The following is a 220,876-nucleotide window of genomic DNA, read 5'->3' on the forward strand; positions in this document are numbered from 1 at the left end:
TCGCCTCGCACCCCGGTCACGAGATCGCCGCGCGGCAGATGAGCGGCTTCGGCGGGATGCTGTCGCTGGGCCTCGCCGCGGGTGCGGACGCTGCCCGGGCCTTCGCCGAGAGCACGACCGTGTTCCAGCTCGCCGAGTCCCTCGGCGGCGTGGAGTCGCTCATCGGCTACCCGCCGGAGATGACGCACGCGTCGGTCCGCGGAACCGAGCTCGCCGTCCCGGAGAACGTCGTGCGTCTCTCCGTCGGCATCGAGGACGTGGCCGACCTCATCGCGGATCTCGAGGAGGGGCTCGCCCGCATCGCCCGCTGACCGGCACGCCGACCCGCGATCGCGGGGGCGTCCGACACAATGGGACGATGAATCGACGGATGCTGCTGTGGTGGGGCGTCGCCTGCCTCCTCCTGGCCACTGCCCTCGGCGCTCTCGTCGTCTTCGTGTATCCGCAGACGCCGGGCCTCGACCAGTGGTGGAACGACACGATCGCCGCGGTCCGCGCGGACTGGATGCTGAGCTTCGCCCTCGCGCTGAACTGGATCGGCGGCGGCTGGGTCGCCATCCTCGCCGTGCCGCTGGGGACGATCCTCGTCCTGCTGCTCCTGCGGCGATGGCGGGGTGCGCTGTTCGCCGCGCTCTGCTTCCTCGTCAGCGCGGGCGCCGTGCAGCTCCTGAAGAACATCTTCGGCCGTGCCCGACCGCACGACATGCTCGTCGTGAGCGATTACGGCTCGTTCCCGTCCGGCCACACCGCGAACGCGGCGACCATCGCCCTCGTGCTGTGGGTGCTCTTCCCGCGGGTGTGGGTGGCGATCGTGGGGGCCGCATGGATCGTGCTCATGGCTCTGTCGCGCACCTTCCTGTCGGTGCACTGGGCGACGGACACGCTCGGGGGTGCGTTCGTCGGGGCCGGGGTCGTCCTCGTGCTGGCGGCCTGGCTGGTGCCGTGGGTGCGACGCGACGTCGAGGCGACCGCACGCGCCGATAGGCTGAGCGGAACCTGACCTGCCCGAGGAGCCTCCGTGTCGCGTATCCGTCCCTACCGTCCGACCGATCGCGCGGCGATGTTCGAGATCTGCCTGCGGACGGCCGACGCAGGGGGAGACGCCACCGGGGTGCTGTCCGATGACGAGCTCTGGGGGAACCTCTTCGCGGTGCCGTACGTCGAGCGGCACCCGGACCTCGCCTGGGTCGTGGAGGCGGAGGACGGGCGCACCATCGGCTACATCGTCGCCACCGACGACACCGACGCGTTCTACGCCTGGTTCCGTGATGAGTGGTGGCCCACCCTGCACGCGCGCTATCCGCGGTCGGCCGACCCGCAGACACGCGAGCAGAAGCTGATCGAGTACGGGTACACGAGGGAGCCGGGCGTCGAGCCGAACGCGGCGGAGTATCCGGCGCATCTGCACATCGACCTGCTGCCGGAGACCCAGGGGCAGGGGCTGGGGCGCGGTCTCATCGAGACGCTCTTCGCCGAGTTGCGCCGACGCGGTGTCCCGGCCCTGCATCTGGGGATGGACCCCGCGAACAGCGGCGCGGCCGCCTTCTACGAGCGGCTCGGCATGACCCGGCTGCCGTCCGGACCGGGTGGTCTGACGTACGGGGTGCGCTTCGACGGCTGACGGCACCCGAAACGAGAGAAGACCTCCGCGATGCGGAGGTCTTCTTCGTCTGTGGCGGTGACGGCGGGATTCGAACCCGCGGTTGCTTGCACAACACACGCTTTCCAAGCGTGCTCCTTCGGCCGCTCGGACACGTCACCAGGGAACAACCTGTCCATCCTATCCGATGTCCCGCCGACCTCGTGACATACCGGCGATCACCGGGCGCGGCGGTGAAAGCTGTTATATTGCACGTCATCAGAGGTCCGGATATCTTCATATGAAGACGCAAAGGCGTCAGGCGGATCCGGTTCTCTGGGGGGGATCATGGGGACGAGTGCGACGACGGCACGACGTGACGAGGGACCGACGGGCGAAGACCCGCTCCTCGGCCCGCACGCCCTGCGGGCGTGGGTCACGGGAGCGCGGGAGGCCCGCACCCGCGTGTTCCTGCGGGAGACCGAGGCGGGGGCGGAGGCTGTCGCTGCGGCGGCAGGGCCCGAGGATGTGATCTTCCAGCCCCTCGAATCGACGTCGCGGCCGGGGACGGCGAGGATCGTCGGTTACAGCGGAACGCTCGCCGACCTCGGCGACGAGTTCTTCCTGGGGGAGCGCGGCGTCGAGCTCCAGGACTACATCGCGGCCTCGTTCGTCCAGATCATCGGACCGACGGCCGTGCGCTTCTTCGACGAGGCGAGCTGGCGCGCCTTCCTCGACGACGCCGATCTCGCCCGCAGCACCGGGGTCTTCGCCGCCGCGATGCTCGACCCCCGGGTGCTGCTCGCGGGTCGCCACGTTCTCGCGCGGCCACACGAGGTGGAGACTCCGAGCGCCCTGCGCATCGACGCGGACGGTGGCGTGCACCTCGGGCTGCAGGGGCAGGAGATCGGTCACGTGCGCGACCTCCCCGCCGTCCTCGGGCAGGCCCTGCCCGAGGCATCGGCGCTGGGCGGCGTGCCCGGCTCGGCCGACCTCATCACCGAACTCGACGCCCGGCTGTGGATCGGCCGGTACCTCGATGCGGCCGATCTCCGGAAGATGCTCCGCCTGCCGAACGGCACCGGCCGGATCGCGGGCTTCGGGTGGACGCTCCTCGACGACGGTCTGGCGGATGCGGAGCCCGAGGCCACCGATCCGTTCCTGCTCGACACCGCCGAGGGGTTCCTGCTCGCCGATGTCGGGACGCGGCGCCGGCACCTGCTGTCCCCGCTGACCGCCACCGTGGTCGACGCGATCCAGACCTCGCGGACGCGCGGGCTGGCGGCGGCTCGCGTGGCACGGGCGTGCGGAGTGCCCGACGCGCATGCGCGGCGACTCTGCCTCGAGGCGCTGGAGGCGCTCGGCCTCCATCTCGGCCGTCCGGTCGAGAGCGGCCAGAGCGGCGGCACCCGATGAGCGTGCCGCACGCGCTGTGGACATCCATGCTCCCCGCCGACACCGCCTTCCCTCCGGATCGCGTGGCGGTGGGCGCCTCCGGGCATCGGATCTCCTACGCCGACGGCTCCCACCGCCTGTGCGCGACGAGCGGGCTGTGGAACGTCCCCCTCGGCTTCGGCAACCCCCGGGTCGCCGAAGCGGTGAACAGGGCCGCGCACGACGCCTCGTATCTGTCGCTGTTCCGCGCACCGCACCGGTACGCCGAGGATGCCGCCGACGCCCTCATCGCCCTCGCGGGTTCCGAGCGCTACCGCCGCGTGATCTTCTCCACGTCGGGCGGGGCGGCCAACGATGCCGCGATGAAGCTCGCGCGGCAGTACTGGGCGCAGCAGGGCGCGGGCTCTCGATCCCTCGTCGTCGGTCTCCGCGGCAGCTATCACGGCACGATGTACGGCAGTCACGTGCTGAGCGGCGACGACCTGCTGCAGTCCGTCTACGGCGTCGACCGGCGGACGGTGCGGCACGTGTCGCACTCCGACGACGGGGAGGAACTCGCGGCGCTGCTGGAGCGCGAGGGGTCCCGCGTCGCCTCGGTCGTGGTGGAGCCGGTCCTGGGCAGCGGCGCCCACGCCCTGTTCGACGCCTTCGTCCACCGTCTCCTGGAGCTGCGGGAGCGGCACGGGTTCCTGCTGGTCGCGGACGAGGTCGCGACCGGCTTCGGCCGCACCGGCTCGCTGTTCGCCACCGACCGCTGGGCGTCCGCTCCGGACGTCCTCATCCTGTCGAAGGCGCTGACGAACGGCGCGATGGGGGCCGCCGTGCTCCTCGTCGGACACCGCATCGCGATGGCCTACGCGCGCGGCGGGTGGACCTTCGTCCACGGGGAGACGCAGGCGGGCACGCCGGCCTGCGCCGCGGCGGTCCTCGCCGTGATCGACGAGCTCCGCCGTATCGACGTCGAGGCGACCGCCCAGGCACTGGCGACCGCGCTGCACCGCCTCGCCCGGAGCTGGCAGGACGAGGGGATCGTCACCGATGTCACCGGCTCCGGCTGCTTCGTCGGCCTGGGGCTCCGTCGGCCCGACGACTCCCTGCTCTCCGGCACCGAGGTCCTGGAGGTGGTGTCCGCCATCTCCGACAGCGGCGTCGTGGTCCACCCCGGTCCGAGCTCCTTCCAGCTCATCCCCGCCTACGGCTTCTCGCCGGCGGAACTGGCCGAGACCGATCGTGCCGTGCGGGCCGGTCTGGCGCGCGTGCGGGAGGCGGCGGCATGAGCGCGCCCTTCGCCGGCCGCGTCCCCACACTGTGGCACGGGCCCCGCGCCCGAGAGACGACGGGGCGTCTGACGGCGGGGCGGGACACGCTCGTGATCGCCGACGCGGCCGTCGCGCACACCTTTCCGACCGCACAGCAGGTGCGGAGGATGACGGTGGACGCCTCCGCGGTGGACGAGGTCGGGGTCCTCCTGATCGCCGACGAGATCATCCGGCGCCCGCCCGAGGTCATCGTGGCCGTCGGAGGCGGAAGCGTCCTCGATGCGAGCAAGATCGCGGCCCTGGCGCTCAGCCCCGGACGCCTCTTCGACTTCGCCCTCCGGCACGCGGCGACGGCAGCGCTCACGGTCCTGCCCGACGCGCTTCCGCCCGTCGACATCATCGCGATGCCGTCGACACTCGGCACGTCCTCGGAGACGAACAGCGTCGCCATCCTCCGGAACAGGTACGGGTCTCGGCTCCTCATCGGTCGACCGCTGCGCCCGCGTCACGCCGTCCTCGATCCCGAACGGCTCGCCACGCTCAGCCCCGCTGCCGTGCGGGAAGGGGCGCTGGAGGCCTTCCTCCGGGTGGCCGGAGCGTCGACGAGCCCGCGGACGGAGCGAGCGGAGCGCGACGCGAGGCTGCTCGGCCGCGCTCTCCTCGAGGTCGCAGCCGGCGAAGTGATATCGGCGGCGGGGCGCCTGCGTCTCGCGCGCCTGAGCGCCGCCACCCAGCGCACGGCAGCGCTCCGCGGACCCGATCCGTACAGCGCCCGACACTGGTACCTCGCGAACGAGGTCGCCTTCCATCTCGGCGTCCGCAAGATGACGGCCACCGTGGCGGTCATCGCCGCGGTCTGGCGTCGGATCGGCGCGGGCGATCTCCGCTGGGGTGATCGCGTCAGCCTCGACGCGTTCTGGACGGGCGTCGTGGGCGCGACCGGGCTACCCCGCGAGCCGGCCGCCGGCATCGCCGCGCTCGTCGATCAGGCAGACCTCCCGTCACCGCCGCGCCCGAGCGCACGGGAGATCGATCGGGTCGCCGCTGCGGTCGAGACCGCATGGGGAGACCACCGACCCATGCTGCGCGGAATCCGTGCCACGGACATCCGCGCCGTGCTCCACGACTCCCGGTGGAGCACGCCCCCGGTCGGCGATCGCCGGCCCCGAACGGCCGAGAGGAGGTGATGTGAATGAACGACAGCACGGAGATGAGCATCCGGTTCCAGGAGCTCGACCCGATGGAGGCGCCCAGCTGGGACAGCTTCTACCAGGGCGTGATCGGCGCGCTGGTCCTCATCGGGATCGGCGCGGCAGCCGCCACCTGATGCCGCCTGGCCGCATCTGGATCAGACAGAGGAAGGAGGGACGCATGACCGCAGCACTGCCGGCGCTCGAGTTCACCGAACTCGAGGCCATGGATGCGCCGGGCGATGCCGACGACTACATCCGCGGCTTCGCCGTGGGCGTGATCATCGGAATTCTCGCTCTGACCTAGGAGGTGCACGTTGCAGACCACGTCGCTGGAGTTCCTGGAACTCGAACAGATCGACACCCCGCTCGAGTGGTGGGAGCACGCGAGCTACATCATCGCGATCATCGGCGGAGCCGCCGCCATCGCGACCTGACAGAGGGTGCGGGCGGGATCGTCCGCCCGCACCCCCGACCATCCCTGCGAGGAGAGGCGATGCACGGATGACATCCCTGATCACCGAGACCGTGGCGGCACGGCTCGACCTGGTCGGCGCGACCGCCCGCGGGCAGGATCTGTACGCCGGGGCCGGCACAGACTTCTACGACCGGCTCGTCGGCCCGGACCGGGCGGAGGTCCGGGAGGTCCTGGCGCTCGCGCGCGCGGTCCCCGGTCCCGTCCTCGACCTCGCGGCCGGGAGCGGACGGCTGACGGTGCCGCTCGTGCGCTCCGGGCACCACGTCACGGCGGTCGATCTCTCGGCGGACATGCTCGCGCGCCTCCGCGGAGCCGTTCCGCGCGGCGCGACGGTCGAGTGCGTCGTCGCGGACATGCGCGACCTCGCGCTCGACGGGCGGTACGGTCTGGTCATCCTCGGGGCGACCTCCATCACGGTGCTCGACCGGGAGGGCCGGGCGCGTCTCTACGCGGGTGTCCGACGTCATCTCGACTCCACCGGTGTCTTCGCCCTCACCGTCGCGGGCAGAGCGTCGGCGGACCGCCTCGCGGTGACGGCCGACCGCGAGATCGTGGTCCCCGGAAGCGCCGGAGACGAGCCCTACCTCTTCGCGCAGCAGATCGAGGACGACGGCGCCGTACGGGTGGTCAACTGGGTCCGTCTCGCCGACATCGCCCCGGGCGCGGAGGTGCCGGTGCTCACGAGTCGGCTGCATGTGCTGAGCCCCGAGATCCTGGCCGACGAACTCGTCGCGGCCGGCTTCACGGCCCCCCGGATCTCTCCGGTGCGGACGCCGGTCCCCGGGGAGATCCTGCTGCTCACGACGTCTCCCTCCGGGGATCGAGGGGGTGCGCGATGACCGCCGCGGATTCCCGGTCCCTGTGGCGACAGCGCGGACGAGGGCGGGACCCCCTCACCGCGGAGACGTGTCCCGCTCTGGCGACCGGCGTGGATTTCGAGCCCACCGGCGAGGGCTCCGTGTGGCTCGCCACGGTGCAGGGTGTCCCGTCCGCGCGGCTGTCCCGGGCGGTGGTCGACCTGCTGACGGCGATGGACGGCCGGACCCCGGTCTCCGCGCTGCGGGTACGCTTCGCGCCGGAGGCGACCGACGAGAGCGTGCTGCGACTGGTGGAGCGCTTCCGCGACAACGGTCTCCTGGCCGGGGGCGCGTCCCGACCACCCGGCCGCGTCGCCTACCGACCGCCGTTCACCCTGCAGTTCGCGACGCTCCGTGCGCCCGCCCTCTTCGCGCGCCTGGACCGGCTGGTCGTCCCCGTCCCGCGCCGAGCAGCCCTCGCGGCCGTCGCCGCGGTGCTCGTCGCCGGGGCCGTCGCCGCGATCCTGCAGGCCGGCGATCTCAGGAACGTGCTCACGCGCCCCCTACCGCTCACCGGCTTCGTCGTCGTCGTCGTGGCGCTGGGACTCGCGACGCTGTTCCACGAGGCCGCGCACGGGCTCACCCTCACCCGGCTGGGCGGTCGGCCCCGACGCGCCGGGTTCATGCTCTTCTACCTCACGCCCGCGTTCTTCGTCGATGTGACGGACGGATGGCGGCTCGCCGACCGTCGGCATCGTGTGGCGATCGCGCTCGCCGGTCCGGCCGTCCACGCCACGGCGGCGGCGGTGGCGATGCTCGCCGCTCTCGGCCTGCCGGCGTCGACGGCCCGCGAGACGCTGCTGCTCCTCGCGATCTCCTGCACTGTCGTCGTCCTCGTGAACCTGATCCCGTTCGTGCGGTTCGACGGGTACATCGCGTTGATGAGCGCGCTGGACGAACCGAACCTTCGGGGGAGGACGGTTCGCGACGGCGGGGGCTTCCTCGCCCGTGTCCTGTTCGGCGGCCCGCGGCAGCCTCGGGCGCTGGAGCGGTGGTGGAGCGTGCCGTTCGGCCTCTGCTGCCTGGCGGCGCCGGTCGTGATGGTGCTGTTCGCGGTCGTGCGGACCGCACAGCTGCTCGCCGGGGGCGGGCCGGGGGCGAGCCTCGTCGTGCTCGCCCTGGAGAGCGTCGTGGTCGTGGTGGGCGTCGCCCTCCTGGTGCGCGCACTGATCCGTGTGCGGCGATCCGGTGTCTCCCGGACTCGTCTCGTCGCGGTGACCGCCGCGCTCGCCGTCGGCACGGTGGCCGCCGGCATCCTCATCCCGGTCCCGACGGCCGCGACACTCGGGTACTGGGTGGACGACGACCGCGTGGTCCTGGTCCGCGGAGGATCGGACGCCGGTGCAGACATCCCGGACGGTGCGCGCGTCATCCTGTCGACGCGGGGGATCCTCGCGAACGAGTACCGGGGCGAGGGGAGGACCGCGGTCCGCCCTGCGGCGGAGGCCGAGGTTCCGATCGAGGCGCTGTACCCGGTCAGGGTGCCCGGGGTGACTGTCGCGGCGACGGCCGTTGCGGAGGTCGAGGTGACCGGGGAGAGGAGCGCCCTGCCGGCAGCCGGACAGGCGCGGGTCGAGCTGGGCACGACCCCGCTGTGGCATGCGCTCTGGGCGGCGGCCGTGTCGCCGCTGGCGACCCCCACGAGCGAGGAGGAGAGAGGATGACCATGAATCAGCACGCCATCGAGGTGCGCGGCTTGACCAAGAGGTTCGGACACCGCACCGCCGTCGAGGACCTGTCGTTCGCCGTGCCCCGCGGAGCGATCGTCGGGCTCCTCGGACCGAACGGCGCAGGGAAGTCGACGACGCTGCGCGCGATCGTCGGCCTCGTGCGCCCGACCGGCGGAGAGACCCTCATCGACGGGGCGCCGTTCGGTGCGCTCGACAACCCCGCCGTGCACGTCGGCGTCCACATGGACGGGTTCGGCTTCGAGCCGGGCATCTCGGGGCGACGGCATCTGGAGATCTGCCGCCTCGCCGCCGGGGCGCCCCGCGACCGCGTCGACGAGGTCCTCGCCGAGGTCGGCCTGGCCGCCGATGCGCGTCGGCGCGTGAAGACGTACTCGACGGGCATGGCCCAGCGGCTCGGGCTGGCCGCCGCATTGATCGGCGCGCCGCGGACGCTCATCCTCGACGAACCGGCCAACGGGCTGGATCCCGACGGCATCCGCTGGCTGCGCCGGTTCCTCCGCGGTTTCGCCGAACGCGGCGGCACGGTCCTCGTCTCCAGTCATCAGCTCCCCGAACTCGAGCAGGTCGTGGACGAGGTCGTCGTGATCAAGCGTCGGGCGCTCTTCGCCGGACGGCTGGACGATCTGGTCACAGGCGGGGCCGACTCGCTCGAGAGCCGGTACTTCGACCTCGTCGAGGGAGCCCCGGCATGAGCGGCGTGATCCGCAGCGAGATGCTGCGCGCGGTGAGCGGGCTGTCGATCCTCGCCGTGTACCTCGTCGCCGTCCTCATGCCGACGTTCGTGCTCTTCTCCGACGGCTCGCGTTTCGCTCTGGACGGCCTCGACGCCGACGCGGCGACGGCGCGACTGCTGGAGCCGCTCGCGTGGTCGGTCGTCTCGGCGGCGTTCGTCGGTGCCTACCCCGTGACGCGGGAGTACTACTACGGCTCCATGGACCGCACGCTCACGGCGGTCGGCTTCCGTCGCGCCTTCCGCGGGAAACTGGTCGCCGGCGTCCTCATCGCCCTGGCGCTGGCCGGCGTCGTCTTCCTGCTGTGGACGCTCGCGATCTCCCTCCTGCTCGCTCGCCACGGGCTCGCGCTCGTCTTCACTGCCGAGGCATGGCGGATCATCGCCGGGGCCGTGGCCGGGGTCGTCCTCGGTGCTCTCATCGGCGGGGCGATCGGCTGGATCACCCGGAACTACTACGCGACGGCGATCATCGTCCTCGTCTTCCCGATGGCGCTGGAGTTCGCGCTGCTGCGGACGGCACCGGAGATCGCGCGGTTCTCACCCGGGATGGCCATCGCCGCGCTGAGCGTGCCGGAGTACCAGGGACGACTGCTCGCCTTCGTGCCTGCCCTCGGCATCGGGGTGGCATGGGCGATCGGCCTCGTCGCGCTCGCCGCCGTCCGGGGACGCCGGAGCGTCGCGTGATCGGTCGGGCGCTACGGGCGCAGGCGCGCGGCGCGGTCGGGGATGTCGTCCTCCTCGGGATGGCGCTGGCGGCCTTCGTGCTGTCCCTATCCCTGGCGACCAGCGTCCCGGCGGAGCTCGGCGATGCGCCACGGGAGGCGCGGGAAGGACTGGTGGCACCCTTCGACGCCGTGCTCGCGACCTACGCCGGCATCCTCGCCGCCGTCTACGGTTCCTTCCGCTACACGATCGACCGGCGGGACGGTGTCGTCGCGCAGCGACTGATGCTGGAGTCCCGGTGGGCGATGCTCGTCGTCCGTATGCCTGCCTCGGCGCTGGGCGGCGCGGTCGTCGCGGTCGCGGCCGTCCTCGGCGGCCGCGCGGCGCTGTTCGTCACGATGGGCGGGATCCCCGTGCATCCGTCCGCCGTCATGGCCGCCCTCGCCCTCGGCGCGGCCGCCGCCCTCTGGGGCCTGGGGTCGGCATCGTCGTGCAGGCGCATCTCGCGGCGCTGTTCGTCACCGCGTTCTCGATGGGGGTCGGGCTGCTCGTGGCGATGTTCTGGAGCGCCAGCGCCGTCTACCTGCCTCTTCCTGCTCTGCTCGACGCCTTCCGGTTCGACGGGTCCGCCATCGGGATCCCGGCGGGCGGAGGACTCGGGCTGCTGGCGGCGCCGATCGCGGCGGGCTGGATCCTCCTCGCGGTGGGGGCGGGATCGGCCGTGTTCCTGCGGCGGGACGTGACCTAGGCCCGCGGGAGGCGACGTAGGATTCCTGGGTGGCCACCCCCAAGATCCTCCTCTTCTACGCGTTCACCCCGCTCGCCGACCCGGAGGCCATCCGCGTCTGGCAGCGCGATCTCGGCGAGGCGCTGGGGCTGCGCGGTCGGCTGCTGATCTCGTCGCAGGGCATCAACGGCACTCTCGGCGGCGACCTCCCGGTGCTGAAGAAATGGGTGCGGTCATTCCGCTCCTATGCGCCCTTCCGCGACGCCGACATCAAGTGGAGCGAGGGCCCCGGGCTCGACGCGTCGGGCCGCAGCCTCGACTTCCCGAAGTTGAGTGTGAAGGTGCGCGACGAGATCGTGTCGTTCGGGGCCCCGGACGAGCTGCGGGTCGACGCGGACGGCGTCGTCGGCGGGGGCGCGCGGCTCACCCCCGAACAGCTGCACGCCCTGGTCGCCGAGCGCGGGGACGAGGTCGTGTTCTTCGACGGACGGAACGCGCTGGAGGCCGAGATCGGACGCTTCCGTGGCGCCGTCGTGCCGGATACGGAGACCACCAGGGACTTCGTGCGCCTGCTCGACTCCGGCACCTACGACGACCTGAAGGGCAAGCCCGTCGTCACGTACTGCACCGGCGGCATCCGCTGCGAGGTGCTGTCGAGTCTCATGGTCGCCCGCGGCTTCGGCGAGGTGTATCAGCTGGAGGGCGGCATCGTCCGCTACGGGGAGACCTTCGGCGACGACGGCCTCTGGGACGGATCGCTCTACGTCTTCGACGGGCGTGGATCCGTCGACTTCTCGGACCACGCGCGGGTCATCGGTGTGTGCGTGGGATGCGGCGCGGCGACCAAGCGCACCGCCAACTGCCCTGACCCGTCGTGCCGCGTGCAGTCCGTCGTCTGCGCGGACTGCGAGGCCGTCGCGTGCCCGGCGCATGCGGCCACCGTGCCGACGCGGGCCTGAGCGGCGCGACGACGACGGTCACACCAGGAGCCGGGCGTCTGATCCGCGCGGGGCGTAGAGCGACCGCGGCAGCAGCAGTGCGCGTGCCCGCGTCGACCCGTCGACATGCGCGCGGAGACTGACGAGCACGGACTGCAACGGCGCGCCGAGGTCGTCCTCCGCCGCGGACGCGCGGGCGTAGTTGGCGCGCTCCACTGCCGCGATGAGCCGCCCCAGCGCACCCTCGTCGGCTCCCGCATCCCTGACGAGACCTGCGGCCCGCATCCGCGGACTGTCCGCATCCGAGACCGCGATCCGGAGATCGATCAGGGTGTCGCGCAGTTCCGCCCAGGCCGCGGCGGCGTCTCCGCGAGCGGCACGGCGCATCCGGAGGCGCCGCTCGACGAGCCGGACGAGCGCGGGAAGGAGGAGGAGCGCCACGACGCCGAGAACGGTGAGGACCACCGGCGTCGGGTCCAGCCGGCGCAGCTCTCCGGAGTCCGTCGAGCCGGCATCGGCATCCCGCCGATCGACCTCGGGGCCGGAGGTCTCCTCCGTCTGCGGTGCGGTCGTCGGCGCAGGAGTGGCGGGGCCTCCGCCGGTCCCGCCTGCGGTCGTGCCCGCCCGGAAGGCCGTGGGGACGCCGAGCGAGGCGGTCGGCTCGAACGGCACCCAGCCGATCCCGGGGAACAGCACCTCGGGCCAGGAATGCAGCTGATCGCTCGACACCGAGAAGATCGACTCGTCTCCGCGCTTCTCGTCCGTGAGGGACCCGGGGAGGTAGCCCACCACGATGCGCACCTGCATGCCCAGGCTCTCGGCCATGAGGGCGAAGGAGCCGGCGAAGTGCACGCAGTATCCGGACCGCTCTTCGAGGAATCGTGCCACCGCGTCCGCGCCGGTCCCGTCGAACCCCTCGTCGACCGGCGTCTCCAGCGAGTACTCGAACTGCGACCGGAACCAGTTCTGCAGGGCGACGAGGCGGTCGTAGTCGGTCTCCTCGTCCGCGGTGACCTCCGTCGCCAGCCGGGAGATGATCCCCGGAAGCTCGACGTCCTCGTCCTCCGCGTCCGCGAGGGGCGGGGCGGCCTCCGCGGCGCGGATCTGCTCCAGGGTCGGCGTCACGCGGAGCGAGGTGACCGTGTAGTCGTTGCCGACCGCATCGGCGCGGCGGGAGAAGAGGGTGCGGTTCTCGGGCGACACGCGCCACGCGGCGCTCAGACCCTGCACTTCCGTGGCCGGATACGGCAGCGGGAGCCAGGAGCTCGACATGCGCAGCACCCGGATCGAGGTCGTCTGCTCCGCGGTGGTGATGTCGTCCCCCCACTCCGGATCCCCGAAGCCGTCGACCTGAGACTGCAGGTCCCCGCGGTCCGGCTGCCAGACGCGGCCGTCGAACCGGGAGAGCGTCGTGAGGCGGAGATACGGGGCGGTGTCGGTCTTCGCGGCCACGGTCAGCACCTCGACCGGACTCGGCTGCCGCAGGTCGTCGCCGAGCCGTAGCGAGGCATCGACGGTCACGCCGACCCCGGTGCCGGTGATGGTCGAGCCGACCGGGAGCAGCGGCGTCACGACGAAGGTGGTGGCGAGGGCGGCGGCACCGACGGCGACCGCGACGCCGGCCGACGCGCGGCGCGGTGACTCCGGATGCCGACGCGCGGTGAAGCGGAACACGAGGAGCGCCACGACCGCCGCGAGGGCGAACCAGGCCACAGTCGGGGCACCCAGGGTGATGATCATGGGCACCGCACCGGTGACGCCCAGCAGAACGGTCGTGAGCACGGCGGAGCGACTCGCGATCAGGAGATCGAGCAGGATCGCGACGACCGCGAAGCCCGCTCCGAGGGCGGCCGCAAGCCCCGGGGAGGCCTCCAGCGGGGCCGAACCGAAGACGATCTCCTCCGCCGCGGCGGAGGCGAGGGCCTGGAACAGGCCGAAGGTGCGGGGCGTCGGCACGACCCCCGCGATCGCGGTGTCTCCGGCGAGGAGCAGCGTGAGGACGCCGACCGCCACGATGACCTGCGCCACAAGGGCGAGCAGCCCGGCGATACCCTCCGCACGCCCGCGTAGGAGATGACGCACGAGCGCGCCGACCCCCACGACCGCGATGATGACGACGGTCGCGACGAACGACCAGGTCCCCGGAGCGATGACGGCGGTGAACGGCCACAGCGCCGTGAGGGCCGCGAGGCCGGCGAGGGCCGCCGGAGCGAGGACACCGGACGGCGGCTCCTCCCGGTCACGGTGCCAGCGTGCGCGGGTGTCGGCGGGCACGGGGGCGGGTCGCGTGCGCTCAGCGCGGAACATCGGCGGTTCCCGTCCGCGCCGACAGCGCGTCGTCCCAGGCATCCGCGACGTCGACGCCGAGCCGGGTCACGGTCCAGCCGTGCTGGCGGGCGGCGTCCTCCGTTCCCGGGAGCGGATCGGTACTGAACAGCAGCGGCGCTGCGGCCCCCGCCGGACGCAGGAGCGCGGCGTCCTCCTCGTCCAGCCGACCGGTCACGTAGACGAGCGGCCCCGGCGGTGTCCCGCCCAGGAGCGCGGCGAGGTCGCGCCTCTCGCCGCGCGGCGTCACCATCGCCAGGGAGACCAGCAGGCCGTCCCTGTCGTCCTCGTGTCCGCGGAGCACGCCGAGGAGCGTGCCGGCGCTGTCCAGCACGTCGACGCTGTACCCCTCCGCAGCGAGGTGCACGGCGGCGGACGCGCACAGGGAGACCGCGGCCTCGAACGCCGGGTCGACGGCATCGGTCCCCGTGGTCCAGCCGCCGGCGGCGCGGTCGAGCACGACGACCGCGTCGGGGCTCGACTCCTCCTCCTCCTGCCGGACCATGAGTTCGCCGCGGTGCGCCGTCGCCCTCCAGTGGATGCGTCGCATCGAGTCCCCCGGTGCGTAGCCGCGGGGGGAGAGGTTGTCGCTGCCCTGGCCCAGGCGGGTGGAGGAGGTGTGCGCGGTCCCGCCCGCGGCGCCGACCCGCACGGCGAGCGGGGTGAGCGCGAAGACCTCCGGCACGACCGTGATGGTGCGCGTGTCGCCGAAGGCCTGCTCGCGCTGGGCGAGACCGAACGGGTCGACGGTGCGCAGCAGGAGGGGGCCCAGCGGCCAGACACCCCGGCGGACGCCGGTGATGAGGTAGTTCAGCTGGGGTGTATCCCCGGGATACTCGCCCCCCGAGTCGCCGGCGACCGCGGTGGGGAGGACGTCGTGCCAGAGCCCGTGCGGGACCCGGAGGGCGCGCAGCGTGAAGCGGACCGTCACCCGCGAGGTCTCCGAGACCGTGAGCAGGTCGGTCGAGATCTGTCGGCTGACCGTTCCGGAGCGTCGCGGGAGACGCACGGCGAGGGCGGCGAACAGCGTGAGCGCAGCCAGCAGGATCCCGAGGTACAGGAGGATCCTGGCGCCGAGGACGTTGGCCGCGATCACGCACCCGAGCGCGGCGACGAGCGCACCGGTGCCGCGCGGCGTGAGCAGTCGACGTCGGCGCATGATCGCGTCCTCAGGAGCGGGTCGCGACGGGGACGCGGACGCGCTCGGCGATCTGGGTGAGTGCGGCCTCGACCGGCTGCGCGCCGGCACGGTGGGCCCCGCGGGCGGGGAGCAGCCGGTGCGCGAACACGGGGATCAGCAGGTCGGTGATGTCGTCCGGGATGACGTAGTCGCGGCCGTCCAGCGCGGCCCAGACCTTCGCCGCGCGGACGAGCTGCAGCGTGGCCCGCGGGCTGGCGCCGAGGTGCAGGCTGGGGTCGTTCCGCGTCGCCTGGGCGAGGGAGACGGCGTACTCCTCGAGGGCGGGCGCCACGTGCACGGCGCGCGCCCACGCGATGAGCTGGGAGATCGCGGCGGCGTCCGCGACGGGGGTGACGGTCGCCAGCGGATTCACGACGTCACGCTGCCGGAGCATGAGGGCCTCGGCCGCGGGGTCGGGGTAGCCCATCGAGATGCGCATCATGAAGCGGTCGCGTTGCGCCTCGGGGAGCGCGTACGTGCCCTCCATCTCCAGCGGGTTCTGCGTGGCGACCACGAGGAACGGATCGGGCAGCCGGTGGGTGGAGCCGTCGACCGTGACCTGCCCCTCCTCCATGGCCTCCAGCAGCGCCGACTGGGTCTTGGGGGACGAGCGGTTGATCTCGTCGGCGATGACGATGTGCGCGAAGATGGCGCCGCGTTTGAACTCGAACTCGCGGTCGACGGGGTTGTAGACGGACACGCCCGTCACGTCGCCGGGAAGGAGATCCGGGGTGAACTGGATGCGCCGGACGGTGGCATCGACGGTGGCGGCGAGGGCGCGCGCCAGCATGGTCTTCCCGACCCCGGGCACGTCCTCGATGAGCAGATGTCCTTCGGCGAGCAGGCAGACGAGGGCGCTGCGCACGGCCTCGGGCTTCCCGTCGATCACCTGGCTGATCGAGCCGAGGATGGCCGCCGTCTGCGCGGCGAATCCGTCGGCGTCGATCGCGACCGGGCTCAGGGGGGCGTTCTCTGGCATGCGTTCCCTCTCGTCCGGCGCAACGATGCGCGTGCATCGATCGTACGCTCCGCACGGCCTGCGGGACCATGTCGGGCTGGCCGGTCTGCGCGGACAGCAGGGTCGGCCGTCAGCCCCAGATCCGGTACCGCGGCTCCGCGGGGTCGAGCAGCGCAGGGGTGAGGCGGGCGACCTGGAGCAGCGCGAGACCCGTCGTCCCCCGGAGTTCGTGGAGCTCGCACTGCCCGACCGTCTCCCGCCACCGCGCGGCGAAAGCCTCGGCGTCAGCTCGGCGGCGCGAGAGCGCTGCGGGAACCGGCAGCAGACGACGACCGGGGACGGCGCGGTCGACGATCGAGCGGATGCGGTCGAGCACGGGACCGGGCCGGCCGAAGATCCCTTGGTCGACCCGCAGGAGGAAGCGCGGGCTCTCGGCCACGGCGAACAGCTCCTGCAGGGCGTCGGCGATCAGTGCGCGGTCGCTCCGCGGTCCGGCGATCTCGATCCAGAAGTCGGCGGCGGAGCGGTTGCGCACCCGGACGGTCGAGGCATCGAAGGGCCCCGCCCGTCCGGCGTCGTGGAGGGACCGGGCGATGGCCAGCGCGGCGCCGCCGTACAGAGCAGCGGGGTCACGGAGGCGGTGCAACGCGCGCAGCACGCTGGACCCGCACACCACAGCGGTCGCCAGCACGCCGCCGAGCGCCGCGACGGTGACGCCCGCCTCCAGCGGGAGGGAGACTGCGCCGATCGCCCCCAACGCCGCCGTTCCGAGGGCGATGCCGGTCGCGCTGAATCCGAATGTCAGGGGCACGGCAGCGGCGAGGGTCGGTCCCGTCCGCAGCAGGCGGGCCTCCGGCGTCGTGCGGACGGAGACCACGTCGCGCTCCCGGGAGTCGTGAGGCTCGCCGATCCGCCAGTCCGCTCTGATCTGGGCGCGGGTGGGGAGCCGCGAGAGCGTCTCCTCGTTGATCCTCTCGATCGTAGCGCCGGGGACCTTCTCGAGGACGGCGTCGAGTGCGGCGATCGCGGCGGAGGGGAGCGCGTGGTCCAGTCCCGAGACGATCCGGGTGCCGTCGTCGGCGCTGAGCCCCCAGAGGTGTCCGTGTCGTCGTCGCAGGCGCTGCGTCTCGGCGGGGCTGTCCAGGTCGACGGACGCGGGGATGACGCACGCCACCGACCAGTTGTGCGCCACCTTCTCCGGCCATGCGGGGTCGAGACGCAGGGTGCGCCCCCGGAGCTGCTGGGTGCCGGTGCTCGTCGCCACCGCGGTCAGATCGATCAGCGTGTTCACCGACGGGCAGTCCCACCCCTCGCCGAGGAGTCCTCGGGTGCCGACGAGCACCCGCACGGTGCCGCGTCGGATCAGCTCCGAGACGGCCGCGACGACCTGGCCCCGTCCGGCCTCGGCGACGCGGAGATCCCGCGCGCCTCCTGCTCCGTCGACGACCGTCACCTCGTCCCCGAGCACCGCGGACAGCTGCTCCGCGAGGTCGGCGGCATCGACGGCCCGCACCCGCAGATGTTGGGCGGTCAGCAGCACCGGACGCAGCGTCCCTGTCACCTCGTCGGCGGCCAGGAGGTCGAAGACGCGGAGTGCGCCGGCGGGCTGCCCGGTGAGCCCGCGGCGGCTCCCGTGCTCGACGAAGTCGGTCACGACCACCGCCCGCATCTGGGCGCCGGCCTCTCCGCTCAGCTCGCGGCGCAGGATGTCCACGGCCGCGCGGTCCTTCGCCACCGAAGACGTCAGTGTGGTCTCCACCGGGTCCCGGCCGCGTCGCAGCCCCCGATCGGTGAGGTGCAGGCCGAAATCCGCGAGAGCTCCGCGCACGTGCTCCCATTGGCGCAGGGCGGTGGGGTCGGTGAGCAGGCGCGTCTGCGCGAAACGGGTGAGGACGGTGAGGAGGTCGTCGGTCGTGCAGCGGCCGAACAGCACCGGCGGCAGGAGCGCGCCGAGCGGGTGCCACGGCGCCACCGTCTTGACGACGACTCCGGCGGCCCGGGTGAGGGTGAAGTCCGTGGAGAGCGCGTGCTCCAGCCGTGCCCGCCGCGCGATGTCGGGGTCGTCCGTCCCCGTCGGTGGCACGCAGCCCGCCGCCGGCTCCGGCTGCAACGTCGCCTCCAGATACGCCACGCCGTCCGGCGAGGACAGCACCTGCCCGACGAGATCCGCCAGCAGGGCTTCGTGCCGGCGGATGAAGGCGGCCTCGGTCGGGTCCGGCTGGGTGAACCAGATCGAGTCCCGATAGGGCGCGAGGTGGCCCTCCTTCACCACCGCGGGGGCGGGCACCTCGTAGTCCACGTCTCCGAGCAGGCGCGTGTAGTTCTCGTACTCGACACCGTCGTCGGGGGAGGGGAGCGTCGCCGTCAGGCCGATCAGGACCGGGGGCGATCCCGCGGCCCGGATGCGCGCCGCCAGGTAGGCGACGACCAGCGCCCAATGGTCGAGCAGATGATGGCACTCGTCGAGGATGATCGTGCGCACTCCGGCGGCGACGATCGCGTCGATGAGCGCCACGGCGTTGGGGTGCAGCACCCGGGCCAGCTCCTCCGGGCGCTGCTGCGAGAACGAGCGGCGCACCCGGCGTACCCGCCGCCGCAGTCCTGAGCGGTAGCGGTCGGGGTTGTCGACCTCGAGTGTGGCGAGCCAGGTCGCCGCATCGGCCTCGGACCGATCGGTCTCGGCGAGCTCGGCGATCCACCGATGACGCGCCAGCTCCTCGAACGGCGAACCGTCGCCGGTGACGCTGAGGAGTTGGTAGGTCAGCACGGTGAGGTCTCCGAGCCGCCGCGGATCGTCTGAGACGGCGTCGTCCTCGGGGGCGAGCTTCCGCGCCTCCCGGAGCCATTGCTGGCGGATGGTGAGCGTCGGAGTCAGGACGAGCGTGCGGTGTCCCTCCCGCGCGGCGAGCAGCAGTCCGAGCAGGGTCTTGCCGGAACCCGGCGGTGCGACGACGTGCATCTTCTCGTCGGAGCCGACCTCGATGCGCTCCAGCACCTCGGCCTGGTACGTGCGCAGCGGTCCGCGGAACCGCCACGACGAGAGCGGGTGGGCGAGCGGATCCATGACCTGCACAGTCTCTCAAAGAGTGCGGTGTGTCATCGCGCCGGTCGGTGTCGGGTAGAGTGGACGACGGCTCTCCGCGTGGCGGCATCCAGGCCAATTCCCCCAGGGCGGAAACGCAGCAAGGGTAACCGGGCTCTGCTGGGTGCGCGGAGGGTCTTTTCTTTTGCCCGCGTCCAGCCGGCCGCAGGGTGCGCCTGCGACAATCGAGCGGTGACCGTTCCTCCGCCGGCCAGACCCGAGCATCCGCTGCGGCGATTCGCGTCGCCCGTGCTGCTGCTCGCGGCGATGTGGGCGGTGCAGTTCGCGGACGCCGTGCTGCCGGGCTCGTTCAGCGGCCTCGGCATCCGCTCGTGGGATCCCGCCGGGCTGCTCGGGATCGTGTTCGCGCCGCTGCTGCACGCGAGCTGGGCGCATCTGATCGCGAACTCCGTCCCGTTCCTCGTGCTGGGCTGCCTGGTGGCCGTCGAGGGCACGCGCCGATTCTGGGCGGTCACCGTGATCGTCGCGGTCGTCGGCGGGCTCGGGACCTGGCTCGTGAACGCGCCCGGCACGCTGACGGTCGGCGCCTCCGGACTCGTGTTCGGCTACTTCGGCTACGTGGTGATGCGGGTGTTCGCCCCCGGCCGCGTGGCGCATCGCATCCTCTACGCGGTGATCGCCGTCGTCGTGATCGGCCTCTACGGCGGCACCATGCTGGCCGGGGTGTTCGGAGTGGCGGACGGCGTGTCCTGGCAGGGCCATCTGTTCGGTGCCATCGGGGGCGGTGCGGCCGCGCTCGCCGGACGGCGTCCCGACCAGCGCCGCGCCGTCGGACGATGACGGCTCCGCGCACGAGAGGGACGACGGGGACGCGGACCACGTCGACCCGGCGGCCCGCCGCGTCGCGCGAGGCCGCCAACCGCCGACGCCGCGAGGCCCGCCGTCGAGCCGCCCGGCGCGCACAGCGGAAGCGGATCCTGCGGCGCGTCGCCGTGTCCGCCGCCGTGATAGCCGCGGGGGCGGCGCTGCTCGTGCTCATCCCGCTGGGGCTGGCGAGGGATCCGGCGCCGGTCTGCCTCGACCGTCCGTCGACCTTCCCCCAGGCAGGGGTGGCCGGATGGAGCGGTGAACAGCTCGAGAACGCTGCGACCATCATCCGCACCGCCGACGAGCTCGGGTTCGCGCGGGACGGCCAGATCCTCGGCGTCATGACCGCGATGGGCGAGAGCAGTCTGCGCAACATCGACTACGGGGACTGGGAGACGCGCGGCTGGACCAATCCGGATGGATCGCGCACGACGAGCATCGGCCTCTTCCAGCAACAGGACTGGTGGGGGAGCGTGGAGCAGCGGATGGATCCGGCCACCGCCGCCCGGTTGTTCTTCGAGCGCCTCGGACGCGTGCCCGACTGGCCGTCGATGGCGCCCTCGCATGCCATCCACCGGGTGCAGGTGAACACCGATCGGGACTACTACACGCGGTATCAGGAGGACGCGACGGCGGTCGTCGACGTGCTCTCCGGCCCGTGCGAGTGACCGCCGCGATTGTCACGGCAGCTGTGGGGTGCGGTGTCGGGGCGCCCGCCTAAGCTGGAGCCGTGTCGCGGAGCATCTACATCACCTCGGCCGAAGGCCACACCGGGAAGTCGACGATCGCCCTGGGGGCGCTCGACGCGCTGATGCGCGTGTCACCGCGCGTCGGGGTCTTCCGCCCGATCGCCCGGGCGGTCGCGGAGCGCGACGAGATCCTCGAGCTGCTGCTCGCCCATGACGGCGTCCAGCTCGACTACGAGGACTGCATCGGCGTCACGTACGACGATGTGCGCGCCGATCCGGAGGGCGCGCTGTCGACCATCGTCGCCCGCTTCAAGGCCGTCGAGGCGCAGTGCGACGCGGTGGTGATCGTCGGCAGCGACTACACCGACGTCGCGAGCCCCGCCGAGCTCGGCTTCAACGCCCGGATCGCGGCGAACCTCGGCGCCCCCGTCCTGCTCGTGCTGAGCGGGCGCGACCAGCAGCGGCAGGCCGAGCAGCTCGGCACCACGACCGCGCGGGTGCCTGCCGCCGTGGGCCAGATCGCCGCCCTCGCGCTGCCGGAACTCGCCGAGGAGCGCGCGGAGCTGTTCGCGGTGGCCGTGAACAGGGCCGACCCGGACGGGCTCGATGCCATCGTCGACGCGGTGCGCGCCGTCCTTCCCGCCGGCACCCCGGTCTGGGCGCTGCCCGAGGACCGCGCGCTCGTCGCACCGTCCATCCGCGGCATCGTCTCCGCCGTCGACGGGACGCTGCTCAAGGGCGACGAGGATCGCCTGACCGCGGTCGCGCTGTCCATCGTCGTGGCCGGGATGTCGATGGTGAACGTCCTGCCGCGTCTCACCGACGAGGCCGTCGTCGTGATCCCCGCCGACCGCACCGAGGTGCTGCTCGCCGCCCTCCTCGCCGACTCCTCCGGCACGTTCCCGCGGATCGCCGGGATCATCCTCAACGGTCCCTTCCCCCTGCCCGGACCGATCCTCCAGCTGCTCGACGGCTTCGCCTCCTCGGTGCCGATCATCACCACCGACCTCGGCACCTACGACACGGCGGTACGGGTGATGGGCGCCCGCGGTCGCATCTCCGCCGACTCGCGCGGTCGCTACGACCGGGCACTCGGACTCTTCCAGGCGCATGTCGACGTGGCCGAGCTCACCGAGCAGCTCGGGCTCGCCGAGTCGCACGTCGTCACACCGCTCATGTTCCAGTACGGACTGATGGAGCGCGCGCGGTCCGACCGTCGCCATATCGTCCTCCCCGAGGGCGACGACGACCGCATCCTCCGCGCGGCGGCGGCGCTGCTGTCCCGTGAGGTGGCGGAGCTGACCATCCTCGGCGACGACGGCGCGATCCGTGCGCGGGCGGCGGAGCTCGGCCTCGACATCGCCGGTGCGCACGTGGTGAGCCCCACCGACCCGGCCCTCGTGGAGCGCTTCGCCGCCGAGTACGCCCGGTTGCGCGCCCACAAGGGGATCACGCTCGCGCAGGCCGCCGACACCGTCACGGACGTCTCCTACTTCGGGACGATGATGGTGCACCTCGGACTCGCCGACGGCATGGTCTCCGGTGCCGCGCACACCACGGCGCACACGATCCGTCCGTCCTTCGAGATCATCAAGACGAAGCCGGGTGTGAACGTCGTCTCCAGCGTGTTCCTCATGGCCCTCGCCGACCGCGTGCTCGTGTACGGCGACTGCGCGGTCATCCCCGATCCCACGGCCGAACAGCTCGCCGACATCGCGATCTCGTCCGCCACCACCGCCCGGCAGTTCGGCATCGACCCCCGCGTGGCGATGCTGTCGTACTCCACTGGTGAGTCCGGGTCGGGAGCCGACGTCGACAAGGTCAGGGCGGCGACGGCACTCGTGCGCGAGCGCGCTCCCGAACTCCTGGTGGAGGGCCCCATCCAGTACGACGCCGCCGCCGACGCGGCGGTCGCCAAGGCCAAGCTGCCGGACTCGGCGGTGGCGGGGCGGGCGACCGTGTTCGTCTTCCCCGACCTCAACACCGGCAACAACACCTACAAAGCGGTGCAGCGCTCCGCCGGCGCCGTGGCCATCGGTCCAGTGCTCCAGGGGCTCAACAAGCCCATCAACGACCTGTCCCGCGGTGCGCTCGTCGACGACATCGTGAACACGGTGGCCATCACGGCGATCCAGGCCCAGGGCGACGAGCGATCGGGGGAGGGGGCGTGAGCGCGATCCTCGTCATCAACAGCGGGTCGTCCTCGCTGAAGTACAGCCTCATCGACACCGCGCACGAGGACGAACTCGCCAGCGGGCTCATCGAGCGCATCGGACAGGAGTCCAGCCCTGTCGCCCACACCGTGCGCCCGGAGCCGGGTGACGGACCGTCGGCCACGATGCTCGACGCCACCTACCGCGACGAGCAGCCCATCCCCGACCACGCTGCGGCCTTCGAGGTCATGCGCGCGCAGTTCGCCGCGCACGGTCCTTCGCTCGATGCCCATCCGCCGGTCGCGGTGGGGCATCGGGTCGTGCACGGTGGGGCGCGCTTCTACGCGCCGACCCTGATCGACGCCGACGTCGAGCGGCAGATCGACGAGCTCGCCGTGCTGGCACCGCTGCACAACCCCGCGAACCTCGCCGGCATCCGGGCGGCCCGCGCCGTGTTCGCCGACGTCCCGCACGTCGCGGTGTTCGACACGGCGTTCCATCAGACGCTCCCGCCGGCGGCCTACACCTACGCGATCGACGCGCAGCTCGCCGCCGCGCACCGGGTCCGTCGATACGGCTTCCACGGCACGAGCCACCAGTACGTCAGCGCGGCCGCCGCGCGTTTCCTCGGGCGCGATCTCGGCTCCCTGCGGCAGCTCGTGTTCCACCTCGGCAACGGCGCCTCGGTCACCGCGATCGACGGCGGCCGCTCAGTGGAGACGTCGATGGGACTCACCCCGCTCGAGGGGCTCGTCATGGGGACGCGCTCGGGCGACCTCGATCCGGCCGCCCTCGTGCACCTGTCGCGCCGCGCCGGCTACACGATCGACGACCTCGACGCGCTCCTGAACACCCGCAGCGGGCTGGCCGGCCTCGCCGGTCGCAGCGACATGCGCGACATCCTCGCCGGGGTCGCTGCGGGCGAAGAGGCCGCGACACTCGCTTTCGACGTGTACGTCCACCGTCTCCGGGCCTACGCCGGCGCCTACATCGCCCAGCTCGGCGGGGTCGACGTCGTGTCCTTCACCGCCGGCGTGGGCGAGAACGCGGCCCCTGTGCGGGCAGCGGCGATGGCGACGCTCGGCTTCGCGGGGATCGAGATCGATGCCGCCCGCAACGAGGCGAAGGAGCGCGGCATCCGTGTCATCTCCACGGATGCGTCCGCCGTGACGGTCCTCGTCGTCCCCACCGACGAGGAGCTGCAGATCGCCAGGCAGACCGCCGAGCTGCTCTGATCCCGGTCCGGGGTTACCCCGCGCGCGCCACCGCCATTACGCTTGCACAGTGGCACGGAGAGGTGCCGACCCGACCCTCGTCCTTCTCCTGGAGGCTCTGTGCCACACGCGCTGCCCGACCTGTTCCACGCCGACGGTGTGCTGTTCGACCTCGACGGCGTCCTCACGCCGACCGCCGAGGTGCACATGCGCGCCTGGAAGGCGGTCTTCGACGACGTCTTCGCCCGCTGGGACATCACTCCGCCGTACACCGACGAGGACTACTTCGCCTACGTCGACGGCAAGAAGCGCTACGACGGCGTCGCGAGTCTGCTGCGCAGCCGCAACGTCGAGGTGCCGTGGGGCTCCGTGGACGACGACCCGTCGGCCGAGACCATCTGCGGGATCGGCAACCGCAAGAACGCCGCGTTCGCGACGTCCCTCCGCAGCCAGGGCATCGCTCCGTTCCCCGGCTCCCTCGCCGTGGTCGAGGCGCTGCACGCCGCCGGGATCCCGCTCGGCGTCGTCTCCAGCTCGAAGAACGCCGAGGAGGTGCTGGCGGCCGCCGGCATCCGCTCCTTCTTCCGCGTCGTGATCGACGGCGTCGTCGCCGAGCGCGAGCACCTCGCCTCCAAGCCCGCTGCCGACATGTTCGCCGCCGGTGCCACGGCCCTCGGCGTCGACCCGGCCCGCAGCATCGCCGTCGAGGACGCCACCTCCGGTGCCGCCTCCGCCGCCGCGGCGGGGTATGCCGTGGTCATCGGCGTCGACCGCGGAGCGGGCGCCGACGCGCTCCGGGCCGCCGGAGCCACCCACGTCGTCGACGACCTCGGCGTCCTGCTTCCCGCCACCCGCACCGACACCCCGGAGACCGCATGATCGACCGCGACCGCTTCCCCGTCGACCCGTGGCGTCTCATCGAGACGCGCTACTCGGAGGAGGGCGTCGGCGAGACGCTGTTCTCGGTCGGCAACGGCTACCTCGGGCTCCGGGGCAACCACATCGAGGGGCGTGGCGCGCAGGAGCACGGCACCTTCATCAACGGTCTGCACGAGACCTGGCCCATCCGGCACGCCGAGCAGGCCTACGGCTTCGCCGAGGTCGGCCAGACCATCGTCAACGCCCCCGACGCCAAGGTGATGCGGCTCTACGTCGACGACGAGCCGATCTCCCTCGACGACGCGGACGTGCGCGAGTACGCCCGCACGCTCGACATGCGCACGGGGGTGCTCGAACGGCGCGTGGTCTGGGAGACGCCCTCCGGCAAGCGGGTGCGCATGCGGGATCAGCGTCTCGTGAGCTTCGAGGAGCGCCACCTCGCGGTGCTGCGGCTCGAGGTCGTCGTCGAGAACGCCAACGCCCCGGTCACGATCAGCTGCCAGCTCCTCAACCGTCAGGACGGGGCGGGCGTGTATGCCGGCTCTCCGATGACGACCAAGGGCGCCGCCTTCGACCCGCGCAAGGCCGAGCGCATCGCGGACCGTGTGCTGCAGCCGGCCGAGCACTGGCAGGACGGCCTGCGCTCCGCCCTGTCGTATCGGGTCGCCGCGTCCGGGATGACCGTCGCCGTCGTCGCCGATCACATCATCGAGACGGAGAACGACTACAACGTCCGGACGCTCATCGAGCCGGACATCGCCAAGAACGTCTTCCGTGTGCAGGCGAAGGCCGGCGTGCCCATCACGATCACCAAGCTCGTCAGCTATCACTCCTCCCGCGGGGTGCCCCCGCGGGAGCTCGTCGACCGCTGCCGTCGGTCCCTCGACCGGGCCGCGGACGAGGGCGTGGAGACGGTGTTCCGGCGTCAGCGCGAGTGGCTCGACGCGTTCTGGGAGCGCAGCGACGTGCAGATCGGCGGGCGCGACGACCTGCAGCAGGCCACCCGCTGGTGCCTGTTCCAGCTCGCGCAGGCATCGGCCAGGGCCGACGGCGCCGGCGTCCCCGCCAAGGGGCTGACCGGCTCCGGCTACAGCGGCCACTACTTCTGGGACACCGAGATCTACGTGCTCCCCTTCCTCACCTACACGACGCCGCGGTGGGCCTACAACGCGCTGCGGGCCCGGGTGAAGATGCTCCCCGCCGCGCGTCGCCGGGCCGCCCAGCTCAACGAGGCCGGCGCACTGTTCCCGTGGCGCACGATCAACGGCGAGGAGGCCTCGGCGTACTACGCCGCCGGCACGGCGCAGTACCACATCAACGCCGACATCAGCTTCGCGCTGGGCAAGTACGTGCGGGCGACCGGGGACGAGGCGTTCTTGCGTCGCGAGGGTGCCGACGTCGCGATCGAGACCGCGCGGCTCTGGGCCACCCTCGGCTTCTGGCGGGGGTCGCGGCTCGTGGAGCAGTCCGGTGCCGGCGATGGCCTCCAGACGTTCCACATCCACGGCGTCACGGGCCCGGACGAGTACACGACCGTCGTGAACGACAACCTGTACACGAACGTCATGGCGCGGTACAACCTCCGTTACGCGGCCAAGGTCGTGCGGGAGATCCGCGACAGCTACCCGGAGGACTACGCGGCCCTCGTCGAGCGGACGGGTCTCGGATCCGGTGAGGCGGAGTCCTGGGAGCGGGCGGCGGAGGCGATGTACATCCCGTACAGCGAGAGCCTCGGCATCCACCCGCAGGACTCGCTGTTCCTGGAGCGGGAGGTCTGGGACCTCGCGAACACCCCGGCCGACCAGCGTCCGCTGCTGCTGCACTTCCACCCGCTCGTGATCTACCGCTTCCAGGTGCTCAAGCAGGCCGACGTGGTGTTGGCGCTGTTCCTGCAGGGCAACCACTTCTCGCCCGAGGAGAAGAAGGCCGACTTCGACTACTACGACCCGCTGACGACGGGCGATTCGACCCTGTCGGCGGTCGTGCAGTCGATCCTCGCGGCGGAGGTGGGCTACCAGGACCTCGCGCAGAAGTACTTCGAGCAGTCGCTGTTCGTCGATCTGCACGACCTGCACCACAACGCGGCCGACGGCGTGCACGTCGCCTCGGCGGGTGGGGTGTGGACGGCCCTCGTGTGCGGTTTCGGTGGGATGCGCGACTACGGCGGCGACCTCAGCTTCGACCCGCGGCTCCCGGAGTCCTGGCCCTCGCTGTCGTTCCCGCTGCAGTGGCAGGGCACGGCGATGCAGGTGACCGTCACGCGGCACGAGCTGCGGGTGCAGGTGCGCAGCGGTCCTCCGGTGCCGTTCAGCGTGCGCGACAACGCCTACATCGCGACCCTGGAGGACGACGTCATCGTCCCCCTCGCGAACCAGGGGCCCGTGATCCCCGGTCGCCCGACGCTGCAGGAGTTCGCCGACGCCCGCCGCGACGACGGCACCCGGCTCTCCGCCTCGGTCCCGGTGATCACGAGCGCCATCCCCGTCATCGAGCCGATCGACTGACCGCCGACCCACCCCGTTGCGTGCGTCCCACCCCGTTGCGGACGTCCCCAACGGGGTGGTTCGCGTTAAAGAGGCCGGGTCGAGCGAGAGGGGAGCAACGTCGGTGGCACGCCGTAGGCTGGAGGGGTGACCACAGCCCTCTACCGCCGCTACCGACCCGAGACGTTCGGCGAGATGATCGGGCAGTCGCAGGTGACCGATCCGCTCATGACCGCGCTGCGCGGCGACCGTGTGGGTCACGCCTATCTGTTCTCCGGTCCGCGTGGCTGCGGCAAGACCACCTCGGCGCGCATCCTCGCCCGTTGCCTGAACTGCGCGGAAGGGCCGACCGACACCCCCTGCGGGACGTGCCCGAGCTGCGTCGAGCTGTCCAGGGCGGGCGGGGGATCGCTCGACGTCGTCGAGATCGACGCGGCGAGCCACAACGGCGTCGATGACGCCCGCGACCTGCGGGAACGGGCCACCTTCGCCCCGAGCCGCGACCGCTTCAAGATCTTCATCCTCGACGAGGCGCACATGGTCACCCCGCAGGGCTTCAACGCGCTGCTGAAGCTGGTGGAGGAGCCCCCGCCGCACGTCAAGTTCATCTTCGCCACGACGGAGCCCGAGAAGGTGCTGGGCACGATCCGCTCGCGCACCCACCACTATCCGTTCCGACTGGTCCCGCCCGCTGCGATGCTCGAGTACGTCGAGAAGCTGTGTGCGGAAGAGGGCGTGATCGTCGAGCAGGGTGTGCTGCCGCTCGTCGTCCGCGCCGGAGGAGGCTCGCCCCGCGACACGCTGTCGCTGCTGGACCAGCTCATCGCGGGCTCGGACGCCCCGGCCGGCTCGGAGACCGTCACCGTCGGCTACGCGCGCGCGGTGGCGCTGCTCGGGTACACCCACGGGGCCCTCCTCGACGAGATCGTCGATGCGCTGGCGGCGGGCGACGCCGCGACCGCCTTCCCCGCCATCGACCGCGTCGTGCAGACCGGCCAGGACCCGCGGCGCTTCGTCGACGACCTGCTGGAGCGCCTGCGCGATCTCATCGTGATCGCCGCCGTCGGCTCCGGTGCCTCCGCCGTCCTCCGCGGCATCGCGGAGGACGAGCTCGACCGGATGCGCCGGCAGGCCGAGTCGTTCGGCGCCGCGCGCCTCTCGCGTACCGCCGACGTGGTCAGCGCGGCACTGGACGACATGTCCGGAGCCACATCGCCGCGGCTCCACCTCGAACTCATGGTCGCTCGTGTCCTCGCCGCCGCACCCGGCGGCTCGGCGGCGTCCGGCACCGCCGCGTCGGGCGCGCTGCACCCGCCGGCCACCACGCACCCGCCGGTGGTCCCGCCGGCGACCGCGACGCCGTCTCCGACCGTCGCATCCGACACGGGGAGGACGCCCGCTCCGGCGGCGCCCTCGGCGCCCGCGGCGTCGGCTCCATCTGCTCCGACCGCCCCTGCAGACGCGCCCGAGCCTGCGCCCGCTCCGGAGCCTGAGCGCACCCCGGAGCCCGAGAGCACTCCCGAGCCCGGCCACGCTCCGGAGCCCCAGCCCGCTCCGACCCCGCAGTCGTCCTCCGCGCCGTCCGCTCCCGTCACGTTCGAGCGCGTCCGCGACGCCTGGCCGGCCGTGCTGAAGCGTCTGGAAGGCATCAGCCGCACGTCCTGGCTGCTCGCGACCGCCGTGCAGCCCCTCGCCTACGACGGCGATTCCGAGGTGCTGACCCTCGGGTTCACGAGCCAGCATGACGTCGCGAAGTTCAAGGGGACCACGCCGGGATCCGGCCCCTCCGACCACCTCCGCACAGCCATCGAGCAGGAGGTCGGGGTACGTGTCAAGTACCTCCCGGCACCGATGCCACCCGGTGGTGCGCCGCGGCAGCCGGCCTCGTCCGGATCCACCGCGCCGGCCGACGCCGCTCCCGCATCGGAGCCTGCGTCAGCACGGCCCTCCCGCCCGCAGACGCGCGCCGCCACGGCTCCCGTGACGGAATGGGCGGTCGCGCCCATCCCGACCGCAGACGCCGCGACACCGGCCGCCGCCCCCGCGGCGCCCCTCGCCGTCGACGACGAGCCGGAGGAGGTCGAGGCCGCCTCCGCCGCTCCGACCCCGCCGGCCGACGGCAGGGTCGACCGCGACGAGCCGCCGCTGCCGGGCGATGACGACGCTCCCGCGTTCGACGAGGAGCCGCCGTACGATCCGGCCTACGAGCCCCCGGCTCCGTACGACCGCCCTCCCTCCCCGCGGACGACACCGACGGCGGCCCCGCAGGCTGCCGCGCGCACGGCCCCCGCGGCTGCTCCGCCGGTCGTCATCGAGCGCACCCCCGCCGCCGGCGGCGTGCAGCGCTACGGTGAGGCCGTGATCCGCCAGGTGCTCGGCGCGACGTTCCTTCGCGAAGAGCCCTACGAGCCCCCCACGAGGTTCTCCTGATGTACGACGGCATCGTCCAAGAGCTGATCGACGAGTTCGGCCGCCTTCCCGGCATCGGGCCGAAGTCGGCGCAGCGCATCGCGTTCCATATCCTGCAGACGCCGACGTTCGACGTCGCCCGTCTCGCGGAGCTGCTGACCGAGATCCGCATCCGCGTCCGGTTCTGCGAGATCTGCGGCAACGTCGCGGAGCAGGAGCGGTGCGCGATCTGCCGCGACCCCCGCCGCAACCAGGCGCTGATCTGCGTGGTCGAGGACGCGAAGGACGTCGCGGCGATCGAGCGCACGCGGGAGTTCCGCGGCCTGTACCACGTGCTCGGCGGCGCGATCAGCCCCATCGCGGGCATCGGGCCGGACGACCTCCGGATCGCCCAGCTCATGACGCGACTCGCCGACGGCACCGTGCAGGAGGTCATCATCGCTACGAACCCCAACCTGGAGGGGGAGGCGACGGCGAGCTATCTGAGCCGGCTCCTCACGACGATGCAGATCACGGTCTCACGGCTCGCCTCGGGCCTCCCGGTCGGCGGCGACCTCGAGTACGCGGACGAGGTGACGCTGGGCCGGGCCTTCGAGGGCCGGCGCGTGCTGTGACCCCGCAGTCCGGCTTCTCCCGCCGGGGCTGGCTGCTCTTCGGGGCCATGGCCCTGCTGTGGGGCGTGCCCTACCTGTTCATCAGCGTGGCGGTGGATTCGATCTCACCGCCGGCGATCGTCGCCGGACGGACGCTGATCGCCGCGCTCCTCCTGCTGCCGTTCGCCCTGCGCAGCGGCGCCCTCCGTGCGGCGCTCCGGCACTGGCCGTGGGTGCTGGCGTTCGGGGCCGTGGAGATGGCCGGACCGTTCCTCCTCCTCGGACACGCCGAGATGACACTGCCCTCCGGCATGACCGGACTCCTCGTGGCCACGGTGCCGCTGTTCGCCGCCCTCATCGCGCTGGGCGGCGGCGACCGCGGCGTGCTGCGTCCCGCCCGTGGCATCGGTCTTCTGGTCGGCTTCATCGGGGTCGCCATCGTCGTGGCGGGTCCCGGGCTCTTCGGGGGAGAGGTGAGCCTGCTCGCGGCCGGGGAGGTGCTGCTCGTCGCGGTGCTCTACGCGATCGCGCCGTTCATCGTGGCGCGCAAGCTGAACGACGTCCCCTCACTCGGCACGATCACGCTGTCGCTGCTCATGATCGGCCTCTTCTACCTCCCGATCGGTCTGCTCACGCAGCATGAGGTGCCGACGCTCCCGTCGATCGGTGCCCTGCTCGCCCTCGCCGTGATCTGCACGGCGCTGGCCTTCCTGGCCTTCTTCGCGCTGATCCGCGAGGTCGGGCCGGTCAGGGCGCCGCTGTTCACCTACGTGAACCCCGTCGTGGCGATCGTGCTCGGCGCGATCGTGCTCGCCGAACCCCTCACTCCTGGACTCCTCCTGGGATTCCCGCTGATCATCATCGGGTGTTGGTTCGCCGCCACCGGAGGACGCCTGCGTCCGGTGACGCCCGTTCCGCCCGCGCCGGCCTGAGCCGTCACATGCGCGGGGCGGCATGCGCGCCGATCGTAGAATGACCGTGGGCGGATCCGCCCGACATCCCAGGGAGTGAACGTGGCCCTCATCGTGCAGAAGTACGGCGGCTCGTCCGTCGCCGACGCAGAGAGCATCAAGCGCGTCGCCAAGCGCATCGTCGACACCCGTCGCGCCGGTCACGACGTCGTCGTCGCCGTGAGCGCGATGGGCGACACGACCGATGAGCTGCTGGACCTCGCGAACGAGGTCGCGCCGATCCCGGCTCCGCGCGAGCTCGACATGCTCCTGTCCAGCGGCGAGCGGATCTCGATGGCGCTGCTGGCGATGGCGATCCACTCCATGGGCTTCGAGGCGCGGTCGTTCACCGGCAGCCAGGCCGGCATGATCACCGACTCGCAGCACGGCGCGGCGCGCATCGTCGACGTCACGCCCGTCCGGCTCCGCGAGGCGCTCGACGAGGGCGCGATCGTCATCGTCGCGGGCTTCCAGGGCTTCAACCGCGATACCCGCGACATCACCACGCTCGGCCGCGGTGGCTCCGACACGACGGCCGTCGCGCTGGCGGCCGCGCTGTCCGCCGATGTCTGCGAGATCTACAGCGACGTCGACGGCATCTTCACGGCCGACCCGCGCGTGATCCCGAAGGCGCAGAAGCTCGACCACGTCTCCAGCGAGGAGATGCTGGAGCTCGCCGCCAACGGTGCCAAGGTCCTCTACATCCGTGCCGTGGAGTACGCCCGCCGGCACGGCGTCCTCATCCACGCCCGGTCGACGTTCTCGTCGGCCGAGGGCACATACGTTCTGGGCGAGGGCATGAAGAACCCTCGCGAAGCCGAGGGAGCAGTCATGGAAGAACCGATCGTCGCCGGCGTCGCCACCGACTTCAGCCAGGCCAAGATCACCGTCGCCGGGGTGCCGGACGTCCCGGGCAAGGCCGCCGAGATCTTCAAGATCGTCGCGAAGTCCGGCGCCAACGTCGACATGATCGTCCAGAACGTGTCGGCGACGGGACGCACCGACATCTCCTTCACGGTTCCCAAGGCCGACGCCGCTGCGGCGCTCAAGGCCCTCGCCGGCGAGCAGACCGAGGTCGGCTTCCAGAACCTCATCCACGACGACCAGATCGGCAAGCTGTCCGTGGTCGGCGCGGGGATGCGCACGCACTCCGGCGTCTCGGCGACCCTGTTCGAGGCCCTGTCCGCCGGCGGCATCAACATCGAGATGATCTCCACCTCGGAGATCCGCATCTCGGTCGTGCTCCGCGACACCGATCTCACCGAGGCCGCCCGCACGGTGCACACCGCCTACGGCCTCGACGGCGACGCGGAGGCCACGGTCCACGCCGGCACCGGTCGCTGACCCCCTCACGAGCTCCCTCTTCTCCCGCCACCGCAGGCTTTCGCGCCTGTTCAGGCCGTGCTGCCCACGCTCGCCTGCGCCCGCGCGCTCGCCTGTTTCCGCGGGTCTGCCTGTTCTCGCGCGCTCGCGCCACCGCAGGCTTTCGCGCCGACGCAGGCTCTGTCGCCCACGCTCGCCTGCGCCCGCGTGTCAGCCTGCTCTCGCGAGCGGCGTACGGAGGAGAGCCGAGGGGAGCGTGGCGCGATAGACTCGCGGAAACCCTGACACCGGCACCAGGCGCAGCCTCAGCATCCCGACGCCGCGCCCGAAGCCTCGTACGCTGTACCGCACGAAGCCAAGGAACATCATGACCCGCATCTCCGAATCAGGACTCTCCGTCGCCATCGTCGGCGCCACCGGCCAGGTGGGCACCGTGATGCGCGAGATTCTCGCGGAGCGTTCGTTCCCGATCCGCGAGCTGCGGCTGTTCTCGTCGGCGCGTTCCGCCGGCACGGCGATCGAGTTCGGCGGGCAGACGGTGATCGTGGAAGACGTCGAGGCGGCCGACCCGTCGGGCATCGACGTCGCCCTGTTCTCCGCCGGTGCCACCGCCAGCCGGGCATACGCGCCGCGCTTCGCCGAGGCCGGCGCCGTGGTCGTCGACAACTCCAGCGCCTGGCGCATGGACCCCGAGGTCCCGCTCGTCGTCAGCGAGGTCAACCCGCACGCGATCGACGACCGCCCCAAGGGCATCATCGCCAACCCGAACTGCACCACGATGGCCGCGATGCCGGTGCTGAAGGTCCTCGACGCCGAGGCCGGCCTCGAGCGCCTGATCGTGTCGACCTACCAGGCGGTGTCCGGCTCCGGACTCGCCGGCGCGCAGGAGCTGCTCGGTCAGGTCGAGGGCGTGCTCGCGCAGGGCGACACCCTCCGCCTGGTCCACGACGGCTCCGCGGTCGACTTCCCCGAGCCCGAGAAGTACGTCGCCCCGATCGCCTTCGACGTGATCCCGCTCGCCGGCAACCTCGTGGACGACGGGGACAACGAGACTGACGAGGAGAAGAAGCTCCGCAACGAGAGCCGGAAGATCCTCGAGCTGCCCGACCTCCGCGTCGCCGGCACGTGCGTCCGGGTGCCGGTGTTCACGGGCCACTCGCTGTCGATCCATGCCGAGTTCTCCCGCGATCTAACGCCCGACCGCGCCAGGGAAGTGCTGAGCGCGGCGCCCGGTGTCGTGCTCGACGAGGTGCCGACCCCGCTGCAGGCCGCGGGCAAGGACCCGAGCTTCGTGGGCCGCATCCGCGCCGACCAGTCGGCTCCGGAGGGCAAGGGCCTCGTGCTCTTCATCAGCAACGACAACCTCCGCAAGGGGGCGGCGCTGAACGCGGTGCAGATCGCCGAGGTGCTCGCGGAGCGTCTCGCCCCGGTCTCCTGACGGCCGCATGGTCTGCGGTGTCCTGCCCGCGAACTAGACTGTTCGAGTGACTGAAAACGTCGATGTCGTCCTGATCGGCGGTGGCATCATGAGCGCCACCCTGGGTACCCTGCTGCACGAGCTGCAGCCGGACTGGAAGATCGTCGCCTTCGAGCGGCTGTCGGACGTGGCGCAGGAGAGCTCGAATCCCTGGAACAACGCCGGGACCGGGCACGCCGCGCTGTGCGAGCTGAACTACATGCCGCAGCAGGGTGACGCGCCGCTCGACCCCGCCAAGGCGATCTCAATCAACGAGCAGTTCCAGCAGAGCCGCCAGTTCTGGTCCTCCCTCGTCGAGAAGGGCGTGCTGGACGAGCCCTCGACCTTCATCAACGCGACGCCGCACATGACGTTCGTGCGCGGCGAGAAGGACGTGGCGTACCTCAAGAAGCGTTACGAGGTGCTCAAGGAGCAGCCGCTGTTCGCGGGCATCGAGTACAGCGAGGACTCCCGCGTCATCAACCAGTGGGCGCCGTTGCTCATGCAGAAGCGTCGCAAGGGAGAGCCGTTCGCGGCCACACGCGTGCCCGCCGGCACGGACGTCGACTTCGGTGCGCTCACGCATCAGCTCTTCGGCCACCTCCGCGACTCGGGCGTCTCGGTCCGCACGAACCACGAGGTCAAGTCCCTCACGCGTCAGAAGGACGGCACCTGGCTCATCAAGTACCGCACGACGATCGGCCGCACTCCGAATGAGATCAAGGCGAAGTTCGTGTTCGTCGGCGCGGGCGGGTGGGCGCTCAAGCTCCTGCAGAATTCCGGAATCCCTGAGATCAAGGGCTACGGCGTCTTCCCGATCGGTGGACAGTTCCTCAAGACGACCAACCCGAAGATCGTCGCGCAGCACAAGGCCAAGGTCTACTCGCAGGCCTCGGTCGGCGCCCCGCCGATGTCGGTCCCGCACCTCGACACGCGTGTCGTCGACGGCGAGGCCTCGCTCATGTTCGGCCCGTTCGCGACGTTCAGCCCCAAGTTCCTCAAGAACGGGTCGATGCTCGACATCGTCACGCAGGTCCGTCCGCACAACCTCTGGCCGATGCTGCGGGTGGCTTTCGCGAACCCCGACCTCATCACGTACCTCATCAGCGAGCTGATGAAGAATCACCGCAAGAAGGTCGACAGCCTCCGCACCTTCATGCCCACCGCGAAGGACGAGGACTGGACGCTCATCGACGCCGGTCAGCGCGCCCAGGTCATGAAGAAGGACCCGAAGAAGGGCGGCGTGCTCCAGTTCGGAACCGAGGTCGTCGCGGCCGGTGACGGCTCGATCGCGGGCCTCCTCGGTGCGTCGCCCGGCGCCTCCACGGCCGTGCCGATCATGCTCGACCTGCTGAAGAAGTGCTTCCCCGGCGAGTACCCGGGCTGGGAGTCGCAGCTGCGCGAACTCATCCCCACCTTCGGCCGGAAGCTCAACGGTGACGCGGAGCTCGCGGAGGAGTCCACCACCGCCACTGCCGCCGTCCTCGGCATCAACGCCTGACCCGGGACCGTGGCGAAGCTCTACTTCCGCTACGGCGCGATGAACTCGGGCAAGTCGACCGCCCTCCTGCAGGCTGCCTACAACTATGAGGAGCGCGGCCAGCACGTGCTGCTCGCCAAGCCCGCGATCGACACCAAGGGTGCGGGGGAGATCGAGAGCCGCCTCGGGGTCACGCGTCCGGTCGACGTCCTCATCGGACCGGAAGACGACGCCCGCGCGCTCTTCGCGATCCATCGGGAGCGCCTGCGTCGGTCGACGGAGGAGGAGCTCATCCCGACGGGGCCCGTCGACGTGGCCTGCCTGCTCGTCGACGAGGCGCAGTTCCTGATGCCGACCCAGATCGACGACCTCTTCCGGATCGCGGTGGAGGACGGCATCCCGGTGATGGCCTACGGGATCCGCAACGACTTCCGCACGCACGCCTTCCCCGGATCGGCCCGGCTCCTCGCCATCGCGCACTCGCTCGAGGAACTGAAGACGATCTGTCGCTGCGGGCGTAAGGCCGTGTTCAACGGCCGGGTGGTCGGCGGCCGGTTCGTGTTCGACGGCGACCAGGTCGCGATCGACGAGGGCGCCGACGGCTCTTCCTCGCCCGAACTCACGACCTACGAGTCGCTGTGCGGCACCTGCTACCTGGAGGAGTCCGGCGGTCGTCTCGGCTGATCCCACCTCCGACCCACCCCCTTCCGGTCGACCCACCCCTCTGCGCGCGTACGCAAGCGGCCGGGGCGCACGAAAAGGGGTGGGTCGGCGGTGCAGCGGTCCCGCATTGCGTGGTCTGACCACACGCGCTAACCTGTGGTCTGACCACAGGAGGCGGGATGACGGAGCAGCCGGCGCGTGCATGGCGACTCGTGCTCGAGCACATCGAGCGTGATCTGCTCGACGGTCGCCTCGGCCCGGGCGACCGGCTGCCGTCGGAGCGCGACCTCGCCAGCGACCTCGGCGTCGGGCGATCGAGCGTGCGGGAGGCCTTCCGGGTACTCGAGGTGCTCGGGCTCATCCGCACCGCGACCGGCTCCGGCCCCCAGTCGGGCGCCATCGTCATCGCCACCCCCACCGGCGGCATGTCCGCACTCCTGCGGCTCCAGGTGGCCGCGCAGGGCTTCCCGCTCGACGACGTGGTCCGCACGCGTCTCGTGCTGGAGGACGCGGTCGTCGAGGCCATGGCCGCCGCCTCGGACCGCGACACCTCCCGGGCGTACGAGCTGCTCACCGCGATGGATGACGGTGCCCTCACGCCGGCCGAGTTCCTGGCCCTCGATGCGCAGCTGCATCTCTCCCTCGCCGAGGGCAGCGGCAACACGGTCATCGCGGCGATGATGGCGGGGCTCCGTTCCTCCATCGAGTCCTACGTGCTCGCCGGGGCCGCGACCGTCGACGACTGGGATCGGATGGCCGCCCGCCTGCGCTCCGAGCACCGCGCTCTGGTCGCGGCGATCGACGACGGCGACGCCGACACCGCCCGCCGTCTCGTCCGCACCCATATCACCGGCTACTACACCGCCGCGGGTCTCACCCGTGCCATCACACCGCAGAACTGAGAGGCAGAACATGGTCCAGCGCCAGCTCCCCAACCCCGCCGAGCTGTTGGAGCTCATGAAGTTCAAGAAGCCGGAGCTCGACGGGCGCAAGCGGCGCCTCGACGCCGCGCTCACCATCGACGACCTGCGGAAGATCGCCAAGCGCCGCACGCCGAAGGCCGCCTTCGACTACACGGACGGTGCCGCCGAGGGTGAGCTGTCGCTGAGCAGAGCACGCCAGGCGTTCCAGGACGTCGAGTTCCACCCCGGGATCCTCAAGCCGGCCCCGGACGTCGACACGGCCGTCGACATCCTCGGCGGTCCTTCCGCGCTCCCGTTCGGCATCGCGCCGACCGGCTTCACCCGTCTCATGCAGACGGAGGGCGAGGTCGCGGGCGCCGGAGCCGCGGCCGCCGCGGGCATCCCGTTCACCCTGTCCACCCTCGGGACCACGTCGATCGAGGACGTCAAGGCGGCGACGATCCGGGAGCCGCAGGGGCCTGTGCCCGGTCGGAACTGGTTCCAGCTCTACGTGATGCGTGACCGCGAGATCTCCTACGAGCTCGCCCGTCGTGCCGCGGCCGCCGGCTTCGACACCCTGCAGTTCACCGTCGACACCCCGGTCGCCGGTGCCCGTCTCCGTGACAAGCGCAACGGCTTCAGCATCCCGCCGCAGCTCACGCTCGGCACGATCATCAACGCGATCCCGCGGCCGTGGTGGTGGTTCGACTTCCTGACCACCCCGAAGCTGGAGTTCGCGTCGCTGAGCACGACCGGCGGCACCGTGGGCGAGCTCCTCGACGCGGCGATGGATCCGACCATCAGCTACGACGACCTCGCCGTCATCCGCGACATCTGGCCCGGCAAGATCGTCATCAAGGGCGTGCAGAACGTCGAGGACTCCGTGCGCCTGCGCGATGCGGGCGTGGACGGCATCGTCCTGTCGAACCACGGCGGCCGTCAGCTCGACCGCGCGCCCATCCCGTTCCACCTCCTGCCCGAGGTTCGTCGTGCGGTCGGCGACGACTTCACGGTCATGATCGACACCGGGATCATGAACGGCGCCGACATCGTGGCGTCCGTCGCGCTGGGCGCCGACTTCACGCTGATCGGCCGCGCGTACCTCTACGGCCTGATGGCGGGCGGACGGCAGGGCGTCGACCGCACGATCGCCATCCTGCGCAGCGAGATCGAGCGCACGATGCGGCTGCTCGGCGTCGCGTCGCTCGCGGAGCTCGAGCCGGCCCACGTGACCCAGCTCACGCGCCTGGTGCCCGTCTCCCGCGCCGCCGGCGTCGAGGTGCACTGACCCACCTGCACGACCAGGTCACGCCTGCACGACGGGCTCCGCCCTCCCGTCGTGCAGGCGTGCCGAAGTCGTGCGGGCGAGCGTGTCAGACCCGGGTGGAGAGGGTCGGCAGCAGCTCCTGCAGGCGGGCGGCCGTGTCCTCCCAGCCCTCGACGGCCACCGACGGCACTCCGAGCGCGAGGACGGGGTAGTCGTTGCCGCCCTCGTCGAGGCGGTCGCCGTAGAAGAGCATCGCGGTCAGATCGATGCCGGTGTGGGTGGCGAGCTGCCGCATGCCGAACGCCTTGTCGATCCCGGCGCGGGTGATGTCGATCGAGGTCGAGCCGCCCGAACGCACCTCGAGGCCCGGGAGCCGTGCGGCCACGGCATCGCGGAGGGCTCCGCGCTTCGAGCCCGTCGGATCCCACTCGTGCTTCGCGTCGCGCGGCGCCTGCTGACCGAGCGCGGAGAACGTGATCTGCGAGCCGCGGTCTTCCAGGATCTCCCCCCAGGGCTCCGCCTCCCACAGTCCGAGGCGCTCCGCCTCCTCGCGCAGGGCGGTGAGGGCGGCGGTCTTCTCGTCGTCGCTCAGGTCATGCGCGTACACCGCGACGAAGTCGGTGCCGTCATGCCGCAGGTAGCGCGTGCCGCATGTCGGCAGCAGGTGCAGGCGGGCGAGCGCCTCCGGATCGGCATCCGCGAGCTGAGCGACGACCTGCGAGCGGAACTGCGCCTCGTTGCCGCCGGAGATGATCGCGACCTCCACCGACCGCAGCAGCTCACCCAGAAGCGCGGCGATCTGCGGGTCGATCGTGCCCTTGGACGGCGCGAGCGTGTCATCGAGGTCGAAGGCGACGAGAGAGGGCGATGTCATGATGCCTCCACTGTAGGTGTTCGCGGCCGGGAGGACGGTGTGGCGGTGAGCAGCGTGCAGAATATCGCGAGGACGACGCCGATGGTCGCGCCGGTGGAGTTGGCCACGACGTCGCTCACGGTCGCAGCGCGATGGGGGAGGGCGACATACTGCGCGGTCTCGATGGCGAGGGAGAGCGCGGGGCCGACGAGCAGCGTCAGCGGCCACGCACGACGGGGGACGAGCAGGAAGGCGAGGACGCCGACGGGGATGAAGACGGCGATGTTCGCCAGCACCTCGAGGCGCGTGAAGTCCAGGCTCGTCCAGCCGAGCCGCTGGACAGCGCGAAGGAGGAGATCGAGCAGATTGGGCATCGTCTGCTCCACGCGGGCAGGCGTGAGGGTGAGGAGGGCCACCCCGACGAGGAAGGGGAGTCCGAGGGCGACGGCCCACAGGCGCGTCGAACGTCGCGGCGGTGGCAGGAGCCTCCCCATGCGTTCCCCTCTCGCACGACATCCCGATACAGAGAAGGCCGCCCCTGCGGGCGGCCTTCTCGTGTCACTGGTCGGGGTGACAGGATTTGAACCTGCGACCTCTTCGTCCCGAACGAAGCGCGCTACCAAGCTGCGCCACACCCCGTTTTGCAACCCTCCGAGTCTACAGTGAAATGCCTCCAGCACCGAATCGAGCGCTCCCACCCGCGTGGCGGATCCGTCTCGCGGGTCAGGCGCGCGGAGTCAGGGTGAGCAGTGTCGCCTCGGGACGGCACGCGAAGCGGACCGGAGCGTAGATCGAGTGTCCGCAGCCGGCGCTGACGTTCAGGGGTACGGAACGGTCGCCGTGCGTCCAGGTGCTGAGCCCCTTGGCCTGCTTCAGTGGGATGTCGCAGTTGGCCACGATGGCCCCGAAGCCGGGGAGGCAGACCTGCCCGCCGTGCGTGTGCCCGCCGAGGATGGCGTCCGCGCCGAGGTCGACGAAACCGTTGAGCACGCGCTGATACGGCGCGTGCGTGACTCCGAGCACCGGCGTCGCATCCGTTCGGGGGCCCAGCGCCTCGAGGGCCGCAGGCAGCACGTCCAGCCGCTCCCAGTCGCGGTGGGCGTCGTCGACGCCGAACAGGTCGACGGCGGCGCCCCGCACCGTGAGGCGCGTCGCCGTGTTGTTCAGGTCGGCCCAGCCGAGCTCGTCCGTGAAGTAGCGGTCCATCGCTGCCGTGTCGAGCAGCGTGGGCTCGCGGTGCTTCTGCGACGGTCCGGAGAAGTACCGCAGCGGATTCCGGGGGGAGGGGCCGTTGACGTCATTGGAGCCGTGCACGAACACCCCGGGAATACCGGCGAAGGGAGCGAACGCCCGGCGGATGCCCTGCAAGCCCTCTTCGTGCCCGAGGTTGTCGCCCGTGTTGACGATGAGGTCGGGCTTCAGGTCGGCCAGGGACGCGAGCCAGTCCTGCTTCCGGTGCTGCCAGGGCGCCATGTGCGCATCGGAGAGATGCAGGATGCGCAGCGGCGCCGCGCCCGTCGGAAGCGCCTCTGCCGAGACCTCCCGCACCGTGAACAGATACCGCTCGATGCCGATACCCCAGATCGCCGCGGCCGCACCGACGGCCCCCACCGCGCCGAGCGCGATGAGGGCCGGGTGCGCCGCGCGGGACGCGCCTACTTGCACGACACTCGGATCGGCGTGGCCTTCGTGGCCGCGGAGTTCGCAGCGGGGGTCGTCGCGGTCACGGTCGCCCCTTCCGCGTTGCAGGATCCTTCTCGCTCGACCGTCGTGAAGCCGGCGGCGACGAGGGCGGCGTTCGCGTCGGTCGGACTCTGCCCCGTCACGTCGGGGACGGTCGCGCCCTTGCCGTTGCTGGGCGAGATCGTGATCGTGGCTCCGGCAGCCGCCTGACCGGACGGGTTCTGCTCGACGACGATGTTCGTCGCCTTGTCGCTGTCCACGGGGGCGCCCACGGAGACATCGAAACCGGCGCGCTCTAGGGTCGCGGTCGCCTCCTCGACGGTTTGCCCGACGACATCCGGCACGTCGACCCGGATCTGTCGGATGAGGTTGCCGTCCGGCTCCGGGAACCGGTCGCCGCCGTACGCCTGGTTCGCGGCATGCTGCGCGGCCCTCGCGAGGGGGTATCGGACCTCATTGAGCAGGTGACTGCCGGTCCAGACGTTGAACACGTTGTCGTGGTTGCCGTTCGAGCGGCCGGCCCAGACCGCGGTCGCGACCTTGGTGCTGGACTCGATCATCATGGTCGACCACAGGTCGTGTGTCCCGGTCTTGCCGATCAGCGGGGTGCCGTCGAACGGGTTGGCTCGCGCGCCGGTGCCGCCGCCGGCCATGACGCCCTGCAGTGCATAGGCCGCGGTCGCCGCGACCTCCTTCGAGAGCACGCCCTCGGTGCAGGACGCCTTGGGAAGCGGACGCTCCTTGCCCTCGGCGTCGATCACCTTGTCGATCGCGCGGGGCGTGCAGTACGTGCCGCCGCTGGCGACCGTCGCGTAGGCGTTGGCCATCGCGATGGGGGAGATGTTCTTCGGGCCGAGGACGTCGTAGGGGACGTTCTCCTCCGTGACCTTCTCGCCGCTGGCCAGGGTGACGCCCATCTTGTCGGCGACCTTGTTGATCTCGCAGACGTCGAGCTTGGAGGCCATCGCGAAGTACCCGCTGTTGAGCGACTGCGCGGTGAACGTCATCGGCGTCCCCGGATAGCCGCGGCTGCGGCCGAAGTTGCCGATCTTCGCGGTGTCCGTCGACTGCGGGCTGCCGCAGACCGGGATCTGCAGGTTGGTCTGCACGGTTCCGTTCAGGTTCTCCCGCACGGAGTGCCCCTTCTCGAGCCAGTCGATGAGCGTGAAGAGCTTGTAGGTCGACCCGACCTGGAAGCCGCCGGATTTGCCGTACTTCTGGTCACCGGCGAAGACGAGCGACGAGTACTGCTGGTCGGTGGTCGGGGTCTCCGAGAACTTCGTGTTCTGCGTGATGGAGAGGATGCGGCCCGTGCCGACCTCGATCGAGACGCCGGCAGCGCCGAAGTACTTGTTGTCGAAGTTCGCGGGGACGACGTTGGCCATCTCCTCGGCCGCCGGGTCCTGCACGCGGAAGTCCAGCGTGGTGTAGATCTTCAGGCCACCGCGGCGCAGGAGGTCACGGCGCTCCTGGATGTCCGCACCGAACGCCTCGTCGTTCTCGACGATCGACTTCACGTACTGGCAGAAGTACGCGTTGCGGCCGGCGGCCGCGCACCCCTGGGTGGGGACCTTGATGGCGGGCTCGATCGCCGCGGCCTTCGCCTCGTCATGCTGGGCCTGGGTGATCTTGCCGTCGGTGAGCATGCGGCCGAGCACGTAGTCGCGGCGATCCTTGGCGTCCTTGTAGCCGTCCTCAGCGGAGTTGTGCGCGACGCCGTCGTCGGTCGTGTACGTTCCGCTGGGCTTGTCGATGCGGTACGTGTTCGGGTTCTGCACGATGCCGGCGAGCGTCGCCGCCTGGCCGACGGTGAGCTTCGCCGCCGACGTCGAGAAGTAGTAGCGCGCGGCGGCCTCGATCCCGTAGACCGTGCCGCCGAAGTTCGCGATGTTGAGGTACCCGAGGAGGATGTCGTTCTTCGAGTAGTCCTTCTCGATCTGGATGGCGTAGCGCATCTCCTGGAGCTTGCGCTCGATGCCGTCCACACCGGAGGCGTTGGTGGCGTCCTGCCAGCACTGCTGCAGCTCGTCCGCATACGTCTCGGAAGCCGTGTTGACGTTCTGCTCGCACTGCTGGATGCGGACGTTCTTCACGAACTGCTGGCTGATCGTCGAGGCGCCGCGGCTGGAGGTGCCCCGCACGTTGTCGACGAGGGCCTTCACGGTCGCGCCGAGGTTGACGCCGCCGTGGGTGTAGAAGTTCTTGTCCTCACTGGAGAGGATCGCGTCGTAGAGGACCGGTGCGACCTGCTCGTAGGTGACCGGCACGCGGTTCTGCTCGTAGAACGACGCCAGCACGACCGGCTTGCCCTCGGGGTTGGTCGCGTAGATCGTCGACTGCTCCATCGGGGTGTCGACCTTGAGCACCTCGGGCAGCTCATCGAAGATCGTCAGTGCCGTGGAGCCGGCGACGCCGGTCATCGCGAGGACGGGGGTGACGCTGGCGGTGACCAGCAGACCGGCGATGGCGCTCAGTCCGACGAGCCCGACGAGACCGCCGAGCACGCCCTTCACCGTGCGGTTCTTTTGGGGCATACGCTTGATCGTAGGGGAGTTCCCTGAATACCGGCTTTGACGAGCGCGGCCCGGTCTGCCCTGGACGCGCCCTGATCGACAGGAGTGCCATGACCACGTGGGAGTACCTCACCACGCCGCTGCTGATCCACAACACCGCGGCCATCCTCAACAACTGGGGCAAGCAGGGCTGGGAGCTCGTCCAGGTGGTGCAGGGCCCCGAAGGCGGTCTGGTCGCCTACTTCAAGCGCCCCGTGACGACGGACGGCTCGGCCAACGCCGGTCTCGCCGCTGCCGCCGAGGCCTCGCGCCAGTTCGAGGGAGGCCAGGCATGAGCGTCGCCGCCCGTCTCTCCGAGCTCGGCATCGAGCTGCCCGCCGTCGCCGCTCCGGTCGCCGCCTACGTGCCGGCGGTCGTGCACGGCGGACTCGTCTACACGTCGGGCCAGCTCCCGTTCGTCGACGGCGCCCTCCCCGCGACCGGCAAGGTCGGCGCGGAGGTCTCCGCAGAGGACGCGAAGGCGTACGCCAGGACGTGCGCCCTGAACGCGCTCGCCGCGGCCGCCGATGTCGCGGGCGGTGTGGATCGGATCGCCGGTGTGGTCCGCGTCGGCGGCTTCGTCGGCTCTGCGGAGGGCTTCACCGGACAGCCCGCCGTCATCAACGGCGCGAGCGAGGTGCTCGGCGAGATCTTCGGCGAGGAGGGACGGCACGCTCGCGCTGCTGTCGGTGTCGCGGAGCTTCCGCTCGGCAGCCCCGTCGAGGTCGAGGTCACGTTCCGCCTCGCGTAGTCCCCGCGCCCGGCCCGCCGAGACCCCGCGCAAACGTCGAGACCCCCTGCTGCAGACATCTGCAGCAGGGGGTCTCGACGTGAACCCGGGGTCTCGCGTTACTTGACCTGGGCGGAGATGATGCTCATCACGGCGGTGTCGGCGAGCGTCGTGGTGTCACCGACCTCGCGGCCCTCAGCGACGTCGCGCAGCAGGCGTCGCATGATCTTCCCGGAGCGGGTCTTCGGCAGCTCGCCCACGATGTACACGTCGCGGGGACGCGCGATCGCGCCGATCTGCTCGCCCACCCAGAGCCGCAGCTGCTGCGCGAGTCCGGCCGGGTCGTGGGCGGAGAGGTAGCTCTCCTTGATGATGACGAACGCCACGACCGCCTGACCGGTGGTCTCGTCCGATGCGCCGACGACAGCGGCCTCGGCGGTGGCCTCGTGTGCCACGAGGGAGGACTCGATCTCCGCGGTCGACAACCGGTGGCCGGAGACGTTCATCACGTCGTCGACCCGGCCGAGCAGCCAGAGGTCGCCGTCCTCGTCGAGGCGGGCGCCGTCGCCGGCGAAGTAGTAGCCCTTGTCCTCGAACTTCTCCCAGTACGTCTCGCGGAAGCGCTCGGGGTCGCCCCAGATGCCGCGCAGCATGCTCGGCCAGGGCTCCGTGACCACGAGGAGACCGCCGTTGCCGTTACCGACCTCGACGCCCTGCTCGTCCACCACGTCGATCGAGATGCCCGGCAGCGGCACCTGCGCGGAGCCCGGCTTCGTGGCGGTCACGCCGGGGAGGGCGGACACCATGATCGCGCCGGTCTCGGTCTGCCACCAGGTGTCGACGATGGGGGCAGTGCCGGCGCCGATGACCTCGCGGTACCACATCCACGCCTCGGGGTTGATGGGCTCTCCGACCGAGCCGAGCAGACGCAGCGACGACAGGTCGAACTTCTGCGGGACGCTCCGGCCGATCTTCATGAAGGAGCGGATCGCGGTCGGGGCCGTGTAGAAGATCGAGACCTTGTACTTCTCGATGAGCTCCCACCAGCGGCCCGGGTGCGGGGTGTCCGGGGTGCCTTCGTACAGCACCTGGGTCGCGCCGTTGGCGAGGGGTCCGTAGGTGACGTAGCTGTGTCCGGTGATCCAGCCGATGTCGGCGGTGCACCAGTAGACGTCGGTCTCCGGCTTCAGGTCGAAGACGTTCTTGTGCGAGTACGCCGCCTGGGTGAGGTAGCCGCCGGAGGTGTGCAGAATGCCCTTCGGCTTCCCCGTCGTGCCCGAGGTGTAGAGGATGAAGAGCGGGTTCTCGGACGGGAAGGCCTGGGCGGTGTGGTCGGCCGAGGCCGCGGGAACGACGTCGTGCCACCACAGGTCGCGACCGTCCGTCCACTCCACGTCGTTCTCGCCGCGCTTGACCACGAGCACGTGCTCGACGGTCTGCTGCTCGCCCTCGCCGCGGTCGGCCAGGGCCTGGTCGACCGCAGGCTTCAGCGCCGAGACGCGGCCCTTGCGGTAGCCGCCGTCCGCGGTGATGACGAGCTTGGCGCCGGCGTCGTCGATCCGGGAGCGCAGGCTGTCCGCGCTGAAGCCGCCGAAGACGACCGAGTGGATCGCGCCGACGCGGGCCACGGCGAGCATCGCGGCGATCGCCTCCGGGATCATCGGCAGGTAGATCGCGACCCGGTCGCCCTGACCGATGCCGAGCCCCTCGAGCACGTTCGCGACGCGCTTGACCTCATCGGTCAGCTCGGCGTAGGTGATGCGACGGCTGTCCCCGGGCTCGCCCTCCCAGTACAGCGCGACGCGGTCGCCGTTGCCGGCCTCGACGTGACGGTCGAGGCAGTTGTACGCGACGTTGAGCTCGCCGTCGTCGAACCACTTGGCGAAGGGCGGGTTGCTCCAATCGAGGACCTGCGTGAAGGGCTTGTGCCAGTGCACGAGCTCGCGTGACTGGTCGGCCCAGAAGCCCTCGCGGTCCGCGGCTGCGCGCTCGTAGAGCTCCTGCGAGGCGACGGATTGGGCGGCGAACTCCTCCGACGGCGCGAAGCGCCGGGTCTCGTCGAGAAGGTGATCGATCTGACTGCTCATCGGCAGGCGCTCCTTTGCGGCGTTCGGGTCATGCAGGCATGGCCGCAGGGGGAGTGCGACCAGGTCAGGGCGAATCTATCCCCGCCCCTGACCGCCGAATACTGCCGAAAGTCGGTACTCGGATGGGTTTTGTCAGGACGGTCGCCTTGCGTACACTCGACGACAGCCGAAATCTCATTCCGGCCCTGGCGCGCCCGATTCCCCCGATCGAGAGCCGCCGTGGGCGGCATCTCATTCCCCCCGTGAGGTGCCGCCCTTTCTCATGGGAGCGCTCTCTCCGGTTCGATGCCCTCCGCCCGCTCCTCCACTGCGGATCGGTCCGTGGGGTTGTGCACATCCTCTGTGAGCGCCCACGCACGTCCGCTGGCTGAGGTCCGCAGGCCGCCTAGCGTCGCCGTATGCCCGATCGATTCGTCATCCACCCGCGGCCCTCAGGGCCCACGGATCCGGTGCGCGCCCCGCAGGAGGCGCTCCGGAACGAGCCGGCGTTCGCTCCGCTCGCCGCCTTCCTCGACGAGGACGTCACGGACCTGTTCGTGAACGGCGCGGACACGCTGTTCGTGGACCGGGGAAGCGGCGCGGAGCGCGTGCCGTCCTGGCGCGCCACTGAGCGCGAAGTCCGTGACCTCGCCGTCGCCCTCGTGGCCCTCGGCGGCCGCCATCTCGATGACCAGACGCCGTGCGTCGATGTGCGGCTCGGTTCCGGGGTGCGCGTGCATACCGCATTGGCCCCTATCGCGGCGCAGGGCACCGCCATCTCTATCCGGGTTCCTCGCGTACACGTGGCTGACCTCGACGCCCTGGCGGAACGCGGTGCCTTCGACGCCCGGCAGCAGCGATGGCTCGGCGGACTCGTGCGCGACCGGGCGAACCTCCTCCTCACCGGGGGGACCGGAACCGGAAAGACGACGCTGCTGTCGGCGCTCCTTTCCGCCGCCCCACCCGGTGAGCGGATCGTCACCATCGAAGACGTGGCGGAGCTCAGACCCCGGCATCCGCACCACGTGGCGCTGGAGGCGCGTCAGGCCAACCTGGAAGGAGCGGGTGGGATCGATCTCGCGCGGCTGGTGCGGGAGTCCCTGCGGATGCGACCGGATCGGCTCGTGGTGGGAGAGTGCCGGGGCGAGGAGGTACGAGAACTCCTCACTGCTCTCAACACCGGACACGACGGCGGGGCCGGCACACTGCACGCGAGCGGCCTGGCCGACGTGCCGGCGCGGCTGGAGGCGCTGGGAGCGCTCGCCGGTATGGACGCGGTGGCCCTCGGGCGTCAGGCGGTGAGCGCGTTCACCATGGTGCTCCATCTCGAGCGGGCGCCGGGCGGGACGCGGCGACTCGCGAAGGCCGGCCGGCTCGTGATGGCGGCGGATCGTCTCGCGATCGAGGAGGTGCAGCCGTGGTGAGGCTCGTCGCGCACGCACCGTCGGCGGAGCAGGGATCCGACGTCGCCGATTCCGTGCAGACGCTCGCGGTGCTGCTCCAGGCCGGCGCGGTCCCGCTCGTCGCCTGGCGTCATCTGGCGAGCACCGGAGACCCGGTGGCCGTGGCGGTGCTGGCACGAACGGAAAAGGGTGTGCCGTTGGTCTCCGCGATCGAGGAGCAGGGCGGGATGTGGACGGAGTTGGCGGCGGCGTGGGAGATCGCCACCACCGTCGGGGCCCCACTGGCCGATGTGCTGCGCTCGATCGCCGAGGCTCTGCGCGACGCCGCATCCGCGGCTGACGACGTGCGGGTCGCGCTCGCCGAGCCTGCGGGCACGGCGCGCCTGCTGCTCTGGATGCCGTTGGCCGGTCTGCTGCTCGGCGTCGCGCTGGGATTCGACGCCTGGGGCGTCATCGTCGGGAACCCTCTGGGGGCCGCCTGCGTCGTCACCGGTCTGCTGCTCGTCGTCCTCGCCCGGCTCTGGACGCAGGCTCTGCTGCGCCGCGCGCGGCCGCAGCCGGGGACCCCGGGGATGGCTGCGGAGCTCGTGGGGGTGGCGTTGGCGGGAGGCGCACCGATCGACCGCGCTGTCGAACTGGTGGCAGAGACGAGGGTGGTCGATGCGGCCGGACGCGACCGTGTGCAAGAGGTGCTCGATCTCTCCCGTGCGGCCGGCGTCCCCGCCGTCGAGCTCCTCCGCGCGACCGCGGCGCAGGACCGGCACCGTGCACGGGTCCACGGTCGTCTTCGCGCTGCTTGGCTCTCCACGCGCCTGCTGCTTCCGCTCGGCGTCTGCACACTGCCGGCGTTCCTCCTGCTCGGCGTGGCACCGCTGCTGCTCAGCGTGTTCGCCGCCACACCGCTGCCGACCTGACGACCCCCTCCACACCGATGAAGAAAGAGGTACCGAAGATGAATGACACCCTTCCCACCCTGAACCGACGCCGCGCCCTCGCTCTCTTCGGGGACGACACCGGCGCGGCGACCGCCGAGTACGCCATCACCACGATCGTCCGACATAGCGGAGTTACTCGGGACCGGGAAGCTCGGCATCGGACGAGGGCCCGAGTCACCGTTTCTGCCGCCCGAACCGCCACCGCGCCCCTCGTCGCCCCACAGACCGGGGTCCAACACACCCGATACGCTCAAACCCTCGGGGTGTGCCACCCGGTTCGCGTCGGCCACGATCTGCCCGGTCATCTGGACTCGGACCCGGAGGATCTCGTACACCTGTCGGCGCTGGTCCTCACTCAGTCGATCCAGGTTGCCGCGTGCCCGCTCGGCGAGTGCCGCGAGGTCTCGGAGCACCTCGCCCTTGGCGTGCACCGATGACGCCAGCGCCCGATATCCCTCCCGACGCTCCCTGAGCCCCACAAGGTCGCGTTCGACCTGTGCGAGCGCCTCGCGGATCGGTGCCGGATTGTCGGCCAGCAAGATCTCGCGGGCGGCGTTCGCCTGGGCGCGTTCCAGCTTCTCAATCTGCCGCTCCACGGCCGCCAGGAGCGTCGCGTCCTGCGAACCGTCGCCCGGCTCGGTGGGAAGTTCGAGGTACTGCCGGGCCATGGCCTCCAGCCGTGCCGGATCCGACAGGAAACCGACCACAGCCGCCCAGACGCGCGACTCCAGTGGCTCCCACGCCACCTGCGTACACGTGCACTTCGTGTCCCCGGCCAGGTGTCGCCGACCTGTGCAACGCATCACCGGGGCTTTGCCCTTGATCGTCACGCCGTAGTAGGGGCGACCGCACTCCCCGTAGACCTGGCCAGTGAGCGGCCGGGAGATCGGCGATGCGGCCTTGCCGCGATTCGATCGGCTCGCCAGCGCCCGAACGATAGCCCGGTGCTGGGATGCCGTGAACGGGGGCTCCGGAAGCTCGATACGGATCGGCTTGCCGTAGCGGGGCGTGCCATCACGTTTGATCTTGGTCTTGTGGCTTCTTGGGTACAGCCCGCCACTGGTCGGCGCACCCCATATGAGCACTCCTGAGGTCAGTGTCTCGTTGGCCAGCACCCGACGGAGGGACTCGGGGTTCCAGGCGTCGGCCTTGCGGGGTTTCATCCCGGCGTCGTTGAGTCGAGCAGCGACCTGGAAGGCATTCATCCGCTGCGTGACCAGCAACCGGTAAGCCTCCACCAGCACCTGCCGTTCCCGCTCGTCGGAGACCGGGTGAGCTGTGCGCTTGTGGCCTTCGAGCCGCCACCCGAACGGCGGGTGCCCACCGGGCCAAAGACCGGCCTCGCCCTTGGCCCGCTGACCGCGTGCAGTCTTCTCGACGATCGAGTCTCGGTCCATCTGGGCGAATGACGAGAACACGCCCGCCATGCCGCGACCGGCCGAAGTCGTGGTGTCGATGAACGACTCTTGGACGGACACGAAGGCCACGTCAAGCTCGGTCAGATCCTCGATAGCCTTCGCCGAGATCCATTGTTTGCGGGACAACCGCGTCATGTTGAGCGCTACGAGCACTTCGTATTCGCCCTTGGCGGCATCGCGGAGCGCCTCAGTCAACGCTGGGCGGTTTTCTACCGTGCCGGACACGCCCCTGTCGGCGTACACCTTGCCGGTGAACTCCCATCCGCGCGCCTCGATCAGGGCGCGGCAGAGCCGCTCTTGATCAGCCAGGGAGGTGCCGTCCACCTGCTCCTCGGTGGACACGCGGGTGAGGACTGATGCGCGCTTAGCAGTCATGAGAACCTCCGGCCTTCGGCGCATGCCTTACATTCGGCGCTGCCAGGAGCGAACGCCGACGGGGCTTTGGCGCGGCCACACGTGCGGCAAACCTTCGGGTCAAACACGGTTACTTCGGTCATGCTCCGAGCCTTTCGAGGTCGGTCGCGTCCTGAGTGATCGCGAGAGCTTGGGCGAGCGGGATCTCGTCGTCCAGGGTGAGGTCCGGGTCGTGCAGTTCCGCGGCCCGGCCAAGGTGCAACCGAAGTTCCCGGAGATTCTTGACCGTCTGGGCGGGGTCGATCGGACCCTGGGAGACCATGGTCGCCACGATGAACTCGTCGAGGGTGAGGCGTTCAGGCATGCTCATTTGGTTTCCTTCCTTCGATCCCGATTGGTGTCCGCGATGCACGATCGACACCAGGACTGTCGAAGCTCGCCGTTCTTGCGGCGGCGGGCGAAATCCCCGACCGGTCGCTGCTGGTGGCAATGTGGGCAGAACTTTGTTTCGTGCATCGGCGAGTCGGTGCCGTTCCACCGGCCGTGCTCCTCGGGGATCATTTCGCCGCCGCCTTCACGTCAGCCTCGACCTGCTTGATCACGAGCCGCTCGGCGGCGCGGGTGAACTTCGCCCGGAGCGCCTCACTCGGGAGCTTCTTCGACTCAGCATTGATGAGTGCCTTGGTGACCTTGCGGCCGTCCGCGTGCTCGTTGACGAGCCCCTGGAGGAGCACTGAAACCGCTCGGGCATCGTGCCCCGGACGGAAGATCGCTTTGGGGCCGACAGGCTCGTTGCAGGTACCGCACGCGCAGGTGTTGACGGGGACTTCGGTGACGATGGCCTTGGTGCTCATGTTGGGGTATCCAATCTGTATCCTGAACTGGGATTTCCTTGCCCTGTTTTCAAGAAAATCATGCCGAAAATCACGCCACAATTCCTGCTTCCCACTCGGACTACCCCGCCTCAAAGAAGCGGGCGAGCTTCGCCCCGAGGCGTTCGGAGTGCACCAGCTCGGCGAGGGCCTCATCGACCGACATGCGACCCGACCGCACAGCATCGAGCAACGTGCTCAGATGCTGGCTGTCATGCCCGGGAAGGTAGCGGGCCTTCTTCGGCTGCTCGCCACAGCCGCACAAGCACGCGGGCCGGTCGCCCGCCAGATGTCGGACCCCGAGCGCCTGTGTCGGGTCGTGGGGCTTCCTCGCCGGGTCGCTCGTCACGCCCGCCCACGTACCAGCGACAGGTCGCCCGAGCACCCGGTACCGCTCGCATAACGCCAAGACCGGGCAATCCAGGCATCGGTCCGAGGCGACCTGCTGGTCGTCGTAGTCGTCCGAAGTCCACGCCTCGCCACCCGGGGCCTGGCATGGCACCTCCTGCCTGCGCTCATGCGCCAACAGCAGCGCCCGGTTGAGTTCGGCGAATGCCCATCCGGCCTCATCGTTCACGCCGAGCATGGCCGCGAGCTCCCGCTCGGCCTTTCGGGTGTCCGCGGCGGTGCTCCCTGGGTTCTCCCATGGGCTCGTGGGCACCAGGACGGCCTGGAGCAGTGGAGCGGTCGGAGAGGTCACGGGAGAAGCGGCAACCGAAAGCGGGGCGGACCTGCTCAATGCGAACCCTGTCATGCCTACGCCGCCTGTCGCCGAGCCTGATCCGCCAGCACTGCTGGGCTAGTGGCTTGCGCGAAGCGGAATCTCATGTCGTTCTCCTGTCATCGCTTGGGGGCGCAGGCGACCCCACCATGCGCGACTACGCCGCACAATCCACCACGCCGAGGGGAATGTCGTACGGGCACGGTACATTGACGCTCATGTGGCTTTTCATCGAAGGACAAACCGACCCCATCCCAGGTGCGGAGAAGGTGCAAGGTGAGGCGGTCGGCCACTACTGGTACAACCTCAACACCGGCGCGAAGGTCTTCCTGACCGCGGACGACGAGGCTGACTCCGACCAGAAGACCGGCCAGCTGCGCGTCTGGGCCACTGCCCCAGGAGGCGAAGTTCCTATCGAGGTCACCCGACCGCTTACTCACAGGGACTGGCGGTACGTCGAGTCGAAGAGTGTGGACAAGAACTACGACGGCATTCTCATAGCCGCCGCAGCCAAGCTCAGCGAGGTGCTGGTGCCCGAAGGAGCGTAGCCGCCGGGAGCGAAGTCGATCGATGGTCAACTGCGTTCCGTTCTCCGGGAATCATGACTCGTCCAGATCGTCAGGCGCGATCGAGAACTGCCGGAATGCATCCTCACGCACCCAGGCGTCGATGAGGTCGCGGTGGGACTCGTTGAGCCAGAGCAGTCCGTCGCGGTATTCGACCGGACCGCCCACCCCAGCGATTCGACCGAGGTCATGCATCACTGACGCCGTGGAGTACCAATCGGCCTGGTAGTCGATCATGCCGCTCTCGATCATCCGTTCTCGCCGGAAGCCGATAATCTCAGGGATCGGAAGCGGACCTAGCCGGAGCCATGCGGCGATCTCGGGTGCGCGCTTCGCGTCGGCGACGTCCTTCGACAGCTGTGCGGCGTTCGGCCAGTTGTTGGGTGACTCGTTCATTCTTGTGCCTCCTCAGGCATTTGGTGGTGGTGGAACCCGGCGGCTGACGCGGGCGTCCGGGCGGGACGCTGCCAGCCGCCGGGGGTCTAGTGGTCTGTTTCCTCGTCGGACGCCGGGGCGACACCGCGTTGCTCGCCGAAGCGATACCGAGCCAGTTGGTGGTGCGCCTTACAAAGCCCGTTCCGGTGAGCCGTCCGCGCGCAGACGGCGACCCAGCAAGTCGCCTCTGGCGCGATGATCGCCGGGGCCGACGCCACCTCAACGGCGTGCGCAGGGAGCCATTTCGCGAGAGACACCCCAGCCCGACGCGCAACGCCCCAGAATGCCGTGTAGTGCCTCAAGCAGAGCCCGAGCGAATGCACTGCACGACGGCACGCCCCGACCCGACAGCCGGGAGGTTCCCCCTTGACGGTGGGCCAGGTGCGAACCTCGGCGGCATGAGGGGCTAGCCAGGGCGGAATCTGAAACTGCGGGGCCTTGACGTTCATGCGAGGGTCTCCTTCGCGTGTGAGGACCGGCGAGAGCCGAGAAGGTTGCTGTGGGTGGTGGTCAGGCCGGGGGTAGAGAGCGCGCACGGAACGCACCCCCCGGAGAGGACGGTGAGGGCCTCGGTGTGCCGTGTGCGCGTACGTGAGGGTTGTTCCGGGAGATGACTCTCTACGGGGGCCCTTCCCGCGTCGTTTCGGGCCTCGTGGGGGTAGAGAGCCCCCCTCTCTATCTCTCTCTCTTTTTCCTCTCTACGTGTCTTCTGCTGCTCTCCCTCGTGACGACCCGTCACGGCCGGCCGGGGGGTAGAGAGGCCGTAGAGAGACAACTGCTCTCTACGGGCCGTCGTCGCGCTCACCGTTCCCCACCGCCCTCGTAACCCGCCAGAACGCGCCGCGCGTACGCAGGCAGCAGCGGGCGGTACTCCTTCTGGCCGTCCGCGAACTTCGCCTTCGCCCACTCCTCCCGAGGGCCGGTCACCGCCGTGACTTGCCCCTGCAAGGCGCGGGTAGTCTCCGTGCGCTCCTTTGCGGCCTTGTGGTGCTCCGACCAGAGGTGCGCGAGCCGAGCGGTGTTGACCCATAGCGTGGTCACCTCGGTGAGCGTTCCTACGTCAGTGCGGGTCATCATGACGCCGGGCGCGACTTCCTGGCCGAACGACCGCACGGTGGGGGCTTTCGTGCCTCGGTGCCAGACCGGCAGGCCGAACTGCTCCAGCGCCCACGGGATGACGGTCTCGGTGAGGCTGTTCTCGCCGGGGAGGTACTCGCCGTCCTTCTCCTCGCACCAGGTCGCCACGGCATCCTGTGCCCAGGTGCCGGTGCCCGCGATCTCGTCCAGCAACCACGCGCCAGCCGAGACAACGGCGAGGTTGTCGCCGTAGCGGCCCGAGTAACGCTTCTGCGCCTCTGTGAGCCGGGTGAGGTACTGGTCGGAGTGCGCAAGCGCGAACTGCACGAGCCACCCCGCGTACTTGGTCAGGTTCCCGTGCTTGCGTCGGAGTGCGGTCACGTCGCCCCACTGAGGCTCACCTTCGCGACCAGATTTGCGAGACGTGCGCCCGGTGACCGGCGGCGGACTTAGCAAGATCGCGCGGTCGGTGAGGGCCTTCTGCCCCTGGATCCCGAGCCCCTCGCCGGACAGCAGGATCGGGGCGACGAGTCCGATCCGGGCGGTCGTGGTGTTGTCGTTGCGCTTCTTGTTCGCGGTGACGCCCATCGTCGCGCCCCGGAGGATCTCGTCCAGCGCGGCCAGGTCGTTGGCGTCGTCATTCCAGACGATCCCGGAGCGATTCACTGACACTTTGTCTCGGAACGAGGCGGTGGTACTGAGCTCGTGCCCGGTGTTCGATCCCGACAGTTGCAGGAGGTCACCGAACGCGCCGGTGGTCTTGGCCGACCCGGAGTGCGCTTCAAGTGCCATGAACGGGAAGAGCGCGGTGCGCTGCATCGTCTGAGGCTTGAGGAAGCACGCGGCCCACCAGGACCCGAAGACCGCCATTGTCTCCTCGTCGTGAAAGGTGAGCACCTCACGGACGACCTCACGAGCGGTCGCAAAGTCACCCTCGAAGCCGTACTCGTACTCAGCTCCGAGCGTCTGCAGCCGGGGGTCAGCGACGACGCCGACACTTTCCTCCCACCCGTCGTGGTGACCGTCCGGTCGGATTACGCCCGAGAAGGTCACGAACGACCGCGATGCCTCGTCCCACCCGAGGTGTTCGACGACGCGGGCGCTGCCGTGGGTGTTCGTCTTGAGGAACCTCAGCATGCGGACGCCGGGCAGCATGGCGACCGACACGTTGGACGGGTTGTTCCAGGATGCCTCGTAAGGCGCGAGGAACGGGCGCAGTTTCTTCTCGTCGGAGAGGAGTTCGGGCGTCAGCACCACCGAGTGCACGCCCGTCGTGGTGCGGAGTAGCGCGAGGTACGCCTTCACAACCCCGCCCGCCTCGACCACTCGCCCGAGCGGCTCCAGGTCAAAGTCGGCCCACGGGAGGGTGAACGCTTCGACGTTCCCTTTCGTGGTGCGCTGACACTGCACGTGGAGCACGCCGTCCTTGCTCACCAGGTAGCCGGTGGTCTCGTCCGGTGGGAGATCGACGGGGAACTGGCGGGTGGCTGGCGCAAGCTCCTCCGAGGGAACCATGTGCACCGGCGTGTGGTCGCTGATCTTGGGACTCATCGGGTGGTACCTCCGTATTTCGTGATCGCGCGGTCGAGGGCGACGTCCCACTCTCGGGCGGGGTCCTCGCCGGGCGTGTGGGGGCTCTCCAGCCAGACGTCGCGCCCGAAGCCGAGCGCCTCGGGGACGCCGCCGTGCCCTTCGGTCGCGAGCTTGACCAGATGGATTTGCCAGCGGAGCATCGCCTCGTGGCCGGTGAACGCTTCGCCCGCGATGAACGGCTTCACTGCGCGGGCTACGGCCGGGGTAACGGCTCGGCCTGCGCGTTCGGCGAACCAGGTCGAGGCGTTGCCGAGGTAACGGGCCTCGTCCGCCGTGGTGGTGCCGACTTTGCTCCCAGCGAGAAGCGCGGGTGGTGGGAATGCGACTGAACGGACGGGCGGCAGAAGGTAGGGGGCGACCACGTATCCTCCTCGGCTCTTCCGGTCCACGCCGGGCAGGATGTGATTGATGGAGGTGAACCGACCGGCGAACCAATAGTGGGTCCCGAGTCCGGAGAGCGACGGGAACCCGGGGACGCCGATCGCGTCGAGGTCGATCCCGTGAAGCGCCAGGGACTCGTAGCCGTTGGGCTTGCCCGGCTTGAGGTCCACGTCGATCACGGCACGGTGCACGACGCCCGGTGCGATGGCGGGGAGCGCATCGGGGTACTGCTCCCAGAATCGCCGGATACCGCTGGGGTTACCCGTCGCCTGGCGCTCCCAGTTCATGAACCCGGGCTCAGGCGTCTTGTCCGCTTGTACAGGGAAGACGGGCCAGCCGTTGGCCGCGTTAGCGAGGGCGATGTCGCGGTTTCTCATCCGAGCACCCCGGCCCGGATGAGGTGACCAATGGTCGCGCCGACGCTCGGCCCGAAGATCAGGAGCGAGAAGGTGATCGCGCCGTAGAACAAGTGGTCGTGGAAGGCTTCGCGAGATTGCCGCGAGGGGTGCAGGAGGCTCATCGTGACCCACCCCCGGCGGGGGCAGGCTCGGCGAAGATGAGTCGGAGCAATGCTTCGAGATCAGGTTGTTCGATCTCAGCCTGAGCGAACTCGACGGTGGGCGAAATGGGCATGGTGGATCCTCAAAATCCACCACATCGGGTGACGCCGCCTGCCCGTCAGTGGTTCCTTCGCGCCCCGGTGACTTTGCTGTCTTGCGTCCGACTAGCTCCCTAGGGCTTGGCCGGTCTTTCTAACCCGCGTCATCCGGGCTTCGTTCTCTTTGGTCGTAGGCGCTGTTTCTGTTGTGTGCGCTTCCGATAAAACCATAGAGAATCCGGGTGGATGTAGCTTCTCAGCTGGGAGTCTGCTGCATGACTCTGAGTCAAGATTGCGAGCGTCTATCACGCCTGGTTGACTCCCCGCCGGGTGGTTCCCGTCACCTGTTGTGTGCACGACGCGGCCCCGGCCTTGAAGCCGGGGCTTCGTCGTATCCGCGAGGCGGACCGCCACCTGATGCCGCCCCCAGCCCTAGGTGTCGACTCGCTAAGTCGTTTCATGAAATAGGAGGACGCGGAGAGGGCGTCTGCACGGCCGATTAAGCTGCCGACGAATTATCTTTTGATCAGGGATTTTCATGTGCTTCGCATCGGCTCCCTGTAGAGCGCGTCTTGACACTCCCTCCATTGCTCAAAAATAGCCTCCAGGTTTTCTTCCGAATTGGGCTCGAAAACCGCGGTTTGGTGCTAGCCTTCGATACACCAACACCGAGAGGAGGCCAAACCATGGCCGAAGAAGTGACCGAAGAGGGTGCGAGCGAAGCCGCCAAGAAGCTTCGCTCGCGCAACGGAGTCCCGCGAGTGGCGCTCGAAACGATCGAGGCATCGGTTAACGCGATCTGGCAGGTCGCTCGTCGTGGCGAAGCCGCGCCCGTCACGGTCGCTCGCGCGATCACCGGCAAGCAGGATGCCAAGGCAAGCGGTGGCGCATGGCAGAAGCGCGTCGCCGCGCTGCGCGCCTTCAACGTGATCGAGCGCGGCTCGGCTTTCAAGCTGAGTCCTATCGGAATCGCGATCGCGAACTCGGCCGATGTCGAGCGACACACCAAGGGCTTGCGGGAAGCGGTGCTCAGCATTCCCGCATACCAGAAGTTCTTGGAGCGCGCAGACGGCGGGGAGCTCCCTCCCATCGCGCTGCTGGCGAGCGACATCGAGTTCGAGTACGAACTGTCGAACGCCGACGCCGTGACGGCGGCAAACGCATTCGTTCAGAGCGCGCGGTACGCCGGACTGGTCGACGCAGACGGCCACGTGTCGCTCGCTGGCGTGTCGGTTCCCGCCGACGGAGCCGAGGTCGACCCCGATGCCGAACCCGACGATGATACTGAGGTCGAGAGCGCGGCTGCTCCTGCAGGCCAGCCGGCACCGGTTGCTGCTCCCGCTCCCTCGGTGCCCGAGATTCAGCCTCCTGCTCAGCCCGTCACGGTGAGCATCCCTGCGCCGGCGGCGCTGGCGGTGGGCGGTTCGCCGGTCACCGTGAAGGTCAGGATCGACATGACGGAGTGGGCTGCGGACGACGCCGTGAAGGTGCTCAACGCTCTCGGCTACGGAGAAGACGCCAGTGAGTCCGAGTGATGACGGCCAGCTGATCTTCCGGGCCAGTCAGCCCCAGCTGCTCGACGGCATCCGGAACTTCGGCGTCGGCAACGGCGACGTGGTTTCGGATGACGTCCAGCGGGTGTTCGAGCTGACCGGTCTGGTCGAGGCGAACGGAGGCGGTGGATCGCTCGGACTCACCGCCTCCGGGCTTGCCCTCTACAGGGCAGCGTGGGTACAGCACGACGAGCCGGCGACGAAGCGTCTGCTCGGGCAGGCGCTTCGCGCGCTCCTGCCCATTCAGGTGCTCGGCCAGGAGCTCGGGAACACCGATCCCATCCCAGAGTCCGGTGCGGTCCACCTGCTCGCTCTTCACCGCGTCGTGCCGCCGACGTTCACCGCCGACGACGCCCGCCTCACCTTTCGCTGGCTCAACGACCTCGGCGTCGTCGTCTACTCGCGCCAGAAGAAGACGGTCCGGTTCGTCCCCGACGATCCGGGTGCGGCGAAGGCGGGCGAGGTCGGATCGTTGGGGGCAATGATCTCGCCTCGCACCCCATACTCCAACGTGGTCCGGTTGCGTCGTGTTCTTCGCACCCAGAGCGGCGTCGTGACCTGGGCCGACCCGCACTTCGGTGCACGTGCACTCGAGGAGCTCGCCGACGAGCTCGACCCGTCGAAGGTCACGGAACTGCGCATCATCTCGGGCGACGCCCCCAACGTGTTGTCCCCGCGTAGCTTCAAAGACTTCCAGCGCTTCGAGCAGGAGATGTCGAACAAGGGGATCACTGTCGAGTGGCGGGTCGACAGCGCACGCGACTGGCACGATCGGTTCCTGGTCGACGCCAATGGCTCGTTCAACATGCCACCCGTGAACAACCTGTTCAAGAACGAATACTCGGAGATCCTCCCGAGCGACTCTAAGCCTCCGGTCGATGAGTGGTGGGCGCGTTCCTCGCGGCGCACGGCCTGATCGAACGACCTAGTACGGCCACTCCACCACAAGCGTGTCACGCGGATGGTCGTTAATCGGGGTGCTTAGCTGCCGCTCGAAACCGGCGGGGTTGTCGATCATGTTGACGAGGTCGTAGACGACGAACACCATGCGGTGCACGTCCGGGTGAGTCAGGTAGGTCGTTGAATCGAGGATGATCTCATTACGCAGATCGACCGTCCGACGACCAGATCTAGTCACCTTTATCTCGATGGCTGTGCGCACATCGGGAAGTAGGAAGTCCGGGATCGTCGCGCTCCCGGCGAACGTCGGCGCGGTTTCCTCAGGGCGGACGTCGTCGTACACGAGGCGGAGCGCGTTCTCGACGGCGTCCTGGAGGTCATATTCCTTCGCCATGACCAGGGAGACCTGGTCGACGCGTCGCGGACCCACCAGCGGCTTGAGGGCGGCGGGCACCCGGCGCAGTATGTTCAGCAGCCGATCGTGCGTCGGCAGGGGCATCGACTGCACGCCAGGCCGCGAGGCGACCTGACCGGTGCTCGTCGAAACTGCAACCACCGGCGTCGGCGTGGGTGGTGCTGGAGTCGCGGCGGCGGTAGCCGTCGGAGCCGCTGCCGGGCCTGACGCGCCGGCAGAATCCCACGTCAGGAATCCGTGGTCGGTTAGGGTCCCACCCGCAAGGTCGACCGCCGCCTGTAACTGTCGCAGCTCTTGCTCTCGTGCAGGCAAGGCGATGAAGCCACGGTCCCTGATGACATGGACTAGTTGCTCTACGAGTTTCCGAGCACGAACAGGGTGTGCACGCTCAAACGCGTCGCGCACCTTCTGAGCCTTGTTCGGCGAGTTACGCGGCACCTGGAGACCGGCGGTATTGATCGCAACATCGATCGCTGTGCCGGGCGGACCGTCGCCATTCAAGAAGATGGACGAGAGCGCGCCAATCAACTCTGGTGGCACCCTGCGGACGCCACTTGGCGACGGATCACTCATTCCGCAATTCTGGCACGGGAGCAGATCGTCTACGACGGCTACGCTAACCGAACGAAGTTGCCTTATTCCCGGAGGTCCTCATGGCGCAGATCGGTCCTTGGACCTGCCAGCACTACCAGCCCGATGGGTGTACCAAGCACCAGAATCCGGATCTGAGTCGTGCGGTCGGTCACTCCTGCTGCGGACGGTGCTTTCAGGGCAGAGCGCACAAGACTGAAGCGTGGGGTCACGCGCCGCTGATCGAGCACGCCTACTACGAGGGGCTCGTGACGCCGGGCGTATGTACGATCTGCGAGCAGGGACCGCACTAGCGCCGCGCATATCGTCCCGGCCTCCCGTGGGGGCTTCCTGGACAAGAAGAAGGCCCGACGCCCGCTTGGGGGCCGGGCCTTCTCGATTCAAGGGAAGGGCGCGGAGCGTCACCCTTCCATGATGAACTCGCGCTGCTTCGGATCGGAACACGCTTCCTTCTCGTCGGCACGAAGTTCACGGTCGCTGCCAGCTTCCTTCAACGTCTGCTGCAACTGCGCGATGCACTCCTCGGTCTTCTTCGCCTCCGCGTCGCCTCCGCCGCATCCGGTGAGCCCCATCGTTGCTAGCACCACAATGGCTAGTGTTGCGGATGTCTTCTTGATCATTCATTCGTCCCTTTCGCTGAGCACGCACCCCCAGAAGTGGAGTGCAGCTTTCCGCACGATAGTGCAGGTTTCCGCACTGTGGATATGCACCACGCCACGTTGGACTGTTTTCGTGACATATCCGACGCGCGAGCCCAACTTCGAGGCGCTCTGGCTCGCCCTCGCCCGACTCCGGCAAGAGCGCGGATGGTCCTACGATGAACTGGCGGAGCGATCAGGCGTCAGCCGTCGGACGCTCATTGAGATGGAACATGGCCAAAGCAATGGTCGTCTCGAATCGTGGTTCCGCATCGCCGAGGCGTTCGATGTCCCGCTCGGCGATCTAGTTTCCGTTCTCTAGCCGCACGTCCTCGGTAGGGTTCGATTATGGAGTTCTGGGACACATTCTGGGCAACAATGTGGGGTGCGCTTGGCGGTGCTGTGGTTGGCGCTGCCGCAGCCTGGCTATTCTCGCTCGATCTGCGGAGAAGGGAGCGAGAGGATCGTGCGCAAGACAGGGAGCAGGAACGACTGGATCGTGTCGCCGAGCGCGAAATGGATCGCGAGGCCCGCCGCGTCGAACGGCAGGAGCAACGGGATTGGGAGTACGAGGAACGCATTCTGGCAGAGTGGCCAAGCGTTCTTGAGGCGGTACACGACTTTGCTAACGCCTGTCGAGCGGTTTACGACGCCAGGCGCACACATGGTCCGGTCGGTAGTCGGCATGATCATTACCGCCTCTCACTGGCCTCAGTCACACAAAGGCTGTTCGAGGCGGCGACAATCGCGAAGGACGTGGATCACTCGGTCGTCAGTGCTATCGGGAAGCTGACAGCAACGACTCCAATGCACTCAGACGTGCAGCTGCGCACTATGGATCAAATCGTTAGTGTGCTGGGTGACTACATGGCAGCTTCGCCCGAGCATAGGTCTGATGCGATGCAGAAATTGCAAGATGCGCTCACAGAGTTGATTGCGACTGCGGAACGCGAGAGCGCGGAGTTCTTGTCGGAAGAGGGCCTCCCTCAGTAGATGGCGCGGGCTTCGGCTAGGTCTTCCTGGACATGGAGAAGGCCGGACGACTCCGGTGAGGGGGCGGACCTTCTCGGTTCAAAGGAAGACCGCGGTGCGTCAGCCTTGTATGAGGCCGGGTCGCGCTGGCTCGGCTATCGCGACGACCGCCTCAGCCCCAGCGAGGAACTTGTCAAACATCGAAACCACCACCGTCAGATCCGGAGCCGCCTTCGCATCCTGCGCCGTCAGATCCGCGTACGCCGCCGTGTGGTTGCGCAGCGCCTGAGACAGAAACTGCCGTTCTCGGGGTGCCGTCGTGTTCTCCAGTAGATCGAGGGTCTTCTCGGTCGCATCGAGGATTCGGTTTGACAATGCCGCGCGACGATTCCGCGCGTACTCGCTATGCACGCCCCGAGCCTTCGCCGCCGCCTCGGGAGTTCCCGACGAACCCGATCCGATCATGGCGAAGGCGACGCCGGGGGCGTCCCGCACGATGCGAGTAATCACACGTGGGTGCACCCCCGTCGCCTCGTGAACCTCGCGGCGGGTCTTGCCCGCCTTCACGAGTTCGATCACCTGCGCTTCGACCTCCGGGGCCGTGCGCCTGCCCGCCGCCATGACTCAAACGCCCTTCACGGCCACCGCATCGCGGCGGAGGCGCAGGCCGTCCAGCTGCTGCACGCGGTAGTCGATCTCGATGTCCCTCTCCAGGCCCTCGTCAATGTTGAGCGCCGCGTAGCCCTCGGGATCAAGCCGCGCCACTCGCGACATGGTCCCGAGCGAAGCCGCGCCCTCCAGCGTATCGGTGAGCAGGTCGCGCCACGCCGACACGAGGTTGGCGTCAGCGGTGAGGTCGCGGACACGGACCGCTGCCGGGACGCCCCGCTCGATGAGCTGCTCGAACACCAGCTCGCGGACCTCGGCGATCACCCCGGCCGGATCGGTTGATGCGAGCGCCTCCTCGGACACCTCGATCCACTGTGCGATCGCGGCCAGACGCAGCGGGTTCGCATCGAAGATGAGCGCCTCCAGTGACCGGCCCGCGGACAGGAGAGCAGTGACCTTGCGCCACTCCGCCTCCTGGAGCGCCACCTCATCGCCGTTCTTCGGGGCGAGCGCGTCCAGTACCTCGGCGATCTGCGCGTCGGCGTCTGCGTCCTTCGCGTCGGGGATCTGCTCGGCCAGAACGGCGCGGGCCTCCATGATCCGCGTGAACCGCTCGCGGTGGATCGCGGAGTTCGTGTAGTTCGGGTTCTGGAAGTCCACTGCCTGCGACAGGGAACGCCGGAAGGTCAGGAACGTCTGCACGAAGGGTGCGGTGTTGATGGTCATTTTGGATCTCGATTCTCTGGGTGTGCCTCGCCCTGGGCGGACTGCTGTCCTGGGTGGGTTTGGCCCTGGGTGATCCGTCAGCCGTTGCTGGCGGAGATTTCCGGGCGCGACAAAACCGTGCGAGACCCCAACGCACAAGTCACCACGTCGAGAGAGCGCATCACGCGGCCTCGATCTGCCACTCGAACGGCGGGAGGAGCGAGTAACTCTGCTCACGGGGGCGATGGCCGCTGTCGCGTTCGCGGGACTGCTGGTGGCCATCATGCGCTCGGATGAGGTGCGGGGCATCCTCACGGGGCTTGTCCGCCGCGCCCTGACCGTGTCGTGACGGCCCCTCGCGAGCGACCGCGGGGCGGGAGCGAACGAGGCGCCGTCGCGGCGGAGCTCGCCATGGCGCTGCCCGCCGTCGTGCTGGTGCTGCTGCTCGGGGCCGGGGCTCTCGCGGCCGCGTCCCGGCAGGTGGCGCTCCAGGATGCGGCAGCGGACGCAGCCCGCCTGCTCGGACGGGGCGAGGACACGGCGACGGCTGCGCGCATCGTGCACGCGGCGGTCCCCGGCGCCGGGGCCTCGTTCGCCTCCACCGGGGACCTGGTGTGCGCCACGGCGACGCTCCGGGTCTCGGTCGGCGCCGTCATCAGCTTCCCCTTACGCGCCTCGAGCTGCGCTCTCGATGGGGGCCGTTGATGGCGGGCTCGGCGCTCGCGGCCGCCCTCCTCGTCGTGAGCGCGACCTTGTCCGTCGGGCTCGCGGCGGTGGGCGGTGCGGCGGTCACGGCACAGCGCGCGGCGGGTGCGGCCGACGCCGCCGCACTCGCCGCGGCCGATGCCGCCAGCGGTGCCGTGGCGACGGCGGATGAGCCGTGCGCGCTCGCGGCGAGGGTCGCCGCGGCAGGCGGGGCGGCGTTGACGAGCTGTTCGCTGGAAGGGTATGTGGCGACCGTGTCTGTGGAGGCGGCGTACGCTGGACTCGCCGCCGTCTCCCGAGCCCGCGCCGGGCCACCCGAGGAATCATGACGGCGGCCTTACCCCTCGCCCGCTGTGAACGACCCCGAATAGCGGTGTGTATGGTGTGCTTCGAAGAAAGGACGCCCCTTGGCTGAAGGCAAGAAGCTCGTCATCGTCGAGTCCCCGACGAAGATGCGGTCTATTCAGGGATACCTCGGCGACGGTTACGAGGTGCTCAGCTCCGTCGGCCACATCCGCGATCTCGCCGACAAGAAGGACATCCCGGCCGAGGACAAGAAGGCGTACGGCAAGTACTCCATCGACATCGACAACGGCTTCGACCCCTACTACGTGGTGTCGGACCGCAAGACCAAGACGGTCGCCGAACTCAAGCGCGCGCTCAAGCACGCCGACGAGGTCCTGCTCGCCACTGATGAGGACCGCGAGGGCGAGGCGATCGCCTGGCACCTGCTGGAGACGCTGAAGCCGAAGGTGCCGGTCAAGCGCATGGTGTTCCACGAGATCACCAAGGACGCGATCCAGGCCGCGGTCGGCAACACCCGCGAGCTCGACCATGCCCTCGTCGACGCGCAGGAGACCCGGCGCATCCTCGACCGCCTCTACGGGTGGGACGTCTCGCCCGTGCTCTGGTACAAGGTCAAGACGGGGATCTCCGCCGGCCGGGTGCAGTCCGCCGCGACGCGCCTCATCGTCGACCGTGAGCGCGAGCGCATGGCCTTCGTGTCCGCGGAGTACTGGGACGTGGATGCCGACGCCGCGGCGACCGGCACCTCCTTCCGCATCCGCCTCGTGCGCGTGGACGGCGGACAGCTCGCCCGGGGGTCCGACTTCGACGACACCGGGAAGCTCAAGAAGGCGGTCGTCGTCCTCGACGAGGCCAAGGCGGCTGCCCTGGCGCGAGCCGTCGACGCCGCGGGGGCGGGAACCGTCACCAAGGTCGAGGCCAAGCCCGGCACGCGCAGCCCCTACGCGCCGTTCACCACCTCCACCATGCAGCAGGAGGCGGGCCGCAAGCTCTCGATGAGTGCGAAGCAGGCGATGAGCGTCGCCCAGCGCCTCTACGAGAAGGGGTACATCACCTATATGCGTACCGACTCCACGGCGCTGAGCACCCAGGCGGTGCAGGCGGCGCGGAGCCAGGCCGTGGCTCTCTACGGCGACAGCGCGGTGCCCCTGAAGCCGCGCGTGTACAAGTCGAAGAGCAAGAACGCCCAGGAGGCGCACGAGGCGATCCGTCCCTCGGGGGAGAACTTCCGCACGCCGTCCTCGCTGTCCGGCGAGCTCGACCGCGAGGAGCAGCGGCTCTACGACCTCATCTGGAAGCGCACCGTCGCCAGCCAGATGTCGGACGCGAAGTACGAGACGACGACCGTCACCATCGCGGTCGAGGCGGACGGCCAGACCGCCGAGTTCACCGCCTCGGGCACCGTCTACACCTTCAAGGGCTTCCTGGAGGCGTACGAGGAGGGGCGTGACGAGAAGCGCAGCGACGCGGACGCCGCCGAGAACCAGTCCCTGCCCGCGGTCTCCGTCGGGGATGAGCTGGCCGTGTCCGCCGCGGAGGCGAAGGGGCACCGCACCACGCCGAAGCCGCGCTACACCGAGGCCTCGCTGGTGAAGGTGCTCGAGGAGAAGGGCATCGGCCGTCCGTCGACCTTCGCCACGATCCCGGAGACCATCCTCGATCGCGGGTATGCGGTCAAGCGTGGTCAGGCCCTCGTGCCGACATGGCTCGCGTTCAGCGTGGTGCGTCTGCTCGAGGAGCACTTCGCCGAGCTCGTCGACTACGACTTCACCGCCGCGCTGGAGGACGATCTCGACACCATCGCACGCGGCGAGCAGAACCGCGTGGAGTGGCTCAAGTCGTTCTACTTCGGCTCCGACTCGCACGTGGGGCTCCGACAGGTCGTCGACAACCTCGGGGAGATCGACGCCCGGGCGCTGAACTCGACGCGGATCACCGACACCGCGACTCTCCGCTTCGGCAAGTACGGTCCCTATCTCGAGGTGGCGGACCCGAAGGATCCGGAGGCCAAGCCGCGGATCGTCAACGTCCCCGAAGACCTCGCGCCCGACGAGCTCACGCCGGAGAAGGCCCAGGAGCTCATCGATGCGCCGGTCGCCGGTGACCGCGTCCTCGGCGTGAACCCGGAGAACGGCAAGGTCGTCGTCGTCAAGGACGGCCGCTTCGGTCCCTACGTGCAGGAGAACGATCCGGTCTCCGACGATGCCGCCGTCGACGAGGCCACCGGTGAGGTCGTCGACCTTCGACAGGCTCAGGCACCCAGCGCGAAGGGGAAGCGCGGCGCGAAGAAGGAAGCAGCGCCCAAGCCCCGCACCGCCTCGCTGTTCCGCTCGATGTCGGTGGACACGATCGACCTCGACACCGCACTGCAGCTGCTGAGCCTGCCCCGCGTCGTCGGCGTCGACCCGGAGACGGGTGACGAGATCACCGCGCAGAACGGGCGCTTCGGTCCGTATCTGAAGAAGGGCACCGATTCCCGGTCACTGGAGAGCGAGTCGCAGATCTTCGACGTGACTCTGGAGCAGGCACTGGAGATCTACCAGCAGCCCAAGTACGGCGCCCGCCGGGCGTCGAGCGCGCTGGCCGAGTTCGACGCCGACCCGGTGAGCGGCAAGCCTATCCGTGTGCGCGACGGCCGGTTCGGGCCGTACGTCACCGATGGTGAGACGAACGTCACGATCCCGCGCGGACAGACCCCGGACGACATCACGTTCGAGATCGCCGTGCAGATGCTCGCGGACAAGCGCGCCAAGGGTCCGGCGCCCAAGCGTGGAGCGGCCAAGAAGGCACCGGCCAAGAAGGCCCCCGCGAAGAAGGCTCCAGCCAAGAAGGCTCCGGCGAAGACGGCCGCCTCCACCGCGAAGAAGTCCACGGCGAAGACGTCGACCACCTCCGCGGCCCGCTCGGCGGCGGCGAAGAAGGCGGCGGCGACCCGGGCGGCGAACGCGGCGGCGAAGGCGGCAGAGAAGGCGGACTCGTGACCGCAGGCTCCGGCCTCTGGATCACGCTGGAGGGCGGGGACGGCTCCGGGAAGACGACCCAGTCGAACCTCCTGGCCACCTGGCTGGAGCAGAGCGGTCAGACGGTCGTGCGCACCCGGGAGCCGGGAGGTTCCGAGGTCGGGCAGCTCATCCGCGACATCGTGCTCCACCACCGCGGCGACATCGCCCCGCGTGCGGAGGCGCTGCTCTACGCCGCCGACCGCGCACACCACGTCGCCACGGTCGTCCGACCCGCACTCGCTCGCGGTGAGATCGTGCTGCAGGACCGCTACCTCGACTCCTCGGTGGCCTACCAGGGCGCCGGACGTGTTCTGGACGCCACGGAGATCCGCGACCTGTCGCTCTGGGCCGCCGAAGGGGCTCTTCCGGATCTCACCGTCCTGCTGGACCTCGATCCGGCCACCGCGCGCATGCGCCTCGATTCGGCCGACAAGCCGTTCGACCGGCTGGAGGCCGAGAAGGAGGCCTTCCACTCCCGCGTGCGCGAGGCCTATCTCGACCTGGCCCGCGCGGAGCCTGGGCGGTTCCTCGTGATCGATGCCGCGGACGCACCCGAGCGCATCGCCGACCGCATCCGCGCCCGGGTCTCCGCATTCTTCGACTGATCCTCCCCGGAGACATCGTCATCCGGACGGACGCGGAGTCGCCGGGTGGTGGGAGCGTCGGCGGTGCCGATTAGGCTGAGTGCATGCCCTCGACCCTCGCCCCGCCTTTTCCGTGGGCAGACGTCTGGGGGCAGGAAGCCGCCGTCGAGACGCTGCGCTCCGCCTCATCCGATCCGGCCGCACTCTCGCACGCCTGGCTGATCACCGGCCCTCCGGGGTCCGGGCGATCGACGCTCGCCTATGCCTTCGCGGCCGCGCTCATCGCCGAGGGGCCCGACGACGAGGCCACGATGCGGCAGGTCCTCGCCGGGACGCACCCCGATGTGACCGCATTGCGCACCGACAAGGTGATCATCACCATCGCCGAGGCGCGCGCCCTCGTCGAACGCTCCTACTTCGCCCCGTCCGCCGGTCGCTACCGGGTCATCGTGGTGGAAGACGCCGATCGGATGGTGGAGCGCACCTCCAACGTGCTGCTCAAGGCGCTGGAGGAACCGCCGGAGCAGACCGTCTGGATCCTGTGCGCGCCGAGTGAGGCCGACCTCCTCCCCACGATCCGGTCGCGCGTGCGGTCGCTCCGTCTCCGCGAACCAGACGTGGCGGACGTGTCCCGCCTCATCAGCCTCCGCACGGGTGTGGACGAGGCGGTCGCCGAGCAGGCCGCCCGACACGCGCAGCGGCACATCGGCATGGCTCAGCGTCTGGCCACAGACGATGCCGCGCGCCGACGCCGCGACGAGACGCTCCGTGCCGTGATGGGGGTGCGCGGGGTCAACGACGCCGTCGAGGTCGCCGGGCGCATCATCCAAGCGGCGACGGAAGACGCCAAGGCCCTCACCGCCGAGCGGGACGCGGCCGAACGCGCCGCCCTGCTGCGCACCGTGGGGGTCGCCGAGGGTCAGGCGGTGCCTCCGGCGCTGCGCGCTCAGGTGTCGGCACTGGAGGACGATCAGAAGAAGCGGGCCACGCGGAGTCTGCGGGACGGTATCGATCGCGTCCTCACCGACCTCCAGTCGCTCTTCCGCGACGTCGTGATGCTGCAGTACGGTCGCGGAGACGACCTCATCAACCGCGAGCTCCATGCCGAATTGGCCGGGCTCGCGTCCGCATGGAGCGTGGAGCGCACGCTCGTCGTGCTCGACCACCTGGCCGAGACCCGTGAGGCGCTGGAGCGCAACGTCGCCCCCCTGCTCGCGCTCGAGAGTTTGCTCGTGACCGTCACGAGCGGGAGGAAACCGTGAAGACTCGATCCCTGCCCCGCCTCCGTCGCTCCGCGGCGCTCATCGCCGGTCTGGCCGCCGCCTCGGTCGCGCTCTCCGGGTGCCTCTACGCCATGATCCCGGAGCAGTCCTCGAAGCCGGCCGTGGAGAAGACGCCGGACACCGAGGGCGTCGCCGAAGAACTCCTGCCCTACTACTCCCAGGAGCTGGACTGGACAGAGTGCGGCCAGGGCTTCGACTGCACCACCGTCACCGCCCCGCTCGACTGGGAGGACCCGAGCGTGGGAGAGATCGAGCTCGCCGTGGTGCGGCACCGCGCCGAGGGCGAGGCTGTCGGCTCGCTGCTCACGAACCCCGGAGGACCCGGTTCCAGCGGCGTCGACCTCATCCAGGGCAGCTTGGACTACGCGGTCGGCCCGGCGCTCATCGAGAACTACGACGTGATCGGCTTCGACCCCCGCGGTGTCGGGGCCTCCACCGCCGTCACCTGCTACGACGCGAAGGAGATGGACGACTACCTCTACGGCATCCCCGCCGCGCCGCGGGGCACCCCGGAGTGGGAGTCCGAGCTGCTCGACTCCGCTCGCGCCTTCGGAGAGGCGTGCGACGCGAACAGCCAGGGGATCCTGCCGTACATCACCACGGTCAACGCCGCCCGCGACATGGACCTCCTCCGCGCCGTCCTCGGCGACAAGGAGCTCAACTACCTCGGGTACTCGTACGGCACGTTCCTCGGCGCGACCTACGCCAAGCTCTACCCGGAGAAGGCCGGACGGCTCGTGCTCGACGGGGCGATCGACCCCTCCGTCCCCGGTCTCGACGTCGGCGCCACGCAGGCACTCGGCTTCGAGTCGGCACTGCGGGCCTACATGCAGAACTGCCTCGACTCCGGCTCCTGCCCCTTCAGCGGGACGGTCGACGAGGCGATGGCCGATCTCGGCGCCCTGCTCGCGAGCGCGGACCGCACGCCGTTGAAGAACGGCGACGGCCGGCTCATGGGCGCCGACGCCCTGATGACGGCGATCATCGCGGCGCTGTACTCGGAGGACAGCTGGGAGATCCTGACCCAGGCCCTGGACGAGGCGCTGCAGGGCGACCCGTCGACGGCCTTCCGCCTCGCCGACTTCTACAACGGTCGGGAGAACGGCACCTACATCGACAACTCGACCGAGGCCTTCCGTGCGTACAACTGCATGGACTACCCGGTCGAGGACGACCCTGCGGCCGAGGCGGCCACCGAGAAGAAGATCGCGGAGGGGGCGCCGACCATCGCTCCGTACTGGTCGGGACCCGACCCGTGCGAGGTGTGGCCGTATCCGCCCACCGGCACCCGCGAGAAGATCACCGCGGAAGGCGCGGGTCCCATCGTCGTCGTCGGCACCACCAACGATCCCGCGACCCCGTACGAGTGGTCGGAGTCGCTCGCCGACCAGCTCTCCGAGGGCGTCCTCATCACCCGTGTGGGCGAGGGACACACCGGCTACAACAAGGGCAACGTCTGCGTGGATGACGCGGTGGAGGCCTTCCTGCTGGAAGACGTGGTGCCGGAGGACGGCCTGCGCTGCGAGTGAGCGCGCCTCGATTCGCGAGCGAGCGCGAGACAGGGTAATATCGGTGATCGCGCCGCTCACGCGTCGCACGCCGCTTTAGCTCAGTCGGCAGAGCATTTCACTCGTAATGAAAAGGTCGTCAGTTCGATTCTGACAAGCGGCTCAGGAAAACCCCCGGAACCCTCGTGGTCCCGGGGGTTTCCTCGTCTCCGGGCCCGGCCGTGGGGCGTACGCTCGGAGCATGAGCAGAGCGCTTCTCATCGTCGACGTGCAGAACGACTTCACCGAGGGCGGCGCCCTGGCCGTCCAAGGTGGTGACGCGGTGGCCGCCGCGATATCCGCCCACCTCGCGTCGCACGCCGCCGACTATGAGGTCATCGTGGCCTCCCGGGACTGGCACGACGCGGACGGCGACAACGGCGGGCACTTCTCCTCCACCCCCGACTACACCGACTCCTGGCCCGTGCACTGCGTCGCCGGCACCGCGGGGGCGGACTACGATCCGCTGCTGGTGACGGACGGCGTCACCCACCACGTGCGCAAGGGTCAGGGGCGCCCGGCGTACTCGATGTTCGAGGGGGTGTCCGACGACGGGGCGACGGTCGCCGCGGTCCTCAGCGCCGCGGGGGTCGTCACGGCGGACGTCGTCGGCATCGCCACAGACCACTGTGTCCGCGCCTCGGGACTCGACGCGATCGCCCACGGCGTCCACGTCCGCATCCTCACGGACCTGATCGCCGGAGTCGCCCCCGAATCGAGCGCCGCGGCCCTCGCCGAACTCGCGCATGCCGGTGCCGAACTCCTCGAGAGCGCGGAGGCGTGAGTCGCAGCGTCCTCCTCCTCCGCGCGGTCAACGTCAGCGGACGCAGCAGCGTACCCATGGCCCGGCTGCGGGAAGTCCTCGACGCCGAGACCGACCTGCAGGACGTCTCCACCTACATCGCCAGCGGCAACATCGTCTGCGGGACCCCGCGAGACCCGGCGGCGTCCTGCGCGACGGTGCGCGCGCTGATCGCAGCCGAGTTCGGTGTCGACACCCCGGTCATCCACCGCACGCACGCCGAGCTCGCCGACTCCGAGGCGGCCCAGCCCTTCCCGGAGGGGGATCTGAAGCTGGTGCACGCGATGTTCCTCGAGGGTGCTCCGGCGGCCGGCGCCCTCGACGCCCTGCAGGGACGCCTCGTGCCGGGCGAGCGTCTCGCCCTGGTCGGGCACGATCTGTGGATCGACTACGCCGCCGGGGGAGTGCACACGACCAGACTCACGAAGGCGGTGCTCGACCGCGCGCTCGGGACTGCCGGGACGGCCCGTAACCTGCGCACCGTGCGGAAGCTCATCGCCCTGACGGCATGACCACCGCGCGGCTCAGCGCGGCCGGTGGCACCTGAGCGTGCGCGGCCAGGTCGACCCGGCGGGAATCGCAGCCGACGCAACGGACGTAGACGACGACGCCCTCGCTGGTGGGATGGCACGACTCCACGAGCCAGGCGTGCTCATGGGTGTCGGCGGGGGAGGCGAGCCGGGGGATCGGAAGGGTGTCGGAGGAGGTCATAGGACCAGCGTGATGTAATGGTCTTATGCATCTCAACCCTTACGGCGAGTATGCGGTGCTCCTCGCCGCCTCCCTCGCGAACGACTGGCCGGAGGACCGCGCGGGGATCGAGGAGCGCACGCTCGCGCTGGGGATGACGCAGACGTTTCCGCCGGCCTCGGACGACCACGCTGAGGTGCGCGCCGTGATCGACGACTGGCTGGCCATCGTCGACGAACCGGACGCCGATGCGCGGGCCGCTCTGCTCAACGATCAGCTCGCCTCCGCTGGGGCCTATCCGCGGCTCACCAACCACGATGACGAGGGGTGGCATCTGCACTATCGCGACGACGTGCGCTCGCTGCCCTTCGTGCTGCGCGCGATCATCAACCTCGGCACCGCGCTGCACCTCGTGACGAGAGGGATGAACCGTCTCGGACGCTGCGACGCTCCGCCGTGCACGAACGTCGTCGCGGATGTGACGCGCAACGGCCGCCAGCGGTTCTGCTCCGTGAGGTGCGCGAACCGGGCGGCCGTGCGGCGCCATCGGGCGCGCGTCAGCTGAGCGTCAGGCGGTCTGCCCCGCGTGCTTGCCCTCGCCGATCTCCTCGACGAGCTTGGCGTTGAACGCCGGGAGGTCGTCGGGGGTGCGGCTCGACACGAGACCCTCGTCGACCACGACCTCCTCGTCCACCCAGCTCGCGCCGGCGTTGCGGAGGTCGGTCTTCAGGCTGGGGTAGCTCGTGATCGTCCGACCGTCGACGACACCGGCCTCGATGAGGATCCAGGCGCCGTGGCAGATCACGCCGACGGGCTTGTGCTGCTCGAAGAACGCACGGGCCAGGTCGATGGAGGCCTGATCCATGCGGAGGTGGTCGGCGTTCACCACGCCGCCCGGCAGCACGAGCGCGTCGAACTGGTCGGCGGAGGCGTCGGCGGCCTTCAGGTCGACAGCCTGCTCATGTCCGTTCTTGCCGGTGATCGCGGCACCGTCCGGCGCGATGAGAGTGGCGCTCGCGCCCTCCGTCGTCACCGCCTCCCAGGGGCTCGTGAGCTCGCTGTCCTCGAAGCCGTCCGTCGCCAGGAATGCCACGCGGTTTCCGGTGAGAGTCATGGTCCGTCCTTTCGGTGGGAAGTCGCCCTGTTCCGGGGACTCCTCGACCCTCTCGCAGGGCTCCGGGCGTCGCCAGGGGGTGGCCAGCCGGAGACGACGGTGATACAGAGCGGCCGCGCTGGAGGGAAGGGCATCGGCGACTCGATACGATCCAGACATGCGCCTCCGTCCCGCTCTCCTCCTCCTGCCGGTGCTGGTCGTCCTCGCCGGCTGCACGCCGGCCCCGGAACCGACGCCGACCGCGACCTCCAGCGACACGGCGACGCCGTCGTCCTCGCCCGCCCCCACGCCGACCCCGACGCCCGCGGAGACGTCGTCGCCGCCGGCCGCCGGTGCCTTCACGAAGGTGCAGCTCGTCTCCCTCTGCACCGACAAGATCCGCACGATCTCGCCGAACGCCACGTTCTTCGCCGACATGGCGACCACCGAGTGGCTGGAACAGTCGGCGGTGTGGTTCGTGGCCGTCCCGGAGACGATCGGCGGTCAGGACAACGTCGCCGTCTGCGGCATCGGGGGGAGCCCCGACGCTCCCGACTTCGTGATGCACGGCGAGACGCTGCCGGACGGCGTCGCCGGGATCCGCGACGACCTGCTCGCCGGGAACGCCGGCGGCGACGACTGAGGATGCGGTGGGCCCCGTGGGGCTCGAACCCACGACCCGCGGATTAAAAGTCCGATGCTCTGCCAACTGAGCTAGAGGCCCGTGCTCCCAGTCTAGGGGGCGCACGACGAGGGGCCGTCGGCGCCACAGCCGCCGACGGCCCCTTCACCTGCCCCGTGTCCCTCCTGACAACCGGGGAGGCCGTGTGCCGGTCGGGTCACCGGCACCGTCCCTGGCTTACTCAGCCGGGGGCATCAGGACCGAGTCGATGAGGTACACGGTCGCGTTCGCGGTCTGCACGCCGCCGCAGATGACGTTGGCGTCGTTGACCATCCACTCGTCACCGCTGCCGGTCACCTCGAGGTCGGCGCCCTGGACGGTGGTGTGCATGCCCTCGATGTCGGACGGCTCGATCTGGCCGGGGACCACGTGGTACGTGAGGATCGAGGTCAGCAGGTCGCTGTCGGTCTTCAGGGTCTCGATCGTCGCGGCGTCGATCTTCGCGAAGGCGTCGTCGACCGGTGCGAACACGGTGAACTCGTCGCCGTTGAGCGTGTCGACGAGGTTCACGTCGGGGTTCAGCTCACCGCTGACGGCCGAGACGAGCGTCGTCAGCATCGGGTTGTTCGAGGCGGCGACCGCCACCGGGTCCTGGGACATGCCCTGGATGGAACCGGCGCCGTCCGGAACCTCTTCGGCGTACGCCGCGCAGCCGGGACCGACGAGGTTCGCGGCGGGGTCCATCTCCATCGGCGTCGACTCCGACGACTCCGGCGTCGTCGGCTCCGACGACTCCTCCGTGCTCGTCCCGCTGCCCATGGAACATGCCGAGAGCAGGAATGCGCTCGCCAGACCCAGGGTGACTGCTGCGGTGACCTTCTTCTTGGTGCTGAACATGTCGAGCTCCTTCGAAACTCCGGCCACGGCCTCTCCGTGGCGTCGAGGGCTGTTCGGAAGCCTCCGCGGATCGGATGGGAGGAATTTCGAGATTCTCCGAAATCGGATCCGATCCAATCCGTTGCGGGGGGTCGGCGCGAACAGCACCCGACAGAGACGAGGACCTCATGGACCTGATCATCATCGGCCTGCTCGGCGGGCTCATCACCGGCATCTCGCCGTGCATCCTGCCCGTGCTCCCGGTGATCTTCCTCACCGGCGGCGCCCAGTCGGCGTCGTACGAGGGGGAGGCGGTGCCGGCGAAACGCAGCCGCCCCTACTTCGTCATCGCGGGGCTCGTGCTCAGCTTCACGCTCGTGACGCTCGCCGGGTCCCTTCTCCTCGGCCTGCTGAACCTGCCGCAGGACATCATCCGCTGGGTCGGCATCGCGGTGCTGGTCATCATCGGGGTGGGACTCATCGTGCCGCGGTTCCAGCACATCCTGGAGCGGCCGTTCCAGCGCTTCGGGCAGCGAGAGGTGAAGAACCGCGGTAACGGGTTCGGCGTCGGTCTCGCCCTCGGGGCGGTCTTCGTCCCGTGCGCGGGCCCTGTCCTCGCGGCCATCATCGTCGCGGGCTCCACCGGGCAGATCGGCGTCGGCACCGTGCTGCTCACCGTCTCCTTCGCGATCGGCGTCGCCGTGCCCCTGTTGGTCTTCGCGCTCGCCGGTCGCAGCGTCATCGAGCGCATCCGGGCTTTCCGCACGAAGGAACGGGCGCTCCGGATCGCCGCCGGGGTGGCGATGATCGCGCTCGCCGTGGGTCTCGTCTTCAACGTGCCGCAGGCGCTGCAGCGGCTGCTCCCGGACTACACCGCACCGCTGCAGGAGCAGATCGCCGACTCCGAGCAGGTGCAGGACGCCCTCGACCTCGGCGGCCTGGTCAACGAGGAGAACAAGGACCTCGACCAGTGCACGAACGGCGCGACCGAGCTCGAGTCCTGCGGAACGGCGCCGTCCATCAAGGGCATCCAGCAGTGGCTCAACACCCCGGACGGGGCAGCGATCGACCTGAAGGACCTGCGGGGGCAGGTGGTACTCATCGACTTCTGGGCGTACTCCTGCATCAACTGCCAGCGCTCCATCCCGCACGTCGTGGCCTGGGATGAGACCTACCGGGACGCCGGGCTGCAGGTGATCGGCGTCCACTCGCCCGAGTACGCGTTCGAGAAGGATCCGGGGAACGTCGCCGCCGGCGCACGCGACTTCGGCATCGAGTACCCCGTCGCGCTCGACAACACGCTCTCCACCTGGACCAACTACCGCAATCGGTACTGGCCCGCGCACTACCTCATCGACGCGGAGGGCACCGTGCGCCACATCTCCTTCGGTGAGGGCAACTACGCCGCGACCGAGAAGATGATCAGGGAGCTGCTGCAGGACGCCGACCCCGACGTCGAGCTTCCCGCCGCCACGGACGTGAAGGACGAGACCCCCGAGGTGGGGGCCACGACCCGGGAGACCTTCCTCGGCTCCTCGAAGGACGTCAACTACGGCGGCGGCGACGAGTACCGTCGCGGCGACGACAGCTTCACCTTCCCCGACGACCAGCCGGACGACAGCTTCGCGCTGGACGGGGACTGGACCGTGGACACCCAGTACGTGACGCCGATGGCTGACGACGCGCGGATCCGGCTGCAGTATCGCGCGGCCGAGGTGCGCATGGTCGTCGCGGGGTCGGGTGAGGTCGTGGTCACGGACGCCGACGGGAACGAGCAGACGATCCGGATCGACGGAACGCCGCGTTCGTACGGCCTGCTCGAGGAGGGCGACATCGAGAAGGGCACGTTCACGCTCGAGGTCCCCACCGGCGTCGAGGTGTATTCGTTCACATTCGGGTGACGTCTGCACGGGAAGAGGGAGGAGATACGGCATGCTTATGGAGATGGTCATCGATGGGATGGACGTCCCCGAGGACGGGGCGGCGCCGCAGGATGCTGTCGCCGACCTCCTCGTCCGCGTCGCCTCCGGTGATCAGGCTGCCTTCGCCGCGCTGTACGACTCCCTCTCCTCCCGTGTGTTCGGCCTCATCCTCCGCGTGCTCGTGAACCGCGCGCAGAGCGAGGAGGTGCTGCAGGAGGTGTTCCTCGAGATCTGGCAATCCGCTTCCCGGTTCGCTCCGAACAAGGGACAGGGACGAACCTGGGTGATGACGATCGCGCATCGCCGGGCCGTGGATCGGGTGCGGGCTTCGCAGTCGAGTGCGGACCGGGACGTGCGTGCGGGCTATCGAGACCTCGGCGTCGCGCACGACAGCGTCGCGGAACGGGTCGAACTGGGGATCGAGGGAGAGCGGGTCGTCGCAGCGCTGACGGGGCTTCCCGAGGCGCAGCGGGAGGCGCTCGTCCTCGCCTACTACGGCGGTTACAGTCAGAACGAGATCGCGGCGCTCGTGGGAGCACCGCTCGGCACGATCAAGACACGGATGAGAGACGGGCTGACCCGGCTCCGCACGGCGATGGGGGTGACGGCATGAACGAGAAGGACTTCGCAGAACTCGCGGCAGGTGCCGCGCTCCACGCGCTGTCGGCGGACGACGAGCGTCGGTACCGACGCGCCCTCGCCGAGCATCCGGAGTGGGCGGCGCAGCACGACGCCGACGCCGAGGCTGCTGCTCTCCTCGCTGACGGCATGGCTCCGGTCGCTCCGCCCGCCGGCATCCGCGCGGCCCTGCTCGCCCAGATCGCCCAGACTCCGCAGGATGACGCCACGGACCCCGAGGCCGACCCGGAGGTCCCGGCGGCGGCGAGTTCGATTCCCGCCGATGAGACGGCGCCCCGCACGCCCCGACGCTGGACCCGGCTCGCGTTCGCGCTCGCCGCATGTCTCGCGCTCCTGGTGGGTGTCGGTATCGGTGCCGTCGCCCTCAACGATCAGCTGAACCGGCCGGAGAGCGTCGTCGCGCTGCAGGAGATCGAATCCGCGGGCGATGCGCAGAAGGCCACGGTGGAGCTCGACGACGGTGCGACGGCCACCGCGCACTGGTCGGGCTCGGTCGGCAAGGCCGTGCTGGTCACGGATGGGCTGCCCGAGGTCGCGGACGGGAAGACGTACGAGCTGTGGTTCGTGCGCGGGGAGGACCCGATCGCCGCCGGCGTGTTCGATGTCGACGGTGGGGAGGCCACCGCGCTCCTCGAGGGCGAGATGCAGGCCGGCGATGCCATCGCGGTGACGGTCGAGCAGGAGGGCGGATCGCCGTCCGGACTGCCCACGACCGACCCGGTGATCGTCATCCCGACGGCCTGAGAGGCCCCGGTCCGGCGTACCCTGGAGGGATGCCCGAGCAGCACCACCGTCCCGTGCGTCGACCGACGAGCGCCTTCGACAACATCGTCGGCGCCCATGACCCCGCCGAGGAGACGCGCGTCGCGCACGCCACCGCCTCCGCGCTGCTGACCCGCGTCCGCGAGGACGAGAGCGGGGCGAGCGTCGAACGGCTGATCGCCTTCACGAGCGAGCACGGCATCGACGAGATCGCGGAACTGTGGTCGAAGGCGCCGTCGCGCACCCTCCCGGGGTCGCTGTGGCGGCTGTACGTCCTCCAGCTCGCCATCCACGGCGATCCGCGCACGGCGGCCCTCCTCTACGACCGCGGGCGGGTCGAACTGCCGTCGGCCGATGCCGTGGTCGCCGGTGCACCGGTGCCGGCGAGCCCGGACGAGCTCGTGGCGCTCATCGACACGATCCTGCGCGGCGCCTTCCGCGGCGACTTCGCCGTGGCGCTGGAGCGCGCGGCGGCGTTCTGCCGCGTCCAGGCCTCCGGCGCGACGCACACCGCCGACGACTACGAGCCGACGGAGCCCGCCCGTGCCAGCGAGCTCACCACGCGGGCGCTGCGGCTGAGCAGCTATGCCCAGGACCTCGCGGCGTCGGCGGCTCTGTGGCGCACCGGAGCGCTGGCCTGACTTCGGCTCTGTCGGGACGGCATCCGGACAGAGAAAGACCGGGCCGCAAGAACGCCTCTCGGCGGAAGGCCGCTCGCAGCGGCGAAAATTGGAGCCCGGGGTTATGCGGCCCGGCCACTCCAGTGTAACGCGAGGACGCGGTGGGTATTCCCGGCGGCCTAGGCTCGTCACATGACCCGTCGCTTCGCCCTCATGATCGATCCCGTCGCCGCCGACGAGCAGCGTGACGACTACGCCGACACGTTCACGCAGGTGGACGCCGCGGCCCCCGCCCTCAGCGTCGGCGAGCTGAGCACGCAACGGGGCGATGGCGTGTTCGAGTCCATCGGCGTGATCGACGGACATGCGCAGGAGGTCGTCCCGCATCTGGAACGCCTTGCGCACTCGGCGCGACTCTGCGACCTCCCGGTGCCGAACCAGGAGCAGTGGCGTCAGGCGATCCAGCAGGCCGCAGCACAGCTCGGTACGGGGGAGTCGGTCATCAAGCTGATCCTCAGCCGGGGCGTCGAGCACGGGCCGACGCCGACCGCCTGGGTGACGGCGGCTCCGGCGGCGGACTTCGAGGCGGTGCGGCGGAACGGCGTCAAGGTCGTCACCCTGGACCGCGGATACGACCTCGGCGCCGCGGAACGCGCCCCCTGGCTGCTGCTCGGGGCCAAGACGCTGTCCTACGCCGTGAACATGGCGGCCCTGCGCGAGGCCAAGCGCCGCGGAGCCGACGACGCGATCTTCCTGTCGAGCGACGGCTTCGTGCTGGAGGCTCCGACGGCCTCCCTCATCCTGCGCGTCGGCGACCGGTTCACGACCCCGGCCCCGAACGGCGGCATCCTGCACGGCACCACGCAGCTCAGCGTCTATGACCACCTCCTCGCACGCGGCTTCGAAGTGGGCTACGACCGCATCCCCGCCGCCGATCTGACGCAGGCCGATGCCGCGTGGCTCGTGTCGAGTGTGCGTCTCGCGACCGCCATCACCGCGATCGACGGCACGCCGGTTCCCGTGGACACCGCCCTCACCGACGACCTCAACACCTACCTCCTCTCCCCGCGCGACTGAGGAGGTCCTCCCGCTCCCCGGACACGAGTTCGGAGGTGCAGGACGACACGCCGACACTCACCGCCCGATACCGGTGTGTCCTCGATGATCTCCGAAGCTGTGCACGGCACAGGGCGGCAAGATGCTGGGCCGGGGTCAGGGGCGGCGACGCATGGTCTCGAGGATGGCGCGCTCGACGAGGGGCCAGTCATGGAGGACCATCGCGTAGTCGAAGCGGAGCGTGGGGTGGCCCCAGCCTGCAGCGGTCGCATCGCGGACCAGATCGCGGTGCCGGAGCGAGCTCTCCTCGTGGTTGGCGCGTCCGTCGGTCTCGATGATGAGCCAGCCGTCGATGAGGAGGTCCACCCGGCCAGTTCCGACCACGCCGACCTGCGTCCGCACGCGCCATCCATACCGCCGGATCCGCAGCCGCACCAGAGACTCCAGCCCGCTGTCGGCGTCGGCCCGCGAGAACGCGATGAGGTCGCGTCCCTCGGCTCCGAGCCGGTCACCGAGCCGGCGCAGCCCGGCCTCGTCGATGAGTCCGAGCCGGCGGGCGGACTCCACGGCGACGAAGAACGCCTCCGGCCCTCGGCAACCGTAGATCTGCCGGAGCACGAGGGGCACCCCCGGCTGCTCGAAGGCACTGCTCGACGTCGCAGCATCCCAGTGCGTCACGCACCGGCAGTCCTCGTGCGGATACTGGTGGCGGTCGTGGTGCATCCAAACGTGCAGGGCCGGCTCGTCGAGCACCCAGAGCCCGAGATGCCGCGCTGCGGACTCGCAGCCGAGGACCCCGCCGTGGGCGGCGGCGGTCACGACCTCCACGCAGGCGCGGTCCGTTGCGTAGACCCCGCGCCGCACCCGGAGGAGGGTGCCGCCGCGCACCCGACGCTCGATTCCCCGTCGTCCGTGTCGTGAGCGGAGCGCGGCATACGTCCACACCTGCGTCCCTCGCCCCGTGCACATCCCGCCATCATTCGCGCCGTCTCGGCCTCCCCGGCCGCGACTCGCCTCGTAGCGCACCGTCTGTGGACGATCCTCCCGACTCGCGATCTGTGCAGGAGCCCCGACTCGTGCAGCTTCGGAGATCGAAGGAGACACGCCGTGGCCGGAGCCCGGGCGACGGCGTGTCGCGCGGCATCTCCGAAGTTGTGCCTGGGGAGGGGCCCGGGGACGGGGCCGGGGACAGGCCCGGGGACGGGCGGGGGACAGGTTCGGGCCCGGACGCGAGGCGTCCGGGCCCGAAGGTCGAAAGAGTGCGGGTCAGCCGAAGCGGCCGGAGACGTAGTCCTCGGTGGCCTGGACGGACGGGGTGGTGAAGATGCTCGTGGTGTCGTCGTACTCGATGAGCTTGCCGGGCTTCCCGGTGCCGGCGATGTTGAAGAACGCCGTCTTGTCGGAGACTCGGGACGCCTGCTGCATGTTGTGCGTGACGATCACGATCGTGAACTCGTTCTTCAGCTCGCCGATCAGCTCCTCGATCGCGTAGGTCGAGATGGGGTCGAGGGCCGAGCACGGCTCATCCATCAGCAGCACCTCGGGGGAGACGGCGATCGCGCGGGCGATGCACAGACGCTGCTGCTGGCCGCCCGAGAGTCCGGAGCCGGGACGGTCGAGGCGGTCCTTGACCTCGTTCCACAGGTTCGCGCCGGTGAGGGACTTCTCGACGAGGTCGTCCTGCTCGCTCTTCGACATGCGCTTGTTGTTGAGCTTCACACCCGCGAGCACGTTCTCCTTGATCGACATCGTCGGGAACGGGTTCGGGCGCTGGAACACCATGCCGACCTGGCGACGCACGAGCACGGGGTCGACACCGGCACCGTAGAGGTCCTTGCCGTCCAGGAGCACTTCGCCCTCCACACGGGCGCCGGGGATGACCTCGTGCATGCGGTTGAGGGTGCGGAGGAAGGTGGACTTGCCGCAGCCGGACGGGCCGATGAAGGCTGTCACGCTGCGCGGCTGGATGTCGAGGGAGACGCCTTCGACCGCGAGGAAGTTGCCGTAGTAGACGTTGAGGTCGTTGACTTCGATGCTCTTGGACACGTGGATTCCTATTCTGAGTGGTCGGGCGCTCAGCGGCCGTTGACCTTCGGGGCGAACAGCTTCGCGATCAGGCGCGCGAGCAGGTTCAGCACCATGACGATGAGGATGAGGGTGAGGGCGGCGGCCCAGGCGCGCGCGACGGCGGCGTCCGGGCTCGTGCCCTGGTTCATGTACTGGTTGTAGGCGAACACCGGGAGGGTCATCATCTGGCCGTCGAAGATGTTCGTGTTCAGGCTCTGCGTGAAGCCGGCGGTGAGCAGCAGCGGGGCGGTCTCGCCGATCACGCGGGAGATGGCGAGCATCACCGAGGTCATGATGCCGGCGATCGAGGTGGGCAGCACGACCTTGAGGATCGTGAGCCACTTCGGCACGCCCAGGGCGTAGGAGGCCTCGCGCAGCTCGTTCGGAACGATCCGCAGCAGCTCCTCGCTGCCTCGCACCACCACCGGGGTCATCAGCACCGCGAGCGCGAGCGCGCCCATGAAGCCCATCGAGATGCCGGGGCGGATCAGGAGCGCGAACACCGCGTAGATGAACAGACCGGCGACGATCGAGGGGATGCCCGTCATCACGTCGACGAAGAACGTGATGGCCTTGGCGATCTTGCCGCGGCCGTACTCGACGAGGTAGATCGAGGTCATCAGGCCGACCGGCACCGAGATGATCGTGGCCGTGAGCGTGATGAGGACGGTGCCCCAGATCGCGTGCACGATGCCGCCGCCGTCGCCGACGACGTTGCGCATCGAGTAGGAGAAGAACTCGGCGTCGAAGCGCTCGATGCCGTTCGCCACCACGGTCCACAGCAGCGAGATCAGCGGCAGCAGGGCGATGAGGAAGGCGGTGGCGACGAGGGCCGTCATCAGGCGGTCCACGGCCTTCCGGCGGCTCTCCGCGATGGAGGAGATCACGGTGATGATCACCATGTAGAGCAGGATGCCGACGATGACGGTGCCCGCGATGTTGAAGTCGGCGAGCGGGGTGTCGGACCCGGCGGCGGCGACGCCGAAGACCGCGGCGGACACGACGAAGGAGACGCCGAGAAGGGCCCACGGCGCCCACTTCGGCAGACGGCCGGAGGTGAGGGCGGTGGTGCTCGCGGAGGGCGGAGCGCTGGTGAGGGCGGTCATGTCAGTTCGCTCCCGAGAACTCGGCGCGGCGGGCGACGATCCAGCGCGCCACCGCATTGACCGCGAAGGTCACGACGAAGAGGATGAGGCCGGTCGCGATCAGCGTGTTCACGCCGGTGCCGTGCGCCTCCGGGAAGGCGAGCGCGATGTTGGCGGGGATCGGCGTGGGGTTGGTGGCGGTGAGCACGAGGAAGCTGACCACCGCGGAGGGGGAGAGCACCATCGTCACGGCCATGGTCTCGCCGAGCGCACGGCCGAGGGCCAGCATCGCGGCCGACACCATACCGCCGCGGGCGAAGGGGAGGACGGCCATGCGGACCATCTCCCAGCGCGTGGAGCCGAGGGCGAGGGCCGCCTCCTCATGGAGCTTCGGGGTCTGCAGGAAGACCTCGCGGCAGATGGCGGTCATGATCGGGATGCACATCACGGCGAGCACGAGGGCGGCGGTGAGGATGGTCTTCCCGGTCGCGGAGACCTGACCGCCGAAGAACGGCACCCACGACGCGTTCTCGTTGAGCCAGACGTAGATCGGCTGCAGCATGGGCGCGAGCACGAGGCCGCCCCAGAGGCCGAAGACCACGGAGGGCACCGCGGCGAGCAGGTCGATGATGTAGCCGAGGAAGGCGGCGAGTCGGCGGTGCGCGTAGTGCGAGATGAAGAGGGCGATGCCGATCGCGATGGGCGCGGCGATCAGGAGGGCGATGAACGACGCCCAGAGCGTGCCGAAGACGAGGGGCCACACGTACACCCAGAACGACTCGCCCCGGAGGATGTGGTTGTCGGTGGTGTCGAGCTGGAAGGCCGGCAGGCTCTGGATGACGAGGAAGGCGGCGACGAGCGCCAGCACGACCAGGATGATGATGCCGGCCGCCAGCGCGGTGCCGGAGAAGACCCGGTCGCCGAGGCGCTGCTTGGCCTTGATCGGTGTGGGCGGCGCCGGTGTCGGTGCCGGTGCCGTTGTCGGCTCCTGCGCGGTCGTGCTCATGATCTCCCTGTCTCGGGCCGGGTGGAGATGGATCGGGTGCTGACCTGGCGGAGCCCCCGCGCCCGCTCGGGGACGCGGGGGCACCGTCGTCAGTGGATCGGCAGGATCAGCCGACCTGGATCAGGTCGATCGCGGCCTGGACCTGCTCGCGCAGGCCGTCCGAGATCGGGGCGCTGCCGGCGTTCTCCGCGGCGGCATCCTGGCCCTCGGCGCTCGCGACGTACGTGAAGTACTCCTTCACGAGCTCCGCGACGTTGCTGTCCTCGTACTGCTCGCAGCCGATGAGGTAGCTGACCAGGGCGATCGGGTAGGCGCCGTCCGCGGCAGCGGCCGGGTCGACGTCGAAGACGAGGTCACCCTCGCCACGGCCCTCGGCGAGCGGCGAGCCCTCGACGAGCTTCGCGGCGGCCTCGGCCGAGTAGGCGACGAAGTCCTCGCCGACGCCCACGGCGACCTGGCCGAGGCCGTCCGCCTGCGAGGCGTCGAGGAAGCCGATGGCGCCGTTGCCGGCGGTGAGAGCCTGCTTGACACCCGAGGTGCCCTGAGCAGCCTCGCCGCCCTGGATCGGCCACTCGTCCGAGACCTCGTAGGTCCAGACGTCGGGGGCCGTCGCGCTGAGGTACTTGGCGAAGGTCTCCTGCGTGCCGGAAGGGTCGGAGCGGTGCACCGGCGAGATGGCCAGGTCGGGCAGCTCGACGCCGTCGTTGAGGGCCGCGATGGCCTCGTCGTTCCAGTTGGTGATCGTGCCGGCGAAGATGCCCGCGATCGTGGCGGCGTCGAGGTTCAGCGTGTCGATGCCCTCGAGGTTGAAGGCGACCGCGACGGGGGAGATGTAGAGGGGGACCTCGACGATGTCGTCGGTGGTGCAGGCGCCGAAGCCGCCGGCGGCGATCTCCTCGTCGTTGAACGCGCGGTCGGAGCCGATGAAGTTGCTGCCGCCCTCGAGGAAGTTCTCGCGGCCGGTGCCGGAGCCGGTGGGCTCGTAGTTGACCGTCACGTCGGGGTTGGCCGTCTGGAAGGCGGCGACCCAGGCCTCCTGGGCTGCGGTCTGCGAGGACGCGCCGGTCGCGTCGATCGTGCCGGAGAGCGTGGACTCCGAGGGCTCTTCGCTGGAGCCGCCGGTTCCGCCTTCGTTCGCGGCACAGCCGGCGAGGGCGAGAGCGGCGACGGCGCCGATGGCGCCGATTCGTGCGATTCGGGAGATCTTCACTGTGGATCCTTCGATCTTGGAGGGGTGGGGCCCGGTGCAGGGCACACAGTGACGCTAGGGGCGACGGTTAACGAGACTCTCCCGCGCAGGTGAACGGCAGGTGAACGGCCAGCGACTCTCTGGGGCCGATCCCCGTCGTTGTGCGGGTCCCAGGGGCGCCTCCTCCGTTCGAATCGCCCACTGTGCGCCATCCCCGGCCCGGATGCAGCCACGTGAGCGACTCGAACGAGGGAGGGGTCAGACCTTCGGCGCGTGGGTCTCGATCGAGATGATGCCGGAGCCGGGGTTCGTCGCCGAGACATGCACCACGGAGAACGCGCCGGTCTCCAGATCGGCGGCGCTGCTGACGTAGGAGCCGTGCACGGTGCCGGTCGCGAGGGCGATCTCCGAGAGGAGCGCGGGGAGCACGGGGCCGTGACTGCAGAGCACCGCGGGCTTGCCTGCACGGATGCGGCGACCGACGACGGAACGGAGGTCGGCGACGCCGTCCTCCCAGGCGTCCTGGCTGATCTTCTCGGTGAGGACCGGCTTGCGGTCCAGGGCCTTGGCGAGCGGGGTGACGGTCTGCACGCAGCGCACCGCGTCGCTGGTGACGATCTTGCGCACGCCGAAAGCGCGGAGCGGTCCGACGATGGCCTTGGCCTGCCGCTTCCCGCGGTCGGTGAGCGGCCGGGCCGCGTCCGCCTTGTCCCACTCCGACCGGGGCAGGGCCTTCGCGTGCCGGAGGGCGATCACCGGGAAGGTCCGCAGCACGCCGTCGTCCACCAGCGCCGCGAACGCATCGAGGATCTCGAGGTCCACCGGGTAGCTCAGCGCGGCACGCGCCTTCTTCACGCTGACCCACTCGAGGGCGGCGATCTCGCGGTTCGGCACGAACGTCGAGGCGCGGATCGCGGCATCCGTGGCCTCGGCCGCCCAGTAGTGGACGACCTTCTGCTTGCGGGACGCGAGGTGGTAGCGGCTGATCCCGACGGGGACGCCGAGTGCCACCCTGATGCCGGTCTCCTCGTGCACCTCGCGCACGGCGGTCTCCGCGAGCATCTCGCCCGGGTCGACCTTGCCCTTCGGGAGGGTGACGTCGCGGTACTTGGTGCGGTGGATGAGCAGGATGCGCAGCTTGCCGTCGACCAGACGCCAGACGACGGCCCCGGCCGCGTACACGGCCTTGTCCGCCCACTTCGCGTCGGCCGCGGACGCCGGGAGCTGGACCTGCCGCGCCGTCATCGAACCGCCCGCGCCCGACGACGTCGCTGGATCATCCCCATGGTCTTATCCTGCAGGTCGACGAGCGGCTTGCCATCGGCATCCACGGCGTGGCGCTCCCACACTCCGTCGCGGCCGAGATGCCACGACGAGGTCTGGTCGTCCATCGCCAGGTCGAAGAAGGCGGTCAGCTCCTTGAGGTGCGCGGGGTCGGTGACCCGCACCAGGGCCTCGACGCGACGGTCGAGGTTGCGGTGCATCATGTCGGCACTGCCGATGTACACCTGCGGGTCGCCGTCGTTCTCGAACGTGAAGATGCGGGAGTGCTCGAGGTAGCGGCCGAGGATGCTGCGGACCGTGATGTTGTCGCTGATCCCGTCGAGATCGGTCCGCAGGCTGCAGATGCCGCGTACCCACACGTCGACCTTCACCCCGGCCGCACTGGCGCGGTACAGCGCGTCGATGATCTCCTCGTCGACCATCGAGTTGACCTTGATGCGGATGTGCGCGGGCTTTCCCGACTCGGCGATCCGGCGTTCCGCGTCGATCAGCCGGACGAGGCCCTTGCGGAGGTGGAGCGGGGCGACGAGCAGACGCTTGAACTTCTTCTCGATCGCGTAGCCGCTGAGCTCGTTGAACAGCCGCGTGAGATCCTTGCCGACCTGGGCGTCGGCGGTGAACAGCCCGAAGTCCTCGTAGATGCGGCTGGTCTTCGGGTTGTAGTTGCCGGTGCCGACGTGCGAGTAGTGCTGGAGCTTGCCGTCCTCCTCGCGGATCACGAGGGCGAGCTTGCAGTGCGTCTTGAGGCCGACCAGGCCGTACACCACGTGCACGCCGGCCTTCTCCAGCTTGCGCGCCCAGACGATGTTGTTCGCCTCGTCGAATCGCGCCTTCACCTCGACGAGCGCGAGCACCTGCTTGCCTGCCTCGGCCGCGTCGATGAGGGCCTGCACGACGGGACTGTCTCCGGAGGTCCGGTACAGCGTCTGCTTGATGGCGAGCACGTGCGGGTCGCGGGCGGCCTGCTCGAGGAACGCCTGCACGCTCGTGGTGAAGGACTCGTACGGGTGGTGCACGAGGACGTCGGACTTGCGGATCGCCTTGAAGATGTCGGCTCGGTTGCTCGACCCCGCGGGCTGGAAGGCGACGGCGGTGGTGGGCAGGTGCGGCGGGTACCGCAGGTCCGGACGGTCGATCCGCGACAGGTCGAACAGGCCGCGCAGGTCGAGGGGACCGGGGAGGCGATAGACCTCCAGGTCCGTGATGTCGAGTTCCCGGACCAGCAGGTCCATGGTGACATCGTCCATGTCATCGGTGATCTCGAGCCGGATCGGAGGGCCGAACCGACGACGCAGCAGCTCGGCTTCGAGTGCCTGGATGAGGTTCTCGCTCTCGTCCTCCTCGATCTCCACGTCCTCGTTGCGGGTGAGGCGGAACGCGTGGTGGTCGAGCACCTCCATGCCGGGGAAGAGGTCGCCGAGGTGGTTGGCGATGAGTTCCTCCAGCCGCAGGAAGCGCTTGATCTCGCCGCCGCCCGGCACCTCGACGAAGCGCGGCAGCATGGGCGGCACCTTGAGTCGCGCGAACTCCTGCCGGCCGGTCCGCGCGTTGCGGATGCGGATGGCGAGGTTCAGGGAGAGGCCGGAGATGTACGGGAACGGGTGCGCCGGGTCGACCGCGAGCGGCATCAGCACCGGGAAGACCTGCGCCCCGAAGTAGTCCGACAGCGCCCGGCGCTCGTCGTCGGTGAGATCGGACCACTCGGTGATCTCGATGCCGGAGTCGGCGAGAGCGGGACGGACGAGCGTCGTCCACGCGTCCGCGTGGCGGAGCTGGAGCGCGTGGGCCTCCCGCGAGATGTCGGCGAGGGCGTCGACGGGGGAGCGCCCGATGTTGGTCGGCACGGCGAGACCGGTCATGATGCGCCGCTTGAGTCCGGCCACACGCACCATGAAGAACTCGTCGAGGTTGCTGGCGAAGATCGCCAGGAAGTTCGCCCGCTCCAGCTCCGGCAGCGACGGATCCTCCGCGAGCTCCAGCACGCGCTGGTTGAACGCGAGCCAGCTCAGCTCGCGGTCCAGATAGCGGTGGTCGGGGAGCTGCGAGTCTGGCGCCTCGACGGCGTCGTCGAAGTCGTCGTCTTCGGCGTCACCGAGGCCGGCGTCGGCGAGTGCGGGATCGATCATGGGGTACATCTAAGCACCGGCAGGTGTCGGACGTGTGAACAGCGGTCAGCGCGAGCCGACCAGGCTGTCGTCCTCGTAGACGTTGAAGCGGTAACCGACGTTGCGCACCGTGCCGATGATCTGCTCCTGATCGCCGAGCTTGGCGCGCAGCCGCCGCACGTGCACGTCGACGGTCCTGGTACCGCCGAAGTAGTCGTACCCCCACACCTCGCTCAGCAGCTGCTCGCGGGTGAACACCCGCGAGGGATGGGTCGCGAGGAAGTGCAGGAGCTGGAACTCCTTGTAGGTGAGGTCGAGCGGTCGCCCGTGCAGCTTCGCCGAGTACGACTGCTCGTCGATCGTGACCCCGGAGGCCTGCACGCGCGCCGGCTCCGCGACCTCGTCCCGTCGGGCGAGCGCGAGGCGCACGCGGGCGTCGATCTCGGCGGGGCCGGCGGTGGACAGCAGCACATCGTCGATGCCCCATTCGCCCGACAGTGCGCTCATGCCGCCCTCGGTCACGACGAGCAGGAGCGGCGCATCCTGCCCGGTCGCCCGCAGCAGACGGCACAGCGACTTCGCCCCGACGAGGTCGTGACGGCCGTCGACGATCACGATGTCGTACTCCGGGGCGTTGATGAGCTGGGCCGGCTCGGCGGGGATCTGCCGCGTGCGATGACTCAGCAGCTCGAGGGCGGGCAGCACCTGCTCCGAGAGCGGAGCATTGGTCAGAACCAGCACCAGGGCCACGCGCACTCCTCACCGGCGGGGGGATCGACGCCGTGCCGCCATGATAGCGGCCGCCGATGCGCAAGAATGGTGACATGTCAGAACCGGCTCTCGCGCCCCGCAACGCCTTCACCGGCGTCATCGCGGTCTGGGCGACCGCGTTCGTCGGCAGCATCGTCATCGGGATCTTCGCTCCGGAGGAGTGGCGGATCCCCTGGATGCTCGTGGGCTTCGGTGCGGTCGTGCTCCTCTCCTTCGCGGTGCAGCTCTGGTACGGCCGCACGCAGGGCTTCATCTTCCGCGTCGCGAGCAGCGTGACGGGCTCCCTGCTGCTGATGGGGATCATCTCCGTCGGCTTCGGCCTGGCCGCCCTCATCCCTGCCTGAGCCGGATCGCCGGGGGTAAGGTGGAGGTCATGGACATCATGGCGCTCGAAATCTTCTTCATCGGCCTGCTGGGCCTGGCGAGCCTCGCGATCGTGTTCGTCTCGGCCGTGGTGCTGCGCAACCTCTTCCGCGGCCAGCGCTGACGACATCGTGATCGAGCTCCCCACAGACCTCCCCGCCGACCTCGCCCCGCTGGCGTGGTTGATCGGCGTGTGGGAGGGCTCCGGGGTGATCGACTACCCCGTCGGGGAGGAGCGGCTGCAGGGGGAGTTCACCCATCGGGTGAGCTTCAGCCATGACGGCGGACCGTTCCTCAACTACGCGGCGACCGCCACATTCGTCGGCGATGATGCCGCACCCGCCGTCCCGCTGACCGCCGAGTCCGGATTCTGGCGATTGGCGCGACCGGCTGCGGCGACCGATGCAGGTCCCGCCCTGCTCCCGCCGACGGCGACGCCCGTGACCCGCACCGTCGACGACGTCGAGACGCTGCGATCGCCCAACGGCGCGTTCCCGCTCGAGGTGTCGCTGGCCCGCTCGGACGGCATGCTCGAGTACTACGTCGGTGAGATCAACGGTCCTCGTGTCGACCTCTCGTCCGACGCCATCGTGCGCGGCGCCGGTGCCAAGGACTACGCCTCCGCCTCGCGGATGTACGGGCTCGTCGACGGGCACCTGCTGTGGGCGTGGGACATCGCGGCGCTCGGCACACCTCTGCGGGCGCACGCCTCGGCGCGTCTCGCCCGCGTCTGAACGGAGCACACCGTGAGCAGCAGCGTCTTCGACGGCGTCCCCGGAGCGATCACGGGTGAGCGCGGGATCGCCCACTTCGGCGACCCCTTCCGCGAGCAGCGGCGTCTCGCAACCGGAACGGCCATCGCGCCCCTCGACGATCGGACGGTCATCGAGGTGTCCGGCCCCGAACGCCTCCCGTGGCTCGACTCCATCACGTCCCAGGCGGTGAGCGGCTTGCGCGCAGGGGAGAGCACCGAGCTCCTCGTGCTCGACCCGCAGGGGCGGGTGGAGCACGCGGCCGGCGTCCTCGACGACGGCATCTCGACCTGGCTCCTCGCGGACGCCGGCGACGCCGAGGGACTCGCGACGTGGCTGACACGGATGAAGTTCCGCACCCAGGCCACCGTCGAGCTGCGCCCCGACCTCGCGCTGCTCGGATTCGTCGACGGCGGCTCCGCTGCCGACCGCGTGCGCGGCCTCGACGGTGTGCGGGTGTGGGTCGACCCCTGGCAGCGCATCAGCGTGGGCGGCCACCAGTACGCCGCGGTGCCCTCCCACCCCGGGGCGGACCTCGCCTGGCGGATCGGCATCGTGCCCGAGACGGCGGCGCGCGCACTCGGCGCTGACCTCGACCGCGAGGACGTCGCCGGGCTGCTCGCCGCCGAGGCCCTGCGGATCGCCGCCTGGCGTCCGCGCTGGGCGGCCGAGGTCGACGAGCGGTCGTTGCCGCACGAGTCGGACTGGCTCCGCAGCGCCGTGCACTTGAACAAGGGCTGCTACCGCGGCCAGGAGACGGTCGCGAAGGTGCACAACCTCGGGCATCCGCCGCGGCGTCTCGCCCTGCTCCAGCTCGACGGCAGCGACGCCGTGCTTCCGGAACCCGGTGCTCCGGTGTTCGCGGGTGATGACGAGGTCGGGCACATCACCTCCTCCGCGCGGCATCACGAGGACGGGCCGATCGCCCTCGCCCTCCTGTCCCGCCGTGCCCCCGTCGGCGACCTCGTCGTCCGCGCCGAGGGGATCGACATCGCCGCGTCCCAGCAGATCATCGTGCCCGCGGACGCCGGCGCCACCGCGGATGTGCCGCGACTGACGCGGCTGTCCCGCCGTCCCACAGCGCCGGATCCCCGCGACGCCGGAGTCTGAGCTGACGGGCGCCGGTCAGACCGGTGCCACCGCCTCCCACGGCAGGGTGAGCTCTCCCAGTCGCCAGCGGCTCCGTCCGCCCTGCACGGGCCAGCCCTGCGCGCGCAGGGCGGCCACCGCGGCGAGGAAACGCTGCGTGGCTCCGAAGGTCGACAGGGGAGCGGCGCGCTCCCACTCCCGGTCCAGGTCGACGAGCAGTGCGTGGATGCGCTCGCCGGGGACGTTGCGATGGATGAGGGCCTTGGGCAGCCGCTCCGCGACGATGCTCGGGACCTCGAGTCCGCGGAGGCGAAGGGAGATGGAGAAACGGAGGGGAGCGCCGACGGGATCGACATCCACCCAGCTCGCGACGCGCCCGATCTCGTCGCAGGTCCCCTCCACCAGCAGTCCTTCCGGCGAGAGGCGGTGCGCCATCGTCCGCCAGGCGCCTGCGACCTCGGCTTCGTCGTACTGCCGCAGGACGTTCATCGCCCGGATGACGGCGGGGCGCCGGCCGTCAGGGAGCGGCACCTCGAATCCGCCGCGGGCGAAGGAGACGCGGAGGTCGGCGGGGAATGGAGTCCGGCCGGCTCGGACCTCGCCGAGCTGCTGCTCTGCGGTGGACACCCGCTCCGGATCGAGTTCCAGACCGCGCACCTCCGCGTCCGGCCGCACTCGTCGCAGTCGTGCGGCCAGCTCGAACGCGGTCACCCCGCTCGCCCCGAACCCGAGGTCGACGACGAGCGGGTCCGCGGCGCGACGGAAGGCGGGGGAGGCGGCGATCCACCGGTCGTTCCGACGCAGCCGGTTCGTCCCGGTCGTGCCGCGGGTCGGCCGACCGAGGGGAGATGACGCCATGCGTCCATCCTCCCTCCTCCGCCGCTGCGCCCGCTCCGCGCCCCCGGATAAACTGGCGACATGACTGCGAAGCGCACCCTGATCCTGCTCCGCCACGGCCAGAGCGAGTGGAACGAACTGAACCTCTTCACCGGCTGGGTGGACGTCCGCCTGACCGAGCAGGGCAAGGGCGAGGCCCGTCGCGGCGGTGAGCTGCTCGCCGAGTCCGGCATCCTGCCCGACGTGCTGCACACGTCGCTGCTGAGCCGAGCCATCCAGACCGCCGACATCGCGCTGGATGCGGCCGACCGGCTGTGGATCCCGGTGAAGCGGTCGTGGCGCCTCAACGAGCGTCACTACGGCGCTCTGCAGGGCAAGGACAAGGCACAGACCCTCGAGGAGTTCGGCCCGGAGCAGTTCCAGCTGTGGCGCCGCTCGTTCGACGTCCCGCCGCCCCCGCTGGACGACGCGAGCGAGTTCAGCCAGGTGGGCGACGCCCGCTACGAGGGCATCGACGGCGAGGTGCCGCGCACGGAATCGCTCAAGCTCGTCATCGACCGCCTCCTGCCGTACTGGGACGCGGAGATCGTCCCCGACCTCGAAGCCGGCAAGACCGTGCTCGTGACGGCACACGGCAACTCGCTGCGCGGCCTCGTCAAGCACCTCGAGGGGATCAGCGACGACGACATCGCCGGCCTGAACATCCCGACCGGCATCCCGCTCGTGTACGAGCTCGACGAGAACAACGCGCCGACCGGTCCCGGCCGGTACCTCGACCCGGAGGCCGCCGCCGCCGGTGCCGCGGCCGTGGCCGCCCAGGGCAAGAAGTAACCGAGACCCCGGTTTCACGTCGAGACCCCCTGCTGCAGTCGCCTGCAGCAGGGGGTCTCGGCGGTAAGGCGGGGTTTCGGGTCAGGCGTGACCGAGCTGCTCCTGCTGCTCCACCGCGAGGGCGATGTCCTCCTCCTCGACGTGCCAGTCACCCGTCGCGAGGTAGACGACCTTCTTGGCGACGGCGACCGCGTGGTCCGCGAACCGCTCGTGGTACCGGCTGGCGAGCGTCGCGTCGACCGTGGCGACGGCCTCGCCCTTCCAGTTGTCGCTGAGCACCTTCTCGAAGACGCTGGCGTGCAGCTCGTCGACGTCGTCATCGGCGTTGCGGATGGCGTCCGCGAACTTGAGGTCCTGCGTGCGCAGGAGCTCGGCGAGCGTGCGGGAGATCTCCACGTCCAGCTCGCCCATCTTCACGAAGGTGCCCTTGAGGCCCTTCGGGATCGCGCGCTCCGGGAACCGCAGCCGCGCGAGCTGGGCGATGTGCTCGGACATGTCGCCCATCCGCTCCAGGGACGCGCTGACGCGGAGCGCCGTGACGACGATGCGGAGGTCGCGCGCGACCGGCTGCTGCCGGGCGAGGATCTCGATGGCCTGCTCGTCCAGCGCGACCGCGAGCTCGTCGATCTTGGCGTCGTCGGCGATGACCTCCTCGGCCAGCGCGACGTCGCTCGTGGCGAAGGCGCGGGTGGCCTTGTCGATGGAGACCGTCACGAGCTCGGCGATCTCGACGAGGCGGGACTGCAGGTCCTCGAGGGACTGGTGGAAGACTTCGCGCATGGTGGGCGCAACCTTTCGTTCGGATCCCGGCTGACGGTCCAGCGCGGGGCGGCGGGGCGTCCGCATGGGGGAGGACTGCGCGCGCGCAGGCCTGAAGCGATTGTCTGCTCCGAAGGTTAACGAACGGTGCCCAGCGAGTGAATAGTACGTCTCCGCTCCCCGTGATGGCGCGGGAACCCGCCGGATCGACGGTGAACGCGCTCTACGCTGGAGTCATGACCCTGCCGCAGCTCGCGCTGTCCTCCCTCGCCATCGGGTTGGCGATCGGCGTGGGCCTCTCGCTCCTCGTGGTCTGGGCGTACCGCGCCCGGGCGCGGGCGGAGGAGGAGACCTCGATGGTCATCCCGACCGGGATCACCGACGTGCTGCGCAGCATGGACGACGCCGCGTGCGTCGTGGACGTCTCGGGGCTCGTGCTGGCCACCTCCAAGGCCGCGACGCGTTTCGGGATCGAGGTCGGGTCGACGCTCGACAATCCGGAGCTCCGGCAGCTCGTGCGCGGTGTGCGCTCGACGGGGGAGACGGCGACCGCCTCGATGCGGATCACCCGCGGCGGTCTGAGTCTCGACCCCCGACTCGTGTCGGCCAGGGCGAGCGCGATCGGCACGCGCCTCGTGCTCCTCATCATCCGGGACGTGACCGAGCAGGAGCGCCTCGATCAGATGCGCCGCGACTTCGTCGCCAACACGAGCCATGAACTCAAGACGCCCGTCGGCGCGGTGAGCCTGCTCGCCGAGGCCATCGAGTCCGCCGCCGACGATCCCGCTCAGGTCCGCGCGTTCGCCTCCCGCATCTCGGCGGAGGCCGGCCGGCTCGGTCAGCTCACCGGGCGCATCATGAGCCTGTCGCGGCTGCAGGCGGAGGACGGGCTGACCGAGGTCGCGCCCGTCTCGATCGACGAGGTCATCGCCTCCTCGATCGAGGCCCATGTCGTGCAGGCGGACTCGGCCGGCGTCGAACTCGCCCGCGGCGGCGACCGCGGCGTGTGGGTCCGAGGCGACGCGCAGATCCTCATCGAGGCCGTCGGCAACCTCATCGCCAACGCGATCGTCTACTCGCCCCGCGGCTCCCGGGTGGGCGTCGGGGTGAAGGCGGACGACGACGTCGTGGAGATCGCCGTGTCCGACCAGGGCATCGGGATCGTCGAGGCCGATCGCGAGCGCATCTTCGAGCGGTTCTACCGTGCCGACGAAGCCCGCTCGCGGCGCACCGGCGGCACCGGCCTCGGGCTGTCCATCGTCAAGCACGCCACTCAGCGGCACGGGGGAGAGGTGCGGCTGTGGTCGCGCCCCGGCCGAGGATCGACGTTCACCATCCGCCTGCCCCGCATCGACGCCCCCGCGAACAGCGGGCAGGGCAAGAAGAGCAAGAAGAAGCGCGCACGCAAGGCCGCCCCCGCGACCGGGGCGACGCGCATCCGAAACGGAGAGACCGCATGACCCGCATCCTTCTCGTCGAAGACGAGCCCGACCTCGCCGACCCCCTCGCGTACCTGCTGCGCCGCGAGGGCTACGAGGTCGAGATCGCCGAGGACGGTCCCGGTGCGCTGACGGCGTTCCGGGAGCGCGGCGCCGACATCGTGCTCCTCGACCTCATGCTGCCGGGGATGCCGGGGACCGAGGTGTGCCGTCAGATCCGCTCGACGTCCGCCGTGCCGATCATCATGCTGACCGCCAAGGACTCCGAGGTCGACATCGTGGTCGGGCTCGAGCTCGGCGCCGACGACTACATCACCAAGCCCTACTCGTCGCGGGAGCTCCTCGCCCGGATGCGGGCGGTGCTGCGACGCGTCGTGCAGGCCGAGGGCGAGTTGGACGAACGGGTGCTGGAGGGCGGGCGCGTCTCGCTCGACATCGATCGGCACACGGTGTCGGTCGCCGGCGAGCAGATCAACATGCCGCTGAAGGAGTTCGAGCTTCTGGAGGTGCTGATGCGCAACTCCGGTCGGGTGCTCACGCGCGGCCAGCTCATCGACCGCGTCTGGGGGAGCGACTACTTCGGCGACACCAAGACGCTCGACGTCCACATCAAGCGCATCCGCTCGCGGATCGAGGAGAACCCCAGCGAGCCGGTGATGCTCGTGACCGTCCGCGGCCTGGGATATCGCTTCGAGGGCTGACGACAGACAGAAGAGGCCGGCACCCGCGGGTGCCGGCCTCTTGTGTCTGTCTGCGGACTCAGTCCTGCGGAGCGAGGTCCGAGTAGTACGGCAGCGTGCCGTCGAGGACCGGGATCTCGGTCGTCACCCCGGCGGAGTCCCCGGACTGGAAGTGCATCGCGACGGTCGCGCCGGGCATCGTGTCGAGGCCGGTGATCTCCACGGGCTCCTCGTCGGCGCCGAAGCTGATCCTTCCGCCGGCAGGCACGGTGATCTGGAAGGGGTCGCCGCCCTCCAGCGAGACCGTGAGGGTGGCGCGGTCCTGCGACGGGTTGACCACGGCGCCGACGAAGTTGCCGACCGAGCCGTCCTCGTTCGCGATGATCAGGGCGTTGCGCACGGCGATGGGGCCGTCCTGATCGGAGACGTTCACGCCGTCGGAGGCGGCGTATTCGGTCTTCGTCGCCTGAGGGGTGATGAACGTGCACCCGGTCGCGCCGAGCAGAACGAGGGCGCTGATGGCGGCAGACGCGACAAGGCGCGATTTCACGGGTCCTCCTGAGGTCCGACGGGATATCCCTCCCCATTCTATGGGTAAGTCCGGAGCGCGCAGGGAACAGGGAGCGCGAACCTTAGCGCATATCCCCTGTGGTATCCTTGAGGTTGCCGAAAGGACATGTTTTTATGCTTTTTGAGGTTGGCGAGACCGTCGTCTATCCGCACCATGGCGCTGCGACCATCATCGAGGTCAAGGAGCGCATCATCAAGGGCGAGGCGAAGAAGTACCTGAAGCTCAACGTCACGCAGGGTGATCTCATCATCGAGGTCCCGGCTGAGAACGTCGACCTCGTCGGCGTTCGCGACGTGATCGGCAAGGAGGGCCTCGACCACGTGTTCGAGGTGCTGCGCGCGCCGTTCACGGAGGAGCCCACCAACTGGTCGCGCCGATACAAGGCGAACCTGGAGAAGCTCGCGTCCGGCGATGTCATCAAGGTGAGCGAGGTCGTGCGCGACCTCTGGCGCCGTGACCAGGACCGCGGCCTGTCCGCGGGTGAGAAGCGGATGCTGGCCAAGGCCCGGCAGATCCTCATCTCCGAGCTGGCACTGGCCGAGAAGATCGATGAGGACAAGGCGGGCGCACTGCTCGACGAGGTCCTCGCGTCCTGAGACGTCCTCCACGAAAGGCGGGTGCTGCGGCACCCGCCTTTCGTCGTTCCCGCGGGTAACGTGAAGCTGTGAGCATCCTCCCCGTCCCGCACACCGCGATCATCGTCGTTGCCGCCGGCTCCGGCACCCGTCTCGAGGCGGGGGCACCCAAGGCCTTCGTCGGCATCGACGGGCGCACGATCCTGCGGCACGCCCTCGACGGTGTCTTCGCGGCGGCCCCGATGCAGGTCGTGGTGGTCGCCCCGTCGGGCTACGAAGGTGACGCGCAGACGGAGCTGCTGGCGGCCGCCGGCGATCGCGCCGACCTGGGCCGCGTGGTCACGGGAGGAGCGACGCGGCAGGAGTCCGTCGCCGCCGGACTCGCGGCCCTGTGGGGAGACATCACGACGGTGCTCGTGCACGATGCCGCCCGCGCCCTCACGCCGCCTACCGTCATCGATGCCGTGGCGGCGGCCGTGGTCGGCGACGCCGGAGCGGTGCCGAGTCTGCCCGTGGTCGACACGCTCAAGCGGGTGGCCGACGGCCTCGTCGTCGGCGCCGTGGATCGCGCGGAGCTCGCGGCCGCGCAGACGCCGCAGGGTTTCCCGCGCCGATTGCTGGAAGCGGCGTACGCGGAGGCGACATCCCAGGGCGCCGAGTACACGGATGACGCCGCGCTCTTCGCCGCAGCCGGGAACGCGGTGCGGCTGGTGCCCGGCTCGGAGCGTTCGTTCAAGATCACCACCCCCGCCGACCTCGAGCGCGCGCGCCTCCTCGTGGCGACGGTACCGGGGGCGCCCTCCGCGGCGGCGCGGCCGTCGGCGGTCGTGGTCGACGCTCCCCGCGTGGGGATCGGCACGGACGTGCATGCCTTCGGCGGCGACGGGGCGCTGTGGCTGGCGGGGCTGGAATGGCCGGGGGAGCCCGCGCTCTCCGGGCACTCCGACGGCGACGCCGTCGCCCACGCCATCGTCGACGCGCTGCTCGGGGCTGCAGGGCTCGGCGACATCGGGCAGCACTTCGGCACGGCCCATCCGGAGTACGCGGGGGCTCACGCGGACGTCTTCCTCTCCCGCACCGGGGAGCTCCTGGCGGAGGCGGGGTTCGCGATCGGCAACGTGTCCGTCCAGTTCCAGGGCAACCGTCCGCGATTCAGCGGGCGCCGCGGGGAGGCCGAGGCGGCGCTGTCGGCGGCGCTCGGGGGCGCCCCGGTGACGGTCACGGCCACGACGACGGACGGTCTCGGGTTCCCCGGACGGGGCGAGGGGATCGCGGTCACGGCCGTCGCGGTCGTCATCCCGCGACCGGAGCGGGGTCTCCCAGCGCCCGCCGAGTAGGCTTGAGCGGTGACTCTCCGCCTCTACGACACCCGCGCACAGCTGCTGCGCGACTTCGTGCCTCTCGATCCCGAGAACATCACGATGTACGTCTGCGGACCCACGGTGCAGTCCGGACCGCACATCGGTCACGTCAGAGCTGCTCTGAGCTTCGATCTCCTTCGCCGCTGGCTGACTTACCGCCACGGGCGCGTGACCTTCGTGCGCAACGTCACCGACATCGACGACAAGGTCCTCGCGAACGCCTCGGACTCCGAGCCGTGGTGGGCACTCGCCTACCGGATGGAGCAGGAGTTCGCCGCCGCCTACGTCGGCATCGGCATCCTCCCGCCGACCTACGAACCTCGTGCGACGGCCTCCGTGCCGCAGATGCAGGAGCTCATCGCGCTGCTCATCGACCGAGGCCACGCGTACCCCGCCCCCGATGGCTCGGGAGACGTGTACTTCGACGTGCGTTCCTGGCCGTCCTACGGCGACCTCACCCACCAGTCCGTGGACGCGATGGAAGCCGCGCAGGACGCCGACCCGCGCGGCAAGCGCAACCCGCAGGACTTCGCCCTCTGGAAGGGCGCCAAGGCCGACGAGCCCGCCGACGCGACGTGGGCGTCGCCATGGGGTGCCGGGCGCCCCGGCTGGCACATCGAGTGCTCGGCCATGGCGAAGCGGTACCTCGGTGCGGAGTTCGACATCCACGGCGGGGGACTGGACCTGCGGTTCCCGCATCACGAGAACGAGCTCGCGCAGTCGAGTGCAGCGGGCGACGGCTTCGCCCGGTACTGGGTGCACAACGGCCTCGTGACCGTCGACGGACAGAAGATGTCGAAGTCGCTCGGCAACTTCACGCTCGCGCGGGACGTGCTCGCTGAGCGGGACCCGCTCGTCGTGCGCTACGCCCTCGCGGCGGCGCACTACCGATCGAGCCTCGACCTCTCGGAGTCCTCCTGGGCGGAAGCGGAGGCGGCGCTCGGCCGCATCCGCTCCTTCCTGGAGCGGGCGCTCCGCGCGGCCGGCGACGGGATCGGCGCCGATGACGCGCAGAGCCTGCCGTCGGCGTTCATCGATGCGATGGACGACGACCTGGGCGTTCCGCAGGCGCTGGCCGTCGTGCACGAGAGCGTGCGGGCCGGGAACTCGGCTCTGGACGCGGGCGACACCGCAGCGGCGCTGGACGCGACGCGGGCGGTGCTCGGCATGACCGGTGTGCTCGGCCTCGTCGAGGACGCGGGCTCCCGGAAGGCCGGGGATGCGCAGGCAGCGGCGCTCGACGCGCTGGTGCAGGAGATGATCGCGCAGCGCGCCACCGCGCGTGCGGAGAAGGACTGGGCGGCGGCGGATCGCATCCGAGACGCGATCGCCGCCGCAGGAATCACGCTGGAGGACACTCCGGCCGGAACTCATTGGAGTATCGATGGCTAAGCCAGGGCGCCCCGGCGCGAGCAAGGGAAACAAAAAGGGCCCCACCAAGGGCACGGGAGGTCTCGGGCGCAAGGCGCTCGAGGGGCGTGGCCCCACGCCGAAGGCGGAGGACCGCGCGTGGCACCCCGCCGGTAAGCGCAAGGCCGCGGCCGAGCGCTTCGCCGCGGCCGGGGGCAAGGGCAAGCCCGGCGGGCGTCCGGCCTCCGGGGGCAACCCGAACCGCACCGCCAGGTCGAAGGACAACACCACCGACACCGAGACGGTCACCGGCCGCAACTCGGTGCTCGAGGCGCTGCGGGCGAAGATCCCGGCGACCGCGATGTACATCGCGCAGCGTGTCGAGATGGACGACCGGGTCAAGGAGATGCTGTCGATCGCGACCCACCGGGACATCCCGGTGCTCGAGGTCACCCGCCAGGAGCTCGACCGCATGGCCGGCTTCGACGGCGTGCACCAGGGCGTGGCGCTCAAGGTGCCGCCGTACGAGTACGCCCACCCGCAGGACCTGCTGGAGGAGGTCATCGACCGCGGCGAGACGCCGCTGTTCGTCGCCCTCGACGGCATCACGGACCCCCGCAACCTCGGCGCGATCATCCGCTCGACGGCGGCGTTCGGCGGCCACGGCATCATCCTGCCGCAGCGTCGTTCCGCCGGTGTGAACTCCGCGGCGTGGAAGACGAGTGCGGGGGCGGCGGCGCGCATCCCGGTCGCCCTGGCATCGAACCTCACGACGCAGCTCAAGGAGTTCAAGAAGCAGGGCGTCTTCGTGCTCGGGCTCGACGGCGACGGCGACGTGTCGCTGCCGGCGCTGGAGCTGGCGGACCGCCCCGTCGTCATCGTCGTGGGCTCGGAGGGCAAGGGCCTGTCCCGCCTCGTGACCGAGACCTGCGACCAGATCGTCTCCATCCCCATCTCCGCGGCGACCGAGTCGCTGAACGCGGGCATCGCGGCCTCGGTCGCGCTGTACCAGGTCGCGACCGTCCGCGCCGCGGACTGACCGAGAGGAACACGCATGGCCCGCATCATCGTCCTGGGAGGAACCGGCTACGCCGGACGCCACATCGTCGCGGAGGCGGTGAGCCGTGATCACGCGGTCGTCGCCATCTCGCGCTCGACCCCCGCGGATCCGGTCGCGGGTGCGGCCTACGTGCAGGGGTCGGCGCTCGACCCCGCGACGCTGACCGAGGCGTTCGCGGGAGCGGACGCCGTGGTCTCCGCGCTCTCGCCGCGCGGTGACATGGAGGACCGCGTCCTCGAGGCGCTGACGAACGTGGTCGCGCTGCTCGACGGCACCGAGACGCGGCTCGGCGTCGTGGGCGGCGCGGGCGGCAGCCTCGTCGCGCCGGGCGGTCCCCGTCTGTTCGATCAGGGCTTCCCGGAGGAGTACAAGCACGAGGCGCAGGTCGGCATCGACTCGCTCGCGCTCCTGGAGCGCACGGCCGAGAGCCTGGACTGGTTCTTCGTGCACCCGGCCGAGGTCTTCGGGCCGTGGGCCGAGGGGGAGCGCACCGGTCGCTATCGGGACGGCGGTGACGTGCTCGTCCGCGATGAGGACGGCAAGTCCTACATCTCCGGGGCGGACTTCGCCGTCGCGATCGTCGACGAGATCGAGCAGGGCAACCACCACCGCGAGCGGTTCACCGTCGGCTACTGACGCCGTCCGGAACCGGAGGGGCGGCCTCAGACGAGGTCGCGCCAGTCCACCTCGTCGTCGTCGCCGAGCGCCAGCGTGCCGGTGACGACGGGCAGGCCCATCGTCTCCGTCGGCGGTCCCATGATGGTGGCCTCGTCGCGGCGATGGCGGAGCACGTCGTTGATGTAGCTCGTCAGCACCTCCGCGAGGGACACCGAGCGTCCCTGCGCCTGCGACAGATACCAGCGGTGCTCCAGCACCTGGTGGAACACCTCGGCCGGCTCCAGCTTGGCGCGCAGGTCGTACGGGATGGCGCGCACGACGGGCTCGAAGACGCGCGTGAGCCACTCGTGCGCGTACATCTCCTCGTCCGCCCACTGCTTGGTGGAGCGGGCACGGAACTCGTCGAGGTCGTTGAGGAGCCGTCGCGCCTGGTTCTCCTCGACGTCGAGACCGGTGAGGCGGATGAGTCGGCGCTGGTGATGTCCCGCGTCGACGACCTTGGGCTGGATCTCCACCACGGTGCCGTCCGCGGTCGTCGACATCGACATCTCGTCGATGTCGAAGCCGAGGGCGTTGAGTCGCTCGACGCGCTCGGTGATGCGCCAGGTCTCGGCGGCGGAGAAGGACTCCTGCGCGGTGAGCTCGGCCCACAGCGAGCGGTAGGAGGACACGATGCCGTCCGCGATGGCGACCGCGTCGACGCCGTGCTCCAGGCGACCGCCCGCGGCGAGGTCCATGATCTCACCGGCGATGTTCGTGCGGGCGAGATCGAGATCGTAGGCGCGCTGTCCGTCCGTCAGGCCCTCCTCGTGCAGCTCCCCGGTCTCCGCGTCCACGAGGTACGCCGCGAACGCTCCGGCGTCCCGGCGGAACAGGGTGTTGGAGAGCGAGACGTCGCCCCAGTAGAAGCCGACGTTGTGCAGACGCACGAGCAGCAGGGCCAGCGCGTCGACGAGGCGGGTGGCCGTGTCCGGGCGGAGCACCCGGGTGAAGAGCGCCCGGTACGGCATCGAGAAGCGCAGATGCGAGGTGACCAGCGCCGCGGGCAACGGATCACCCGACGAGTCCGTGCGGCCGGCGATCACCGCGACCCGCTCCACGCACGGCACGTCGAGGCGCGCGAGGTTGCCGAGCATCTCGTACTCCCGCCGCGCCATCTCGGTCGTCGTCTCCTTGACGGCCACCACGCGACCCGAGAGGTCCGCGAAGCGGACGAGGTGGCGCGAGAGGCCCTTGGGGAGGGAGACGATGTGCTCGGACGGCCACTTCTCCAGGGGCGTCGACCACGGCAGGGCGAGCAGCCCGGGGTCGACCGTCTTGGCGGTGATCCGGAGGGATTCCTGCATGGGGACTCCTGAGGGGTGCCGGGGAAAAGACGCGGCGCGGGCGACCGAAGTCAGCCCGCGCCGCGGTGGAGGTGTCCGATCAGGCCGAGACGACCGGCTTGTCGTTCAGGCGGTCGCCGGACTCGAGGTCGAACGCGTGCACGTGACCCGGGTTCGCGGCGAGGGTGACGGTCTCCCCGGCGTTCGGGTGGTTGCGGCCGTCGACGCGGGCGACGAGGTCGGTGCGCTTGCCGTTGATCTCGGTGTGGCCGTAGAGGTAGCCGTCGGCGCCGAGCTCCTCGACGAGGTCGACGACGACCGAAAGGCCCTGACCGTCGGCCGGGCCGACGGTGATGTCCTCGGGGCGGACGCCCACGGTGACCTGGGAGCCGTTGGCACGGCCAACGGTGTCGCGGTCGAGCGGGACGACCTCGGTACCGAAGCGCACGCCGCCGTCCGCCAGGTCGGCCGAGAACAGGTTCATCGCGGGCGAGCCGATGAAGCCGGCGACGAAGACGTTCTCCGGCTTCTCGTACAGGTCGCGCGGCGAACCGACCTGCTGGAGCAGACCGTCCTTCAGCACGGCGATGCGGTCACCCATGGTGAGCGCCTCGGTCTGGTCGTGCGTGACGTAGACGGTGGTGACACCGAGGCGGCGCTGCAGCGACGCGATCTGCGTACGGGTCTGGACGCGGAGCTTAGCGTCGAGGTTCGACAGCGGCTCGTCCATGAGGAAGACCTGGGGCTGACGGACGATCGCGCGACCCATGGCGACACGCTGACGCTGACCACCGGAGAGAGCCTTCGGCTTGCGGGTGAGGTACTGCTCCAGGTCGAGGAGCTTCGCGGCCTCGAGGACGCGTGCGGCACGCTCCTCCTTGCCGACGCCGGCGATCTTGAGCGCGAAGCCCATGTTCTCGGCGACGGTCATGTGCGGGTACAGCGCGTAGTTCTGGAACACCATCGCGATGTCGCGGTCCTTCGGCGGCACATCGGTGACGTCGCGGTCGCCGATGAGGATGCGGCCGGAGTTGACCTCTTCGAGGCCGGCGAGCATGCGGAGGGAGGTGGACTTACCGCAACCGGAGGGACCGACCAGGACGAGGAACTCGCCGTCTCCCACCTCGAGGTTGAGCTTGTCGACAGCCGGGCGGGTGCCGCCGGGGTACAGGCGGGTGGCCTCGTCGAAAGTCACAGATGCCATCGTGTTTCTCCTTCACCGGCAGGTACGTGCCGGACGATCCGTAGTGAATGAAGCGGCGGAGCGACCCGCCGTGACCCTCCATCGGGTCGGGATCAGTATGGCACGAACGGCCGCACCTGGGTATTTCTCAGCCTCACTGGTTAGCATCGAACCCGGCCGTGCGCAGCGGCGATCACCGCCCGACGGTGGTCGGGGCCAACCCGGACCCCCTGAGACTCAAGAGGAACGATGTCGAGCGACGAAACGCCGAACGTCCCCGCCCCTCGCAATTCGCGCGAGGTCGTGCGGGAGAAGGCACAGAAGGTGCACGCCCAGCAGTCGCGGGCGCGTCTGATGCGACGGATCATCATCGGCGCGGTCGCGATCATCGCGGTCGGCGCGATCGGGACCGCGGTGACGCTCGCCGTGACCTCGCAGACATCCAAGCCGCAGCTCAGCCCGAGCGGCATGGAGGCCGACGGCGTCGTGGTGACGGACATCGCCTCCGCCGCCATCGCCGGCACCGCCTCCGCCACGCCGGAGCCCGAGCCCACGGAGGCCGGTGCGACCGAGACCCCGGCACCGGAGCCCACCGCGGCCGGTGCGGTGGACGTGCACGTGTACGTCGACTACCTCTCACCCGACGCCGGCAAGTTCGAGCGCGCCAACGCCCGCCTGCTCGCGCAGTGGATCGAGGACGGCGCCGCGACCGTGAGCTACCACCCGGTCGCCCTGCTCACCGCCAGCTCCAACGGCACCAAGTACTCGCTGCGCTCCGCTGCCGCCGCCGCCTGCGTCGCCACGCACTCGCCGGACCAGTTCTACGCGTTCAACCACGACCTCCTCGACGACCAGCCCGACGTGGGCAGCGACGGGATGTCCGACGAGGAGCTCGCCAACCTCGCGGGCGCCGTGGGCGTGGACGACGCGAAGACCGTGCGCTCGTGCATCGAGGACGGCGACTACGTCAACTGGGCGAAGGAGGCGACGACGCGTGCGCTCAAGGGGCCGCTTCCCGGCTCCGACGACCTCGTGCTCACCGCCGCCCCGATGATCGTCGTCAACGGCGAGGCCTATGTCGGCGCGCTGGACGACCCGCAGGAGCTGTCGACGTTCGTCATGTCCGTCGCCAGCGAGGCGTACTACGAGTCGACGTCCCCGACGCCGACCCCGACCGCCACCTCGGCGCCGGCGGAGTAGACCGTCACGCGTCCCCGCCATCGCTAAGCTGTGATGGCATCCGCCGACTTGGCGCAATTGGTAGCGCACCGTACTTGTAATACGGGGGTTACGGGTTCGAGTCCCGTAGTCGGCTCCGCACGCGAAGGCCCGCATCCCCTGGGAAACACTGGGAATGCGGGCCCTCTGCTCATCCAGGTGAGGAGGGCTGCCCACTTCACCGGCGCCCACGGCCCCAGCGCTAGGCTCTGCGCATGAGCGCACCCGCGGACGAGTCCGACCCGTCGCTGATTCCGCAGCGGCTCGCACTGCAGCGACGGAGGACGTGGGCGATCGTGCTCGCCGTCTTCTGGACGGTGAGCGCCGTCTGGTGGCTGAGCTCTGGTCTTCTGACGGAGGCGCGCGCCCTCGATGTGATGCGGGTGGCCGTCGGAGCGGTGAGCGTGGGGTTGGCGATCGCGTACGCGCTCACAGTGCGGCGCGCGCTGCGGGACATCCGAGACTTCGACGCGCGACACGGAGCGGACGCGGGCCGCCGATAGCCGGCAGGTTCGCCGAGATGTCAGGGCGCCCGCATATCGCGTAGCACGTCGGAGGGTGTTATGTTACTGGGGTGCAGGTGGTCGGCACCCCGCCCCGGCCACCTGCGCATCTTTTCCGATCCCCCGTGGGAATGTTCGCGCCGCTCGCTGCGGTTGTCTCGGACATGACCCGTATCGGCTCCAGTGACCTCGACGTCTTCCCCCTCGCCCTCGGCGGCAACGTGTTCGGCTGGACCGCCGACCGTGACGCGTCGTTCACCGTCCTCGACACCTTCCTCGACGGGGGCGGCGACTTCATCGACACGGCGGACTCCTACAGTGCGTGGGTTCCCGGCAACAAGGGCGGCGAGAGCGAGACGATCATCGGGGCGTGGCTCGCGTCGCGGCGGCCCCAGGGCGTCGTCGTCGCGACCAAGGTCAGCCAGCATCCCGACTTCCGCGGCCTCTCGGCCGGGAACGTCCGCCGCGCGGCGGAGGCGTCCCTCGCTCGCCTCGGCGTGGACGAGATCGACCTCTACTACGCGCACTTCGACGATGAGTCGGTGCCGCTGGAGGAGACCGTCGAGGCGTTCGGCGCCCTCGTCACGGACGGACTCGTGCGGCACGTGGCGGTGTCGAACTACACGGCCGACCGCATCCGGCAGTGGATCGACATCGCCGACCGGCTCGGCGTCGCGCGTCCCGTCGCCATCCAGCCGCATTACAACCTCGTGCACCGCAACGGCGTCGAGGACACCATCATCCCCGTCGCCGAGGAGTTCGAGCTGGGCCTCGTGCCGTATTACGCGCTGGCGAGCGGCTTCCTGACCGGCAAGTACCGCTCGAAGGATGCCGAGGGAGAAGGGTCGCCGCGCGCCGCCGGAGCCGCGAAGTACGCCACCGCGGCTGGACTTCGGATCATCGACGCGCTGGATGAGATCGGCGCCGCGCACGACGCATCCGTCGCCGCGACGGCCCTGGCCTGGCTGCGGGCGCAGCCGACCGTGGTGGCGCCCATCGCCAGCGCTCGGACGGTGGATCAGGTTCCGGATCTGCTCGCCGGAGCGCGGCTGGAGCTGTCGTCCGAGGAGGTCGAGCGCCTGAACCGCGTGTCGGCCTGGACGCCGCCCCAGAGCTGACCAGGCCTCACCGCCCGACGAGCCCGAGCCGGTGCGCGAGGATCACGGCGTGGATCCGGTCCCGTGCCCCGAGCTTGGCCAGGATGCGGCCGACGTGCGTCTTGACCGTGGACTCGCCGACGTAGAGGGTCGCCGCGATCTCGGCGTTGGAGAGACCCCTTCCCATCGCGAGGAAGACCTCCTGCTCGCGGTCGGTCAGGGAACGGTATCCGGCGTCGTCGACCGCCTCGGCCGCCGGCGCGGCGCTTCCCAGCTGCGGACCCACATGCTCCAACAGCATGCGGGTCACCCGCGGCGCCAGGGCGGCGTCGCCGCGGTGCACGGCACGGACCGCGGAGAGCATCTCGTGGCGCTGGGCGTCCTTCAGGAGGAAGCCGCTGGCGCCGGCGCGGATCGCACCGAAGGCGTACTCATCGAGATCGAACGTCGTGAGGACGAGCACCCTCGTCTCGGGATGCGCGCCGACGATGGCTCTCGTCGCGGCGATCCCGTCGAGCTCCGGCATGCGGATGTCCATGAGCACGAGGTCAGGGGCGAGGGCAGCGCTCTGGGCGATCGCGGCGTTCCCGTCGGCGGCTTCTCCGATGACGACGATGTCGGGCTCCGCCTCCAGGACCATGCGGAAACCCAGACGGATCAGCTCCTGGTCGTCGACCAGGAGCACACGGATCGGCGCTGTCATGTGTTCTCCTCTCCGCCCGGCGACACGGCCGGGGCCTCGGCCGACGTCGGCAGGACAGCCCGCAGGGTCCATCGCCCCTCGCCGTCCGGCCGGGACTCCAGGGTGCCGCGGACGTGCGCGGCGCGCTCCGTGAGCCCTCGTAGTCCGAAGCCGCCCTCAGTGGGAGCCCCGGCTACGCCGTCGTTGACGATCTCCACCCTCACGGTAGCGGGCGTGTACTCGAGGCGCACGGACGCCGTGGTCGCCGTCGGCGCGTGCCGCATCGCGTTCGTCAGCCCCTCCTGCACGATCCGGCCGAGGGCATGGGCCACGTCGGACGAGACCTCCGCCTGACCGGCTGTGGCGAGGGTGACCGGATACCCGGTCCGCTGCGCCGCCGCGACGGTCTCCTGCGGTGACGCGGGAGACACCGGCGCGAGGAGCAGCGGCGCGTCGTCGTCTCGCAGCACGCCGAGCATCGCCCGCATCTGGGTGAGCGCGCTGCGGGCGGTGTCCGCCGCGGAGGTGGCGGCTGCGCGGGCCTGCTCTCGGTCCGGGGTGGCGGCCGCTCCCTCGGACAGCGCCACGACCACGGTCAGGGAGTGCGACACGATGTCGTGCATCTCCCGCGCGATCCGCGCGCGCTCGGCGGCTGCGGCGAGCTGCGCCTGCTGATCCCGCTCCACGAGAAGCTGCCGCGAGCGATCGATGACGGCGTCCAGATAGCGTTTGCGGTTGCCCACGTTCGCGCCGATCAGGGTGCCGATGAGCCCGAGTACGACCGTGCCGAGGAGCGCGTTGACCGCCTCTTGAAGGGTGAAGACGCCGGCCCAGAGGAGGAGCCCGGCCCCGGAGGCGGTCGTCGCGACCCCGATGCCGAAGGCCGTCCACGCCGCGCGGGCGGAGCGGTAGACGGCGAGGGAGTAACCGGCGATCAGCAGGAGCGGGCTGCTCCCGGGCAGGGCGGTGAACAGGAGGAAGGCTTCGAGCAGGATCGCCGCGACCGCGGGAAGCCAGGGCTTCCGTCGACGCCAGAGCAGGGTGGCGCACGCCGCGATCACGCACAGCGGCAGCAGGGCGGCGAGCACGAGCCCGACGGGCCCGCGGTCGGCGTCATCGATGCGCGCGGCGGGGGTGATCGTGAGGATGATGCAGAGCAGGGTGAGCAGGACGTCGGCGAGGACGGGATGGCGCGCCCAGAAACGACGGAACACCCCGGGAGGACGAGGGAGCCGCAGCCCCTCGTCCTCCCGGACGGTGTCCGTTCCGCGTCGCGTCGCCGGCACCCGGTCTCCTACGCGTCGCGCGTGCGGAGGACGGCCCAGGCGGCCAGCAGGCCGCCGACCACCCAGCAGCCCAGCGTGAGGTAGGCGACCGGAGCGTCGAGCGTCGCCGTGTCACCGGGCAGGATCGCGTTCTGCGCAGCGGCGACCGGCAGGTAGGCCGAGGCGTCGATCACCCAGGCCCAGGCCTCGCCGGCCATCGAGAAGAAGCTCGCGACGATCGGGAGCACGAACAGCAGACCGACCGTCGCCGCGATCGCCCCGGCGCCCGAGCGCAGGATGAAGCCGAAGGCCACACCGATCAGCGCGAAGACGGCCATGGCGAGCGAGGCGACCACGATCGGCAGGACGGAGCTCGAGGGGTCCGACCAGTCGATGCCCCGCTCGCGTTCCGCGACCACGGCGGAGACGGCCGCCGCCGCGGCACCGAAGATGACCAGCGACGACACGAACAGGAAGCCCGCGAGCACGAGCGACTTCGCCAGCAGCACGGACCCGCGGATCGGGTCGGCTGTCAGCGTCGAGCGGATCATGCCCGTGGAGTACTCCCCGGTCACCGAGATCGCGCCGATGATGCCGGCGAGCAGCATCGTGAACTGGATAGGCATGACGACGGCCTGGATCGGGTCGAACCCGGGGGCGTCGATCGCCTGGGCGATGAGGACGGCGATGCCGATCGTGAGCACGGCGGCGATCGCGATGGACCACCACGTCGACCGGAGGGTGGTGAGCTTGATGGCCTCGCCGCGCACGGCGCGCGCGAACGTGAGGCGCCGGCCGGAGTCGGCGGCGGGGGGTGCGACGGCCGGGGTCGTCACGGCGGGGGCGGCGGTCATGAGAGCTCCTTCGTGCGGTACTCGACGGCGTCGCCGGTGAGGGCGAGGTAGGCCTCTTCGAGGGATCCGGTGGTCGGGGTGAGTTCGTGCAGCGGGATCCCCCGCTCCGCGGCGAGGTCGCCGATGCGCGCCGCCGGGAGCCCAGCGATGTCGAGCAGATCGGGAGCCGCGCTGACGATCTCCACCTCGGGACCGCCCACGGCGGCCACGAGGTCGGTCGGGCGCGGCGTCCGCACGCGCACGCGGTTGGTCGTCCACGAACGGACCAGCTCGGCGAGCGGGGCATCGGCGAGGACCTTGCCCCGTCCCATCACGATGACATGGTCGGCGGTCTGCGCCATCTCGCTCATGAGGTGACTGGACAGCAGCACCGTCCGGCCCTCGGAGGCGGCGTGTCGCACGAACTGCCGCACCCAGCGGACGCCCTCGGGGTCGAGGCCGTTGACGGGCTCGTCGAGGATGAGGGTGTGCGGATCGCCCAGCAGTGCGGAGGCGATCCCCAGGCGCTGCCCCATGCCGAGGGAGAACTTCCCGGCGCGCTTCCGGGCGACCGAGCCGATGCCGGCGAGCTCGATGACCTCGTCGACGCGGGAGGTGGGGATGCCGTGCGTGGCGGCCATCGCGCGGAGGTGATCGCGCGCCGTCCGTCCGGTGTGCACCGCCTTCGCGTCCAGCAGCACGCCCACCTCGGTGAGCGGTGCGCGGAGCTTGCGGTACTCCCGCCCGGCGACGGTCGCCGTCCCGGCCGTCGGACGGTCGAGCCCGACGATCATGCGCATGGTCGTCGACTTCCCTGCGCCGTTCGGTCCGAGGAAGCCGGTGACGCTGCCGGGCTGCACGGTGAAGGACACGCCGTCCACAGCGGTCTTGTCCCCGAATCTCTTGGTGAGGCCTTCTGCGGTGATCATGGGTTCCACGCTACGGATCGGCGGGCCGCGGCGCGTCCTCCCGGAGGACGATTCCCGGAAGCGGTGGGATCGTCCTCCGGGAGGACCGTGTGGGGGAGGACGGGTGGGCTGCGTCGCTCCGATAGTGTCGACAGGTGACCCCCGCCCGCCGACTCCCCGCTCCTCTGGCCCTCGGGGGAGCCGTCGCGATCGGGGTCATGACCGCGGTCCAGGCGCGCATCAACGGCGTGCTGGGCGTGCGCGTCGACAACGGCATCGTCGCCGGTTTCCTGTCCTTCGCCGTCGGGCTCGTGGCGCTCGCCGTGGTCATCTCGTTCCTGCCCTTCGCCCGGCGCGGCGCGATGCGCCTCGGACGGGGGATCCGGGAGCGCAGTATCCCGTTCTGGATGCTCCTCGGCGGTGCCTGCGGTGCGCTCACCGTGTCCACCCAGGGGTTGACGGCGGGGATCCTCGGCGTCTCGCTCTTCACCGTCGGCGTCGTCGCGGGACAGACCCTGCACGGCCTCGTCCTCGACCGCATCGGCTTCGGCCCGGCCGGCGTCGTGGCCGTGACCCCCGGTCGCGTGATGGGCGGCGTGCTGGCCCTCGCCGCGGTCGGCATCTCCCTCTCCGGCGATGTGCTCGCGACCGCCCCGCTGTGGATGCTGCTGCTTCCGTTCGCCGCCGGCGTGGGCATCGCCTGGCAGGCGGCGACCAACGGGCGGCTGGCCCAGCGCGTGCAGTCGCCGATCGCCGCCACCCTGATGAGCTTCATCGCTGGCACCCTGGTGCTGGCGGTCGCCGCCGGCACCAGCGTCGCGGTGCGGGGGTGGCCGGCCGCGCTGCCGACCGAGCCCTGGCTCTACCTCGGCGGGTTCCTGGGAGCGGGGTACATCCTGCTCGGCGCGTTCATCGTCGCGCACACGGGCGTGCTGCTGATGGGCCTGGGCTCGGTGCTCGGGCAGCTCGTCACGTCCGTCGTGATCGACCTGCTCTGGCCGGCGCAGGCGGGACCGGCACTGTGGCAGGTGATCGCGATGGTGATCGTGGCGGTCGGCTCGGTCCTCGTCGCGGTGCCCTGGCGTCGCCGCCGGCTCTAGGAACCGCTCTTCTTGGCGGCCTTCTTCGCCTTCTTCTTCGCCTTCTTGCGGGCCTTCTTGCGGGCCTTCTTCTCTGCCGTGGCGGCCTTCTTGTCCGGGGCCTCCCGCGCGGCTTCCTCCGCAGCCGCCCGGGCTTCGGCGGAGAGCTTCGGCGGGCGGGTCAGGAGGGCGCGGGCGTCGACGGTCTTGCGTCGGCCCGGGCTCTTGCCCTCCGGCTTCGCGCCGACGTAGAGCCACCCGAGGAGTTCCTCGTCCGGACCCAGTCCATGCATCCGCGCGACCGGCTCCGAGCGCGTGTAGTGCCCGGTGCGCCAGATGACGCCCCACCCCGCCTCATCGAGAAGCAGGCTCAGCACATGGGCGACGCCGGACGCCACCGCCTCCTGCTCCCAGCGCGGTACCTTCTCGCTCGGGCGGTAGCTCGCGACCACCGCGATGAGGAGCGGAGCACGCAGCGGCTTCGTGGACGGCTCCGCGTCCCCCTGCGCCTCGGCGATCGCGGCGCCGAGCGCCTCACGGTCCGCGCCGCGGAGTTCGATCAGACGCCAGGGGCGCAGCGACGAGTGGTCGGCGACGCGGCCGGCGGCACCGACGAGCGTCACCAGCTCCTCACGTCCGGGGGCGGTGTCGCCGACCTTCGACCAGGACTGCCGTGCACGGACGGCGTCGAGGGCGCTCACGACGCGTCGGGCGTGAAGTTCAGCGCGATCGAGTTCATGCAGTAGCGGTCACCGGTGGGCGTGCCGAAGCCGTCCGGGAAGACGTGGCCGAGGTGCGAGCCGCACGACGCGCACCGGACCTCGGTACGGACCATGCCGAGGCTGTCGTCCTCGAGCAGCTCCACCGCGTCCGGGCGGACCGACTCGTAGAAGCTCGGCCAGCCGCAGCCCGAGTCGAACTTGGTGCCGCTCTTGAAGAGCTCCGCACCGCAGGCGCCGCAGGTGTAGAGACCGGCGCGCTCCTCGTCGAGCAGCTCACCGGTCCAGGCGCGCTCGGTCGCCGCCTGGCGCAGTACGGCGTACTGCTCCTCGCCGAGCTCTTCGCGCCACTCGTCTTCGGTCTTGTTCACGCTGTAGGGCATCGTGTCCTCCTGAGTCCCTTCCATTCTCCCTTGTGCGGAGCCTTCGTGGCGCTCCGCGTCAGAATGGACGAATGACCGACGCCGTGCACGAGCGCTATGCCCGATTCGCCGCGATGGAGGCGCCGGGGCGCAGCGCGCTGTATGCGGAGTGGGCGGCGGGGGTCGCCGAAGACCAGGAGATCACACACCTCCTCCAGCGGATCCCCGCGACCCGACGTCAGCCTCCCCTCGTCTTCGCCGTGTCCCGCCTGCTCGGTGCCGGTCATGGGCCGTACTCGGAGTGGCGTCGCTTCGTCCTCGCGCACGCCGACCGGCTCGTCGAGGAATGCACACGGCGCGCGCTCCAGACCAACGAGCCGCTGCGTACCGCCGCGCTGCTCCCGGTGCTCTCCGAGATCGACGGGCCCCTCGCTCTGCTGGAGGTCGGCGCCTCCGCCGGCCTCTGCCTGTACCCCGATCGCTATTCGTATCGCGTCATCGACGGAGACGGACTCGTCCGTCAGGCGCTCGATCCCCTCGACGGCCCCTCGTCGGTGGTGCTGGAGAGCGTCGTCTCCGGAGACCTGCCGTCGCTGCGGATGCCCGAGGTCGTGTGGCGTGCGGGGATCGACCTCGCGCCGCTGGACGCCGCCGACGACGAGGATCGGCGCTGGCTGCGCGCTCTCGTGTGGCCGGGGGAGGAGGGGAGGGAGCAGCGCATCACGGGCGCTCTCGACATCGCGGCCGCCGACCCGCCTCTTCTCGTCGCCGGAGACGCGGCTGTCCACCTGGAGGACCTGGCGCGGGCCGCCCCGGCGGACGCCACGCTGGTGATCACGACGCCGGGCGTTCTCGTGCACATCCCGCGGGCGGAGCGGGAGGCGCTGGTCGCGAGGATCACGGCGCTCCCCGCGCACTGGGTCACGATCGACCCGCCCGCCCTGCTCGACGTCTGGGATCCGCCGGTCGCCGCGGAGACGTGGCCCGGGTTCGTCGTCGCGCTCGACGGTCGGGTGCGCGCCGCTGCCGATCCGCTCGGCGCCCGGTGGGAGTGGCGCGCGGGCGAAACGCCGACCACGACCTAACCTGAGGACATGCCCGCAGACCACCTCACGGAGCGCGATCGCGCGATCCTCGCCCTGGAGGCCGCCTGGCCGCGCCACGGCGGCATGAAGGAGGAGGTCATCCGTACGCGGCTGGGGATGAGTGCGGCGCGCTACTACCAGCTCCTCGGTCGGCTCATCGACTCGGAGGCGGCCCTCGCCTTCGATCCGATCCTCGTCGGCCGCCTGCGTCGGCTGCGGGATGCCAGGAGCGCCCGGCGGTCGGCGCGGGTCCCCGGCTTCACGGGCTGACCCGACCCGCGGCACGCGATCGGGCTCGTCGCGGAACGGTTTGCCAGGGACGTGCCGCTAGCATCGAGGGGTGTCCAAGCCCCCCCGTGACCGTTTCGACGAGGTCCCCCGTTCCACCGGACGCGTGGGAGCACACCGCGCCGAAGCCCCGGGCATGAACGGCTGGGTCGTGCTGCTGTGGTCGTTCGTCGCCGCTCTCGTGCTCATCATCGCCGGCATCTTCGGCGCCCTGGCCGTCATGGGACGGATCGACCTCTTCCCGGAGGCGGCGCCGTCCGCGGCCCCCACGCCTGAGCAGACCGGGGTGATCGACCCGAGCTATTCGGTGCTCATCCTCAACGCGACCCCGGACAGCGGGCTGGACGATCAGATGCGCGACACCCTCATCAACGCCGGGTGGGCGGCGGCGACCGTGCTCGCCAGCGACAGCGCCAGCGACGACTTCGAGACCACGACCGTCTACTACGTCAGCGCCGAGGACGAGGAGGCGGCGAAGGGCCTCGCCGGCGTCATCGGCGGTGCCGAGGTGCAGCAGAGCGACTACTACGCCGGCCAGACGGAGGACGGGCAGAAGCAGCTCACCATCGTGATCGGCGTCGACCGGGCCGCGTCGGTGCCCGAGACTCCCGCGCCCTGACGCCCGTCTCCCTCCCGGATCGTGCGGCTTGCACTCGATGGTGTCGAGTGCCAGAATGGCGTTAGCACTCTCTCACTCTGAGTGCTAAACCCACCGTCTACGTCCAGGAGGGACGACAAAACTCATGGCAAAGATCATCGCCTTCGATGAGGAGGCCCGCCGCGGCCTCGAGCGTGGCCTCAACATCCTCGCCGACGCGGTCAAGGTGACCCTCGGCCCGCGTGGTCGCAACGTCGTGCTCGAGAAGAAGTGGGGCGCCCCCACGATCACGAACGACGGTGTCTCCATCGCCAAGGAGATCGAGCTGGACGACCCGTACGAGAAGATCGGCGCGGAGCTCGTCAAGGAGGTCGCCAAGAAGACCGACGACGTCGCCGGTGACGGCACGACGACCGCCACGGTGCTCGCCCAGGCCCTGGTCCGCGAGGGGCTGCGCAACGTCGCGGCCGGCGCCGACCCCATCTCGCTCAAGCGCGGCATCGAGAAGGCCGTCGCCGCGATCACCGAGGAGCTGCTGAGCACGGCGAAGGAGATCGACTCCAAGGAGCAGATCGCCGCGACCGCCTCCATCTCGGCCGCCGACCCGGCGATCGGCGAGCTCATCGCCGAGGCCATCGACAAGGTCGGCAAGGAGGGTGTGGTCACCGTCGAGGAGTCGCAGACCTTCGGCACCGAGCTCGAGCTCACCGAGGGCATGCGCTTCGACAAGGGCTACCTGAACCCGTACTTCGTCACGGACCCGGAGCGCCAGGAAGCCGTCTTCGAGGACCCGTACATCCTCATCGCGAACCAGAAGGTCTCCAACATCAAGGACCTCCTGCCCATCGTCGACAAGGTGATCCAGGACGGCAAGGAGCTCGTCATCATCGCCGAGGACGTCGAGGGTGAGGCCCTCGCGACCCTCGTGCTGAACAAGCTCAAGGGCATCTTCAAGTCGGTCGCCGTCAAGGCTCCCGGCTTCGGCGACCGCCGTAAGGCGCAGCTGCAGGACATCGCGATCCTCACGGGCGGCCAGGTCATCACCGAAGAGGTGGGCCTCAAGCTCGAGAACGCCACGCTCGACCTGCTCGGCCGTGCGCGCAAGGTCATCGTCACCAAGGACGAGACCACGATCGTCGAGGGTGCCGGCGAGGCCGACCAGATCGAGGGTCGCGTCACGCAGATCCGTCGCGAGATCGAGAACACCGACAGCGACTACGACCGCGAGAAGCTGCAGGAGCGCCTGGCGAAGCTCGCCGGTGGCGTGGCCGTCATCAAGGCCGGCGCTGCGACCGAGGTCGAGCTCAAGGAGCGCAAGCACCGCATCGAGGACGCCGTCCGCAACGCGAAGGCGGCCGTCGAGGAGGGCATCGTCCCCGGTGGTGGCGTCGCGCTCATCCAGTCCGGCACGAAGGCGCTCGACGCTCTCTCGCTCGAGGGCGACGAGGCGACCGGTGCGAACATCGTGCGCGTCGCGATCGAGGCTCCGCTGAAGCAGATCGCGCTAAACGCCGGTCTCGAGCCGGGCGTCGTCGCCAACAAGGTGTCCGAGCTCCCCGCGGGCCAGGGCCTGAACGCCGCCAGCGGCGAGTACGGCGACATGTTCGCACAGGGCATCATCGACCCGGCGAAGGTCACGCGTTCCGCGCTGCAGAACGCCGCGTCGATCGCCGGTCTGTTCCTGACGACGGAGGCCGTCGTCGCCGACAAGCCGGAGAAGGCTGCTGCTCCCGCGGGTGACCCCACGGGCGGCATGGACTTCTGATCCTCTGACAGGATCGGAGAGCCCGGTCTCACCGACAGAAAGCCCCCGGCTCCGGCCGGGGGCTTTCTGCGTGTCCCTCAGCGGAACAGGCTCGCCGAGTACTGATCTGCGTCGGCGTACTGGGTGGCCACGGCGCCGAGCGAGGTGCCGATACCGTCCAGGACGAGCTCGACGTGCTGCTGGGCGCCCTGCCACTCCTCCGCGCACCCCTGGAACGCCGTGGCGGCGGTGCCGACCCAGGCGGTCTGCAGGTGCCTGAGCTGCGACATGAGGGTGGCGGATTCGGCGCGCAGACGCTCGATGGTGGCGCGCGTCGCGGCTTCCGCTGCGTGGACGGCGTCGGTGTCGACGGTGAAGACGGTCATGGGAACTCCCTTCGAGGAAACCCGACGATACGCAGGCGGCAGTCCCGGGGCGCGCGGAGAGGGAGCGCGGCACCGCGGACGGGAGAACGCCGCGGTGCGAGCCGACTGTGCAGAAGAGGCGGTTACGGCAGGTCGAGGCGGTCGAGCGGCTGCGTGTCCTCGAGGAGATGCTCCGGGGTCGAGCGCGCCGGCGCCAGTGGCAGCGTCACGGTGAAGGTGGCTCCGCCTCCAGGGCTCTCGGAGACCGCGATGTCGCCGTTCAGAGCCTTGAGGATGGAGGCGACGATGGCGAGCCCGAGACCGGATCCACCGGTCTCCCGTGCCCGGGACGTGTCGGCGCGCCAGAACCGCTCGAAGATCTGCTCCCGGATCTGCGGGGGGACACCCTCGCCGTGATCGACGATCGAGATGCTCGCGGTCCCGGCGACGCGGTCCGAGTCCACCACGATCTCGATCGGACTGTCCTCCGGGGAGAAGCGGCGCGCGTTCCCCAGGAGATTCGTGACCACCTGGCGGACCTTGTTCTCCTCGCCGAGCACGATCGGCGGCGTCCGGACCGGGATGTCCGCGACCTCGGTGAAGTCGATGGCGGGGGGCTGCTCCGGCGTGCGCGGACGGCGGCGCAGCCGCGACAGGGTGGCCCGGGGCCGGGTCTTCGGTGCGGGGTCCTGGGCGATGGGCACCACGGGCGTGCGGATGGGGGCGGTCGGGACGTTCTCGACCGTCCGGTCGATCACGGAGATCACGCGTCCGGGCGCCGCGGCGCGCACGTCGAGGGCGGCGTCGCGGGCGATGGGGCGGAGGTCGAGAGGGACGATCTCCGGCTCGCGCTCCTCGTCCAGCCGTGCGAGCGCGAGGAGATCCTCCACGAGCACGCCCATGCGGATCGCCTCCTTCTCGATGCGCTCCATCGCCCGAGCGGTGTCCTCCTCGCCCTTGATCGCGCCCATGCGGTACAGCTCGGCGTACCCGCGCACGCTGACGAGCGGGGTCCGCAGCTCGTGACTGGCGTCTCCGATGAACCGGCGCATGTGCTGTACCGTGCGGTCGCGTTGGGCGAGGGACCGGTCGACGCGGTCGAGCATCGTGTTGATGGCCGCATTGAGGCGGCCGACCTCGGTGGTCGGCTCCAGGTCGGTGAGCCGCTGTCGGAAGTCGCCGGCGGCGATCGACATGGCGGTCTGCTCCACCTGCCCGAGCCGTCGGAAGGTCAGCGTCACGAGGCCGCGGGTGAGCAGCGCTGCGACGAAGATCGTGATGAGGGCGATGGTGATGTAGATGCCGAAGTACTGACTGATGATGCGGTCGGCTTCGGCGAGGGGGAGCGCCACCATCTGGATGCTGAGCGGGTCGCCCTCCTGCTGCACGACCGCGGCAGCCGCGTGGTAGACGCCGCCGTCCGCGTCCTCGAGCGCGAGGACCTGCTCCTCATTCGCCTGGGCGTCGGAGAGCGAGTACTCGGCGGGGAAGACCGGAGCTCGGCCCGACGCGCTCGGCGCGGTCGCGCGGAGGGCTCCCTCCGCGTCGTAGACCGCGAACGAGAAATCACGCGGCTTCTCGTCTCTCGGCGTGTATGTGGTGACGCCGTCGATCGTCGTCGTGTCGAAGTACCGGTTGACGAGGTCGCTGGTCACCAGCGCAGGGAGCTGCGCGTTGATGTTCTCCACCAGGGCGTTCCGCAGCAGCGGTACGGTCCCGATGCCCGCGACGAGGAGGCCGAGCGCGAGGACGGCCACGGTGACGCCGGTGACCTTGGCGCGGAGGCTGATGCGCCGCCACCACGCGGTGACCGCATCCGGCTTGTGCGCCATGCGGTCCTCCCTGCTGCGACGGCGGTGCCGTCCGGGGACGGCGGGTGCGGGCTCGACGGTCTCAGACCGTCTTGCCCACCTTGAGCATGTACCCGAAGCCGCGCTTCGTCTGGATCAGCGACTCCTCGGTGTGCGGGTCGATCTTGCGGCGGAGGTACGAGATGTAGCTCTCCACGATGCCGGCATCGCCGTTGAAGTCGTACTCCCACACATGGTCGAGGATCTGCGCCTTCGACAGCACCCGGTTCGGGTTCAGCATGAGGTAGCGGAGGAGCTTGAACTCGGTCGGGCTCAGGTCGATCGGCTCCTTGCCGACGTGCACGTCGTGCGTGTCCTGGTCCATCGACAGCTCGCCGGCGCGGATGATCGACTCCTCGTCGGCCTGCATCGTGCGGCGGAGGATGGCCTGGGCCCTGGCGACGATCTCGTCCAGGCTGAACGGCTTGGTGACGTAGTCGTCGCCGCCGGCGTTGAGTCCCTCGATCTTGTCCTCGGTGCCGTCCTTGGCCGTGAGGAAGAGGATGGGTGCGGTGAAGCCGGCGCCGCGGAGGCGCTTGGTCACGCTGAACCCGTTCATGTCGGGGAGCATGACGTCGAGGATGATGAGGTCCGGCTCCTCTTCGAGGACGGCGGAGATCGTGGCGGCGCCGTTGGCCACCGTCTTCACCTGGAACCCGGCGAAGCTGAGACCCGTGGAGAGCAGGTCGCGGATGTTGGGCTCGTCGTCGACGACCAGGATGCGCGCAGCAGTCATGACCCCATTATGGTGACTTCGGCCATGCGCGGGCTGATTATCCTGCGGAACGGCGTGGATGCGGTCGATCCGTCGGCAGGTGGATGTGCTGCACAGGCGGTCGGGGGAGGATCGAGGCATGAGTTCGATCGAGGACGCCACCGCCGCCCCCGTCACCCCGTCCGCCGCGTCTCGTGAGGGGGCCGACGGAGGGCTCGAGTACCACCGTCTGGCGCTCCTCCGCCCGCGCCCCCGGTGGTGGAAGCCGCTGCTCACCGGGCTCCTCGGCATCGCGTTCTACCTCGCGATCCTCGTGCTCGTGATCGTGCCGCTGGTCGTCGTGTCCGCCCTCGTCCCGGGTTGGGCGGCGGAACTGCAGATGATGTTCCGGACCACCGCCTACTTCCAGCTCGATCGTCCGTGGCTCCTCGTGGCGCTCGTGCTCCCGCTCATCCTCATGATCCCGGCGCTGCTGCTCGCCTCGCGGGTGGTGCAGGGGCGGGGCGTCGGCCTGCTCTCCTCGGTCACCGGGCGGCTGCGGATGGGGTGGCTCGGCCGGACCCTCGTGCTGGCGCTCGCCGTGTTCGTGGTCTACTTCGCCGTGGTGCTCGGCTGGTCGGCCGCTGCGGGCGACGCGGTGACGCCGGACTTCTCCCACCCGGGGCTGCTGCTCATGGTGGTGCTCCTGCTCGTGCTGATCCCGTTCCAGGCCGCAGCGGAGGAGTACGTCTTCCGGGGGTACCTCATGCAGCTCGTCGGGAGCTGGCTGAGGCACCCCGCCTTCGCGATCCTGCTGCCGGTGCCGTTGTTCGTGCTGGGGCACGGCTACGACGTCTGGGGTGCGGCGAGCGTCGGCCTCTTCGCCGTCGTCGCCGCCTGGCTGACGTGGCGCACGGGCGGTCTGGAGGCGGCGATCTCGCTCCACATCGTCAACAATCTGCTGATCTTCCTGCTCGGCTCCGTCGCCGTGGTCGATGCGAACGCGACCTCGGGCACGCCCGTCGATCTCCTCGGATCCGCGCTGGCGATGCTCGTCTTCGCCGTCGTCGCCGACCGCTGGGCCCGCCGCCGGGGCATCGAGCGGACCGCAGCGATCACCGACGGCGCCGCGGGCACGCATCAGCTCCCGCGGATGCTGCGCGGCTGAGCGCCGTCACCGCCGTCAGGCGGCGATCGCCTCGGCGTCCATGATCGTGTAGCTGTAGCCCTGCTCCGCGAGGAACCGCTGCCGGTTCTGCGCGTAGTCCTGGTCGATCGTGTCGCGTGCAACGAGCGTGTAGAAGCTCGCGGTGTGGCCGGACTGCTTCGGACGGAGAAGGCGCCCGAGACGCTGGGCCTCCTCCTGCCGGGAGCCGAACGAGCCGGACACCTGGATGGCGACCGATGCCTCGGGGAGGTCGATGGAGAAGTTCGCGACCTTGGACACCACGAGCAGCGAGATGTCGCCCTCCCGGAATGCCCGGTACAGCTCCTCCCGCTCCTCGACCGGAGTGGACCCGGTGATCTGCGGGGCATCGAGCGCCTGCGAGAGCGCGTCGAGCTGGTCGAGGTACTGGCCGATGACGAGGATCTGCTCGCCCTGGTGAGCCGCGATCAGCTCGCGCACCGCGTCGATCTTGGCCGGGGCGGAGGCCGCGAGCCGGTAGCGCTCGTCGTCGGTGGCCGCCGCGTACTCCAGGCGGTCCGCCGGGGGAAGGTCGACTCGCACCTCGAAGCAGGCGGCGGGGGAGATGAAGCCCTGCGCCTCGATCTGCTTCCAGGGGGCGTCGAAGCGCTTCGGGCCGATCAGGCTGAAGACGTCGCCCTCGCGGCCGTCCTCGCGGACCAGGGTCGCGGTGAGGCCGATCCGGCGGCGGGCCTGGAGGTCGGCGGTGAGCTTGAACACGGGCGCCGGCAGCAGGTGCACCTCGTCGTACACGATGAGGCCCCAGTCCAGCGCGTCGAGGAGGGCGAGGTGCGCGTACTCGCCCTTCCGCTTCGCGGTGAGGATCTGGTACGTCGCGATCGTGACGGGTTTGACCTCCTTGGCCTGCCCGGAGTACTCGCCGATCTCCTCGGGGGTGAGGCTGGTGCGCTTGAGCAGCTCGTCCCGCCACTGCCGCGCGGACACCGTGTTCGTCACGAGGATGAGGGTCGTCGTCTTGGTGGCCGCCATGGCCCCGGCGCCGACGATCGTCTTGCCCGCACCGCAGGGGAGCACGACCACGCCGGAGCCGTCCTTCGAGAAGGCGTCGACGGCGTCCTGCTGATACGGGCGGATGGCCCACCCGTCCTCGGCGAGCTCGATCTCGTGAGGGGTGCCTGGCGTGTAGCCGGCGAGGTCCTCCGCCGGCCAGCCGATCTTCAGCAGCTCCTGCTTGATCTGCCCGCGGGCCCAGGCGTCCACGACGAACGTCTCCGGGGTCGGGTGCCCGATGAGCAGGGGCTGGATGCGCTTGTTGTTCGCGACCTGGGCCAGCACGGCGGGGTCGGTCGAGCGCAGGATGAGCACGCCTTCATCGTCGCGCTCGATGACCAGGCGGCCGTACCGGTTCACCGTCTCGCGCAGGTCGACGGCGACGGAGGGCGGGACGGGGAAGCGCGACCAGCGGTCGAGCGTCTCCAGCATGTCCTCGGCGGTGTGGCCGGCGGCGCGGGCGTTCCACAGCCCGAGCCGCGTGATCCGGTACGTGTGGATGTGCTCGGGCGCACGCTCCAGCTCGGCGAAGATCGCGAGCTCGTGGCGGGCGCTGTCGGCGTCGGCGTGGGCGACCTCGAGGAGCACGGTGCGGTCGCTCTGGACGATCAGGGGGCCATCAGACATAGCTGACCAGTCTACCGGCCCGTGGCTGCACGGGGCCTAGGTCGGGACGACGGTCGCGGCGCGGATGCTCGACACGGGCAGGGTGCGCTCGACATCGGCCGCCCTGTCCCTTCCCCGCAGCCGTCCGCCGCCGATCCCGGTGGCTTCGAGGAGAAGGTCCCTGGTGGATCCGTCCGGCATGCCGACCGTCACCCGCAGCACGGCCTTCGCGCGCACCGCCGCCTCCAGCTCCCTGTCCAGCCACGCGGCGTCCGCGTCGGGTCCCTGGCGTTCGCGCAGCCGCGCGATCAGCGGTGCGTAGTCGGGGGCGGGGGCGGGGTCGGGTACGGCAGCCGGGTGTCGCGTGCGTACAGCGACGGTCCCGTCGCGATCGACGAGGGTCGCGGGGTACCTGGCGTCGGTCAGCGCCCAGTAGACCGTGTCCTGCCCGACCTTGGTCGTCAGCGAGCCGACGTGCGCGGTGAGCCCGAGCGGCCGGAGCGACTGGTCGACCGCCATGGCTTCGAGGAGGTGCGCGTCCGTGCTCTCCACCCGCGTGCGCCCCGTCTCCTCGTCCACGGAGACCCGCACGAGTCCGTGGCGCTGGCCGGTCTGCGCGACGAGGTAGCCGAGGGGCTGCGGAATGCCCGTGAGTGAGATCTCGCCGAGGAACCCCAGGATCGAGGCCTCGTCCTCCCCTGCGGCGAACGCATGTGCGACCGACTCCGCGGTGAAGCGGTACGACGAGGCCTGGGAGGCGGACTCCCGACGGGCCATGGTCCGCAGCCGCACGTCCAGTGCAGGCTGCAGGGGGCCCGGCGCGATCGCGGTGAGGTCGTTCTGGAGGAAGATCCGGTCCACCTCCGCGGGTAGGAGCGCCGAAAGGGCGGAGGGATCGGCCGCCTCGCCGCGCCGCAGCGCCGCGGACCACGGGGGCTCGGAGCCGTCCTCCGCGATGAGGCCGAGAAGACGAGCGGCCTCGAACTGTCGAGCCGCCTCCTCCGGCCAGGCCGGATCCCAGGGATGGGCGAGGGGCCATTGACTCGGCGGCAGCCACCCTCCCGTCGCCGTGCGGATCCCGCGGGGGAGCGTGTCACGGAAGGCGGTGGCCAGGAGGTTCCAGCGTGCGGGCGCGGGGGAACGGAGCCAGTCCTCAGCGGCCGGGGTGGTGCGCAGCAGGCGCTCGACGGGAGCGGCGAGACCGGCGCGCACGGCGAGCGCCACCAGCGGATCGACGCTCTCGACATCGAGGCCCGTCTCGGTGAGCTGACGCTTCTGGCCCGCGCTCACCGCACCGCCCATGAGGAGGGTGAACGGCTGCTCCCTGGCGAGGAGCAGGATGTCGGCGAGCACGCCGACGGTGGTGAAGGCGCGCTCCGCGGCGTGCGCGGAGACGGACTCCTCCGCTGCCGGTGCGGGGGTCTCGTCGAGGGGAGCAGGCCGAGACCTCCCGGCCACCGCCTCGGCGACGGGCGGGTGCGGTGTGCCGTCGGCGCGGAGCAGGGCGAGCGCGGTCAGACGCTCGCGGCCGGCGCCGGCTCCGTCTCCCGCCACGGCGTCGACGAGCGCGGCGGCCTCCGCGGCGGTCAGAGCGGGCAGCGCACGGCCGATCGACGCGGCGTCCAGCAGGGACTCGGCCGCGTCGAAGAGATCCTGCCAGGCGACATCGGGACGCACACCGCGCGCGGTCAGCAGCGCCGTCAGCTCGTCATCGCTCGCCGCGGCCAGGTCGTCGGCCAACGGGCGTGCGTGCGTGCTCATCGATGCGGCCTCAGCGACGCGACTCGGCGCGACCCTTCCGCACGAAGCTCATCACCAGCAGCGCGATGATCATGACGAAGGCGAGCGGCAGCCCCCAGTAGGGGATCGCGGCGATCACCGGCCACAGGCCCTCACCGAACGCGGCCCTGTCCATGCCGAGCGCGGTGCCGATGATGATGACGAAGAAGCAGATCACCGACGCGGCCGCGATACCGAGCGCGGTGAACGCCAGGATGCGGTCGATCCGACGGATGGGGACCTCCGGTCCGGGACTCTGCGTACTCATCCGCCCCAGCCTACTCGCACGCGCGGGAGCGGTTCCGTTCCGCCCGTGACCGGTAGGCTGGGGGACACGCGCACGAGCGCGCTCCGTCCGCATTCGATCCAGCGAGGTTCTCCCATGCCCACCGGCAAGGTCAGGTTCTACGACGAAGACAAGGGTTTCGGCTTCATCGCCAGCGATGACGGCCAGGACGTCTTCCTGCACGCCTCCGCGATGCCGGCCGGCACCGCGGTGAAGGCGGGTGCGCGCGTGGAGTTCGGCGTGGCCGACGGCAAGCGCGGTCTCCAGGCGCTGTCGGTCCGGGTGCTCGAAGCGCCGCCCAGTCTCGCGAAGGCGAAGCGCAAGCCCGCCGACGACATGGCGATCATCATCGAGGATCTCGTGAAGCTCCTCGACGGCATCGGCGGCGACCTGCGCCGCGGCCGCTACCCCTCCTCGAGCCACGGCCGCAAGATCGCGGCCGTCCTGCGCAAGGTCGCCGATGACCTCGAAGCCTGACGCCGACGCGCGGCTCGTCGAGGCGCACGACCTCGCGCTCGCCGCCCTGCGCGAGATCACCCCTGCCGCCACGGTCGGGCCGGCTGCCGGCTTCACGCCGGAGGAGGACGGATCCGTCTCCCTGCGATTCGAGAACCGGCTCCCCGGCTACCCCGGCTGGTACTGGACGGTGACGGTCGCCCGTGTCGAGGACGAGGAGCCCACCGTCCTCGAGGTCGAGCTGCTCCCCGGCGATGGTGCTCTGCTGGCCCCGGAGTGGGTGCCGTGGGCGGAACGCCTCGCCGAGTACCGCGCACACCAGGCGGAGCTGGCCGAGGCCGCCGCTGCCGGTGGTGAGGACGCCGACGGGGAAGAAGAGGACGCCGACGGCGACCTCGACGACGACGGCATCGACGATGACGAACTCGACGAGGACGGCTCCGACATCCTCCATGCCGGTGACCTCGACGGCGTGGACATCGACGAGCTCGACCCGTCCGATCAGGACGACGAACTCGACGCGTCCGATGAGGACGACGAGGACGACGAGGCAGAGGACTCCGAAGACGACGACGCCGACGCCCGCGATGCGGACGCCGGCGACGAAGAGGAGTGAGGCGGACGCTCAGCCGCCCAGGTTCTCCTGCACGAAGTCGATGGCCCGGATGAGCTGACGCACGTCGTCCGGCTCGATCGAGACGAACGTCGCCACCCGCAGCTGGTTGCGGCCGAGCTTGCGGTACGGCTCGGTGTCGACGATGCCGTTGGCGCGGAGCGCCTTGGCGATCGCCGCGGCGTCGACACTGTCGTCGAAGTCGATCGTCGCGACCACGGGTGAGCGGTGCGCCGGGTCGGTGACGAAGGGGGTCGCGACGGCGGACGCCTCCGCCCAGTCGTACAGCGCCGACGACGACTCCGCCGTGCGCGCAGCGGCCCAGGCGAGACCGCCGTTGCCGAGGATCCACCGCAGCTGGTCGTCCAGGAGGAGCAGCGTCGTGAGCGCAGGGGTGTTGAGCGTCTGGTTGAGCCGCGAGTTGTCCACCGCGTGCTTCAGGCTCAGGAACTCCGGGATGTAGCGTCCCGAGGCGGCGATCCGCTCGATGCGGTCGATCGCGGCCGGAGACACGGCGGCGAACCAGAGCCCGCCGTCCGAGCCGAGGTTCTTCTGCGGGGCGAAGTAGTAGACGTCGGCCTGCGTCATGTCGACGTCGATGCCGCCCGCGGCGCTCGTCGCGTCGATCACCGTCAGGGCACCGTCGGCGCGGACGCGCTCGATCGGCGCGGCCACGCCGGTCGAGGTCTCATTGTGCGGCCACGCGTAGACGTCGACGCCGTCGACCGGTTCGGCCGCGCTCCGCGATCCGGGCTCGGCGGAGCGGACATCCGGCGCCTCGAGCCAGGGGGCTCCTGCCGCCTTGGCGAACTTGCCGCCGAACTCGCCGAACACGAGGTTCTGGCTGCGTCGCTCGATCAGGCCGAAGGCCGCGGCGTCCCAGAACGCCGTCGAGCCGCCGTTGCCCAGGATGATCTCGTATCCCTCGGGGAGACGGAAAAGAGCGGCGAGCTGCTCGCGGACGCTGCCGACGAGGTTCTTCACCGGTGCCTGGCGGTGCGAGGTCCCGAGGACGGAGGCCCCCGTCGTGACGAGCGCCTCGAGCTGCGCGCCGCGCACCTTCGAGGGGCCGCAGCCGAAGCGGCCGTCTGTGGGCAGGAGGTCACGGGGAATCTCGATCGCCATGGCTAGATTCTAGGGGGATCCCGCCGTTCCTCCCGTCCGCGACCCCGTCCGATGTCGCCGGAGGAATGTAGGCTTGCCTAAGAACTTCCGGAGGGCCCACATGACGGATCTGATCGACACCACGGAGATGTATCTCCGCACCATCCTCGAACTCGAGGAGGAGAACATCGTGCCGCTGCGGGCGCGCATCTCGGAGCGCCTCGGGCACTCCGGACCGACGGTCTCGCAGACCGTCGGTCGCATGGAGCGCGACGGCCTCGTCGTGGTGTCCGAGGACCGCACGCTCGAGCTCACCGACGCCGGGCGCCGCAAGGCCGTCGACGTGATGCGCAAGCACCGCCTCGCCGAGCGCCTGCTGTCCGACGTGATCGGGCTGGACTGGGCCTTCGTGCACGAGGAGGCCTGTCGCTGGGAGCACGTCATGAGCGAGCAGGTGGAGCGTCGTCTCGTCGAGCTGCTCGGGCACCCCACCGAGTCGCCGTACGGCAACCCGATCCCCGGTCTCGACCAGCTCGGCGACCTTCCCGCCCGCACCTTCGACGAGGGTGTGATCGGTCTCGTGCAGCGGCTGAACGCCGCAGGCGAGCCGGTCGAGGGGACGGTCCGCCGTCTCGCCGAGCCGGCCCAGGTCGACCCGGAGCTCCTGGAGCAGCTGCGTGACGCGGGCGTCGTGCCCGGGGCCCGCGGCGACTTCCGCTTCAACGAGGGCTATGTGCTCATCCAGATGGACGGCAAGGAGGAGGGTCTCGAGCTCCCCGTGGAGCTGGCCTCGCACATCTTCCTCGTCGGCGAACCGGCCTGAGAAGGCCTCACCGAGGATTGTCAGTTTCCCAGGGTGACATGATCGTTATCTTCCGGTAACCTCGGTCAGGTCCTCAGCGAAGAAGCCCGCTGGGGGCGAACCGCGAAGATCCGCCTTCCGGCTCGTCGTCTTCCCGACAGGGACGCACTCGAACCCGAGTAGTGCATCTCTGCCCTGGGGCAGAACGTCGACGGGCCAGCACCACCCGAGGTGCGAGGGCTCAGGAGGACCACGTTTTGGCCGCAGACATCGAACCGACCGCGAAGACATCTGAAGATCGAGTACCCGCCCGGCGCACCGGTGCACGGGTCAGTGCTCGGAAGATCGCAGCCCCTCTCCGGTCGGTGGCGATCTTCGGTGCTGTCGGCGCTCTCGTCGCCGCTGTCGCGCTGCCCGCCTACGCGGCGTCCAAGCCGACGGACGCCACGGCGCAGACCGTGCAGCAGCTCGCCGCGGTCGACGCGCAGTCGCTCGTCGTCGCGTCGGAGGCCACGGCCGCTCCGCTCGTGCGTGGTGCCTTCAGCGCGACCACGCCGGAGGAGATCGAGAAGAAGAAGGCCGAAGAGGCCGCCGCCGCCGCGGCGCGGGCCGCCGCTGCCGCTGCCTCCGCGTCCGCGTCCGCACCCTCGTCCGGCACCTTCAACACGGCCGGCTACGCACTCGTCGCTCCCGGCTCCGGCCAGGTCCGCTACCCGCTGCCGCTCGGCTCCTGGAACGTCAGCCGCACCGTCGGCGGCGGCCACAACGGCGCCGACATGCTCGCGCCTGCCGGCACGCCGATCTACGCCGCCGCGGCCGGCGTCGTGCGCGCCTCCGCCGAGAGCATCGGCGGCTACGGCGTCGCCGTCATGCTGGACAGCGTCGTGGGCGGTCAGCAGGTCCAGACCACCTACGGACACATGCTCTACGGGTCGCGCCAGGTGCAGGCCGGGCAGACCGTCGCCGCCGGACAGCTGATCGGCTATGTGGGCAGCACGGGACGGTCGACCGCGAACCACCTCCATTTCGAGGTCTGGATCAACGGCGGCCTCGTCGAGCCGATGTCCTGGCTCTCCGTCAACGCTGGCTGACCGGGACACGTTCTCGAGCATTCATCTCCCGTTCCGCCCCGGTCCTCGCGGGATGGGTTAGCCTGAACCCGTCGTCATACAGGCGGGAGAGGCTGATGGAGCGAACACCGAGCATCCGAACCATGGACGCTCTCGGTCGTCACGTCCTTCGGCATTGCCCGCAGGGATGCCGCGGTGCTGCCGCGCGCGAAAGGCGCCGTCTGTAGACGGCGCCTTTTCTCGTCCCTGCGAACACTCCTCCTCCTGCACGACGTCGTGTGAGTCGAGAGTGCCGGGAAGCCGTCCCGGCGGATCGAGAGGATGACGAATGCGCACACTGGTCCTGAACGCCGGATACGAGCCCTTGGCGATCGTGTCCTTCAAGAGAGCCCTCGTCCTGGTCATGAACGACAAGGCGACGGTCATCGAGAGAGTCGAGGACGACCCCGTCTGGGGGACCCACGGCGTCTACGATCGCCCGGCGGTGATCATCCTCTCCCGCTACGTGCGCGTCCCCCTCAGCCGTCGTGTGCCGGTCACCCGCCGCGGGGTCCTGCGGCGCGACGGGCATCGCTGCGGATACTGCGGCAAGGCCGCGGCGACGATCGACCACGTCCTGCCCCGCTCGCGCGGCGGCGCGGACTCCTGGGAGAACCTCGTCGCCTGCTGCCTGCGCTGCAACAACCTCAAGAGCAACCGCACGCCGCAGGAGATGCGGTGGCAGTTGCGGTTCACGCCGCGCCCGCCGCACGGGACGGCGTGGACGGTGCGCGGGGTGGAGCGCAGCGATCCCCGCTGGGAGCCCTACCTCGCCCTCGCCGCGTGAGAGCCAGCGCGAGGGCGCGCAACCGTGGTCCCGTAGACTGGCTGTGCGCCCTCGTAGCTCAGCAGGATAGAGCAGCCCTCTCCTAAAGGGCAGGTCGCAGGTTCGAATCCTGTCGAGGGCACTCCCGCTTCCGCATGCGTCAGGGCTGCCCGCGCCGCCACAGCTTCGACGGCCACCAGATGGTCTTCCCGATGTCGTAGGCGAGTGCGGGCACGAGGAGCGAACGCACCACGAACGTGTCCAGCAGCACGCCGAACGCGACGATGAACGCGAGCTGCACGAGGAAGAGGATCGGGATCACCGACAGTGCCGCGAACGTCGCCGCCAGCACCAGCCCGGCGGAGGTGATCACGCCGCCGGTGATGGAGAGCCCGCGGAGGATGCCCTCCCTCGTCCCGTGCTGCTTCGACTCCTCCCGCACCCTCGTCATGAGGAAGATGTTGTAGTCGATGCCCAGGGCGACGAGGAACACGAAGCCGTAGAGCGGGACCGCGGGGTCGGCACCGGGGAAGTCGAAGATGCCGTTGAACACCAGCGCCGAGACGCCCATCGCCGTACCGAAGGACAGCACCGTCGTGAGGATCAGCAGCACCGGCGCCAGGATCGAGCGCAGGAGCAGCATCAGGATGATCATGATGACGACGAGGATCACCGGGATGATGAGGTTGCGGTCGTGGATGGACGCGTCGTTCGTGTCGATCGAGGTGGCCGTCACCCCGCCCACCACGGCTCCGATGTCGTCGAGCTCTCCGCGCAGCTCGCGCACGGTGGAGGCGGCCGCGGCGGAATCGGCCGCATCCGTCAGCGTCCCCTGCAGGAGCACCTGTCCGTCGACTGTCGTGGGCTCCGGAGCGGGGGTCCCGGGAGGGCCGACGGCCGTGATCCCGTCCGTCGTCACCGGGGCGGACCCGCTCGGGGAATCGGCCGCGGTGACGGTCACCCCGTCGATCCCGTCGTTCGCGAGGAGCACGTCGGCGGCGTCCTGCAGGCGGTCCTCGTCCACGATCACGGAGACGGGGCTCCCTGAGCCGCCGGGGAAATGCTCACCGAGTGCGACCTGACCGTCGCGCGCCTCCGACGCCCCGAGCACGAGGTCGGACTGCGGGACGCCCTGCGCGTCGAGCTGGGTGACCCCGGCCGCGCCGGCGAGGAGGACGAGGGTGGTCGCGATCCAGATGACGCGGGGACGCTTCTTGATGAGGCCGGACAGCCGCGCCCACAGACCGGTGGTGCGCATGCCGTGCTCCTCGGCCACGACCTCGGGCTCGAACCGGGGACGCCGGGGCCAGAAGACCGCGCGTCCGAACAGCAGCAGCAGCGCGGGCAGGAGCGTGAGGGCCGAGAGCATCGCGAACACGATGCCGATCGCCGCGACCGGGCCGAGGGTGCTGTTCGACTTCAGGTCGCTGAGCAGGAGGCACAGGAGTCCCGCGATCACGGTGCCTCCGGAGGCGACGATCGGCTCGACCGATCCCTTCCACGCGGCGAGGAGGGCGACGCCCTTGTCCTGCGCGACCCGCAGCTCCTCCCGGAACCGCGCGACGAACAGGAGCGCGTAGTCGGTGGCGGCGCCGATCACGAGGATGAAGAGGATCCCCTGGGTCTGCCCGCTGAGCAGCAGGATCTCCCATTTCGCCAGCCACCACACGACGAGGAGAGCGACGCACAGCGCGAACAGGCTCGTGGAGAGCACGACGAGCGGCAGCAGGAACGAACGGTAGACGAGGACGAGGATCACGAGCACGGCGAGCAGGGCGACACCGAGCAGGAGTCCGTCGATGCCGGCGAACCCGGCGGCGAGGTCGGCTGTGAAGCCTGCCGGCCCCGTGATGTAGACCGTGATGTCGTCCGGTACCGCCGCGCGCAGCTCGTCGCCGAGAGCGGCGGTGGCATCGCTGAGCTCGGCGTCGCCGTCGATCGGGATGAAGGCCTGCACGGCCCGGCCGTCCTCGGAGGGGAGCGCGGGGGAGACGTCGTCAGTGACCCCCTCCACGTCCGGGGCGTCCGCCACCGCGGCGGAGATCGCCTCGAGTTCGGACGGCGTCAGCTCCTCCTCGGAGGTGAAGACCGCGATCGCCGGGATCGCGTCGCTGTCGGTGAACTCACCGAGGAGCTGCTGCACCGTCGTGGCGTCCGCGGACTCCGGCAGGTACGTCGTCTGATCGTTGGACGACACCTCGTCGACCTTGCCGAACAGCGGACCGCCGAAGGAGGCACCCGCCAGCCACACCAGGATGAGGGCGACCGGGAGGAACACGCGCAGCCAGGAGTGGCGTCGGGTGCGCTCGCGGGTCGGCGGCGTCGGTGCGGGGGCGGGGCGGGACATCGGGGTCCTTTCGGGAGAGGGGGCGGGGCGCGAAGGGTCAGGAGACCCAGGCGAGGATGAGGATCATCGTGGCGAGGAAGCCGGCGATGTAGTTGAGTGCGATGAACCGGCGCCAGGCGCGGTTGGTCCCGGCCGACGTCTCGTCGGTGACGTTCCACCACGGCGCGGCGTTGACGATGTAGGGCAGCGCCAGCACGGCGGCGAGCGGTCCCGGCCACGGGGTCAGCAGCATCGCACCGCCGGCGACGGCCCACAGCACGAGGGAGAGCCGGACGGTCGCCCTCGCGCCGATCACGGTCGCGATGGAGGAGATGCCACCCTCGCGATCGGGCCCGATGTCCTGCACGGCACCGAACGCGTGAGCGGCCATGCCCCAGAGGAAGAACGCGACGAGCACGAGGACGCTGGTCGTGGTGACGGGCGCTCCGGCGAGGGAGAGGCCGACGAGGGCGGGGCTGACGAAGTGCGTGCTGGAGGTCACGGAGTCCAGGAACGGGCGCTCCTTGAAGCGCAGCACCGGAGCCGAGTAGGCGAGGACGGCGAAGACGCTCACGGCGAGCCACAGCCACGACGCCGGGGTGCCGACGGCGAAGAGGTAGACCAGGAACGGCACGTTCGTGGCGGCCGCCGCCCACAGCGTCGCGCGGTGGATGCGCGGGGACAGCAGCGCGCCCTCGATCCCGCCCTTGCGGGGGTTCGCCAGGTCGGAGGCGTAGTCGAAGACGTCGTTGATGCCGTACATCGCGAGGTTGTACGGCACCAGGAAGTACAGGGTGCCGATCACGAAGGTCGCGTCGATCTCCCTGGTGCTCAGCAGGTAGGCGGCGGCGAAGGGGAAGGCCGTGTTGATCCAGCTGATCGGCCGGGACGAGAGGAGGATCTGGGCGATGTCGTGGCCGATGCCGCCGCGGGAGGTCTTCTCCGTCATGCGTGCTCCTCCCGGTCTGTGGCGGTGCGCGTCAGGGATCGGCGCGCGCGCAGGACGGTCCACAGCGCGGGGAGCAGCAGCACCCCGGCCAGCGGATACGCGAAGTCCTCGAGCGGCGCGAGACCGATGTGCACGCCGGCGAGCTGCGTCGGCGCGTAGTGGAACAGCCCGGTGGCGATCATGACGGTGTCGAACACGGCGGTCAGCACGAGGAGAGCGAGCGCGGTGAGCGTGAGGGCGCCGAGGTGCGGGGTGCGCCGCGCTCCGACGCAGAGGGCGACCGCGGCCAGAGCGGCGACGGCGAGGAACACGGCGGACAGCTGCAGGTAGGTCATCGCGCCGCTCCCTCCCCGGCGCTGACCCGACGGCGATCCAGAAGCCGGACGGCGCCGCCGTAGAGCACCATCGTGCAGACGACGAGGAAGATCAGGAAGATCGGCTCCTCCAGGGGAAGCTCCGGAGCCAGGACGATACCCGTGGCGATCGCCGCCTCGCCGCGGAAGAAGATCCCCGCCGCGATGCCGGCCACGTCCCAGACGAGGAAGAAGGCGAGTCCGACGATCGTGACGATGGCCGCCGACACGGCATCCCGCCAGAAGAAGAGACGGAACCGCCAGTCGAGCAGCAGCATGCAGCCGAGGGAGACGAGCAGGGCGGTCAGGTAGATCGCGCCCATCATGCCTTCTCGGGTGTGGCGGTTCGGGTGGCCGGCTCCGGCAACGGGCCGGGCGAGTGGTCGCCTCGGATGCGCTTGAGCACGATCTCGGCGCTGATGAGGCACATCGGCACGCCGACGCCGGGCGCGGTGGTCGCTCCGGCGTAGTACAGCCCCCGCACGCGCCGGGAGGCGTTCTGCGCGCGGAACATGGCGCTCTGCGAGAGGATGTGCGCGGGGCCGAGCATCCCGCCCCGCCACGAGTGGTAGTCGTCGCGGAAGTCGGCCGGACCCACGGTCTCCCTGACCACGATCCGCTCGCGCAGGTCGGGGATCCCCGACCACGCTGCGATCATGTCGATCGCGGCGTCCGCGGCCTTCTCGACCTTCGGCGAGCCGGCACCGTCGCTCCCGCCGTGGCCGAGCTCGACGTCGGCCGGGACCGGGATCAGGACGAAGAGGTTCTCGTGCCCGTCCGGCGCGACCCCCGCGTCCGTCGCGCTGGGCCGACAGACGTAGGTGGACGCCGGCGTGGGGACGCCGGGGGTGCGACCGAAGATCGCGTCGAAGTTCGCATCCCAGTCGTCGGTGAAGAACAGCGAGTGATGGGGGAGCTCGGGCAGGGTCCCGCGGACGCCGAGCATCACGAGCACGCCGCCGGGTCCGCTCGTGCGCCGTGCCCACCAGGACTCCGGATAGGACTGCAGCGTGGGAGGCAGCAGCGCCGTCTCGGTGTGGTGGAGGTCGGCGCCGGAGACGACGATGTCCGCGTCCTCGACGTGCTGATGGCCGTCTCGGTCCGTCCAGCCGACACCGGTCACGTGGGTCGCACCGTCTGCGTCCTGCGTGCGGATCCCGGTGACCTCGGCACCCGTGACGATCCGCGCGCCGGCATCCTGGGCCAGCGCCGCCAACCGCTCGACGACACGCCAGAAGCCGCCCTGCGGATACAGAACGCCCTGGTCGAGGTCGAGCGCGCTCATCAGGTGGTACATCGCCGGCGCCGTCCGCGGGTCGGTGCCGAGGAAGACGGCGGGGTACCCGAGGATCTGCCGCAGCACCGGGTGCCGGAAGCGCCGGGCGGCGAAGGCCTGGAGGCGCGTGCCGAGCAGCGAGAACAGTCGCGGCAGCGCGCGCACCACCTCGGGAGCGGCGAGGGTCCTGGTGCGGGTGAACGGGTTGTAGAGGAAGTACCGCCTCGCCATGGAGCCGGCATCGTGGGCGGAGGCGAGATAGGTCTCGAGTGCCGCGGCGGAGCCGGGTTCCATCGACTCGAACAGCGCGGACACGGCTTCCCGCCCGGCGGGCACCGTCACGGGGTCGTCGCCGGACTCGGGCGAGCGGTAGACGCGGTACCCCGGATCCAGCAGCGTCAGGTCGAGCTGCTCCTCGGTGCTGGTCCCCATCATCGCGAAGTAGTGGTCGAAGACCTCGGGCATGAGGTACCACGACGGGCCGGAGTCGAATCGGAAACCATCGCGCTCGATGGTGCCCGCCCGTCCGCCGACGCGGTCGTTCTTCTCCAGCACCACGACGTCATGTCCGTCGCGCGCGAGCAGCCCGGCCGTGGCCAGACCGGCCACGCCCGCGCCGATGACGACGACGCGGCTCATCGGTCCCGCTCCAGGGCCGTGACGAGGACGGCGCGCGCAGCGAGCAGCGCCTTGATCGGGTCCGGCACGCGCACCCGGCGGCGGTACAGCTCCGCAGCCGGCGTGCGTGCGACGCGGTGCGTCAGGGCGGCGAAGAGGGCGAGGGCGCTCCGGACAGCGGCACGGGCGTCCTTCGGGAGCAGCGGGATCGCGGCTCTCGCGTCGGCGAGCTGACGGTGGACGGTGTCGACCCAGGCGTCGCGGTCGGCGTCGGTGAGAGGTTCCGTGCCGCCGAGGTAGCCGCGCTGCAGGCGGTCGGTGTCGTCGGCGAGGTCACGGAGGAAGTTCACGTTCTGGAACGCGGCGCCCAGCCGACGCGCTCCGCGGTCGAGGATGTCGAGCTCCTCCGGCGTCCGCGTGGCGTCGCGCAGGAAGACCCGCAGGCACATCAGGCCGACGACCTCCGCCGAGCCGTAGACGTACGCGGCGTGTGCGTCGGCGTCATAGGCGGTGAAGCCGGACGGGCCGGCGATGTCGGCCCTCATCGAGTCGAAGAACGGCTGGGTGAGGTCTTCGCCGATCCCGCACTCGCGCGCCGTTCGCGCGAACGCGTGCAGGATGAGATCGCTGCTGTAGCCGGTCCGCATGGAGCGATGGGTCTCCGTGATGTAGGAGTCCAGGGCCGCGGCCTGTGCACCCGCATCGAGTCCGGCCTCGGCGGCGACGCCGTCGACGATCTCGTCCGCGATGCGCACCATGGCGTAGATGTTGCGCACGTGCTGGCGATGGCGTCGCCCGAGAAGACGCGTCGCCAGTCCGAACGACGTCGAGTAGGTGCGGATGACGTCGGATGTCGCGATCTCGGCAGTCCGGCTGAAGCGTCGCAGCGCCGCGTCGTCGCGGGGCTCGGAAGGGGTCGCGGTCATCGGCTGCGGCCCTCGATCCGGTCGGCCAGAGCGAGGATGATGCGTCCGGCGTCGGCCGAGAGCGTGCCCGCCTCCTCGGCTTCCGCCAGGACCGTCGACACGGCCGCGAGCTGCTCCTCCACGAGTCCTCGGACGAATCCCTCCGCGCCGCACTCGCGGAGGCGGTCGCGCATCTCCGCCGCGTCGTCGATGCTGAGGTCGTTCTCGCCGAACCGCAATTCGATGCCGGGCCAGTGGCTGGTCATCCGGGCGTACGCGATGATCGCGGTCTCCTTGCCCTCGCGGAGATCGGAATACGGGTCCTTGCCGTGAGCGTCCGGGTCCCCGAACACCGACAGCAGATCGTCCTGCAGCTGGTAGGCGAGACCGAGGTGGCCGCCGATCTCGGTCAGCTGCTCCTCGGCGGCGGTCGGAGCGCCGGACAGGATAGCCGCCGCGCGGAGCGGGAGGACGAACGAGTAGGCGGCGGTCTTCGACGCGCTGGTGGCGAGGATGGTGCGGAGGTCGGCCGCGATGATGCCGTCGCTGAGGGCGACGTCGGAGTGCTCCCCGGCGACGGTCTCGAACACGGTCGTCTCGAGGAGAGCGAGGAGCCGCTCCCGTCGCGGCGCGGGGACGTCGGCACGGGCGAAGCCGAGCACGGCGGTGGAGAGCAGGAGGTCTCCGAGGAGGATGGCGCTCGAGCGGCCCCAGTGCAGCGCCGCATCGCCGGCCTCGTCGGGGCGACGGGAGACCAGGGAACCGATGAGATTGGGACGGCGGCGGCGGGTGAGGTCGCCGTCGATGACGTCGTCGTGCAGGAGGAACGCGAAATGCAGCAGCTCGACATGAGCGGCCACGTCGATCGCCCGCGCCGTGTCCTTCTCCGTGAGGGGGGTCGTGGCGAGTGCGGACAGCAGGTCCATGAGCATGCGCGGGCGCAGGAGCTTCCCGCCGAGGGCGTGCTCGGCGGCCGTGTGCCACAGGGCGGCGAACTCCGCCCCGTAGTGCTCGGCGGCGGCAGTGCGCTCGGCGAACCGTCGTCGCAGCACCGCCTCGATCCTGGTGCCGAGGTCTTCTTCTGTCACCATGACCGCCATGGCTCAGACCTCCCCGTGTCGACGGAGGAGCGGGAGCTGCTCGGCGAGCCAGGGGCTGAAGGCGAAGGGGGTGCGGATGACCGCGGCGAGCAGGTCATCGACATCGACCCACTCCCACTCCGCCACCTCGTCCGGGTTCGCCGAGGGCTGCTCGTCGACCACCGCGACGTGCACCGGACAGATCTCGTTCTCCACGATGCCACTCGCGTCCACGGCGCGGTAGCGGTAGTCGGGGAGAGCGAGGCGGATCTCGGTCACCTGGATCCCCAGTTCGTCGGAGCCGCGCCGTCGCACCGCATCGGCCATGTCCTCGCCGGGCTGCGGGTGCCCGCAGAAGCTGTTGGTCCAGACCCCGGGCCAGGTGCGCTTGCCGAGCGCGCGACGCGTGACGAGGAGGCGTCCCTCTCGATCCTGCACATAGCAGGAGAAGGCGAGGTGGAGAGGAGTGTCGGTCGTGTGGACTTCGCTCTTGGGCAGGATGCCGACGGCAGTCCCGTCTTCGGCGAGGAGTGTGACGTTGTCCATGGCGTCCTCTCGTCGTTTAGCTAACCTGGCGAAATATCAACTTAGCATGAAGCTGTTGGTGTGTAACATGATCGCATGCCCTCCGAGCCCCGCACCACCCCGGTCGCCCACGCGACGGCGGCGGCGGAGCGGGACGAACTCGCTCAGGGGTCCATCTACGACGTCGACGCCAGCGACCCGCGCAGTACGCTCGTCGATCGTTCGGGCGTCGCCCCGGAGGATCTGCGTCAGATCGGACGCCTCATGGAGGCGCTCGGCGGGCTGCGCGAGGCTGAGCAGCGTCTCTCGCAGGCGTCCCGGCACTACATGCAGCTGAACGAGACCGACATGCGCGCGCTGCACTACCTGATCGTGTGCGACAACCGAACGGTCGTGGCGACGCCCAGCGGGATCGCCCACCATCTCGGGGTCTCCACCGCCGCGACGACGAAGCTGCTCGACCGGCTGGAGAAGGGTGGGCACATCCGGCGCTCGCCGCATCCCACCGACCGACGAGCCCTCGCGATCACCATCACCCCCGAGACCAGGCACGCCGCGATGGAGACGGTCGGGCGGCAGCAGGCCAAGCGCTTCTACGCGGCGGCGCGACTGTCGGCGGCGGAGCGGGAGGTCGTGATCCGCTTCCTCCTGGACATGACGGAGGAGATCACCCTCCGCGATGAGGCGTGGGCGCTCGAGGGTGCGAAAGAAGATCCCGCCCGACCGTGAGGTGGGGCGGGACCGGGTCAATGTGCGGCGCGGTAGGCCTCGAGGATGGGAGCCGGTACGCGACCCCGCTCCGAGAGCGTGTAGCCGTTCTCCTTCGCCCAGGCGCGGATCGCGGCGACCTCCGGGTTGCGTGAGGGCCGCTTCCGCGACGAGGACGAGGACGAGGACGAGGACCGTCCTCCGCCGGACGCCGCTCCCGATCCGGCCCGACGCCCGGCCGTGATGTAGGGCTCGAGTGCCTGTCGCAATTCCTCGGCGTGCGCGGAATTCAGATCGATCTCGTAGGAGGTGCCGTTCAGCGAGAAATGCACGGTCTCGCCTTCCCCGACCTCCAGGACGGTGCCGTCGATGTCGTCGACCAGCTGGTGCACAATTCGTCTCGCCATGGGGCCGACTTTATCGCGGGTGCGGGAATGCGCACAACAAAGGCCGTTCCGTCATGGCGAACAATGACGCAGGCGCTGAGAATGTCGATTCAGGGGAGAAGGCCGGCGCGACGCGCTTTGGTCACGGCGGCATGCCGCGTCGACGCATCCAATTTCGACATCGCGGTGCCGAGATAGGCCTTGACCGTCCCTTCCCGCAGACCGAGGTGCGCGGCGATCTCCGCATTCGTCGATCCCAGGGCGGCGCAGGCCAGGACATCCGTCTCGCGCGGGGAGAGGTGGACGACGGGGACCGGGCCGGTCGTGGTCGTCGGCAGGTCATCTCCGGCGAGGGTCAGCAGCCGGCGCTCGACCTGCGCCAGCCGCGCGCGGATGCCGGCGTCGTCGACGGTCGCGGCGATGCTGCGGAGCTCGGCGAAGCTCTCCCGCAGCTCCTCGCGCTGTGCCGGCGCGACCGCTGCGGGTGTCGGCGATGCGGCACGGAGGCGCCGCTGCACCTCGTCGCGGATGCGCAGCTCGTCCGCGACGGACTGGGCGACCTGCATGGCCGGGGCCGTCGTCACGCCGCCGATCCTCTCCTCCGCCCACGCGCCGGCATAGAGCACGCCGCGAGGGCGGCCCTGGACGACGATCGGCAGGGCGAGCAGGGTCCGCAGGCCTTCGCCGAGGACGAAGACGTCGTAGTCGTGGGTGATCTGGCGGGAGGAGCCGTAGTCGCTGGTCATCCGCGGACGCAGCTCCATCATGGCCCGCCCGCCGAGGCCGCGCTCGGGGCGTACGCGGAGACCGTCGAGAGCGCGTGTGCGGGCTCCGACGATGCTCGTGACGCTCACGACGCCCTCTTCGATCAGCCCACCGAACGCCACCGGGAAGCGCGTGCGCCGCGCCAGCTCGCGCACCGCGTTGGCGACGAGCTCCGCCTCGGGTTCGACGGTGATCGGAGAGCTCACGAATACCTACTTTCGGGGGTGACGGCGGTGTTCCCCGTTTCGTAGCGTCGACCCTACCACTCGGGCGGCGACGGCCGCGCGTGCAGCGGACATGTGGCAAGGAGGCCCCATGAGCGAACAGGTTCCGACCCCTCAGAACGGTGCGATCGATTACGTCGCCGTCGAGCAATCCCCTCGATTCCTGCGGTTGAAACGGACGCAGCGGTCATTCATCTTCCCCCTCGCCGCGTTCTTCCTGGTGTGGTATTTCGTCTACGTCCTGCTGGCCGCATTCGCCCGCGATTTCATGGCGCAGCGCGTATGGGGGGATATCACCGTCGGGCTGCTTTTCGGGCTCGGGCAGTTCGTGACGACGTTCGCCATCACGATGGCATATGTCGCGTTCGCCAACAGGAAACTCGATCCGTTGGCGTCGGAGATCCGTGAAGAACTCGAGAAGGCGCAGGCCGACGCATGAGCATCATCCGCACGGCCACCGAGGATGTCGCGCTCGACATCAACCCGGTGTTCAACATCTCGATCTTCCTGGCCTTCGTCGCGGTGACATTGTTCATCGTCATCCGCGCCAGCAGGAACAACAAGACCGCCGCCGATTATTACGCGGCGGGGAGGTCCTTCACCGGACCTCAGAACGGATTCGCGATCGCGGGCGACTATCTGTCCGCCGCATCCTTCCTGGGCATCTGCGGTGCCATCGCGATCAACGGCTACGACGGATTCCTGTACTCCATCGGCTTCCTCGTCGCCTGGCTGGTCGCCCTGCTGCTGGTGGCCGAACTCATGCGCAACACGGGCAAGTTCACCATGGCGGATGTGCTCTCGTTCCGGTTGCAGCAGCGGCCGGTGCGGATGGCGGCGGCGATCACCACGCTCGCGGTGTGCTTCTTCTACCTCCTCGCGCAGATGGCCGGGGCAGGCGGTCTCGTGTCGCTGCTCCTGGGGATCGACGGGAGGGTCGGGCAGTCGGTCGTCATCGCAGTCGTCGGCATCCTCATGATCGTCTACGTGCTGATCGGCGGTATGAAGGGCACCACCTGGGTGCAGATCGTCAAGGCGGTGCTGCTGATCGGCGGCGCCCTCGCGATGACCATCTGGGTCCTCGCGATCAACGGCTTCAGCCTGAACACCCTGCTGGAGGCCGCCGTGGCGAACTCCGACAAGGGGGAGGCGGTGCTGGCGCCCGGCCTGCAGTACGGCGCGAACCCGTGGGACTTCCTCTCGCTGGGGATGGCCCTGGTGCTCGGCACCGCGGGCCTGCCCCACGTGCTGATGCGCTTCTACACCGTGCCGACGGCCAAGGAGGCGCGGCGTTCGGTGGTGTGGGCGATCTGGCTGATCGGCGGCTTCTACCTGCTGACGCTCGTGCTCGGCTACGGCGCCGGCGCGCTCGTCGGCGCCGACGTGATCGCGGCGGCACCCGGGGGCGTGAACTCCGCGGCTCCGCTGCTGGCGCTCAAGCTCGGCGGTCCGGTGCTCCTTGGGTTCATCTCCGCGGTGGCGTTCGCCACGATCCTCGCCGTCGTCGCGGGACTCACGATCACCGCGGCGGCGTCGTTCGCCCACGACATCTACGCGAACGTCATCCAGAAGGGACGCAAGGACGCGGAGGGGAAGCCCGTCGAGCCCGATCCCAACGGCGAGGTGCGGGTCGCCCGTCGGACGGTGATCGTCATCGGCATCCTCGCGATCGTCGGCGGCATCGGGGCGCAGGGGCAGAACATCGCCTTCCTCGTGGCCCTCGCGTTCGCCGTGGCGGCGTCCGCCAACCTGCCGACGATCCTCTACTCGCTGTTCTGGCGCCGATTCACGACGCGCGGTGCGGTGTGGAGCATGTACGGCGGGCTCGGCTCGGCGATCATCCTCATCATCCTGTCGCCGGTGTTCTCCGGCACGCCCACCTCGATGATCCCCGGCATCGACATCGCGATCTGGCCGCTGAACAACCCGGGCATCGTCTCGATCCCGCTCGGGTTCGCGCTCGGCTGGCTCGGGACGATCACCAGCACCCGGCGGGAGTCGCCCCAGCTGGCGGCCGAGATGGAGGTGCGCTCTCTCACCGGCTTCGGGGCGGAGAAGGCCGTCGATCACTGACGCGTCACCCCACGGGTGCGGGCCCGGCGGCCTACTCGCCGGGCCCGCACCCGAGGGGCGGGGGACTCACCGGGACTCGAGGTCCAGCAGGAACCTCTTCCGTTCCGGGTGACCGCCGTAGTGCCCTGCGGAGCCGTCGGACCGCACCACCCGGTGCACGGGCACGATGAGGGAGAACGGTGTGAGCCGACAGGCGGTGCCGACGGCCCTGGCCGCTCCGGGGTGGCCGGCGAGGACCGCGACCTCCCCGTAGCTCAGTGTCTGTCCCCACGGGATCTCGCAGACGGTGCGCAGCGCCGCCCGGTGGAAGCCGTCCACGAGGCGCCAGTCGAGAGCGACATGCTCGTCGAAGCGCACGGGCTCTCCGTCGAAGTACGCCTCCAGGAGCGGGACGAGCTCGTCGGCAGCTCCGGGCACGGGCTCCGGGACGGCGCCGAGCTGCCGAGACACGCCCTCCAGCAGCCAGGGCACCTGCGGATCCGCGGACTCGGACAGATCGAAGCGCACGATGCCGTCGTCGGAGAAGACCGCGAGGGCATCGCCGAAGGGCGTCGGAGCGAAGTCGTAGCGGAAGGTCATGTCCCCATCCTGACCGTCCGGGTCGACAGCGGAGAACCGGTCGCCGGGTCCGTCGCGCGTTCCGTGGACAACGAGAGCGCACGACCATGCGGGCAGGAGTAGTCCGAGCGAGTGCCGCACCGGCGGTTTTTCACCGGAAACCCGCCGGGGATACCGATCTCCGGCGGTGTCGCGCCTAGGGTGTCAGTGTGTGGCGACGGGAAAGCAGGTCTGCGAACAACACGGCGGTGGACAACGCTGTGTCCCTCGGCGACCTGCGCGACTCGTCCACCGGCGTCGGCATCGCGCACGCCGCGGAGGCGGAGCGCACGCGGCTGCGGGCGGAGGCGGCTGATCTGGGTGGACCTTCGCCGTTGAGCAGCTTCCGCGATGGCCCGGAGTCGGGCATCGACATCTCCAAGGCGCACCCCGGCAGCCTCCCGCAGTTCATCACCGGCAAGTCGACGCTCCTGTCCAACCTCTTCCGCGATGAGGTGGGTCTGCGCACCGCGCGGCTCGCCGCCGAGCGCATCACGGCCAAGAACACCGAGCTGCGCACCGTCCGCGGCATCGAAGCGGTCCACCTCGCCGTCGGCGTCGCACGGTGGCGCATCGGCGGGGCGGCCTTCGCCGCCCCCGTCCTGCTGCGGCCGCTCGCGATCCGCCGCCATCACACCGATTTCGAGCTCAAGCTGCAGGGGGCGTTCGAGGTGAACCCGGAGCTCGTGCGGGTCGCCCGCGAGCACTTCGGGCTGACCCTCGATGCGTCGGCGCTCGCCGCACTCGCGTACGACGGCGGCATCTTCAAGCCCCAGCCCGTGATCGACAGCCTGCGCGCGCTGACCCGATCCATCGAGACGTTCTCCGTCGAACCGCGACTCGTCGTCTCCACCTTCGCCGACGTCGCCGGCGCCATGGCCCAGGACGGCGGCAGCCTCGATCATCCCGTCCTCAACGCGCTCGGCGGCCACGTCGGCGATCGTGAGCAGGTCACGGCACCCCGCGCCGTCCCGCACCACGTCGGGCCCGACGACCGTGCGCCCGCGTCGGACAACCTGCTGCTCGATGCGGATGCGGAGCAGGAGGCCGTGCTGGCCCGCATCGCCGCCGGGCACTCCCTCACCGTGGCGACCCTTCCGGGCACCGGAGGGACGCAGACCGTCATCAACGCGCTCGGGGAGCTGGTCCGCGCCGGGAAGAAGGTCCTCGTCGTCTCGGCCCGGCGGTCCACGCTCGACGGTGTTCGTCATCGCCTCGCCGGTATCGGGCTGGACAGCCTCGCGGTGTCGCCGGGGAGCCTGCGCCGCGATCTCGTCCGCGCGATCGGACGCAACGAGAAGGCGACGGCTCCGAAGGTCAGCGAGGTCGACGACGCGCTGGTGCGGCTGCGCACGGTGCTGCGCGACTACCGCGACGCGCTGACCGTCCCCGTCCCCGGTCTCGACGCCTCCGTGCTGGATGCGACCCGACACCTCACCCGGCTCGCCTCGCTTCCCGTCCCCCCGTCGACGACAGCGCGGTTGAGCGTGGATGCGCTGCGCAGGCTGGCGAGGGACCGCACGGACGCGGCCGCGGCGCTGGCGCAGGCCGCGCGCCTCGGAGAGTTCCGCGTCGGGCCGAACGACTCGCCGTGGTACGGCGTCACCTTCGGCAGCACCGAGGCGGCCCGCGCCGCGCACGAGCTCGCCGGACGCCTGCACGCCGACAGCGTGCCCGCCCTGCTCGAGCGCGGGTACGAGCTCATCGCGCAGACGCACATGCGGCCCTTCTCGACGATCGACGAACTCGGCGAGTACCTCGGGCTGCTGGAGGGCATCCGCGACACGCTCGACCGCTTCAGCCCCACCGTGTTCGAGCGGCCGCTCGGGGAGCTCATCCAGGCCCACGGTTCGCGACGCGACGCGCCAGGGATGTCGGGGGCCAACCGTCGTCGGCTTCGTCGCCTGGCCAAGGAATACGTCCGCCCGGGCGTGCACGTGACGGAGATGCACGAGGCGCTGCTGCGCATCCAGACCCAGCGCACCCAGTGGCAGCGGTACGTGGAGGCGGGCGTCGCTCCGGAGATCCCGCTCGGTCTGGCCGATGTGTCCTCCGCATGGCAGCGGGTCGAAGCGGAGTTGGCGGAGCTCGATGCCGCCCTCGGCCGCCGCGAGCCCCTCTCGTCCCTGCCGGTCGCACGGCTCGTGCGCATGCTCGCCGGCCTCGCCGCGAAGTCGGACGTCTTCGAGAACCTCGTCGAGCGTGCCCAGCTGCGCGACGAGCTCGCCCTCCTCGGCCTGGAGCCGCTGCTGACCGAGCTCTCGGTGCGGCACGTCTCCGAGGCGCGGGTGGGGGAGGAGCTCGAGTACGCCTGGTGGCAGTCCCTCCTGGAGCGCGCACTGCAGGACAACCGGGCGCTGCTCGGCGCGAACACCGCCGTGGTCGACCGCCTCGAGCGCGATTTCCGGCTGGTGGACGAGGCCCATGCGGCCATGGCAGGGCCGCTGCTCGCGTGGCAGCTCGCGAACCAGTGGCGCATCGCCATCGTCGACGAGCCCGAGCAGTCGCAGAACCTGCGCCGCGCCCTGACCCAGTCCGCGACGACGGCCGCGGAGGTCGTCAGCGCCGCGCCGACCCTCGTCGACGTGCTGGCTCCGGTCTGGATCTCGTCGCCCTATCTGGTGCCGGAGATCCCGGATGCGGTGGAGTTCGACACCGTGCTCCTCGTCGACGCCGCGGCCATCAACCTCGCCGAGGCGGCTCCGGCCATCCGCCGCGCCCGTCAGGTCGTGGCGTTCGGCGATCCGGTCACGCAGCGTCCCTCTCCCTTCCGCATCGCGGTCGACCCCGCCGAGGAGTGGGAGGAGGAGGTCCCGTTCGATGACGTCTCGGTCTTCGAGCGCCTGTCCGAGCTGTTCCCGGTGATGACCCTGACCCGCAGCTACCGGGCCGGCGGCGAGGATCTCGCGGAGCTCATCAACGACGCGTTCTACGGCGGCGAGATCGTCTCCCTCCCGTGGGCCGGTTCGTACCTGGGGCGCGGCAGCCTCACCGTCGACTACGTCGAAGGCGGTACCGGCGCGCCCGACCCCGTCTCGGGCGCCGTCGAGAGCCCGGACGCCGAGGTCGCCCGCGTCGTCACCCTCGTCGTCGAGCATGCGGTGCACCGCCCGACCGAATCGCTCATGGTCGTCACCGCCAGCACCCGCCATGCCGAGCGCGTGCGCGCCGCCGTGACCGCCGCCTTCGCGGGACGCTCCGACGTCGCCGACTTCGTCGCCCGCGACACCGCGGAGCCGTTCGCGGTGCTGACGCTCGAGGAGTCCGTCGCGGAGAGCCGCGACCGCGTCATCTTCTCCCTCGGCTTCGGGCTCACGAAGCACGGCCGCGTCCTCAGCGACTTCGGCGATCTGTCGACGCCGGACGGCGAGCGACTGCTGACCGTCGGGATGACCCGGGCACGGCGCTCGATGGTCATCGTCTCGTCCATCCGCCCCTCGGCCTTCGACGACGGGCGCCTCGAGCACGGCGCGGCCACGCTCATGTCGATCCTCGGCGGTCTCGCGGCCCGTGCCCGCGACGCGCGACTGGAGGACCTGGCCGACCCGCTCACCCTCGCACTGGCCAGGGAGCTCCGGCGTCTCGGGGCTTCCGTCGACGTCGACTATCGGGGACTCCTGCCGCTCGTGGCGCAGCACAACGGCAAGGCGGTCGTGATCGAGTCCGATCCGGAGTCCCGGGGAGAATCCCTGCGCGAGACGCTGCGGCTGCGCCCTCATGTGCTCCGTCGCCTCGGCTGGCACTACGTCCGCGTGCACGCGTTCGACCTCTACAGCGACCCGCGCACCGTGGCGTCCCGGATCGCGACGGTGCTCGGCATCTCGGAGACGTCCCCGCGCGCGGAGAACGACACGCAGCCCCTCGATCTCGGCGATCACCGGAATGACTGAGGGCCGGGACGAGCCGCGGCAGCGGGTCGTCCGGGTGCCGGGCTCCCGGCGGGCGCGGCTGACGCCTGTCGAAGGCAGCGACCCGGCGCCGGAGGTCCCGCAGGGCCAAGCGCCGCGCCGGTCCGCCCCGGGTGACCGGAAGGGGCCCAACGACGACCAGCTCCTCCGCGACGTGCCCCCGCATTACTGACGCGTCCGCCCCCGGAAAAAGGAAGACCCACGGCCCTCCGAGGAGAGCCGTGGGTCGTGAGGGCGGTGCGGTCAGACGCCGCGCGGGCCCTGCTGGGTCTTGAGCAGATCGCGGATCTCGACGAGCAGCTCCGCCTCGGTCGCGGCGGCCGGCTCCTCCTCCGGCTCCTCGGCCGGCGTGCCCTTGCGCGCCTCGACGTGGGCCTTGAACGTGTTCATCGGCAGGACGAAGACGAAGTAGACCACCGCGGCGACGGCGAGGAAGCTGATGAGCGCCGAGATGAGGTCGCCGATCGGGAAGACGACCTCTTCGCCGTAGATGTTGGTGACAGGGATGCCGAACTTGCCGGCGGCATCGGCCTTGAGGAAGAGCGCGATGAGCGGGTTGATGATGCTGTTCACCACGGCCGTCACGACGGCCGTGAAGGCGGTGCCGATGACGACCGCGACGGCCAGATCGATGACGTTCCCGCGGAGCAGGAAGTCCTTGAAACCTTTGAGCATAGAAACCCCCAAGTCGACTGGGCCTCAGTTCGAGGCGGGAGTCGACGCAGCAGCCGGTTTGGCGCTCGTCGTCGAATCCGACTTCGATGATGCCGAAGCATCCTTCGAACCCCCGGATTTGGCGCGCGAGTCCGTGCGATAGAAGCCGGAGCCGTTGAAGGTCACGCCGATCGAGCCGTACTGCTTGCGCAGGGCGCCGCCGCACTCGGGGCAGACCGTGAGCGCGTCGTCGGAGAAGCTCTGGACGGCGTCGAACTGGTGCCCGCACGCGGTGCAGGCATAGGCGTAGGTGGGCATGGCGGTCCTTGCGGGTCAGCGTCGCCGGGGCGACAGATGCAGCGTCTGCGACGGGGTCACGATGCCGTCGACCGGCTGGTCGTGCACCTCACGCGGCAGTTCGTCGAGTACCTCGGAATCATAGATCACCGCGTACACCGGAGGGCATTTCTCCATGGAGCCGATGGTCTTGTCGAAGTAGCCGCGGCCCCACCCCATGCGCATCCCCGAGCGGTCGACGGCGGCGGCGGGAACGATCATCAGGTCGACGTCGTTCACCGCGATCGGACCGAGCACCTCGCCGGTGGGCTCCGGCAGCCCGTACAGGCCCTCCGCGATCTCCTCGGTGTCGTCGGCGACGGCCCAGTCCAGCAGTCCGTCGGAGCGGGTGACCGGGAGGAGGACCCGGATCCCGCGGCGGACCGCGCGAGTCACGAACTCCCTGGTGCCCGGCTCCGTGGTGGTGGAGAGGAAGCAGGAGACGGAGCGGGCCCCGAGCTCGTCGACGAGGGCGTCGAGGCGTTCGCCGATCGCCTCGGCGGCGGCCTCGCGTTGCGGATCGGACAGCAGCTGACGCCGCTCGCGCAGCTCCGCGCGGAGGGCTCGCTTGGCGTGCTCGACGTCGTTAGCCATGGTCCGAGTCTAGGGCGGCCCCCACCGGTAGGCTGTGGGAATGGCTCACGAGAAGATCAAGGCTGTCATTCCCGCTGCCGGGCTGGGGACACGATTCCTGCCCGCGACGAAGGCGATGCCGAAGGAGATGCTCCCCGTCGTCGACAAGCCGGCGATCCAGTACGTCGTCGAGGAGGCGGCGAACGCCGGGATCGAGGACATCCTCGTGATCATCGGGCGCAACAAGAACGCCATCTCCAACCACTTCGACTCCGTGCCGGAGCTCGAGGTGAAGCTCATGGAGAAAGGCGACACCGGTCGCCTGGAGCGCGTGATGAAGTCGAGCGACCTCGCCGACATCCACTTCGTCCGCCAGGGCGAGCCCAAGGGTCTCGGCCACGCCGTGCTCCGCGCTCGGACGCACGTCGGCGACAGCTCGTTCGCGGTGCTGCTCGGTGACGACCTCATCGACGAGCGCGACCCGCTGCTCACGGAGATGATCGCGGAGCACGAGCGCACGGGTGCCGCCGTCATCGCCCTCATGGAGGTCGACCCGGACAACATCCACATGTACGGCGCCGCCGCCGTCGAGGCGATCGAGGGCTCGGACGCCGTTCGTGTCACGGGCCTCGTCGAGAAGCCCGCCAAGGAGGACGCCCCCTCCAACCTCGCGATCATCGGTCGCTACGTGCTCCCGGCGTCGGTCTTCGAGATCCTCGAGCGCACCGAACCCGGCAAGGGCGGCGAGATCCAGCTCACCGACGCGCTCCAGGAGCTGGCGACGGCGGACGGCGGACCCGGCGTGGTCGGCGTCGTCTTCGGAGGCCGCCGCTACGACACCGGTGACCGCGTGGACTACATCAAGGCGATCGTGCAGCTCGCGGCCGACCGTGACGACCTGGGCTCCGAGCTCCGCCCCTGGCTCAAGGACTTCGCGGAGCGCCTCTAGGCGCCTCGCGGTCGTCGGAGGTGCGGCGTGGAGCTGTCGACGGGGATGCGGCACGGACCGGTCGAGCTGCGTCTCATCCGGACGAAGGACGCGCGGCCTCTGCAGCAGGAGCTGCTCGCCAATCGCGCGTGGCTGCAGCCGTGGGAGGCGACCATCCCGCACGGAGCGGTCTCCTTCGACATGCGGGTCAGCATCCGTCGCCTGCTCCAGCAGTATCGGGACGGCGGCGGCTACCCGTTCGTGATGGAGTACGACGGCGAGGTCGCCGGACAGCTGAACGTCTGGGGCGTCGCCCGGGGCTCGCTGTGCTCGGCGACGATCGGCTACTGGGTGAGTGAGCGGTTCGCGGGTCGGGGGATCACCCCGACCGCGGTCGCGCTCGCCACGGACGCCTGTTTCACGGAGTACGGGTTGCATCGGATGGAGATCTGCATCCGCCCCGAGAACGCCGCGAGTCTGCGGGTCGTGCAGAAGCTCGGCTTCCGATACGAGGGGCTGCGCCGCCGGTACATCCACATCGACGGGGACTGGCGTGATCACTACGCCTTCGCGCTCACGCAGGAGGAGGTTCCGCAGGGCGTCCTCGCCCGGTGGATCCACGGACAGGTGCCGCCGCAGGCGGCGACGATCCCGCCGGCGGACCGTCTCACCCTCTGACGCACCCATCGCGGGAGGACTCGCCGCGACACGCGCCCTGACTGCACGGCGCGGCCGGTCCGCCGCCGTTACCGTTGACCTATGGACGGGCCGGTGCTGAGTGGGGGAGTGATCGTGCTCGTCGCCGTGCTCCTGTGGATGCTGTATCTCCTGCCCTCCTGGCGTGGCCGCTTCCAGTACAACGCGGCTGAGCGCAACGCCGTGCGGCTGAATCAGGCGCTGCGGATCCTCGCCGAGACGAGTGAGACTCCCGGCGAGGTGCACATGGAACTCAACGCCCGCACCGTCGTCGCGCAGCAGAAGCTCGCGAAGCGGTTGCAGGCCGAGCGGGAGGCCGCAGAGCTCGAAGCGCTCCGCCAGGAGCTCGCTGCGACCCGCGCCGATCCCGTGATCCGTCAGGCCCGCGCCCGCCGCCGCGTGCGTCTGGCGGCGACCGGCGCGCTCGTGCTCGGACTCGTCGCCGTCGGTCTCGGCATCTGGCAGCTCCTCGCCACCGGGGGCGCCGTGCTCCTCTGGAGCGGTGGAGCCACCGCGCTCGTGGCGACCATGGTCCTGCAGCGGATGGCGTCGGTCGCGCTGCGCGCCGCCCGTCGTCCGCAGGCCGCGGCGGTCGAGACCGTCGAGAGGAGAGAGGCCCCGGTCCTGCACGACCAGGGCCCCGCCACCTGGACTCCGCGTCCACTTCCGGAGCCGATGATGTCGGTCACAGGATCCCGCGCACAGGCGGCTCGCGCCGAGATCGATGCGCAGGAGGAGCGCCGCAAGGCCGCCCGAGTGGCCGCGCTCCGTGCCCGTGCCGAGGAGATGGCGCCGCCGGCGCCGGTCACCCTCCCGGCGGCATCGACGGAATCGCCGTACGCACGTATGGGATTCGTCGACGACGCCGAGATCGAGGAGCACGTGCGCCGGCTTCTGCAGCGCCGGGCCGCCGGTTGACGGCTGCGGTGAGCGCGGGTCTCCACCGCTGATACCGGATGCGGGAGAGTGTCGCTCCTCGCGTCAGCGCCGCTCGGGGCCGTAAAGTCGTGGGATGGGAACCATGCAGTACGGCTCCGGCAGCGAGATCCAGATCGAGGACCGCGCCCTGGCCCATCTGAAGGTCGCGATCGCGACCAAACTCCGTCGGAACGAGAGCTTCACGCTGTCCTGGAAGCACCCGGACGGGGATGTGCCGGGGCGCTCGACGATCTGGCTGCATCCGTCGATCCCGCTGCGCTTCACCTTCGGCGAGCCGGAGACGCCGGAGCTGAACGTGAAGTGGGTCCAGGCCCTCATGGTCGAGGCGAGCTCGTCGGGGGGCATCAGCCTCGTGGACGAGGTCATCGACGGCCCGGCCGACTGAGCGCCTCCGCTACTCGGCGGGGTACGCCTGTGTGGCGAGCTGCTGCGCGAGGTGCGCCGCGTTCCGGGCTGCCGTCGTGATCGCGGAGCTCACGGCCTCCGGAGTCTCGTCGAGGTCCTTGTAGTCCACGGTCTGCATGGCCTCGCCGTTCCAGTAGACCGAGGTCTGCGCGGGGATCGTGTACCCGATGTCGTTCAGCGCCTGGAAGAGGATCGCGGAGATGTGGTGAGCGCCGTCCTCGTTCCCGAGCACGCCGGCGATGGCGACCTTGTCGAACAGGATCGGGCGGCCCTGCTCGTCCGTCTCGCTGAGCTCGGCGTCGAGGCGCTCCAGCACGCGCTGGGCGACGCTCGAGTGCTGTCCCATCCACGTGGGCGTGACGAACACGAGGATGTCGGCGTCGAGGACGCGCTGTCGCAGGGTCGGCCACTGGTCGCCGTCACCCATGTCCTTCTCGACGCCGGGTCGGATGTCGACATCGACCGCTCGGACGAGGTCGCCCGTCACGCCGTGCTCGGCGAGGGCATCGAGGAGCTGACGCGCGAGCAGATCCGAGCTCGACGACGCGGGGGAGGGCTTGAGCGTGCAGGAGATCGCGACGGCGGTGAGTGGAGTGTTCATGCTCCGACCCCACCAGAGATCCCGGCGGCGGCACAGGGCCTTTCCGGGTCCGGGCTATCCTGGTAGAGCACCGACGACAGGAGATCCCGTGATCCTCAGCTTCCTCTTCTTCATGATCATGTTCCTCGGAGGCTTCTGGCTGCTGGGGATCGCGCACGAGATGCCGGACACGCTCGCCGCGCTCACCTTCGTCGGCGGCATCTTGCTCGTCTCGCTGGCCCTCGGGTTCGCGATGCGTCAGCGCGGTTCCGCCACGCGTCGCTCCAAGAACTGGACCGGCAGCCCGACCGAGTGATCGCCGCGGGGCTGCGCCCCGCGCTCACCGTCGCCGGGCGAGCCTCGCTTCGAGGTTCGCCCGCACCGCCGGCCACTCCGGCTCGATGATGGAGTACTCCACGCTGTCCCGGAGCGCGCCGTTGCGGTAGCGGCTCATGGCCCGCATCACGCCGTCCTGCTTCGCGCCCAGTCGCTCGATCGCGGCGCGCGACTGGAAGTTCACCCACTGGGTCGTCAGCCCGACCCGGAAGACCCCGAGCGTCTCGAAGGCGTGGCGGAGGAGCAGTAGCTTCGATTCCGCGTTGGTACCCGTGCCGTGGGCGGACGGGCGGTTCCAGGTGTATCCGATGTGCAGCCGGGGGACGTCGGCGACGATGTCGTAGTACGAGGTGAGCCCCAGCACGCGACCGGCGGCGTCGAAGGCCGTGAACGGCACCATCTCGCCGGTGGCGACGAGGCCCAGGCGCCGGTCGACCTCGGCGGCGACTCCATCGGGTGCCGGAACAGAGGTGTACCAGGCCGTCTTCCACAGGTCGCCCTCGGTGACCGCTTCGACGAGCCCGTCGACGTGCGACCGGTCGAGAGGGCGGAGCTCGACGAGCTCACCGGTGAGAGTGACGGCGGCGGGGGCGACGTGGAAGGCCATGAGGTCATTCAACCAGCGTCGGGCGCTGCGCCCGGCCCTCAGGCGGGGACGGCCAGGTGCTCCCGGCTCAGCACGCGCTGGAACGCGAGGACGATCTCGATCGTCACGTCCAGCTCGAAGGCGAGGCTGGCCAGATGTGTGCCGCGCAGCTGCTCCGCCGCCGCGTAGGCCGCCGGCGTGATCAGCCGTCGCGCGGCCCACTCATCGGCCTGCCGCTCCTGCCGAGCGCGAAAGGCGGGGTGCCGTGTGGGCAGGTGGCCGAGGTGGGCGTGACCGAGTTCGTGGGCGAGCACGCTGCGGGCGGTGCGCCTGCTCATCCCCGGAGCGAGCCGGATCGTCCGGGTAGCGGGTTGGAAGCCGCCGGGTGTGGGCCCGGGTCGCTCGACCACGCGAAGCCCGAGGTCGTCGGCCAGACGGAGGAGCTGCTGCATGGGCCTCCGTCCGATCGGTGTCGTCTACTCGTAGAGGTCGTCGGTGTCCGTCTCGCCGGTGGATCCGGATTCGAAGGCGACCTCGCGGGCATTATCGCGTGGGGTGGCGACATCGGTGCGGCGCCGGAGGGGAGTGACGATCGCCGACGTGCCGTCGGCGGCCAGACGCTCCTCGGCCCGGGCGACGAGGATGTGCGGCTCGACTCCCAGCGTGGCGCACACCGCGTAGACGACGGGCACCGGGATCGCGCGCTTGCCGGTCACGTAGTTGTCCAGCGCGCTCCGGGCGATGCCCACGTCGCGTGCCATGGCGGCGATGCTGCTTCGTGCCGCCGCGATCTCCGCCCGCATCTGACGGCCGACCGCCTCGTTGAACTCCTCGGCTGGTGTCTTCATCCGGCTCACCTTAGCAGCGGGCCGAGAGCAGCATGCCGTCATATTGGTCCCTCGTGACCCGACGAGTGTCCGTGCGTGGCGGTACCGTAGGCGCATGGGGACAGAACTGCGTCATCTGGTGGCATCGGCGGTGGAGGCTGCGCGCCTGCACGCCGGAGTGTCGTTCATCGAGCTCTCGGAGCGGGCCGGAATCGCGCCGGCCGCGCTGACCGACCTTCTCGAAGAGCGCGCGGACTTCACGATGGAGGATCTGGCAGGGATCGCGACGGTCCTCGGCGTCCCCGTCACGCGGCTGCTTCCCTGCGCGCCGTAGACGATGCCCGCTCGCGCCTCGGACCGGGCGATGCGATGAAGTAGCGTGGGCGCATGAAGACCGTTTCCTTCGGATCGACGACCGCTCCGGCCCTGATCGCCGGGATGATGCGCATCGACAGCCTCGACGACGAGCAGATCCGCGACCTGTACGCGACCGCCCGCGACGCGGGCATCGACTTCTTCGACCACGCGGACATCTACGGCGGGCAGATGCACCGCTGCGAAGCGCGATTCGCCGATGCCCTCCAGCTCAGCGCCACGGAGCGGGACGAGGTCGTGCTGCAGACCAAGTGCGGCATCGTGCCGGCGCAGGGCATGTTCGACTTCTCCTACGACCACATCATCGCGCAGGTCGAGGGCTCGCTCGCGGCCCTCCGCACGGACCGCATCGACGTGCTCCTGCTGCACCGGCCGGACGCCCTGGTCGAGCCGGACGAGGTGGCGCGCGCCTTCGATCATCTCGAGTCCTCGGGCAAGGTGCGGGCGTTCGGGGTGTCCAACCACACGCCCTCGCAGATCGAGCTGCTGAAGACCGCGGTGGGGCAGCCCCTGGTCGCGAACCAACTGCAGCTGTCCCTCACGCACGCGCCGATCATCGCGCAACCCGTGGCCGCGAACATGGCGGGCCACGACCAGAGCATCGGACGGGACGGCGGCGGCATCGTCGACTACTGCCGGATCCACGGCATCACCGTGCAGGCGTGGTCGCCGTACCAGAGCGGCTTCGGCGGCGGGGTCTTCCTCGGGCACCCCGACTACCCCGAGCTCAACGCCGTGATCGAGCGCCTGGCGGGGGTCCACGGAGTGACGCCGACGGCGATCGCCACCGCTTGGATCACCCGTCACCCCGCCGGGATGCAGGTGGTCCTCGGGACGACGACACCGCACCGCGTCCAGGAGGCCGCGGCCGGGGCGGATGTCGTGCTCACCCGGGCCGAGTGGTACGAGCTCTTCCGCGCCGCGGGACACCTGCTGCCGTGATCCCTCCGCTCCGGCCCGCGCGTCGTCTACCCTGATCCCATGCCGTTCCTGTTCTCGCTCCTGGTCATCGCGCTGATGATCGGTGCACTGATCGACATCATCACGCGCGACGACTCGCAGGTGAAGTACCTGCCGAAGATGGTCTGGATCATCATCGTGATCCTCCTGCCGTTGATCGGCAGCGCGCTGTGGTTCGCGATCGGCCGGGAGTACGGGGAGGCCGGCGTCCCCCTCCCGCGGATGCGGCGAGCCGAGCGCCCTGCGGCCCCGACGGCCACCGTCGCACGGCCTGCGCCGTCGGTGGACACCCGTTCGACCGAGCAGCAGATCGCGGACCTCGACCGCGAGATCGAGGAGTGGCGGCTGCGCGAGGAGATCGAGAAGCGCCGTCGCGAACGCGGAGACGACGCCCTCCCGCAGTCCTAGCGATCGACCGCTCCGGGCTGTCAGGATGCCGTCATGAGCATCCTCGTGAACGTCGACAACTTCGCCCTCGCCGAGACCCACCGCATGATGCGCGACCTCCAGAAGGAGGCCGGGGGTGTGGATCGGTTCCTGCACAACAGGGCTCCGGCCGCGATCGACCGGCAGACCGTGATCCGGCTGAATCGGGACACGCTCTACAGCTTCGCCGTCCTGGACATCAGCGAGGGAGCCGCCTTCACGATCCCGGAGCACGGCGACCGCTACCTCTCGGCGATGGTCGTCAACGAGCATCACTACGTGGATGCGATCTTCCACGAGGCGGGCGAGCACACCCTCACGACGGCGCAGTTCGGGACGCCGTATGTCGTGCTCGCCGTGCGCATCCTCGTCGACCCCACCGACCCGACCGATGTGGCGGCGGTGACCGCTCTCCAGGACCGCATCGCCCTGCGCAGCGGGGCGGCCACGCCCTTCACGATGCCGGACTACGACTCCGCCAGCCTCGACGAGACCCGCCGGGCGCTGCTCGCGTTGGCCCGGAACCTCCGGGGCTTCGACCGCATGTTCGGCAGCGCGGACGAGGTCGACCCGGTGCGGCACCTCATCGGCACGGCGGCGGGCTGGGGAGGGCTTCCTTCGTCCGAGGCGAGCTACATCGGCGTCGACCCGCGTCTGCCGGTGGGCCGGTACGAGCTCACGGTCGGCGAGGTCCCCGTCGACGGCTTCTGGTCGATCTCGGTGTACAACGCGGACGGCTTCTTCGAGCCGAACGATCGCGACGCCTACACGATCAACGACATCACCGGCGTCCGCAACGACGACGGCACGCTCACCGTCCGCTTCGGCGACCACCCGGAAGGCCTGCCGAACGTCCTGCCGATCACGGAGGGCTGGAACTACCTGGTCCGGCTCTATCGCCCCCGTCCCGAGGTGCTCGACGGCAGCTGGACGTTCCCGACGCTCCAGGAATCGGCTTGACGGCCTCTTCACGCGGTCGGGATCAGGCCGCGCGCGGTCCGGAGCTCACGTCGGCGACGGCGAACGAGGCGCGGACGGCCTCTTCCAGCTCGGGGTAGCGGAATGTGAAGCCGGCGGCGGTGAGCTTCTCGGGCAGGACCCAGCGGCTCTTCAACACGAGCTCGGTCTCGGTGCGGATGCCGATCGCGCCGAGCTCGAGCATCCAGCGCGGCATCGGCGGGCCGACCTTCGCCCCCAGCACCCGGCGCACGGTGGCCATGAAGGCGGCGTTGTCGACGGGTTGCGGCGAAGCGGCGTTGACCGGGCCCTCCAGCGCCGGGGTCTCCTCGAGGAACTCGATGATGCGCGCCACATCCTCGATGTGGATCCAGCTGAAGCGCTGCCGACCGCGACGGGCGCCGGGGAGGTGTGCGGTCCCGGCGGCCCGGCGCGCGGGGCCGACCGGCCAGAACCCGTCGTACTGCGGGCCGCCGAGGCCCAGTCGGGCGAGCGTGCGGAGCGGTTCCAGCACGCCGCCGTCGCCGAGGACGATGGCGCTGCGGAGAGCCACGCGACGGGTGCCGGGCAGGGCGTCGGCGAAGAGCGCGCGCTCCCACGCCTTGGCGACCTCGACCGAGAAGCCGGTGCCGATCTCGCCGGATGACTCCGTCATCGGCCGATCTTCGGCATGTCGGTAGATGGTGGCCGTGGAGGAGTTGACCCACAGCGGCGGCGGAGTGGCGGCGCGGGAGATCGCGCGGCTCAGGGCTGCGGTCGTGTCCAGTCGGGAGCGGAAGATCTCGGCCCGGTTGCGCGGCGTGTACCGGCAGTTCACGCTCTTGCCCGCGAGGCCGATCACGAGGGACGACCCATCGACGGCGGCATCGATGCCGCCCTGGTCGCCCCAGGACAGGTCGCTGCCGGAGCGGGAGATCGTGACGACCTCGCGCCCGGCATCCCGCAGGCGTGCAGCGAGATACCGTCCCATGAAGCCCGTCGCTCCGCCGATGACCACCCGGTCCGTGCTCATGCGTCGTCGTCCTTCCGATCCGGTTCCAGGATGTAGCTGAAGTCGCCGCGGTATTCGTAGAGGCGCCCGAGGAGCGGCGCATCCACGGTCAGCCGCACGCGCTGCCGCTCGGCCTCCTCGTCCCAGCGCTCGACGAGCCGAACGACAGGGGCCACGACCCGCGGGATGCGGAGCCGGAAGCGCCCGACGCGGATGCCCACCGCGCGACTCGTCAGGTGCAGGGCGCCGGCACGGGGCTCCACGTCGAAGCAGGCCACGACCAGGCCGGGCTCGCCGAGCTCGTCGACGATGCGGCCGTGCCTGGTCGGGGCCACGGCATCGCGCATCACCCACGGCCCGCTCGCGAATCGGAAGGTGCGCTCGGCGATCGCCCGGGAGGCGATGGTGCGGTTCTCGATGCGGAACGGCACGTCGCGCTCCCAGCGGGCGGCGATCACCCCGCGCCGTTCGAGGCGGCGGAGCAGGGGCCAGAGGGCCCGGCGGGGCGTGCCGACGCGCTGGAACGTCCCTTCGCCGACGCCGACCATCCCGTCGGGGACCGCCTGGAAGTAGGCCCGCAGCCGGGGGTGCAGCTCGGTGAGACGCGCGCCGAGAGCCCTCGCGTACGGGGACTGCGGCACGGGCGTCACGCTTCGAGCCTAGCCCGCGGAGGACCCCTCCCGGCCCGCGTCGTCGGTCGGGCGGAGCAAGCGGTCGAGGAGGGCGAGGGCCTCATGCTGCGGAGCGGTGTCGTCCAGGAGCCACTGCGTCTGCAGGCCGTCCGAAGCGGCGACGACGAGGGCGGCGACCGCGAGCGGATCGACGTCCGTACGGATGCTTCCGTCCTTCTGCTGCTCCCGGACCGTCTCGGCGATGTCGGCCCGCAGGCGGGCGAAGCGCTCGGTCGCGAACCTGCGGGCGGCGGGGTGGCCCTCCTCGAGAGCGCTGGCGACGAGCGTGGAGTAGAGCTGCACCAGACCGGGCACCTCGCGGTTGGCCCTGGCCGACCGGATCATGCCCTCGACGGGGTTCGCGGGTTCCGGGTCGGTCTTCCGTTCCGGCGCGTTGCTCTCGACGTAGACCGCGACGAGCAGCTCCTCCAGCGACCCGAAGTAGTGGGTGAGGGCGGCATGCGTCACCCCCACCGCCTTCGCGATCGCCCGCAGGCTCGTGCGGTCGGCGCCCCGGGCCGCGAACACCTCGATCGCGCGGTCCAGGATCTCCTGGCGCCGCGCGACGCCCTTGGCGTAGGCGCCGCGCGGGCGCGGGCGTTCGGAGTCCTCGGAGGGTGCGGGGGGCATGGCCCGAGTCTAGCGACAGAAAACTTCCATGTGGAGGTATTCGGTGCTAGCGTGCCTCCGGGGCGCGATGCCCGCCTGTCACCGACGACCGAGGAGCACGACCGATGACGATCCAGACCTCTCTCCAGCTGTTCACGATCCGCGAGCAGTTGGAGGCCGACCTCGAGGGCACGCTCGCCGCCGTCGCGGCGCGCGGATTCAGCGCGGTCGAGCCCTACGACTTCGTCCGCCGGGCGGAGGCGATGGCGGCCGCGGTGTCGGCCGCTGGACTGACGGCCCCCTCCGGGCATGCCTTCCTCGCCACGCCGACCTTCGTGCGCCCGGACGGTTCCGGCACGACGGCCCCCGTGCCTTCACCCGCGGAGGTCTTCGCGGCCGCGAAGGCGCTCGGCATGGACACGGTGATCGATCCGTACACCGAGCCTGCGCGCTGGGAACAGGTCGATCAGATCGTCGAGACCGCCCGGCTGCTCAACGAGGCGGCGGAGATCGGCGCCGAGGCCGGCGTCCGGGTCGGCTACCACAACCACGCGCATGAGCTGGAGGCGGTGTTCGACGGGGTGACCGGGCTGGAGGTCCTCGCGGAGCACCTCGATGAGCGCGTCGTGCTGGAGGTCGACCTGTACTGGGTGGCCCGCGGCGGTGTCGACCCGGTGACCCTCGTGGAGCGTCTCGGCGAGCGCGTGATCGCCGTGCACGCGAAGGACGGCACCCTCGACCCCGCGCTGCTGGACGCCTACCCGCCCGCGGATCAGGTGCCCGCGGGCGACGGGGCGGTGCCGCTCCGGGAGGCCATCGCCGCCGCGCCGGCGCTCGAACTCGCCATCGTCGAGTTCGACCACTACGACGGCGATCTGTTCGACGCCATCGAGCGCAGCCGGGTCTTCCTCGACGCCGAGGCGGCGCGCTGATGGTGCGCGGCGGCGACGTCGTCGGCGTCGGCCTCATCGGCGCGGGCAACATCAGCGACCAGTATCTGCAGAACCTCACGCGCTTCCCGGACGTGGAGGTGCGGGCGATCGGCGACCTCGTCGAGGAGCGTGCACGCGCGCAGGCCGCGGCGTACGGGGTGCCGCGAGCCGGGGGCGTCGAGGTGGTGCTCGATGATCCCGACATCGACATCGTCGTGAACCTCACGATCCCCGCCGCGCACGTCGCCGTCTCGGAGGCGATCGTCGCCGCGGGGAAGCACGTGTGGACGGAGAAGCCGCTCGGCGTGGACCGCGAGGAGGCGCGAGGCCTGCTGGAGGCGGCCGCGGCGGCCGGACTCCGCGTCGGCGTCGCGCCGGACACCGTCCTCGGTCCCGGCGTGCAGACCGCGAAGCGTGCCATCGCCCGCGGCGACATCGGCCGCCCGCTGTTCGGCCAGACGACCTTCCAGTGGCAGGGGCCGGAGATCTTCCACCCGAACCCCGCGTTCCTCTACGCGAAGGGGGCGGGGCCGCTCCTCGACATGGGGCCGTACTACGTCTCGACCCTCGTGCACGTCTTCGGGCCGGTCGCCGCGGTCGCCGCCCTCGGGCTGCAGGGATCGCCGACCCGCCGGGTGCAGGTCGGCGATCGCGCCGGGGAGGAGTTCCCGGTCGAGATCCCGTCCACGCTCAGCGTCCTGATGGACTTCGAGGGTGGCGGACAGGCGCAGAGCCTCTACAGCACGGACTCACCGCTGGTGCGGCAGGGAATCGTGGAGATCACGGGGACCGAGGGCACCCTGGTCATCCCCGACCCGAACACGTTCGGCGGGCCGATCACGATCACCCGGCCGCTGTCCCGACACTTCGTGCCGCCGGAGCCGGTGGTGCAGGAGGTCATCGACGTCGTGCCGGAAGGCGTGCTCGCGGGGCGCGGGCTCGGGCTGCTCGACATGGCGCGCGCGATCGCCGAGGGCCGACCGCACGTCGCCACCGGCGAGTTCGGGTACCACGTGCTCGACACCCTGCTCTCGATCGAGGAGGCTGCGGCGCGGCGCACCTTCGTGGAGGTCGCGAGCACGCTGGATCAGGTGGGCGCGCTGCCCGCCGACTTCGATCCCTTCGCGGCGACGTAGCGGTCGACGTTCGCGGGGGAGAGCACCTCGCGGGCGACCATGATCGCCGCCCCCAGCACCGCCGCGCGGTCACCTGCCTGCGACTGCACGATCGCAAGGTGCTGGGTGGCGAGCGGGATCGAGCGGCGGTAGACGACCTCGCGGACCCCGGCGAGCAGATGCTCGCCGGCGCGGGCGATGCTGCCGCCGAGCACGATAATCGACGGGTTCAGCAGGTTCACGACCGTCGCGAGCACCTCGCCGACGTCGCGGCCGGCCTGACGGGTGGCCTCGATGGCTGCCGCATTGCCGGCGCGGACGAGGCCGACGACGTCGGAGGCAGTGTGCACGTCATGCCCCTCGGCGCGCAGCGCGACGGCGAGGGCCGACCCGCTCGCGAGAGCTTCGAGATCCCGTTCGTCGCCCGGCTGCCGTGCCGAGCCCGCGCTCATCGGCACCTGGACGTGGCCCATGTCGCCCGCCGACCCCTGGGCACCGCGCTGGAGCTGCCCGCCGGCGATGATCCCGGCGCCGATGCCCGTCGACACCTTCACGAACACGAGGTCGTCCACCCGCGGCCAGCTCGTGGCCTGCTCGCCGAGGGCGAGGATGTTCACGTCGTTGTCGACGAGGACCGGCACGTCGAACGTGCGCTGCACGTAGCCGGGGACGTCGAAGCGGTCCCAGCCCGGCATGATCGGCGGGTTCGTCGGGCGCCCCGTGGAGTGCTCGACGGGGCCGGGCACTCCGATGCCCACGCCCACGAGGGGGAGGCCGCCGGCGGTCGCGGCGAGCAGGGCGCTGCCCTCCGCGAGGATCGCGTCGAGGAGGGCCTCCGGCCCCTCGCCGATGTCGATCGCGCGCGTGCGTGCGTCCAGGATCACGCCGGCGAGGTCGGCCACGGCGACGGTCGCGTGGGTGGCTCCGAGGTCGACGGCCAGGACGAGCCCGGCGCGTGGGTTGAACGCCACGCGGGCGGGAGGACGACCTCCGGTCGACACCGCTTCACCGGCGGGGCGCAGGAGGTCGGCGGCCAGCAGAGCATCGACCCGGGAGGCGACGGTGGAGCGGGCCAGTCCGGTGAGGGCGGCGAGCTCCGCCTTGGTGCGGGCGTGCCCGTCGCGGAGGATCTGGAAGATCTCGCCGGTCCCGGGGGAGGGCGTCGCAAGCGGTCTCAGCACGTCAACCATGGCGTCAGTAAAGCACAGCACTTCCTCCGCTCCGTGGTGCGACTTCGAATTCGTTACACACAACTTTTGACGAAAGCCTAGCAAAAGTCCTCATCGCTGTGTCAGACTCACCGGCATGACAACGGATGTCACTGACACCGGTCTTGGGACGATCCGGACCGGGATCCTCGGCGGAGGCTTCATGGCCCGCGTGCACCGCACGGCCGCCCGAGACGCAGGCGGGGCACTGCGCGCCGTCGCCACCCGGTCCGCCCAAGGCGCCAGGGATGCCGCGCACCTGCTCGGCGCCGCCCGCGCCGAGCAGGACGCGGAGGCCCTGCTCGACGCCGACGACATCGACGTCGTCCACATCTGCACCCCCAACGCCACGCACGCCGACCTCGCCCTGCGTGCGCTGCGAGCGGGCAAGCACGTCGTGTGCGAGAAGCCGCTCGCCACGAGCGCCGCCGACGCCGCCACCCTCGCCGAGGTCGCCGCCGAGACCGGACTCGTCGCCGCCGTCCCCTTCGTGTACCGCTACCACCCCATGGTGCGCGAGGCCAGGGCGCGCATCGCCCGCGGCGAGGCCGGCGAGCTGCTCACGTTGGACTGCTCGTACCTGCAGGACTGGATGCTGCGGCCCACAGACGACGACTGGCGGGTGCGCTCCTCGTCCGGCGGCGCCTCCCGCGCCTTCGCCGACATCGGCTCGCATCTGTGCGACCTCCTCGAGTTCGTCACGGGCGATCGGATCCGGACCCTCAGCGCCCGCACCCGCCGGGTGTTCGCCGAGCGGGCGGGGCAAGCCGTCGACACGGAGGACATCGTCGCCGTGCTCGTCGAGACCTCGGCGGGGGCACTCGGCACGCTGCTCATCTCGCAGATGGCGGCGGGCCGCAAGAACGCCCTCACCCTGGAGCTGCACGGGACGCGGCAGAGTCTGCGGTTCGAGCAGGAACGGCCGGAGGAGCTCTGGGTCGGCATGCGGGAGGAGTCGCGGCTGCTGCTGCGCGACCCCGCCACGGCCGACCCGGAGTCCGCCCGGCTGCAGCGCGTCCCCGCCGGGCACGCCATGGGATACCAGGATGCCTTCAACGGCTTCGTCGCGGACGTCTACGCCGCGATCGCGGGCGACGTGCCCGACGGTCTGCCGACGTTCGCCGACGGCCACCGTGCGGCGGTGCTGACCGAGGCCGTGCTCGATTCCGCCGCCCACGAGGGCCGCTGGACGGAGGTGCCGGCATGACCGCGACGACGACACAGCCGGTGCTGCAGGTGGCCGGGATCCGCAAGGCGTTCTTCGGCGTGGAGGTGCTGAAGGGCATCGACTTCGACGTGCGGCCGGGGGAGGTGCACGGCCTCGTCGGCGAGAACGGTGCAGGCAAGTCCACGCTCATGAAGATCATCGCGGGCGTGCAGCCGGCCGACGAGGGGACGATCGCCTACCGCGGCGCGGAGGTGCACCACGCGCACCCCCGGCAGGCGATGGACGCCGGCATCGTCACGGTGTTCCAGGAGTTCACCCTGCTCCCGGAGCGCACGGTCGCGCAGAACGTCTACCTCGGCCGGGAGCCACGGCGCGCGGGACTCATCGACGTGCGGGCGATGAACGAGCGCACCGCGGAGCTGCTCAGCGACCTCGGAGTCTCCTTCATCGACCCGCAGGCCCGGGTGGGCTCGCTGACGGTGGCCGAGCAGCAGATCGTCGAGATCGTGAAGGCGCTGTCGTTCGATGCGCAGGTGATCTCGATGGACGAACCGACCGCGGCGCTCAGCGACCGCGAGGTGGAGCTGCTGTACGCGATCATCCGACGGTTGACTTCGCGTGGTGTCGCCGTCATCTACGTCTCCCATCGGCTGAAGGAGATCTTCGACCTCTGCGACCGGATCACGATCCTCAAGGACGGCGCCCTCGTCTCCACGGACGAGACCGCGGCCCTGACCACCGACGAGCTCGTGCGCCGGATGGTGGGCCGGTCGATCCAGTCCTACTTCCCCGACCCGGTCGCCGGCACCGCGGTCGGCGCGCCCCGGCTCGAACTCGACCGCTGCGGGAACGCCTACGTGGACGGGGTGTCGCTGACGCTCCGCGCCGGGGAGATCGTCGGGGTGGCCGGGCTCCAGGGCTCCGGACGCACGGAGCTCGTGGAGGGGGTGTTCGGCATCCAGGCCTTCACCCGCGGCGCCGTGCGGATCGACGGGAAGCCGGTGCGGATCACCGGGCCGCGTGCGGCCGTGCGCGCCGGACTCGCCCTGGTCTCGGAGGACCGCAAGGCCCAGGGGCTCGCGCTGGGGCAGTCGATCGTCGACAACGCCCTGCTCGTGGTGCGGAACGTGTTCGCCGGACGCACCGCGGCGTTGCGCCGGGAGGTGCCGGGAGTGCTCCGCACGCTGGAGGTGTCCTCGCGCGGTCTCGACCAGGAGGTGCGCTTCCTGTCCGGCGGCAACCAGCAGAAGGTGGTGCTGGCCAAGTGGCTGCTCACCCAGCCGCAGATCGTGCTCTTCGACGAGCCGACACGGGGCATCGACGTGGGGGCCAAGTACGCCGTCTACCAACTCATGCGCGAGCTGGCGGCGCAGGGGAAGGCCGTGCTCATGGTCTCGAGCGAGCTGCCGGAGGTCATCGGCATGAGCGACCGCATCCTCGTCATGCACGACGGCGAGCTCGTTGCCGAGCTGCCGGCCGGTGCGGCCGAGCACGAGATCCTCGCGGCGGCCACCGGCGCCGACAGCGGTCCGACGGCGAAGGGAGGTGCGCGATGAGCCGCCGCCCCGGAGCCCGTCTCCGCATCGACTCGACCGTCATCGTGCTCGGCATCTTGCTGCTGGCCCTCGTCGTCGGCGCGATCCTCGTCGCCACGGTCGGTCGCAACTTCCTCAGCCCGGGGAACATCCGCGACATCCTGACCGGGATGAGCGTGCTCGGCCTCGTGGCCATCGGGCAGACGCTCGTGGTGCTCGGCGCCTCGCTCGACCTGTCGGTCACCTACGTCATCAGCCTGTCGAGCCTGCTCGCGGCGACGATGATGGCCGGGAACGCCGGCAACATCCCGCTCGCGGTGATCGTGACGCTCCTCGTGTGCGCGGGGATCGGGCTCGTGAACGGGCTCATCGTGACGGTGCTCAAGGTCAACGGCTTCATCGCGACGCTCGGCGTCGGGCTGATCCTCCAGGGCATCCTCAACACGAACTTCGAAGGCTCGGCCGGCGAGGTCCCGTGGGCGTTCCAGCTCATCGGCGCGACCGGGGTCGGACCGATCCCGGTGTCCACGCTCATCATGATCGCGCTCGCCGTGCTGGTCTGGGTGCTGCTGAACCGCACCCGCACCGGCACCCATCTCTACGCCGTCGGCGGGGACCCCGAGATCGCGCGGCTCAGCGGCGTGCGCACCCGCCTGCCGCTGATCTGGGCGCACGTGCTGTGCTCCGTGTTCGCGGGGCTCGCCGGACTCCTGCTCGCCAGCCGTCTCGGCGTGGGCAGCCCGACGGTCGGTCAGCAGGGCGGCTACGCGCTGCTCTCCATCGCCGCGGTCGTGCTGGGAGGCACGCTGCTCCTCGGCGGGCGCGGCTCGATCTGGGGCACCATCGGCGGCGTCGCCATCCTCGCCGTCGTCGACAACGTCATGAGCGTGCTGCAGGTGAACCCCTTCCTCAAGGATGTGGTGCGCGGCATCGTCATCGTCGCCGCCGTCGCCGTCTACAGTCGGCGGGCCATCGTGCGCCGCCGGCCGCGCTTCGGGGCCGGCGGCACGCGCACCGGGGGAGACGACGCAGCGAAGGCGGCCGAAGGGGACATGGCGGTGGCGGCCGCCGAACTCGCCGATCCGACCATCGAGGTCGCCGCCGTCGACAGCGCAGGGGATACCGCCTCCGTGCGGGAAGGAGGACGCTCATGAACGCGCTGCGCACGCTCGTCAGCCCCCGCGGGGCGGTCTTCCTGCTGCTCGTGATCCTGCTCGTCGCGGTCGCCGTGCTCAACCCGAGCTTCGCCGAGCCCGGCCAGTTCATGCGATACCTGCAGCGCGTCGCGCCCATCGCGATCGTCGCGATCGGGCAGTACTTCGTGATCATCGCCGGGGAGTTCGATCTCTCCCAGGGGTCGCTCATCACGGCGCAGGTCATCATCGCCGGCAACCTCGTCGGCCAGGACGACGCGCGCACCCTCCCGGTGCTGCTGCTCATGGTGGTGTTCGGTATCGTCGTCGGGCTCGTCAACGGCGTCCTCACGACGCTGCTCAAGGTGCCGTCGTTCATCGTGACGCTGGGCATGATGCTCGCCCTGCTCGGCGGCGTGATGTGGTGGACGGGCGGCGCGGCCACGGGCAACCCGGCCGACAGCTTCCGCGAGATCGGCCGCGGAGGGATCCGCGACCTCCCCGTGCTGGAGTTCCTGCCCTGGGCCGTGCTGCTGCTCGCCGCCTGGCTCGCCCTCGGCATCGTCATCACCAAGCGCCCGCTAGGCAAGACCCTCATCGCGATCGGCGACAACGCCCACGCCGTGGACTACGCCGGTGCCCGCCGGGCCTGGGTCACCACCCGCGCGTTCGTGCTGTCCTCCCTCTCGGCCACCCTCTCCGCCGTCCTGCTGGTCGGGTACGCGGGAGTGCACCCGTCCGTCGGCCGGGGCTACGAGTTCACCGCGATCACCGCGGTGGTGCTCGGCGGCGTCGTGCTCGGCGGAGGTCGAGGCTGGATCGTCGGCGCCGTGGCCGGAGCGTTCGCGCTGGAGGCGCTGTTCCTGCTCCTGAACATCGCGGGCGTCCCCTCCACCCTCCGTGACGCCGTGCAGGGCGTCATCATCATCGCGGCCGTCGCCTATGCGGGTGTCGCCTTCCGAGCCCGCCGCCGGCGCGGTCCCCAGCCGACGGACGTCCATACCGCGGGGACCGAGAACGCCGAGAACCGCAGCACCGCATCAAGCCCTACAACCAGAGGAGATTAGCAATGCGACGATCGATGAAGATCGCCACCACAGGGGTGGCCCTCTTCGGCCTCATCGCGCTCGCCGGGTGCACGACCGACCCGTCCGTGGCGCCAGCGGAGTCGGAGAACCCCGAGGAGTCGGCCGAGACCACCGAGTGGTTCGACCAGGAGCTCTTCGACAAGCAGGACGAGGAGCGCGGCGTCGACCCCCAGGGCCCCGCCGACCAGCCCTACCTGCAGCACATCAACGCCGAGATGGTCGACACGTCGGAGTTCGCCAGCACCGGCGCCAAGAAGGCCTGCTTCGCGAACGCCTCGATCTCGAACCCGTGGCGGCAGACGGGCTGGATCACGATGAACGAGCAGCTGAAGGTGCTGCAGGAGTCGGGCGCGATCAGCGAGATGGAGACCCGCGACGCGCAGGACTCCGACGACACCCAGATCGCCGACATCGACTACTTCATCTCCGAAGGCGAGTGCGACGTCTTCCTCATCTCCCCGAACAGCACGGCGGCGATGACCCCCGCGGTCGAGCGGGCGTGCGAGACGGGCAAGCCGGTGGTCGTGTTCGACCGCGGCGTGAACACCGACTGCCCTGTCACGTTCATCCACCCGATCGGCGGCTTCGCCTGGGGCATCGACACCGCGGAGTTCCTCATCGACAACCTCGAAGAGGGCGACAAGGTCGTGGCTCTCCGGATCCTCCCCGGTGTCGACGTGCTGGAGCACCGCTGGGCCGGAGCCGAGAAGCTGTTCGAGGAGGCCGGGATCGAGGCCGTGGACCACTTCACCGGAGCGGACCCCGCCGAGATCAAGAGCATCATCAGCGACGAGCTCGCCAAGGGCGACGTGCAGGGCATCTGGATGGACGCCGGTGACGGCGCCGTCGCCGCCATCGAGGCCTTCGAGGATGCCGGGGCCGACTACCCGGTGATGACCGGCGAGGACGAGATGAGCTTCCTGCGCAAGTGGAAGGACACGGGCCTCACCGGCCTCGCCCCGGTGTACTCGAACTTCCAGTGGCGCACCCCTCTGCTCGCGGCGCAGATGATCTTCGCGGGCGAAGAGGTGCCGAAGGAGTGGGTGCTTCCGCAGAAGCCGATCACCGAGGCCGAGCTGGACGACTACCTCACGGCGAACGACGGCATGCCCGACGGCCACTACGCCAAGTTCGGCGGAGAGGACCTTCCCGGCTACCCGACGGTCTGGCAGGAGCGCCAGATCCCGTGACCCCGTGTGCTCCCGCCCTTCCGCTCCGCCTGAGGCGAGTGGGAGGGTGGGAGCACCCGCACGATCAGAAGGACAACGATGCCCCGCACGATCGCCGTCAACACCTGGGTCTGGACGTCTCCGCTGACGGACGACACCCTGGAGCCGTTCGCCCGCACGGCCGCCCGGATGGGCTACGACGCCCTGGAGCTGCCGCTGGAGAGCATCGGTGACTGGGACCCGCTCCGGGCCCGGGCCGTGCTGGACGGCCTCGGCATGGGCGCGGTCGTGGTCGGGGCGATGGGACCCGGGCGCTCGCTGCTCGCGCGCGCCGGAGACGTCGCCGCCACGCAGGACTACCTCCGCGCCTGCCTGGACGCCGCGGCCGTCCTCGGGGCCGCGGTCGTCGCCGGGCCGTTCTACGCCCCGACCGGCGTCACCTGGCGCATGGACGAGACGCAGCGGGCGGAGGTCGTCGGCGAGCTCAGGGACAACCTCGCCCCCCTCGCTCGCGAGGCCGCCGCGATCGGCGTGACGCTGGCCGTCGAGCCGCTCAACCGCTACGAGACCAGCGTGCTGAACACCGTGGCGCAGAGCCTCGATGCGCTGGCGCCGCTGCTCGGTGCCGGGGTGGGGCTGGCCCTCGACACCTACCACCTCAACATCGAGGAGAAGTGTCCCGCCGACGCGGTCCGGGCGGCGGGCGCCGCCATCGCGCACGTGCAGGTGTGCGGCAGCGACCGCGGTGCCGTGGGCGACGACCACACCGACTGGCCGGAGATGCTCCGCGCGCTCGACGACGCCGGCTACCGCGGCGTGCTGGGGCTGGAGAGCTTCACGGGCGAGAACGCGACGATCGCGGTCGCGGCCTCGGTGTGGCGACCGCTCGCGGCCAGCCAGGACGATCTCGCCGCCCGCAGCATCGCCCACCTGCGCGCCCTCGGCGCCTGAACCCCCGCGATACGAGCACCCGCGATACGAAGGAGTATCCATGAGCAGTCACCCGGTCACCCTGTTCACCGGCCAGTGGGCCGACCTGCCGTTCGAGGAGGTGGCCCGCCTCGCCGCGCAGTGGGGCTACGACGGGCTGGAGATCGCCGCGTCCGGCGACCACCTCGACCTCCGCCGGGCCGATGAGGACGATGCCTACGTCGCCTCCCGCCGCGAGATCCTCGACCGGCACGGACTGCGGGTGTTCGCGATCTCCAACCACCTCGCCGGGCAGGCGGTGTGCGACGACCCGATCGACTTCCGGCACCAGGGCATTCTGCGCCCGTACGTCTGGGGCGACGGCGCGGCCGAGGGTGTGCGGCAGCGGGCGGCGGAGGACATGACGCGTGCGGCCAGGGTGGCCAGGAAGCTCGGCGTCGACACCGTCGTCGGCTTCACCGGGTCGTCGATCTGGCCCTACGTCGCGATGTTCCCGCCGGTGCCGGAGACGGTGATCGCCCAGGGGTTCCAGGACTTCGCTGACCGATGGAATCCGATCCTCGACGTGTTCGACGGCGAGGGCGTGCGCTTCGCCCACGAGGTGCATCCAGGGGAGATCGCGTACGACTACTGGTCGAGCGTCCGCGCCCTCGACGCGATCGACCACCGCGACGCTTTCGGCTTCAACTGGGACCCCTCGCACATGATGTGGCAGAACATCGATCCCGTCGGCTTCATCGTCGACTTCGCCGACCGGATCTACCACGTCGACTGCAAGGACACCCGCCTGCGACCGAGGAACGGCCGTGCCGGGGTGCTCGGCTCGCATCTGCCGTGGGGCGACCCCCGGCGCGGCTGGGACTTCGTCTCGACGGGCCACGGCGACGTGCCCTGGGAGGACGCGTTCCGCGCGCTCGATGCGATCGGCTACGACGGCCCGATCTCGATCGAGTGGGAGGACGCCGGCATGGACCGCCTGCACGGCGCCCCCGAGGCGCTCGGTTTCGTGCGCTCCCTGCTGTGGCCGCAGCCCGCGGCCGCCTTCGACGCCGCGTTCCGCCACCAGTGACGGGACGGCGGGCGACCGGCCGTGCTCAGGGCTCCCGCAGGCGGACCAGGCGCTCGTGCCCGGTCTCCTCGAGCTCGGCGATGTCGTCACGCGACTTGAGGAAGTCGGAGAAGGAGCGATAGCCGAGTGCCTTCTCGCTGAACGACGGGTCCATGCGGCGCATGTGCGTCTTCACGGCCGAGCTGTGCAGCCACTCGTCGGCATCCGCCTTGTCGTGGCCGAGGCGCAGGGCGCGCTCCAGGAGCCGCGTGGCCTCGCCCTGGTCGTCGATCTTCTCCTCGACTTTGGGCTCCTCGGCAGTGGCCTTGGCCTTGGCCTTCGCCCGGGACTTCGACGCGGTCTTGGGCTTCGGGGTACCCGCGTCCGCGGCGGCCGGGGCGGACGGCTCCGCTGGGGCCTCGACCACCGGAGCGACGGCGGGCTGTGCCGCCTTCGCCGGACGCGCCACGCCCGGAAGCGAGTCGTACGACTCGAACTCGTCGCAGGCCGCGGCGAGCGACTTCGCCGTCGACCCGGCCACGCCCACCCCGATCACGTACCGGCCGAGGCGCTTGCAGCGCTGGGCGAGCGGCACGTAGTCGCTGTCGCCGGCCACGATGACCACATGGGTCAGGTCCGGAAGACGGAACATGTCCTCGACCGCATCGACCGCCAACCGGATGTCCGCGCCGTTCTTCGCGTACGCCGCGGCGGGGAAGAGCTGGACGAGGTCCACCGCGCGCGCCACGAGCTGCGACCGGTACTCGGCGTTGACCGGCGACGACCAGTCCGCGTACGCCCTCGTCAGCACGAGCGTGCCGAAGGACGCCGCGTAGTCGATGATCGCGCCGACCTCGATCATGGCCCGGTTCAGCCGCTCGGCGACCTCGGGGTCGTTCGGGTTCTCCGTGATGCGCTGGCGGTCCTTGCCGTAGGAGTTGCGGCCGTGGACCCGGTCGTACCAGGAGATGACGATGTTGTCGAAGTCCAGGTACACCGCCACGCGGGCGTCGGTCGTCTCAGCCACGGTCGTCCTCCTCGCCGGGGTAGCGCACGCCGATCTGCGCGCGGATCTCGTCCAGGGCACCCATGATGGCGACGCTCTCCGCGATGGGGAGGACGTCGCCCTCGAGGAGACCGTCGCGGACGAGGCGCTCGGCCGCGAACGCCTGGTACTGCATGCCGCGACCCTCGACGGACGAGACGTACTCCTCCTGCACCGTGCCGTCCGGCAGCACGAGACGGAACGAGGTAGGGGCGTACCAGACCCGGTCGATGTCGATGCGGGCCTCGGTGCCGACGATGCTCGCGGCGTTGGGGCCGGCGCCGCGCGAGGAGGAGAGCGTCGTGGAGATCGCCCCGCTCTCGTGGATCATGACGGTGGCGACCTCGGAATCGGCTCCGGTCTCGACCAGACGCCCCACCGCGCGGATGGTGGTCGGTGCCCCGAGGACATCCCAGACGAAGGAGATCGGGTAGATCCCCAGGTCGAGCAGCGCCCCGCCGCCCAGTTCGAGGGCGTTGAGACGGTGGGTCGGGTCGGAGGGCAGCTGCTGCGTGTGGTCGGCGGTCACGGTGCGGATCTCGCCCAGGGCGCCATCGGCGAGGAGCTCGCGGATGCGGACCATGTGCGGCAGGTACCGGGTCCACATCGCCTCCATGACGAGCAGCCCGCGCTCGGCGGCGAGCCGCTGGAGGTCCGCGGCCTGGGCGTGGTCGAGCGTGAACGCCTTCTCGACGAGGACGTGCTTCCCGTGCTCCAGGGCGAGCCGGGCGTTCTCGTGGTGCATCGGGTGCGGGGTGGAGACGTAGATGATGTCGACGTCGGGATCGGAGACCAGCGCCTCGTATGACGGATGCGCGTGCGCGATGTCGAAGCGCGCGGCGAAGGCATCGGCCGACTCCTGCGAGCGTGAGCCCACGGCGACGAGGTCGAGGCCGGCCGTGCGCAGATCGGATGCGAAGGCGCCGGCGATGCCGCCGGTCGCGAGGATTCCCCAACGAAGTCCAGTCATCCTCTCAGCGTAGAGGGTGGCGCGTGTGACCGTCTGTGACATCCGGTGACCTCCGGCTTCCTCCCCGTGGCCGGGATGGAGGCGGCGCTCCTACCGTGTCGGCATGACGGAACCCCTCGTGATCGGCGCCATGGTGCGCACCCTCGGCGCCTACCCCTCCGGCTGGCGGTATCCCGGAGCCCACCGCGACCCCGCGGAGGACGCGGACATCCTGCGCCGCATCGCGCGGGAGGGGGAGGACGCGGGTCTGGACTACCTCTTCTTCGGCGACTGGCTGGCGACCGGACCCGACCTGGAGTTCCGCGACCCCTACCTGCTCGCCCGCATCGACCCGCTGAGCGCGGTGCTGTTCCTCGCCGGGGTGACCTCGCGGATCGGTCTCATCGCGACGGTCAACACCACCTATGCCGATCCGTACGCCACGGCGCGGGCGCTGGCCTCCCTCGACGTCCTCACCCACGGCCGGGCCGGGATCAACCTCGTCACCGGCGCCGAGCCGCGTGCCGCGGGCAACCACGGCCGTGACGCCCACGCCGACACCGAGACCCGCTACGACCGGGCCGAGGAGTTCGTCGTCGCTCTGCGCCGGCTCTGGGACTCGTGGGACGAGGACGCCTGGATCGCGGACGCCGAGCGCGGCGTGCTCATCGACCCCGAGGGGCTGCGCGCGGCCGAGGTCACGGGCGCACATGTGCGGGTCGCCGGTCCGCTCAATGTCGCGCGTCCGCCGCAGGGGCGCATCCCGATCGTGCACGCGGGGACCTCGCCGCGGTCGCGGGCGCTCGCCGCGACCGCCGCCGATCTCGCGCTCATCGCCGCGCCCACCCTCGCCGATGCCGTGACCACGCGGCGGCGGCTGAAGGACATCGCCGCGGACGCGGGGCGCCCGGCGGAGGAGCTGAAGGTCATCGCCCCGGTGCTGCCCGTCGTCGCGGACTCGGACGCCGGGGCGCACCGGATCGTCCGGCGGCTGCTGAAGCTCGTGCCGCTCGCTGAGGGGGTGCAGCCCGATCGCGTCGCGTTCCCGCCGAACCGCACGGTGGACTCCCTCGCCGACGCACTGGAGGTGGCCGCCGACGACCCGCTGCGTGCCGCCGCCTTCGACGCCCCGGTGACGGCCGCCGAGGCGCTCCGGCTGGGGGAGCGGGGTGCCGCGCTCGTCGAGCGACTCGCGCGGATCGCCGGGCTCGCGGTCGGGGCGGAGGCGGCAGTGACCTGGCGGCATCTCGTCGCCGCGCACGCCGTCCCCGCGGCCTTCGTGGTCGGCGATGCCGGCACGATCGCCGACCACTTCGAGAGCTGGCGCGACGTGGGCGCCGCCGACGGCTTCAACGTCCTCTCGGCATTCCAACCCGCGCAGTTCGAGGCCTTCACCCGCCTCGCGGCCCCCGAGCTCCGCCGCCGTGGCCTGCTCCGCGCGGCGGAGGAGGCCGGCCAGGACGGCCGGCGTGAGACGCTGCGCGACCGCCTCCGTGTGACGTCGCGTGTCGGCGCGTGACCACGGGTGTCGTCTCGCGACACCCGGAGTCCGCCGCCTCGCCCCCGTGCCCTGCCGCTTCCTACCGTGAACACCACCTGCACCCCCTCCGCATCCGAGACCCTGTCTTCCGAATCCGAGGAGTCCCCCGCATGAACCGCCGCCTCATCCGCACCGCCGCCGTCGCGGTCCCGCTCGTCCTGGCCGGCAGCCTCGCCGCCTGCGCCACCTCGCCCGCCCCGGGGAACACTCCGGCCGACGCGGGGGACCCGGTCTCCGGCGGCACACTGACCTACCTCGAGCACCAGGCCTACACGAACCTGTACCCGCCGCAGGCCGGCTTCTACCCGAACGGCGGCATCGTCAACAACATCGCCGCCCGGCTCACCTGGCAGAATCCGGAGACGCTCGAGATCGAGCCGTGGATCGCCGCGGAGTGGACCGTGAACGACGACGCCACGGAGTACACCTTCGACCTCAATCCGGACGTGACGTTCTCGGACGGCACGCCCGTGGACGCCGCCGCCGTCGCGAAGAACTTCGACACCTACGGGCTGGGGGACGCCGAACGCGGTCTCACCGTCTCCGAGGCCATCAACAACTACGCCGGCAGCGAGGTGGTGGACGAGGACACCGTGACGTTCCGCTTCAGCGCGCCGTCGCCCGGCTTCCTGCAGGCGACGTCGACCATCAACTCGGGGCTGCTGTCCCCGGAGACGCTGGACGGCACGATCGAGGATTTCGGCGCCGGCAACGCGGAGGAGATCATCGGCTCCGGTCCCTTCACCGTCACCGACGAGAAGCTCGGAACCGAGTACACCCTCACCGCCCGCGACGACTACGACTGGGGCCCGGACAGCGCCGAGAACGACGGTCGTCCCTACCTCGACGCCGTGCACGTGCTGGTGACCCCCGAGGACTCCGTCCGCATCGGGTCGCTGCTCGCGGGCCAAGCCGACTACGTCCGCTACGTCCAGGCGTTCGACGAGGACCGCGTGGAGGGGGCCGGCTTCACGCTGTACGCGCCGCAGACCCGCGGCGTGAACAACTCGATCGCCCTCCGCCCGGAGAACCCGCTGCTGTCCGACATCCGCGTGCGTCAGGCGATCATCGCCGCGGTCGACGCGCAGGAGGTCGTCGACACCCTGTTCACCGAGAACTACCCGGTGGCCACGTCGGTGCTGTCCTCCCAGGCAGCGGGATACAAGGACGAGTCCGCGCACTACGCCCACGACCCGGAGAAGGCGGAGGCGCTGCTCGACGAGGCGGGCTGGAAGCCCGGCGCCGACGGCATTCGCGAGAAGGACGGCGAGCGGTTGTCCATCACGGTCTACGAGGCCAAGCCGCAGCCGCTGTCGAAGCAGACCCTGGAGCTCGTGGCGCAGCAACTCGCGGCGGTCGGCGTCGAGCTCACCGTCAAGCCCGGCGACGCGGGCAGCTACGCGGAGGACACGCGTGATCCCCTGAAGACGGGGTTCTACCACTCGATGGTCGGCCGTGCGGATCTCGACGTGATCAAGAGCCAGTACTTCACGAAGAACCGCGACGTGCTGATCTCGCAGGACGCGACGCTCGACGAGCTGCTCCTCGCCGTCGCCTCCGAGCCGGATGCCGAGAAGCGGGTGGCCGCCTCCCAGGCCGTGCAGGACTACATCGCGGAGCAGGCGTACGTGATCCCGCTCTTCGAGGAGCCGCAGGTCTACGGCGCGGCGACGTACGTGCACGGCGTCGCGTTCGAGTCGGTCGGCCGCCCCACGTTCTCCGGCGTGTGGCTCGCGGAGCACTGAGGACCACGGTGACCCCATGACCTTCGTCCTCCGACGGGCCGGGCAGGCCGCGATCGTGCTGATCGCGGCCTTCACGGCCACGTTCTTCCTGCTGCAGCTGCTGCCGGGAGACGCCATCCTCATCAAGTTCTCCGACCCGAGCCTGGGGCTCTCGCCGGAGCAGCTCGACGACATCCGCGCGACCTACGGCGCCGACGTGCCGTGGGGGGAGCAGTATCTGCACGCGGGGCTCGGCTTCCTCGCCGGCGACTTCGGCTACTCGACCCAGTACGGCACCCCGGTCCGGACGATGCTCGCTGAAGCACTGCCCGCCACGCTGCTGCTCGCGGCGCTCGGGCTCCTGGTCGCCGTCCTGCTCGCGGTGCTGATCGCGGTGCTCTCCTCGCTCGCGCCCTTCCCCTGGCTGCGGGACGGTCTGCGGCAGGTGCCGGGACTGTTCGTGGCGGTCCCTGTGTTCTGGCTCGGGATCCTGCTCATCCAGGTGTTCTCGTTCGGGCTCGGATGGGTGCCGATCGTGGGGGCCGATCCGGTCAGCGGCCTGATCCTCCCCGTCCTCACGCTCGCCGTGCCGATCTCGGCGCCCCTCGCCCAGGTCCTGGTCCGATCCATTGACCGCGTGCAGGCGCAGCCGTTCGTGACCGTGGTGCGGGCGAAGGGCGCGCCGCCGGCGTGGGTGCTCACGCGGTCGGTCGCGCGCAACGCCGCCGTCCCGACCCTCACCATCGCGGGGGTGCTGTTCGGAGAGCTCGTCGGAGGAGCGGTGGTCACCGAGACCGTCTTCGGCCGCACCGGCATCGGACGCCTCACGGAGCAGGCCGTCGCGAACCAGGACATCCCGGTGCTGCAGGGAGTGGTGCTCCTGTCGGCCCTGGGGTTCGTGGTGATCAGCTTCGCCGTCGACCTCGCCACGCCCCTGATCGACCCGCGGCAGCGGCGGGCGGCCCGCGCCGCCCGGTCGCGCCCCGTCCGTCCCGCCGCCCAGGAGGTGCCCGCATGACCGCTCCCGTCATCGTCGAGACGTCGGTCGAGACGTCGAGTGCCCCGCCCGCGCCGTCCGCCCCGGCGCCCGTCTCCGCATCCCTTCCGCGACGGCGGTCGCGCGCCTGGGGGCTGTACCTCGCGTTCGCTGTCGTCGTCGTGGCGGTGCTGTGGGCGGTGATCCCGGGGGTCTTCGCGCCGGGCGATCCGCTGACCGGCGTGCCCGCCGACAAGCTCCTGCCGCCGAGCGCCGCGCACTGGTTCGGGACCGACGCCCTCGGCCGCGACCTCTTCGGCCGGGTCGTGCACGGCGCGGTGCACTCCCTGTCGGGCGCGCTCATCGCCGTGACGGTCGGCCTCGCGCTCGGCACGCTCCTCGGAGCCGTCGCCGGCGCGACCGGCGGTGTCGTGGACGACGTGCTGATGCGGATCGTCGACGTGCTGCTGGCCATCCCCGGGCTGCTGCTGTCGCTCTCCGTCATCATCCTGCTCGGCTTCGGAACGGTGAACGCGGCGATCGCCGTGGGACTCGGCAGCGTCGCCGCCTTCGCCCGGCTCATGCGCGCCGAGGTGGCGCGGGTGCGCCGCACCGAGTACGTCGAGGCGGCGTACGGCAGCGGCGGCACCTTCGTCGCCGTGCTCCGCCGGCATGTGCTCCCGAACGCCCTCACCCCGATCATCGCGCTCGCCGCGCTGCAGTTCGGCACGGCCATCCTCGCCATCTCCACCCTCGGCTTCCTCGGCTACGGGGCCCCGCCGCCCACCCCCGAGTGGGGGCTGCTGATCGCCGAGGGGCGCAACTACATCGCGACCGCCTGGTGGCTCACGGCGCTCCCCGGCCTCGTGGTGGTCGCCGTCGTGCTCAGCGCCAACCGCATCAGCCATCGGCTCGGAAGGAGCTCGCGATGACCGCGCCCCCGTCCTCAGCAACCCCCGTCCTCGCCGCGACGGACCTGCGGGTCTCGTACGCCGGCCGCGAGGTCGTGCACGGCCTCTCCTTCGCCATCGCGGAGGGGGAGACCCTCGCCCTCGTCGGCGAGTCGGGCTCCGGCAAGTCCACCACGGCGCACGCCCTCCTCGGCCTGCTGCCGGAGGGCGGACGGGTCGAGGGCGGGCGCGTCCGGCTCGGGGACCTCGACATCTCCGGATGGTCGGATCGGGCGTTCCGCGGCATCCGCGGCTCGGAGATCGGGCTGGTCCCGCAGGATCCGACGACGTCGCTCGACCCGGTGCGCCCCGTCGGCGTGCAGGTCGCCGAGGTGCTGCGTCTGCACGGGCATCGCGACCGGCGTTCCCGGAACGCCCGCGTGCTCGAGCTGCTCGACCGCGTCGGGCTGGACGATCCCGATCTGCGCGCCCGACAGTATCCGCACGAGCTGTCCGGCGGCATGCGACAGCGGGTTCTCATCGCCGCCGCGATCGCCCTCCGCCCTCGGCTGCTCATAGCGGACGAGCCCACCAGCGCCCTCGACGCCACGGTGCAGCGCCGCGTACTTGACCTGCTGGACGAGCTGCAGCTCGAGGACGGCACGAGCATCCTGCTCGTGACGCACGACCTCGGCGTCGCCGCGGACCGGGCGGCGCGGATCGCGGTGCTGAAGGACGGCCGGATCGTGGAGCAGGGGCCGAGTGCGCAGGTGCTCGCGGAGCCGGAAGACCCGTACACGAGGCAGCTGCTCGCCGACGCGCCCGCCTTCACGACCGGCTTCCGGCGTCCGGACGCGCCGCCGTTCCTCCGGGATGCCGCGGCGGTGGCCGCCGAGAAGCCGTACGAGATCGTGGCCGCCGGCCTCGTGAAGGAGTTCCGGGTCGCGGGTCGTGAGCGCTTCCGGGCGGTCGACGACGTCTCCTTCCGGGTGCGCCGCGGCACGACCCATGCGCTGGTCGGCGAGTCCGGATCGGGCAAGTCCACGACCGCGCGACTGGTCACGCGCTTCCTCCGTCCGGATGCCGGGACCGTGGAGCTCGCGGGGGAAGACGCGACGGCCGTCGAGGGGGCGCGACTGCGTGCGCTGCGCCGACGGATCCAGCTCGTGTACCAGAACCCCTTCGCCTCCCTGGATCCGCGGCAGCAGATCGCCGACATCGTGGCCGAGCCGCTGCACAACTTCCGCATCGGCGGCCGGTCCGAGCGTCGGGAACGTGCGGTCGCCCTGCTCGAGCGCGTGGCGCTGCCGGCGGATGCGGCCGGCCGCACGCCGAGCGAGCTGTCCGGCGGGCAGCGCCAGCGGGTCGCGATCGCTCGGGCGCTCGCCGTCGACCCCGAGATCCTCGTGCTCGACGAGGCGGTGTCGGCGCTCGATGTGACGGTGCAGGCGCGCATCCTCGAACTGCTCTCCGCGCTCCAGGCCGAGCTCGGACTCACCTACCTCTTCATCTCGCATGACCTCGCGGTGGTGCGTCGCATCAGCCACACCGTCTCTGTCATGCACCGCGGGCGCGTGGTGGAGGACGGGCCGACCGAAGAGCTGTTCCACGACCCGCAGCACGAGAACACCCGGGAGCTGCTGGCCGCGGTTCCCGGTCGAACGGAGATCATCGCATGAGCGCCACCGCCCCTCGCCCCACCGTCGCGTTCTTCACCCGGCTCCTCGACGACGCATCCCCGGACGACCGCTACCGCCTCGCCCTGGCGCAGATCCAGCACGCCGAACGGCACGGCGTGGGGAGGGCGTGGGTGGCGCAGCATCATTTCCGGGCGGCGGAAGGCGGGCTGCCCTCGCCGCTCGTCTTCCTCGCCCATGCCGCGGCACGCACCTCGGGGATCCGGCTCGGCACCGGGATCATCACGCTGCCCCTCGAAGACCCGGTACGGGTGGCCGAGGACGCCGTGGTGGCCGACCTGCTCGCGGACGGGCGGATCGACCTCGGGCTCGGCAGCGGCGGCACCCCGTCGTCCTTCACGCCCTTCGGGGAGGACGTGCGCGACAAGGGGCCCACCTACGACCGCAAGCTGGGCGTGCTGCTCGACGCTCTCCAGGGCCGCGACGTCGGTGCGGGGAACACGCTGTATCCGGACGCGGGGTCGCTGGCCGCGCGGATCTGGCAGGCGACGTTCTCGGCACCTGGCGGTCATCGAGCAGGCGTCCACGGTCATGGACTGCTGCTGTCCCGCACGCAGCCCCGCCCCGGCGACCGTCTGCACGCACCGCTGTCCGCCCTGCAGGACCCGATCATCGACGCGTACCTCGACGCGCTCCCCGCCGGCGCGGCCCCGCGGATCACCGCCTCCCGCACCGTGTTCGTGGCGGACGACCGCGCCGAGGCGCTCCGGTTCGCCGAGGTCGGTCTACGGCGGGCGGCCGAGGGCTTCCGGCGGCAGGGCCAGACGATCCCCGGCGACGGCATCGACGACCTCATCGCCGCTCTCGACACGCATCTCGGCACCCCCGAGGAGGTCGCAGCCTCGCTCGCCGCCGACACCACGTTGCACCGCGCGACCGAGGTGGCGTTCCAGGTGCACTCGGTCGACGCGCCGCACGCCCACGTCCTGCGCTCGATCGAGCTGTTCGCGACGGAGGTCGCCCCGGCCCTCGGCTACGCGCTCACGCCGCCGGATCCCGAGACCACCCACACGCCCGAGAACACCCCCACCGTGAAGGAGAACGCATGACCGCCGACATCGTCGACCAGCTGACGGGGGTGACGCCGGAGCTGGATGCGCTGCGGCGCCGCCGCCCCGTGACCAGGGCGCAGCTCCAGGCGAGCTTCGACGCGCTCTTCCACCCGGTCGCCGCGGAGCATGTGTCTCTCGCAGAGCGCGCGCTCATCGCGGCGTTCGCGACGGCGCTCGCCGGTGCCGACGACCCGACGGCGGCGTTCTACGCCCGGAGGGCCCGCGAGATCGACCCGGAGCGCGCCGCGATCGTCGCCCGGGAGGCCGGAGCCGCCGCGACCACGGGACCATTCGGCGCCTACACCGAGCGCGGGCTGGAGGCCGAGAGTACCGACGGCACTCGCTACCTCCCGGATGAAGCGGCATCGGCGGCCTTGGGGGAGCGTCTCGCGACCGCTCTCGCGCACACGCACCTGCTGGTGTTCCGCCCCCGCGAGGCATCCGGTGCCGACCTCGGCCGCCTGCACGACGCCGGCTGGTCGACGGACGGCATCGTGACGCTGTCGCAGCTCGTGTCCTTTCTCGCCTTCCAGCAGCGGGTCGTCACCGGCCTCCGCGTGCTTCAGGAGGCCGGACTCACCGCCGCCGACACAGCGACCGCCACCGACACCGACACCGACACCGACACCGACACCGACACCGACGAGGAGGCCGCATGACCGCCGCCGACACCGTGCTCCGCCACGACGCCGCCCCCTATCCGCACGCCTTCACCCGCGCCGAGGTCGGCTGGACGCCGCACCTCGCGCCCCTGGCGGAGGAGGATCTGACCCCGCGGCACCTCGACGGCCTCGTCGACGCCGCCCGGGCGAAGAACGAGTACTTCCGGCTGCTCGCCCGCGACCCCGAGGTGCTGCGCGCCCGCACCCTCGTCGACAAGGACATCTTCTACAACGCCGCGGAGGGCCTCCCACGGGCGGAGCGGGAGCTGGCGGCCACCGCCGCCTCGCGCCGCAACGGCTGCGTGTTCTGCGCCTCCGTGCACTCCCGGTTCGCGGCGCACCACAGCAAGCGGCCGAAGGACGTCGACGCGCTGCTCGCCGAGGGTGTGGACGCGGATCTCGGGGAGCGCTGGAACGCGATCGTCGCGGCAGCGGTCGCGCTGGCCGACACGCCTCGCGCGTTCGGTCCCGCGCACATCGCGCGCCTCCGTGCGGCCGGACTGGACGACCTCGAGATCGCGGACGTCGTGCACGGCGCGGCCTTCTTCAATTGGGCGAACCGGCTGATGCTCTCGCTCGGCCGCCCCGTCGCGCCCGCCTGACCGACAGGGAGGTCGTCGCCGGATGCGCTACCGTCGCATCATGACAAGCCGTCTGCGGCGCCGAAGCCTCCCTGTCGTCGGCTTCGTCGCTGCGGCCGCAATGTTCGTCGGGTGCGCGCCGAGCATCGAGAACCTCGTGCGGGTGAGCCTCGCGGATTCCATCGAAGACGCGCAGGACAGCATGTGGGAGCACCGCGGCAAGATCGTCACGGACCCGGAAGTGACCATCGCCGAACTCTCCCTCGCCTCCGACCTCCGAGACGGAACCGACGAGCTCGACGGCAACCCCCGCAAGCTCCTCGACCTCGACAAGAGGGACGACAGCACCACCCTGACACTCCTCGCACTCGGTGGCGCGCAAACGGGCGGTGGCTGGTGGTACGAGCAGCGCCAGGGGGCGGTGTGCTTCACCCTGACCTTTCCGCGAGGCGAAGAGATCGTGGAGACAGGCCCCGCGGACTGCCCGGACATCCCGGAACTGGACGGCATCGAGGACGTCGTCCCGCTCGAAGAACTCGACGTCAGAATCACCGCCACCAAGGCCGACTACCCTGACTCGGTGTGCCAGTGCTACAGCGGCAGTGAGTGCGACTGCCCCGGAGGCTAGGCGATCGGGTCGGAGCCCGTCGCCGCAGCAACTCCGCTCCGGTGCCACCCTGATCTCTCAGGGGACGAGGATGATCTTCCCCGAGGCGGCGCCGGTCTCCATGAGTTCATGGGCCCGTGCCGCCTCGGCGAGGGGCAGCTCCGGTGCTCCGAGCAGAAGCACTACGATCCGAATGTGACGTCTCAGAACCAGCTCGACGCCGGGGTGCCTGGTTCACCACGCCAGGTGGCCGCGGCCGAGACCGAACGGCATTGGCTCCTGTTGGCGGCGCAAGTCTTCCTCACCGGCTTGACCACGTATGTCGCGATAGCGATCTGGTCGACCACCGCGGCCGGGTACACAGAGGGCTTGCAGATCGTCGGATTCGCGGTCCTCTCCACTCCGCTTACGATCCTGGCGTTCCTGATCGGGCTGCCTCTGCGTATCGTGCCGAGGGCACGTCGGTGGTGGGTTCGATACGCGGGGTGGTTCTTCGCCTTGTTCGGAATCGCTGCGGGCGGCATGCTTCTGTCCTACGTCGTCGGCGATGCAGGACCGGTTCGCTATGCCCAGAGTGGATGGCCTGTGAGTGACGGCTATGCACCGGACGCGCGACTCTTCGCGCCATCCCTTGCTGTGCTGGCGTTCGCGACCATGCATCTTCGCCTCCCACCGCGCCGGAAGCCGAAAGCCGCCTGACCGATCAGTGTCTCCTGGCCGCGGCAGAACCCGCCGAACGCCGCGTGCGGGGTGACGCCCGACGCTGTCAGGGTTGGGGTCAGGGGACGAGGATGATCTTCCCCGAGGCGGCGCCGGTCTCCATGAGTTCATGGGCCCGTGCCGCCTCGGCGAGGGGCAGCTCCGGGCCGAGCTCGATGGTGAAGTCGCCCGCGGCCAGGAGGTCCACGGTCTTCTGCAGCGCCTCGGCGCGCCACTCCAGCTCCTGCGGCGTGAGCGGCTCGGGGGACCCGCCGGAGAACGCCCGGATGCCGAAGTCGGCGGCGTCGGGACCGCGGACGATGGTCGCGATGCGGTCGCGGTCCGCGACCAGGGCGAGGGAGGTCTCGATGGCCTCGTCGGTGCCCGCACAGTCCAGGACGACGGTCACGGGGGAGGGGGCCGCCGCGCGGACGCGGTCGAGCAGGCCGTCGCCGTAGGCCACGGGGATCGCGCCGAGCTCGCGGAGCTGGTCGTGCCGGGCGGGGCTCGCGGTGGCGATCACCGTCGCGCCCCAGGCGACCGCGAACTGCACGGCGGCCTGGCCGACCGAGCCGGATCCTGCGTGCACGAGGAGCACGTCGTCGGCCGTCACGGCGAGCGAGCGGAGGGACTGGTAGGCGGTGCCGGCCGGGATGCCGATCGCCGCACCCTCGGCCGCGGTGACGGCGTCCGGGAGCTTCACGAGCTTGTCGACCTCGACCGCGAGGGCGGAGGCGTAGGTCCCGAGCGTGTCGCGGATCGCGACGCGGTCGCCGACCTCGAACCCGTCGACGCCCTCGCCCAGCACCTCGATCACCCCGGCACCGTCGAATCCGACCGGACGCGGTTCGGTGATCGGCGCAGACGGGCGCTTGCCGCCACGGAGCTTCGCGTCGATGGGGTTGGCACCGGCCGCCTCGATGCGCACCAGCACCTCGCCGCGGACGGGCACGGGGTCAGGCACCTCCATCAGGTGGAGGACAGCGGGGGATCCGAACTCGGTGTAGACGATCGCGCGGGCCATGCCCTCAGGCTACCCGGCGGGGGTCACTTCCCCGCGAGCGCCTTGGTGATCCGCTGCGGCGACACCGGCTGCGCGGTGCCGAGACGCTGAGCGAAGACGCTGACCCGGTACTCCTCCAGCAGCCAGCGCACCTCGACGATCGCGGGGGGAGCGTCGGGCGCGAGGGGGATCGTGCCGCCGGCGTCCGCGAACAGCACCGCCATCCGCTCGAACTCCGTCATCCGTGCGCGGTCCTTGCCCGGCTCGTTCGCCAAGGTCTTCAACCGGTCGATCATGCCGTCGAGGTACCGGGGGAAGTGGGCGAGCCGGTCGACACCCGCCGCCGCGACGAAGCCGGGGTGCAGCAGTCCGGAGAGCTGGGTGCGGATGTCGTTCAGGGGGCCGAGCAGCGCCAGCGAGTTCTGGGACTTGATGCCGCGCTCCACCTCCCGCGCCTTCGTGAGGATGCGGGCGACGAGGGAGACGCAGGCGAAGAGCTCGTCGACGAGCACGGCGGACACGGCGTCGCGCACGCGGGCGAACTCGGCCTCGGTGCGCACGACGCCGCGGTCGCGGCCGTCGGCGCCGGTCGACGCGTCGATCACGCGACGGGCGACGGCGGCTCGGCAGTCCTCGATGAGCGCGGCCGCCGACGGATAGGGCGAGGCGGCGAGGGCGAGCTTCTCCTGGCTGGTGAGGTGCTGCTGCACGTACGAGGACGGCGAGGGCACCGCGAGCAGCACGAGACGGAGCACGCCGTCGCGCGTGGCGGCGGCCGCGGCGTCCGGGGTCGCCTCGACCCGCACCGACACGCTCTTGCCGGCATCGACGATCGCCGGATACCCGCGGACGACGCCGCCCGCGACCTTCGTGTCGATGACCGCCGGGAGGTCGCCGAACGTCCACGCCGTCAGCCCGGTCTGCTCGACCGGAGCGGCGGCCACGCGCTCCGCCCCGCGCGGTCCCGGTGCCTCCGCACGCCCGGGGCGCGCGATGGAGCGGGCGACGCTGCTGCGCGCGCGGTCGGAGAGCTCGGCCTGCAGCGCCCGGAGATCGCGCCCTGACCCGACCACCCGTCCCCGCTCGTCCACGGCGCGGAAGTTCATGCGCAGGTGCGCCGGCACCCGCTCGTCATCGAAGTCCGCGGCCGTCACCACCTGGTTCGCGAGCGGCTGCACGAGCCGCGCGAGCGCTTCCTTGAGGGTGCGCGGGGGGAGGCCGCCGTGCACCTCCGGACCTTCGTCGGCCAGCGCCGCCCCGAACTTCTCCGCCCAGTCAGCGGCGGGGACGACGTGGCGGCGGATGGCCTTGGGCAGCGCGCGCAGGAGTCCGGTGACGAGCTCGGCGCGGAGCCCCGGCACCTGCCAGTCGAAGCCGCGATCCTCGATCTGGGCGAGCAGCGGTAGCGGCAGCACGACGCTCACGCCGTCATCGGGGGCACCCGGCTCGAACCGGTACGCGAGGCCGAGCACCTGGTCGCCTTGCGTCCATCGGGTCGGGAACTCGCGCTGGTCGGCGCGGTCCTCGTCGTCGATGAGGTCGCTTTCGCGCATCACGAGCAGCTTCGGCGTGGTCGTCAGCGCCTCGCGCCACCACTTCTCGAACGACCGCACGTCGAACACCTCGGCGGGGATGCGCTCGTCGTAGAACCGGAAGACGGCCTCGTCGCCGGCCAGGATGTCGCGGCGCCGCTCACGCTCCTCGAGCTTCTCCAGGCGGCGGCGGAGCTCGGCGTTGCTGCGCCAGAACGCGCTGACCCGTTTGTCGATCCGGGACGGGTCCCACTCGCCCTCGACGAGCGCATGACGGACGAAGAGCTCGCGCGAGGCGGCCCGGTCGATGCGGGCGAACTGCACGCGCCGGCGCGGGATGATCTCGACCCCGAACAGCGTGACCTTCTCGAACGCCACCGCGGCTCCGGCGTCCTTGGACCAGTGCGGCTCGGTGACCTGACGCTTCGCGAGGTCGCCGGCGAGGGGCTCGGCCCAGGCGGGGTCGATGGCGGCGACGGTGCGGGCGAAGGTGCGGGAGGTCTCCACGATCTCGGCCGCCATGACCGCCCGGGGGCTCTTCTTGCGCAGCCCCGATCCCGGGAAGATCGAGAACCGGATACCCCGCGCGCCCCAGTACTCCGTGATCCGGCGGCGGGCGTCCTTCGCGGGAGAGTGGGCCTTCCCCGCGGGGGCGGTGCGCTCGTCGAGGACGCCGATCTGCGACAGCAGGCCGGACAGCAGCGCGCGGTGGATGGCATCCGGATCGGCCGCGCCACTCGGCTCCGCCCCGCGATCGGGGCTCTTGACGAGCGTCCGGAGCTGCCGATGCACGTCGAACCACTCGCGGACCCGCACGTAGTTGAGGTGCTCGCTGCGGCACAGGCGCCGGAACGCGCTGGAGCCGAGCTCCCGCTGCTGTTCGCGCAGGTGGTTCCAGAGGTTCAGGAGGGTGAGGAAGTCGCTCGTCGGGTCCACGAAGCGCGCGTGCAGCCGGTCGGCCTCCTCGCGCCGCTCCTCCGGTCGCTCCCGCACGTCCTGGATGGACAGCCCCGCGACGATCGCGAGCACGTCCCGCAGCACCGCCCCCTGGGTCCCTGAGCCTGTCGAAGGGCCCGCACCCCGCTGGGTCCCTGAGCCTGTCGAAGGGCCTGACCCCCGCTGGGTCCCTGAGCCCGTCGAAGGGCCGGCCTCGATGAGCATCCGCGCGAACCGGGGGTCCATCGGCATCCGGGCGATGTCCCGCCCGATGCGGGTGAGCCGGGGGCCGTCGTCCGGTCCCTGAGCCTGTCGAAGGGCGCCGAGCTCGGTGAGCAGGTCGAACGCCGCCTTCACGCCCCGGGAGTCGGGCGGGGTGAGGAAGGGGAACGCGGTGATGTCGCCGAAGCCGAGCGCGAGCATCTGCAGGATGACGGAGGCGAGCGAGGTGCGCAGGATCTCGGGCTCGGTGAACTCGGGACGCCGCGCGTAGTCCTCCTCGGAGTACAGGCGGATGGCGATGCCGTCACTCGTGCGGCCGGCGCGACCGGAGCGCTGGTTCGCCGAGGCCTGCGAGATGGCCTCGATGGGGAGCCGCTGCACCTTCGAGCGGTTGCTGTACCGGGAGATGCGGGCCGTCCCGGTGTCGATGACGTACTTGATGCCGGGCACCGTGAGGCTCGTCTCGGCCACGTTCGTCGCGAGCACCACGCGGCGACGGACGCCGGCCACGGTGCTGCGCTCGAACACCCGGTGCTGCTCCGCGGCGGAGAGCCGGCCGAACAGGGGGAGGACCTCGGTGGGAGAACGGTCCTTGGCGTAGGCGGCGCGCACCGCGTCAGCCGCGTCCCGGATCTCCGCTTCGCCGGGCAGGAACACGAGCACGTCGCCCGGGGCCTCCCGGTCGAGCTCGCGGAGCGCCGTGACGATCGCGCTCACCTCGTCCTCCGGCTCGCCGGCGGCGTCCTGCTCCGCGTCCTCGTCGACGAGCGGGCGATAGCGGATCTCGACGGGATAGGTGCGCCCCGACACCTCGATGACCGGAGCGGGGGTGCCGTCGGCCGCGGCGAAGTGCCGCGCGAAGCTCTCCGGATCGATCGTGGCGGAGGTGATGACCACCTTCAGGTCCGGGCGCTCCGGGAGGATGCGGGCGAGGTAGCCGAGCAGGAAGTCGACGTTGAGGGACCGCTCGTGGGCCTCGTCGATGATGATCGTGTCGTAGCGCGTCAGCAGGCGGTCGCGGTGGATCTCGTTGAGGAGGATCCCGTCGGTCATCAGGGCGATGCGCGTCTCGTCGGAGACCTTGTCGGTGAAGCGCACCTTGTAGCCGACGAGCGTGCCGAGCTCGACCCGCAGCTCCTCGGCCACGCGCTCCGCGATCGTGCGGGCGGCCAGCCGCCGGGGCTGGGTGTGGGCGATGCGCTCGCGGCCCAGTTCCAGCGCGATCTTCGGCAGCTGCGTGGTCTTCCCCGATCCGGTCGCGCCGGCGACGATGACGACCTGGTGGTCCCGGATGGCATCGGCGATCTCGTCCCTGGCGGCGCTGACGGGCAGCTCCGGGGGATAGGAGATCACAGGGGAGGACATAGCCCTCCATCGTATGCCGGGATGCACACCGGAGCCGCCGCGATCGCCGCATACGATCATCGGGTGATGACTGCTCTGCGCCCCGTGCGCTGGTTCCGCGAGTTCGGTCGGCCGCCGCGCATCCTCGGCCTCGACGTCGCACGGGGTCTGGCGATCCTGGGAATGGCCGGCGCCCACGTCGGCATGACCGACGCTTTCGACTGGGGCGACCCCACCACGTGGACGGACCTCGTGCACGGTCGTTCCTCGATCCTCTTCGCGCTGCTCGCCGGCGTCTCCATCGCGCTCATGACGGGGCGCGACGTGCTGCCGGAGCGGGAGCGTCTCCCCGGCATCCGCCTGAATCTCGTCGGCCGCGGCGCCGTGATCTTCGTGATCGGCCTGGCCCTGGAACTCCTCAACACCCCGATCGCCGTGATCCTGACGCTCTACGGGCTGCTCTACGTCGCGGTCATCCCCGTGCTGCGGTGGCGGCCCCGGCAGCTGCTCCTCGGCGCCGCCGTCCTCGCGCTCGCCGGTCCGGCGCTGCTCGCCCTGATCAGCGCGGTGGCGCTGCAGCCGTTCGGTGCGGGCATCGGGTTCGTGCTCTACGGCACCTATCCGATCACCGTGTGGCTGGCTCTCGTGCTGGGCGGCATGGCCCTGGGCCGGCTCCGCGTGCAGGAGGTGCGCACGGCCGTCGTCGCCCTCGTCGTCGGGGTGGTCCTCGCCGCGATCGGCTACGGCCTGGGAGCCGTGGGCGCGAGTACAGGTCTCGGCGGGACGGGCTCGCTCACCTCCTCGACGAGCGGGTACTCCGGCAGCGAGAGTCTGGACAGCCTCCCCAGCGAGAGCCTGGACAGCCTTCCCGCCGAGAGTCTGTCGTCGTTCATCCCGGACGACGTGATGCCGCCGTCCGGTTGGGAGAGCTACCCCGAGGCTCTCGCCGCGACCGATCCGCTCGGCTCGATGGTCCGCGCGGTCTTCGCCGTCGACCCGCACAGCGGCGGCACCGCCGAGATCCTGGGCTCCGGCGGGTTCGCCCTGGCGGTGATCGCGCTGTGCCTGCTCCTGAGCCGCCCGCTGCGCTGGCTGCTGCTGCCGCTCGGCGCTCTGGGGTCCATGCCACTCACGGCATACAGCCTGCACGTCGTCTCCGTCGTCCTCGTCGCGGGCCCTGGCGGCTTCATCGCGGACAACTCGTTCTGGGGGCTCACAGCCGTGGCACTCCTGGTGGTGACGACGCTGTGGGCGATGTTCGTCGGACGCGGTCCCCTGGAGCGCCTCGTCGGTAAGGGGGCCGCCGCGATGGCCGCGGTCCCTCGGCGCTGACGCTTTTCGTCATCCGCACGGGCAGGCCTGTCATCACAGGTCCTAGGCTGGGGGGATGACCATTCCTGCACTCGAACTGAACGACGGCAACTCCATCCCCCAGCTGGGCTACGGCGTCTTCAAGGTGCCGCCGGCAGAGACCGAGAAGGCGGTGAGCGAGGCCCTCGAGATCGGGTACCGCCACATCGACACCGCCGCGATCTACGGCAACGAGGAGGGCGTGGGCGCTGCCATCGCGTCCTCCGGCATCCCGCGCGAGGAGCTCTTCGTCACCACGAAGCTGTGGAACGACCGTCATCACGACGACGAGCCCCGCGCCGCCATCGGCGAGAGCCTCGAGAAGCTCGGCCTGGAGCAGGTCGACCTGTACCTCGTGCACTGGCCCACTCCGGCGAAGGACGACTACGTCCACGCGTTCGCGAAGCTCATCGAACTGCGCGACGCGGGCCTGACCCGCAGCATCGGCGTCTCGAACTTCCTCGTCCCGCACCTGGAGCGCACGGTGAAGGAGACCGGCGTCGTCCCGGCCGTGAACCAGATCGAGCTGCACCCGGCGTATCAGCGCCGCGAGGAGGTCGCCTGGGCCGAGGCCAACGGCGTGCGCATCGAGGCGTGGGGTCCGCTCGGCCAGGGCAAGTACGACCTTTTCGGCACTCCGGCGGTCGCCGATGCGGCCGCCGCCCACGGCGTGACGCCCGCGCAGGCCGTCCTCCGCTGGCACCTGCAGAAGGGCATCATCGTGTTCCCGAAGTCGGTGCGCCCGGAGCGCCTGCGGGAGAACCTCGACGTGTTCGGCTTCGAGCTGACCGACGCCGAGATCGCCGCGATCGACGCCCTCGACCCGCTCGACGGCTCCGGCCGCGTCGGCTCGCACCCGGACGAGGTCAACTGATCCCGCCCTCATACCGGCCGCGGGCTCGGCACTGACGCCGTCACCGAGCCCGCACTGACCGGAGCCCTGCTCCCGAGCCCGCGGACCGCGGCTCGTCTCCGTTCCACATGACGCCCCGTGTCGCTTCGCGCGACACGGGGCGTCCGCGTGGGTACCGTCGAGCGCATGACAGCTCCGCTCCGCGTCGTCGCCGTCTCGGGCTCCCTGCACGAGCCGAGCAAGACCACCGCCCTCCTCCGAGCGATCACCGCCGCGGTCGCCGAGCGTGCCCCCGTCGAGGCGCAGCTGATCGAGCTCACGCAGATCGGGCCGTCGCTCGCGGGTGCTCTCACCCGTCACCAGCTCCCGCCGGAGGTGGAGGTGCACCTGCAGGCGATCGAGACCGCCGACCTCCTCATCGTGGGGAGCCCGGTGTACCGCGCGTCGTTCACCGGGCTGTTCAAGCACCTGTTCGACTTCGTGGACCAGTACGCGCTCGTCGGCACGCCGGTGCTCCTCGCCGCGACCGGCGGCGGCGAGCGGCACGCCCTCATGATCGAGCACCAGCTCCGGCCGCTCTTCGCCTTCTTCCAGGCGCTCACGCTGCCCCTCGGCGTGTACGCGAGCACCACCGACTTCGACGGCTACGAGGTGGCCACCGACGTGCTGCGCGCGCGCATCGCCTTGGCCGCCGAGCGAGCCCTCCCGCTCGTCGGCTACACCGCGACCCGCCCCGCGGAGCTGCTCGTCGGCTGACCCGCAGCTGCCGGTCCCGGCGAGCTGACCCACGGCCGACCCGCAGCCCGTGTCCCCGGCGTAGCGTGGGGGCATGACGAACCGTCTCTCCGACACCCTCAGCCCGTACCTTCGGGCGCACGCCGACAACCCCGTCGACTGGTACCCGTGGGGCGAAGAGGCGTTCGCCGAGGCCCGCCGCCGGGACGTGCCGATGCTGATCTCGATCGGCTACTCCACCTGTCACTGGTGTCATGTGATGGCACGCGAGTCGTTCGCCGACCCCGAGACCGCCGCCCGCATCAACGAGGGGTTCGTCGCGGTGAAGGTCGATCGCGAGGAGCATCCGCACGTCGACGGGGCCTACATGGCCGCCGCGTCCGCGTTCACGCAGAACCTCGGCTGGCCGCTCACGGTGTTCACCACCCCCGCCGGTCGCGCGTTCTACGCGGGGACGTACTGGCCGCCCGAGGCGCGACCGCCGATGCCGGCGTTCCGCGATGTGCTGGCCGCCGTCCGCGAGGCCTGGACGACGCGCCGCGCGCAGGCCGAGGAGTCCGCGGACGCGGTGACCGCAGCCCTCGCGGAGGCTGCGCAGGCCACGCGCTCGACCCTCCCGGACACCGCCGCGCTCGCCGAGGCCGCCCGCGGTCTCGCCGCCAGGGAGGACAGCGAGTTCGGCGGCTTCGGCGGAGCTCCCAAGTTCCCGGTGGCCACGACCCTGCGGTTCCTGCAGCAGCCCCTCGTCCGCGAGGCCGCGCCGGAGGCCGCGGCAGCAGCCGAGCGCGCGCTCACGGCGATGGCGGGCTCTGCTCTGCGGGATGCCGACGGCGGGTTCTTCCGCTATGCGACCCGGCGCGACTGGACGGTGCCGCACTACGAGCGCATGCTGACCGACAACGCCCAGCTTCTCGAGGTCGCGCTCGACACCGGCGACGAGGAGACCGCCCGCGGAATCGCCCACTTCCTGCTCGGCACGCTGCGGCGGGAGGGCGGCGGTTTCGGCGCCGCTCAGGACTCCGAGTCGTGGATCGACGGGGCCCGCAGCGAGGGCGGCTACTACCTCCGCCCGGTCCCGGAGCGCGCCACGCTGGAGCCGCCGGCGGTGGACGACAAGGTCATCACGGGATGGAACGGCCTCGCGGTCGCGGCACTCGCCAGGGCGGGTGCGACGCTCGGCGAGGACGCGTGGGTCGCCGCCGCCGCGGACGCCGCCGACGCCGTGCTCCGCACCAATCGCGGTGCCGACGGCGCTCTCGTGCGGGCGTCCTTGGACGGCCGGGCCTCCGCCGCGGTGGCCACTGCGGCCGACCTCGCCCTCCTCGCCGACGGCCTGTTCGCCCTGGCGGCGGCGACCGGCGACGTCGCTCCCGCGGTCACGGGACGGGACCTCCTCGACGAGGTGCTGGACGGAGCCGGGGGAGACGACCCGCTGCTCCGCGCGCAGGGCATCGCCGCCTCGCCCGATCACACCGACGGAGACCTCCCCTCGGACACGGCGGCGGTCGCGCAGGCCGCGCTCACCGCCTGGCGGCTCGGAGCGGGCGACCGGTACCGCGCGGCGGCGGCCGAGCGGGTGGAGGCGCTCGCCTCCCGGGCGCTCGCCCAGCCCTTCGCGCACGGCAGCCTGCTCCGGGTCGCCGCCGGACTCGCCGCAGCCCCGCGGCAGCTCGTCGTGGTCACGGAGGACCCCGGGGGAGCGCTCGCCGCCGCGGCACGCGGAGCCGATGCCGATGTCATCGTCGTCGTCAGCCCGGCGCAGGCCACGGCGTTCGCCACCGCGGGTTTCGAACTGTTCGACGGCAAGGAGGCGACAGCCGAGCGCGCCTACGACTGCCGCGCCTTCGTGTGCCGCCTGCCGGTGAGCGATCCGGCCGCGGTGTCGCACGCACGGTGAGCGCCCTTCCCCGGAGCAGGGGTGTGCAATCTGCCTAGCGTGCGGCACCCAGGTGGCGTTCGATTGCGCGCGATGCGCAGCTTCGAGTGCACGGTTTGCCCAGCGCCTGCCATCCGTTCTAGGGTGACGCGACCCCTCTCGGATCACAGCAAGGATGCTCTGACGATGACCCTCTCCGCCCGCGCCGGCCTCGACGCCGTGCCCGCCTACCGACAGGGGCGCTCCGCCCCGGCCGGTGCCTCCAAACTCTCCTCGAACGAGTCGCCGCACCCGCCGCTGCCCTCCGTCGTGCAGGCCGTGCAGGACCGGGTCGCCGGTATCCACCGCTACCCGGACATGAGCGCCTCCGCGGTCCGGGAGGCGCTCGCCGCCCGATACGCCGTGGACCCGGCCCAGGTGACCGTCGGCGCCGGGTCGGTGGAGATCGCCGCCCAGCTCATCCACGCGGTCGCCGGCGAGGGCGACGAGGTCGTCTTCGCATGGCGGTCCTTCGAGGCGTACCCCTCGCTCGTCCGGATCGCGGGCGCCACGCCCGTCGCCGTGCCGCTGGACGCCGACCACGGACACGACCTCGACGCGATGCGCGCCGCGATCACCCCGCGCACGCGTCTCGTGTTCGTGTGCAACCCCAACAACCCGACCGGCACCGTCGTCGACGCCGAGGCGCTGGAGCGCTTCGTCGCCGCGGTGCCGCACGACGTCCTCGTCGTCATCGACGAGGCCTATGTGCACTTCGACCGCACGGACAGCCGCGGTGCCGGGATCGAGCTGTTCCGTCGGCACCCGCACGTCGCGGTGCTGCACACGTTCTCCAAGGCGTACGGCCTGGCCGGCCTCCGCATCGGCTACGCGATCGCCCCCACCGCGATCGCCGAGGCGCAGCGCAAGGTGGCCGTGCCGTTCGGGGTCACCGACCTCGCCCAGGCCGCGGCCCTCGCCTCCCTCGCTGCGGAGGACGAGCTCGCCGCCCGCATCGACGAGGTCGTGGCGCAGCGCGATCGGCTGCACACCGTGCTCACGGCGGCCGGCTGGCCCGCCGTCCGCTCGCAGGCCAACTTCGTCTGGGTTCCCGCGGGGGAGCGCACCGCCGACCTCGACGCCCTCCTGCACGCAGGGGGTGTCGTCGCCCGGGCCTTCCCCGGCGAGGGCATCCGCATCTCATCCGGCTCCGCCGCCGACATCGACCGGGTCGAAGCCGCCCTCGCCGCCGCGACCTCCGACCACGATTCCGACCTGATGGAGGTGGGCGCATGACCACGGAGGTCCCCGTCACCACGACGACCACGAAGGGCCTGCACCCGGGCCTCACCCGCCGCCAGATCTCCATGATGGGGCTCGGCGGCGCGATGGGCGCGGGGCTGTTCGTCGGCTCAGGGCAGGCGATCAGCATCGCCGGACCCGCCGTGCTGATCTCCTACCTCGTCGCGGGCGGCATCGTCGTGCTCGTGATGGCGATGCTCGCCGAGATGGTCGCGGCCCGCCCGAGCTCCGGCGCCTTCAGCTCCTACGCCCAGAAGGCCATGGGGCGCAGCGCCGGAAGCGCGGTGGGCTGGCTGTACTGGATCCAGCTGGTCGTCGTGATCGCCGCCGAGGCGACCGGCGCGGCCGGGATCGTGGCGAACTGGGTGCCCGGGATCCCCGCGTGGGTCTGGGTGCTGGTCTTCGTCGTCGCCCTCACTGCGGTGAACCTCTTCGGCGTGCGCAACTACGGCCGTTTCGAGTTCTGGTTCGCGGCGATCAAGGTCGCCGCGATCATCGCCTTCCTCGTCGTCGGCGTGTGCGCGATCGTCGGACTCATCCCCGGTGTGCCGGCGACGGGGATCTCGAACCTCGTGGACGAGGGCGGCTTCGCCCCGCACGGGATCACCGGCATCGCGGCGGCGCTCCTCATCGTCGTCTTCGCGTTCGGCGGCACCGAGGTCGTGGCGATCGCCGCGGCCGAGTCCGACGACCCCGCGCGGAACATCCGCCGGATCGTGCGCGAGGTGCTCGTGCGCATCCTCATCTTCTACGTCGGCTCGATCTTCGTCATCGTCGCGGTGCTCCCGTGGGACGACCCCGCCGTGCAGGCCGGTCCGTTCTCGGCCGTGCTGGACACGCTGAACATCCCGGGCGTCGGTCTCGTGATGGACCTCATCGTGGTGATCGCGCTGCTCTCGGCCATGAACGCCAACATCTACGGCGCCTCCCGGATGGCGTACTCGCTGGGGGAGCGGGGACTGGCGCCGCTGTCCGTCACCCGGACGAGCCTCAAGGGCGTCCCGTTCGTCGCGGTGCTCGCCTCGGTGGCCTTCGGGTTCGTCACCGTCGGACTGAACTGGGCGTTCCCGGACGTCGTGCTCCCGGCGCTGCTGAACGTCGTGGGGTCGACCCTGCTGGTGATCTGGACGGCGACGGCGATCTCGCAGATCGTGCTGCGACGGCGGGCCGACCGTGCCGGCGAGGCGATGCCCATGCGGCTCTGGGGCTTCCCCTGGGTGTCGTGGCTGTGCCTGGTGCTGCTGGCCGCCGTGATCGCGCTCGCGATGATCGACCCGGCCGCGCGCATCCAGCTGCTGCTCACGCTCGGGCTCACCGCGGTGCTGCTCGTCGTCGCCCGCCTGACGCGGGGTGTCTCCCGCCCCGGCATCGTCAGGGAGTGACGTGCGGATCGATCGCCTCGACGCCGCGCTGATCCGGCTGCTGACGGAGTCGCCGCAGCTGCCTCTCCTCGAGTGCGCGCGCCGGCTGGGCATCGCGCGAGGGACGGCCACCAGCCGTCTCGCGCGGCTGCACGAGGGCGGGGTGATCGAGGCGATCGTGCCGCGCATCGACCCCGCCGGCTTCGGCTACGGCGTCGTGGCGTTCTGCCTCGTCGAGATCGATCAGAAGGTCGGGCACGACGATGTGGCGACGGCCCTCGCGGACGCGGTGCCGGAGATCGTCGACATGCACACCGTGACCGGCGCGAGCGACATGCAGCTCCGGCTCGTCGCGCGCGACGCGACCCGGCTCCAGGAGGTGCTGGACCGGGTCGCCCTGGTGCCGGGCGTCGCGCGGACGGCGTCCTCGATCGCCATGCGCACCCACCTCTCCGGTCGCGTGCTCCCGCTCGTGGAGCACGTGGCCGACGAGATCCCCTGACCGGGGGTCACGGCGCGGCGGGTCAGACCCAGCCGGGCAGCCAGTTGTGCAGGCGCCAGAAGTCGTACGGCACGCTCATCCCCGTCCACAGCGGCAGGAAGAACGCCGAGACGAGGACGACGACGCCGAGGAAGATCAGGACGGTCCGCTCTCCGGACTGGCGGCGCACGAGCGGATCCTCGCGGCGCCCCGCGATGATCCGCAGCGTGACGGTGAGCGCGAGCACGAGGAACGGCATCATCACGACCGTGTAGAACTGGAAGATCGTCCGCTCAGGGAACATCAGCCAGGGGAGGTAGGTGACGGCGAGCCCCACGAGCGGAAGACTCAGGGCCGGGCCGACCGGCTGTCGGGTGATCCAGCCGCGGATGAGGCGGTAGAGCAGGTACACGCCGGCCGCGACGCCGCCGTACCAGATGAGCGGGTTGGGGACCGCCGAGATCACGCCGATGCAGTGGTCGACGCCGCAGCCGGTGGGGTCGCTGTCCACCCACACCGCCGTCGGGCGGAGCAGGAAGGGCCACTCCCACGCCGGGCTCGCGTACGGGTGTCCTCGGGTGAGGCCCACGTGGAAGCCGAGCATCGCCTCGTGGTAGTTCCACAGCGCGACGAGCGGGTTCGGATCGCTGCCGCGGTCGTAGCCGTTCGCCGTCACCAGCCATCCGGTCCAGCTCGCGAGGTACACCGCGAGCGCGGGGACGACGAGGAGCACGAACGACACCGGCCCCTGCCGGAAGACCGCGGATGCCGGCCATACGACGACCCCGCCGCGGCGGCGGGCGAGGGCGTCGGTGATCACGACGTAGAGGCCGAAGCCCGCGAGCACGTACAGTCCCGACCACTTCACCGCCGAGGCGGCGCCGAGCGCGAGACCCGCGGCGACGAGCCAGGGACGGCGCCACAGGACCGGTCCCCACAGCGGATCCTCGTCGTCGGGATTCCGGCGTTCGAGCAGCGGGATCGTGTGCTGGCGGTCGATGAGCACGAACAGCACGCCCAGCAGCACGAAGAAGGTGAGGATGCCGTCGAGCAGCGCGATCCGGCTCATCACGATGCTGAGGCCGTCGATCGCGAGGAGCGTGCCGGCCACGGTCGCCGCCACGACCGAACCGGTCAGACGTCGGGCGATGAGGTAGACCAGCAGCACGGATGCTGCGCCGAGCACGGCGGTCGCGAGACGCCAGCCGGCGCTGTTGTCCGGTCCGCCGATGGCCATGCCCAGCGCGATCAGCCACTTCCCGAGCGGCGGGTGCACGATGAACGCACCCTTGTTCGTCAGGGGGAGCTCCTGCAGGGTGATGAACGCGTCGTTCGCGTTCTCTCCCCACACCCCCTCGTAGCCGAGGCTCCACAGCGACCAGGCGTCCTTGACGTAGTAGGTCTCGTCGAAGGCGAGCTGATGGGGATGGCCGACGTTCGCCAGGCGCAGCACCGCGGCGAGGGCGGTGATCAGCAGCGGGGCCAGCCAGCCCATCGCCCGGCCCCAGTCCGGGGCGTGCAGCACGCGGTCGCGGAGCCGCTCGTAGCGCGTGAGCCGCTCCTCGGGGGCGGGCAGCAGGGGCTCGGGCGCGGTCACCGGTCCAGCCTAGACACACTCCGCCCTGTGCTCCCGGTATGCCGGCCCCGGTCCGCTCCGACGCCCCCGACTCAGACCCGCGCCTAAGCTGGGCGGGTGATCATCCTCGCCGCGACTCCGATCGGAAACCTGGGCGATGCGTCGCGGCGACTCGTGGAGGTGCTGGAGAACGCCGAGATCGTCGTCGCGGAGGACACCCGCACGACACAGCGACTCCTGCAGGCCCTGAAGATCGACAACCGGCCCCGGCTGATCGCGCTGCACGACCACAACGAGAAGCAGAAGGCCGCGGAGCTGGCCGCGCTCGCCGCGGAGACCGACCTCGTGGTGCTGAGCGACGCGGGGATGCCGACCGTGAGCGATCCGGGATACGGTCTCGTCGCCGAGGCCGTGGCGCAGGGGGTCACGGTGACCGCCATCCCGGGACCCAGCGCGGTGCTCATGGCCCTGGCGATCTCGGGGCTTCCCACGGACCGCTTCACCTTCGAGGGGTTCCTGCCGCGGAAGCCGGGGGAGCGCCGGGCGACCCTCTCCGCCCTCGCCGCCGAGCCCCGCACGATGGTGTTCTTCGAGTCGCCCTCGCGCCTCGCGACGACCCTGACCGACATGGGGGCCGCCTTCGGTGCAGACCGCCGGATCGCCGTGTGCCGGGAGTTGACGAAGCTGTACGAGGAGGTCCGTCGCGGCACCGCGTCCGAGCTCGCCGCCTGGGCCGCCGACGGCGTGAAGGGCGAGATCGTCGTGGTCGTCGAGGGTGCGCCGCGGCGGGAGGCCTCGCCGGAGGACGCCCTCGCTCAGGTGCAGGCCCTGGTCGCGGACGGCACCCGGTTGAAAGACGCGGCCTCCGAGGTCGCGGCCCTGACGGGCCTGTCCTCCAGAGACCTGTATCAGGCCGCCCTCGCGGCGCGGTCACGGTGACTCCGGTCGCAGATTCGCACCCCGGTCGCAGGGATTCCGGGGAGGCGTGCGACGCGGGTCCGGATCTGCGACTTCCCGCGGGACAGGAGTCGGTCGCGCGAGCCTACGACGAGAGGGCCGCGGAGTACCTCGAGGTCGCGGGGGACCTGGGGTTGATGGATCCGCGCGACCGCGAGCTCATCCGCCGCTGGCGCGATGAGACCCCGGGGATGCTGCTCGACGCGGGATGCGGTCCCGGTCACTGGACGGCCTTTCTCCACGGGGATGACGGCGCAGAGTTCGAAACCGGGCGCGACGTCGAGGGGATCGACCTCTCCACGGCCTTCATCCACGGGGCGAGGGTTCGGTATCCGCACCTCACGTTCCATCACGGGTCGTTCCGGACGCTGCCGCAGGCATCGGGCACGGTCGGCGGCATCCTCGCGTGGTACTCGGTGATCCACACGCCTCCCGCGGAGCTCCCGGACGTGTTCGCCGAACTCGCGCGAGTGCTCGCCCCCGGCGGGAGCCTGCTCCTCGGGTACTTCGTCGGCGAACCCCGGGCGGCCTTCGCTCATGCGGTCGCACCCGCGTTCTTCTGGACCGCCGAGGCCCTGTCCCCGCTGCTCGCCGCGGCCGGCCTCGAGCTGCAGTGGTCCGAGGCCCGCGAGCGAGAGCCCGGCGAGATCAGCTCCCGCCCCCACGGCGCCCTCCTCGCCCTCCGCTCCTGATCCGGCCCCAGCCCGGCGTCGCAGATCTGCACCGTGTCGCAGGTTCTGGCACCATCCGTGCGACACCGACGCGAATCTGCGCCCGCGCGCGGGAGAGGACGGGGGCACCGGGGGAGACTGTCCTACGCTGACAGAACCAGAACCAGAACCGGAACCGGAACCGGAACCACCACCGCGGGGGAGAGGAGCACGCGTGAGCAAGGCCGCGACGGTGTACGACGTCGCTGAGCGCGCCGGAGTGTCGATCGCGACCGTCTCGCGTGTGCTGCGCTCGCCGGATGCCGTCCGTCCGGTGACCCGAGAGCGGGTGCTCGACGCGGTCGCCGCGCTGGGCTACGTCCCCAGCGGCAGTGCGCGGGGTCTGGCCGAGCGTCGGACCGGGGTGCTGGGGCTGTACTTCCCCCAGTTCGACGCCGCCGAAGATGCCCCGCCGCTCGATGTGCTGTCCGCCGCCGCGCGCCCGCCGTTCACGGTCGTGTCGGACGAAGCCGACGCGCCGCACTCCTCGATGCTGTTCCTCGACGAAGTCCTGCGGGGGGCCGAGCTGGAGGCGTGGAAGCAGGGGTTCGTGCTCATGGTGGGCGTCGGACGTGACGACCCCGACCGCTCGACCGTCCGCGACATGGCCGGCCGGGTGGACGGACTCATGGTGCTCGCCCGCAGCGTGCCGGACGAGGTGCTGGCGCGGCTGGGGCGGCGTATCCCGGTGGTCGTGCTGTCCGGGCCGCCGCGGGGCGATGCCTACGACCATGTCACGGTGAGCAACGCCGAGGCGATGGGGGAGCTGACCCGCCATGTGCTGTCGCAGGTCGGGGAGGGGGAGATCGCGTTCCTCGCCGGGCCGGCCGACTCGCCGGACGCGGAGCAACGGTGGGAGGGCGTGTCGACCGCGCTCGCCGCAGCGGGGCGTGATCCGGCAGCGGTGCGCGTGCTGCGGGGCGACTTCACACGGGCCTCCGGGCGCCGGGCCGGGCAGGAGCTCACGCGCGACGGCGTGCCCGCCGCGCTCATCGCCGCCAACGACCAGATGGCCCTCGGGGCGATGGACGTGTTCCGTGCTGCGGGCGTGCAGGTGCCGGACGACGTGCTCGTGACGGGGTTCGACGGCATCGAGGCGGCGACCCTGGTGTCGTCGCCGCTGACCACGATCCGGCAGCCGATGATCGAGCTCGGACGCGCGGCCGTGCAGGTGCTCGCGCGACGGCTGGAGCAGCCGGACGCCCCACCGCTCACCACGCGTCTGCCCCTCCAGATCCTCCTCCGCGAGAGCTCCACGCGCCCGGCCTGAGTCGCCGCGACCGCGCCGCCCCGGAGGACCCCCTGGCTCGTCACTGGGTTGCCGATTCAAAATGTATGCGCTTACAATCGGGTGTACGGCTTCGGCCGGCAGGACTCCCCACCCCCCGGGGCGCCCTTCATGACAGAGACGACATGAGGTCATCCAGTGGCAGAGACGCACACCTTCCGACGCTGGCGCCGCGCCGCCGTCGTGGGGCTCGCGGCCGCAGCGGTCGCGCTCAGCGGCTGCAGCATCCAGATCAGCTCGCAGCCCGACCCGTCGATCGGCGACGACACGATGCTCATCAACGCCGACAAGGGAAACCCGTTCTTCACGCAGAACTTCAACCCCTACCTCACCAACACCAGGACCGCCTCGCGGTGGATCTACGAGCCGCTCATCCTGGTGAACCCGCTCGACGGCGAGCTCACCCCGTGGCTCGCGTCCGAGTGGACCCAGCCCGACGCCCGCACGATCGTGATGACGATCCGCGACGGCGTCGAGTGGAGCGACGGCGAGGCGCTCACCCCGGAGGACGTGGCGTTCACGTTCCAGCTCATCAAGGACGAGCCCTCGCTCGACATCAAGGGCGCGTGGCAGCACATCGACCGCATCGAGATCGACGGCGACGACATCGTGTTCCACCTGCAGAGCGACGACGCGCCCTCGCTGTCGATCCTCGGGCAGACCATGATCGTCCCCGAGCACCTGTGGGCGGATGTGAAGGACCCGGCCACCTGGCGCAACGAGGAGCCGGTCGGTACCGGGCCGTTCGTGCTCGGCAACTACAACGACCAGCAGTACTCGATGGACCGCAACCCGGACTACTGGCAGGCGGACAAGATCGAGATCGAGCACATCATCCTGCCCGCCACGAACACGCAGCTCGACACCGTGACCCGCGGCTACGACTGGGCCTACTCCTTCATCTCCGACGTCGAGGGCACCTGGGGAGCGGCGAGTCCCGACAACACCTGGTGGTTCCCGCCGGGCGGCGTCATCTCGCTCGTGCCGAACCTCGAGGTCGCGCCCTTCGACGACGTGAACGTCCGCCGCGGCATCGCGCTCGCGCTCGACCGGGAGGAGATCGCGGAGACCGCCTCCGAGGGGTACATGCAGCCCGCAGGGCAGACCGGGCTCATCCTGCCCAACCAGGAGCAGTACCTCGACCCGGAGATCCCCGATCAAGGCATGCTCGCGCAGGACCGCGACGCCGCGCTCGCGGCGTTCGCCGAGTCCGGGTACACCCTCCAGGGCGACCAGCTCGTCGGCCCGGACGGCGAGCAGCTCGCGTTCTCGTTGACCACCGCCAACGGTTTCTCCGACTGGACGCGCGCCGCTCAGACCGTGCAGCGGCAGCTGGCAGACATCGGCGTCAAGGTATCGCTCAAGCTCCCGCAGCCCGCGGGCTACCAGAGCGCGATCGGCACCGGCGACTTCGAGATGGCGATCGGCGGCATGGGTAACGGCGACGTGTACCAGGCCTACAACAGCCTGCTCTCCAGCGACTTCTACGTGCCGACCGGCGAGGTGACCACCAACAACTTCGAGCGCTACCGCTCGCCGGAGGCCGACGCCCTCCTGGAGGAGTTCCGCGCGACGATCGATCCCGACCGCCAGACCGAGATCGTGCACGAGCTGCAGAGCATCGTGTACGAGGAGGTCCCCGTGATCGGCATGTACTACGGCGGGATCTGGGGCCTGTTCAACGACGCGAAGTTCACCGGCTGGCCCTCCGCGGACGATCCGTACATGATCCCGCAGAACTACGACTCGGCGCCCCTGGGGATCTTCACCCACCTGAAGCGCACGGACGGGGGAGACCAGTGAAGTACGTCCTCCAGAAGATCGGCCTGTTCGTGCTCACCCTGTGGGCCGCGATCACCCTGAACTTCTTCCTGCCCCGCCTGATGCCCGGCTCTCCCGCCGACGCTGCGATCGCGAAGCTCTCCCAGAACGGTCCGGTCTCCGACGCCACGCGCGCCGCGATCGAGGCCCAGCTCGGGGTGCCGACCGGTTCGATGTGGGACCAGTACGTGGCCTACCTCGGCCAGGTCGTCCGGCTCGACTTCGGCGTCTCGTACACGTTCTACCCGCAGACCGTGTCGAGCATGGTCTCCACCGCGCTGCCCTACACGCTCGGCCTCGTCGGCATCGTCACGATCCTCGCGTTCGTGATCGGCACGCTGATCGGCGTGATGGCCGCCTGGCGGCGCGGCACGTGGCTGGACTCGCTGCCGACGCTGACCGGGTCGTTCCTCAGCACGTTCCCGTACTTCTGGACGGCGCTGCTGCTGCTGTTCTTCCTCGGCTACGTGCTGCATTGGTTCCCGACCACCGGCGCCTACTCGGCGACGACCACCCCGGGGTTCACCTGGGACTTCATCGTCGACCTCGTCCGGCACGCGTTCCTGCCCGCGCTGACGATCCTGCTCACCTCCCTCGGCGGCTGGATCATCGGCATGCGCAACGCGATGATCAACACGCTCGGCGAGGATTACATCACCTTCGGCGAGGCGAACGGCCTCCGCGGCCGCACGATCGCCCTCCGCTACGCGGCCCGCAACGCGATCCTGCCGAACCTCACCGGCTTCGGGCTCACGCTCGGCGGCGTGGTGGGCGGCTCGATCCTCGTCGAGCAGGTGTTCGGATACCCGGGCATCGGCTACCTGCTGTTCAACGCCGTGATCGGGCAGGACTACCCGCTCATGCAGGCGCTCTTCCTGATGATCACCGTGAGCGTGCTCATCGCCAACTTCCTCGTGGACATCCTCTACGGGGTTCTCGACCCGAGGACTCGACGATGACGACCCCGAACCGCACCCCCAGCACCGTGACCGTCAAGGTCCCGACCGACCGCATCGCGGCGCCCAGCCCCTGGCGCGCCTTCGGCCGCATGGTCGGCACCCTGTGGTCCAACGGCAAGGCCCGCATCGGCCTCTGCCTCCTCGCGTTCTTCGTGCTCGTCGCCGTGTTCGCCCCGCTCCTGGCCCCTTACGGGCCGAAGGAGAACGGCTTCCCGCGGAACGCCGACGCCTCGTGGGAGCACTGGCTCGGCACGACCGCCGCAGGGGAGGACGTGCTCAGCCAGCTCATCTACGGAGCGCAGGTCAGCCTCCTCGTGGGCTTCGCGGCGGGGCTCCTCTCCACGATCGTGGCCGTGCTCATCGGACTGAGCTGGGGCTACATGCGCGGCTTCGCGGGCGAGGTCGTCGGGTTCATCGTGAACCTCTTCCTCGTGATCCCCGGCCTTCCGCTGATGATCGTGATCGCCGCCTACCTGCAGAACGGCGGCATCCTCATGATCATCGCCGTGATCGTCGTGACCGGATGGGCGTGGGGTGCGCGCGTGCTGCGCAGCCAGACCCAGTCCCTCCGCGGCAACGACTTCGTCACCTCGGCGCAGTTCTCCGGCGACAGCAGGGCTCGCATCGTCTTCCGGGAGATCCTGCCGAACATGACGTCGATCATCGCCGGGACGCTCTTCGGGGCGGCGACGGCGGCGATCCTCGCCGAGGCGGGGCTGGAGTTCCTCGGGCTGGGCGACTCCAGCATCGTCAGCTGGGGCACGATGCTCTACTGGGCGCAGAACTCGAACTCCCTGCTCACCGGCCAGTGGCTGCTGCTGTTCGCGCCCGGTCTGTGCATCGCGCTGCTCGCCCTCAGCCTCACACTCATCAACTTCGGCGTGGACGGCATCTCCAATCCGCGCCTCCGCGAAGGGAAGGGCCGATGAGCGCCATGGAGCACGACGACATCCTCCTCGACGTCCAGTCGCTGTCCGTGGAGTACGCCTCCCCGGGGCAGGTGCCGGTGTCGGCCGTGCACGACGTGTCGTTCGCGCTCCGGCGCGGCGAGTTCGTCGGGCTCGTCGGCGAGTCCGGGTCGGGCAAGTCCACGCTCGGCTTCGCGCTCACGCGGCTGCAGAAGCCGCCGGCGCGCATCAGCGGCGGACGCATCCTCTTCGACGGCCGCGACATCCGCGAGCTCGACGCCGAGGAGCTGCGGCGTCAGCGGCAGGGCGGATTCGCCATGGTGCTGCAGTCCGGCATGAATGCGTTGAACCCCGTCCGCACCGTGGGCAACCACTTCCGCGACATCTTCGCCGCGCACGGCCATGTGCCCGCGGAGCAGCGCGAGGCCAGGGCGCGGGAGCTGGTCGGCAAGGTGGGGCTGAAGCCGGAGGTGCTCGACCGGTACCCGGGGGAGCTCTCCGGCGGCATGCGGCAGCGCGCCTCGATCGCCCTCGCCCTCTCGCTCGAACCCCAGCTGATGGTGTTCGACGAGCCCACCACGGCGCTCGACGTGCTCGTCCAGCACGCGGTCATGGACACGATCCGGGAGCTGCAGCGGTCCGAGCGGTTCACGGCGATCCTCATCAGTCATGACCTCGGCATCGTCCTCGAGGCGACCGACCGGGTGATGGTCATGCACGAGGGCCGCATCGTGGAGGATGCCTCCAGCCAGGACATCCTGCACCGTCCGCAGGACGAGTACACCCGGATGCTGTTGAGCCACTACGCCGACCCGCGCGCCGAGAAGATCGAGATCCCCGGGTTCGTCGATCTCGGCACCCGTCGCCGGGAGGGGCGCAGCCGCACGGACATCACCGAGACGTTGCCGACGGTGTCGCCGCGGGACGCCCGCCGCGCCGACGCTGCGATCGTGGTGGAGGGCGTCTCCAAGCGCTATCCGGCTCCGCGACGCGGACAGGATCCCGTCGTCGCGGTCGACGACGTGTCCTTCCGCCTGGAGCCGGGGGAGGCGCTGGCGCTGGTCGGTGCCTCCGGCTCGGGCAAGTCGACGATCGCGAAGATGCTCACCGGGGTCGAGAAGCCGACCTCCGGCAGCATCCGGTTCGGCGATACCGACGTCGCGTCACTGAAGCGCCGAGGCCTCCGCGACCTCCGCAAGGACGTGCAGATGGTGTTCCAGGATCCGTACGCGGCCCTGAACCCGCTGCACACCGTCGAGTACGCGCTGACCCGTCCGGTCGTGAACTACACGAGGCTGCGCGGGGCGGAGGCCAGGGCCCGTGTGCTCGAACTGCTGGAGACGGTGGGCCTGACGCCCGTCGAGCAGTTCGCCGCCAAGCTGCCGCACCAGCTCTCCGGCGGGCAGCGGCAGCGCGTCGTGATCGCCAGGGCGCTCGCGAGCGACCCGCAGGTGCTGATCGCGGACGAGCCGGTGTCGATGCTCGACGTGTCGCTCCGCGCCGGCGTGCTCGCGCTGCTGGAGGACCTCCGCGAACGGTGGGGCATCAGCATGCTCTACATCACGCACGATCTGCTGAGCGCGCGTCTGGTCACCGAGAACATCCTCGTGCTCAACAGCGGCCGCGTCGTCGAGCGGGGCGAGACCTCCCAGGTGCTGCAGCATCCGGAGGACCCGTACACGGTCGAACTGCTCGACGCCGTGCCGAACCCCGCCCGCGCCCGCTGACGCGCGCCGAACGACTGCAAGAAAGAGAGAGGAGCGCATCCGTGCTCGCATTCCCCGACGGCTTCCTCTGGGGCGCCGCAACGGCCGCCCACCAGGTGGAGGGCAACAACACCACGAGCAACTGGTGGGCGATGGAACACGCGCCGGACTCGACCATGGTCGAGCCCTCCGGTGACGCCGCCGACCACTTCCACCGGTATCCGGAGGACATGCGGCTGCTCGCCGAGGCGGGGCTGAACTCCTATCGCTTCTCGGTCGAGTGGGCGCGGATCGAGCCGGAGCGCGGGTTCGTCTCGCGGGCGATGCTCGACCACTACCGCCGCATGATCGACACCGCGCGGGAGAACGGTCTGGACCCGACGGTCACCCTCATGCACTTCACGGTGCCGCAGTGGTTCCAGAAGGACGGCTTCTGGCGTGCGGACGACGCGGTGGACCTGTTCTCCCGCTACGTCGAGACGGTGCTGCCGATCCTCGACGGGGTGCGCTACGTGTGCACGATCAACGAGCCGAACATCGCGGCGATGCTGGCCGGGGGAGAGGACGCGGCGAACCTCGTCGCCTACGGCCTCCCGAACCCTGACCTCGGCGTCGCGGACACCCTGCTGCAGGCGCACCGGCGCGCGTCCGAGATCCTGCACACGGTGCCCGGGGTGCAAGCGGGGTGGACGATCGCCACCCAGGCCTTCCACTCCACAGGCGAGCCCGGCGCGGACGAGATGCTCGCGACGTACGGCGACCCGCGTGACCACTGGTACCTGGAGCAGTCCGCCGGCGACGACTTCGTGGGCGTGCAGGCCTACACCCGCACGTTCATCGGTCCGGAGGGTCCGCTGCCGGTGTCGCCGGATGTGGAGACGACACTCACGGGCTGGGAGTTCTTCCCCGAGGCCCTCGAGCTGGGCGTGCGCAGCGCGTGGGAGCGCAGCGGCGGCGTGCCCGTGCTCGTCACGGAGAACGGCATCGCCACGGCCGACGACACCCGGCGCATCGCCTACACGCAGGGGGCGCTGGAGGGGCTGCACCGCGCCATCAGCGACGGCATCGAGGTGCGCGCCTACCAGCACTGGAGCGCGCTGGACAACTACGAATGGGCGAGCGGATTCCGGCCGACGTTCGGTCTCATCGGCTTCGACCACGAGACCTTCGAGCGGTTCCCGAAGCCCTCGCTGGCCTGGCTCGGCGAGGTCGCCCGCCGCAATGGGCTCTGACGAGCCGCACGGCGTAACCACGGGCATGGGGGCACCTAGAATTGTCCCCATGCCCGCTGGCGACTCCTTCTACATCACTACGCCCATCTACTACCCCTCCGATGTGCCGCACATCGGCCACGGGTACACGACGGTGGCCGTCGACACCCTCGCACGGTGGCACCGCCAGGCGGGCGACGACACCTGGATGCTGACGGGCACCGACGAGCACGGTCAGAAGATGCTGCGGGCCGCGGCCGCCAACGGCGTCACCCCGCAGGAGTGGGTCGACAAGCTCGTCAGCGAGAGCTGGTTCCCGCTGCTGAAGACCCTCGACGTCGCGAACGACGACTTCATCCGCACCACGCAGGAGCGGCATGAGACGAACGTGCAGACGTTCTTCCAGCGCCTGTACGACCGCGGGTACATCTACGCGGGAGAGTACGAGGCGCTCTACTGTGTGGGCTGCGAGGAGTTCAAGCCGGAATCGGAGATCGTCGACGGCACGGGTCCGTTCGAGGGGCTGAAGGTCTGCGCCATCCACTCGAAGCCGCTCGAGCTGCTGCAGGAGAAGAACTACTTCTTCAAGCTCAGCGAGTTCCAGGACCGCCTGCTCGAGCTCTACAAGACCGAGCCCGACTTCGTGCGGCCCGACTCGGCGCGCAACGAAGTCGTCTCGTTCGTGAGCCAGGGCCTCAAGGACCTCTCGATCTCCCGCTCGACCTTCGACTGGGGCATCCCGCTGCCGTGGGACGAGTCGCACGTCATCTACGTGTGGGTCGACGCGCTGCTCAACTACGCCACGGCCGTCGGCTATGGCTCCGACGAGGAGACCTTCGCGCGCCGCTGGCCCGCCTACCACGTGGTCGGCAAGGACATCCTGCGCTTCCACGCCGTCATCTGGCCCGCGCTGCTGATGGCGGCGGGGCTCGACGTCCCGAAGGGCGTGTTCGCGCACGGCTGGCTGCTCGTGGGCGGCGAGAAGATGTCGAAGTCGAAGCTCACGGGTATCGCGCCGACCGAGATCACCGACGTCTTCGGCTCCGACGCGTACCGCTTCTACTTCCTGTCCGCGATCGCGTTCGGTCAGGACGGCTCCTTCTCCTGGGAGGACCTCTCCGCCCGGTACCAGGCCGAGCTCGCGAACGGCTTCGGCAACCTCGCCTCGCGCACGACCGCGATGATCGAGAAGTACTTCGAGGGCATCGTGCCGCCGGCGGCCGCGTACACCGAGGCGGATCTCGCGATCCAGAAGATCGTGGCGGACGCCGCGACGAAGGCGGACGCCGCGATCGGCCAGTTCCGCATCGACGAGGCGATCTCCGCGATCTGGACCATCGTCGACGCGCTCAACGGGTACATCACCGAGAACGAGCCGTGGGCGCTCGCCCGCGACGAGGACCAGCGCGAGCGTCTGGGCACCGTGCTCTACACGTGCGCCGAGGGGCTGCGCGCGCTCGCCGTGCTGCTGTCGCCGGTGATGCCGCAGTCCACCGAGAAGCTGTGGATCGCCCTCGGCGCCGCGGAGACCCTCGGCCGCCTGCAGGACCAGCCGATCCGCGAGGCCGGCGCCTGGGGCGTGCTGAAGCCGGGCACGAGCGTCAACGGCCTCGCGCCGCTGTTCCCGCGCGTGGAGTCCACGGCCTGACATCCGGACAGGACACCATGGCGGAGACCTACGTGCGCGAGCGCTCGGGCGACGGGCGCAAGGATCGGACCTACCCGGCGGCCCCGGAACCCCTCGCCGTGCCCGTCTACGACAACCACGCGCACCTCGAGATCGCCGATGGCCCTTCGACAGGCTCAGGGACCCAGGGGCTTTCCCTCAAAGCCCAGCTCGACCGGGCGGAGGCGGTCGGCGTCATCGGGGTCGTGCAGGCGTCCGGAGACATCGAGTCGTCCCGCTGGGCGGTCGAGGCCGCCGCGTCCGATCCGCGGGTCCTCGCCGCGGTCGCCATCCACCCGAACGACGCCCCGACGTACGCGGAGGAGGGCCGTCTCGATGAGGCGCTCGGCGTGATCGACGAGCTCGCCGCGCATCCGCGCACGCGGGCGATCGGCGAGACCGGCCTCGACTTCTTCCGCACCGAGCCGGAGCGCCGCGCTCCGCAGTTCGCCTCCTTCGAGGCGCACATCGCGCTCGCCAAGAAGCACGGCATCGCGATGCAGATCCACGACCGGGATGCGCACGAGGCCGTGCTCGAGACGCTGACGCGGGTCGGCGCTCCCGAGCGCACCGTGTTCCACTGCTTCTCGGGGGACGAGGCGATGGCGCGGGTCTGCGCCGATGCCGGGTACTACCTCTCGTTCGCCGGGAACGTGACGTTCAAGAACGCGCAGAACCTGCGGGACGCGCTCAAGGTCACCCCGCGGGACCGCCTCCTCGTCGAGACGGACGCCCCGTTCCTCACGCCGGTCCCGCTGCGGGGCCGCCCGAACGCGCCGTACCTCGTGCCGATCACGGTGCGCTTCCTGGCCGCCGAGCTCGACCTGGACGTGGACGAGCTCTCCGCCCAGCTCGCCGAGAACACAGTGCGGGTCTACGGCTCGTTCGCCGACTGACCCTCCGGCTCGACGTCCTCCGGCCCCGTCTCGGCGACGGGCTTCGCGCTGACGATGTGCGAGATGGGCTTCCACACCAGCACCAGGGTGATCGCCGCCCCGCCGAACGCGAACCACCACGGCGCCGTCAGGCCCCAGGTCTGCGCGATGACGCCGCCGAGGGCCTGGCCGACGATCATGCCGCCGAACACGCCGACCATGTTGACCGAGGCCACGCGCCCCTGCAGGGACGCGGGGACGAGCCGCTGCCGGACGGTCGTGGAGATCGTGCCCCACACGAACGCGTACGCGCCGAAGAAGAACATGATGACGAGGGCGACCGTGCCCGTGGTGGTCAGCGCGAAGGCGAGGTGCATGAGCACTTCGAGCGAGAGCACGATGCGCATCAGAGTCGCGAAGGACACGTGCCGCTCCAGCCAGCCGAAGCTCAGCGTCGCGACGATGCCGCCCGCCGCGGACGCTGTGGTGAGGGCGCCGTAGCCCACGGGCCCCATCTGCAGGTGCTCGGTGGCGTAGAGCACGAGCACGCCCCACGGTGCGGCCCAGGTCACGTTGAAGACGAGGATGATGAGCACGAGCATCCGCACCGGCGGGTTGCGCCACAGCCAGCGCAGCCCCTCCGCGATGTCGGTGTGCACCGGCGGGTGGGTCTCGGTCTCCCGTGGCGGGACGGGGGTGCGCGCCATCCGGGAGATCAGGACGATCGCGAGCGTCACGCACAGGACTTCGACGAGGAACGGCCACGCGCTCCCGGCGGCGAAGAGGAAGGCGCCCAGCGGCGGTCCGGCGAACTGGTTCGCCACGAGATATCCCGCCTGCAGCCGTGCGTTGCCGATGCCGAGGTCGGCAGGCTTCACGAGCATCGGCAGCAACGTGCTCCCCGCGGTGTCGACGAAGACCTCCGCGGTGCCGTAGAGGAACGCGACGGTCAACACGATCCCGATGTTCGCCGTTCCCGTCACGAGGAACACGCAGAGGGCGGCGAGCACGACGGCGCGCACGGCGTTGGCGGTCATCACCAGGCGGCGCCGATCGAAGCGGTCGGCGATCGCCCCGGCGTGCAGGCCGAAGAGCAGCCACGGCAGGAACTGCAGGATGGCCCCGGAGGCCACGAGGATCGGCGACGACGTCATCGAAGCGATGAGCAGGGGAGCGGCGGCCAGCGCCACGCCGTCTCCGATGTTGCTCGTCCACGACGACGCGAGCAGCCAGCGGAAGTCCCTGCCCAGGCGCCGCGGAGCGATCAGTTCACCGAGGGAGGGCACCTCCGAAGGATAGCGATGATCACGGACACTGCCGAGGAACTCACCCAGGAACCCACCCAGGATCCGGGCACGGCCCGTCATCCGGGAGAATGGACCCATGACCGTCACGTTGCTCGGGGCCACCGAGATCCGCCGTCTGGCCGCCGAGCTCGATGTCACCCCCACCAAGAAGCTCGGGCAGAACTTCGTCGTCGACGCGAACACCGTCCGCAAGATCGTCCAGGCCGCCCGCGTGCAGCCGGGGGAGCGGGTGGTGGAGGTCGGACCGGGACTCGGGTCCCTGACCCTCGCGATCCTCGAGGCGGGGGCCGCGGTCACCGCCGTGGAGATCGACCGCCGCCTGGCCGCCCGCCTGCCGCAGACCGCGGCCGAGCACGGCGTGCCGGAGGGGATGCTGACGGTGGTCGACGCGGACGCCCTCCGCGTGACGGAGCTGCCGGGCGAGCCGACCGTCCTCGTCGCGAACCTGCCGTACAACGTGTCGGTGCCCGTCCTGCTGCACTTCCTGGAGACCTTCCCGTACCTGCAGCGGGGCGTCGTGATGGTGCAGGCCGAGGTGGCCGAGCGCCTGGCCGCGAAGCCCGGATCGAAGATCTACGGCTCGCCGAGCGTCAAGGCCGCCTGGTACGGCGAGTGGAAGCTCACCGGGAACGTCTCCCGGCAGGTCTTCTGGCCGGTGCCGAACGTGGACAGCCTCCTCGTCGGCTTCGACCGCTCCGAGGGGGAGCGCGGACCGGTGGAGGAGCGCCGACGCACCTTCGCGATCGTCGATGCGGCCTTCAACCAGCGCCGAAAGATGCTGCGGCAGGCCCTCTCCGGGGTCTTCGGCAGCTCCGCCGCGGCGATCGAGGTGCTGACCGCCGCCGGCGTCGCCCCGACGGCCCGCGGGGAGGACCTCACGGTCGACGACTACCAGCGGATCGCCCAGCACGCAACGGCGATCGAGGGTTCCGGCGTCAGCGGCTAATCTGGCACGGTGACCGACTCCCCCCGCTTCCGCCCCGATGTCCCCGAGCTGCACCGTCCGTACGCCGCCGACGAGGGCCGCTACGGACGGTTCGCCTACCGTCAGGTCGGCTCCTCCGGCCTGTACCTCCCCCCGATCTCGCTCGGGCTCTGGTGGAACTTCGGCGACAACATCCCGCTCGACAACCAGCGGGCGCTCCTGCGCCACGCGTTCGACCACGGGATCACGCACTTCGACCTGGCGAACAACTACGGCCCGCCGTACGGCTCCGCCGAGAAGAACTTCGGTCGCATCTTCGCGGAGGACCTGCGTCCGTACCGCGACGAGCTGATCATCTCGTCGAAGGCCGGCTGGGACATGTGGCCCGGCCCGTACGGCGACTACGCGAGCCGGAAGTACATCCTCGCGAGCGCGGAGCAGTCCCTCACGCGCATGGGGCTGGACTACGTCGACATCTTCTACTCGCACCGCGTCGACCCGGTCACCCCGATCGCCGAGACGGTCGGCGCTCTCGACACCCTGGTCCGCCAGGGCAAGGCGCTGTATGTCGGCATCTCCTCCTACAGCGCCGAGCGCACGGCCGAGGCCGTCGCCGTGGCGAAGGAGCTGGGGACGCCGCTCGTCATCCACCAGCCCGCGTACTCGATCCTCAACCGCTGGATCGAGGACGGCCTCACGCAGACCCTCGAGGAGTCGGGCCTCGGCGCCATCGCCTTCACCCCGCTCGCCCAGGGGCTGCTCACCGACAAGTACCTCGGTGACGGCACCGCCGAGCGCGCGCAGCAGCGCGGTTCGCTGCCGAAGGGCAAACTGACCGATGACGCCGTCCAGACGCTCCGCGCGCTGAACGAGGTCGCCCAGGGCAGGGGACAGTCGCTCGCACAGCTCGCCCTGCAGTGGACGCTGCGCACCCCGGTCGTCGCCTCGGCTCTCATCGGAGCGTCCCGCACGGAGCAGCTCGACGAGAACCTCGCGGCCCTGGACGGCCCCGCCTTCACCGACGAGGAGCTCCGCCGCATCGACGAGCTCGCCGGCGCCATCGACGTCAACCTGTGGGCGACCTCGTCGGACCTGTGATCCGCTCATGAGCCTCGCCGCGTCCTCCCGGTCCGTGCACGTGCGCGCGCCGGGGAAGATCAACGTCTACCTCGGGGTCGGCGGACGCCATGACGACGGCTATCACGCCCTCGCAACGGTCTTCCAGGCGGTGTCGCTCTACGAGGACGTGATCGCCAGGGAGGCCGACGACTTCTCCCTCACGGTGTCAGGCGTGGAGGACGACGGCTCGGTTCCGCTCGACGACCGGAACCTCGCGATGCGCGCGGCCAAGCTGCTGGCCATGGCGACCGATCATCCGGGCGGGGTGGCGCTGCGGATCCGCAAGAGCGTCCCCGTCGCGGGCGGCATGGGCGGCGGTTCCGCGGACGCGGCAGCCGCGCTGGTCGCGTGCGATGCCCTCTGGGGCACGGGACTCTCGGCTGCACGGCTGCACGATCTGGCCGCGCGGCTCGGCGCCGACGTGCCGTTCGCGCTGCACGGCGGCACCGCCGTCGGCACCGGCCGCGGCGATCAGCTGAATCCGGCCCTCGCCCGCGGCCGCTTCGATTGGCTGCTGGTGACCAGCGACGAGGGACTGTCCACCCCCGCCGTGTACACCCGGCTCGATGAGCTGCGCGAGGAGGAGGGCGCGCTCGCCGACGACCCGCCGCTCTCGCTCGACGTGCCGATCCCGGTGCTGCAGGCGCTGCGGACCGGAGATGCCTGGCAGCTCGCGGACGCGCTCCACAACGATCTCCAGGCGGCCGCGCTCGACCTGCGACCGGATCTCGCGCAGACCATCGAACGCGGGGTCGCGGCCGGTGCGCTGCACGGCCTCGTCTCGGGATCGGGGCCGACCGTGGCGCTGCTCTGCGCGGATCCCGAGTCCGCGCAGGCGGTGCAGACGGCTCTCCGCGAAGGCGGCCTCGATCCACTGCACGTGCACGGCGCCGTCCCCGGAGCCCGCATCATCGGCTGAGCCTTCCCGATCCGCCGTGTCCGGGACACGAGGGGTGTGCGCGCGGTCGAGGTGCATCCAGGTGTCATGGCAGACATAATGAAGTGGTCATGTGACCGTGCACACGCGAGGAGGCTGGATGTCCACCTCCTCCGAGCGTGCCCGCATGCCCAGCATCCGCGACGTCGCCCGCCTCGCCGGCGTCTCCCACCAGACGGTGTCCCGGGTGCTCAACGACCACCCCAGCATCCGCCCGGAGACCAAGGCGAAGGTCCTCGACGCGATCGCCGTCCTCGACTACCGCCCCAACCTCGCCGCCCGCGCGCTCGTGACGAGCAAGTCGAACATGCTCGGCATCCTCTCCGCGACGATCGGCGAGTTCGGACCGACGTCGTCCATCGCCGGCATCGAGGACGCGGCGCGGGAGGAGGGGTACTCCGTCTCCACGCTCAATCTCCCCGCGACCACGCCGGAGGCGATCGGCAACGCCGTGCGCCAGCTCGAGCGCGAGCAGGTCGACGGCATCGTGGTGCTCGCGCCGCAGGTGCGCGTCTTCCATGTCCTGCGCGGCATGAACGTCACGATGCCGTTCGTGACCCTGCAGACGGCCTCGGGATCGGACGGCGTGAGCCTCTCGGCTGACCAGGTGGCGGGGGCGAAGGCGGCCACGGAGCACCTGATCGCTCTGGGCCACAGCGACATCCTCCATCTCGCCGGCCCGCAGGACTGGATCGAGGCCGAGTCCCGGATGCGCGGGTACCTCGATGCGCTCCGCGACGCCGACCTTTCCACGTTCCCACCGATCCGCGGCGACTGGACGGCCGACTTCGGCTACTTCGCCGGCAAGGAGCTCTCGCTGCGGCGCGACTTCACGGCGGTGTTCGCGGCGAACGACCTCATGGCGATCGGGTTGCTCCACGGCTTCCGCGATGCCGGGCTGCGCGTGCCGCACGACGTGAGCGTGATCGGCTTCGACGACATCCCGGTCGCGGCGCACGTGGCGCCGACGCTCAGCACGGTGCATCAGGACTTCCCCGAGCTCGGCCGACGCGCCGTGCGCATCCTCCTCGCCGAGATCCGCGGTGAGAAGCCCCCCGCGTTCGGCCCTCTGCAGACCCTTCTGCGGGCGCGCGAATCCGCTGCATCACGGTAGCGACACGAAAACACGCCGCGGACTTGACACCGCTCCCGCGGAAGACGACGATATACCGATGTGAACGGTCACATCGAAGGTGACCGCACGTCGCGAGGAAGATCCGTGAGCACCACAGCAACGTTGCCGACCGTGTCAGGCCCGATCCTGGAGATGCGCCGCATCACCAAGGAGTTCCCGGGAGTCAAGGCGCTCGCCGACGTCTCGATCACCGTCCGCGCCGGTGAGATCCATGCGATCTGCGGCGAGAACGGCGCCGGGAAGTCGACGCTGATGAAGGTCCTCTCGGGGGTATATCCCTACGGGACCTACGACGGCGAGATCCTCCTGTACGGCCAGGAGCAGCGCTTCAAGGACATCGCTGCCAGCGAGCAGGCCGGCATCGTCATCATCCACCAGGAGCTCGCGCTCATCCCGGAGCTCTCGGTCACCGAGAACATCTTCCTCGGCAACGAGATCCGCCGCTTCGGGCGCATCGACTGGCAGGCACAGAAGGAGCGCACGATCGAGCTCCTCGCCCGCGTGGGGCTGGATGAGGACCCTGACGTCCCGATCAAGACGCTCGGCGTCGGCAAGCAGCAGCTCATCGAGATCGCCAAGGCGCTCAACAAGGACGTCAAGCTGCTCATCCTCGACGAGCCGACCGCGGCGCTCAACGAGAACGACTCGCAGCACCTCCTCGACCTGATCCTCGGGCTCAAGGCCAAGGGCATCGCGTCGATCATGATCAGTCACAAGCTCAACGAGATCGAGCAGATCGCCGACGAGATCACGATCATCCGCGATGGCCGTACGGTGGAGACGCTCGACATCTCCCGCGGCGAGATCAACGAGGACCGCATCATCCGCGGCATGGTCGGCCGATCGCTGGAGAGTCGCTACCCGGACCGCACGCCGGAGATCGGCGAGGTGTTCTTCGAGGTCAAGGACTGGTGGGTCCAGCATCCGACCGTGCCGGAGCGCATGGTCGTGAAGGGGTCGAGCATCAACGTCCGTCGTGGCGAGGTCGTCGGCATCGCCGGGCTCATGGGGGCCGGCCGTACCGAGCTGGCGATGAGCATCTTCGGCCGCTCCTACGGCACGTTCCTCTCCGGCACGATCGTGAAGGACGGACAGGAGATCGAGCTCCCCGACGTCGCCGCCGCCATCAAGCACGGGCTCGCCTACGTGAGCGAGGACCGCAAGGTGCTGGGCCTCAACCTCCTCGACACCATCAAGCGGTCCATCGTCGCGGCGAAGCTCTCCAAGATCGCGCACCATGGCGTCGTCGACTCCCGCGAGGAGTTCTCGGTGGCGGAGCGGTACCGCAAGGCGCTGCGCATCAAGACCCCGTCGGTGGAGGAGGGCGTCGGCAAGCTGTCCGGCGGCAACCAGCAGAAGGTCGTCCTGGCGAAGTGGATGTTCACCGACCCCGACCTGCTGATCCTCGACGAGCCCACCCGCGGCATCGACGTCGGCGCCAAGTACGAGATCTACGCGATCATCAACGAGCTCGCCGCGCAGGGCAAGGGCGTGATCGTCATCTCCAGCGAGCTGCCCGAGCTGCTCGGCATCTCCGACCGCATCTACACCGTGTTCGAAGGCCGGGTCACCGACTGCATCCCGGCCGACCAGGCGACCCCCGAAGACCTCATGCGCAGCATGACCTCCGCGACCCAGAAAGCAACCGCATGACCACCGACTCGACCACCGCGAAGCGCGGCTTCCACTTCAAGGACATCACGAAGATGTTCGGGGGAGGGCAGTCGACCCTCCGTCAGTTCGGCATCCTCGGCAGCCTCGTCGTCATCCTCGTCGTCTTCCAGGTGCTGACGTGGATCTTCAAGGGCACCGGACTGACGCTGTCCTCCGGGAACCTCATCAACGTCGTCAACCAGTACTCGTACATCCTGATCCTGGCGATCGGCATGGTGATGGTCATCATCATGGGGCACATCGACCTCTCGGTCGGATCGGTCGCCGCGTTCACGGGCATCGTCGTGGCGAAGGCCATGCAGGACTGGAACCTCCCCTGGCCGCTGGGCATCCTCCTCGGTCTCGGTGTCGGCGTGCTCGTCGGTGCCTGGCAGGGGTTCTGGGTCGCCTACGTCGGGGTGCCGGCGTTCATCGTGACGCTGGCCGGCATGCTGTTCTTCCGCGGTGCGAACCAGGCGGTGGGTGACTCTCAGTCCGTGCCCGTGCCGGAGGGCTTCAAGATCATCGGTGCCGGCTACCTGCCGGAGATCGCCCTGCCCCTGCCGTTCAACATCCCGACCATGCTGCTGGCGCTCGCCGGTGTCGCATGGATCGTGTTCTGGGAGATCCGCACCCGGCGCATCCAGCGCAAGATGGGCTCCGACATGGCGCCCATCTGGGTGAGCGTGACGAAGGTCGTCCTCATCTCGGCCGTCATCCTCATCGCCGGCTGGCTGTTCGCCACGGGGCGCGAGGGCACGAGCTTTCCGATCTCGGGCGTCATCCTCCTCGCCCTCGTCATCCTCTACTCGTTCATCACGAACAACACCGTTTTCGGCCGCCACATCTACGCGGTCGGCGGCAACCGCCAGGCCGCGCGCCTCTCGGGCGTGAAGGACCGTTGGGTGGACTTCTTCGTGATGATGAACATGTCGGTCCTGGCCTCGCTCGCCGGCATGATCTACGTCGCGAGGGCGACCGCCTCGGGCCCGCAGGACGGCAACGGCTGGGAGCTCGACGCGATCGCCTCCGTCTTCATCGGCGGCGCGGCCGTCTCCGGCGGCATCGGCACGGTGATCGGGTCGATCATCGGTGGTCTGGTGATGGCGTTCCTGAACAACGGCCTCGCGCTGCTCGGCGCCGGTGCTGACGTGGTCTCGATGATCAAGGGCCTCGTGCTGCTGTTCGCCGTCGGCGTCGACGTGTGGAACAAGCAGCAGGGTCGTCCGTCGATCACCGGCTTCCTCACGCGCCGTCTCGGCCGCAAGCAGGACCCGGCCACCGACACGTTCGATCCCACGAAGACCAACTACCCCACCAGTCAGAAGTACGAAGCCCCCGCCGTCGAGGAGACGCGCGGATAGTAAGGGCCACGTCGCGCAACGCAGGCGCGGCGGGACCTGCACACACCAGAGAAAGAGATCACATGAAGAAGATCCTTCTGTCGGCGACAGCGCTTGTCGTCGCGGGCGCATTCGCCCTCACCGGCTGCTCCTCGGAGCGCGGCGGTGGGGACTCGGGTTCGGGGTCGGGCGAGGAGACCGCCTCGGGCTTCGACGCCGGCTCCACGATCGGTGTCGCTCTGCCCGACAAGACCTCGGAGAACTGGGTCCTGGCCGGTCAGCTGTTCACCGACGGCCTGGAGAAGGCCGGTTTCAAGGCGGACGTGCAGTACGCGCCCGCCAGCAACACGGTCGCCGAGCAGCAGAACCAGATCCAGGCGATGGTCACCGGTGGCGCCAAGGTCATCATCATCGGTGCCAAGGACGGCAAGCAGCTCACCACGCAGGTGGAGGCCGCCCGCGACGCGGGTGTCGCGGTCATCGCCTACGACCGTCTCATCGAGAACACCGACGCCGTGGACTACTACGTCGCCTTCGACAACTTCGAGGTCGGCAAGCTCCAGGGCCAGGCGCTGCTCGACGGCCTCGCCGAGCGCGCGGGTCACGAGGCGCCGTATAACATCGAGCTGTTCTCGGGCTCGCCGGACGACGCCAACTCGGCGGTGTTCTTCAACGGGGCGATGGAGGTGCTGCAGCCGAAGATCGACGACGGCACGCTGAACGTCGTCTCCGGGCAGACCGAGATCTCCCAGACGGCGACCGAGGGCTGGAAGCCGGAGAACGCACAGCGTCGCATGGACTCGATCCTCACGTCGAGCTACGGCTCGGAGACGCTCGACGGCGTCCTGTCCCCGAACGACACCCTCGCCCGCGCCATCATCACCTCGGCGCAGCAGGCAGGCAAGCCCGTCCCGGTGGTCACCGGTCAGGACTCCGAGGTCGAGTCGGTGAAGTCGATCATGGAGGGCGTGCAGTACTCCACGATCAACAAGGACACCACGCTGCTCGTGGAGCAGGCCATCAAGATGGTCGGTCAGCTCCAGAAGGGCGACGAGGTCGACGTCAACGACACCGACCAGTACGACAACGGCAAGAAGGTCGTCCCGGCCTACCTGCTCCCGCCGGTCATCGTGACCAAGGAGAACGCGGCCGAGGCGTACGCCAACGTTCCGAGCCTCCTCGAGATCGTGAAGTCGTACGAGTAAGCAGAAGCGAGACCGTCCTCGTTCACCGCGAACGTCGGACACGACGAGCCGTCCGGACCTTCGGGTCCGGGCGGCTCGTCGCCGTTGTCAGGGCTCAGCCTCGCGGCGTCAGCTGCCGGAGTGCCTTCTTCGCGTGATCAGGGCAAGAAGGAGGGCACAGGCCGACAGGGTCACGGCGACCGCGACGGGGGAGAGCGGACCGGCTCCGCTGGCGAGCGTCCAGCCGCCCCAGGCCGGACCGATCACGGCACCGAGGTTCAGGGCGGCGGTCGCGTAGGACCCTCCCATCGTCGGGGCGGCGGAGGCGGCGTACAGGACGCGGGTGATCAAGGTGCTTCCCACGCCGAACGAGGCCATGCCCTGCACGAAGACGAGAACCAGCAGCGCGACCGGCTGATCCGCGACCGTCGCCAGGACGATCCAGCCGCCCAGGAGCAGCGGTCCACCGACGGCGAGCAACGCGCCCGAGTGCCGATCAGCGTATCGACCGGCGATGGTCACGCCGAGGAACGAGCCGAGACCGAACAAGACGAGCGCGACCGAGACCGCAGCGTCGGGCAGACCGGCGATCTCGGTGACGATCGGCGCCAGGAACGTGAAGACCGCGAAGGTCCCCGCGTTCACCAGCGCCGCCAGGATCATCGCGAGGGCGAGCGGCGGCGTCACCAGGAGGGCGATTTCCGCGCGCAGGGACGGTGCCTTCCTGCCGGGCGGCGCCGGGGCCGGGGCTGCTCCAAATGTCGACCGGGGCTGCCCATGCGTCGCGCCCCGGATCGTCGTCGGCACTCCACGGAGGATCCCGAGGAGCGCGGGGAGACAGAGCAGCGCGACGGCGGCGAAGGTGGCCCGCCAGCTCAATGCGCTGCCGAGCACCGCCCCCGCAGGGACGCCGACGACGGTGGCGATGGTCGTCCCCGAGAGCACAACCGCGAGGGCGCGTCCCGTGCGTTCGCGGGGGACGAGGAGAGTCACCGTACGCAGAGCGACGGCGAGGAACCCGGCGTTCGCGAGGGCGCTGAGCACGCGCATGACGAGGAGGAGCTCGAAGGCAGACGTCACCGCGGCGACGACATGGCACGCGGCGAAGAGCGCCAGGCAGGCGATGAGCGTGCGACGCGGCGGCCACTCGCGCGCGAACGCGGCCATGGCGGGCGCGCCCACGACCATGCCGACGGCGAAGGCCGAGGTGAGGAGACCGGCCGTGCCGACCGGGACGTGGAGGTCGTCCGCGATCGCGGGGAGGAGTCCAGCGAGCATGAACTCCGAGGTGCCCATGACGAAGACCGCCAGGGCAAGGGCATAGAGGGGGAAAGGCATCGAGTGCTCCGAGGTGAGAGGGAAGAGGAGGGCTTCTCGTCACCACGGTCAGCGCCCGGGTCACCGGCGCGCGCCCGCCGACAGGGCGGACGAAGGGATCAGCGGTTCACGGGGCTGACGGTGTGACCGGCAGCCCCCGACCTGTCTGATTCGGGGCTCGACATGCCCTCCACCCTAGGGCTGGTCAGTGAGCCGGCGCGATCACGGGCGAAGACCACGGGGGATCCTCGGCGAAGGTCACGGTGTGCGGAGGCGGCGGTCGGTCGATGTAGCTCCGGCCGGTGGGGCTCGTCCACTCCAGAACGCCGCCCGGCCCCTGCTCGACGTGCCACGGAGAGTGGTGTTTGAGCATGTGATGTCGTCGACAGAAGGTCGCGAGGTTGTCGTGCACGGTCTCTCCGCCGAGCGCCGCATCGTGATTGTGATCGAGGTCGCACTTCCGCGGCGCGAGGCTGCAGCCGGGGAAGCGGCAGCATTGATCGCGGGCCCGCAGGTGCCGGCGGAGGTCTTCGCTCGGGCGATACCGGTCGACGGCCAGCAGCGCCCCGCTGATCGGGTGGGTGAGCACCCGGTCCCATCCGCTCGCCGCGCCGGCCAGTCGGCGGGCCGTGGCCGGATCGATCGGGATCACCCCGTCGAGCTCGGCGGCGAGGATCGGAGTGCCGCCCGTGGTCCCTTCCTGCTCGCCGTGCATCAGGGTCAGCACCGGCACGGTGACCTCGACGCGCGCTCGAAGTTCCGAGAGCAGTCCTTCTTCCGAGTCATGTCCCGCCGGAGCGCCCGTCAGGACGAGGTCGGCGAGCAGGTCCGCGCGCAGCTGATCCACGGTCCTGTCGTCGGGGATGCTCTCCTCCGCCTCCCGACGCTGTGCTCGCGCGTTCTCCTCCCGCACGGCATGCGTCATCTGGGAGAGCCGGTCGAACATGCCGTGCACGAGGGCCGCAGGGCCGCGCGCACCGAGTTCGGCCATGCCGTCCTCGAGGTCGGTCACCCAGACGCGGCGCAGCTCCCTGGCGTCGCGGTGTCGCTCGACGAGCGTCCGCTCCTGGAGCCGGTCGGCCAGTCGGCGCACGAGCCGGCGTATCCGGTTCGGAGACTCCGCAGCGGCCACCTCGATCGCCTCCGTCGCGAAACGCGAGCGGTCGTCCGGGTCATCGAGATGAGCGCCCACCTCCACGATCAGCCGCGCGTGCGCGGCGCTGACGCGCCCGGCGCCCTGGGCCTCCCAGACGGCCGGGAACCGCTCGACCAGCCAGGACGCCTCGGACATCCGCCGCTCGATCGTGCGGTCGCTGACGCGCTGCGCGGCCCCGATCTCCGCGGCGACCGTGCGGATCGCCATGTCGCCGCCGTCCGGATGACGCGCCTGCCGAGCGATGTCGACCGCAAGTCGCCCCGCCATCGCGAGCAGTCCGTCGCGGGCAGCCTGCATGCTGCTCAGCGTCTTCTCCGCCGCTTCCAGCCCCTCCACCAGATCGGCGAGCATCGCCATCTGGGAGTCGGTCGCGTCGAGCAGTGCGGGCATGACGTCAGTCCATCACCGACCACTGGCATTCGAACGAAGATACGAAGGAATCTGGCCGAAAGTCGTATCACGAAAGGATAACGACCGTGGTTGACTGGCTCCGTGCTCCTGAACGTCATCGAAGCCGGGGAGGGCGACCGCGTCGCCGTGCTGCTGCACGGCATGATGGGGTCCGCCGAGAGCTGGCACCGCGTGGTCCCGCTGCTCGTGGAACGCGGCTTCCGCGTGCTGGCGCTCGATCTGCCCGGCCACGGCCTCTCGCCGCGTGACCCGGAGCTCACGATCGAGTCGGCGGCCGATGCCGTCGTCGAGACTCTGGCGCAGGTCGCGGCCGGCTGCGATGCCGAGGGCACCCCGGGGGACCGCGCCTGCTCCACCCTCGCCGTCGCCGTGGGGCACTCCTTCGGAGCCACGGTGCTCGCCGCCGCCGCGCCCCGCCTCGACCCGGGCCTCGCGGTCTACGTCGACGCGCCGCTCGCCCTGCAGGGCGGCCAGGATCGTGCCGTGCTCGTGTCGCAGTATGAGCATGACCGCCGCGAGCGGATGTCGCCCGCCGACCTCCGCCGCCTCCGTCCCTTCTACTCCGTCGACGACGCCACGGTCGAGGCGCGGGCGGCCGAGCGGTTCGACCCGCCGACGGCGGCCTCCGTCTCCTGCGGGGAGGACGGCCATTGGACCGCCGCCCCCGG

At 70.5% G+C, this 220,876-nt stretch carries 216 protein-coding genes, 6 tRNA genes, 1 other RNA gene and 3 pseudogenes (2 of these 226 running past the window's edge); 142 read left to right on the plus strand and 84 right to left on the minus strand.

Annotation, left to right across the window (positions count from 1 at the left end; translation table 11 throughout):
- The 3 genes in view from ACIGJI_RS11375 to ACIGJI_RS11385 are tightly spaced (at most 47 nt apart) and all read left to right on the plus strand, a layout consistent with a single transcriptional unit that may run on beyond the window.
- Nucleotides 1-311, plus strand: partial view of a cystathionine gamma-synthase gene (locus ACIGJI_RS11375; RefSeq protein WP_363446801.1) — the final stretch only. 850 nt of this gene lie to the left of the window's left edge; the window shows 311 of its 1,161 coding nt (coding positions 851-1,161); the start codon falls outside the window, past its left edge; it ends in the stop codon at nt 309-311.
- Between the two features lie 47 nt (nt 312-358).
- Complete coding sequence (locus ACIGJI_RS11380) at nt 359-1,000, plus strand: phosphatase PAP2 family protein (RefSeq protein ID WP_232089083.1); 642 nt, start codon at nt 359-361, stop codon at nt 998-1,000.
- An 18-nt stretch (nt 1,001-1,018) separates the two neighbouring features.
- The gene (locus ACIGJI_RS11385; RefSeq protein ID WP_187662180.1) at nt 1,019-1,621 is read left to right on the plus strand and encodes a GNAT family N-acetyltransferase; all 603 of its coding nucleotides are present in this window, start codon (nt 1,019-1,021) and stop codon (nt 1,619-1,621) included.
- A 52-nt stretch (nt 1,622-1,673) separates the two neighbouring features.
- Here ACIGJI_RS11385 and ACIGJI_RS11390 read toward each other — a convergent pair.
- Nucleotides 1,674-1,761 (minus strand) — tRNA-Ser (locus ACIGJI_RS11390).
- Between the two features lie 166 nt (nt 1,762-1,927).
- Here ACIGJI_RS11390 and mpaB point away from each other — a divergent pair.
- The 12 genes from mpaB (at nt 1,928) to ACIGJI_RS11450 (ending at nt 11,531) form a co-directional block, all read left to right on the plus strand.
- A complete protein-coding gene (gene mpaB, locus ACIGJI_RS11395) occupies nt 1,928-2,995 on the plus strand; it encodes a daptide biosynthesis RiPP recognition protein (protein WP_363446804.1) in 1,068 nt (355 codons plus the stop codon).
- The gene (mpaD, locus tag ACIGJI_RS11400) at nt 2,992-4,251 is read left to right on the plus strand and encodes a daptide-type RiPP biosynthesis aminotransferase (RefSeq protein ID WP_363446806.1); all 1,260 of its coding nucleotides are present in this window, start codon (nt 2,992-2,994) and stop codon (nt 4,249-4,251) included. Before mpaB ends, mpaD begins: the two co-directional genes overlap by 4 nt.
- Nucleotides 4,248-5,420: a daptide-type RiPP biosynthesis dehydogenase gene (mpaC, locus tag ACIGJI_RS11405; protein WP_363446808.1), complete on the plus strand. Its 1,173-nt coding sequence runs from the start codon at nt 4,248-4,250 to the stop codon at nt 5,418-5,420. The genes mpaD and mpaC overlap by 4 nt, the downstream gene beginning before the upstream one ends.
- A gap of 5 nt (nt 5,421-5,425) precedes the next feature.
- Entirely contained in the window at nt 5,426-5,560 is a 135-nt protein-coding gene (gene mpaA1 / locus ACIGJI_RS11410; RefSeq protein ID WP_259951368.1) for an MpaA1 family daptide-type RiPP, read from the plus strand.
- A 44-nt stretch (nt 5,561-5,604) separates the two neighbouring features.
- A complete protein-coding gene (mpaA2, locus tag ACIGJI_RS11415; RefSeq protein ID WP_257721411.1) occupies nt 5,605-5,730 on the plus strand; it encodes an MpaA2 family daptide-type RiPP in 126 nt (41 codons plus the stop codon).
- Nucleotides 5,731-5,740: 10 nt separating this feature from the next.
- Entirely contained in the window at nt 5,741-5,860 is a 120-nt protein-coding gene (mpaA3, locus tag ACIGJI_RS11420; protein ID WP_292788270.1) for an MpaA3 family daptide-type RiPP, read from the plus strand.
- A 67-nt stretch (nt 5,861-5,927) separates the two neighbouring features.
- Nucleotides 5,928-6,740 carry a daptide-type RiPP biosynthesis methyltransferase gene (gene mpaM / locus ACIGJI_RS11425; RefSeq protein WP_363446810.1) on the plus strand — a complete coding sequence of 271 codons (813 nt, stop codon included), beginning with the start codon at nt 5,928-5,930 and terminating at the stop codon, nt 6,738-6,740.
- Complete coding sequence (mpaP, locus tag ACIGJI_RS11430) at nt 6,737-8,422, plus strand: daptide biosynthesis intramembrane metalloprotease (protein ID WP_363446813.1); 1,686 nt, start codon at nt 6,737-6,739, stop codon at nt 8,420-8,422. The genes mpaM and mpaP overlap by 4 nt, the downstream gene beginning before the upstream one ends.
- Entirely contained in the window at nt 8,419-9,141 is a 723-nt protein-coding gene (locus ACIGJI_RS11435; RefSeq protein WP_363446815.1) for an ATP-binding cassette domain-containing protein, read from the plus strand. The genes mpaP and ACIGJI_RS11435 overlap by 4 nt, the downstream gene beginning before the upstream one ends.
- Nucleotides 9,138-9,866, plus strand: a complete 729-nt coding sequence (locus ACIGJI_RS11440) for an ABC transporter permease (RefSeq protein ID WP_363446817.1) — start codon at nt 9,138-9,140, stop codon at nt 9,864-9,866. Before ACIGJI_RS11435 ends, ACIGJI_RS11440 begins: the two co-directional genes overlap by 4 nt.
- Nucleotides 9,867-10,335: 469 nt before the next feature.
- Entirely contained in the window at nt 10,336-10,593 is a 258-nt protein-coding gene (locus ACIGJI_RS11445; RefSeq protein WP_366244046.1) for a hypothetical protein, read from the plus strand.
- Nucleotides 10,594-10,622: 29 nt separating this feature from the next.
- On the plus strand, nt 10,623-11,531 hold the full coding sequence (locus ACIGJI_RS11450) for a rhodanese-related sulfurtransferase (RefSeq protein WP_363446821.1): 909 nt from the start codon (nt 10,623-10,625) through the stop codon (nt 11,529-11,531).
- An 18-nt stretch (nt 11,532-11,549) separates the two neighbouring features.
- Here the strand turns inward: ACIGJI_RS11450 and ACIGJI_RS11455 are convergent, their stop codons facing one another.
- The 4 genes from ACIGJI_RS11455 to ACIGJI_RS11470 all read right to left on the minus strand — a co-directional run bounded on the left by ACIGJI_RS11455 (nt 11,550) and on the right by ACIGJI_RS11470 (nt 19,037).
- A complete protein-coding gene (locus tag ACIGJI_RS11455) occupies nt 11,550-13,817 on the minus strand; it encodes a DUF3488 and transglutaminase-like domain-containing protein (RefSeq protein ID WP_363446823.1) in 2,268 nt (755 codons plus the stop codon).
- Nucleotides 13,804-14,994 (minus strand): DUF58 domain-containing protein, encoded by a 1,191-nt coding sequence (locus ACIGJI_RS11460; RefSeq protein WP_363446825.1) that lies wholly within the window; start codon nt 14,992-14,994, stop codon nt 13,804-13,806. The genes ACIGJI_RS11455 and ACIGJI_RS11460 overlap by 14 nt, the downstream gene beginning before the upstream one ends.
- Nucleotides 14,995-15,004: 10 nt before the next feature.
- The gene (locus ACIGJI_RS11465) at nt 15,005-15,994 is read right to left on the minus strand and encodes a MoxR family ATPase (protein WP_187662170.1); all 990 of its coding nucleotides are present in this window, start codon (nt 15,992-15,994) and stop codon (nt 15,005-15,007) included.
- 109 nt (nt 15,995-16,103) lie between these two features.
- Complete coding sequence (locus ACIGJI_RS11470; protein ID WP_363446827.1) at nt 16,104-19,037, minus strand: DEAD/DEAH box helicase family protein; 2,934 nt, start codon at nt 19,035-19,037, stop codon at nt 16,104-16,106.
- Nucleotides 19,038-19,102: 65 nt separating this feature from the next.
- On the opposite strand from ACIGJI_RS11470, the gene ffs reads away from it, so the two are divergent.
- The 16 genes from ffs to ACIGJI_RS11550 all read left to right on the plus strand — a co-directional run bounded on the left by ffs (nt 19,103) and on the right by ACIGJI_RS11550 (nt 38,365).
- Nucleotides 19,103-19,199, plus strand: an RNA gene (gene ffs / locus ACIGJI_RS11475) — signal recognition particle sRNA small type.
- 48 nt (nt 19,200-19,247) lie between these two features.
- On the plus strand, nt 19,248-19,856 hold the full coding sequence (locus ACIGJI_RS11480) for a rhomboid family intramembrane serine protease (RefSeq protein ID WP_259951378.1): 609 nt from the start codon (nt 19,248-19,250) through the stop codon (nt 19,854-19,856).
- Nucleotides 19,853-20,551, plus strand: coding sequence for a hypothetical protein (locus ACIGJI_RS11485; protein ID WP_232089081.1), 699 nt, complete (start codon nt 19,853-19,855; stop codon nt 20,549-20,551). The genes ACIGJI_RS11480 and ACIGJI_RS11485 overlap by 4 nt, the downstream gene beginning before the upstream one ends.
- 62 nt (nt 20,552-20,613) lie before the next feature.
- The gene (pta, locus tag ACIGJI_RS11490) at nt 20,614-22,743 is read left to right on the plus strand and encodes a phosphate acetyltransferase (protein WP_187662167.1); all 2,130 of its coding nucleotides are present in this window, start codon (nt 20,614-20,616) and stop codon (nt 22,741-22,743) included.
- On the plus strand, nt 22,740-23,960 hold the full coding sequence (locus ACIGJI_RS11495) for an acetate kinase (protein ID WP_363446831.1): 1,221 nt from the start codon (nt 22,740-22,742) through the stop codon (nt 23,958-23,960). The genes pta and ACIGJI_RS11495 overlap by 4 nt, the downstream gene beginning before the upstream one ends.
- Nucleotides 23,961-24,059: 99 nt before the next feature.
- Nucleotides 24,060-24,818 (plus strand): beta-phosphoglucomutase family hydrolase, encoded by a 759-nt coding sequence (locus ACIGJI_RS11500; RefSeq protein ID WP_187662165.1) that lies wholly within the window; start codon nt 24,060-24,062, stop codon nt 24,816-24,818.
- Nucleotides 24,815-27,322, plus strand: a complete 2,508-nt coding sequence (locus ACIGJI_RS11505) for a glycoside hydrolase family 65 protein (RefSeq protein ID WP_187662164.1) — start codon at nt 24,815-24,817, stop codon at nt 27,320-27,322. The genes ACIGJI_RS11500 and ACIGJI_RS11505 overlap by 4 nt, the downstream gene beginning before the upstream one ends.
- 126 nt (nt 27,323-27,448) lie before the next feature.
- The gene (locus ACIGJI_RS11510) at nt 27,449-29,731 is read left to right on the plus strand and encodes a DNA polymerase III subunit gamma and tau (protein ID WP_363446833.1); all 2,283 of its coding nucleotides are present in this window, start codon (nt 27,449-27,451) and stop codon (nt 29,729-29,731) included.
- Nucleotides 29,731-30,324 (plus strand): recombination mediator RecR, encoded by a 594-nt coding sequence (gene recR / locus ACIGJI_RS11515; protein ID WP_025104255.1) that lies wholly within the window; start codon nt 29,731-29,733, stop codon nt 30,322-30,324. Before ACIGJI_RS11510 ends, recR begins: the two co-directional genes overlap by 1 nt.
- Complete coding sequence (locus tag ACIGJI_RS11520; RefSeq protein ID WP_187662162.1) at nt 30,321-31,235, plus strand: DMT family transporter; 915 nt, start codon at nt 30,321-30,323, stop codon at nt 31,233-31,235. Before recR ends, ACIGJI_RS11520 begins: the two co-directional genes overlap by 4 nt.
- An 81-nt stretch (nt 31,236-31,316) precedes the next feature.
- On the plus strand, nt 31,317-32,597 hold the full coding sequence (locus ACIGJI_RS11525; RefSeq protein ID WP_025104257.1) for an aspartate kinase: 1,281 nt from the start codon (nt 31,317-31,319) through the stop codon (nt 32,595-32,597).
- A gap of 346 nt (nt 32,598-32,943) precedes the next feature.
- Nucleotides 32,944-34,014 (plus strand): aspartate-semialdehyde dehydrogenase, encoded by a 1,071-nt coding sequence (locus ACIGJI_RS11530; protein WP_363446836.1) that lies wholly within the window; start codon nt 32,944-32,946, stop codon nt 34,012-34,014.
- A gap of 46 nt (nt 34,015-34,060) precedes the next feature.
- Complete coding sequence (locus tag ACIGJI_RS11535) at nt 34,061-35,533, plus strand: malate:quinone oxidoreductase (protein ID WP_187662160.1); 1,473 nt, start codon at nt 34,061-34,063, stop codon at nt 35,531-35,533.
- 9 nt (nt 35,534-35,542) lie between these two features.
- Complete coding sequence (locus tag ACIGJI_RS11540; protein ID WP_363446838.1) at nt 35,543-36,196, plus strand: thymidine kinase; 654 nt, start codon at nt 35,543-35,545, stop codon at nt 36,194-36,196.
- A 158-nt stretch (nt 36,197-36,354) separates the two neighbouring features.
- Entirely contained in the window at nt 36,355-37,077 is a 723-nt protein-coding gene (locus ACIGJI_RS11545; RefSeq protein ID WP_363446840.1) for an FCD domain-containing protein, read from the plus strand.
- 10 nt (nt 37,078-37,087) lie between these two features.
- Nucleotides 37,088-38,365 (plus strand): alpha-hydroxy acid oxidase, encoded by a 1,278-nt coding sequence (locus ACIGJI_RS11550; protein WP_268776719.1) that lies wholly within the window; start codon nt 37,088-37,090, stop codon nt 38,363-38,365.
- Nucleotides 38,366-38,450: 85 nt separating this feature from the next.
- Here ACIGJI_RS11550 and ACIGJI_RS11555 read toward each other — a convergent pair whose 3' ends face one another.
- The 5 genes from ACIGJI_RS11555 to ACIGJI_RS11575 all read right to left on the minus strand — a co-directional run bounded on the left by ACIGJI_RS11555 (nt 38,451) and on the right by ACIGJI_RS11575 (nt 43,414).
- A complete protein-coding gene (locus tag ACIGJI_RS11555; RefSeq protein ID WP_363446843.1) occupies nt 38,451-39,218 on the minus strand; it encodes an HAD-IIB family hydrolase in 768 nt (255 codons plus the stop codon).
- Nucleotides 39,215-39,691 carry a VanZ family protein gene (locus tag ACIGJI_RS11560; RefSeq protein WP_268776721.1) on the minus strand — a complete coding sequence of 159 codons (477 nt, stop codon included), beginning with the start codon at nt 39,689-39,691 and terminating at the stop codon, nt 39,215-39,217. The genes ACIGJI_RS11555 and ACIGJI_RS11560 overlap by 4 nt, the downstream gene beginning before the upstream one ends.
- A gap of 68 nt (nt 39,692-39,759) precedes the next feature.
- Nucleotides 39,760-39,836, minus strand: a tRNA-Pro gene (locus tag ACIGJI_RS11565).
- Nucleotides 39,837-39,920: 84 nt separating this feature from the next.
- Entirely contained in the window at nt 39,921-40,862 is a 942-nt protein-coding gene (locus ACIGJI_RS11570; RefSeq protein ID WP_187662154.1) for a metallophosphoesterase, read from the minus strand.
- Nucleotides 40,853-43,414, minus strand: coding sequence for a transglycosylase domain-containing protein (locus tag ACIGJI_RS11575; protein WP_363446845.1), 2,562 nt, complete (start codon nt 43,412-43,414; stop codon nt 40,853-40,855). Before ACIGJI_RS11575 ends, ACIGJI_RS11570 begins: the two co-directional genes overlap by 10 nt.
- Nucleotides 43,415-43,503: 89 nt before the next feature.
- Between ACIGJI_RS11575 and ACIGJI_RS11580 the strand changes: the two genes are divergently transcribed.
- Nucleotides 43,504-43,728, plus strand: a complete 225-nt coding sequence (locus ACIGJI_RS11580) for a hypothetical protein (protein WP_060921874.1) — start codon at nt 43,504-43,506, stop codon at nt 43,726-43,728.
- Nucleotides 43,725-44,183, plus strand: coding sequence for a RidA family protein (locus ACIGJI_RS11585; RefSeq protein WP_187662153.1), 459 nt, complete (start codon nt 43,725-43,727; stop codon nt 44,181-44,183). The genes ACIGJI_RS11580 and ACIGJI_RS11585 overlap by 4 nt, the downstream gene beginning before the upstream one ends.
- Nucleotides 44,184-44,281: 98 nt before the next feature.
- On the opposite strand, the gene acs is transcribed toward ACIGJI_RS11585, so the two are convergent.
- Nucleotides 44,282-46,249 carry an acetate--CoA ligase gene (acs, locus tag ACIGJI_RS11590; RefSeq protein ID WP_187662152.1) on the minus strand — a complete coding sequence of 656 codons (1,968 nt, stop codon included), beginning with the start codon at nt 46,247-46,249 and terminating at the stop codon, nt 44,282-44,284.
- A 398-nt stretch (nt 46,250-46,647) separates the two neighbouring features.
- Here acs and ACIGJI_RS11595 point away from each other — a divergent pair, with 398 nt between their 5' ends.
- A complete protein-coding gene (locus tag ACIGJI_RS11595; RefSeq protein WP_280568348.1) occupies nt 46,648-47,652 on the plus strand; it encodes a TadA family conjugal transfer-associated ATPase in 1,005 nt (334 codons plus the stop codon).
- Entirely contained in the window at nt 47,646-48,545 is a 900-nt protein-coding gene (locus ACIGJI_RS11600; RefSeq protein ID WP_363447768.1) for a type II secretion system F family protein, read from the plus strand. Before ACIGJI_RS11595 ends, ACIGJI_RS11600 begins: the two co-directional genes overlap by 7 nt.
- Nucleotides 48,546-49,282: 737 nt before the next feature.
- Here ACIGJI_RS11600 and ACIGJI_RS11605 read toward each other — a convergent pair.
- From ACIGJI_RS11605 to ACIGJI_RS11620, 4 genes and pseudogenes are all read right to left on the minus strand, one after another.
- Nucleotides 49,283-50,383, minus strand: a pseudogene (locus tag ACIGJI_RS11605) (recombinase family protein); the annotation flags it as partial.
- 94 nt (nt 50,384-50,477) lie between these two features.
- Entirely contained in the window at nt 50,478-50,708 is a 231-nt protein-coding gene (locus tag ACIGJI_RS11610; protein ID WP_366244040.1) for a hypothetical protein, read from the minus strand.
- A gap of 187 nt (nt 50,709-50,895) precedes the next feature.
- A complete protein-coding gene (locus ACIGJI_RS11615) occupies nt 50,896-51,192 on the minus strand; it encodes a hypothetical protein (protein WP_366244038.1) in 297 nt (98 codons plus the stop codon).
- A 100-nt stretch (nt 51,193-51,292) separates the two neighbouring features.
- Complete coding sequence (locus ACIGJI_RS11620) at nt 51,293-51,910, minus strand: hypothetical protein (protein ID WP_366244036.1); 618 nt, start codon at nt 51,908-51,910, stop codon at nt 51,293-51,295.
- 170 nt (nt 51,911-52,080) lie between these two features.
- Here ACIGJI_RS11620 and ACIGJI_RS11625 point away from each other — a divergent pair, with 170 nt between their 5' ends.
- Nucleotides 52,081-52,479, plus strand: coding sequence for a hypothetical protein (locus tag ACIGJI_RS11625; RefSeq protein ID WP_396667028.1), 399 nt, complete (start codon nt 52,081-52,083; stop codon nt 52,477-52,479).
- A 51-nt stretch (nt 52,480-52,530) separates the two neighbouring features.
- Here ACIGJI_RS11625 and ACIGJI_RS11630 read toward each other — a convergent pair whose 3' ends face one another.
- From ACIGJI_RS11630 to ACIGJI_RS11645, 4 genes are all read right to left on the minus strand, one after another.
- Nucleotides 52,531-52,893, minus strand: a complete 363-nt coding sequence (locus tag ACIGJI_RS11630) for a hypothetical protein (protein ID WP_366244032.1) — start codon at nt 52,891-52,893, stop codon at nt 52,531-52,533.
- 840 nt (nt 52,894-53,733) lie between these two features.
- Nucleotides 53,734-55,560: a hypothetical protein gene (locus tag ACIGJI_RS11635; RefSeq protein WP_366244030.1), complete on the minus strand. Its 1,827-nt coding sequence runs from the start codon at nt 55,558-55,560 to the stop codon at nt 53,734-53,736.
- Nucleotides 55,557-56,360 carry a bifunctional DNA primase/polymerase gene (locus ACIGJI_RS11640; RefSeq protein ID WP_366244028.1) on the minus strand — a complete coding sequence of 268 codons (804 nt, stop codon included), beginning with the start codon at nt 56,358-56,360 and terminating at the stop codon, nt 55,557-55,559. Before ACIGJI_RS11640 ends, ACIGJI_RS11635 begins: the two co-directional genes overlap by 4 nt.
- Nucleotides 56,357-56,503 (minus strand): hypothetical protein, encoded by a 147-nt coding sequence (locus ACIGJI_RS11645; protein ID WP_366244027.1) that lies wholly within the window; start codon nt 56,501-56,503, stop codon nt 56,357-56,359. The genes ACIGJI_RS11640 and ACIGJI_RS11645 overlap by 4 nt, the downstream gene beginning before the upstream one ends.
- Before the next feature lie 764 nt (nt 56,504-57,267).
- Here ACIGJI_RS11645 and ACIGJI_RS11650 point away from each other — a divergent pair.
- Nucleotides 57,268-58,116 carry a hypothetical protein gene (locus ACIGJI_RS11650; protein WP_366244025.1) on the plus strand — a complete coding sequence of 283 codons (849 nt, stop codon included), beginning with the start codon at nt 57,268-57,270 and terminating at the stop codon, nt 58,114-58,116.
- Nucleotides 58,103-59,050: a hypothetical protein gene (locus tag ACIGJI_RS11655; RefSeq protein ID WP_366244023.1), complete on the plus strand. Its 948-nt coding sequence runs from the start codon at nt 58,103-58,105 to the stop codon at nt 59,048-59,050. The genes ACIGJI_RS11650 and ACIGJI_RS11655 overlap by 14 nt, the downstream gene beginning before the upstream one ends.
- Nucleotides 59,051-59,059: 9 nt before the next feature.
- On the opposite strand, the gene ACIGJI_RS11660 is transcribed toward ACIGJI_RS11655, so the two are convergent.
- Nucleotides 59,060-60,022 (minus strand): hypothetical protein, encoded by a 963-nt coding sequence (locus ACIGJI_RS11660; RefSeq protein ID WP_366244021.1) that lies wholly within the window; start codon nt 60,020-60,022, stop codon nt 59,060-59,062.
- Nucleotides 60,023-60,441: 419 nt separating this feature from the next.
- Nucleotides 60,442-60,660, minus strand: a complete 219-nt coding sequence (locus ACIGJI_RS11665; RefSeq protein WP_366244136.1) for a hypothetical protein — start codon at nt 60,658-60,660, stop codon at nt 60,442-60,444.
- Between ACIGJI_RS11665 and ACIGJI_RS11670 the strand changes: the two genes are divergently transcribed.
- Nucleotides 60,629-61,000, plus strand: a complete 372-nt coding sequence (locus ACIGJI_RS11670; protein WP_396667029.1) for a helix-turn-helix transcriptional regulator — start codon at nt 60,629-60,631, stop codon at nt 60,998-61,000. The genes ACIGJI_RS11665 and ACIGJI_RS11670 overlap by 32 nt on opposite strands.
- A gap of 26 nt (nt 61,001-61,026) precedes the next feature.
- Nucleotides 61,027-61,671: a hypothetical protein gene (locus tag ACIGJI_RS11675; RefSeq protein ID WP_366244020.1), complete on the plus strand. Its 645-nt coding sequence runs from the start codon at nt 61,027-61,029 to the stop codon at nt 61,669-61,671.
- Nucleotides 61,672-61,770: 99 nt separating this feature from the next.
- Here ACIGJI_RS11675 and ACIGJI_RS11680 read toward each other — a convergent pair whose 3' ends face one another.
- Both ACIGJI_RS11680 and ACIGJI_RS11685 read right to left on the minus strand, forming a co-directional pair.
- A complete protein-coding gene (locus ACIGJI_RS11680; RefSeq protein WP_366244018.1) occupies nt 61,771-62,229 on the minus strand; it encodes a helix-turn-helix domain-containing protein in 459 nt (152 codons plus the stop codon).
- 45 nt (nt 62,230-62,274) lie between these two features.
- Nucleotides 62,275-62,985 (minus strand): hypothetical protein, encoded by a 711-nt coding sequence (locus ACIGJI_RS11685; RefSeq protein WP_366244016.1) that lies wholly within the window; start codon nt 62,983-62,985, stop codon nt 62,275-62,277.
- A gap of 223 nt (nt 62,986-63,208) precedes the next feature.
- On the opposite strand from ACIGJI_RS11685, the pseudogene ACIGJI_RS11690 reads away from it, so the two are divergent.
- The 10 genes and pseudogenes from ACIGJI_RS11690 to ACIGJI_RS11735 form a co-directional block, all read left to right on the plus strand.
- A pseudogene (locus ACIGJI_RS11690) lies at nt 63,209-63,313 on the plus strand (DUF4244 domain-containing protein); the annotation flags it as partial.
- 62 nt (nt 63,314-63,375) lie between these two features.
- On the plus strand, nt 63,376-63,669 hold the full coding sequence (locus ACIGJI_RS11695) for a TadE family type IV pilus minor pilin (RefSeq protein ID WP_268776727.1): 294 nt from the start codon (nt 63,376-63,378) through the stop codon (nt 63,667-63,669).
- Nucleotides 63,669-63,998, plus strand: a complete 330-nt coding sequence (locus tag ACIGJI_RS11700; RefSeq protein ID WP_187662110.1) for a helicase — start codon at nt 63,669-63,671, stop codon at nt 63,996-63,998. The genes ACIGJI_RS11695 and ACIGJI_RS11700 overlap by 1 nt, the downstream gene beginning before the upstream one ends.
- Before the next feature lie 78 nt (nt 63,999-64,076).
- Entirely contained in the window at nt 64,077-66,956 is a 2,880-nt protein-coding gene (gene topA, locus ACIGJI_RS11705; RefSeq protein ID WP_363447206.1) for a type I DNA topoisomerase, read from the plus strand.
- Complete coding sequence (gene tmk, locus ACIGJI_RS11710; RefSeq protein WP_363447204.1) at nt 66,953-67,582, plus strand: dTMP kinase; 630 nt, start codon at nt 66,953-66,955, stop codon at nt 67,580-67,582. The genes topA and tmk overlap by 4 nt, the downstream gene beginning before the upstream one ends.
- A gap of 83 nt (nt 67,583-67,665) precedes the next feature.
- Entirely contained in the window at nt 67,666-68,823 is a 1,158-nt protein-coding gene (locus tag ACIGJI_RS11715; RefSeq protein WP_187662107.1) for a DNA polymerase III subunit delta', read from the plus strand.
- The gene (locus tag ACIGJI_RS11720) at nt 68,820-70,373 is read left to right on the plus strand and encodes an alpha/beta hydrolase (protein ID WP_268776730.1); all 1,554 of its coding nucleotides are present in this window, start codon (nt 68,820-68,822) and stop codon (nt 70,371-70,373) included. Before ACIGJI_RS11715 ends, ACIGJI_RS11720 begins: the two co-directional genes overlap by 4 nt.
- Before the next feature lie 69 nt (nt 70,374-70,442).
- Nucleotides 70,443-70,515: transfer RNA gene (locus ACIGJI_RS11725), tRNA-Thr, on the plus strand.
- A gap of 78 nt (nt 70,516-70,593) precedes the next feature.
- Nucleotides 70,594-71,175, plus strand: a complete 582-nt coding sequence (locus tag ACIGJI_RS11730) for an isochorismatase family protein (RefSeq protein WP_187662105.1) — start codon at nt 70,594-70,596, stop codon at nt 71,173-71,175.
- A complete protein-coding gene (locus ACIGJI_RS11735) occupies nt 71,172-71,705 on the plus strand; it encodes a DUF1697 domain-containing protein (protein ID WP_363447202.1) in 534 nt (177 codons plus the stop codon). Before ACIGJI_RS11730 ends, ACIGJI_RS11735 begins: the two co-directional genes overlap by 4 nt.
- Here ACIGJI_RS11735 and ACIGJI_RS11740 read toward each other — a convergent pair.
- Nucleotides 71,686-71,904 carry a hypothetical protein gene (locus ACIGJI_RS11740; protein ID WP_363447200.1) on the minus strand — a complete coding sequence of 73 codons (219 nt, stop codon included), beginning with the start codon at nt 71,902-71,904 and terminating at the stop codon, nt 71,686-71,688. The genes ACIGJI_RS11735 and ACIGJI_RS11740 overlap by 20 nt on opposite strands.
- A gap of 25 nt (nt 71,905-71,929) precedes the next feature.
- Between ACIGJI_RS11740 and ACIGJI_RS11745 the strand changes: the two genes are divergently transcribed.
- Nucleotides 71,930-72,448 carry a CGNR zinc finger domain-containing protein gene (locus ACIGJI_RS11745; protein ID WP_292794911.1) on the plus strand — a complete coding sequence of 173 codons (519 nt, stop codon included), beginning with the start codon at nt 71,930-71,932 and terminating at the stop codon, nt 72,446-72,448.
- 3 nt (nt 72,449-72,451) lie between these two features.
- Here the strand turns inward: ACIGJI_RS11745 and ACIGJI_RS11750 are convergent, their stop codons facing one another.
- Nucleotides 72,452-72,997 (minus strand): type 1 glutamine amidotransferase domain-containing protein, encoded by a 546-nt coding sequence (locus ACIGJI_RS11750; RefSeq protein ID WP_025104283.1) that lies wholly within the window; start codon nt 72,995-72,997, stop codon nt 72,452-72,454.
- 157 nt (nt 72,998-73,154) lie between these two features.
- On the opposite strand from ACIGJI_RS11750, the gene ACIGJI_RS11755 reads away from it, so the two are divergent.
- Nucleotides 73,155-73,619, plus strand: a complete 465-nt coding sequence (locus ACIGJI_RS11755) for a hypothetical protein (RefSeq protein WP_268776736.1) — start codon at nt 73,155-73,157, stop codon at nt 73,617-73,619.
- 8 nt (nt 73,620-73,627) lie between these two features.
- Here ACIGJI_RS11755 and ACIGJI_RS11760 read toward each other — a convergent pair.
- Nucleotides 73,628-73,700: transfer RNA gene (locus tag ACIGJI_RS11760), tRNA-Lys, on the minus strand.
- Nucleotides 73,701-73,835: 135 nt separating this feature from the next.
- Entirely contained in the window at nt 73,836-74,495 is a 660-nt protein-coding gene (locus tag ACIGJI_RS11765) for a fasciclin domain-containing protein (protein ID WP_187662100.1), read from the minus strand.
- 167 nt (nt 74,496-74,662) lie between these two features.
- On the opposite strand from ACIGJI_RS11765, the gene ACIGJI_RS11770 reads away from it, so the two are divergent.
- The 5 genes from ACIGJI_RS11770 to ACIGJI_RS11790 all read left to right on the plus strand — a co-directional run bounded on the left by ACIGJI_RS11770 (nt 74,663) and on the right by ACIGJI_RS11790 (nt 79,494).
- A complete protein-coding gene (locus ACIGJI_RS11770; protein WP_363447198.1) occupies nt 74,663-76,375 on the plus strand; it encodes a cytochrome c biogenesis protein DipZ in 1,713 nt (570 codons plus the stop codon).
- A 31-nt stretch (nt 76,376-76,406) separates the two neighbouring features.
- Complete coding sequence (gene sigK, locus ACIGJI_RS11775) at nt 76,407-77,009, plus strand: ECF RNA polymerase sigma factor SigK (protein ID WP_187662098.1); 603 nt, start codon at nt 76,407-76,409, stop codon at nt 77,007-77,009.
- A complete protein-coding gene (locus ACIGJI_RS11780; protein WP_187662097.1) occupies nt 77,006-77,779 on the plus strand; it encodes an anti-sigma factor in 774 nt (257 codons plus the stop codon). The genes sigK and ACIGJI_RS11780 overlap by 4 nt, the downstream gene beginning before the upstream one ends.
- 29 nt (nt 77,780-77,808) lie before the next feature.
- Nucleotides 77,809-78,438 (plus strand): hypothetical protein, encoded by a 630-nt coding sequence (locus ACIGJI_RS11785; protein WP_060923078.1) that lies wholly within the window; start codon nt 77,809-77,811, stop codon nt 78,436-78,438.
- A gap of 171 nt (nt 78,439-78,609) precedes the next feature.
- Entirely contained in the window at nt 78,610-79,494 is an 885-nt protein-coding gene (locus ACIGJI_RS11790; protein ID WP_363447196.1) for an aminodeoxychorismate lyase, read from the plus strand.
- A 135-nt stretch (nt 79,495-79,629) separates the two neighbouring features.
- Here the strand turns inward: ACIGJI_RS11790 and ACIGJI_RS11795 are convergent, their stop codons facing one another.
- From ACIGJI_RS11795 to ACIGJI_RS11830, 8 genes are all read right to left on the minus strand, one after another.
- Complete coding sequence (locus ACIGJI_RS11795; RefSeq protein ID WP_363447194.1) at nt 79,630-80,442, minus strand: hypothetical protein; 813 nt, start codon at nt 80,440-80,442, stop codon at nt 79,630-79,632.
- Between the two features lie 297 nt (nt 80,443-80,739).
- Nucleotides 80,740-81,519: a phosphate ABC transporter ATP-binding protein PstB gene (gene pstB / locus ACIGJI_RS11800; RefSeq protein ID WP_025104291.1), complete on the minus strand. Its 780-nt coding sequence runs from the start codon at nt 81,517-81,519 to the stop codon at nt 80,740-80,742.
- Nucleotides 81,520-81,548: 29 nt separating this feature from the next.
- Nucleotides 81,549-82,646, minus strand: a complete 1,098-nt coding sequence (gene pstA, locus ACIGJI_RS11805; protein ID WP_268776741.1) for a phosphate ABC transporter permease PstA — start codon at nt 82,644-82,646, stop codon at nt 81,549-81,551.
- Nucleotide 82,647: 1 nt separating this feature from the next.
- On the minus strand, nt 82,648-83,631 hold the full coding sequence (gene pstC / locus ACIGJI_RS11810) for a phosphate ABC transporter permease subunit PstC (protein WP_187662094.1): 984 nt from the start codon (nt 83,629-83,631) through the stop codon (nt 82,648-82,650).
- A gap of 106 nt (nt 83,632-83,737) precedes the next feature.
- The gene (locus ACIGJI_RS11815) at nt 83,738-84,841 is read right to left on the minus strand and encodes a phosphate ABC transporter substrate-binding protein PstS (protein WP_187662093.1); all 1,104 of its coding nucleotides are present in this window, start codon (nt 84,839-84,841) and stop codon (nt 83,738-83,740) included.
- 237 nt (nt 84,842-85,078) lie between these two features.
- Nucleotides 85,079-86,065, minus strand: coding sequence for an NUDIX hydrolase (locus tag ACIGJI_RS11820; protein ID WP_187662092.1), 987 nt, complete (start codon nt 86,063-86,065; stop codon nt 85,079-85,081).
- Nucleotides 86,062-88,230: an RNA degradosome polyphosphate kinase gene (locus tag ACIGJI_RS11825; protein ID WP_187662091.1), complete on the minus strand. Its 2,169-nt coding sequence runs from the start codon at nt 88,228-88,230 to the stop codon at nt 86,062-86,064. Before ACIGJI_RS11825 ends, ACIGJI_RS11820 begins: the two co-directional genes overlap by 4 nt.
- A 45-nt stretch (nt 88,231-88,275) precedes the next feature.
- Nucleotides 88,276-88,959: a response regulator transcription factor gene (locus tag ACIGJI_RS11830; RefSeq protein ID WP_060923071.1), complete on the minus strand. Its 684-nt coding sequence runs from the start codon at nt 88,957-88,959 to the stop codon at nt 88,276-88,278.
- 74 nt (nt 88,960-89,033) lie between these two features.
- Between ACIGJI_RS11830 and ACIGJI_RS11835 the strand changes: the two genes are divergently transcribed.
- From ACIGJI_RS11835 to ACIGJI_RS11845, 3 genes are all read left to right on the plus strand, one after another.
- The gene (locus tag ACIGJI_RS11835; RefSeq protein WP_187662090.1) at nt 89,034-89,324 is read left to right on the plus strand and encodes a hypothetical protein; all 291 of its coding nucleotides are present in this window, start codon (nt 89,034-89,036) and stop codon (nt 89,322-89,324) included.
- A 150-nt stretch (nt 89,325-89,474) separates the two neighbouring features.
- Nucleotides 89,475-90,077, plus strand: coding sequence for an FABP family protein (locus ACIGJI_RS11840; RefSeq protein ID WP_259951404.1), 603 nt, complete (start codon nt 89,475-89,477; stop codon nt 90,075-90,077).
- A gap of 12 nt (nt 90,078-90,089) precedes the next feature.
- On the plus strand, nt 90,090-91,205 hold the full coding sequence (locus ACIGJI_RS11845) for a folate-binding protein YgfZ (protein WP_259951405.1): 1,116 nt from the start codon (nt 90,090-90,092) through the stop codon (nt 91,203-91,205).
- Between the two features lie 15 nt (nt 91,206-91,220).
- Here the strand turns inward: ACIGJI_RS11845 and ACIGJI_RS11850 are convergent, their stop codons facing one another.
- Nucleotides 91,221-92,042, minus strand: coding sequence for a class I SAM-dependent methyltransferase (locus ACIGJI_RS11850; protein ID WP_259951406.1), 822 nt, complete (start codon nt 92,040-92,042; stop codon nt 91,221-91,223).
- Nucleotides 92,043-92,102: 60 nt separating this feature from the next.
- Between ACIGJI_RS11850 and ACIGJI_RS11855 the strand changes: the two genes are divergently transcribed.
- Nucleotides 92,103-92,852 carry a phosphoglyceromutase gene (locus tag ACIGJI_RS11855; RefSeq protein ID WP_101848551.1) on the plus strand — a complete coding sequence of 250 codons (750 nt, stop codon included), beginning with the start codon at nt 92,103-92,105 and terminating at the stop codon, nt 92,850-92,852.
- A gap of 81 nt (nt 92,853-92,933) precedes the next feature.
- Here the strand turns inward: ACIGJI_RS11855 and phoU are convergent, their stop codons facing one another.
- The gene (phoU, locus tag ACIGJI_RS11860; protein ID WP_187662086.1) at nt 92,934-93,632 is read right to left on the minus strand and encodes a phosphate signaling complex protein PhoU; all 699 of its coding nucleotides are present in this window, start codon (nt 93,630-93,632) and stop codon (nt 92,934-92,936) included.
- 215 nt (nt 93,633-93,847) lie between these two features.
- Between phoU and ACIGJI_RS11865 the strand changes: the two genes are divergently transcribed.
- Together ACIGJI_RS11865 and ACIGJI_RS11870 are read left to right on the plus strand one after the other, a co-directional pair.
- Nucleotides 93,848-95,071 (plus strand): ATP-binding protein, encoded by a 1,224-nt coding sequence (locus ACIGJI_RS11865; protein ID WP_363447189.1) that lies wholly within the window; start codon nt 93,848-93,850, stop codon nt 95,069-95,071.
- Nucleotides 95,068-95,751 carry a response regulator transcription factor gene (locus ACIGJI_RS11870; protein WP_071328841.1) on the plus strand — a complete coding sequence of 228 codons (684 nt, stop codon included), beginning with the start codon at nt 95,068-95,070 and terminating at the stop codon, nt 95,749-95,751. The genes ACIGJI_RS11865 and ACIGJI_RS11870 overlap by 4 nt, the downstream gene beginning before the upstream one ends.
- A gap of 58 nt (nt 95,752-95,809) precedes the next feature.
- Here ACIGJI_RS11870 and ACIGJI_RS11875 read toward each other — a convergent pair whose 3' ends face one another.
- Nucleotides 95,810-96,280, minus strand: a complete 471-nt coding sequence (locus ACIGJI_RS11875) for a DNA modification methylase (protein WP_187662084.1) — start codon at nt 96,278-96,280, stop codon at nt 95,810-95,812.
- A 134-nt stretch (nt 96,281-96,414) separates the two neighbouring features.
- On the opposite strand from ACIGJI_RS11875, the gene ACIGJI_RS11880 reads away from it, so the two are divergent.
- The 5 genes from ACIGJI_RS11880 to ACIGJI_RS11900 all read left to right on the plus strand — a co-directional run bounded on the left by ACIGJI_RS11880 (nt 96,415) and on the right by ACIGJI_RS11900 (nt 101,283).
- Nucleotides 96,415-96,897, plus strand: coding sequence for a CarD family transcriptional regulator (locus ACIGJI_RS11880; protein ID WP_045255828.1), 483 nt, complete (start codon nt 96,415-96,417; stop codon nt 96,895-96,897).
- Between the two features lie 68 nt (nt 96,898-96,965).
- Nucleotides 96,966-98,213 carry a 2-C-methyl-D-erythritol 4-phosphate cytidylyltransferase gene (gene ispD / locus ACIGJI_RS11885; RefSeq protein ID WP_363447186.1) on the plus strand — a complete coding sequence of 416 codons (1,248 nt, stop codon included), beginning with the start codon at nt 96,966-96,968 and terminating at the stop codon, nt 98,211-98,213.
- Between the two features lie 9 nt (nt 98,214-98,222).
- A complete protein-coding gene (gene cysS / locus ACIGJI_RS11890; protein ID WP_363447183.1) occupies nt 98,223-99,629 on the plus strand; it encodes a cysteine--tRNA ligase in 1,407 nt (468 codons plus the stop codon).
- Nucleotides 99,622-100,626, plus strand: coding sequence for a 23S rRNA (guanosine(2251)-2'-O)-methyltransferase RlmB (gene rlmB, locus ACIGJI_RS11895; RefSeq protein ID WP_187662081.1), 1,005 nt, complete (start codon nt 99,622-99,624; stop codon nt 100,624-100,626). Before cysS ends, rlmB begins: the two co-directional genes overlap by 8 nt.
- Before the next feature lie 15 nt (nt 100,627-100,641).
- Nucleotides 100,642-101,283, plus strand: a complete 642-nt coding sequence (locus ACIGJI_RS11900; protein ID WP_259951411.1) for an NAD(P)-dependent oxidoreductase — start codon at nt 100,642-100,644, stop codon at nt 101,281-101,283.
- Between the two features lie 26 nt (nt 101,284-101,309).
- On the opposite strand, the gene ACIGJI_RS11905 is transcribed toward ACIGJI_RS11900, so the two are convergent.
- Together ACIGJI_RS11905 and ACIGJI_RS11910 are read right to left on the minus strand one after the other, a co-directional pair.
- Entirely contained in the window at nt 101,310-102,611 is a 1,302-nt protein-coding gene (locus tag ACIGJI_RS11905) for a DUF4032 domain-containing protein (RefSeq protein WP_259951412.1), read from the minus strand.
- A 79-nt stretch (nt 102,612-102,690) separates the two neighbouring features.
- Nucleotides 102,691-103,794: an ABC transporter ATP-binding protein gene (locus tag ACIGJI_RS11910; protein WP_187662078.1), complete on the minus strand. Its 1,104-nt coding sequence runs from the start codon at nt 103,792-103,794 to the stop codon at nt 102,691-102,693.
- Between the two features lie 228 nt (nt 103,795-104,022).
- Here ACIGJI_RS11910 and ACIGJI_RS11915 point away from each other — a divergent pair, with 228 nt between their 5' ends.
- The 4 genes from ACIGJI_RS11915 (at nt 104,023) to ACIGJI_RS11930 (ending at nt 106,612) form a co-directional block, all read left to right on the plus strand.
- Nucleotides 104,023-104,973, plus strand: a complete 951-nt coding sequence (locus ACIGJI_RS11915; RefSeq protein ID WP_280566858.1) for a thioredoxin domain-containing protein — start codon at nt 104,023-104,025, stop codon at nt 104,971-104,973.
- 42 nt (nt 104,974-105,015) lie between these two features.
- Nucleotides 105,016-105,088 (plus strand) — tRNA-Thr (locus ACIGJI_RS11920).
- 118 nt (nt 105,089-105,206) lie between these two features.
- Nucleotides 105,207-105,494, plus strand: coding sequence for a hypothetical protein (locus ACIGJI_RS11925; RefSeq protein ID WP_363447180.1), 288 nt, complete (start codon nt 105,207-105,209; stop codon nt 105,492-105,494).
- 164 nt (nt 105,495-105,658) lie between these two features.
- Complete coding sequence (locus ACIGJI_RS11930) at nt 105,659-106,612, plus strand: aldo/keto reductase (protein WP_363447177.1); 954 nt, start codon at nt 105,659-105,661, stop codon at nt 106,610-106,612.
- Nucleotides 106,613-106,619: 7 nt separating this feature from the next.
- Here ACIGJI_RS11930 and ACIGJI_RS11935 read toward each other — a convergent pair whose 3' ends face one another.
- Genes ACIGJI_RS11935 through ACIGJI_RS11950 form a run of 4 tightly spaced genes read right to left on the minus strand, consistent with a single transcriptional unit; the run spans nt 106,620 to nt 110,300 of the window.
- Nucleotides 106,620-107,294 (minus strand): response regulator transcription factor, encoded by a 675-nt coding sequence (locus ACIGJI_RS11935; protein ID WP_363447174.1) that lies wholly within the window; start codon nt 107,292-107,294, stop codon nt 106,620-106,622.
- On the minus strand, nt 107,291-108,559 hold the full coding sequence (locus tag ACIGJI_RS11940; RefSeq protein ID WP_259951418.1) for a sensor histidine kinase: 1,269 nt from the start codon (nt 108,557-108,559) through the stop codon (nt 107,291-107,293). Before ACIGJI_RS11940 ends, ACIGJI_RS11935 begins: the two co-directional genes overlap by 4 nt.
- Before the next feature lie 8 nt (nt 108,560-108,567).
- On the minus strand, nt 108,568-109,392 hold the full coding sequence (locus ACIGJI_RS11945) for an ABC transporter permease (RefSeq protein WP_363447171.1): 825 nt from the start codon (nt 109,390-109,392) through the stop codon (nt 108,568-108,570).
- Nucleotides 109,389-110,300, minus strand: coding sequence for an ATP-binding cassette domain-containing protein (locus ACIGJI_RS11950; protein ID WP_363447168.1), 912 nt, complete (start codon nt 110,298-110,300; stop codon nt 109,389-109,391). The genes ACIGJI_RS11945 and ACIGJI_RS11950 overlap by 4 nt, the downstream gene beginning before the upstream one ends.
- A 164-nt stretch (nt 110,301-110,464) precedes the next feature.
- Here ACIGJI_RS11950 and ACIGJI_RS11955 point away from each other — a divergent pair, with 164 nt between their 5' ends.
- Nucleotides 110,465-111,379: a DMT family transporter gene (locus ACIGJI_RS11955; RefSeq protein WP_187664202.1), complete on the plus strand. Its 915-nt coding sequence runs from the start codon at nt 110,465-110,467 to the stop codon at nt 111,377-111,379.
- A 155-nt stretch (nt 111,380-111,534) separates the two neighbouring features.
- On the opposite strand, the pseudogene ACIGJI_RS11960 reads toward ACIGJI_RS11955, so the two are convergent.
- Together ACIGJI_RS11960 and msrB are read right to left on the minus strand one after the other, a co-directional pair.
- A pseudogene (locus ACIGJI_RS11960) lies at nt 111,535-112,059 on the minus strand (nitroreductase family protein); the annotation flags it as partial.
- On the minus strand, nt 112,056-112,460 hold the full coding sequence (gene msrB, locus ACIGJI_RS11965; RefSeq protein ID WP_268776757.1) for a peptide-methionine (R)-S-oxide reductase MsrB: 405 nt from the start codon (nt 112,458-112,460) through the stop codon (nt 112,056-112,058). The pseudogene ACIGJI_RS11960 and the gene msrB, both read right to left, overlap by 4 nt.
- Before the next feature lie 71 nt (nt 112,461-112,531).
- On the opposite strand from msrB, the gene ACIGJI_RS11970 reads away from it, so the two are divergent.
- From ACIGJI_RS11970 to groL, 4 genes are all read left to right on the plus strand, one after another.
- Nucleotides 112,532-113,524, plus strand: coding sequence for a DUF2332 domain-containing protein (locus tag ACIGJI_RS11970; protein WP_187662070.1), 993 nt, complete (start codon nt 112,532-112,534; stop codon nt 113,522-113,524).
- A gap of 9 nt (nt 113,525-113,533) precedes the next feature.
- Entirely contained in the window at nt 113,534-113,794 is a 261-nt protein-coding gene (locus tag ACIGJI_RS11975; protein ID WP_259951423.1) for a DUF3263 domain-containing protein, read from the plus strand.
- Nucleotides 113,795-113,864: 70 nt separating this feature from the next.
- Nucleotides 113,865-114,431, plus strand: a complete 567-nt coding sequence (locus ACIGJI_RS11980; protein WP_311198669.1) for a LytR C-terminal domain-containing protein — start codon at nt 113,865-113,867, stop codon at nt 114,429-114,431.
- A 124-nt stretch (nt 114,432-114,555) separates the two neighbouring features.
- Nucleotides 114,556-116,175, plus strand: a complete 1,620-nt coding sequence (gene groL / locus ACIGJI_RS11985) for a chaperonin GroEL (protein WP_025105526.1) — start codon at nt 114,556-114,558, stop codon at nt 116,173-116,175.
- A gap of 77 nt (nt 116,176-116,252) precedes the next feature.
- On the opposite strand, the gene ACIGJI_RS11990 is transcribed toward groL, so the two are convergent.
- From ACIGJI_RS11990 to ACIGJI_RS12000, 3 genes are all read right to left on the minus strand, one after another.
- Nucleotides 116,253-116,540 (minus strand): WXG100 family type VII secretion target, encoded by a 288-nt coding sequence (locus tag ACIGJI_RS11990; protein WP_187662068.1) that lies wholly within the window; start codon nt 116,538-116,540, stop codon nt 116,253-116,255.
- A gap of 122 nt (nt 116,541-116,662) precedes the next feature.
- On the minus strand, nt 116,663-118,351 hold the full coding sequence (locus ACIGJI_RS11995) for a cell wall metabolism sensor histidine kinase WalK (protein ID WP_268776759.1): 1,689 nt from the start codon (nt 118,349-118,351) through the stop codon (nt 116,663-116,665).
- Between the two features lie 61 nt (nt 118,352-118,412).
- Nucleotides 118,413-119,105 carry a response regulator transcription factor gene (locus tag ACIGJI_RS12000; protein WP_025105529.1) on the minus strand — a complete coding sequence of 231 codons (693 nt, stop codon included), beginning with the start codon at nt 119,103-119,105 and terminating at the stop codon, nt 118,413-118,415.
- A gap of 118 nt (nt 119,106-119,223) precedes the next feature.
- On the opposite strand from ACIGJI_RS12000, the gene ACIGJI_RS12005 reads away from it, so the two are divergent.
- On the plus strand, nt 119,224-120,231 hold the full coding sequence (locus tag ACIGJI_RS12005) for a type II CAAX endopeptidase family protein (protein ID WP_363447165.1): 1,008 nt from the start codon (nt 119,224-119,226) through the stop codon (nt 120,229-120,231).
- Between the two features lie 15 nt (nt 120,232-120,246).
- Here ACIGJI_RS12005 and ACIGJI_RS12010 read toward each other — a convergent pair whose 3' ends face one another.
- The 3 genes from ACIGJI_RS12010 to ACIGJI_RS12020 are packed head-to-tail and all read right to left on the minus strand — an operon-like array spanning nt 120,247 to nt 123,913.
- Entirely contained in the window at nt 120,247-121,887 is a 1,641-nt protein-coding gene (locus ACIGJI_RS12010; RefSeq protein WP_363447163.1) for a DNA repair helicase XPB, read from the minus strand.
- Nucleotides 121,888-121,923: 36 nt separating this feature from the next.
- Nucleotides 121,924-123,627 carry a helicase-associated domain-containing protein gene (locus tag ACIGJI_RS12015; protein ID WP_268776760.1) on the minus strand — a complete coding sequence of 568 codons (1,704 nt, stop codon included), beginning with the start codon at nt 123,625-123,627 and terminating at the stop codon, nt 121,924-121,926.
- Nucleotides 123,628-123,637: 10 nt separating this feature from the next.
- Nucleotides 123,638-123,913, minus strand: coding sequence for a multidrug ABC transporter ATPase (locus ACIGJI_RS12020; RefSeq protein ID WP_187662063.1), 276 nt, complete (start codon nt 123,911-123,913; stop codon nt 123,638-123,640).
- Nucleotides 123,914-124,027: 114 nt separating this feature from the next.
- Between ACIGJI_RS12020 and ACIGJI_RS12025 the strand changes: the two genes are divergently transcribed.
- On the plus strand, nt 124,028-124,408 hold the full coding sequence (locus ACIGJI_RS12025; RefSeq protein ID WP_025105533.1) for a cold-shock protein: 381 nt from the start codon (nt 124,028-124,030) through the stop codon (nt 124,406-124,408).
- Complete coding sequence (locus tag ACIGJI_RS12030; protein ID WP_187662062.1) at nt 124,392-125,003, plus strand: DUF3027 domain-containing protein; 612 nt, start codon at nt 124,392-124,394, stop codon at nt 125,001-125,003. Before ACIGJI_RS12025 ends, ACIGJI_RS12030 begins: the two co-directional genes overlap by 17 nt.
- Nucleotides 125,004-125,012: 9 nt before the next feature.
- Here the strand turns inward: ACIGJI_RS12030 and serC are convergent, their stop codons facing one another.
- Nucleotides 125,013-126,125, minus strand: a complete 1,113-nt coding sequence (gene serC, locus ACIGJI_RS12035) for a phosphoserine transaminase (protein WP_187662061.1) — start codon at nt 126,123-126,125, stop codon at nt 125,013-125,015.
- A 100-nt stretch (nt 126,126-126,225) separates the two neighbouring features.
- Here serC and ACIGJI_RS12040 point away from each other — a divergent pair, with 100 nt between their 5' ends.
- The 4 genes from ACIGJI_RS12040 to ACIGJI_RS12055 all read left to right on the plus strand — a co-directional run bounded on the left by ACIGJI_RS12040 (nt 126,226) and on the right by ACIGJI_RS12055 (nt 128,923).
- Nucleotides 126,226-126,927 (plus strand): metal-dependent transcriptional regulator, encoded by a 702-nt coding sequence (locus ACIGJI_RS12040; protein ID WP_025105536.1) that lies wholly within the window; start codon nt 126,226-126,228, stop codon nt 126,925-126,927.
- Between the two features lie 344 nt (nt 126,928-127,271).
- Nucleotides 127,272-127,997: a M23 family metallopeptidase gene (locus ACIGJI_RS12045; RefSeq protein WP_232089064.1), complete on the plus strand. Its 726-nt coding sequence runs from the start codon at nt 127,272-127,274 to the stop codon at nt 127,995-127,997.
- A 307-nt stretch (nt 127,998-128,304) separates the two neighbouring features.
- Nucleotides 128,305-128,802 carry an HNH endonuclease gene (locus ACIGJI_RS12050; RefSeq protein ID WP_060921795.1) on the plus strand — a complete coding sequence of 166 codons (498 nt, stop codon included), beginning with the start codon at nt 128,305-128,307 and terminating at the stop codon, nt 128,800-128,802.
- Between the two features lie 47 nt (nt 128,803-128,849).
- Nucleotides 128,850-128,923, plus strand: a tRNA-Arg gene (locus tag ACIGJI_RS12055).
- A gap of 18 nt (nt 128,924-128,941) precedes the next feature.
- Here ACIGJI_RS12055 and ACIGJI_RS12060 read toward each other — a convergent pair.
- The 8 genes from ACIGJI_RS12060 to idi are packed head-to-tail and all read right to left on the minus strand — an operon-like array spanning nt 128,942 to nt 136,833.
- Nucleotides 128,942-131,128, minus strand: a complete 2,187-nt coding sequence (locus ACIGJI_RS12060) for an MMPL family transporter (protein ID WP_315637889.1) — start codon at nt 131,126-131,128, stop codon at nt 128,942-128,944.
- A gap of 37 nt (nt 131,129-131,165) precedes the next feature.
- Complete coding sequence (locus ACIGJI_RS12065; RefSeq protein ID WP_187662058.1) at nt 131,166-132,056, minus strand: prenyltransferase; 891 nt, start codon at nt 132,054-132,056, stop codon at nt 131,166-131,168.
- Complete coding sequence (locus ACIGJI_RS12070) at nt 132,053-132,391, minus strand: lycopene cyclase domain-containing protein (protein WP_363447159.1); 339 nt, start codon at nt 132,389-132,391, stop codon at nt 132,053-132,055. The genes ACIGJI_RS12065 and ACIGJI_RS12070 overlap by 4 nt, the downstream gene beginning before the upstream one ends.
- Nucleotides 132,388-132,732, minus strand: coding sequence for a lycopene cyclase domain-containing protein (locus tag ACIGJI_RS12075; RefSeq protein ID WP_259951522.1), 345 nt, complete (start codon nt 132,730-132,732; stop codon nt 132,388-132,390). The genes ACIGJI_RS12070 and ACIGJI_RS12075 overlap by 4 nt, the downstream gene beginning before the upstream one ends.
- A complete protein-coding gene (crtI, locus tag ACIGJI_RS12080) occupies nt 132,732-134,324 on the minus strand; it encodes a phytoene desaturase family protein (RefSeq protein WP_363447157.1) in 1,593 nt (530 codons plus the stop codon). Before crtI ends, ACIGJI_RS12075 begins: the two co-directional genes overlap by 1 nt.
- Nucleotides 134,321-135,229: a squalene/phytoene synthase family protein gene (locus ACIGJI_RS12085; protein ID WP_363447155.1), complete on the minus strand. Its 909-nt coding sequence runs from the start codon at nt 135,227-135,229 to the stop codon at nt 134,321-134,323. Before ACIGJI_RS12085 ends, crtI begins: the two co-directional genes overlap by 4 nt.
- A complete protein-coding gene (locus tag ACIGJI_RS12090; protein ID WP_187662054.1) occupies nt 135,226-136,308 on the minus strand; it encodes a polyprenyl synthetase family protein in 1,083 nt (360 codons plus the stop codon). Before ACIGJI_RS12090 ends, ACIGJI_RS12085 begins: the two co-directional genes overlap by 4 nt.
- A 3-nt stretch (nt 136,309-136,311) precedes the next feature.
- The gene (gene idi / locus ACIGJI_RS12095; protein WP_187662053.1) at nt 136,312-136,833 is read right to left on the minus strand and encodes an isopentenyl-diphosphate Delta-isomerase; all 522 of its coding nucleotides are present in this window, start codon (nt 136,831-136,833) and stop codon (nt 136,312-136,314) included.
- Nucleotides 136,834-136,908: 75 nt separating this feature from the next.
- Here idi and ACIGJI_RS12100 point away from each other — a divergent pair, with 75 nt between their 5' ends.
- A complete protein-coding gene (locus ACIGJI_RS12100; RefSeq protein ID WP_363447153.1) occupies nt 136,909-137,541 on the plus strand; it encodes a MarR family transcriptional regulator in 633 nt (210 codons plus the stop codon).
- Nucleotides 137,542-137,558: 17 nt separating this feature from the next.
- Here ACIGJI_RS12100 and ACIGJI_RS12105 read toward each other — a convergent pair whose 3' ends face one another.
- Both ACIGJI_RS12105 and ACIGJI_RS12110 read right to left on the minus strand, forming a co-directional pair.
- The gene (locus tag ACIGJI_RS12105; RefSeq protein ID WP_366244002.1) at nt 137,559-137,927 is read right to left on the minus strand and encodes an Lsr2 family protein; all 369 of its coding nucleotides are present in this window, start codon (nt 137,925-137,927) and stop codon (nt 137,559-137,561) included.
- Between the two features lie 89 nt (nt 137,928-138,016).
- The gene (locus tag ACIGJI_RS12110) at nt 138,017-138,877 is read right to left on the minus strand and encodes a LuxR C-terminal-related transcriptional regulator (protein ID WP_315637896.1); all 861 of its coding nucleotides are present in this window, start codon (nt 138,875-138,877) and stop codon (nt 138,017-138,019) included.
- A gap of 109 nt (nt 138,878-138,986) precedes the next feature.
- Between ACIGJI_RS12110 and ACIGJI_RS12115 the strand changes: the two genes are divergently transcribed.
- Nucleotides 138,987-139,334 carry a DUF485 domain-containing protein gene (locus ACIGJI_RS12115; RefSeq protein WP_060921784.1) on the plus strand — a complete coding sequence of 116 codons (348 nt, stop codon included), beginning with the start codon at nt 138,987-138,989 and terminating at the stop codon, nt 139,332-139,334.
- Nucleotides 139,331-140,968, plus strand: a complete 1,638-nt coding sequence (locus ACIGJI_RS12120; protein ID WP_259951439.1) for a cation acetate symporter — start codon at nt 139,331-139,333, stop codon at nt 140,966-140,968. The genes ACIGJI_RS12115 and ACIGJI_RS12120 overlap by 4 nt, the downstream gene beginning before the upstream one ends.
- A 66-nt stretch (nt 140,969-141,034) precedes the next feature.
- Here ACIGJI_RS12120 and ACIGJI_RS12125 read toward each other — a convergent pair whose 3' ends face one another.
- Entirely contained in the window at nt 141,035-141,547 is a 513-nt protein-coding gene (locus tag ACIGJI_RS12125; protein WP_187662048.1) for a methylated-DNA--[protein]-cysteine S-methyltransferase, read from the minus strand.
- A gap of 227 nt (nt 141,548-141,774) precedes the next feature.
- Between ACIGJI_RS12125 and ACIGJI_RS12130 the strand changes: the two genes are divergently transcribed.
- A complete protein-coding gene (locus ACIGJI_RS12130) occupies nt 141,775-145,455 on the plus strand; it encodes an AAA family ATPase (RefSeq protein WP_366244000.1) in 3,681 nt (1,226 codons plus the stop codon).
- Complete coding sequence (locus ACIGJI_RS12135) at nt 145,448-145,645, plus strand: hypothetical protein (protein ID WP_363447144.1); 198 nt, start codon at nt 145,448-145,450, stop codon at nt 145,643-145,645. The genes ACIGJI_RS12130 and ACIGJI_RS12135 overlap by 8 nt, the downstream gene beginning before the upstream one ends.
- Nucleotides 145,646-145,716: 71 nt before the next feature.
- Here the strand turns inward: ACIGJI_RS12135 and mscL are convergent, their stop codons facing one another.
- The 3 genes from mscL to ACIGJI_RS12150 are packed head-to-tail and all read right to left on the minus strand — an operon-like array spanning nt 145,717 to nt 147,057.
- Complete coding sequence (mscL, locus tag ACIGJI_RS12140) at nt 145,717-146,148, minus strand: large conductance mechanosensitive channel protein MscL (RefSeq protein ID WP_259951442.1); 432 nt, start codon at nt 146,146-146,148, stop codon at nt 145,717-145,719.
- A gap of 24 nt (nt 146,149-146,172) precedes the next feature.
- Nucleotides 146,173-146,445, minus strand: coding sequence for an FmdB family zinc ribbon protein (locus ACIGJI_RS12145; protein ID WP_025105556.1), 273 nt, complete (start codon nt 146,443-146,445; stop codon nt 146,173-146,175).
- 15 nt (nt 146,446-146,460) lie between these two features.
- Entirely contained in the window at nt 146,461-147,057 is a 597-nt protein-coding gene (locus ACIGJI_RS12150) for a 5-formyltetrahydrofolate cyclo-ligase (RefSeq protein ID WP_187662044.1), read from the minus strand.
- Nucleotides 147,058-147,097: 40 nt separating this feature from the next.
- On the opposite strand from ACIGJI_RS12150, the gene galU reads away from it, so the two are divergent.
- From galU to ACIGJI_RS12170, 4 genes are all read left to right on the plus strand, one after another.
- A complete protein-coding gene (gene galU, locus ACIGJI_RS12155; protein WP_187662043.1) occupies nt 147,098-147,985 on the plus strand; it encodes a UTP--glucose-1-phosphate uridylyltransferase GalU in 888 nt (295 codons plus the stop codon).
- Nucleotides 147,986-148,030: 45 nt separating this feature from the next.
- Entirely contained in the window at nt 148,031-148,642 is a 612-nt protein-coding gene (locus ACIGJI_RS12160) for a GNAT family N-acetyltransferase (protein WP_187664199.1), read from the plus strand.
- Between the two features lie 81 nt (nt 148,643-148,723).
- On the plus strand, nt 148,724-149,578 hold the full coding sequence (locus ACIGJI_RS12165) for a hypothetical protein (RefSeq protein WP_363447141.1): 855 nt from the start codon (nt 148,724-148,726) through the stop codon (nt 149,576-149,578).
- A gap of 94 nt (nt 149,579-149,672) precedes the next feature.
- Nucleotides 149,673-149,984 (plus strand): hypothetical protein, encoded by a 312-nt coding sequence (locus tag ACIGJI_RS12170; RefSeq protein WP_187662041.1) that lies wholly within the window; start codon nt 149,673-149,675, stop codon nt 149,982-149,984.
- Nucleotides 149,985-149,993: 9 nt separating this feature from the next.
- Here ACIGJI_RS12170 and ACIGJI_RS12175 read toward each other — a convergent pair whose 3' ends face one another.
- On the minus strand, nt 149,994-150,605 hold the full coding sequence (locus ACIGJI_RS12175) for a flavodoxin family protein (protein ID WP_259951445.1): 612 nt from the start codon (nt 150,603-150,605) through the stop codon (nt 149,994-149,996).
- 88 nt (nt 150,606-150,693) lie between these two features.
- Between ACIGJI_RS12175 and ACIGJI_RS12180 the strand changes: the two genes are divergently transcribed.
- Nucleotides 150,694-150,900, plus strand: coding sequence for a hypothetical protein (locus ACIGJI_RS12180; RefSeq protein ID WP_025105563.1), 207 nt, complete (start codon nt 150,694-150,696; stop codon nt 150,898-150,900).
- A 24-nt stretch (nt 150,901-150,924) separates the two neighbouring features.
- Here ACIGJI_RS12180 and ACIGJI_RS12185 read toward each other — a convergent pair whose 3' ends face one another.
- Genes ACIGJI_RS12185 through ACIGJI_RS12195 form a run of 3 tightly spaced genes read right to left on the minus strand, consistent with a single transcriptional unit; the run spans nt 150,925 to nt 152,354 of the window.
- On the minus strand, nt 150,925-151,527 hold the full coding sequence (locus ACIGJI_RS12185) for a GNAT family protein (RefSeq protein ID WP_363447139.1): 603 nt from the start codon (nt 151,525-151,527) through the stop codon (nt 150,925-150,927).
- A 38-nt stretch (nt 151,528-151,565) separates the two neighbouring features.
- Nucleotides 151,566-151,958, minus strand: coding sequence for an ImmA/IrrE family metallo-endopeptidase (locus ACIGJI_RS12190; RefSeq protein WP_363447137.1), 393 nt, complete (start codon nt 151,956-151,958; stop codon nt 151,566-151,568).
- A gap of 24 nt (nt 151,959-151,982) precedes the next feature.
- Nucleotides 151,983-152,354: a helix-turn-helix domain-containing protein gene (locus ACIGJI_RS12195; protein ID WP_232089061.1), complete on the minus strand. Its 372-nt coding sequence runs from the start codon at nt 152,352-152,354 to the stop codon at nt 151,983-151,985.
- Between the two features lie 94 nt (nt 152,355-152,448).
- Here ACIGJI_RS12195 and ACIGJI_RS12200 point away from each other — a divergent pair, with 94 nt between their 5' ends.
- From ACIGJI_RS12200 to ACIGJI_RS12215, 4 genes are read left to right on the plus strand one after another with little or no spacing between them, the layout of a single operon-like run.
- Nucleotides 152,449-152,667, plus strand: coding sequence for a helix-turn-helix transcriptional regulator (locus ACIGJI_RS12200; RefSeq protein ID WP_232089060.1), 219 nt, complete (start codon nt 152,449-152,451; stop codon nt 152,665-152,667).
- A 53-nt stretch (nt 152,668-152,720) separates the two neighbouring features.
- Entirely contained in the window at nt 152,721-153,650 is a 930-nt protein-coding gene (locus ACIGJI_RS12205; protein WP_187662036.1) for an aldo/keto reductase family oxidoreductase, read from the plus strand.
- A gap of 39 nt (nt 153,651-153,689) precedes the next feature.
- Nucleotides 153,690-154,076 carry a PLDc N-terminal domain-containing protein gene (locus ACIGJI_RS12210; protein ID WP_363447131.1) on the plus strand — a complete coding sequence of 129 codons (387 nt, stop codon included), beginning with the start codon at nt 153,690-153,692 and terminating at the stop codon, nt 154,074-154,076.
- A gap of 33 nt (nt 154,077-154,109) precedes the next feature.
- Nucleotides 154,110-155,054 carry a DUF1214 domain-containing protein gene (locus ACIGJI_RS12215; RefSeq protein ID WP_363447129.1) on the plus strand — a complete coding sequence of 315 codons (945 nt, stop codon included), beginning with the start codon at nt 154,110-154,112 and terminating at the stop codon, nt 155,052-155,054.
- 22 nt (nt 155,055-155,076) lie between these two features.
- Here the strand turns inward: ACIGJI_RS12215 and ACIGJI_RS12220 are convergent, their stop codons facing one another.
- Genes ACIGJI_RS12220 through ACIGJI_RS12230 form a run of 3 tightly spaced genes read right to left on the minus strand, consistent with a single transcriptional unit; the run spans nt 155,077 to nt 157,343 of the window.
- Nucleotides 155,077-156,063 (minus strand): DUF1731 domain-containing protein, encoded by a 987-nt coding sequence (locus tag ACIGJI_RS12220; RefSeq protein WP_363447127.1) that lies wholly within the window; start codon nt 156,061-156,063, stop codon nt 155,077-155,079.
- Nucleotides 156,060-156,692, minus strand: coding sequence for a DUF4166 domain-containing protein (locus ACIGJI_RS12225; protein WP_363447124.1), 633 nt, complete (start codon nt 156,690-156,692; stop codon nt 156,060-156,062). The genes ACIGJI_RS12220 and ACIGJI_RS12225 overlap by 4 nt, the downstream gene beginning before the upstream one ends.
- Before the next feature lie 9 nt (nt 156,693-156,701).
- Nucleotides 156,702-157,343 (minus strand): TetR/AcrR family transcriptional regulator, encoded by a 642-nt coding sequence (locus ACIGJI_RS12230; protein ID WP_259951456.1) that lies wholly within the window; start codon nt 157,341-157,343, stop codon nt 156,702-156,704.
- 104 nt (nt 157,344-157,447) lie between these two features.
- On the opposite strand from ACIGJI_RS12230, the gene ACIGJI_RS12235 reads away from it, so the two are divergent.
- The gene (locus ACIGJI_RS12235; RefSeq protein ID WP_315637908.1) at nt 157,448-158,254 is read left to right on the plus strand and encodes a sugar phosphate isomerase/epimerase; all 807 of its coding nucleotides are present in this window, start codon (nt 157,448-157,450) and stop codon (nt 158,252-158,254) included.
- Nucleotides 158,254-159,390 (plus strand): Gfo/Idh/MocA family protein, encoded by a 1,137-nt coding sequence (locus ACIGJI_RS12240; protein WP_187662027.1) that lies wholly within the window; start codon nt 158,254-158,256, stop codon nt 159,388-159,390. The genes ACIGJI_RS12235 and ACIGJI_RS12240 overlap by 1 nt, the downstream gene beginning before the upstream one ends.
- Here ACIGJI_RS12240 and ACIGJI_RS12245 read toward each other — a convergent pair.
- Complete coding sequence (locus ACIGJI_RS12245; RefSeq protein WP_363447121.1) at nt 159,342-160,559, minus strand: ROK family protein; 1,218 nt, start codon at nt 160,557-160,559, stop codon at nt 159,342-159,344. The two genes, ACIGJI_RS12240 and ACIGJI_RS12245, sit on opposite strands and share 49 nt — an antisense overlap.
- 115 nt (nt 160,560-160,674) lie before the next feature.
- Between ACIGJI_RS12245 and ACIGJI_RS12250 the strand changes: the two genes are divergently transcribed.
- From ACIGJI_RS12250 to ACIGJI_RS12280, 7 genes are all read left to right on the plus strand, one after another.
- Entirely contained in the window at nt 160,675-161,784 is a 1,110-nt protein-coding gene (locus ACIGJI_RS12250; protein ID WP_187662026.1) for a Gfo/Idh/MocA family protein, read from the plus strand.
- Nucleotides 161,781-163,301: a sugar ABC transporter ATP-binding protein gene (locus ACIGJI_RS12255; RefSeq protein ID WP_363447119.1), complete on the plus strand. Its 1,521-nt coding sequence runs from the start codon at nt 161,781-161,783 to the stop codon at nt 163,299-163,301. The genes ACIGJI_RS12250 and ACIGJI_RS12255 overlap by 4 nt, the downstream gene beginning before the upstream one ends.
- The gene (locus ACIGJI_RS12260; protein WP_363447117.1) at nt 163,298-164,434 is read left to right on the plus strand and encodes an ABC transporter permease; all 1,137 of its coding nucleotides are present in this window, start codon (nt 163,298-163,300) and stop codon (nt 164,432-164,434) included. The genes ACIGJI_RS12255 and ACIGJI_RS12260 overlap by 4 nt, the downstream gene beginning before the upstream one ends.
- Complete coding sequence (locus ACIGJI_RS12265) at nt 164,431-165,480, plus strand: ABC transporter permease (RefSeq protein ID WP_363447115.1); 1,050 nt, start codon at nt 164,431-164,433, stop codon at nt 165,478-165,480. The genes ACIGJI_RS12260 and ACIGJI_RS12265 overlap by 4 nt, the downstream gene beginning before the upstream one ends.
- Before the next feature lie 14 nt (nt 165,481-165,494).
- Nucleotides 165,495-166,691, plus strand: coding sequence for a substrate-binding domain-containing protein (locus ACIGJI_RS12270; RefSeq protein ID WP_396654946.1), 1,197 nt, complete (start codon nt 165,495-165,497; stop codon nt 166,689-166,691).
- Between the two features lie 78 nt (nt 166,692-166,769).
- Complete coding sequence (locus ACIGJI_RS12275) at nt 166,770-167,621, plus strand: sugar phosphate isomerase/epimerase family protein (protein WP_363447113.1); 852 nt, start codon at nt 166,770-166,772, stop codon at nt 167,619-167,621.
- Nucleotides 167,622-167,661: 40 nt separating this feature from the next.
- Nucleotides 167,662-168,669, plus strand: a complete 1,008-nt coding sequence (locus tag ACIGJI_RS12280) for a sugar phosphate isomerase/epimerase (RefSeq protein WP_187662021.1) — start codon at nt 167,662-167,664, stop codon at nt 168,667-168,669.
- Nucleotides 168,670-168,694: 25 nt separating this feature from the next.
- On the opposite strand, the gene ACIGJI_RS12285 is transcribed toward ACIGJI_RS12280, so the two are convergent.
- Complete coding sequence (locus ACIGJI_RS12285; RefSeq protein WP_363447111.1) at nt 168,695-169,675, minus strand: NYN domain-containing protein; 981 nt, start codon at nt 169,673-169,675, stop codon at nt 168,695-168,697.
- Nucleotides 169,668-170,663: a Gfo/Idh/MocA family oxidoreductase gene (locus ACIGJI_RS12290; RefSeq protein WP_363447108.1), complete on the minus strand. Its 996-nt coding sequence runs from the start codon at nt 170,661-170,663 to the stop codon at nt 169,668-169,670. Before ACIGJI_RS12290 ends, ACIGJI_RS12285 begins: the two co-directional genes overlap by 8 nt.
- A 103-nt stretch (nt 170,664-170,766) precedes the next feature.
- Here ACIGJI_RS12290 and ACIGJI_RS12295 point away from each other — a divergent pair, with 103 nt between their 5' ends.
- The 9 genes from ACIGJI_RS12295 to ACIGJI_RS12335 all read left to right on the plus strand — a co-directional run bounded on the left by ACIGJI_RS12295 (nt 170,767) and on the right by ACIGJI_RS12335 (nt 180,392).
- A complete protein-coding gene (locus tag ACIGJI_RS12295) occupies nt 170,767-172,161 on the plus strand; it encodes an NtaA/DmoA family FMN-dependent monooxygenase (protein WP_363447106.1) in 1,395 nt (464 codons plus the stop codon).
- 131 nt (nt 172,162-172,292) lie between these two features.
- Nucleotides 172,293-173,927 carry a TIGR04028 family ABC transporter substrate-binding protein gene (locus ACIGJI_RS12300; protein ID WP_259951473.1) on the plus strand — a complete coding sequence of 545 codons (1,635 nt, stop codon included), beginning with the start codon at nt 172,293-172,295 and terminating at the stop codon, nt 173,925-173,927.
- 16 nt (nt 173,928-173,943) lie between these two features.
- Nucleotides 173,944-174,924 (plus strand): ABC transporter permease, encoded by a 981-nt coding sequence (locus tag ACIGJI_RS12305; RefSeq protein ID WP_363447103.1) that lies wholly within the window; start codon nt 173,944-173,946, stop codon nt 174,922-174,924.
- Nucleotides 174,921-175,814 (plus strand): ABC transporter permease, encoded by an 894-nt coding sequence (locus ACIGJI_RS12310; RefSeq protein WP_187662015.1) that lies wholly within the window; start codon nt 174,921-174,923, stop codon nt 175,812-175,814. Before ACIGJI_RS12305 ends, ACIGJI_RS12310 begins: the two co-directional genes overlap by 4 nt.
- Complete coding sequence (locus ACIGJI_RS12315) at nt 175,811-177,451, plus strand: ABC transporter ATP-binding protein (protein WP_363447100.1); 1,641 nt, start codon at nt 175,811-175,813, stop codon at nt 177,449-177,451. Before ACIGJI_RS12310 ends, ACIGJI_RS12315 begins: the two co-directional genes overlap by 4 nt.
- On the plus strand, nt 177,448-178,518 hold the full coding sequence (locus ACIGJI_RS12320; protein WP_363447098.1) for a putative FMN-dependent luciferase-like monooxygenase: 1,071 nt from the start codon (nt 177,448-177,450) through the stop codon (nt 178,516-178,518). Before ACIGJI_RS12315 ends, ACIGJI_RS12320 begins: the two co-directional genes overlap by 4 nt.
- A complete protein-coding gene (locus tag ACIGJI_RS12325; protein ID WP_363447096.1) occupies nt 178,515-179,180 on the plus strand; it encodes a CMD domain protein in 666 nt (221 codons plus the stop codon). Before ACIGJI_RS12320 ends, ACIGJI_RS12325 begins: the two co-directional genes overlap by 4 nt.
- Entirely contained in the window at nt 179,177-179,785 is a 609-nt protein-coding gene (locus ACIGJI_RS12330; RefSeq protein WP_363447094.1) for an alkylhydroperoxidase domain protein, read from the plus strand. The genes ACIGJI_RS12325 and ACIGJI_RS12330 overlap by 4 nt, the downstream gene beginning before the upstream one ends.
- A gap of 40 nt (nt 179,786-179,825) precedes the next feature.
- Complete coding sequence (locus ACIGJI_RS12335) at nt 179,826-180,392, plus strand: hypothetical protein (protein WP_363447092.1); 567 nt, start codon at nt 179,826-179,828, stop codon at nt 180,390-180,392.
- 57 nt (nt 180,393-180,449) lie between these two features.
- Here the strand turns inward: ACIGJI_RS12335 and ACIGJI_RS12340 are convergent, their stop codons facing one another.
- A complete protein-coding gene (locus ACIGJI_RS12340; RefSeq protein WP_280565730.1) occupies nt 180,450-180,554 on the minus strand; it encodes a zinc-binding dehydrogenase in 105 nt (34 codons plus the stop codon).
- Between the two features lie 12 nt (nt 180,555-180,566).
- On the opposite strand from ACIGJI_RS12340, the gene ACIGJI_RS12345 reads away from it, so the two are divergent.
- Nucleotides 180,567-181,070 carry a hypothetical protein gene (locus ACIGJI_RS12345; RefSeq protein ID WP_363447090.1) on the plus strand — a complete coding sequence of 168 codons (504 nt, stop codon included), beginning with the start codon at nt 180,567-180,569 and terminating at the stop codon, nt 181,068-181,070.
- A 79-nt stretch (nt 181,071-181,149) separates the two neighbouring features.
- Here ACIGJI_RS12345 and ACIGJI_RS12350 read toward each other — a convergent pair whose 3' ends face one another.
- Complete coding sequence (locus ACIGJI_RS12350; RefSeq protein WP_187662010.1) at nt 181,150-182,094, minus strand: NADP-dependent oxidoreductase; 945 nt, start codon at nt 182,092-182,094, stop codon at nt 181,150-181,152.
- 23 nt (nt 182,095-182,117) lie between these two features.
- On the minus strand, nt 182,118-186,128 hold the full coding sequence (hrpA, locus tag ACIGJI_RS12355; protein WP_363447088.1) for an ATP-dependent RNA helicase HrpA: 4,011 nt from the start codon (nt 186,126-186,128) through the stop codon (nt 182,118-182,120).
- A 66-nt stretch (nt 186,129-186,194) separates the two neighbouring features.
- Here hrpA and ACIGJI_RS12360 point away from each other — a divergent pair, with 66 nt between their 5' ends.
- The 7 genes from ACIGJI_RS12360 to ACIGJI_RS12390 all read left to right on the plus strand — a co-directional run bounded on the left by ACIGJI_RS12360 (nt 186,195) and on the right by ACIGJI_RS12390 (nt 194,065).
- Nucleotides 186,195-187,439, plus strand: coding sequence for a heparan-alpha-glucosaminide N-acetyltransferase domain-containing protein (locus ACIGJI_RS12360; protein WP_268776793.1), 1,245 nt, complete (start codon nt 186,195-186,197; stop codon nt 187,437-187,439).
- A 55-nt stretch (nt 187,440-187,494) separates the two neighbouring features.
- Nucleotides 187,495-188,331: an aldo/keto reductase gene (locus tag ACIGJI_RS12365; protein WP_259951484.1), complete on the plus strand. Its 837-nt coding sequence runs from the start codon at nt 187,495-187,497 to the stop codon at nt 188,329-188,331.
- A 165-nt stretch (nt 188,332-188,496) separates the two neighbouring features.
- Nucleotides 188,497-189,066, plus strand: coding sequence for an FMN reductase (msuE, locus tag ACIGJI_RS12370; protein ID WP_363447086.1), 570 nt, complete (start codon nt 188,497-188,499; stop codon nt 189,064-189,066).
- Nucleotides 189,067-189,139: 73 nt separating this feature from the next.
- Nucleotides 189,140-190,942: a DUF255 domain-containing protein gene (locus ACIGJI_RS12375; protein ID WP_366243987.1), complete on the plus strand. Its 1,803-nt coding sequence runs from the start codon at nt 189,140-189,142 to the stop codon at nt 190,940-190,942.
- A gap of 165 nt (nt 190,943-191,107) precedes the next feature.
- The gene (hisC, locus tag ACIGJI_RS12380; protein ID WP_363447081.1) at nt 191,108-192,196 is read left to right on the plus strand and encodes a histidinol-phosphate transaminase; all 1,089 of its coding nucleotides are present in this window, start codon (nt 191,108-191,110) and stop codon (nt 192,194-192,196) included.
- Complete coding sequence (locus ACIGJI_RS12385; protein WP_363447079.1) at nt 192,193-193,584, plus strand: amino acid permease; 1,392 nt, start codon at nt 192,193-192,195, stop codon at nt 193,582-193,584. The genes hisC and ACIGJI_RS12385 overlap by 4 nt, the downstream gene beginning before the upstream one ends.
- Before the next feature lies 1 nt (nt 193,585).
- Nucleotides 193,586-194,065, plus strand: coding sequence for an Lrp/AsnC family transcriptional regulator (locus ACIGJI_RS12390; RefSeq protein WP_144882465.1), 480 nt, complete (start codon nt 193,586-193,588; stop codon nt 194,063-194,065).
- A 22-nt stretch (nt 194,066-194,087) separates the two neighbouring features.
- Here the strand turns inward: ACIGJI_RS12390 and ACIGJI_RS12395 are convergent, their stop codons facing one another.
- The gene (locus tag ACIGJI_RS12395; RefSeq protein ID WP_363447077.1) at nt 194,088-195,641 is read right to left on the minus strand and encodes a phospholipid carrier-dependent glycosyltransferase; all 1,554 of its coding nucleotides are present in this window, start codon (nt 195,639-195,641) and stop codon (nt 194,088-194,090) included.
- A 96-nt stretch (nt 195,642-195,737) separates the two neighbouring features.
- Here ACIGJI_RS12395 and rsmI point away from each other — a divergent pair, with 96 nt between their 5' ends.
- The 10 genes from rsmI (at nt 195,738) to ACIGJI_RS12445 (ending at nt 207,742) form a co-directional block, all read left to right on the plus strand.
- Nucleotides 195,738-196,559, plus strand: coding sequence for a 16S rRNA (cytidine(1402)-2'-O)-methyltransferase (gene rsmI / locus ACIGJI_RS12400; protein WP_259951490.1), 822 nt, complete (start codon nt 195,738-195,740; stop codon nt 196,557-196,559).
- Nucleotides 196,560-196,714: 155 nt separating this feature from the next.
- Nucleotides 196,715-197,269: a class I SAM-dependent methyltransferase gene (locus tag ACIGJI_RS12405; protein WP_363447075.1), complete on the plus strand. Its 555-nt coding sequence runs from the start codon at nt 196,715-196,717 to the stop codon at nt 197,267-197,269.
- A 193-nt stretch (nt 197,270-197,462) separates the two neighbouring features.
- The gene (locus ACIGJI_RS12410; protein WP_363447073.1) at nt 197,463-198,557 is read left to right on the plus strand and encodes a LacI family DNA-binding transcriptional regulator; all 1,095 of its coding nucleotides are present in this window, start codon (nt 197,463-197,465) and stop codon (nt 198,555-198,557) included.
- Nucleotides 198,558-198,713: 156 nt separating this feature from the next.
- Nucleotides 198,714-200,378 carry an ABC transporter substrate-binding protein gene (locus tag ACIGJI_RS12415; protein WP_187661999.1) on the plus strand — a complete coding sequence of 555 codons (1,665 nt, stop codon included), beginning with the start codon at nt 198,714-198,716 and terminating at the stop codon, nt 200,376-200,378.
- On the plus strand, nt 200,375-201,355 hold the full coding sequence (locus ACIGJI_RS12420) for an ABC transporter permease (protein WP_187661998.1): 981 nt from the start codon (nt 200,375-200,377) through the stop codon (nt 201,353-201,355). The genes ACIGJI_RS12415 and ACIGJI_RS12420 overlap by 4 nt, the downstream gene beginning before the upstream one ends.
- The gene (locus tag ACIGJI_RS12425) at nt 201,352-202,284 is read left to right on the plus strand and encodes an ABC transporter permease (protein ID WP_363447071.1); all 933 of its coding nucleotides are present in this window, start codon (nt 201,352-201,354) and stop codon (nt 202,282-202,284) included. Before ACIGJI_RS12420 ends, ACIGJI_RS12425 begins: the two co-directional genes overlap by 4 nt.
- A gap of 5 nt (nt 202,285-202,289) precedes the next feature.
- Complete coding sequence (locus ACIGJI_RS12430) at nt 202,290-203,990, plus strand: ABC transporter ATP-binding protein (protein WP_396667032.1); 1,701 nt, start codon at nt 202,290-202,292, stop codon at nt 203,988-203,990.
- Nucleotides 203,991-204,031: 41 nt separating this feature from the next.
- Nucleotides 204,032-205,201, plus strand: a complete 1,170-nt coding sequence (locus ACIGJI_RS12435; RefSeq protein ID WP_363447067.1) for a family 1 glycosylhydrolase — start codon at nt 204,032-204,034, stop codon at nt 205,199-205,201.
- A 49-nt stretch (nt 205,202-205,250) separates the two neighbouring features.
- On the plus strand, nt 205,251-206,828 hold the full coding sequence (gene metG / locus ACIGJI_RS12440; RefSeq protein ID WP_363447065.1) for a methionine--tRNA ligase: 1,578 nt from the start codon (nt 205,251-205,253) through the stop codon (nt 206,826-206,828).
- A gap of 17 nt (nt 206,829-206,845) precedes the next feature.
- On the plus strand, nt 206,846-207,742 hold the full coding sequence (locus tag ACIGJI_RS12445; RefSeq protein WP_363447063.1) for a TatD family hydrolase: 897 nt from the start codon (nt 206,846-206,848) through the stop codon (nt 207,740-207,742).
- On the opposite strand, the gene ACIGJI_RS12450 is transcribed toward ACIGJI_RS12445, so the two are convergent.
- Nucleotides 207,721-209,007 carry an MFS transporter gene (locus ACIGJI_RS12450; protein WP_363447061.1) on the minus strand — a complete coding sequence of 429 codons (1,287 nt, stop codon included), beginning with the start codon at nt 209,005-209,007 and terminating at the stop codon, nt 207,721-207,723. The two genes, ACIGJI_RS12445 and ACIGJI_RS12450, sit on opposite strands and share 22 nt — an antisense overlap.
- Before the next feature lie 97 nt (nt 209,008-209,104).
- Here ACIGJI_RS12450 and rsmA point away from each other — a divergent pair, with 97 nt between their 5' ends.
- The 7 genes from rsmA (at nt 209,105) to ACIGJI_RS12485 (ending at nt 217,345) form a co-directional block, all read left to right on the plus strand.
- The gene (gene rsmA / locus ACIGJI_RS12455; RefSeq protein ID WP_363447059.1) at nt 209,105-209,974 is read left to right on the plus strand and encodes a 16S rRNA (adenine(1518)-N(6)/adenine(1519)-N(6))-dimethyltransferase RsmA; all 870 of its coding nucleotides are present in this window, start codon (nt 209,105-209,107) and stop codon (nt 209,972-209,974) included.
- 9 nt (nt 209,975-209,983) lie between these two features.
- Complete coding sequence (mgrA, locus tag ACIGJI_RS12460) at nt 209,984-211,051, plus strand: L-glyceraldehyde 3-phosphate reductase (RefSeq protein WP_187661993.1); 1,068 nt, start codon at nt 209,984-209,986, stop codon at nt 211,049-211,051.
- 7 nt (nt 211,052-211,058) lie between these two features.
- Nucleotides 211,059-211,991, plus strand: a complete 933-nt coding sequence (locus ACIGJI_RS12465; RefSeq protein ID WP_268776809.1) for a 4-(cytidine 5'-diphospho)-2-C-methyl-D-erythritol kinase — start codon at nt 211,059-211,061, stop codon at nt 211,989-211,991.
- Nucleotides 211,992-212,109: 118 nt separating this feature from the next.
- Nucleotides 212,110-213,123 carry a LacI family DNA-binding transcriptional regulator gene (locus ACIGJI_RS12470; RefSeq protein ID WP_187661980.1) on the plus strand — a complete coding sequence of 338 codons (1,014 nt, stop codon included), beginning with the start codon at nt 212,110-212,112 and terminating at the stop codon, nt 213,121-213,123.
- Between the two features lie 153 nt (nt 213,124-213,276).
- Entirely contained in the window at nt 213,277-214,797 is a 1,521-nt protein-coding gene (gene mmsA, locus ACIGJI_RS12475) for a multiple monosaccharide ABC transporter ATP-binding protein (RefSeq protein ID WP_327036724.1), read from the plus strand.
- Nucleotides 214,794-216,161: a multiple monosaccharide ABC transporter permease gene (gene mmsB, locus ACIGJI_RS12480; RefSeq protein WP_187661979.1), complete on the plus strand. Its 1,368-nt coding sequence runs from the start codon at nt 214,794-214,796 to the stop codon at nt 216,159-216,161. The genes mmsA and mmsB overlap by 4 nt, the downstream gene beginning before the upstream one ends.
- A gap of 62 nt (nt 216,162-216,223) precedes the next feature.
- A complete protein-coding gene (locus ACIGJI_RS12485; protein WP_187661978.1) occupies nt 216,224-217,345 on the plus strand; it encodes a sugar-binding protein in 1,122 nt (373 codons plus the stop codon).
- A 108-nt stretch (nt 217,346-217,453) separates the two neighbouring features.
- On the opposite strand, the gene ACIGJI_RS12490 is transcribed toward ACIGJI_RS12485, so the two are convergent.
- Both ACIGJI_RS12490 and ACIGJI_RS12495 read right to left on the minus strand, forming a co-directional pair.
- Nucleotides 217,454-218,662, minus strand: a complete 1,209-nt coding sequence (locus tag ACIGJI_RS12490; RefSeq protein ID WP_363447057.1) for a Cmx/CmrA family chloramphenicol efflux MFS transporter — start codon at nt 218,660-218,662, stop codon at nt 217,454-217,456.
- A 184-nt stretch (nt 218,663-218,846) separates the two neighbouring features.
- Nucleotides 218,847-220,187, minus strand: a complete 1,341-nt coding sequence (locus tag ACIGJI_RS12495) for a DUF222 domain-containing protein (RefSeq protein ID WP_366243980.1) — start codon at nt 220,185-220,187, stop codon at nt 218,847-218,849.
- Between the two features lie 102 nt (nt 220,188-220,289).
- Here ACIGJI_RS12495 and ACIGJI_RS12500 point away from each other — a divergent pair, with 102 nt between their 5' ends.
- Nucleotides 220,290-220,876, plus strand: partial view of an alpha/beta fold hydrolase gene (locus ACIGJI_RS12500; RefSeq protein ID WP_268776812.1) — the 5' portion only. The gene runs 178 nt beyond the window's last position; only the first 587 of its 765 coding nucleotides appear in the window; its start codon is at nt 220,290-220,292; its stop codon lies off the right edge, out of view.

This window comes from Microbacterium sp. NPDC064978 (assembly GCF_044543605.1).
Lineage (GTDB): Bacteria > Actinomycetota > Actinomycetes > Actinomycetales > Microbacteriaceae > Microbacterium > Microbacterium meiriae.

What these genes read in the sequence shown, in the direction of transcription:
- ACIGJI_RS11855 (WP_101848551.1), top strand. Translation starts at nt 92,103, where the DNA reads ATGACTGCGAAGCGCACCCTGATCCTGCTCCGCCACGGCCAGAGCGAG.
- ACIGJI_RS12445 (WP_363447063.1), top strand. Translation starts at nt 206,846, where the DNA reads ATGGCGGAGACCTACGTGCGCGAGCGCTCGGGCGACGGGCGCAAGGAT.
- mmsA (WP_327036724.1), top strand. Translation starts at nt 213,277, where the DNA reads ATGCGCCGCATCACCAAGGAGTTCCCGGGAGTCAAGGCGCTCGCCGAC.
- ACIGJI_RS12010 (WP_363447163.1), bottom strand. Translation starts at nt 121,887, where the DNA reads ATGTCTGATGGCCCCCTGATCGTCCAGAGCGACCGCACCGTGCTCCTC.
- ACIGJI_RS11645 (WP_366244027.1), bottom strand. Translation starts at nt 56,503, where the DNA reads ATGAGCCTCCTGCACCCCTCGCGGCAATCTCGCGAAGCCTTCCACGAC.
- ACIGJI_RS12270 (WP_396654946.1), top strand. Translation starts at nt 165,495, where the DNA reads ATGAAGATCGCCACCACAGGGGTGGCCCTCTTCGGCCTCATCGCGCTC.
- ACIGJI_RS12135 (WP_363447144.1), top strand. Translation starts at nt 145,448, where the DNA reads ATGACTGAGGGCCGGGACGAGCCGCGGCAGCGGGTCGTCCGGGTGCCG.
- ACIGJI_RS11560 (WP_268776721.1), bottom strand. Translation starts at nt 39,691, where the DNA reads ATGGGGAGGCTCCTGCCACCGCCGCGACGTTCGACGCGCCTGTGGGCC.
- ACIGJI_RS12385 (WP_363447079.1), top strand. Translation starts at nt 192,193, where the DNA reads ATGACCACGGAGGTCCCCGTCACCACGACGACCACGAAGGGCCTGCAC.
- ACIGJI_RS11915 (WP_280566858.1), top strand. Translation starts at nt 104,023, where the DNA reads ATGTCGAGCGACGAAACGCCGAACGTCCCCGCCCCTCGCAATTCGCGC.
- ACIGJI_RS12300 (WP_259951473.1), top strand. Translation starts at nt 172,293, where the DNA reads ATGAACCGCCGCCTCATCCGCACCGCCGCCGTCGCGGTCCCGCTCGTC.
- ACIGJI_RS12260 (WP_363447117.1), top strand. Translation starts at nt 163,298, where the DNA reads ATGAGCCGCCGCCCCGGAGCCCGTCTCCGCATCGACTCGACCGTCATC.
- ACIGJI_RS12040 (WP_025105536.1), top strand. Translation starts at nt 126,226, where the DNA reads ATGACGGATCTGATCGACACCACGGAGATGTATCTCCGCACCATCCTC.
- ACIGJI_RS12335 (WP_363447092.1), top strand. Translation starts at nt 179,826, where the DNA reads ATGACAAGCCGTCTGCGGCGCCGAAGCCTCCCTGTCGTCGGCTTCGTC.
- ACIGJI_RS11880 (WP_045255828.1), top strand. Translation starts at nt 96,415, where the DNA reads ATGCTTTTTGAGGTTGGCGAGACCGTCGTCTATCCGCACCATGGCGCT.
- ACIGJI_RS11665 (WP_366244136.1), bottom strand. Translation starts at nt 60,660, where the DNA reads ATGATCAAGAAGACATCCGCAACACTAGCCATTGTGGTGCTAGCAACG.
- ACIGJI_RS12100 (WP_363447153.1), top strand. Translation starts at nt 136,909, where the DNA reads ATGCCCTCCGAGCCCCGCACCACCCCGGTCGCCCACGCGACGGCGGCG.
- ACIGJI_RS11505 (WP_187662164.1), top strand. Translation starts at nt 24,815, where the DNA reads ATGATCGACCGCGACCGCTTCCCCGTCGACCCGTGGCGTCTCATCGAG.
- ACIGJI_RS12200 (WP_232089060.1), top strand. Translation starts at nt 152,449, where the DNA reads ATGGGGACAGAACTGCGTCATCTGGTGGCATCGGCGGTGGAGGCTGCG.
- ACIGJI_RS12255 (WP_363447119.1), top strand. Translation starts at nt 161,781, where the DNA reads ATGACCGCGACGACGACACAGCCGGTGCTGCAGGTGGCCGGGATCCGC.
- ACIGJI_RS12405 (WP_363447075.1), top strand. Translation starts at nt 196,715, where the DNA reads ATGGATCCGCGCGACCGCGAGCTCATCCGCCGCTGGCGCGATGAGACC.
- ACIGJI_RS11455 (WP_363446823.1), bottom strand. Translation starts at nt 13,817, where the DNA reads ATGTTCCGCGCTGAGCGCACGCGACCCGCCCCCGTGCCCGCCGACACC.
- acs (WP_187662152.1), bottom strand. Translation starts at nt 46,249, where the DNA reads ATGAGCAGTCAGATCGATCACCTTCTCGACGAGACCCGGCGCTTCGCG.
- ACIGJI_RS12430 (WP_396667032.1), top strand. Translation starts at nt 202,290, where the DNA reads ATGGAGCACGACGACATCCTCCTCGACGTCCAGTCGCTGTCCGTGGAG.
- ACIGJI_RS12085 (WP_363447155.1), bottom strand. Translation starts at nt 135,229, where the DNA reads ATGACCGCGACCCCTTCCGAGCCCCGCGACGACGCGGCGCTGCGACGC.
- ACIGJI_RS11715 (WP_187662107.1), top strand. Translation starts at nt 67,666, where the DNA reads ATGCCCTCGACCCTCGCCCCGCCTTTTCCGTGGGCAGACGTCTGGGGG.
- ACIGJI_RS11575 (WP_363446845.1), bottom strand. Translation starts at nt 43,414, where the DNA reads ATGCCCCAAAAGAACCGCACGGTGAAGGGCGTGCTCGGCGGTCTCGTC.
- ACIGJI_RS11595 (WP_280568348.1), top strand. Translation starts at nt 46,648, where the DNA reads ATGCCCGATCGATTCGTCATCCACCCGCGGCCCTCAGGGCCCACGGAT.
- ACIGJI_RS11990 (WP_187662068.1), bottom strand. Translation starts at nt 116,540, where the DNA reads ATGACCGTCTTCACCGTCGACACCGACGCCGTCCACGCAGCGGAAGCC.
- ACIGJI_RS12240 (WP_187662027.1), top strand. Translation starts at nt 158,254, where the DNA reads ATGGTGCGCGGCGGCGACGTCGTCGGCGTCGGCCTCATCGGCGCGGGC.
- ACIGJI_RS12065 (WP_187662058.1), bottom strand. Translation starts at nt 132,056, where the DNA reads ATGACGGAGAAGACCTCCCGCGGCGGCATCGGCCACGACATCGCCCAG.
- ACIGJI_RS11675 (WP_366244020.1), top strand. Translation starts at nt 61,027, where the DNA reads ATGGAGTTCTGGGACACATTCTGGGCAACAATGTGGGGTGCGCTTGGC.
- mpaA1 (WP_259951368.1), top strand. Translation starts at nt 5,426, where the DNA reads ATGAACGACAGCACGGAGATGAGCATCCGGTTCCAGGAGCTCGACCCG.
- ACIGJI_RS12290 (WP_363447108.1), bottom strand. Translation starts at nt 170,663, where the DNA reads ATGACTGGACTTCGTTGGGGAATCCTCGCGACCGGCGGCATCGCCGGC.
- ACIGJI_RS11460 (WP_363446825.1), bottom strand. Translation starts at nt 14,994, where the DNA reads ATGCGCCGACGTCGACTGCTCACGCCGCGCGGCACCGGTGCGCTCGTC.
- ACIGJI_RS11685 (WP_366244016.1), bottom strand. Translation starts at nt 62,985, where the DNA reads ATGACCATCAACACCGCACCCTTCGTGCAGACGTTCCTGACCTTCCGG.
- ACIGJI_RS12275 (WP_363447113.1), top strand. Translation starts at nt 166,770, where the DNA reads ATGCCCCGCACGATCGCCGTCAACACCTGGGTCTGGACGTCTCCGCTG.
- ACIGJI_RS12050 (WP_060921795.1), top strand. Translation starts at nt 128,305, where the DNA reads ATGCGCACACTGGTCCTGAACGCCGGATACGAGCCCTTGGCGATCGTG.
- ACIGJI_RS12185 (WP_363447139.1), bottom strand. Translation starts at nt 151,527, where the DNA reads ATGGCCTTCCACGTCGCCCCCGCCGCCGTCACTCTCACCGGTGAGCTC.
- ACIGJI_RS12015 (WP_268776760.1), bottom strand. Translation starts at nt 123,627, where the DNA reads ATGAGCACGCACGCACGCCCGTTGGCCGACGACCTGGCCGCGGCGAGC.
- ACIGJI_RS11630 (WP_366244032.1), bottom strand. Translation starts at nt 52,893, where the DNA reads ATGAACGAGTCACCCAACAACTGGCCGAACGCCGCACAGCTGTCGAAG.
- ACIGJI_RS12360 (WP_268776793.1), top strand. Translation starts at nt 186,195, where the DNA reads ATGACTGCTCTGCGCCCCGTGCGCTGGTTCCGCGAGTTCGGTCGGCCG.
- ACIGJI_RS12215 (WP_363447129.1), top strand. Translation starts at nt 154,110, where the DNA reads ATGAGCATCCTCGTGAACGTCGACAACTTCGCCCTCGCCGAGACCCAC.
- ACIGJI_RS11670 (WP_396667029.1), top strand. Translation starts at nt 60,629, where the DNA reads ATGGCTAGTGTTGCGGATGTCTTCTTGATCATTCATTCGTCCCTTTCG.
- mpaA2 (WP_257721411.1), top strand. Translation starts at nt 5,605, where the DNA reads ATGACCGCAGCACTGCCGGCGCTCGAGTTCACCGAACTCGAGGCCATG.
- ACIGJI_RS11795 (WP_363447194.1), bottom strand. Translation starts at nt 80,442, where the DNA reads ATGTGCACGGGGCGAGGGACGCAGGTGTGGACGTATGCCGCGCTCCGC.
- mmsB (WP_187661979.1), top strand. Translation starts at nt 214,794, where the DNA reads ATGACCACCGACTCGACCACCGCGAAGCGCGGCTTCCACTTCAAGGAC.
- mpaM (WP_363446810.1), top strand. Translation starts at nt 5,928, where the DNA reads ATGACATCCCTGATCACCGAGACCGTGGCGGCACGGCTCGACCTGGTC.
- rlmB (WP_187662081.1), top strand. Translation starts at nt 99,622, where the DNA reads ATGGCTAAGCCAGGGCGCCCCGGCGCGAGCAAGGGAAACAAAAAGGGC.
- ACIGJI_RS12280 (WP_187662021.1), top strand. Translation starts at nt 167,662, where the DNA reads ATGAGCAGTCACCCGGTCACCCTGTTCACCGGCCAGTGGGCCGACCTG.
- ACIGJI_RS12115 (WP_060921784.1), top strand. Translation starts at nt 138,987, where the DNA reads ATGAGCGAACAGGTTCCGACCCCTCAGAACGGTGCGATCGATTACGTC.
- ACIGJI_RS12105 (WP_366244002.1), bottom strand. Translation starts at nt 137,927, where the DNA reads ATGGCGAGACGAATTGTGCACCAGCTGGTCGACGACATCGACGGCACC.
- ACIGJI_RS12175 (WP_259951445.1), bottom strand. Translation starts at nt 150,605, where the DNA reads ATGAACACTCCACTCACCGCCGTCGCGATCTCCTGCACGCTCAAGCCC.
- ACIGJI_RS12170 (WP_187662041.1), top strand. Translation starts at nt 149,673, where the DNA reads ATGGGAACCATGCAGTACGGCTCCGGCAGCGAGATCCAGATCGAGGAC.
- ACIGJI_RS12220 (WP_363447127.1), bottom strand. Translation starts at nt 156,063, where the DNA reads ATGAGCACGGACCGGGTGGTCATCGGCGGAGCGACGGGCTTCATGGGA.
- ACIGJI_RS12125 (WP_187662048.1), bottom strand. Translation starts at nt 141,547, where the DNA reads ATGACCTTCCGCTACGACTTCGCTCCGACGCCCTTCGGCGATGCCCTC.
- ACIGJI_RS11765 (WP_187662100.1), bottom strand. Translation starts at nt 74,495, where the DNA reads ATGTTCAGCACCAAGAAGAAGGTCACCGCAGCAGTCACCCTGGGTCTG.
- ACIGJI_RS12245 (WP_363447121.1), bottom strand. Translation starts at nt 160,559, where the DNA reads ATGGTTGACGTGCTGAGACCGCTTGCGACGCCCTCCCCCGGGACCGGC.
- ACIGJI_RS12160 (WP_187664199.1), top strand. Translation starts at nt 148,031, where the DNA reads ATGCGGCACGGACCGGTCGAGCTGCGTCTCATCCGGACGAAGGACGCG.
- ACIGJI_RS12230 (WP_259951456.1), bottom strand. Translation starts at nt 157,343, where the DNA reads ATGCCCCCCGCACCCTCCGAGGACTCCGAACGCCCGCGCCCGCGCGGC.
- ACIGJI_RS11610 (WP_366244040.1), bottom strand. Translation starts at nt 50,708, where the DNA reads ATGAGCATGCCTGAACGCCTCACCCTCGACGAGTTCATCGTGGCGACC.
- recR (WP_025104255.1), top strand. Translation starts at nt 29,731, where the DNA reads ATGTACGACGGCATCGTCCAAGAGCTGATCGACGAGTTCGGCCGCCTT.
- ACIGJI_RS11465 (WP_187662170.1), bottom strand. Translation starts at nt 15,994, where the DNA reads ATGCCAGAGAACGCCCCCCTGAGCCCGGTCGCGATCGACGCCGACGGA.
- ACIGJI_RS11785 (WP_060923078.1), top strand. Translation starts at nt 77,809, where the DNA reads ATGCCCGAGCAGCACCACCGTCCCGTGCGTCGACCGACGAGCGCCTTC.
- ACIGJI_RS12470 (WP_187661980.1), top strand. Translation starts at nt 212,110, where the DNA reads ATGTCCACCTCCTCCGAGCGTGCCCGCATGCCCAGCATCCGCGACGTC.
- ACIGJI_RS11975 (WP_259951423.1), top strand. Translation starts at nt 113,534, where the DNA reads ATGCCCGCAGACCACCTCACGGAGCGCGATCGCGCGATCCTCGCCCTG.
- ACIGJI_RS12310 (WP_187662015.1), top strand. Translation starts at nt 174,921, where the DNA reads ATGACCGCTCCCGTCATCGTCGAGACGTCGGTCGAGACGTCGAGTGCC.
- ACIGJI_RS12425 (WP_363447071.1), top strand. Translation starts at nt 201,352, where the DNA reads ATGACGACCCCGAACCGCACCCCCAGCACCGTGACCGTCAAGGTCCCG.
- ACIGJI_RS11545 (WP_363446840.1), top strand. Translation starts at nt 36,355, where the DNA reads ATGACGGAGCAGCCGGCGCGTGCATGGCGACTCGTGCTCGAGCACATC.
- mpaP (WP_363446813.1), top strand. Translation starts at nt 6,737, where the DNA reads ATGACCGCCGCGGATTCCCGGTCCCTGTGGCGACAGCGCGGACGAGGG.
- ACIGJI_RS12025 (WP_025105533.1), top strand. Translation starts at nt 124,028, where the DNA reads ATGCCCACCGGCAAGGTCAGGTTCTACGACGAAGACAAGGGTTTCGGC.
- pstC (WP_187662094.1), bottom strand. Translation starts at nt 83,631, where the DNA reads ATGAGCACGACCGCGCAGGAGCCGACAACGGCACCGGCACCGACACCG.
- ACIGJI_RS12030 (WP_187662062.1), top strand. Translation starts at nt 124,392, where the DNA reads ATGACCTCGAAGCCTGACGCCGACGCGCGGCTCGTCGAGGCGCACGAC.
- metG (WP_363447065.1), top strand. Translation starts at nt 205,251, where the DNA reads ATGCCCGCTGGCGACTCCTTCTACATCACTACGCCCATCTACTACCCC.
- ACIGJI_RS11950 (WP_363447168.1), bottom strand. Translation starts at nt 110,300, where the DNA reads ATGATCACCGCAGAAGGCCTCACCAAGAGATTCGGGGACAAGACCGCT.
- ACIGJI_RS11835 (WP_187662090.1), top strand. Translation starts at nt 89,034, where the DNA reads ATGTCAGAACCGGCTCTCGCGCCCCGCAACGCCTTCACCGGCGTCATC.
- ACIGJI_RS11530 (WP_363446836.1), top strand. Translation starts at nt 32,944, where the DNA reads ATGACCCGCATCTCCGAATCAGGACTCTCCGTCGCCATCGTCGGCGCC.
- ACIGJI_RS12325 (WP_363447096.1), top strand. Translation starts at nt 178,515, where the DNA reads ATGACCGCCGACATCGTCGACCAGCTGACGGGGGTGACGCCGGAGCTG.
- ACIGJI_RS12145 (WP_025105556.1), bottom strand. Translation starts at nt 146,445, where the DNA reads ATGCCCACCTACGCCTATGCCTGCACCGCGTGCGGGCACCAGTTCGAC.
- ACIGJI_RS11935 (WP_363447174.1), bottom strand. Translation starts at nt 107,294, where the DNA reads ATGACAGCGCCGATCCGTGTGCTCCTGGTCGACGACCAGGAGCTGATC.
- ACIGJI_RS12375 (WP_366243987.1), top strand. Translation starts at nt 189,140, where the DNA reads ATGACGAACCGTCTCTCCGACACCCTCAGCCCGTACCTTCGGGCGCAC.
- ACIGJI_RS11640 (WP_366244028.1), bottom strand. Translation starts at nt 56,360, where the DNA reads ATGAGAAACCGCGACATCGCCCTCGCTAACGCGGCCAACGGCTGGCCC.
- ACIGJI_RS11440 (WP_363446817.1), top strand. Translation starts at nt 9,138, where the DNA reads ATGAGCGGCGTGATCCGCAGCGAGATGCTGCGCGCGGTGAGCGGGCTG.
- ACIGJI_RS12090 (WP_187662054.1), bottom strand. Translation starts at nt 136,308, where the DNA reads ATGGCGGTCATGGTGACAGAAGAAGACCTCGGCACCAGGATCGAGGCG.
- phoU (WP_187662086.1), bottom strand. Translation starts at nt 93,632, where the DNA reads ATGCGCGAAGTCTTCCACCAGTCCCTCGAGGACCTGCAGTCCCGCCTC.
- rsmA (WP_363447059.1), top strand. Translation starts at nt 209,105, where the DNA reads ATGACCGTCACGTTGCTCGGGGCCACCGAGATCCGCCGTCTGGCCGCC.
- mpaB (WP_363446804.1), top strand. Translation starts at nt 1,928, where the DNA reads ATGGGGACGAGTGCGACGACGGCACGACGTGACGAGGGACCGACGGGC.
- ACIGJI_RS12330 (WP_363447094.1), top strand. Translation starts at nt 179,177, where the DNA reads ATGACCGCCGCCGACACCGTGCTCCGCCACGACGCCGCCCCCTATCCG.
- ACIGJI_RS12205 (WP_187662036.1), top strand. Translation starts at nt 152,721, where the DNA reads ATGAAGACCGTTTCCTTCGGATCGACGACCGCTCCGGCCCTGATCGCC.
- pstA (WP_268776741.1), bottom strand. Translation starts at nt 82,646, where the DNA reads ATGACCGCCCTCACCAGCGCTCCGCCCTCCGCGAGCACCACCGCCCTC.
- ACIGJI_RS12250 (WP_187662026.1), top strand. Translation starts at nt 160,675, where the DNA reads ATGACAACGGATGTCACTGACACCGGTCTTGGGACGATCCGGACCGGG.
- ACIGJI_RS12485 (WP_187661978.1), top strand. Translation starts at nt 216,224, where the DNA reads ATGAAGAAGATCCTTCTGTCGGCGACAGCGCTTGTCGTCGCGGGCGCA.
- ACIGJI_RS11930 (WP_363447177.1), top strand. Translation starts at nt 105,659, where the DNA reads ATGACCCGTATCGGCTCCAGTGACCTCGACGTCTTCCCCCTCGCCCTC.
- ACIGJI_RS12190 (WP_363447137.1), bottom strand. Translation starts at nt 151,958, where the DNA reads ATGCAGCAGCTCCTCCGTCTGGCCGACGACCTCGGGCTTCGCGTGGTC.
- ACIGJI_RS11470 (WP_363446827.1), bottom strand. Translation starts at nt 19,037, where the DNA reads ATGGATCCGCTCGCCCACCCGCTCTCGTCGTGGCGGTTCCGCGGACCG.
- ACIGJI_RS11650 (WP_366244025.1), top strand. Translation starts at nt 57,268, where the DNA reads ATGGCCGAAGAAGTGACCGAAGAGGGTGCGAGCGAAGCCGCCAAGAAG.
- ACIGJI_RS11380 (WP_232089083.1), top strand. Translation starts at nt 359, where the DNA reads ATGAATCGACGGATGCTGCTGTGGTGGGGCGTCGCCTGCCTCCTCCTG.
- ACIGJI_RS11755 (WP_268776736.1), top strand. Translation starts at nt 73,155, where the DNA reads ATGCGCCTCCGTCCCGCTCTCCTCCTCCTGCCGGTGCTGGTCGTCCTC.
- ACIGJI_RS12020 (WP_187662063.1), bottom strand. Translation starts at nt 123,913, where the DNA reads ATGAGTACGCAGAGTCCCGGACCGGAGGTCCCCATCCGTCGGATCGAC.
- msrB (WP_268776757.1), bottom strand. Translation starts at nt 112,460, where the DNA reads ATGCCCTACAGCGTGAACAAGACCGAAGACGAGTGGCGCGAAGAGCTC.
- ACIGJI_RS11615 (WP_366244038.1), bottom strand. Translation starts at nt 51,192, where the DNA reads ATGAGCACCAAGGCCATCGTCACCGAAGTCCCCGTCAACACCTGCGCG.
- ACIGJI_RS11780 (WP_187662097.1), top strand. Translation starts at nt 77,006, where the DNA reads ATGAACGAGAAGGACTTCGCAGAACTCGCGGCAGGTGCCGCGCTCCAC.
- ACIGJI_RS12265 (WP_363447115.1), top strand. Translation starts at nt 164,431, where the DNA reads ATGAACGCGCTGCGCACGCTCGTCAGCCCCCGCGGGGCGGTCTTCCTG.
- groL (WP_025105526.1), top strand. Translation starts at nt 114,556, where the DNA reads ATGGCAAAGATCATCGCCTTCGATGAGGAGGCCCGCCGCGGCCTCGAG.
- ACIGJI_RS11905 (WP_259951412.1), bottom strand. Translation starts at nt 102,611, where the DNA reads ATGCAGGAATCCCTCCGGATCACCGCCAAGACGGTCGACCCCGGGCTG.
- ACIGJI_RS11585 (WP_187662153.1), top strand. Translation starts at nt 43,725, where the DNA reads ATGAGCGTCGCCGCCCGTCTCTCCGAGCTCGGCATCGAGCTGCCCGCC.
- mpaD (WP_363446806.1), top strand. Translation starts at nt 2,992, where the DNA reads ATGAGCGTGCCGCACGCGCTGTGGACATCCATGCTCCCCGCCGACACC.
- ACIGJI_RS12005 (WP_363447165.1), top strand. Translation starts at nt 119,224, where the DNA reads ATGAGTTCGATCGAGGACGCCACCGCCGCCCCCGTCACCCCGTCCGCC.
- ACIGJI_RS11695 (WP_268776727.1), top strand. Translation starts at nt 63,376, where the DNA reads ATGGCGCTGCCCGCCGTCGTGCTGGTGCTGCTGCTCGGGGCCGGGGCT.
- ACIGJI_RS11820 (WP_187662092.1), bottom strand. Translation starts at nt 86,065, where the DNA reads ATGACGGCGCGGCAGGTCCAGCTCCCGGCGTCCGCGGCCGACGCGAAG.
- ACIGJI_RS11550 (WP_268776719.1), top strand. Translation starts at nt 37,088, where the DNA reads ATGGTCCAGCGCCAGCTCCCCAACCCCGCCGAGCTGTTGGAGCTCATG.
- ACIGJI_RS11485 (WP_232089081.1), top strand. Translation starts at nt 19,853, where the DNA reads ATGACGGCTCCGCGCACGAGAGGGACGACGGGGACGCGGACCACGTCG.
- ACIGJI_RS11580 (WP_060921874.1), top strand. Translation starts at nt 43,504, where the DNA reads ATGACCACGTGGGAGTACCTCACCACGCCGCTGCTGATCCACAACACC.
- ACIGJI_RS11625 (WP_396667028.1), top strand. Translation starts at nt 52,081, where the DNA reads ATGCGCGACTACGCCGCACAATCCACCACGCCGAGGGGAATGTCGTAC.
- ACIGJI_RS12235 (WP_315637908.1), top strand. Translation starts at nt 157,448, where the DNA reads ATGACGATCCAGACCTCTCTCCAGCTGTTCACGATCCGCGAGCAGTTG.
- mpaC (WP_363446808.1), top strand. Translation starts at nt 4,248, where the DNA reads ATGAGCGCGCCCTTCGCCGGCCGCGTCCCCACACTGTGGCACGGGCCC.
- ACIGJI_RS12320 (WP_363447098.1), top strand. Translation starts at nt 177,448, where the DNA reads ATGAGCGCCACCGCCCCTCGCCCCACCGTCGCGTTCTTCACCCGGCTC.
- ACIGJI_RS11700 (WP_187662110.1), top strand. Translation starts at nt 63,669, where the DNA reads ATGGCGGGCTCGGCGCTCGCGGCCGCCCTCCTCGTCGTGAGCGCGACC.
- ACIGJI_RS12490 (WP_363447057.1), bottom strand. Translation starts at nt 218,662, where the DNA reads ATGCCTTTCCCCCTCTATGCCCTTGCCCTGGCGGTCTTCGTCATGGGC.
- ACIGJI_RS11910 (WP_187662078.1), bottom strand. Translation starts at nt 103,794, where the DNA reads ATGGCATCTGTGACTTTCGACGAGGCCACCCGCCTGTACCCCGGCGGC.
- ACIGJI_RS11730 (WP_187662105.1), top strand. Translation starts at nt 70,594, where the DNA reads ATGAGCAGAGCGCTTCTCATCGTCGACGTGCAGAACGACTTCACCGAG.
- mscL (WP_259951442.1), bottom strand. Translation starts at nt 146,148, where the DNA reads ATGCTCAAAGGTTTCAAGGACTTCCTGCTCCGCGGGAACGTCATCGAT.
- ACIGJI_RS12210 (WP_363447131.1), top strand. Translation starts at nt 153,690, where the DNA reads ATGCCGTTCCTGTTCTCGCTCCTGGTCATCGCGCTGATGATCGGTGCA.
- ACIGJI_RS11555 (WP_363446843.1), bottom strand. Translation starts at nt 39,218, where the DNA reads ATGACATCGCCCTCTCTCGTCGCCTTCGACCTCGATGACACGCTCGCG.
- sigK (WP_187662098.1), top strand. Translation starts at nt 76,407, where the DNA reads ATGCTTATGGAGATGGTCATCGATGGGATGGACGTCCCCGAGGACGGG.
- ACIGJI_RS12120 (WP_259951439.1), top strand. Translation starts at nt 139,331, where the DNA reads ATGAGCATCATCCGCACGGCCACCGAGGATGTCGCGCTCGACATCAAC.
- ACIGJI_RS11770 (WP_363447198.1), top strand. Translation starts at nt 74,663, where the DNA reads ATGGACCTGATCATCATCGGCCTGCTCGGCGGGCTCATCACCGGCATC.
- ACIGJI_RS12070 (WP_363447159.1), bottom strand. Translation starts at nt 132,391, where the DNA reads ATGACCTACCTGCAGCTGTCCGCCGTGTTCCTCGCCGTCGCCGCTCTG.
- ACIGJI_RS12305 (WP_363447103.1), top strand. Translation starts at nt 173,944, where the DNA reads ATGACCTTCGTCCTCCGACGGGCCGGGCAGGCCGCGATCGTGCTGATC.
- ACIGJI_RS12195 (WP_232089061.1), bottom strand. Translation starts at nt 152,354, where the DNA reads ATGAAGACACCAGCCGAGGAGTTCAACGAGGCGGTCGGCCGTCAGATG.
- ACIGJI_RS11740 (WP_363447200.1), bottom strand. Translation starts at nt 71,904, where the DNA reads ATGACCTCCTCCGACACCCTTCCGATCCCCCGGCTCGCCTCCCCCGCC.
- ACIGJI_RS12165 (WP_363447141.1), top strand. Translation starts at nt 148,724, where the DNA reads ATGGACGGGCCGGTGCTGAGTGGGGGAGTGATCGTGCTCGTCGCCGTG.
- ACIGJI_RS12350 (WP_187662010.1), bottom strand. Translation starts at nt 182,094, where the DNA reads ATGGCCCGCGCGATCGTCTACACCGAGTTCGGATCCCCCGCTGTCCTC.
- ACIGJI_RS12295 (WP_363447106.1), top strand. Translation starts at nt 170,767, where the DNA reads ATGACGGAACCCCTCGTGATCGGCGCCATGGTGCGCACCCTCGGCGCC.
- ACIGJI_RS11660 (WP_366244021.1), bottom strand. Translation starts at nt 60,022, where the DNA reads ATGAGTGATCCGTCGCCAAGTGGCGTCCGCAGGGTGCCACCAGAGTTG.
- ACIGJI_RS12495 (WP_366243980.1), bottom strand. Translation starts at nt 220,187, where the DNA reads ATGCCCGCACTGCTCGACGCGACCGACTCCCAGATGGCGATGCTCGCC.
- ACIGJI_RS11750 (WP_025104283.1), bottom strand. Translation starts at nt 72,997, where the DNA reads ATGACTCTCACCGGAAACCGCGTGGCATTCCTGGCGACGGACGGCTTC.
- galU (WP_187662043.1), top strand. Translation starts at nt 147,098, where the DNA reads ATGGCTCACGAGAAGATCAAGGCTGTCATTCCCGCTGCCGGGCTGGGG.
- ACIGJI_RS11870 (WP_071328841.1), top strand. Translation starts at nt 95,068, where the DNA reads ATGACCCGCATCCTTCTCGTCGAAGACGAGCCCGACCTCGCCGACCCC.
- hrpA (WP_363447088.1), bottom strand. Translation starts at nt 186,128, where the DNA reads ATGTCCTCCCCTGTGATCTCCTATCCCCCGGAGCTGCCCGTCAGCGCC.
- ACIGJI_RS11900 (WP_259951411.1), top strand. Translation starts at nt 100,642, where the DNA reads ATGGCCCGCATCATCGTCCTGGGAGGAACCGGCTACGCCGGACGCCAC.
- ACIGJI_RS11970 (WP_187662070.1), top strand. Translation starts at nt 112,532, where the DNA reads ATGACCGACGCCGTGCACGAGCGCTATGCCCGATTCGCCGCGATGGAG.
- ACIGJI_RS12075 (WP_259951522.1), bottom strand. Translation starts at nt 132,732, where the DNA reads ATGGGCGCGATCTACCTGACCGCCCTGCTCGTCTCCCTCGGCTGCATG.
- ACIGJI_RS12315 (WP_363447100.1), top strand. Translation starts at nt 175,811, where the DNA reads ATGACCGCGCCCCCGTCCTCAGCAACCCCCGTCCTCGCCGCGACGGAC.
- ACIGJI_RS12060 (WP_315637889.1), bottom strand. Translation starts at nt 131,128, where the DNA reads ATGTCCCGCCCCGCCCCCGCACCGACGCCGCCGACCCGCGAGCGCACC.
- ACIGJI_RS12465 (WP_268776809.1), top strand. Translation starts at nt 211,059, where the DNA reads ATGAGCCTCGCCGCGTCCTCCCGGTCCGTGCACGTGCGCGCGCCGGGG.
- ACIGJI_RS11435 (WP_363446815.1), top strand. Translation starts at nt 8,419, where the DNA reads ATGACCATGAATCAGCACGCCATCGAGGTGCGCGGCTTGACCAAGAGG.
- ACIGJI_RS11945 (WP_363447171.1), bottom strand. Translation starts at nt 109,392, where the DNA reads ATGACCGCCGCCCCCGCCGTGACGACCCCGGCCGTCGCACCCCCCGCC.
- ACIGJI_RS11925 (WP_363447180.1), top strand. Translation starts at nt 105,207, where the DNA reads ATGAGCGCACCCGCGGACGAGTCCGACCCGTCGCTGATTCCGCAGCGG.
- msuE (WP_363447086.1), top strand. Translation starts at nt 188,497, where the DNA reads ATGACAGCTCCGCTCCGCGTCGTCGCCGTCTCGGGCTCCCTGCACGAG.
- ACIGJI_RS11790 (WP_363447196.1), top strand. Translation starts at nt 78,610, where the DNA reads ATGACCCGTCGCTTCGCCCTCATGATCGATCCCGTCGCCGCCGACGAG.
- idi (WP_187662053.1), bottom strand. Translation starts at nt 136,833, where the DNA reads ATGGACAACGTCACACTCCTCGCCGAAGACGGGACTGCCGTCGGCATC.
- crtI (WP_363447157.1), bottom strand. Translation starts at nt 134,324, where the DNA reads ATGAGCCGCGTCGTCGTCATCGGCGCGGGCGTGGCCGGTCTGGCCACG.
- ACIGJI_RS11850 (WP_259951406.1), bottom strand. Translation starts at nt 92,042, where the DNA reads ATGGCGTCATCTCCCCTCGGTCGGCCGACCCGCGGCACGACCGGGACG.
- ACIGJI_RS12150 (WP_187662044.1), bottom strand. Translation starts at nt 147,057, where the DNA reads ATGGCTAACGACGTCGAGCACGCCAAGCGAGCCCTCCGCGCGGAGCTG.
- serC (WP_187662061.1), bottom strand. Translation starts at nt 126,125, where the DNA reads ATGGCGATCGAGATTCCCCGTGACCTCCTGCCCACAGACGGCCGCTTC.
- ACIGJI_RS11825 (WP_187662091.1), bottom strand. Translation starts at nt 88,230, where the DNA reads ATGATCGATCCCGCACTCGCCGACGCCGGCCTCGGTGACGCCGAAGAC.
- ACIGJI_RS12000 (WP_025105529.1), bottom strand. Translation starts at nt 119,105, where the DNA reads ATGACTGCTGCGCGCATCCTGGTCGTCGACGACGAGCCCAACATCCGC.
- ACIGJI_RS11995 (WP_268776759.1), bottom strand. Translation starts at nt 118,351, where the DNA reads ATGGCGCACAAGCCGGATGCGGTCACCGCGTGGTGGCGGCGCATCAGC.
- ACIGJI_RS11635 (WP_366244030.1), bottom strand. Translation starts at nt 55,560, where the DNA reads ATGAGTCCCAAGATCAGCGACCACACGCCGGTGCACATGGTTCCCTCG.
- ACIGJI_RS11865 (WP_363447189.1), top strand. Translation starts at nt 93,848, where the DNA reads ATGACCCTGCCGCAGCTCGCGCTGTCCTCCCTCGCCATCGGGTTGGCG.
- ACIGJI_RS11745 (WP_292794911.1), top strand. Translation starts at nt 71,930, where the DNA reads ATGCATCTCAACCCTTACGGCGAGTATGCGGTGCTCCTCGCCGCCTCC.
- hisC (WP_363447081.1), top strand. Translation starts at nt 191,108, where the DNA reads ATGACCCTCTCCGCCCGCGCCGGCCTCGACGCCGTGCCCGCCTACCGA.
- ACIGJI_RS12365 (WP_259951484.1), top strand. Translation starts at nt 187,495, where the DNA reads ATGACCATTCCTGCACTCGAACTGAACGACGGCAACTCCATCCCCCAG.